Here is a 230,686-nt window from a genome sequence, read left to right as displayed (position 1 = left end):
CGGTCTTCGCCCAGGTGGCCGCTGATGCGTTGGATGTCCCGCTGCAGCGGGTGCGTTACCGGCCCTGCGACACCGAGCAACTGCCCGAGGGAGTCGGAACGTTCGCCAGCCGGTCGGCGGTGCTGGCCGGCTCCGCGGTGCACCAGGCGTGCGGCGAACTGATCGTGCTTGCTTCACAACGCGCTGCGCAGCTCCTCGATGCCGAATCGGTCGGCTACGCCGGGGGCCGGTTCACGGCGGCCGGAACCGCGGTCGGCTGGGACGAACTGGCCGCGGCGGGCCGGGTCGGAGGTGCCGGTGAGGGTGGTGCGGCGCTGGACGTCACCTCCGTCTACCGGGTCCCGACGGTGACGTGGACGATGGGTGTGCACGCGGTCATTCTCGGCGTGCACAGGCGCACCGGGATCGTGAAGGTGTTGCGCTACGCGGTGTCCCACGAGGGTGGCCGGGAGATCAATCCCAGGATCGTGGAGGGCCAGATCGTCGGTGGAGTCGCCCAGGGGATCGGTGGCGCGCTGTTCGAGGCGTGGAGATACTCGCCCACGGGCGAACCGACCTCGACGACGTTCGCGGCCTACCATTTGCCCCTCACCACGGACGTGCCCCCGGTGCTCGTGAACCATCACCACGTCGCCACGCCTGCCAATCCGCTGGGCGTGCGCGGTGCGGGGGAGAGCGGCACCATCGCCGTGTACGCCGCGGTCGCCGCCGCCGTCGACGACGCGCTGGGCGGTGGCCACCACGTGACGACGACGCCGATCGGGACCGCCGATCTGTGCCGGGCGCTGGACAGGGTGGCGTCGTGAAGCCCGCCGCGGTGTGCTACCAGCGGCCGGACTCGGTCGCCGAGGCCCTCGAGCTGCTCGCGCAGGACGCCGATGCGAAGCTGATGGCCGGCGGCCAGTCCTTGATGACACTGATGAACCTGCGCCTGGCGCGGCCCACGTCGGTCATCGACATCGGCAGACTCGCCGAATTGAACCGCGTGTTCGATGACACCGATGATCTGGTGCTCGGCGCTTTGGTCACCCACCGGACCGTGGAGACCGACCCGTTGATCGCCGCACGGGCCCCCCTGCTCGCCGATGCGGCGCGCTACATCGGTCATATCGCCATTCGCAACAGGGGCACCATCGGCGGGTCGGTGGCACATGCCGATCCGGCCGCCGAGATACCGCTTGCGACCGTCGTTCTCGGCGCCACGTTTCACGTCGAGTCCGTGTCGGGACGGCGCACGGTCGCCGCCGAGGAGATGTTCGTGTCGTTGTACACCAACGCCCTTGCCGCCGACGAGATGGTCACCTGGATCTCCGTGCCCGCCATCAAGGCCGGGCAGGGTTGGGGCTTCGTCGAATTCGCTCACCAGCACGGCGACTACGGCCTCGCCGGCGCAGGCTGCCTGCTGACGGTGGACCCGGATGGCCGGATCGCAGCTGTGCGCGCCGGTGTGTTGAGCATGGCAGACCGGCCGCTGCTCTTCGTTGCCGACGATGCGGTCGGGAAGGTGCCGTCGGCGCAGCTGTGGCGCACCTTGGCCGACCGATGGGCGGACGCCTGCGAACCGGCGGTCGAGGACACCGACTACGCGCGCCGCCTGTGCCGCGCGGCGCTTGCCGATGCGCTTGCCGATGCGCACCGGCGGGTGAACGCTCCGAGAGGGGGTGGATATGCGGCCTGATTCACCGGCGACGCTGACCATCGCGGTGACGGTCAATGGCAAACAGATCGTGCGAACCGTGGCAGGTCGGCTCACCCTCGCCGACTTCCTGCGCGACGAACTCGGCTTGACGGGAACGCATCTGGGCTGTGAGCACGGGGTGTGCGGTGCATGCACCGTGTTCGTGGAGGGCCGGTCGGCGCGCGCCTGCCTGATGCTGGCCGCACAGACCGATGGTCTTCGGATCGACACCGTCGAGGGTCTCGACCAGTTCGAGGAGGCTGACCGACTGCGGCAGGCGTTCGCCGAACGTGGCGGACTGCAGTGCGGTTTCTGCACTCCCGGGTTCCTGGTGGCGGCAGTGGAACTGTTGCGCGATCCCGATGCCGAGAAACCGCTCACCGCCGACTCGGTACGGGAGGCGCTGTCCGGCAACATCTGCCGCTGCACGGGTTACCAGGGCATCGTGGCGGCCGTGCTCGATGCCGCCACGCCGGCGGGCGGCGCGGACAGTGCGGAATCCTGACCGGGCAGCCATCCCTGCGCCGTCCCCCCGGTTCCGACGGGTTTCCGAGGTGCTGCGTCCCGTCGGACCCAGCCGTTGGGGGATGGCCGTCTGGCTTGCTGTGGGCCTCGGGGCGATCCTCGGGGTGACGGCGGCGGCGGGTCGACCTGCGCTGGGGTCGGCGCTGGGGCTGGGTTTCGTGCTGACGGCGGTACCGTCGCTTCCCGTGGCGTGGCGTCCCGCGCTCGTCACCATGGGGGTGCGGGGCCTGGCGATCCTGGTCGGAGCGACCCTGGCGGTGCTCACCTCGGGCCATCCGCCGGCGCTGGCAGCGGTGACGGTGGTGGCGGCCGTGGCCGGTGCGTTGTTGGTCGAGGTGGGTCCGACCGCGGCGTTGGCGGTGGTGCTGATCGCGATCGACGTCCCTGACGACCCCGGGGCCGCCTCGCTGGTGCCGTATCTCGTCGGTGTGCTGGTGGTGCCGGCCGCCTGGAGCGCGTGGTACGGATGCACGGTCGTGTGTCGCCGGCGTGACTTGCCCGCGCCCTCATCAGGTCGGACCGGCGCGCCGTGGCGGGAACGCCGGCCCCACGCGATCCGGGTCGGCATCGCGGTGGCCGTCGCGGTAGGGGTGGCCGGGTTGTTGCCCGATGACCTGGTCGGCGGCCATTGGCTGGTGACCAGCGTCGTACTGACCGTGCAACCCGTTGCGCGGGACACCGGACTGCGTCTGGCGCAGCGGTTGTCGGGCAACACGGTCGGTGCGCTGATCGCCGCGCTGATGCTGGGCACGCACCCGTCGCTGCCCGTCGTGGCGGTCCTGACCGTGGTGTTGTTCACCCTCGCCATGGCGCTACGCCCGGTCAACTACACGTGGTGGGCGGTCACCGGCCCACCGGTGCTGCTGGTGATCAGCGAATACCCGGCGTTGTTCCCCTGGTACGAGGGCGGCGTCCGGCTGGCGATGAACCTCGTCGGCGCGGTCATCGTGCTGGTGGTCGTGTTCGGCGCTCCGGCTCTGGGTCGGCTGCGCCGGGCGGACGCCGAACCCGATTTCCCGCAGCGCGATTCGTCGGATAGTGTATACAAAATCCAATGAAGGAGGTCCTAGGTGACCACGCTGCTGGTGGAGGACATCGGGCTGCTGGTGCACGGCGACGCGAACATCGCCCCGCTCCGTGACACGACCCTCGTCGTCGAGGACGGCCTCATCGTCGGCGTGGGGACCACCGTCGGTGCGCCCGACCGCGTGCTCTCTGCAGGTGGACTGACAGTCATGCCCGGTCTGGTCGACGGTCACATCCACCCGACCTTCGGTGAATGGACTCCGGCGCAGAACTCCGTCGGCTGGATTCACAACTACCTCCATGGCGGCACCACCTCGATGGTCTCGGCCGGCGAACTGCACATTCCGGGTCTGGCGTTCGACGCGCTCACCCCGGAGTTGGTGCTGAGCATCGCGATCACCTCCAAGCACACCACCGGGCGCATGCGGCCGTCCGGGGTCAAAGTCAACGCCGGCACCGTGCTGTTGGTACCTGGCATGACCGAAGAACACTTCGACCGGGCTCACCGCGAGGGCATCGACCAGCTGAAGTTCATCTTCTACGACTGGAACCGGTTGGGCGACGGCGAAGCCCAGCGGTACGTGCGGTGGGCGCACGAGCGGGGGATGACCGTCAAACTGCACTCCGGTGGGGTCTCCCGGTCGGGTTCGAGCCGGGTCGCCGGAGCAGAGGTGGTACTCGCGGTCGAGCCGGATGTGGTCGGCCACATCTCCGGCGGCCCGATCCCGCCGCCGGATTCGGACATCATCGCGATCATCGCCGGCCTGCCCGACACCCACGTCGAGGTGTGCAGTTCCAACAACTACCGTGCCACGACGGTCGTGGTGGACGAGCTTCGCCGGGCAGACAGACTGGACCGCCTCACCCTCGGCACCGACACCCCCGGCGGCACCGGTGTCATCCCGCGCGGAATGCTGCGCAACATCTGCTATCTGGCCTCGGTGTGCGGCGTCGACCCGGTGGCGGCGGTCGCGGTGGCGACCGGACAGACGGCACGGGCGCATGGCCTGGACACCGGGGTGATCGCCGAAGGGCGACCCGCGGATCTGTTGGTGCTCGGCCCGATCACCGGGTCGGCGGCCACCGACGCGCTGGACTCCTTTGCGCTGGGGGACCTGCCCGGAATCGCGAGCGTCCTCGTCGACGGGGTACCGCTGGTCGCCACCCGCAGCGAGCAGACCCCGCCGCCAAGCCGATCGGTGAGCTGGCGGGGCGCTGACGTGCGCCCGGCCTCACCACCACCGCGTCCTGTCGGCGCGCACGCGTCCGGCTGCTGCTGATCCCCCTCGACCGTTAGGAGACATCATGTCCCGCCAGCCCACCCAGAACGGCGGCCCCACCGCCCCGGACGTCCTGCTGCGTGTCGACGGCATGCTCGACGACGAGGAACGCCAGATCCGGGATACGGTGCGCGCGTTGGTGAAAGGACGCATCGCGCCGGACATCGCGGCGTGGTACGAGAACGGCGAGCTTCCGGTCCGTGAGCTCGCCGCCGAACTCGGCGAACTCGGCCTGCTCGGCATGCATCTGCAGGGTTACGGATGTGCCGGCACCACCGCGACGGCCTACGGTCTGGCGTGCCTGGAGTTGGAGGCCGGTGACTCGGGCATCCGGTCGCTGGTCAGCGTGCAGGGCTCGCTGGCGATGTTCGCGTTGCACGCCTTCGGCAGTGAAGAACAGAAGCAGCAGTGGCTGCCCGAGATGGCGCGAGGCCGCATGATCGGCTGTTTCGGGCTCACCGAGCCCGACTTCGGCTCCAACCCGGCCGGAATGCGCACCCGCGCCTCACGTTCCGGTGACGACTGGATTCTCGACGGCACCAAGATGTGGATCACCAACGGGTCGGTCGCCGACGTGGCGATTGTGTGGGCCCGCACCGACGACGGGGTGCGGGGCTTCGCCGTGCCGACCGACACTCCGGGCTTCACCGCGCACACCATCAAGTCGAAGATGTCCCTTCGCGCTTCGGTCACCAGCGAGCTCGTTCTCGACGGAGTCCGAGTCCCCGACAGCGCCCGCCTCCCCGGCGCCACGAGCCTGCGGGCTCCGCTGAGCTGCCTCAACGAAGCCCGGTTCGGAATCGTGTTCGGCGCCGTGGGCGCCGCGCGGGACTGCCTGGAGACCGCGCTGAGCTACGCCCAGTCACGGATGCAGTTCGACCGGCCGATCGGCGGATTCCAGCTCACCCAGCAGAAACTCGCCGACATGACGCTCGAGTACGGCAAGGCCCTCCTGCTCGCGCTGCACCTCGGCCGCACCAAGGACGCCGACGGCCTGCGGCCCGAAGAGGTGAGCCTGGGCAAGCTGAACAACGTGCGGGAGGCCATCGCGATCGCCCGCACGGCGCGCACCATCCTCGGGGCGAGCGGCATCACCGGGGAATATCCGGTGATGCGCCACGCCAACAACCTGGAATCGGTGTTGACCTATGAAGGCACCAGTGAGATGCATACCCTGATGATCGGGCAGGCGCTCACCGGTATCGCCGCGTTCCGCTGACCTCCAGGAGCCGCAGTGGCCGAACCGATCGACGAGTACTTCACCCGAGCCGTCTCCGGGCTGACCGCATCGCATGCCGATGCCGACGTCATGCTGCGCGGTGTCTCGCCGAAGACCTGTCTGGAGGTGTTCGACGCACAGTTGGGCAGTCGTCATCTCGACCTGGCTGCGCGCTGGTTGCGATCGAGGAACCAGGGCTTCTACACCATCGGTTCCTCCGGGCACGAGAGCAATGCGGCGGTGGCCACCGCGTTGCGCCCGAGCGATCCTGCGCTGCTGCACTACCGTTCCGGGGGTTTCTACCTCGCCCGTGCACGGCAGGTCAAAGGAAGTGACCCGCTGCGCGATGTGCTGCTCGGGCTGGTCGCCGCGACCGACGAGCCGATCTCCGGTGGGCGGCACAAGGTCTTCGGCCGCCACGATCTGAGCGTCATCCCGCAGACCTCGACCATCGCCTCACACCTGCCGCGGGCGGTCGGGGTCGCCTTCTCCATCGCCCGCGCACGCAAGCTGGGTGTCGAGTGTGCCTGGCCGTCGGACGCGTTGGCGGTGTGCAGCTTCGGCGACGCGTCGGCCAACCACTCGACGGCGGTCGGTGCGATCAACGCGGCCATGCACACCGCCTACCAAGGTGTGCCGATGCCGCTGCTGCTGGTGTGCGAGGACAACGGGATCGGCATCAGCGTGCGCACCCCGCAGGGCTGGATAGCGCGTACCTACGGCAACCGTGCGGATCTGGAGTACTTCACCGCCGACGGCGCCGACGTGGCCGAAGTGCTGACCGTTTCGCAGCGGGCCGCCGACTACGTGCGTACCCATCGCCGGCCGGCTTTCCTGCACCTGCGGACGGTGCGGCTCATGGGACACGCCGGGTCCGATTACGAGCCCGGCTACCGCAGCGGTGACGAGATCACCGCCGACTACGGACGTGACCCGCTACTGGGCACTGCCCGGATTCTCGTCGAGACCGGGATCTGCACCGTCGCAGAGGTTCTCGACGCCTACGAAGCGAAGCGCACCGACGTGCTCGCGCTGGCCACCGACGTCGCCGAGCTACCGCAGTTGGACAGCCCGCATGCGGTGATGACACCGCTGCGGGAGGCCCGCGACGACGCGGTGCGGGCCACCCGCGAGGCCGCGTCCCGGGGGGGCCGCGGGAACGAAGGGCCGGCGCTCACGGTGGCGCAGGCCATCAACCGGGCGCTTCACGAGACGTTGACCGACCACCCCGAGGCGTTGCTGTTCGGTGAGGACGTCGCCCGCAAGGGCGGTGTCTACGGCGTGACCCGTGGGCTGGCCGGAAAAGCAGGAGCGGCAAGGGTTTTCGACACTCTGCTCGACGAGCAGTCGATCCTCGGACTGGCCCTGGGCGCCGGCGTGTGCGGGCTGCTGCCCATCCCGGAGATCCAGTATCTGGCTTATCTGCACAATGCCGCCGACCAGATCCGCGGCGAGGGGGCCACGCTGCAGTTCTTCTCCAACCGGCAGTACCGCAACCCGATGGTGGTGCGGATCGCCGGATACGGTTACCAGAAGGGTTTCGGCGGGCATTTTCACAACGACAACTCGATCACCGCGATCCGCGACCTGCCCGGTGTCGTGGTGGCCTCTCCGGCGCGGCCCGACGACGCCGCGGCGATGATGCGGTCCTGTGTGGTCGCCGCACGCACGGCGGGGGTGGTGTGCCTGTTCCTCGAGCCGATTGCGCTCTACCACACCCGCGACCTGCACGACGACGGCGACGACGGCTGGCTGGCCACCGATCAAGGCGGCGTGGTGCCGATTGGCAGTGCCCGGACCTACGGTGACGGCCGCGACCTGACCATCATGACGTTCGGCAACGGGTTGCGGATGAGCCTGCGCGTGGCGCGCCGACTGGCCGAGCGGGGCATCGCAGCCCGCGTGGTCGACCTGCGTTGGCTGGCCCCATTGCCGGTGACGGACATGCTGGCCGAGTCGCAGGCCACTGGTCGGGTGCTCGTCGTCGACGAGACCCGCGAGAGCGGCGGTGTCGGCGAGGGGGTGCTCACCGCGTTGATCGAGCACGGCTTCCCCGGAGCGCTGGCGCGGGTGGCCAGCCACGACAGCTTCATCCCCCTCGGTGATGCGGCACTGGAGGTGCTGTTGTCCGAAGAGACCATCGAGTCGGCGGCCATCAAACTGGTCAGCGGTCGGTAGGGGAGACCTGCAGCGCGGCCGTCAGCACCGGAACGGTGAGGTCGCGCTGCCAGTGCCGCGCCCCGCAGTCGCGCAGGAACGCCTCGACGGCCGCGGCCGTCGCAGCGGGGCTGTCTGCGCCCTGGCCGGTCAGTTCCCAGTCCCAGCACAGCCGGCGCACGGTGTCGGGCGCCAGCAGGTTCTCGGCAGGCACGTTGAGTTGCTCGGCCAGGTGGGTCAGCCCGGAGCGGACTGCTTCCAGTCGCGCCGCGGCCTCAGGCTTGCGGCGGGCCCAGCGCGACGCCGGTGGCGGACCGTTGGAGGGTTCGGCCGAGCTGGGTGGTTCGGAGGTCGCGCGGGCCCGGGCGAGCGCGTCGAGCCACACCTGTGCGCTGCGCCGTTGCCGGGATCCGCCGAAAATGGGCAGGGCAGTGAGCTTGTCGACGCTGTCGGGATCGACGGTCGCTGCGTTGACGATCGCGCTGTCGGGCAGGATCCGGCCGGGAGCGATGTCCCGCCGCCGCGCGATCTGGTCCCGGGTGGTCCACAGTTCGCGCACCGCGGCCAGCGCGCGGGGGTTGCGGACCTTGTGGATGCCCGAGGTGCGTCGCCATCGGTCCCGCCGGGTGGGCGCCCCCTCGAAGGTGCGCAGGAACTCGAACTCCTGGCGTGCCCACTCGGTCTTTCCCTGCTCGGCGAGGACGTCGTCGACGGCGTCGCGCAGTTCGACGAGCACCTCGACGTCGAGGGCGGCGTAGTTGAGCCAGTCGTCGGGCAGTGGTCTTTTGGACCAGTCCGCCGCCCCGTGGCCTTTGGTGAGTTGCAGACCGAGCAGCCGTTGGACCATCGCGGCGAGGTTCACCCGGTCGTAGTTGGCCAGCCGGCCTGCCAGCTCGGTGTCGTACAGCGAGGTCGGCCTCATCCCGATCTCGGCCAGGCAGGGCAGATCCTGGTCGGCGGCGTGCAACACCCACTCGTCGGTGGCGAGCACATCCGCGACCGGGGCCAGCACCTCGACCGGGTCACCGCCGTGGCTGACCGGGTCGATCAGCACCGTGCCCGCACCGGCGCGGCGAATCTGCACCAGGTAGGCGCGATTGGAGTAACGGAAACCCGAGGCGCGCTCGGCGTCCACCGCGAACGGCCCCGTGCCGTGCGCGAGAAGATCGGCGGCCCTGGCGATCTCACCGCGGCTCGCCGACACGGCGGGCACGCCGTCGCGCGGCCTCAGCAGCGGGGTGGCCTCGGGCTGGTCGGCGTCGGGTTCCACGACGGAACCGGCGGTATCGGGCTCGGACATCGAGTTCAGGCGCGCGACCGCGAACCGAGATCGGTCACGCCCGCGGGAGGTAGCCCCGCGGCATGCTCGAGCACTTCACAGAACGCCTGCACGTGCGGGCCGAGTTCGGCGTCGGTGGCGGTCCACGACGCGCGCAGCTCGAGCTGATGCGCACGTGGCGGTCCGGAGATGTCGCCGTAGCGCACCGAGGTGGTGGCGGTGACGGTGCCGCCGAGCGCGGTGACGTGCTCGGCCCGCTGTTCCAGCGCGTCGACCAGCCAGCTCCAGGCGACCTCGGGCAGCAACGGGTCGACCGCCTCGCTGGAGTCGAGGTCGGCCTGGATGTAGGCGACCAGTCGCATCGTGCCGTCCCAGGCTTCAGCGCCCTCGGGGTCGTGCAGCAGGATCAACCGCCCGAAGGCGTCTCCTTCGGAGCGTTCGGGGATGATCGCGGTCTCGGGATGCTTGATCTCGGCGCCCAGGGCGTAGCTGAACGGTGCCAGGCGCTGGGGTGGCCGAATGGGGCCCAGCTCGATCTCCGGACGCACGGTGGTGGCATTCATCGCCGCCACCGCGTCGCGGAACTGAGCGGGTTCGGCGGAGGTCACGCCGTCTGACGCTAGTCCATATCACCTGGTCTGTGCTCATGGCGCGCCGAATCGGACAGCGTCGGACATGGCAGCATAGGAGGCGATGAACACGCGCCGCGAGCTGCCCGAATCCCCTTACCTGGCCGCCGTGGCCGGTCGCAAGCCCCACCGGGTGCCGGTGTGGATGATGCGGCAGGCCGGCCGGTCGCTGCCCGAGTACCGGGCATTGCGGGCCAAGAACACCATGATGCAGGCCTGCTTCGACGCCGACCTGATCACCGAGATCACACTGCAGCCGGTGCGCAGGCACGGCGTCGACGCCGCCATCCTGTTCTCCGACATCGTGGTGCCGCTCCGGGCCGCGGGGATCGACGTCGACATCGTGCCCGACGTGGGTCCGGTGATCGGCCATCCCGTGCGCAGCCGCGCCGACGTCGCCGGCGTCGGGGAGTTGGACGGCGAGCAGGTCGCACCGGTCGCGACGGCGATCAGCCAGCTCACGGCCGCGCTGGGCGACGTTGCGCTCATCGGTTTCGCCGGGGCGCCGTTCACGCTGGCGTCCTACCTGGTCGAGGGCGGGCCGAGCCGCAACCACGAGCGCACCAAGGCGATGATGTTCGGCGACACCGACACCTGGCATGCGCTGATGACGGCCCTGACCGATGTCACGGTCGCGTTCCTGCGGACTCAGCTCGAAGCCGGGGTGGACGCCATCCAGGTGTTCGACTCCTGGGCCGGCACGTTGTCGCTGGCCGACTACCGCGCCTACGTCCTGCCGCACAGCGCCCGGGTGTTCACCGAGCTGGCCGGCCACGGTGTGCCGATGACGCATTTCGGGGTGGGTACCGCCGAGCTGCTCGGGGCCATGTCGGAGGCCGTCGTCGGACACGACACCCCTGCGGTGGTCGGCGTGGACTGGCGCACCTCGCTGACCGACGCCGCGAGCCGGGTCCGGCCCGGTTGCGCGCTGCAGGGAAACCTCGATCCGGTGGTGCTGCTGTCGGGCTGGCCGGTGGTCGAGCGGGCAGTGCGCGCGGTGGTCGAGGACGGTCGGCGTGCGGTCGACGCGGGCGCGGTCGGGCACGTCTTCAACCTGGGTCACGGGGTGCTGCCGGCCACCGACCCCGAGGTGATCACCGATGCGGTCGCGTTGGTGCACGAACTGTGAGCTCATCGACCGGGCCGCGCTATTGCGTTGTCGGAGGGGGCATTTCAGGACTCGTCGCGGCCTACCGGCTACGGGTGACCGCCGGACCGGACGCGTCGATCACCGTATTCGATCCCGCTGACCGCCTCGGTGGCGTCCTGCGCACGGAACGCATCGCCGGGCAGCCGCTGGACGTGGGGGCCGAGGCCTTCGTGGCCCGCCGGCCCGAGGTGACGGCGCTGCTGGCCGAGTTGGGCATGGCCGACAAACAGATCGCCACCACCGGGGCGCGCCCGCTGATCTACAGCGAAGACCGCCTGCACGCACTGCCCAAGGACACCGTCAACGGCATCCCGTCGCGGCCGGACGCCCTGGTGGGCCTGGTGGACGACGCGACCATCCAGTGGATGCGCGACGAACCCCGCCGGCCGTTCTCGTGGCGTACCGGTGCTGACCCGACGGTGGCCGAACTCGTCGGCGATCGTTTCGGTGAGCAGGTCGTCATCCGCTCGGTCGACCCCTTGCTGGCCGGCGTGTACGCGGGCTCGGCCGCCACGATCGGCATCCGCGCGGCCGCGCCGACGGTGGCCACCGCCTTGGACCGCGGTGCGCGCAACCTCACCGAGGCCGTCACCACCGCGTTGCCGCCACCGGCCCCGGGGTCGGTGTTCGGCGCCGTCGACGGCGGCTACACGGTGCTGCTCGACGAGCTGGTGCGCCGCTCGGATCTGCGCTGGGCGCAGATCGGGGTGCGCACCGTGATGCCGGCGCAGCGCGGGTGGGACGTGCTCGACGACGACGGGCAGCGCTGGCCGGCCGATGCCGTGGTGCTCGCGGTGCCGGCCCCGCGATTGCCGGGGCTGATCGGTGACCTCGCGCCCGAGAGTGCCGCTGCGGCCGCCACCATCCCGGTCGCCTCTGCCGCGGTGGTGGCGCTGGCACTGCCCGGCGGCACGCCGTTGCCCGAGCAGTCCGGTGTGCTCGTGGCCGGTCGCACCCGGCTGCACGCCAAGGCGGTCACGTTGTCGTCTCGCAAATGGGGCAGGCGCGGCAGCACCGAGATGGTGCGCCTGTCCTACGGGCGACTCGGTGACGACATCGCCCGTGGCGCCGGCGACGACGAACTCCTGGCCTGGGCGGAGCAGGACCTCGCGCAACTTTTCGACGTCCACGTGCAACCGGTGGAGTCGCGCGTCGTGCGCTGGATCGACGCGATGCCGCAGTACGGGCCCGGCCACGCCGACGTGGTCGGCCGCATCCGCGCCGGGCTGCCGCCGAGGCTGGCGGTGGCCGGCGCTTACCTCGACGGCATCGGGGTGCCGGCCTGCGTCGCGGCGGCCACCAGGGCTGCGGCTGCGCTGGTCCGCACCGGCTGACGAGCCCCCGGCGCGCCACCTCGGGCGTGGCACGATGGGCGCATGGCCAAGCTCGATTACGACACGCTCAACTCCACGATCCGCTACCTCATGTTCTCGGTGTTCGCCGTGCGCCCCGGCGAACTCGGGTACGACGAGGATGCGCGTGCGGCGGTGGTGCAGGACACCGCGACGTTCCTCAAGCGCCAGGAGGACAACGGCGTTGTGGTGCGCGGCGTCTACGACGTGGCCGGGATGCGCGCCGATGCCGACTTCATGATGTGGACGCACGCGGAGAACGTCGAGGCCCTGCAGGCGACCTACGCCGAGTTCCGCCGCTCCACCACGCTGGGGCGCGCGTCGAATCCGGTGTGGAGCAACGTGGCCCTGCACCGGCCGGCAGAGTTCAACAAGAGCCACATTCCGGCGTTCCTGGCCGGTGAGGAGCCCGGCGCCTACATCTGCGTGTATCCGTTCGTCCGCTCGCTGGAGTGGTATCTGCTGCCCGACGACGAGCGGCGCCGCATGCTGGCCGAGCACGGCATGGCCGCCCGCGACTACAAAGACGTGCGCGCCAACACCGTTCCGTCGTTCGCGCTGGGTGACTACGAGTGGCTGCTGGCCTTCGAGGCGCCGGAACTGCACCGGATCGTCGACCTGATGCGGGATCTGCGGGCGACGGACGCGCGTCGGCACGTGCGTGAGGAAACGCCGTTCTTCACCGGGCCGCGGGTGTCGGTCGAGCAGCTCATCCACGCGTTGCCCTGACCGGGACCGGGTTTGCTGGTCGGTTGGTTTCCGTGATCGCGATGGACGGCGTGCCGGCGTAGGAGTCCAGCCACCTCGCTGACCCTGCCCGTCGACCCGCCTTTCGCGCTCGTCAGCAGGTATATGACGGTGACGTCAGTTACTGCGCGCTACCCCCTGGGGTGTTGCTAGCATCGACCGGTGCTGAGCCCCAGGGCAGCGGTGAGCGTCATCGCTGTGTCGGCGGGAGCTTTCTCTGTTCTGCAGTTGAGCAGGTGGAGCACCCTGTCGGCGGTTCGCGTCGTCAACGACGTGGTGGTGATGCTGGTCGCTCTGTCGGCCGCCGTGTGTGCCGGGGCGGCTGCGCGACGCCTGCACGGACGACGTCGGGTGGCCTGGTGGTGGATCGCCGTCGGGCTCTGCGGGTTCGCCTCCGGCCAACTGGTCTGGACCTACAACGGGCTGACCAACGAGGTCCCGCCGTTCCAGTCGGTGGCCGACGTCGGCTATGCGCTGATGCCCGTGGGCGCCGGCCTGGCCCTGCTCGTCATGCTGCGCGACTACCCCCGTTCGACGATGCTGCGGGTGCTCCTCGATGCGGTCGTCGTCGCCGGCGCGTTGTTCGGGGCCGTCTGGGTGGGGCTGCTGGCGACGGTCTACGCGGCCAAGGCGATGGACTGGTTCGCGCTTGTGCTCGTGCTGATGTACCCGGTCACCGGGGTCGCGGTCGTGACGATCGCACTGCTGCTGCTCGTGCGGGCCTCGCCGACAGAACGCCGGCCGTTGGCGATGCTGACTGTCGGGTTGATCTCGATCTGGATCGCCGACGTCGCCTACGCCTACCTCACCACGGTCGAAGGCGTCTACCGCGAAGCGATCTCCCTGGGCTATGTCTACGGATTCATCGCCATCGGTGCCGCGGCCCTGGCGACCCGCGCACGAGCGGCCGCCCTGCCGGCGAAACCGCCGACGGTCTTCTCGCCCGCCTCCATGTGGATGCCGTTCGTGCCGGTGACGGCGGTGGTGGTGATCTGCGCGCCGATCATGATCCCGCGTCTGGGGCCGCTCTACATCGTCGGCGCGCTGACGATTCTGGCGGTGATGCTGCGCCAGATGCTGGTACTCAGGGACAACCGCGGGCTGCTGGCCGAGGTCTCCGACCGGGCGTTGCGCGACCCCTTGACGGGCCTGGCCAACCGCACCCTGTTCATCGACCGGCTCACCCACGCGATGGCGCTGCAGAAGCGCGAAGCCCGAGCGGTCGCAGTGCTGCTGATCGACCTCGACGACTTCAAGCTCGTCAACGACAGCCTCGGCCATCCGGCCGGCGACACCATCCTGGCGCGGGTGGCCGAACGCCTCAACAATGCGGTGCGGGCCAGTGACACCGTCGCCCGCCTCGGCGGCGACGAATTCGCGGTGCTGATGGAGGGCGACCCCGACGCCTCCCGGGCGGTGGCACACCAGGTGGTGGCCGCATTCGACCGGCCGTTCCTGATCGACGGTCAGGATCTGTTGGTGCGCCCCAGCGTCGGACTGGCCATCGCGACGCCGGACAGCGTCACCCTGACGGTCGAGGATCTGCTCAAGCAGGCCGACGTCGCCATGTACAGCGCCAAGCGGGCCCAGGCCGGCACGCCGTTCACGTTCAGTCCGGAGATGGAGCTGCAGTGGGGCGAGGATCCGGCGGTGTCAGCCCCGGTGCCGGTGCGGGGCAGCGACACCGGTGTCGCCGGACGGGCGTCGCTGCGGCTGCTGCGTGACCTGCGGGGGGCCTTGGACCACGGCGAGTTGAGTGTGGTCTACCAACCCAAGTTCGACCTGCAGTGTGGGACGGTGGTGGGGCTGGAGGCGTTGGTGCGCTGGCCGCATCCGCACCGCGGGATGTTGACCCCCGACCAATTCCTGCCGCTGGTGCGCCAGCACGGTCTGATGCGGTCGGTGACCTCTGCTGTGCTGGATCGCGCGCTCGACGACGTGGCGCAGTGGTGGGCAGCGGGCGCCGAACTGCCCGTGGCCATCAACGTGTTCGCCCCCGCGGTGGGCGACCTGGGCTTGCCCCGTCAGCTGTCGTCGGCGCTCGACCACCGGAGTCTGCCGCCGGAGATGCTGACCGTCGAGATCACCGAGGACCTGCTGCTGGATAACCTGGCCAAGACGCGGGTGGTGCTGAGGATGCTGCGCGAGCACCGGATCCGCGTCGCGATCGACGACTTCGGCAGTGGCTACTCGGCGCTGTGGTACCTGCGCGAATTCCCGGTCGACGAGCTCAAACTGGACAGACATTTCATCGCGCCGATCCTGACCCATGCTCCGTCGGCGGCCATCGTGCGGGCCGTCATCGACCTCGCCCATGCACTTGCCATCACCCCGGTGGCCGAGGGTGTCGAAAATGTCCAGACCGCGCAGCGGTTGCTCGACTACGGGTGCACCATCGCTCAGGGCTACCACTTCAGCAAGCCGTTGTCGGCGGACGCGGTCCTGGAACTGGTTCAAACCCGACGGTTGGCTTCGGAGGAGGCCGGTGACAGCGTCCACTGACCAGAGCTCCCACTGCCCAGAGTGTCCGCTGACCAGCTGAGTCATCCTTTGCTGATTCAACAGAAGCGGGAACTACGTTGACGCCGGCGCAAATGCTGCATGTACTGGATCAACCTGCTGAAATGCACGTATGCCTCCGACTCGGTGAGCTGCTGAACCGATAGCAAATCGATTCGGCAGGCGGGTTCTGGCACGAGTCGCCGATGGTGAATTGCTAGAATCCGCGCATGTCGAGCCGGCGAGGGGTGACGCTCGGTGTCGCCGTCGCGGGCGTGGGCTATGCCGTCTGGCTGCTGTTCGGTGGGGCCGCCGACCCGTCGTTGCGGGTGGCGGGCGAGGCGGGACTCGTCGGGTTCTCGTTGTTCGCCGCGGTGTGCTCGGCGCTGGCGGCGTACCGGCGCAGCGGCCGCGAACGTAGCGCATGGGCCTGCATGGCGCTGGGCACTGCAGGGTGGGCGGTGGGCGCCGCCGGATGGAGCGTGTCCCGGCTCGCGGCACACCAGACACCTCTGCCCTGGTGGTCCAGCGTGGGCTATCTGTTCTTTCTTGCCGGTGCCGGGGTGTGCCTGGTCTTCCTGCTGACCGCCCAGTCGCCCGGAGCGCGCCTGCGACTGATGCTCGATGGACTCACCGTTGCCGCCGCCCTGTTCGGCGTGGCCTGGGTGGCGGTGTTGGACGACGTCTACCGCGTCCGGTCGAGCGACCCGATGTCCACCGCGTGGTCGCTGGTCTATCCCGTGGGTGACATCGTCTTCGTCGCCGTCGCGGTGCTGCTACTGGTCCGGGCGCCCGCCCACCGACGTCCCGAGTTGTCGCTGCTGGCCGGTGGTCTGGTGCTGATCGCCGCATCGGACACCGCCTACGCGTACTTCGCCGCCACCCGGGAGGTGTGGGGTCCTCAGGAGACCGCGGTGGGCTGGGTGCTGGGCTTCGTCGCGATCGGTCTGGGCGCGCTGTCAATGCCCGGAGCCGACCGGGGTGAGGCCGACGGCGACCACCTCGCCCCCTCCCGCACGTCGACTTGGCTGCCGTATGCGACCGTCGCCACCGCGACCGTGTTGTGCGCGCCCGCGCTCATCGACGGGATGGAACCGGTGTTCGTCGGGGCCGCGGTCGCCGTGTTCGCGGTGATGGTCCGCCAGTTCCTGGTCATCGGCGAGAACCGGCGTCTGCTTCTCGAGGTCGCCGACCAGGCGCGGGGTGAGCGGATGGCCGGGCCGGCGAACGGAGCGGACCCGGCGGCCGGGCCGGAGCCCGCGGCGAATCCGGACGCGGACGACGTGCCGGATGCGGCGCGCCTGCTCGGCGAGTTGCGGCACGCCATCGACCACGGCGAACTGACCATGTTCTACCAGCCCAAGGTCGACATTCGGGGCGCGGCGATCGTCGGTATGGAGGCACTCATCCGCTGGCCGCACCCGCGGCGTGGCCTGCTCGAGCCGGACCGGTTCCTGCCTCTGGTGCGTCAGCACGGGCTGATGCGCTCGATGACCACCGTCGTCCTCGAGCTGGCGCTCGACGAGGCCGCTGAGTGGTACCGCCGCGGCGTCGGGGTGCCGGTGGCGGTCAACGTGTTCGCCCCGGCAGTCAGCGATCCCGCGCTGCCCGACCGGATCATGGGCGCCCTGCAGGCTCGCGGGCTGAGCCCGCAGGCGCTGACCGTGGAGATCACCGAGGACCTGCTGCTGGCCGACATGGACAGGACTCGATCGGTCCTCAACACCTTGCGCAGGAACGGGATTCGAGTGGCGATCGACGACTTCGGCAGCGGCTACTCTGCGCTGTGGTACCTGCGCGAGTTCCCGGTCGACGAGATCAAACTCGACAAGGAGTTCGTCGCGCCGGTTCTCACCCAGCCGGCCTCGGCCGAGATCGTACGGTCGGTGGTCAACCTGGCTCATGCCCTGGGCATCACCCCGGTGGCCGAGGGCGTCGAGAATGCGGCGACCGCAGAACGCCTACGGGAGTTCGGGTGTGACGTCGCGCAGGGCTACCTCTACAGCCGGCCTCTGCCGGCTGCCGACACGGTGGCGCTGCTGTCGGCGCACAAGCGCGGCCGCTACGTCTGCGACGGCACCAGCCGCAGCGAGATCGAGTTGATGCAGTAGCGCTGGTCGGTGGGCGTGGGGTAGCCCTCGCCCTCGAAGACGTGGCCGAGGTGGCTGTGGCAGTTGGCGCACAACACCTCGACCCGACGCATGCCCAGGGAATCGTCGGGACGCAGGATCACCGCGTCGGAGTCGGCGGGGTCGAAGAACGACGGCCAGCCGCAATGGGATTCGAACTTCTCGGTGCTGCGGAACAACTCTGCTCCACAGGCGCGGCACTGATAGACGCCTTCGGTCTTGGTGTCGGTGTACTCACCGGTGAACGGGCGTTCGGTGCCCGCGCGGCGCAGCACCTCGAACTCCTGAGGATCGAGGCGGCGGCGCCATTCGTCGTCGCTGAGCACCAGCTTGGGGCCTTGCCTGGCATCGTGGCCCGAACCTGTCGCTGTCATGGTTTCCAGGCTACCCGTCGCCCGCGCGGGCGGAGTTGCCCGCGGGCTGCGGTTCGGGCGACATCCAGGGCGGGTCGATCCCGTCGTCGAGCCTGCCGTCCTCGCGCGCGTCGAGGTAGCGGAACAGCAGCACGGAGAACACCACCACCAGCAGCAGCGACCAGCCGTAGGTGATCTTCAGGTACTCGATCGCGCGGCCGGTGGTCGGCCACTTCCACATCAACCACCGATCCATCGTGGTGAAGCCGTAGATCGCCAGCCAGGCGACCCAGCTGCGGATGACCGAATTGGGCAGCACCACCGTCATCAGGAACGGGAACAGCATCATCGAGTAGTAACCCTGACCCAGCGACAGCACCAGCCATGAGGTGAGCAGCAGGACACCCGACGAGGTGAGCATCCAGAAGAACGGGTCGCGGCTGCGGTAGTAGCGGTAGAGCAGCCACAGCGCGGCCACGCCCAGGACCGCGAACGCCACCCGCAACGCCATGATCAGCCACATCGGCAACCCGTAATAGATGCCGTTGCCCAGGATCGAGCTGTTGAAGTAGTCCCGCGTGGAGAAGATGTACGGCACGGTGCGGGTGACGAAGCTCATCGGGTCGTTGATCAGCGGCCACGCCACGACATTGAACACGGCGGGCACCGCGAAGGCGGTCACCAGAGCGCGCCACTGCCGGTTGACCAGGGGCAGCAGGAGCAGGGGCGCCAGCAGGGGTTTGACGACCAGCGTCAGCCCGATCGACACCCCGGCCCACCACTCGTGGCTGCGGTCACCGTCCAGCAGCCAGCGCAGGAACAGCACCTCGAACAGCAGGATGACGCCGTTGATGTTGCCGAACACCAAGGTGTTGGTGACATTCTCGGTGCAGAACATCGCCAGCAGCAGCGCCGGGGCGGCCACGGAGGCGAGGGTGAAGTTGAACAGCCGCAGCAGGAAGTATCCGGCGAGCACGATGGCCACGGTGTTGAAGAAGATGAACCAGTTCCGCGACGCCTCTTCGGGCAGGTAGCCGAACGGCGCCATGACCAGAGTTCCGCCCGGCGGATACAGATAGTGCGGATCGACCCAGGTGAAGTTCTCGTCGTAGATGTCGCGCCCGAGCTTGAAATGCACCGCCGCGCGGTAGACCGGTGCGAAGTCGTCGGTGATCCAGCGGTTGGCGACCAACACATAGCTGCGATGGATGACCGCCATGATGGCCAGCGGCCACAGCACCGAACGCAGAACCGTGGCGGCGTCGGGTGGGGAGGTGCGAGGCCGGAAGGCGGTCAGGACAAGATCACGCACCTGCGCACCGTACCCGACGCCCCCGGCGCGCCGAGCGCAGACATGCGGTCACAGGTGTGCGGGCGGCGGGGTGTCAGGCGGGGCAGTAGATGTCCGAGTCCGGCAACTGACCGCTCTGCAGGTAGGTGATCACCGGGGGCAGCGCGCATGCCGAGTAGATCGCGGCGCCGTGCCCGGTGCCCTGCCACAGGACCCGGCGGTTGGAGGACCCGGCGTTGATCGCGGTGGCCGCCACGGCAGCGACGCCCTCGTTGCCGACGATCGGGTCGTGTTGCACGCCCAGCAGCAGCGTCGGGATCTCCAGACCACCGGGCTCCTCGGGCGGTGAAGCGCTCGGCCAGTTCAGGCACTTGACCATGTCCAGTGCGCCCACGGTGCCGAACTGCGGATACTCCCGCCCCCAGGCCACCACGAGTTCGCGGACCCGGTCGGGCGTGGGGCGGGCCAGCGCGTCGCTGCACCGGTTGACGAACTGCCCGTCGGTGTAGCGCAGCTGCTCGGCCTCGCTGATCAGGGCGTTGAATCGGGCGCTGTCGCCGGCGCGGGCATCGGAGATGGCCAGCGCGAGCTCATTGCCCGCGGTGATGCGGTCCCCGCGCGGATATCCCAGGGCCGTCGAGATCGCGCTGGTGACCGCGGCGACCGACGCGCCACCGGGCCCGCGACCGGCGCGGGCGTCGGAGAGCAGCGCGTCGACGGCGGCCGTCGGGTCGGCGCCCAGCGGGCAGTTGGCCGCCACACATTGCGCAGCCCAGGCCTCGAGTGCTGCCTGCTCGCCCTTGACGCGCTGCTCGGTCGCTGCCTCGTCGGCGATGCCCAGCGGCAGCGGTGAGTCCAGGACCAGCCGGGCCACCTTGTTGGGGTGGGAGCCGGCGTAGGCCAGCGCCACCTGGGCGCCGTTACCGATACCGAACAGGGCGAGTGCGGGCACATCCCAGGTCGTGCGCAGGCGTTCGAGGTCCTCGGCGGCGTGCGCGTTGTCGTAGGCGGAGTCGCCGGGGGCGATCGCGTCGGTACAGCTGGTGGTGGCGGTCATGGTGATCTCGCGCAGGTTGGCGACCGGGTCGTCACCGGCCTGGAACTGGACCTGGTCGAACATCTCCTGGCGGTCGAAGCTGTCCCGGCAATCCAGCGCTCCGGACATCCCGATGCCGCGCCGGTCCACCGAGACCACCGGGTGGCTGCTGAGCACCTCGATGCCCGACCGCGACAGCCACACCGGCAACTGCTCCGAGGTGGGCAGATCCGAGCCGGTGGTCATGACCAGAGGCCCGGCGTCGGCGGGGGTGTCGCTGGACCGGGCCCGGACCACCCCGATGTTGACGGTGCCGCTGGCACCGGCGATGGGGTCGAGGTCGGCGTCATAGCTGGCGCATTCCAGGGCCACGCCGGGGATCGGGTCGACGGCCGCGGCGCTGAACACCCGCGACGTGCAGTCCTGCCAGGACAACTCGTTCTTGGGGGCTTCCACGGCCGGCGGCCCGGAGGCTTGAGTGGTGGTTTCGGGGGCGCCCTGCGGGCCCGCCCCGGAGTCGGTGGCATAGCGAGGATTGGCCGCGAGCCCGGGCGCGCACCCGGCCAGCGCCGTGCTCAGCGCAACCGCCAGCACCGCTCCCACACGCAAACGCATGCCGACCACAGTACTGATCGCCGTCAGTCGGCCGGCCCGCGGCGAGCCCGGCTGTAGCGCAGGCACAGAAAGCCCTCGGAATCGGTGAGCACGCGGTCCAGCCGCAGGGTGGCCTGCACCTCACCGGCACCGGCGACGATGCGCCCCGACTTGCCGCCGACCAGCACCGGTGCCACCGTCAGGCACAACTCGTCGAGCAGGTCGGCGTCGGTGAACATGCCCAGAACGCCGGGTCCGCCCTCGGTCAGCACGCGCAGCAATCCGCGCTGGGCCAGCGCGTGCAGCGCGGCGTGCAGATCCACCGACGCGGGGTCGGGGCCGGACGCGTCGATGACCTCGGCGAGCTCACCGAGGTGGCTGCGTGCCTCGCCGGCGGCCTCGGTGCTGGTCAGCACGAGCGGTGCGACCTCGGTGCGCTGGAACAGCGGCGCGTCCCGGGTGAGCCGGCCGGACCGGGTCAGCACGGCGATGGGCGGCACCTCGGCTTGTCCGCGCCGGCGCCGCGCCTCGCGATCGGCGGCGCTGAGGCGGACCCCCGAATAGTCCTCCACCAGTGCGGTCGACGCCCCGACGACGATGACGTCGGCCAGGGCGCGCAGCGCACCGAACACCGCGCGGTCGGCGTCTCCGCCGAGCGCGCCGGACTTGCCGCCGCTGGTGGCTGCGCCGTCGACAGACGTGATCATGTTGCCCCGCACCCAGCATCGGGTCAGATTGTCGGGATAGCCGTAGTGCGCTGACAGGTCCCCGGCGTCGACAGCGTCGACGCCGCCCAGGAGTGTGAACTGCGTCCCGTCGCCGTGTTCGGACATACGCAGAATCACAGCACGCCGTTAAGGTGCCTGCATGCACGGGCCCAGCGATGTCGCACATCTGGTCGACCGGCACCCGAGCGTCACTCCAGAACGACTGATCGCTCAGCTGGTTCCGCCGCCCACGTTCGCCGATGTGGGTTTCGACACCTACCGCCCCGATCCGGCCGAGCCGTCGCAGGCTGCCGCGGTGCAGGCGTGCCGGCAGTTCTGCGACCAGGCCGTGACCCGGCGGGCCGGCAAGAAGAAGTTGTTCGGCAAGCGGGAGGTGCTGCCCGGGGTGGGGGTGTACCTGGACGGCGGTTTCGGCGTCGGCAAGACCCATCTGCTCGCGTCGTCGTACTACCAGGTCGGCCAGGACTCGAACGCCAAGCGGGCATTCGCCACCTTCGGTGAGCTGACCCAGTTGGCGGGTGTGTTCGGGTTCGTCGAGTGCATCGAGTTGTTGTCGGAGTACGTGCTGGTCTGTATCGACGAGTTCGAGCTCGACGACCCCGGCAACACCACGCTGATCTCGCGGCTGCTGTCCGCTCTGGTCGAACGGGGTGTCTCGGTGGCGGCGACCTCCAACACACTGCCCGAGCAGCTGGGGGAGGGCCGCTTCGCCGCACAGGACTTCCTGCGCGAAATCCACACGCTGGCAGCGATGTTCACGACCGTGCGGATCGAAGGGCCGGACTACCGGCACCGTGATCTGCCGCCGGCGCCGCAACCGCCCAGTGACGCCGAGGTGGCTGGTCGCGCCGCAGCGGTGCCGGGGGCCACGCTGGACGACTTCGACGGGCTGTGTGCGCATCTGGCGACCATGCACCCGTCTCGCTACCTGACGCTGATCGAGGGTGTCACCGCGGTGTTCATCACCGGCGTGCATCCCCTCGACGACCAGAACGTCGCACTGAGGCTGGTGTCGCTGACCGACCGGCTCTACGACGCCGGCATCCCGGTCGTCGCGTCGGGCGCGAAGTTGGACACCGTGTTCAGTGACGAGATGCTCGCCGGCGGGTTCCGCAAGAAGTACCTGCGCGCCACGTCACGGCTGTTGGCGTTGACCGCCGCCGGTCACGCCGGGCGCACCATCACATAGTCGTGCTCCACCTCGGCGCCGAGGTGGAAGGTCTTGGTACCGGCGATCTCGAATCCGTGCTTGCCGTAGAAGCGTTGCGCGCGAAGGTTCTGCTGATTGACCCCCAGCCAGACACAGGCCGCGTGCTGCGCCGACGCGTAGCGCACCACCGCGTCCATCAGCGCGGCCGACACCCCGGCGCCGTGGCAGTCGGGTAGCACGTACATCTTGGACAGTTCGACGGCCGGGCGCAGCGGCACGGCGCGCTGGACGTCGGGGTCGTCGGGAACCCCCCGCACGGTCATCGCATAGCCGAGGATCCGTCCGTCGCGGCGGGCGGCCAGCACCGTGCGGTCGGGGTCGGTGAGGTAGTGGGCGAAGCGGTCAGCAGACAGGTTCTCCGCGATGAACGCGTCGATGTCCTCGGAGGTGCTCGACGGTGGACAGGCCAACGGGAACGTCCGTGCCGCGACCTCAGCTAGGGCGTCGGCCAGTTCCGTTGTGGCCGTGTCGATCTGAAGGGTCAGGCGACATTCCACTGCGCGAGCCGGATGCCGGTGAGCTTGTCGAGCAGGACGACGTTGGACACGAGGTCGCGGTAGCAGTCCCACCACACCCCGCCGCTGAACGTCTGGCCGACCTGCGCGTTGGCCATGCCGAACTGCAACGCGTCGGGCGCATCGCTGTTGCGCGGTTCGTAGGCGTCGCCGGTCGGGGTGACGCCGCGGAACTGGAACGTGATCGCCATGGCGTAGGGCGTCGGTAGCTGGATGGGTGTGATCGTGACGTCGGCGCGGAACACCTGATAGCGCGGGGCGCGAGGGGGATACCCGAAGCCGGGAGGGGGAGGGGTGGGCACGATGTTGTTGACCGAGACATCGGCGACCAGGCCCTCGAATTGCACGCGCAACGGCTCGCCGAGGCGCCCGATCGGAATGTTGGCCGCGGCGGCCGGCGGTGCCAGAACGCCGCCGAAGGCCGCCAAGGTGGCGATCAGAAACACGAGCCAGCGACGCATGTGGGTGTCCCTCCTAGACGTGCTTGGCATGATCGCACATCGACCGGCGAGCCCGGGCCGTTGTGGGCGACCGACGTCCTCGGACGTCGGGCGTCGCCGGGGTCAGCTGGGCGTTATCGCTTCCAGCGCGGCGCGCAGGTCGCACTCGAACCGGTCCCAGTCGATGCCGGCGCTGTGCAGCACACCGTCGTCTTCCTCTTCCTCGTACAGCGCGAGCAGGAGGTGCTCGGTGCCGACGTAGTTGTGGCCCAACCGGAGCGCTTGGCGGAAGGTCAGTTCCAGGGCTTTGCGGGCGCGGGTGTCGAACGGGATCAGTGCGGGCAGCTCGGCCGCTGCGGGGGGCAGCGTGATGGAGTCCGCGAGGGACGCGAGCTCGACGCCCTGGTTGGCGAGCAGGCGTGCGGCCAGGCCGGTGGGGTCGGCGAGAAGGCCGAGGAGGAGGTGGGTCGGCTGGATTTCGGGGTTGCCCGCGGCATGGGCCCGGTTCTGGGCTTCGACGACGACGTTGCGGGCGCGGGGGGTGAACCGTTTGAACCCGGCGGCAGGGTCCAGGGCCGAGGCGTCGGCGGGAGTTTTCGGGACGAAGCGCTTCTGGGCGGCCTGCTTCGTGACGCCCATGCACTGTCCGATCTGGGTCCACGACGCCCCGGAGCGGCGGGCCTGGTCCACGAAGTGGCCGATCAGATGGTCGGCGACGTCGCCGAGCGCCTCGGCAGCGAGCATGGCGTCGGTGAGCTGCTCCAGCGGTTCGGCGTGGACGGCGGTGATCGCGTCGATGAGGTCGTCGAGGCGGACGGGGTGGTTGACGGTGACGGGCTGGCCCATGGGTCAACTCTAGGTTGACGTGAGCGTCGGGTCAACCTCAGGTTGACGATGGTTGTGGGTAGCCGCGTCGCACGGTCCGGTCCAGGATCCCCAGCGTGGCTTTCAGCGCCGCTTCCGACACGACCGGGAAGATGTCGGCATCACGCCAGTGCTGGTCGATGTCGGTCCAGTCGTAGAACGACGTGACGAGGGTGCCGTCGTCGGTGGGCTCGAGCCGGTAGCCGTAGACGTGGCCGATCTGCGGACGGATCTGCCCGAGGATCGTCCACGCGATCACCGAATCCTGCTCGTACTCGCTGATCAGCACCGATACGTCGTAGCGGCCGAGAGGGAAGTCGCCGAGCGCTTCGCGGTCCATGTGGACGACGAAGCTGTCGCCGACCGCCTGGACGGGGGCGCCCTCGGCGTCCTGAAGCATCCCGGTGGCGTCGATGGCGACATGGCCCTGGGGGTCGCACAGCACGGCGAAGATGTCGGCGGGGGCCGCGTCGATGGTGCGCTGGACTTCGATTCGATCGGTCATGTGCTGATGGTGTCAGGCAGTGGAATAGGTCACTGCGTGTTTCGGTGCGCGTCGGGCCCGGGAATCTAGGAAGGCATGGTCAGTGCGAAGTCGATGGCGAAGTACCCGCGCATGTTGCGCCGGGCGCTCGACTTCATCGACGGCAACGCCGAGTACGACATCACGATCCGTGACATCGCCGCCGCTGCCGACGTGACCCCCCGTGCCATCCAGTACGCGTTTCGGGAGCACCTTCAGACCACGCCGTTGGAGTACCTGCGTCGCGTTCGGCTCGAACGGGCACACAAGGCGCTGGTATTGGCCGACCCGGCGCGCGAAACCGTCACCTCGATCGCCGGACGGTGCGGGTTCACCCATCCGGGACGGTTCAGCAGTGCGTACAAGGCCGTGTTCGGAATCGAGCCGAGCAGGACCCTGCGCAGCCAGTAGCGGTCACATCGGGATGAAGCCGGCCCCGTTGAAGATTCCGGGTTGCCAGCCCTGCGGACCCAGGCACAGCAGTGGCCGACCGTCCGGCGCCTGGGCCGCAGCCTGTGGCCGCGGGCACGGCGCGCCGATGTCCTGCACACCGTGCAACTCGTAGGTGGCCTGCCAGAAGCCGGTGTAGACCGGCGGCCACTGGTTGGGCACCCAGCGGCACTGCAGGGGCTGTCCGCCGCGGCCGCGCCCGAACGTGAAGCGCTCCATGTTGGTGCAGGGTCCGGTCAGCTGGACGTCGTAGACCATGCCCGGTACGTCGCTGGCGTAGCGACCCGGGTCGTCGGGATAACTGGGGCCCGGCTCCGCCGAAGCCGTCGTGGCTGCCCACACCGCCGCCGCGCCGAGTGCGCTCACGGTGAGCATTTCGCGAATCATGTCCAGACCCCTGGTCGTCGTGCCGGTACTCAGCGAACCCTAGCGGCCCCAGCGGGCCCCATGTGCTTTTTCCCGCCAGCAAACAGATCTCGGCCCGCCACCCAGGGGGGGTCGGTGGCGGGCCGAGAATATCGGGGACGTCGTTGGGGGGACGTCTGATAGTGAACCTAGGCAGCCAACCTGAGACGCAGCTGATAGCCACTTAGGTCGCAGCTTCGAAAACATGCGCCCACCGGTTGGCGTGCCACCGGGACAGGCGTTAATTTCGTTGCGATGTTGGGCAATGAACACGCCGCGGTGGCCGACTCACAGCAGGCCGACTACTTCCGGGCCTTTCTCACAGGGCTGCGCACGGACATGGAATCGGACCTGGCCAAGCAGGTCAGGCGGTTGACCGCCTCCCAGAATGCGGGGGACCTGGGGGCGGTCAACGTGCTGCGCCGCGCGATTCGCACGGCGGAGGGCGATCTGCGCACGGTCGTGGGCATGGTCGACGCGCTCGACGGCCGGTTCCCCCAGGCCCCGGACCTGCGCACCGGCTGAGAACCGGTCACCGCGCCGGCGGCGCAGTCACCGAGTCGACGGCGCGGTCACCGGGTCGAAGGCGCGGCCGGCGGCTGGGTGGGCAACTGTCCGGCGGGTGAATCGATCACCGACTGCACGAGGAAGCAGTCTCCGGTGATCGTCAGAATGGCCGATCCACCCTGCCGGAGGTCGAACTCGAACCCGCCGCCCTGCACGTGGAAGTCACGTTTGGACTGCTCGTTGAACAGCGAATCCTCGCCATCGGCGCCGAACTCGGCTGCCTCACTGCGCACGATGTCGCTGGCCGTCGCGAACTCTTCGGACGTGAACGGCCGACCGAACTCCACCATGTCCGAGAGCGGCCGCCGCGCAATGTCGCCGGTGAGTCTGTCGCACGGCAGCCCGTCGCTTTTTACCTGCTGCACGTTCGGGTCGGGGCTGAACTGCCACGTCTGTCCCGGGACGGCGCCGACGATCCGCTCGGCGATGGTGGCAGCGGCGTCGTTGATGCGTCGCCGCGCGTCCTCGTAGGAACCGTCGGCACGCATGCTGTCGATCAGTTCAACGGCCTCGTCACCGTGGACGGTCTGAGATTCGTACGGGTTCTCGCTCACGGAGCAGCCACCAATCAGGAGGGATACGCACACCAGACTTGCTCGGGCGCAGAGTCCGAATGTGGGTCGGGTGCGGTTGCGGGTCACCATGACAGCGGCGTCTCTCTGACCGTGAGGTCGGGGCGGTCGAGCAGGATCGCTGCCAGGTTATAGCCGGTCATCCGTTCGCCGGCGTTGCGGCCGTAGTCCGAGTGCCCGGACGCCCCGGTCTTGGACTCGTAACCGGGAATCGGTGTGTTTCCGGCATCGGTCTCGAGGTGCTCGAAGCGAAACCGCAGCGTTCCATCGCCGTTGTCGATGACATCGTTGGGGCTGGCGCCCCAGCCGTGCAGCGGCGCCACGTCGGCAACGTAGTTGATCGGGTCGTCAGACGTGGCCATCACGAAGAAGTTGTCGTCGGTCATCCCGAGATCGGCAGGGGTGACGGCCTGAAAGCCGGGGGAGCCGTAGAGGACCGCGTTGTCGACGTATTCGCTCGCTCCGTCACCCAGCGCGATTCCGGAGGTCAACGAGCCGTAGGAGTGCCCGAACAGCGCGGTCGTCTGCCCGGGATTTCGGGACGCGGCGTCGAGGTCGGAGAGGAACGACGTCAGCTTCGGCGCGCCGGCCTGGGCGAGGTCGTCGTCGAGGACGGAGGTCTGGCCCAGGTTGGCCGGCGGCTGGTAGCCCACCCACGCCACGGTCGCGATGTTGGTGCTAATCGGGTTGTCGGGGTCGGCCGTTTTGGCGACCTCAATCGCCTCGTTGCGCAACTCGGCGGCTTCGCGGGTCATGCCGGCGATGGCGCCGCGGGTGGTGCCCGAGACCCCGGGCACCGTGGTGGAGACGTGGTCGGCGGTGAACGGGTCGCCCACAGACGTCGCCGCCGGGATCATCTGCGACGGATCGTCCGGTTTCTCCAGGTAGATCAGGTATGAGCCATGTGTGCGAAGTGCCTCGTCGATCGCTGCGATGTCGGCGAGCCGGTCGGTCTTGACCTGTCCGTCCGGCAGCTGCTGGTACTCCTGTCGCATCTCCTCGAGCATGTCGCGGTTGGCGTGGTCGACCTCGTTGATGTCTCCTGAGGACATGTCGGTCTTGTCGGTGCCGTCGGTGGCCTCATCGGGCTTCTCGTCGCCCTCCCCGTCACCGCCTGCCAGCTTCTCGTCCGAGGTCACCGACTCGTACTCGGTCGTGAGCTTGACGATGTCCTGCGCGACGACGCCGAGGTCGGTGTGGGTGCCGAGCACGATCTCCTGCAGCCGCCCCAGGCCCGCGCTGGCGATCTGAGTGAGTTGCGCCTCCTGGAACCTGCCCGGGGGCACGCTTGCCGCGGCGTCGCTGACCCATTGCCGGAGTGCGTCGAGTCGCTGGCGGCCTGCGCCGACGAGTTCGGCAGAGCGGTCGACGCTGCGACCGAGACGGTGATCAAGCTCGGCCAGTCGATCGAACCGCCCGCGGTGGGCAGTGTTCGTGGCGTCGTAGGCTTTCGCGGCTCCTCCAGACCAGACTGCCTGCGGCGCCGCCGATTCGACCTCGACGCCCAACTGCCGCAGCTTCGTGCCTGCGTCGAACTGCGTGCCCGCCGCGGGCGTGCCGGCGCCGAATGTGCGGCGTGCGCGCGCCCACACCGTGAAGAACGCGTCGATCGCGCTCATGTGTCAACCAGCCCCGCCATGGCGTTCAGTATTACGCAGCAGGTCGGGATCGCATGGCCGCGTTTGTGGGGGAGTCGAGGTTCAACGACGAGCCGTGCCTGACGGGGGTCATGCTGGTGCGCGATACTGGGATTGAACCAGTGACCTCTTCCGTGTCAGGGAAGCGCTCTCCCGCTGAGCTAATCGCGCCGGGAAACACCTTGGAGGTGGAGACGGGAATCGAACCCGTGTGCACGGCTTTGCAGGCCGTTGCCTCACCACTCGGCCACTCCACCGCTGGGGTTGATGCCACTGCACCTTCGAGCGGATGACGGGATTCGAACCCGCGACCCTCACCTTGGCAAGGTGATGCGCTACCAACTGCGCTACATCCGCACGCTACGGGCGAGATCGTCGCCCGTTGCGAAGCGCAACGATAGTCCACGCACTTACGCGGGCACAAATCCCTTGCTCACCGGGTGCCGCGGCAGATCAAAACAGCGTGTAATCCTGCCGGGAGATGGTGAACCCGTGGCCATCCGAGTTCGAGCACCGCATGCCCGAGGACTCGCTGGAGCAGCTCACGCCGCCTCCGGCTTCGAACTGCCCGTACGGCAGGGCGGGGCCGCTGCCCAAGGTGGTGTCACCGGCGCAGACGAAGCTCGCCCACCCGGTGGTTCCGAGGGTGATGCCTTGGCCGTAGTCGGTGAAATCCGGGCAGCCGGACGGTCGCGGGGGAGGTGCCCAGTCCCGCTCGGCGACGTCGCAACGCACTGTGCCGTCGGCGAGGATGCAGCCGATGTTCCCGCTCGGTGAGGTGAAGCCGACGACGTCTGCGCCGGCAGTGGGGAGGCCGAGGCAACCGATAGCGCCCACCGCCGCTGCCGCGACCACCAGTTTCATGATCCGACGATATCGACATACAGCCGTGCTGGCGTGCCAACCAGCGGATTCTCGGGCGCACCGCGTTGCGTGTTAGTCTTCTGCCTCGTTCGACTCGTCGGATTCTCGGTCTCGTAGCTCAGTGGGAGAGCGTCCGCCTCACACGCGGAAGGTCGCTGGTTCGAACCCAGCCGGGACCACCACCTCTTTCGCACGCCGTGTCCGTCTTTCGTCCCCAGCTTTTCAGCAGTTCGCCGACTGGTGCGCCGGTCTGCTCTTCGGTGAGCCTGGATGTGCGACCGTCCCTAGCCTGCCCGCGGCTGCTCCGGTCGTCGCGCCCCGGTCGGAGCGGGGTTGGGCAGGTCGTCGGGCGGCTCGACGCGCAGCAGCTTCGCGACGGGAACGTCGGTGGTGGAATGCAGCACGATCGACAGGGCGATGGTGGCCGCGACGATGTCGAAGACCGCCTCACTTTCGGGGATGCCGGATTGCAGGACGAGCAGCCCGTACACCACCGACGCGAAACCTTTGGGGCCGAACCATGCCGCGGTGAGCCGTTCGCGGGCCGGCAACCGCGTCCACAGCAGCGACAGCAACAGCGCCGCCGGCCGCACCAGCAGGATCGCGATGACCGGTAACAACCACTGCACCCAGGTCAGGTTTGCCAGACGTTCGGGGGTGATCAGCGCGCCGAAGACCAGCAGCGCGGCGAACTTGGTCAGCTCGGAGATGAGATCACCGAACGATTCGAAGTTCTCGGCGGCGACGGGGTCGAGCGTCGCCAGCGTCGAACCGGCCGCAAAGGCTGCCAGGTAGGGGTTGGCGTGGGTGAGGTGGCACGTCGCGTAGACCACGACCGCGATTGCCGTGGGACCCAACGGCTGCAGGCGTGGTTCGGCGGTGAACAAGCGCAACCGCCACAGCAGCGCCACCGCGCCGGCGATGACGGCTCCGACCACCAGGCCGAGAGCAAGTTCGCCCGCGACATCGAGGGGATGGGTGTCGGCGTGCCGGGCCGTGGCCAGCAGTATCAGCACGACGGGCAGCGCCAGCCCGTCGTTGAGGCCGGACTCGACGTTGAGCAGCCGGCGCAGCCGCAGAGGCACGTCGGAACGACCCACCAGCGCCGAGGCGAACACCGGGTCGGTAGGGGACAGCACGGCGCCGATGAGGAACGCGGTGACCCAGTCCAGGCCGAGCAGGAAGTGGGCTGGAATGGCGATGCCGATCATGGTCAGCGGCATCCCGAGCCCCAGTGCCCGGCCGGACAGCCGCCAGTTCTCGCGCAAGGAAGGCAGATTCGCCCGCTGGCCGTCGGTGAACAACACGGTGAACAGCGCGAGATCGGCCAGCGCGTTCACGATCGGATCGTCGGCGTGGATGTTGTCGACGCCGAATCCGCCGGGCCCCAGCAGCGCACCGGCGATGAGGAACATCAACGCCGTGGACAGCACGGTGCGGGCGGCCAGGCCCGACAACGACACGCTGATGAGCAGGACCACACCGAAAGCCAGGACCAGAGCCATGTGGGGCTAGGTACCCCGCTCGCCGGAACGCATTCGATGCGGGCGGACATGACGGTCTCGCCGGTCGATCGGTCGGGCGTGGCGACGACGCTCGGTGGTTCCCGGTGGTTCCCGGACGGCGCGGCCTCAGACACGGTCGCTTGCGGGAGTAGGTGGCGCGGGGCTATGACGGAAGGGCAGGCGCAAACAACGAGAGTCGAGGGCGGTGATCATGGCGACCGGCGCATTCTCGCGATGGGTGACGGCCCCGATGTCCAAGCTCGGCGAGGTGTTTCTGCGCACCCCGGCCCTGGCGCGAGCGCCCATCGCGCTGTACAAGGCGGGTCTCGGTCGAATTCTCGGTTCACGCATGGTGCTGCTCGAGCACATCGGTCGCAAGTCCGGCCAGCCACGCCAAGTCGTGCTCGAGGTACTCGGGCATCCCGCGCCGGACACGTATCTCGTCGCCTCGGGTTTTGGGGAGTCGGCGCAGTGGTTCCGAAACGTCATGGCCCAGCCTCAGGTTCGTATCTCCACCGGTCGACTCTCGTCGGCACCTGCCGTAGCCCGCAGATTGGCGCCGAGTGAGGCGGACCGGGCGCTCAGCGACTACGTCGCCCGCCACCCGAGGGCCTGGGCGTCGCTGAAGGGCGTCATCGAGCACAGTCTCGACGGGCGGGTCGATCCGCCGGGCACCGACCTGCCGCTGGTCGAGCTGACGGTGCGCACACCGTGACACGCAGGGGGATCGCCGTGCTGGCCGCCACGCTGACCGGGGTGGCTCTCTGCTTGGGTGCCTGCTCGACGCCCGCGGCACCGTCGTCCGATTCGACGGCACAGTCAGCCGCCGTGCCGCTCGTGTCGCGCACCGCCGAGCAGATCGTCAGTGCGCTGCAGCGCGAGGGCTTCGACGTGGATCACCCCGTCGAGGCCACCGACGTCAACTGCGCTGAGGCCGGCTGCACCCAAGCGGTCGTCACCGACAGGTTTCGGCTCCTGGTCTTCCCGAGCACCGGGTCGGCTCAGTTGTACGCCGATTCGCAGGACATGCGGCAGATCGAAACGCTCGCCGTCGGGTTCGCTCCCGTCGTGCCCGAGGCTCAACGCGATCGGTACTGGAACGCGATCGTCCAGCTGGCGCGATAGGCCGCTGCGGCTCAGCTTCTGCTCTGCACAGCGATGTGGGTGGCGCTCGGCACGTCGATGAAACCGGGGATGTCGTCTGCGGTCGTGGGTCTGCCGTAGAGATAACCCTGGGCGACGTCGCACCGATGGTCGGTGAGCCAGGTCGCCGTTTCCGCGTCTTCGACACCTTCGGCGACCACGGTGATGTCGAGGGTGTGGGTCAGGTTGATGACGGCCTCGACCACGGCCGCGGCTTTGGGATTGGTGGTGACGTGGGCGATGAAATGCCGGTCCAGTTTGATCTCGTCGATGGGCAGGTCACGCAGGTATGACAGCGCGGAGTATCCACTGCCGAAGTCGTCGATCGCGATGCGGATGCCGAGCTGGCGCAGTCGCTGCAGGACGGTGGTGACCGTGCTGACTTCGGAGAGCACCAGGTCCTCGGTGATCTCCACCGTCAACAGCTCCGGTGTCAGGCCGCGCTGCTGAAGTGCGGCGCACAACGTGTCAGGCAGGTCGGTGTCCCGTAGCGACGGCGCGAAGAGGTTGATGGCCACCGGCAGCCGGATGCCCTGGCGGGCCCAGCGGGCGACATCGTCGAGAGACTGGGCGATGACCAGGTCGGTCACCGGGCGCATGAGACCGTGCTGTCGCACCAAAGGCAGGAAGGTGTCGGGGTGCAGCGTGCCGAGGTGGGCGTGGGGCCACCGCAGCAGGGCTTCCACACCGGCGAGGTGCCCGGTGCCCAGGTCGATCTTGGGTTGGTAGACGACCTGAAGGGCGCGTCGGTCGATGTCTTGGCGCAGCTCACCGAGCAGACGGATCCGCGCGGCACCCTCGCTCGGGCGGGGGACGGGGGCAGCTGCGAGACGCTCGGGCGACTCGCGCGGTGAGGTCATCGTGGCGGTATCGAACACGCACACCTGCGCCGACCGTGAGTGCTTGGCGGTGCGCATTGCGGAGTCGGCGCGACGAAGCAACAGTGCGGCGTCTACGTCGGGCTCGGTGGGTGACGCGACCGCGGTGCCGATACTGGGATGGATGAACATGTCCTGACCGTCGACCACGAACGGTCTTCGGAATGCGTCCAGGAGACGCCGAGCGGCGATGGCGTGGGAATTCTCGGTGCGGTCTTCGAGGAGAAGAGCGAACGCATCGCCGTCGATGCGTGCTGCGGTGTCGCCGGGACGAATGCACTCAGCGATGCGCTCGCCGGTTGCGGCAAGCAGACTGTCGGCAGCGTGGTGGCCCAGGGTGTCGTTGACCAGCTTGAAATCGTCGAGGTCGAGTGACACCACCGCCACCGAGCGGCCATCGCGGCCCCGCAGCGCCATGGCGTGCGTCAATCGGTCGAAGAACAATGGCCCGTTGGCCAGTCCTGTCAGCGGATCCCGCAGGGCCCGCTCGGCCGCGGCCTCCAGCAGGCGCTTGTTCTGCCACGCCGACAGCGACTGGCGGACTACCACCAGAACCATCAGTATCGGCACCCCGATTTGCAGCGGGCCCGTCAGGACAGCCGCCGGCCCGACGGTTCCGGCGATCAACAGTGGCGCATAGGGCACCCAGACCGACGCCCAGGTCGGCACATCGTCGCGACCCAGTGGTGGCGTCGACGCGGGTTGTCTGCTGAGCAACGCCGCGGCGCCGAAGAGTGTCAGGGAGACTGCCCAGCCGACGTCGACGAGTGCGCCGGTGGCGTAGTCGTCGGTGACGTTCAAGTAGGCAAACACCATGTCGGACAGGGCCATCAGGGCCGCGGCCGCAGCGAGCAACAACAGCACGATGCGCTGTCCTCGTCGCGAGGCCGACGCGTTGAGTACCGCGACCACGATCATGGCGATATCGAGCAGGGGATAAAGGAGAGCCAGCGTAAGGGCGATCGCGTCGCCGCGATTCGCCTCGTAGAGGCCGTCCAGCAGGAGGACCCACATGAGGGCCAGGAGTGCCACGGCGACGATGAGTGCGTCCACGACGTTTCGGAGGCGTGAATGAGCACTTTGCGCGCGGGGGAATTGCACCATCGCGGTGAGGATGAGTAGGGACGCCGCAACGTAGAGCACATCGGCTGGCGAGGGATAGGGACTACGTCCCAACACCAGCTCATAGAAGGCCCAGGTCAGTTCGCCGCCCGCCCACGCCGTGAGCCCAGCGGCCATGATCGCCCACGTCTTGCGTTGACGCCCGTGGGCGGATCGCGCCGCCGCGACGGCGCAGACCGCGGCATACACCGCGAATACCGCCAGGCCGACCGAATCGACGAGGCGAACCACGCTGGGGCCGCCCCAGCCGAACATCAGCCAGAGCCCCAGAATCGCACAGGCGACGATCGACAGCGCCGTCGGCAATGCCGCAGGTGGCAGTGGTCGTCGCGTCCGCACGGTGTCATCCTGATGATTAGCTCGCATTGCTCCCCGGCAACAATCCTGCACCGCTGGAACGCAGGACAGGACGCAAACCAGCGAATTCTGACGGATGCGTCAAGCGCCTGCTGCCGCGCCGGCGATGAGACGCGGAACCATCGACGCGGTGGTGGGTCTGCCGTAGTGGTAACCCTGGGCGATGTCACAGTGATGTGCGGCAAGCCAGCCTGCCGTTTCCGCGTCTTCGACACCTTCGGCGACCACGGTGATGCCGAGGGTGTGGGTGAGGTTGATGACGGCCTCGACGACGGCTGCGGCTTTGGGGTTGGTGGTGACGTGGGCGATGAAGTGCCGATCGAGTTTGATCTCGTCGATGGGAAGATCGCGCAGGTAGGAGAGCGCGGAATAGCCGCTGCCGAAGTCGTCGATGGCGACGCGGACGCCGAGTTGGCGGAGTCGATGCAACACGGTGGCGGCGGTGTCCACCTCGGACAGGACGAGGTCCTCGGTGATCTCCACCGTCAGGATGTCGGCGCGCAGGCCGTGGTCGGCCAGCCGGTGGTCGAGGGTTCGCGGCAGGTCGGTGTCACGCAGGAACGGCGCGAACAGGTTGATCGCCACGGGAATGGGCGCGCCGAGGCGTGCCCAGCCGGCGGCGTCGCTGAGCGCCCGGTCGACAACGAAGTCGGTCACGGGCCGCATGAGTCCGTGCTGGCGGACCAGCGGCAAGAAAGTGTCGGGACGAAGCGTGCCGAGGGTGGGATGCGGCCAACGGAGCAGCGCTTCGACGCCGGCCAGTTGTCCGGTACGCAGATCGATCTTGGGTTGGTAGACGACCTCGAGGGCGTGGTGGTCGATGGCGGCGCGCAGTTCACCGAGCAGCCGGATCTGAGCGGCTCCTTCACCAGAGGGGCGGTCGGCCTGTTCAGCGCGTTCGACTGCGTCGGGGTCGGACATCATCATGTCGTCGTGGAACGTGTTGACTTGCGCCACCCGGGATCGCTTCGCGGCGTACATCGCGATGTCCGCGCGCTTCATCAGGGTGTCCGGGTCCAGATCGGGCTGAGTGGGTAGGGCCCGCGCGACGCCGATGCTGGGACGGATGAGCATGTCGTCGCCGTCGATCCAGAATGGGCTGCTGAAGGCGTTCAGCACACGCTGGGCCACCACATCGGAGTCGTCGCTGCGGCTCTCGAGGAGCAGGGCGAACTCATCGCCGCCGATACGGGCGGCGGTGTCGCCGGGACGAATGCACTCGGCGATGCGTTGGCCTGCTTGGACGAGGAGATTGTCGGCGGCGGGGTGGCCCAGGCTGTCGTTGACGAGTTTGAAGTCATCGAGGTCGACGGAGATCACGGCCACCGAACGGTCGTCACGTGCCCGCAGCGCCATCGCGTGGGCCAATCGATCGGAGAACAGGGTGCGGTTGGCCAACCCGGTGAGGGGGTCACGCAGCGCCTGCTCGGCCGCCGCCGCCAGCAGCCGCCTGTTCTCCCAGGCCGAGACAATCTGGCGGGCACAGACCGCGACCACGATGGCGGGCACGAGGAACCGCTCGAGGCCGGACATCACCAGCGGTGGGCCGATGGTGCCGGCCAGCAAGAGCGGGACGTAGGGCAGCCACAGCGACGACGTCGAGGGCAACGCCACCACGGTGCGCGGCTCGTGGGCCGCGCGGCTCAGCACTGCCGCCGCCGCGAACGCCGTCAACGACGCCGCCCAGAGCACATCGATCAGATCGCCTGTGCTGTAGCGCTCACCGGCGGTGAGGTGCGCGAAGGCGCTGTCGGCGATGGTCATGAGCGTCACGGCAAGCGTGAGCACCGTCAGCATGCCGCGTTGACGGGCTTCGGCGCGTACGAGCACCACGACGGCGATGGTCAGGGCGATCATGTCGAACACCGGATAGAGAAACGCGACCGCAAGCGCGGCCCGGTCTTCCCGGTAGGTGACGACCACGCTGTTCAGCGCGAGCACCCACGCCAACAGAAACAGGCACAACGCCACGGTGATCGCGTCGAGAAGTAGCCGGAGCCGTCCCTGGTGGGTGGCTGTAGTGATCAACTGCGCGAAGGCGGCGACCAGTAGCACCGCGAAGAGCAGGTAGAACACGTCGGCGGCCGAAGGCGTTGTGGGCTCGACGCCGGGCACCAGTTCGTAGACCAGCCACAGTCCGTCACCCAGCGACCAGGCGCCCAGCGCGACGGCCATGGTCGCCCACGTCCGGCGCAGGCGGTCCTGGGCCGCTCGGGCGGCCAGCGCCGCACAGGCCGTCGCGTACAGCGCCAGCCCGAACGACACCGTGTCATCGAAAAGAACGACAGCCGCGCTCTTGCCCCCGACGAGCAACGCCACCGTCAGCGCCACGGTGAACCCGAGCGGAATCGCGATCGCGACCGTGGCGCGCAGCGGACGTCGGCTCATGGCTCGACCTCCTTGCTCGCCCTCTTGGCCGGTCGATCACGGTAGCGCCAATCCCTCGGCGACAATTGACGCTAGCTCAAATTCTCGGTGAGCCTCGTGAATCGCGGCAAACCGCGGCAGTTCCGGCAAACACTACCGCGCTGCCTGCAGCTACCCGCTGACCGCGCCTGCAGGGTACAGCTGCACCTCTTGGGCTTTGACGGCGAAATACGCCGTTGCCCCCGGCTCCAGCTCGAGATCGGCGACCGCGGTCGCGGTGACGTCCGCCGCGAGACCGGTCCCGCCGTCGGGCTGCGCTTCCCCCCGGATGCGCACCGTTTCGCCGTGGACCTCCATCTCGGCGATCGACACCGGCACCACGTTGCGAGGGCTGCCGTGCGGGCGAGTGGTGAACACCGCCACCGCGCTCGGACGGCACAGTGCCACCGCCTCGGTGCCTGGCTCGAGGTCACCCGTTCCGGACATCTCCGTACCCCAGGCGGTGCGAATGGTCCCGGGCCGCACTATTCGCCCGGCGACGAGGTTGATGCCGGCGATCCGGGCGGCGAAGTCGCTGCGCGGGGTGGTCAGGACTTCGCGCGCGGGTCCGTGTTCGACGACCCGGCCGTCCTCGATGACGGCGACGTCGTCGGCGACGGCCAGCGCGTCAAGCAGGTCGTGGGTGACGATGATCGCGGTGCGCCGCCGTTCGCGCAGCATGGTGCGCAGCAGCCGGCGCATCGCCGGCGCGGCGGTGACGTCGAGCGCCGACAACGGCTCGTCGAGCAGCAGCAGCCGCGGCTCGGTCGCTAGCGCCCGTGCGAGGGCGACCCGCTGGGCCTGCCCGCCCGACAGCTGGGCGGGTTTGCGTTCCGCCAGGTCGGTCGCCTCGACTGCGGCAAGCCACCGGTTTGCGGTTGCGCGCGCCGCCGAGCGCGACAGGCCGGCGCAGCGCGGGCCGTAGGCGACGTTGGCGGCGACGGTCAGGTGAGGAAACAACAGTGCCTGCTGGGACAGCAGCGCCACGCCGCGGCGGTGTGGTGCCACGAAGGTGCCGGCGTCGGTGTCGGTGAGGACCACATCACCGAGACAGATGCGGCCGCCGTCGGGGCGCAGCAGTCCGGCGAGAAGCAGCAGCAGCGTGGACTTGCCGACCCCGTTCGGGCCGAGCACCGCCAACACCCGGCCCTCGTCGACGGTCAGCTCGACGTCGACACCACGCTCCGCCAGCTGCGCCTGGATCCGCAGGTGGCTCACAACGGTCCCGCCAGGCGCCGGCTGGCCGTCGCGATCACGATTGCGGCCGCGACCACGATCAGCAACAGCGACAGGGCGACGGCGGCATCGGCGTCGGTCTCGCGTTGCAGGTAGATCTCCAGCGGCAAGGTGCGGGTGACACCCTGCAACGAGCCCGCGAAGGTCAACGTGGCACCGAACTCGCCGAGCGACCGGGCGAACGCCAGTACTGCACCCGAGACCAATCCGGGCAGCACCAGGGGCATGGTCACGGTCCGCAGCACGGTGGTGGGCCGGGCACCCAGCGTCGCGGCGACCTGCTCGTAGCCGGTACCTGCCGAGCGCAGCGCGCCCTCGAGGCTGACGACCAGAAACGGCAGAGACACGAAGGCCTGCGCCACGATCACCGCAGTCGTCGAGAAGGCGATCTGAACTCCCAGCACTTCCAGGTACTGCCCGATCAACCCCTGCCGACCGAACGTGTACAGCAGCGCGATGCCGCCGACCACGGGAGGCAGAACCAGCGGTAAGAGCACCAGGGCCCGCAGCACCGGACGGCCGGGGAAACCGCCCCGCGACAGCGCCAACGCCATCGGCACACCCAACACGATGCACACGGCGGTGCTCGCCGTCGCGGTCCTGAGACTGAGAAGCAATGCAGCCCGGGATGATTCGGAGGTGATCAGAGGCACGAAGTTCGGCCAGTCGATGCTGGCGAGGATGGCCAGCAGCGGGATGATCACGAACAGCGCGCCGAGCGTCGCGGGCACGTACACCCAGCGGGGGAGTCCGACTTGAACCGGACGGTGGCGTCGCCGCGGCCGACTCATGGTGCTGCGAAGCCGGCCGATGCGAGAACCTCGCGTCCCTGCGCACCGGTCACCAGATCGACGAATGCCTGTGCGCCGGCAGGATTGGCCGAATTCCGTAACACGGCGATCGGATAGACGTTGACGGCGTCGGCGGCCTGCGGGAACGGGACCTCGGTGACGTCGTCTCCGGCGTCGGCGGCGTCGGTGACGTAGACCAGACCGGCGTCGGCCTGCCCGGAGACGACTTTCCCGAGGACGTCGGTGACGCTCGATTCCTCACTGACCGGTTTCAGCGTCACCGCGGCAGATCGTTCGATCGTCTCGGTCGCCGCGCCGCACGGCACCTGGGGAGCGCACACCACGACCTGAAGATCAGGGTCGGCCAGGTCGGAAAACTGTTGAATGCCTTTCGGGTTGCCGGGTGCGGTGACGATGGTCAGCGTGTTCGCGGCGAAGAAGACCGGCGCACCGGACACGATGCCACTGTCGACAGCCTTGGTCATGTTCTCCGGGTTCGCGGAGGCGAACACGTCGGCCGGCGCGCCCTGGGTGAGTTGGGTGACCAGGCTGGACGAACCGGCGAAATTGAAGGTCACGGTGGTGCCGGGGTGATCGTGTTCGAATCGTTCGCCGAGGTCGGTGAAGGTCGGCTGCAGCGAGGCTGCCGCGTACACCGTGATCCCGCCGGTGACAGCGGTGTCCTCCGCCGGGCCGGACCGCTGCGGGGACGGTGCGCATGCGGCGACGAGCACCGCGGTGGCCAGTCCCGCGGCGACCCGCGCCGGCGTCGTCATCACGAGGCGGGTGTTTCGACGACGACGGTGGTGGCCTTGACGGCGGCTACGGCCACGGAGCCCGGCTGCAGGCCCAGCTGTCGAACCGATTCGGTGCTCATCAACGACACGACGGTGAACGGCCCGCACTGCATCTGTACCTCGCTCATCACCCGATCGGAGGTGACCTTCGTGACCAGGCCGGTGAACCGGTTGCGCGCCGAGCTGCCGACGCCCAGCGGGTCCGGTGGAGGCGAAGCGTGGTCACGGGCGAACTCGGCGAGCACGTCCCCGGCGATGACCTTGCGTCCCGACTCGTCGGTGGACGACGGCAGTGAGCCGCTGTCGACCCAGCGGCGGATGGTGTCGTCGCTGACGCCCAGCAGCGCCGCCGCGTCTTTGATCCGGATCGCCGGCACCATCACAGCCACTCCTATGGTCCGCAAAAACGGGCAATAGAGCGCATTCTATCCGCATGTGCGGATCAGAACCGCTCCGCGTCGGGCTGTTCCTCGTCCTCGGGGTCGTCGAGCACCGAGAACGGCTCGGTCGGCGTCTCGACGACCTGCAGCTGCGCGGCCGACTCCGAGGGCACCACGTTGCGTGACAGTGCGTGCAGTGCCCGCTCGGTGCCGACGTCGTGCCCGGCCCGCTCCGACAAAAGCCAACGCACTTCCAGGAGATCGCAGTAGGCCTGCACCGCACTGCCGGTGTTGCCGACCGCGGCGTGGGCGCGGTGCATCATCGGTGTCGCGACTTCCATCACCCACAGCTGGCCCGCCGTGCGCTCGTCGACGTCGTAACCGGCCTCCCGGCTCAGCTGGCCGCGGTAGGCCTGCAGATCTCCGAGCAGGATCCGGGCCTGACCTTCGCCCACGTCCAATCCGGTCAACCGTTGCAGGGCGGTGGCGTAGTAGCGGCGGTCGCCCACCGCCACATGTAACTGGAGTTCGTCGGTGCCGGCGCGGACGGGCTGCAGCGACACCTCGTCCACCGCGAACCCCAGTTCGTTGAGCTTGCGGATGGTGCCCTCGACCCGGTAGCGGTCGGCGAAGCCGAACGTCGGTGTGGCGTGCAGCAACTCCCACAGGTCCTCGTAGCGCGTTCTGATGCCCAGCGCTTCCTGGATGAAGCCCGCCTGCAGGTCGGGTCTGCCGAGCCGGGCCGCGACGTCCAGCAGGCCCGCGGCGACGTTCTCGACGGTGATGTCGATGTCGTGGGTGCGCTGCCCGTCGGACAGCGACGGGTGGATCTCACTGGTCTCGGCGTCGACCAGGAATGCCTGCAACACCTGGCCGTCGCGGGAGAACAGCGTGTTGGCCAGGGAGCAGTCCCCCCAGAACACCCCGTGGCGGTGCAGGTCGACCAACAGCGTGGCCATCGCGTCGAACAGGCGGGTGCGGTGCTTGGGTGCGTCCGGCGGCAGCCTCATGAACATCCGTCGGTACTGCCAGGACCCGACCAGATAGCGCGTCACCAGGATCGCGGTGTCGAGATCCGGCTGGATCACCACCCCGGCAGGACGGACGGCGTTGAGTCCCATCTCTTCGAGGCGACCCAACACGCCGTACTCACGGGCCGCGATGCGCGGAGGCAATTCCTTGAGCGCCCACAACTGTCCGTCGGCCTCGACGAACCTCACCAGGTGCCGGCTCGGACCCACCGCCATCTCGCGCAGCGCGACCTGCGGCGCCGCCCAGTCGCGCAGCGGCCGGTCCCAGGGCAGCACCAACAGCCCCGGGCAGGTGGCCCGAAGCCGCAACTCCGGAGCGGCCATCTGACGATCCCGCCGTGACAGACCTCGGGTCAGCCGGTCGCTGCCGCGTGGCGTCCGCGGTTTTCGGTACTGCGCGTCAGATTGTCGCCGGACTGGGGGTCGAACAGGTGCAGCCGCGACGCGTCCAGCCACAGCGTCGCCGTGTCTCCGGAGCTGACCCGGCTCATCGGATCGAGCTCCACGCAGATCTGGCTGCGCAGTTGCTCGCTGTCGAGCTCGCTGGCCAACTCGGCAAGCTGGCCGGAGATCTCGGTGTCGGCTTCGAACGGGACGAAGGCGTACTGCTCATTGCCCAGCCACTCGGTGACATCGATGGTGACGTCGAACGTGACACCGCGCGAACGCTTGTCGTCATCGACGAACTCCGCGTCCTCGAAGGCGCCCGGACGGATACCGGCGATATAGACCTTGTCCTCCTCGACGCGGTCGCGCCACTCGTCGCGCAACGGAACGGTCGCGAAAGGCAACTCGATCTCGTTGCCGCGCACCCGCGCCGGCACGAAGTTCATCGGCGGTGAGCCGATGAAACCGGCGACGAACAGGTTCACCGGCTGATCGTAGAGTTCCCGCGGACTGGCGACCTGCTGCAGCAGGCCCTTCTTCAGCACCGCGACCCGGTCACCGAGCGTCATCGCCTCGGTCTGGTCGTGGGTGACGTAGACGGTGGTCACACCCAGCCGGCGCTGCAGGCGCAGGATCTCGGTGCGCATCTGACCGCGCAACTTGGCGTCGAGGTTGCTCAGCGGCTCGTCGAACAGGAACGCGTCGGCCTGACGGACGATGGCGCGGCCCATGGCGACCCGCTGTCGCTGTCCCCCGGAGAGGTTGGCGGGCTTGCGGTCGAGATGCTCGCCGAGTTCGAGCGTGTCGGCGGCCTCGGTGACGCGCTTGCGGATCTCATCATCGGAGAGCTTGCCGGACAACCGAAGTGGGAAAGCGATGTTCTCGAACACCGACAGGTGCGGGTAGAGCGCATAGTTCTGGAACACCATGGACAGATTGCGGTCCCGCGGGGCCTTGTCGTTGACCCGCTTGTCGCCGATCAACATGTCACCGGAGGTGATGTCCTCGAGTCCGACGATCATCCGCAGCAGGGTCGACTTCCCACACCCCGACGGCCCGACCAGGATCATGAACTCCCCGTCGGCGATGTCGAGGCTGACATCGTTGACCGCCGGATAGCCGTCCCCGTACTTCTTGACGATGTTGCGCATCGTGATTGCTGCCATGGGTTATCCCTTCACTGCTCCGGACGTCAGGCCGGCGACGATGCGCCGCTGGAAGATGAGGACGAGGATGACGACGGGGATCGTCACGATCACCGACGCGGCCATGATGTAGGGCACCGGCGACTCGAAATACGAGGCACCCTGGAAGAACGCCAGCGCCGCCGGCACCGTTCTTGCGCTGTCGGTCGAAGTCAGCGAGATCGCGAACAGGAAGTCGTTCCAGCAGAAGAAGAACGTCAGAATGGCCGTGGTGAACACGCCCGGCGCCGCCAACGGCACGATCACCTTGCGGAATGCCTGCCACTGCGTGGCGCCGTCGACCTGCGCGGCGTGCTCCATCTCCCAGGGGATCTGGCGGAAGAACGCCGACATCGTCCAGATCGACAGCGGCAACGCGAAGGTCAGGTACGGGATGATCAAGCCCAGCCAGGTGTCATAGATCCCCAGCCCGCGCCACATGTCGAACAGCGGACCGACCAGTGCGGCCTGCGGGAACATCGCGATCGCCAGGGCCAGCGACAGGAGCACCTTCTTGCCGGGAAACTCGAGCCGGGCGATCGCGTAGGCGGCGAACATCGCGATGATCACCGATATGACGGTGGCAATGACCGCGATGCCGATCGAGTTGATCAACGCCCGGGTGAACAGCGGCTGGCTGAAGATCTGGGCGAAGTTGTCCAATGTGAATGTGCTCGGCAGGAACTGTGGATCCCGGGACACGATGTCCGACGGCGGCTTGAACGAGAGGCTGATCATCCACAACACCGGGAAGACGCTGTAGATGACGATCACAATGCCCGCGATCGTCCACCACTTGCTGTTCTTGGCGCTGTTCACTGGTCGCCCCTGACTTGTGAGAGGTCGGTCTTGAAGACCTTGACGAAGATCCAGGCGATCACCACCACGGTCAGGAACAGCAGCACCGAGACCGCCGAACCCATGCCGAGGTTGACCAGCGTGACGTTCTGCCGGTACGCGAGGAACGAGATGGTCTCGGTGTTGTTGGCGCCGCCGGTCATCACGAACGGGTTGTCGAAGATCCGCCACGCGTCGAGGGTGCGGAACAACAGTGCGACCATGATCGCGGCCTTCATGTTCGGCAGGGTCACCTTCCACAACCGCTGCCAGGCGGTGGCTCCGTCGACCTTGGCGGCCTCCTGCATGTCCTCGGGCACCTGGACCAGCCCTGCCAGCAGGAGCAGTGAGATGAACGGGGTGGTCTTCCAGATCTCGGACAGGCAGATGACGAAGATCGCCGTCCACCGGTCACCGAACCAGTCGAAGCCGGTGATGTCGAACCACGTGTTCACGAATCCGGAGTCGATGGCGAAGGCGTAGCGCCAGATGAAGGCCGAGACCACGGTGACGATGCCGTAGGGGATCAGGATCGCGGTTCGCAGTGGCCCTCGGCCACGAATGATGCGCAGCATCACGAACGCGAACCAGAAGCCCAGCACCAGCTCGATGGCCACGGTGACGACGGTGATCGTCAGCGTGGTGACGAAGTCGTTCCACCACACCGGGTCGGTGAGGATCACCAGGTAGTTACTCAACCCGACGAAGGTCCGTCCGCCCGGGTCGGTGAGCCGGAAGTTGTACAGCGACAACACCAGCGCATAGATCAGTGGGTAGGCCGTCACCAGCAACATGACTGCGTAGGAGGGCAACGTCAGGAAGATCCCGAGCCGTCGTTCCCCGCGGGCCCGTTCGCTGCGCGCCGGCTTCCCAGGCTCTTTCTGCAGCGGGGCGTCTCGGTCGGGCGCCGCTGTCGCGGTCACAGCAGTCGCCTTCCGGCCAGTACGTCAGCCATGAACTGGTCTGTCCTTTCCGGTGTTTCGGCGGTCACCGAGTCCGGAGGATGCCAACTCTGGGTGATGGCGCCGGAGACGTCGGTGTAGAACGGTGTCAGCGGCCGCGGACCCGCCTCGGCGATCGACTCGCGGATCAGGTCGGCGTTGTCGTATTCGGCTCGGACGTCCGGATTGTCGTAGGACGCCGCATACGGCGACGGCTCGCCCTCGTCGATCATGTACTGGGTGGCCTTGGGCTCGGCGTTGATGCACTCGATGGCGGCCACCGCTTCGTCCGGGTACGCCGAATAGGCCCCGACGGCGAGGTTGGCGCCACCCAGCGGCGGCTGGCTGGGCCGGTCGGGAAGCACCCGTGGGTAACGTGCCCATCCGATGTCGTCGACGACCGCCTGGTCCAGCGAACCGTCCTCGGCGGCCCCGCGCGCCGCCGCCAGCACGTACGGCCAGTTCAGCATGAAGCCGCCGTTGCCGGACTGGAAGGTCGCGCGGGCCTGCTCTTCCTGGGCGTTGGACAGGTCGGCCGGAGCGGCGGCCGACCGCGCCAGCGACCCGACGATCTCGGCGGCCTTGAGGCCCGCGGGGCTGTTGAGTGCCGGGGTCGCGTCGCGTCCGGCGTCGGCGTTCTGCAGGATCTCACCACCGCCCGACAACACCAGTGCGTTGATCCACACCATGTAGCCCTCATAGCGAGCGCCCTGCTCGGCGATCGTCTTGTTCTGGCTCACAGCGGCTTTGAGCATCTCATCCCACGTGAATGTCGGGTCGGTGGGATCGACACCGGCAGCCTCAGCCACCGACTTGCGGTACCACAGCAGCTGCGCGTTGGACTTGAACGGCGCTGCGTAGAGGGTGTCCTTCCAGGTCCCGGTCTCGACCGGGGCGGGCAGCATGCCGGCGGTGAGCCGCTGTGCTTCTTCCTCGGTGAACGGCCGGATGAAGCCGGCGTTGGCGAACTCCGCGGTGAATACGACATCGACGCTGACGATGTCGATCGAGCTGTCTCGGGCCGCCAGCCGGCGCACCATCTGCTCGCGCTGTCCGGTTGCGCTGGAGGGAAGTACTTCGGTGCGCACCCGGTAGGCGCCACCCGAGGCGTCCGCGCACTGCTGGGCCCGCGCGTCGGCGCCGCCGTTGTCGGGGAAGACGTACCACGTCAGCGTCGGCGGGCCCCCCTGACTACCGCAGCCGGACAACAACGTTGCCGCCAGCAGGGGCGCACTGGCCAGCGCCATCGCGCGGCGGCACCGCCCCCCGGCGAATCGAATTCGTCTCATCACGTCCTCGTCGTCGATGCCAGATGCGCAGCCAACCGCGGATGAGGCCGCGAACTGCACATTCGGTACGTCGAAGAGTGTGTCATACCTCACAGGCGAGGTGGGGCAGCGGTGTCAGTGCGGCGGGGCGGTCGAGTTCCGGATCACCAGCCGAGTCGGCAACGTGGTCCGCACCGGCATCGAGGCACCGTCGTCCCCGAGGGCGCCGAGCACGCTCACGGCGGCGAGGCGCCCCTGCTCGCGCACCGGCTGCGCGACCGTGGTCAGCTCGCTCAATTCGGCGGACGGGTGGTCATCGACGCCGATGACCGAGATCTGCTGCGGTACAGCGACTCCGGACTTCCGGAGAGTGCGCAACGCGCCCAGGGCGATCTCGTCGGAGTGGCAGAACACCGCCGACGGTAACCGGGGACGGCTCAGCAGCGTCTCCATTCCGTGGGCGCCGCCGTCGATACCCCACGGCACCCGCACCACCGTGGGCTCCGCCACGCCGGCGGCCGTCATCTGATCATGAAATCCGCGGATACGGGCCCCATCCGCGGCCCAGGCGGTGCCCTCCTGGTCGACAGCCTGGATCATGGCGATGTCGCGGTGGCCGATTCGCAGCAGGTGCCCCACCGCCTGCGACGCGGCGAGTTCGTCGTCGATGCCGATCCAGGGCCGGCCCCCGGCCGGGTGGTGTCCCCCGACCTGGACGGTCGGCACGCCGAGTTGGTCCAGGCGGGTGCGTTCCCGTGCGGACAGCGGGACGGACACGATGATCACGGCGTCCACCTTGCGCCGCAACGGAAGTGCTTCGAAGAATCGGTGCCGGGCGGACGAGTCGGGCAGCGTGCACAGGACCAGATCGACACCGACGGCATCGAATTCACCGGCCACCCCGGCGAGCACCGTGGCGTAGAACCAGGCATCGATGCGCGGCACCACCACGCCGACGCGGCCGGTGGAGCCCCCTGACAGGCGGGACGCCTCGGGCGAGACCACGTAGGCCAATTCGCGCGCCGCCGACATGATCCTGTCTCTGGTTGCGGGGGAGACGCCGGGCTCGCCGCGGAGCGCACGCGACACGGACGCGATGGAGACCCCGCAGCGCTGCGCCACGTCGGTCATGTTGACCGTTTGCCTGGGAATCATCGTCACCGTCTGCTCTTCGCGCGAGCGCTCATCGTCACCGTCTGCTCTTCGCGCGAGCGCTCATCGTCACCGTCTGCTCTTCGCGCGAGCGCTCATCGTCACCGTCTGCTCTTCGCGCGAGCGCTCATCGGGCCCGTCTGCTCATCAGGCGTCGAGGTTAGCGGAACGAAAGTACTTACGTCTACGGCACGACGTTTGACATGAGGTAGCAGATAGCCGAGTCTGGTGCCGAAAACGTTTACGCAACGCCGAGGAGCGCCGTGCCCGTCCCGAGCCCGTCATGGTGGCAGACCGCCGTCGTCTACCAGGTCTACATCCGCAGCTTCGCCGACGGGAGCGGAGACGGTATCGGCGACGTCCAGGGGCTGCGTCGGCGCCTGCCCTACCTCGCCGAACTGGGTGTCGACGCGATCTGGATCAACCCGTGGTACCCGTCGCCGATGGCCGATGCCGGCTACGACGTCGCCGACTACCGCGACATCGAGCCGAGCTACGGCACACTCGACGACGCCCAGGCGGCCATTGCCGAGGCCCACGCCCTCGGTATCAAGGTGCTTCTGGACATCGTGCCCAACCACACCTCCGACCAGCACGCGTGGTTTCGCGCGGCGCTCGCCGGGCAGCCGCAGGCCCGCGCCCGCTATCACGTGCGGCCGGGTCGCGGGGCGGGCGGCGAACTGCCGCCGAACAACTGGCAGAGCATCTTCGGCGGACCGGCCTGGACCCGGCTACCTGACGGGGACTGGTACCTGCATCTGTTCGCTCCCGGACAGCCGGACCTGAACTGGGACCACCCCGAGGTCCGCGCCGAGTTCGAGGACATCCTGGCGTTCTGGTTCGACCGTGGCGTGGACGGGTTCCGTATCGACGTGGCACACGGACTGGTGAAGGAGGCCGGCCTGCCCGACACGGTCTCCGCGGCGCCCGGTTCGCTGGTCGAGAGCAACGAGGGGCACCCGGCGTGGGACCAGGACGGCGTGCACGAGATCTACCGCGGCTGGCGCGCCGTCGCCGACCGGTATGCGCCCGAGCGCATCTTCATCGCCGAAGCGTGGGTGGGAAGCAACGAGCGGCTGGCCCGCTACCTGCGCCCCGATGAGCTGCACACCGCGTTCCAGTTCGACTTCCTGCGGACCCCGTGGCGAGCCGAGGTGATGCGCGCGGTGATCGACGACGCGATCGGTGCCGCCGCGACGGTCGGCGCCCCGCCGACCTGGGTGCTGTCCAACCACGATGTGACCCGGACGGTGACCCGCTTCGCCCGGTCGCAGCCCGAGCATCTCCTCGGCACGGATTGGGAGCGCAACCGGTGGGCCGACGAGGACCCCGACCATGCCCTGGGCCGGAAACGGGCCCGCGCCGCGGCGCTGGTGCAGCTGGCGCTGCCGGGCACTGCTTACGTGTACCAGGGTGAGGAACTGGCCCTCGAGGAGATCGAGGACCTTCCCGATGACGTGCGCCAGGACCCCACCTGGGCGCAGTCGGGCTTCACCGACGTCGGCCGGGACGGCTGCCGGATACCGCTGCCGTGGACCGACACCGCCCCGCCCTACGGGTTCGCCGCCGAGTCGGGCGCGGCGACCTGGTTGCCCCAACCGGCGCACTGGGGTGTGCACAGTGTCGAGGCGCAGGAACGTGACCCCGACTCGACGCTGAACCTGTATCGCGCCGCCCTGGCGCTGCGCCGGACGATGTGGCGCGACGCCGGTGATGTCAAGTGGCTGACCGTCGCACCGGACGTCGCGGCGTTCGAACGCGGCGGCGCGCAGTGCTGGGTGAACACCGGCGACGCCGATGTCGCGCTACCCGAGGTCGCCACCGTGGCGCTGGCCTCGGCGCCGGGGATCGATCGGGTGTTGCCGCCCGACTGCGCGGTGTGGTTGCACAGCGGTACCCCGACGGACTGAGCCGGGCCCCCGGAGGGCCCCGAAGGGCCCCTGGAAGGCCTTTCGAAGGCCCTCTGAAGGGTCGAGCAGAGGTCTTTGTGCCCTCTGCAAACGCTTCGCCGCCACGCACTCTGGATGGAGCAACTACTCCGGACAGGTGATGAGGCGATGAGTGGCTCCTTTCCCGACCCCGCGACTCTGCGGTCCGCGCTGGCCCTCGCCGGCCGGGCGCCCTCGGTGCACAATTCGCAGCCCTGGCAGTGGCGGGTGGAGGGCGAGCGCCTCCACCTGTATGCCAACCCCGATCTGCTGCTGCCGCACACCGACCCCGACGCCCGCGACCTGATGCTCAGTTGCGGTGCGGCACTGAATCACTGCGTGGTGGCGTTGGCCGCCCTCGACTGGCAGACCCGTGTGCACCGGCTGCCAGACCCCGCCGACCCGAACCATCTGGCTGTCATCGAGCCCTACCCCTATCCCGCGGCGGATCTGGACATCACGCTGGCCGCCGCCATTCCGCGCCGGCGTACCGACCGCCGCCATTACAGCTCGTGGCCGGTTCCGCGCGGCGACATCGCGCTGATGGGCGCGCGGGCGGCGCGCGCCGGAGTGATCCTGCGCCGCGTGGAGGATCTGGCCACGCTGCGCGCGCTGGTCACCGAGGCCGCGTTCCGGCACCGCTCGGACCGGGAGTACCTCGCCGAGCTGGCGGTCTGGAGCGGACGCTACGCATCGACAGCCGGGGTTCCGGCCCGCAGCGTGCCTGGACCGGACGGGGTCGCACGCGTCCCCGCGCGCGACTTCGCCGGCGGTGTACTGGCGCACAACGCGAACACCCACGGCGTCGACGACAACGCCGCGGTGCTGGCGCTGGGAACCGCCGAGGACGATCCGCTGTCTCGCCTGCGGGCGGGCGAGGCCACCAGCCTGGTGTTGCTCACCGCGACGGCGCAGGGGCTGGCCAGCTGCCCGATCACCGAGCCGCTGGAGGTCGCGGAGACCCGGGCAGCGGTGCGCGCCGACGTCTTCGGCGCCGAGGGCCATCCGCAGATGCTGCTGCGCATCGGCTGGGCGCCGGTGAACGCCGACCCGTTGCCTTCCACGCCACGCCGCGCGCTGTCGGACTACGTCTCCGACCTCGACGACACTTCCGGGTTCGGCGACACCTCCGACCTCGACGACACGACGACCGCCTGACCGGGCGAGGGGGAGCAGGCGGTGGTGTTCACTCCATCTCGGGGCGATGATGCCGTTCGAGTTTGGACACGAACACCGCCGCCTGCGTCCGGCGTTCCATGCCGAGCTTGGCCAACAGGCGCGACACGTAGTTCTTGACGGTCTTCTCCGCCAGGAACATCCGCGCGGCGATCTGTTTGTTCGTCAGCCCTTCGCCGAGCAGATCGAGCAGGACGCGCTCCTGATCGGTCAGACCCGACAGCGGGTCGCGCTCCTCGCCTTCGCCGCGCAGTTTCGCCATCAGCGCTGCCGCGGCGCGGTTGTCGAGCAGCGACCGGCCGGCGCCGACCTCTTTGATGGCCTGGGCCAGCTCCATGCCTTTGATGTCCTTGACCACATAACCGCTGGCGCCGGCCAGAATCGCGTCGAGCATCGCCTCGTCGGAGGTGAACGACGTCAGCATCAGGCATCGCAGGTCGGGTAGCCGCGACAACAGGTCGCGGCACAGCTCGATGCCGTTGCCGTCGGGCAGGCGGACGTCGAGGACGGCCACATCGGGCTGCAGCGCCGGGATGCGGGCCAACGCCTCGGACACCGACCCCGCCTCGCCGACGACCTCGAGTTCGGGATCACTGCTGAGCAGGTCGACCAGCCCCCGCCGTACTACTTCGTGGTCGTCTACCAGGAAAACCTTCACCATGTCGAGACGTCTCTATCCTCTGGAGGTCGGCACCGGTGTCACAGTGCGTTGTGCGGTTCGCACACCAGTATCGAACAGTCGGTGTCCCGCAGCGCGGTATTGCCCGGCGCGTTGACGAGCGGGGTGACGCCCCCGGGCCGCTGCCGGCTGGTCACCACGAGCTGGATCGAGCCGGCATGCCCGGCCAGGTAGTCCAGGATGTCTCCCCGCATGTTCACGGTGGTGATGTCCAGATCGGGGTAGCTGCGCCGCCATTCGGCAAGGCGGCGCTCCCACGGATCCTGGATGTCCCCGTGCATCCGGGTCGGGGTCAGCACCCGCACCGGCGCATGACGACGCCGCGCCGCCGCCAGACCGCGCTGCAACACCGAGCTACCGGCGGCGTTGTCGTCGATCTCGATGACCACCGCGCGTTCGCCGGGTCGATGCGGCCGGTGCGCGCGGACGACGGCGACGGGGCAGTGCGCCGAAGCCGCCAGCGTGGCGGCGGTCGATCCGATGCGCCCTTCGGTGGCGTGGCGCAGGCCGCGGGCCCCGACGCAGAGCAGCGCCGCTGACCGGGACGCTTCCAGCAGCGTCGGGACCACGGTTCCCTGCAGGATCTCGACTTCCAACTTCACCGGGGTCTCGGTCGACTCCACGGCGGTCACCGCATAGCGCACCGCCACCTCGGCGGTGGCCAGCCGGTGCGCGATGTCCTGGGAGTCGGCGACATCCGGGCGGGCGGGCTCGATGACGTAGACGAAGCGCAACGGCACGTCGCGATCGAGGGCCTCGTCCACCGCCCACAGCGCGGCGTCGACGGCCGACGCCGAACCGTCGATGGCGACCACGACACTGGTGGTGACGGCGCTGTCTAGCATGGCCGGCTCCTCTCGATGCGCAGCACGTGTTCGATCGGCCTCCGGGGGGTGGGCGGCGGGGTGTCCGCCAGGGCGGGCGCTTGTCCGAGGCGGACGATGACGTGCGGGAGCGCCCCGGTGCCCACCAGCGCGGCCACCACCTCACGTCCCTGGGCCATCTCGGTGATGTGGGTCAGCGTGCAGCTCGACAGCCCTGCCTCGGTGGCGTTGAGCAGCAGCGCCGACAGGGCCTCGCCGCAGCGCAGGATGCTGTCCCGGCTCTCGTCGAGGGTGGACAGCACCAACACCGCCGCCCGGTCGTCGAGGATCTCCGCGCGTCGCTCGGCGCGCGCGACGACGGGGAAGTTGCGGCCGATCTGCACCCGGTCGCTCTCGGTCGCCGTGACCAGCGAGGTTCTCGGAATTCCGTCATCTGACACGAAATCGGCTGTCCACCAGGTGAGTTCGGTGTGATACTCGGCGTCGTAGCGCCGCAGCGCCTCGGTCAGGTGGGACGCCTCGGCGACGAACTCGTGCACGTCTTCGGACAGGACGTCGAGTCGCACGGCGTGGTTCTCGGCGACCGCGCTGAGCGTGTGCATGAGCGCCTCGGGGTCCGGTGGGGCCACGAAGGGCAGGCGGTCGGTGTGGCGGAGCAGGATCGCATCGGCGTGGCTGTTCTGCTCCTCGGTGACCGACCGGGCCGCGGTGAACTGCACGGTGGCCAGATGCAGCGGATCGTCGGCGGTGGGGAACCGGGTCACGGCGGTGTCCCACCCGGCCGCGGCCATCGCCGTGCGGAAGTGGTGCAGGACAGCGCCGCAACTGATCAGCGCCTCGCGTCCGGAGGCGTCCGCTCCGCGGACGAAACGTTCGGGGTCGGCGAACAACTCGACCGAGTCGTCGGTGAGCACCCAGCGCCAGGGCTGGGTGTTGTGCAGAGACGGTGCCCGGCAGGCCAGTCGCAGAGCCTCGGTGATCAGCTCGGTGCGGACCTGCGTCGCGGTCATCGTGGCTCCCTTCGATCCCCTCTCACGGTGCCCTGCGGCGGGTGCTGCAGCACAGGGCCAATGGTCCTCAACAGGTGACGAGAGCTGCTCAGCGGTGGTAGACCAGAGGCCGTGGGGCAGACATCCGAGTCGGACTCCGAGGGGACAGCGCGACCGGTGCGGGACACGTTGTCCCAGCTGCGGCTGCGCGAACTGCTCAGCGAGGTGCAGGACCGGGTCGAGCAGATCGTCGAGGGCCGGGACCGCCTGGACGGGCTCGTCGAGGCCATGCTGGTCGTCACCTCCGGTCTCGAACTCGACGACACGCTGCGCACCATCGTGCACACCGCGATCGAGCTCGTCGACGCGCAGTACGGGGCGCTGGGCGTGCGCGGCTACGACGACGAGCTGGTGGAGTTCATCTACGAGGGGATCGACGAGGCGACCCGAGACCAGATCGGCCACCTCCCCGAGGGTCGCGGTGTACTCGGCGCGCTGCTGGTCAACCCCAAACCCATTCGCCTGGACAACATCTCCAGTCACGCGTCGTCGGTGGGGTTTCCGCCGCACCATCCACCCATGCGCACGTTCCTCGGTGTGCCCGTGCGCATCCGCGACGAGGTGTTCGGCAACCTCTACCTGACCGACAAGCGCGGCGGAACGCCGTTCAGCGAGGACGACGAGGTCCTGGTGCAGGCGCTGGCCGCGGCGGCCGGAATCGCCATCGACAACGCCCGTCTGTACGAGCAGGCCAGAGCCCGACAGTCCTGGATTGCCGCCACACGTGACATCGGCACCCAACTGCTCTCGGGTGCCGACCCCGCGACGGTCTTCCGGTCGATCGCCGAAGAGACCCAGCAGCTCAGCGGTGCGACGACGACCTTCGTGGCGATCCCCATGGATCCCGACCAGCCGGCCGACGAGGTCACCGAACTGGCCGTCATCGCCGTGGCCGGTGAGGACGCCGACGTCGCCTCGGCCCCGATTCCGGTGGCCGGAACGGTGATCGGCACTGCGTTCGCCAACCGCGCGCCCGACAGGTTCACCGGTGTCGATGTCGGCACGGGGCCGCAGGGCGGACCGGCGCTGGTGCTTCCGTTACGCACCACCGACTCGGTGGCCGGAGTCCTCGTGGCTGTCAGAGCCGTTGGTGGGCAACCATTTCGGGTGGACGAGCTGGACATGATGTCGGCGTTCGCCGATCAGGCGGCGTTGGCGTGGCAACTGGCCACCACGCAGCATCGGATGCGTGAGCTGAGTATCCTGACCGACCGGGACCGCATCGCCCGAGACCTGCACGACCACGTGATCCAGCGCCTGTTCGCCGTCGGGTTGTCGCTGCAGGGGACCATCGCGCGGGCGCGTTCCGCCGAATTGCAGCAGCGGCTGTCCACCTCCATCGACGATCTCCAGGACGTCATCCAGGACATCCGGACCACGATCTTCGACCTGCACGGTGGTTCGTCGGGCATCACCCGGCTCCGGCAGCGTCTCGACGAGGCGGTGTCGGCGTTCCCCGGCTCGGGGGTGCGAACGTCGACGCAGTACGTCGGACCCCTGTCGGTCATCGACGCGTCGCTGGCCGACCACGCCGAGGCCGTGGTGCGCGAAGCGGTCAGCAACGTCGTCCGCCACGCCGGGGCCACCGCGCTGACGGTGACGGTGACGGTCGAGGACGATCTGGTGATCGAGGTGGTCGACAACGGGCGCGGGATCGACGCCGACATCACCGGCAGTGGTCTGACCAACTTGCGCCGGCGTGCCGAAGAACTGGGCGGTTCCTTCGCCGTGGTGGCCTCCGCAGACGGCGGTACCTGCCTGACCTGGCGAGCCCCGTTGCCCTGAGCGACCGACCGGTCACTGCCCCGGGCGGCACCGGAGGCGGCGGTCAGGCCCCGTTCGCCCCGTTCTCCACCAGTTCAGCAGCGATCTGGAGCAACGGCACGTTGGAATCCTGGGAGAGCTTGCGCAGGACCTCGAAGGCCTGCACCGCGTCGACCCGGTAGCGCTCCATGATCATGCCCTTGGCCTGGCCGATGACGTCGCGGCTCGACAGTGCCCGCTGGAACTGCTCGTCACGGCGCGCCGAGTTCCACGCCACCGACGAATGCGCGGCGAAGATCAGCCCGAGCGTGCGGGCCTCCGCGGAGAACGCGTGAGGCTGTTCGGCATAGATGTTCAGCGCGCCGAGGGACTCACCGGCGATGAACAGCTGAAAAGCCATGATCGAGCGGATCGGCGTCTCGGCCAGAGCGTCGCGCCGATAGTCGGGAAATCGCTCCTCGGTCTCCATGTCGGGAACGTGGACGGTCTTCTCGTCCCAGGCCGCGGTCAGGCACGGGCCCTCGAGATGGCGTTGCTGGATCTTGTCCAGCAGCACCGGCCAGTAGTGGGTGGCCGCCGGAGTGTCGATGTGCTTGGCGTTGCGGGTCAGCGTGATCCCCGCGTATTGCGCACCCGGGATCTCGGCGGCGGCGTGTTCGGCCAACTCCGCCACCACAGTGTCCGAATCGGTATCGGGCCTGTTGTGCAGACCTTGCACCAGCTCGGCCACCCGAAGGTGCGCCGCCTCTAAGCCGGCTTGATCGTTCACCGTCACCGTCCGTGCTCTCCAACCCGATAATCAGGTCGAGATTACCGCTGACCGCGCATCGTCACCGCCGGATGCGCCGTGTCGACTCGATGACGGCGGTCCGCGCCGGCGTCACAGCGCGCGCAGGTAGCGGTCGGTGACCAGCCGCTGCACCAGCGATGTCACCGGCGCGCCCAGCCTGCTCCACCACGTCGCGTGCCGGGAGAACGCCGCCACCTCCGCCCGCACCTCGGTGGTCGCGGGGTCGTAGGACACCAGGAACAGTTCCTCGCCCGTCTCGGCGTGCCCGGGCAACGTCCCGTACGCGAAACCCCGCCGATCCTGCTCGTCGACGACGTAGACCACCCGGCACGGCGCCTTCACCGGTCCCAGGTGGACCAGCACCTCACAGCCGACTTCGGCGACCGGCCCGGCGGCGTCGACCCGCAGCCCGGCGCCGCGCAGCATGCCCCACCGCATCCCCGCTGCCGCGGCCTGCTCGAAGCGGTCCCGGCCGCGGCCGATCACCGACGATTTGCGCAGGTGGTGGTATCCGGCGGGCATCGTGGTCGCGGTGGCTCCCACCTCGGTGTAGGTCAGCGGCTTCCCGGCCAGCTCGTCGAGCTTCACACCTGCCAGCTTGGCACCGCTTCGGTACCGTCGTCACGTGACCTCCCGGCCCCGTTCGACGTGTGGCGACGCTCTGCTGACGGGTGTGACTGCCGGGCCGTTACCGAAGCCGGGACGGCTACCGGGCCGGCCACCCAATACGGTGGCCAGGTGAGCGCCAACGAACCCGCCGATGCGCACCCCGGGGGAGGCTTCAATCCCCCCGAGCCGTCCACCCGCGGGGGACCCGATTACGGCCGGTTCATCGAAGCGGTCCGCACGGTGCAGGACCACGCCCGCGCCGCCGACGCACCCGACGACGTCATCGCCGAGGCCGCCGACCTCATCGAGCAGGCCTCCCGCTTGTTGGAGCCGCATGCCGCCGACGAGTGGAACTCCCCGTCGGGCCGGCGCATGGACCTGCCCAACCGGGGCAACATCCTGGCCGTTCCGGTCGACCTGCACGTCACCGAGGCGGGGACGATCGTCGGAACGGCCCACTTCCGGCGCTACCACCTGGGGCGCAACGGCGCGGCGCACGGCGGCGCCGTGTCCCATCTGTTCGACTCGCTGCTCGGTTTCACCGCGTTCAAACTCAGCGGCAGCCGGGCCCAGCGCACCGCATTCCTGCACGTCGACTACCGCCGCATCGTTCCGGTCTGCAGGCAGGTCCGCGTCGAGGCCGGCATCGACGACATCGTCGACCGCAAGATCAGGGTCTCCGGGCGCATTCTCGACGACGCCGACCAAGTGCTGGCCGAGGCCCACGCGCTGTTCGTGAAGTTGAAGCCGGGGCAACCGTGAACGACGGCGAGCGCGCGGGGTTCACGCGGCGGTGGGCGGCCTGGCGTGACGGGCTGCGTGACCGGCCCGCTGTGGACGCCGGTTACCGGCTCGGGGTCGCCGTCACCGGTTTGGTGGTCCTGTGTGTCGGCATCATCGCGATTCCGTATCCCGGCCCCGGGTGGGCGATCGTGTTCGTCGGGCTCGCGATCCTGGCGACCGAGTTCGACTGGGCGCGACGGCTGCTCTCCTACGTGCGCCGGCGCTACGACGCGGCGATGGCGTGGTTCACCCAGCAGGGGCTGTGGGTGCAGGTGCTCGGCGTGGTGTTCACCGCCGCGGTGGTGCTGGGCACGTTGTGGCTGCTGGGTGCGCTCGACTTCGTCGGGGAGATGTTCGGCTACGAGCCCCGGTGGCTGGATAGCCCTATTGGTATCGGGACGTAGCGACCGACCCCGATAGCATGGTCGCGGTCGACGCCCGACCATCACCGTTGGCACGCCCGAGAGTTTGGAGAACCCGCGATGAGCGCCCCCGTCAGCCCGGCCCCGGCAGTCCCGATCCGGGTCGCCGCCGGGACTACCGCAGGGCAGGCGGTGCGTGACGCCGGCCTGCCGGGACGGGGCGCCCCCGACGCCGTCGTGGTCGTTCGCGATGCCGAGGGACGCCTGCGCGACCTGTCCTGGGCGCCCGACGAGGACGTCGAGGTGACGCCGGTGGCCGCCGACACCGAGGACGGGCGCAGCGTCATCCGCCATTCCGCGGCCCACGTGCTGGCCCAGGCGGTGCAGGCGATGTTCCCCGACGCCAAGCTGGGCATCGGGCCGCCCATCACCGACGGGTTCTATTACGACTTCGAGGTCGCCGAACCCTTCACTCCCGAAGACCTCGAAGCGCTCGAGAAGCGCATGCGCCAGATCGTCAAACAAGGCCAGCTGTTCTCGCGGCGGGTGTTCGAGTCCAAGGACCAGGCGCGTCACGAACTGGCCGACGAGCCCTACAAGCTCGAGCTGATCGATGACAAGTCCGGTGCCGACGATCCGGAGGTCATGGAGGTCGGCGGTGACGAGCTGACCGCCTACGACAACCTCAACCCGCGCACCCGCGAGCGTGAATGGGGCGACCTGTGCCGTGGCCCGCACATCCCCACCACCCGCTACATCCCGGCGTTCAAGCTGACCCGCAGCTCGGCGGCGTACTGGCGCGGTGACCAGAACAACGCCAGCCTGCAACGCATCTACGGCACCGCGTGGGAGACCCAGGAGGCGCTGGACCACCACCTGGAGCTGATCGAGGAGGCGCAGCGTCGCGATCACCGCCGGCTGGGCGCCGAGCTGGACCTGTTCAGCTTTCCCGACGAGCTGGGGTCGGGTCTGCCGGTGTTCCATCCCAAGGGCGGGATCGTGCGCCGCGAGCTGGAGGAATACTCGCGGCGCAAGCACATCGAGGCGGGCTACGAGTTCGTCAACACCCCGCACATCACCAAGGAGCAGCTCTACATCACCTCGGGGCATCTGGAGTGGTACGCCGAGGGGATGTTCCCCCCGATGCACATCGACGCCGAGTACGACGCCGACGGCGCGGTGCGCAAACCGGGCCAGGACTACTACCTCAAGCCCATGAACTGCCCGATGCACCACCTGATCTACCGCTCGCGCGGCCGCTCCTACCGGGAACTGCCGCTGCGGTTGTTCGAGTTCGGCAGCGTGTACCGCTACGAGAAGTCGGGCGTGGTGCACGGTCTGACCCGGGTGCGGGGCATGACGCAGGACGACGCCCACATCTACTGCACCCGTGAGCAGATGGGCGAGGAACTGGCGTCGCTGCTGCAGTTCGTGCTGGAACTGCTGGCCGACTACGGCTTGGACGACTACTACCTCGAACTGTCCACCAAGGATCCCGAGAAGTTCGTCGGCTCCGACGAGGTGTGGGAAGAGGCCACCGAGACGCTGCGCGAGGTTGCCGTGGCGTCGGGCCTGGAGCTGGTGCCCGACCCCGGCGGCGCCGCGTTCTACGGACCGAAGATCTCGGTGCAGGTCCGCGACGCACTGGGCCGCAGCTGGCAGATGTCGACCATCCAGCTCGACTTCAACATGCCGGACAGGTTCGAACTGGAATACACCGCGGCCGACGGGTCGCGGAAGCGGCCGGTGCTCATCCACCGCGCGCTGTTCGGCTCCATCGAACGGTTCTTCGGCATCCTCACCGAGCACTACGCCGGAGCCTTCCCGGCCTGGCTCGCCCCGGTGCAGGTGGTTGCCATCCCGGTCGCCGACGACCACGTCGCCTATCTCAACGGACTGGTCACCCGGCTGCGGAAACTCGGTATCCGAGCCGAGGTCGACAGCAGCGACGACCGGATGGCCAAGAAGATCGTCAACCACACCAACCAGCGGGTCCCGTTCATGCTGCTGGCCGGTGACCGCGATCTGGAGGCGGAGGCGGTCAGTTTCCGGTTCGGGGACCGGACGCAGATCAACGGCGTGCCCGTCGACACGGCCGTCGACGCGATCGTGGACTGGGTGCGGCGCCGTGAGAACGCCACGCCGACCGCCGAACTCGTCGCCATCGACGCGCACGCAGACAAGGGGTGACGTGGATCCGGAGGACAGGATCGTAGACCGGGGAGTCGGCGAGCCGGACCACCTGCAGCGGTTGTGGACGCCACACCGGATGACCTACATCGCCGACGCGGTGAAGGCCGGCTCGGCAGCGTCTTCTGAACCGTTCACCGACATCCCCAACATGTCCGACGAGGACGGGCTGGTGGTGGCGCGCGGACAGCTGGTGTACGCGGTGCTCAACCTGTACCCCTACAACCCGGGGCACCTGATGGTGGTGCCCTACCGCCGGGTGGCGGAGCTGGAGAACCTCACCGACGCCGAGAGCTGCGAGCTGATGGCGTTCACGCAGAAAGCGATCCGGGTCATGAAGGCGGTGTCGCGGCCGCACGGCTTCAACGTGGGCCTCAATCTCGGCACGTCGGCCGGTGGCTCGCTGTCCGAGCACCTGCACATGCACGTGGTCCCGCGCTGGGGCGGCGACGCCAACTTCATCACCGTCATCGGCGACTCCAAGGTGATCCCGCAGCTGCTGCGTGACACCCGCGCCTTGCTGGCCGCCGAATGGGACAAGCAGCCGTGAGTGACTTCTACCTGATGACGCGGGCCGCGTACGCGAAGTTGTCGCGGCCCGTCGCCAGAGGTGCGTTACGGCTGGGCCTGACCCCCGACAGCGTCACGATCCTGGGAACGGCGGGCACGGTGCTGGGTGCGCTGACTCTGTTCCCGATGGGGCAGCTGTTCGCCGGCGCCCTGGTGGTCGGGTTCTTCGTGCTGGCCGACATGCTCGACGGGGCGATGGCCCGCCAGCGCGGCGGCGGCACCCGGTTCGGGGCGGTGCTCGATGCCACCTGCGACCGGATCAGCGACGGGGCGGTGTTCTGCGGGCTGCTGTGGTGGGCGGCGTTCGGCCTGCACAGCCCCGAACTGGTGGTCGCGACGATGATCTGCCTGGTGTCCTCGCAAGTCATCTCCTACATCAAGGCCCGCGCGGAGGCCACCGCGCTGTCGGGCGACGGCGGCCTGATCGAGCGTCCCGAACGCCTGGTGATCGTGCTGCTCGGCTGCCTGCTGGCCGACCTGCCGTTCTTTCCCCTGCCCTGGATGCTGCCCGCCGCCATGTGGGTGCTCGCCGTGGCCAGCGTGGTCACGGTGGGCCAGCGGCTGCACAGCGTGCGGACGTCGCCGACCGCGATGGACCGCGCCTGCGGTGAGCGAGCCGACAAACCGGAGCCCACCGACCAATGACGCAGCACGTGACGGATGCCGGCGACGGCCACGGTGGCCTGTTCGCCGTCCCGTCCCTGGTGCGGTCTCAGCTCAGCGACTGGGGATACGCGGCGGGCTGGCGATTGGTGCGAGCCGCCCCGGAATTCTTGGCGCGCAGCGTGTTCGGGGCGGGCGCCGGTTATGCGGCGCGCAACGGCGGACCCGAGCAGCTGCGCAAGAATCTCGCCCGGGTCCTCGGGGTGGCGCCCGACCAGGTACCCGACGAGGTGATGCGGGCGTCGCTGGCGTCCTACGCCCGCTACTGGCGCGAGGCGTTCCGGTTGCCGTCGATGGACCATGCCGAGATCGGCAGGCGACTCACCGTGGCCGGCATCGACATGCTGTGGGCAGCGCTCGAGGATGGTCGGGGCGCGGTGCTGGCGCTGCCGCACAGCGGCAACTGGGACATGGCCGGCGTGTGGCTGGTGCAGCACCACGGATCGTTCGCGACGGTCGCCGAGCGGCTCAAACCCGAATCGTTGTACAACCGGTTCCTGGCCTACCGGGAGCGCCTCGGCTTCGAGGTGGTGCCGCTGTCGGGTGGTCCGCGACCGCCGTTCGAGGTGCTGCGGGACCGGCTGCTGAACAACGGTGTGGTCTGTTTGATGGCCGACCGCGACATGACCCGCACCGGTGTCCAGGTCGACTTCTTCGGGGAGCCGAGCCGACTGCCCGGCGGCCCCGCCCGGCTGGCCCTGGCCACCGGTGCCGCGCTGTTCCCGGTGCACTGCTGGTTCGACGGCGATGGGTGGGGGATGGAGGTCTACCCGGAACTGGACACCTCCTCCGGTGACGTCACGGTCATCACCCAGGCCATGGCCGACCGGTTCGCCGCCAACATCGCCGAGCACCCGGCCGACTGGCACATGATGCAGCCCCAGTGGCTTGCGGACCTGTCCGAGGAACGCCGCGCCCGGCTGGCGGGCGAACTCGACCGCTCGGGTTCGGCGCGAAGCGCCGGGGATGATCCCGGGGCCGGGTGAGGGCACGCTGATGCGGATCGGCATGGTCTGTCCCTACTCGTTCGACGTTCCGGGCGGGGTGCAGTCGCACGTGCTGCAGTTGGCCGACGTGATGACCGGGCTGGGCCACGAGGTCAGTGTGCTGGCACCGGCGTCCGCCGAGGGCGTGCTGCCCGACTACGTGGTCTCCGGCGGGCGCGCGGTGCCGATTCCCTACAACGGGTCGGTGGCTCGGCTGCGCTTCGGCCCGGCCACCCACCGCCGGGTCAAGAGATGGTTGATACACGGTGATTTCGACGTGCTGCATCTGCACGAGCCGAACGCCCCGAGCCTGTCGATGCTGGCGCTGAACATCGCCGAAGGTCCCATCGTGGCCACCTTTCACACGTCGACGACGAAATCGCTGACGCTGTCGGTGTTCGAGCCGATTCTGCGTCCCATGCACGAGAAGATCGTCGGCCGCATCGCGGTGTCGGACCTGGCGCGGCGCTGGCAGATGGAGGCGCTGGGCAGTGACGCCGTCGAGATCCCCAACGGTGTCGACGTCGAGTCCTTCGCCTCGGCCCCGCCGCTGCCCGGCTACCCGCGTGTCGGCAAGACGGTGTTGTTCCTCGGGCGCTTCGACGAGCCGCGCAAGGGCATGAGCGTGCTCCTGGGGGCCCTGCCGGCGCTGGTCGACCGCTTCGCCGACGTGGAGGTCCTGGTGGTGGGCCGCGGTGACCAGCGCGAGCTGCGCGAGCAGGCCGGTCCGCTGGCCTCGCACCTGCGGTTCCTGGGGCAGGTCGACGACGCGGAGAAGGCGTCGGCGATGCGCAGCGCCGATGTCTACTGCGCTCCCAACACCGGCGGGGAGAGCTTCGGCATCGTGCTGGTCGAAGCGATGGCTGCCGGCACCGCGGTGGTGGCCAGCGACCTCGACGCGTTCCGGCGGGTCCTCGAGGACGGCAGGTGCGGTCGGCTGGTGGCCGTCGACGACTCGGCGGCGCTGGCTGACGGACTGATCGACGTGCTCGCCGACGACGGTGTGCGGTCGGGCTACACCGCGCACGCGAGCGCGGCGGTGGCGCGATTCGACTGGTCGGTGGTGGCCGCCCAGATCATGCGGGTGTACGAGACCGTCGCCGGCTCGGGCGTCAAAGTGCGGGTGGCCGGACGTCACGAGACCAGCGGGAGGCCGCTGTGATCCCGGTGCTGACCGCGCTCATCGTCGCGGCGGTGGTGGTGCTCGTCGCCGTGGTCGTGGGGTGGGCGTATCAGACCGCCAACCGGCTGGACCGGCTGCACGTGCGCTACGACCTGTCGTGGCAGGCCCTCGACGGGGCGCTGGCGCGCCGCGCGGTGGTGGCGCGCGCAGTCGCCGTCGACGCCTACGGCGAGGGACCCGACGGGCGTCGCCTGGCCGCGCTCGCCGATGCCGCCGAACGTGCACCGCGGCAGGCCCGGGAGGCGGCGGAGAACGAACTGTCCGCCGCGCTGGCGCGGGTCGATCCCGCGTCGCTGCCACTGGCTCTGGTCGCCGAGCTGGCCGACGCGGAGGCCCGGGTGCTGCTGGCCCGGCGTTTCCACAACGACGCGGTCCGAGACACCCTCGCACTGCGGGAACGCCCGCTGGTGCGCACCCTGCGATTGGGCGGAACCGCGGCGCTGCCAAGCTATTTCGAGATATCTGAGGGTGGTGAGGTGTCCACCCGCGAGGTCGCGCCGGTGACCCGGCGCACGTCGGCGCGGGTGATCCTGCTCGATACCGACGGCGCGGTGTTGTTGCTGTGCGGTTCGGATCCGGCCAGCGGGGTGGACCCGGCGCCGCGCTGGTGGTTCACGATCGGCGGGGCCGTGCAGGTCGGCGAGACGCTCGCACAGGCCGCCGCCCGCGAGGTCGAGGAGGAGACCGGTCTGCGGGTGTCGCCCGCCGACCTCGTCGGACCGATCTGGCGGCGGGATGCGGTCATCGAGTTCAACGGGGCGGTGATCCGAAGCGAAGAGATGTACTTCGTGTACCGCACCGGCCGGTTCGAGCCCTCCGAGTCCGGCCGTTCCGGGCTGGAACGGACCTACATCCATGCCCACCGGTGGTGCGATGCGACAATGATCGCTGGTCTGGTCGCCATCGGTGAGACGGTGTACCCGCGCCAGCTCGGCGAGGTGCTCGAGGAGGCGAACGTCCTGGCTGACACGCCGGGCGCGCTGTCGGAGAGGTCGCCGCAGCCGATCAGGTGAGGACAGTGGCGTTCCTCACCCATACGCGCGGATCGAATGCATTTGCCGCCGCATCTAGACTGGATCGGTAGCGATTTAAGGAGATAGGTGTGGAATCCCAACTGTCGGGTGAAGGGCCGGGGACGTTCCCCTCGCAGGCCGAGGGCCCGTCCGCTCGGGGGACCGCGCGGGTGAAGCGCGGTATGGCCGAGATGCTCAAGGGCGGCGTGATCATGGACGTGGTCACCCCTGAACAGGCGCGGATCGCCGAGGGAGCCGGAGCGGTCGCCGTCATGGCTCTCGAGCGGGTGCCTGCCGACATCCGGGCCCAGGGCGGGGTGTCGCGGATGAGCGACCCCGACATGATCGAGGGCATCATCGACGCGGTCACCATCCCGGTGATGGCCAAGGCGCGCATCGGGCATTTCGTGGAGGCCCAGATCCTGCAGAGCCTCGGGGTCGACTACGTCGACGAGTCCGAGGTGCTGACCCCCGCCGACTACGCCCATCACATCGACAAGTGGAAGTTCACCGTGCCGTTCGTGTGTGGTGCCACCAACCTCGGCGAGGCGCTGCGGCGCATCACCGAGGGTGCCGCGATGATCCGCTCCAAGGGCGAGGCAGGGACCGGCGATGTCTCGAACGCCACCACCCACATGCGCAAGATCGGTGGCGAGATCCGCCGGCTGACGTCGCTGTCGGAAGACGAGCTGTACGTGGCCGCCAAGGAGCTGCAGGCGCCGTTCGAGCTGGTCGCCGAGGTGGCGCGGGCCGGCAAGCTCCCGGTGACGCTGTTCACCGCCGGCGGCATCGCCACCCCCGCCGACGCGGCGATGATGATGCAGCTCGGCGCCGAAGGAGTGTTCGTCGGCTCCGGCATCTTCAAGGCCGGCAACCCGGCCGAACGGGCCGCCGCCATCGTCAAGGCGACCACTTTCTACGACGACCCCGACGTGCTGGCCAAGGTGTCGCGCGGGCTGGGGGAGGCCATGGTCGGCATCAACGTCGACGACATCCCGCAGCCGCACCGCCTGGCCGAACGCGGCTGGTAGCGCCACCCGATGGCGATCGAGGAGATCCTCGACCTCGAGCAACTCGAAGTCAACATCTACCGCGGCGGGGTCTTCAGCCCCGAATCCGGCTTTCTGCAGCGCACCTTCGGTGGTCATGTGGCCGGCCAGTCGCTGGTGTCGGCGGTGCGCACCGTGGACCCGAAGTTCCAGGTGCACTCGCTGCACGGCTACTTCCTGCGCCCCGGGGACGCCCGAGCACCGTCGGTGTACCTGGTGGAGCGTCTGCGCGACGGGGGATCGTTCGCGACCCGCAGGGTCAACGCGATCCAGCACGGCGAGACCATCTTCTCCATGTCGGCGTCGTTCCAGACCGACCAGAGCGGCATCGAGCATCAGGACGCGATGCCGTCGGCCCCGCCGCCCGACGACATCCCCGACTTCAAGGCCGCAAGCCGGGTCTTCGACGACGCCAGCTTCCGGCAGTTCGACGAATGGGACGTCCGGATCGTGCCGCGCGATCAACTGGAGCTGCGCGAGGGCATGGCTTCCCAACAGCAGGTCTGGTTCCGCCACCGCGACCCGCTGCCCGACGATCATGTGCTGCACATCTGCGCACTGGCCTACATGAGCGATCTCACGCTGCTGGGCTCGGCCCAGGTCAACCACGTCGAGGAACGCAAGCATCTGATGGTCGCCTCGCTCGATCATGCGATGTGGTTCATGCGCGCGTTCCGCGCCGACGAGTGGCTGCTGTACGACCAGTCGTCGCCGTCGGCCTGCGGCGGGCGCTCGCTGACCCAGGGCAAGATCTTCAACCGGTACGGCGACATGGTCGCCGCCGTCATGCAGGAGGGGCTCACCCGGTACTCCCGCGACTTCACCCCGGGCCGGCCGTGAGCGCACGCATCGGTGTGCTCGCGTTGCAGGGCGACACCCGCGAGCACCTGGCCGCGCTGGGCGCCGCCGGGGCCGAACCGCTGACCGTGCGGCGCCGCGCCGAGCTCGATTCCGTTGACGCGCTGGTCATTCCGGGGGGTGAGTCGACGACGATGAGTCACCTGCTGCGTGAGTTCGACCTGCTCGAGCCGCTGCGCGCGCGGCTGGCCGACGGGATGCCCGCCTACGGTTCGTGCGCCGGGATGATCCTGCTGGCTTCGGAGATCCTCGACGCGGGCGCCGCGGGGCGGGAGGCGACGCCGCTGAAGGCGATCGATATGACGGTGCGCCGCAACGCGTTCGGCCGGCAGGTGGACTCGTTCGAAGAGGACCTCGAGTTCGGTGGCCTCGACTCCGCTGTGCACGCGGTGTTCATCCGCGCGCCGTGGGCCGAGCGGGTCGGCCCGGGTGTGGAGGTGTTGGCCAGCGCGGCCGGACACGCCGTGGCGGTGCGGCAGGGCCGCACGCTGGCGACCGCGTTCCACCCCGAGATGACCGGCGACCGCCGGGTACACGCCCTGTTCGTCGAGATGGTCGAGGGGCGCGCTTAGGCCGGCGTCACCGGATGGGCAGGCCGGTGATGGCCCGGCCCATCACCAGTCGCTGGATCTCGCTGGTGCCCTCGAAGATCGTGAAGATCTTCGCGTCGCGGTGCATCCGCTCCACGGGGTATTCGCGGGTGTAGCCGTTGCCGCCGAGAATCTGGATCGCCTCGTCGGTGACGTACACCGCGGTCTCGCTGGCCACCAGCTTGGCCATCGACCCCTCGGCGGAGGTGAACTCCTTGCCGTTGCGGGCCATCCAGCCGGCGCGGTAGACCAGCAGCCGGGCGGCGTCGATGCGCGCCTTCATGTCGGCCAGCTTGAACGCGACGGCCTGGAACTCACCGATCTTGCGGCCGAACTGCTCACGCTCGCAGGCGTAGTCACGCGCATACTCGTAGGCCGCGCGAGCCACGCCGACGGCCATCGCCCCGACCGTCGGGCGGGTGCGTTCGAACGTCGCCATCGCGGCCTGGCCGGCGGCCCGCTTGCCTTCGCGAACCTTGGCGATGCGCGCGTCGAACTTCTCCTTGCCGCCGACGATGAGCCGGCCGGGAATCCGCACGTCCTCGAGGACCACCTCGGCGGTGTGCGAGGCGCGGATGCCGTGCTTGAGGAACTTCTGTCCCTGGCTCAGCCCCGGCGTGTCCGGCGGGATGATGAACGACGCCTGTCCGCGCGTGCCCAACTCGGGATGCACCGAGGCGACCACGACGTGGACGTTGGCGATCCCGCCGTTGGTGGCCCAGGTCTTGGTGCCGTTGAGCACCCACTCGTCGGTCGCCTCGTCGTAACGGGCGCGGGTGAGGATCGACCCGACATCGGAGCCGGCATTGGGTTCCGAGGAACAGAACGCCGCGACCTTCGGATCGTCGATGGTGCCGAACATCTGCGGCACCCACTCGCCGACCTGTTCGGGGGTGCCCGTGGCGGCGACGGAGGCGGCGGCCAGTCCGGTGCCCAGGATCGCCAGCGCGATACCGGCGTCACCCCAGAACATCTCCTCGAACGCCACGATCATGCCGAGCCCGCTGGGCTCGGTGGTCTGCTCGGCGAAGAACTCCATCGAGTAGAGGCCGACCTTGGCCGCCTCCTGGATGATCGGCCACGGCGTCTGCTCGCGCTCGTCCCACTCCGCGGCGGCCGGACGAATGACGTCGGCGGCGAACTCGTGAACCCACTTCTGCACGTCGACCAGGTCGGAGGACAAATCCAGGGAGAACGTCATGGCTGCGACCCTACTTCGGAGTAAGTTCGAATGGTCCGAAGTGTGGTTGAGTTAACAGTTGTCAACCAGCGCCGTCGCCCGGGCCCACATGGTTCGGTCCCACCGAACCCCCACGTAGACTGATCAGTCGGACTTCAGACGTCAGCGAGAAGAAGAGAAGGTAGTTCGGAACATGAGCGGCCATTCCAAGTGGGCCACCACCAAGCACAAGAAGGCCGTCATCGATGCCCGCCGCGGCAAGATGTTCGCGAAGTTGATCAAGAACATCGAGGTCGCCGCCCGCGTCGGCGGCGGTGACCCGGCGGGTAATCCCACGCTCTACGACGCCATCCAGAAGGCCAAGAAGAGTTCGGTGCCCAACGACAACATCGAGCGTGCCCGCAAGCGCGGCAGCGGCGAGGAGGCCGGCGGCGCGGACTGGCAGAACATCACCTACGAGGGCTACGGGCCCAGCGGGGTGGCCGTGCTCGTCGAGTGTCTGACCGACAACAAGAACCGGGCGGCCGGTGAGGTCCGGGTCGCGATGACCCGCAACGGCGGCAACATGGCCGACCCCGGTTCGGTGTCCTATCTGTTCTCCCGCAAGGGCATCATCACGCTGGAGAAGAACGGCCTGTCCGAAGACGACGTTCTGGCCGCGGTCCTGGAGGCCGGCGCCGAGGAGATCAACGATCTCGGCGAGAGCTTCGAGATCATCTCCGAGCCAACCGATCTGGTCGCCGTGCGCACCGCGTTGCAGGAGGCGGGCATCGACTACGAATCGGCAGACGCGAGTTTCCAGCCCTCGGTGACGGTCCCGGTCGACCTCGACGCCGCCCGCAAGGTGCTCAAACTCGTCGACGCGCTGGAAGACAGCGACGACGTCCAGGACGTCTACACCAACATCGACATCCCCGACGACGTCGCCGCGGCGCTCGAGGAGGACTGAGCCCGCCTCGGCTCACCGCGTGTCCCTGCCCCGCATCGTCGGGGTCGACGGCTAGGCTCTCGAACAAATGTTCTCCGTGAGGATGCTGTCGTGCGAGTGATGGGTGTCGACCCCGGGTTGACGCGATGCGGCTTGTCCATGATCCAGAGTGGGCAGGGTCGCCAGGTGATCGCCCTCGACGTCGACGTCGTGCGCACCCCCGCCGAACAGCCGCTGCACAAGCGTCTGCTGACGATCTCCGACACCGTCGAGCACTGGATGGACACGCATCTGCCCGATGTGGTCGCCATCGAGCGGGTGTTCTCCAACCAGAACGCCAACACCGCGATGGGCACCGCCCAGGCGGGTGGGGTCATCGCCCTGGCCGCGGCGCGTCGCGACATCGACGTGCACTTCCACACCCCCAGTGAGGTCAAGGCCGCCGTCACCGGCAACGGGCGTGCGGGCAAATCGCAGGTCACCGAGATGGTCACCCGAATCCTCGCGCTGCAGCAGAAACCGACGCCGGCCGACGCGGCGGACGCGCTCGCGCTGGCGATCTGCCACTGCTGGCGCGCGCCGATGATCGCGCGCATGGCGGCCGCCGAGGCGATGGCCGCCGAGCAGCGCCGCAAGTACCAGGCCCGGCTCAAGGCGGTCCGCACATGATCGCCGCCGTGCGCGGGGAGGTGCTCGACATCGCTCTCGATCACGTCGTGATCGAGGCCGCCGGTGTGGGCTACAAGGTGATGGCCACGCCGGCGACGCTGGCGACGCTGCGCCGCGGATCCGAGGCCCGGCTCATCACCGCGATGATCGTGCGCGAAGACTCGATGACGCTGTACGGGTTCGCCGACTCCGACGCCCGCGACCTGTTCCTGACCCTGCTCGGGGTGTCGGGTATCGGGCCGAGCATCGCGCTCGGTGCGCTGGCGATGTACGACGGCGCGAGTCTGCGCCAGGCCATCGGTGACGGGGACGTCACCGCACTGACCAGAATCCCGAAGGTGGGCAAGAAGACCGCCGAACTGCTCGTGCTGACGTTGCGGGACAAGGTCGGGGTCGCGGTGTCCTCGAGCGTCGCGTCCGCGGGTGGTTTCACCGTGCGCGGGCCGGTGGTCGAAGCGCTCATCGGGCTGGGTTTCGCGCAGAAGCAGGCCGAGGAAGCCACCGACAAGGTGCTCGCCGACGATCCGGACGCCAACCAGTCGGTCGCGTTGCGCGCGGCGCTGTCCATGCTGGGCAAGAAGTGACATGGGTCGTTTCTCGTCCGGCGCCGAGGAGCCCGAAGATGCCGACGACCGGGAGGTCACGCCCGCTCTGACAGTGGGCGAAGGCGACATCGACGCCAGCTTGCGGCCCCGCTCCCTCGGCGAGTTCATCGGTCAGCCACGGGTCCGTGAGCAGCTGCAGCTGGTGCTCGAGGGCGCCAAGAATCGCGGCGGCACCCCCGACCACATCCTGCTGTCCGGTCCGCCCGGGCTGGGCAAGACCTCGCTGGCGATGATCATCGCCGCCGAACTCGGCTCGTCGCTGCGGGTCACGTCGGGCCCGGCCCTCGAACGCGCCGGGGATCTGGCCGCGATGCTGTCGAATCTCGTCGAACACGACGTGTTGTTCATCGACGAGATCCATCGCATCGCCCGGCCGGCCGAGGAGATGCTGTACCTGGCGATGGAGGACTTCCGCGTCGACGTGGTGGTCGGCAAAGGGCCGGGCGCCACCTCGATCCCGCTGGAGGTGGCACCGTTCACGCTGGTCGGCGCCACCACCAGATCCGGCGCTCTCACCGGCCCACTGCGGGACCGCTTCGGTTTCACCGCGCACATGGACTTCTACGAGCCCGCCGAGCTGGAGCGGGTGCTGGCCCGGTCGGCGGGCATCCTCGGGATCGAGCTGGGTGCCGAGGCCGCCGCCGAGATCGCCCGCCGCTCCCGCGGCACCCCGCGCATCGCCAACCGGCTCCTGCGCCGCGTCCGCGACTACGCCGAGGTGCGCGCCGACGGCGTCATCACCCGCGACATCGCCAAGTACGCGCTCGAGGTCTACGACGTCGACGAGCTCGGCCTCGACCGTCTCGACCGGGCGGTGCTGACGGCGCTCACCCGCAGCTTCGGCGGCGGACCGGTCGGGGTGTCCACGCTCGCGGTGGCGGTGGGGGAGGAAGCCACCACCGTCGAGGAGGTGTGCGAACCGTTCCTGGTGCGGGCGGGCATGATCGCGCGGACCCCCCGGGGGCGGGTGGCCACGGCGCTGGCCTGGACGCACTTGGGTCTGACGCCGCCGAGCGGAGCCGTGGGGCTGGGGCAGGGCGGGCTGTTCGACTAGCTGGGCTCGTCACCGGGCGCGGCGAAACTGGTTGCCGCCCGAGGTTATGCCGAAGCCGGCACGGGTATCCGCTGGGCATATCCGAGGAGGAGAATCATGGCTGACACCACCACCCGCAGTCGCGGCGGCGCGCTGCACATTCCCCGCAGTCGCGGTGCCGCCAGCGGGCTTCTGGTCATCGTTCTGGGTCTGTGGGGCGCGCTGGTGCCCTTCGTCGGGCCCTACTTCAATTTCGCCTTCAGCCCCGATCAGGCGTGGACCTGGACGGCGGGACGTGGCTGGCTGGAGGTGCTGCCCGGCGTCGTCGCCGTCGTCGGCGGCTTCCTGATGCTGACCTCACGCAACCGCGCCACCGCCATGCTCGGCACGTGGATGGCGATAATCGCCGGGGCGTGGTTCGTGGTCGGGCGTGCGTTGGCCGGCCCGCTGGGACTCGGCGAGGTCGGTGTTCCGGTGGCCTCCACCGAGGCCCAGCGGGTGTGGCTGGAGCTGACCTACTTCTACGGTCTCGGCGCGGTCATCGTGTTCCTGGGTGCGCTGGCGTTGGGACGGCTGTCGGTGCGCAGTGCACGCGACATCGCTTACGCCGAGACCCGGGCACACGCCTTGGCCGACCGTGACGCCGTAACCGACCGCGACGCCGTGGCCGACCGCGACGCCGTCACCGACCACGACGCCGAGGTCACCACGCAACACGACGCGGCTGTCGCTCACAAGCCGTCGGCGCGGGAGCGGCTGTCGTCGCTGTTCGGTCGCCGGGGCCGGCATGACGACCACAAGCTAGCGGTCTAGCAGGCCGAGCAGCCGCAGATCGCTGACGTACTTGGCGATGATGCCGCGCGTGATGTGCGGGATGTCCTTGTCGGGTCCGATCTTGGCTTCCTGCACGGCCGCCCGGAATCGGTCGGTGGGCGCCACCGACCCGCGCAGGGGCGTCTCGGGCCGTTGATAGTTGTGCAACAACGGCAGCAGTGAACCCTGGCGCTGGCGTTCCGGCAGCGCGCGCATCGCGGTCTCGAAGCGTGTCAGCCACGTGTGGTACTCGCCGACGCGGCGCACCGGCACGCCGGATTCGATGATCCAGTCCACGAACTCGTCGAGTCCGATGCCATCGTCGTACGGGTTCATCACGTGGTAGGTCTCGAAGGCCGGGCCGGTGAGCGGGCCGAGGGTCGAGATCGCCTCGGCGATGAACTCCACTGGCAGACCGTCGTAGTGGGCGCGTTGCCTGCGGCCGTCGGCGTCGAGTTCGTAAAAGGAGTCCGGGGCGATGCCGGTGGCCACCAGGCTCAGTATCAGCCGGGTGAACATGTCGGGCAGGTTCAACTGACCGGCGTAGCTGGTGTCGGCGAGAATCATGTCGCAGCGGAACACCGAGACAGGCAGTCCGAAGGCCTCATTGGCCTCGCGTAGCAGCACCTCACCTGCCCATTTGCTGTTCGAGTAACCGTTGGCGTATCCGGTCGCGGGGTCGTCGTCGACCGCGCGCGTCGCGCTGATCTGCCGGATGTCGCCGTCCTCGGTGAACCGGCCCGGCTCGATCCCGGCGGCCACGCCGATGGTCGAGGTGTAGACGAACGGCTTGAGCTTGCTGGTGAGAGCGAGCTTGATCAGCTCGGCCGTGCCGACGACGTTGGGGCCGAACAACTCCCGATACGGCAGCACGTGATTGACCAACGCCGCCGGGTCGACGATGAGGTCCACGGTGTCGGCCAGGCGCTGCCACGTCGACGCGTCCAGTCCGAGGTCGGGGTCGCCCTTGTCGCCGGCGAGCACCTCGAGGTGGCCGTCGGCCATCTCGAGGTAGTGCGCCAGCAGGTCGGGATCCCCGCTGTCGAAGGTCCGGTCGAGCCGGTCGCGGGCTGCGACGTCGTCTCGGCCGCGAACCAGACAGATCACGGTGCCGCCCACCAGCTGCATCCGTTGCAACCAGTCCAACGCCAGGTAACGGCCGAGGAATCCGGTGGCACCGGTGAGCAGCACCGTGCGGACCTGCGCGCTCGGGCCGGGCAGCGCCGACGCGGCGGCCAGCGTCTGAGCATCGATGAACCTGTCCAGCCTGAGGTCGCGGGCGTGTGCCTGTGCTGCGCCCGCGCCGTGCACCGAGGCGAAGGTGGGCCGGCTGGCGCCCGGCTCCCGCACGGCCTCGATGTACCCGGCGAGCGCGGCGAGATCGTTGGCGGGGCTGACGATCACCGACACCGGAACCTCGACGTCGAAGACGTCGGCCAGCAGATTGGCGAACGTCAGTGCCGACAGGGAGTCACCCCCGAGGTCGGTGAAGTGGGCATCGGGGGCGATGTCGGTCGACGTCGCGCCCAGCAGCGCTGCCGCGGCCCGAACGATCGTGTCCTGCACCTGGCCCTGGCTGCCATCGCGCCGCAGCGACTGCAACTCGTCGGACTGCTCGGCCGCCAGCTCGGAGTACAGCGTCTCGAGCTGGTCGCCGTACCGCTCTTTCAACTTCGGCCGGGCCAGCTTGCGGATACCGGTGAGCATCCCGTTCTCGGTGGTCCACGGCGTCGTCTCGATCAGGAAGTCCCGAGGTATCTCGAACGACTGCAAGCCTCCGGTCCGCGCGACCTCGTGAAGCGATTGTGCGACAGCTGATTTCGGATTCGAAGTGGCCAAGGCTTCTTCGGTCGGCACGACCACCGCGAGCAGATACGGGCGGGCACTGTTGCCGTAGAGATAGATCTGGCGGATCAGCGGGCTGTCGGCGAAGCCGGCTTCCAGCGCCGACACGGCGACGAACTCGCCCTGGGAGAGCTTTACGACGTTGTTGCGCCGGTCGAGATAGACCAGGTGGTCGGGTCCGACCTCGGCGACGATGTCTCCGGTGCGGTAGTAGCCGTCGGCGTCGAACATCGCCGCGGTCACCTCCGGCCGTCGGTAGTACCCGGGAATCAATGTCTCGGACTTGACCAGCAACTCCCCGCGGGGATGCGGCCGGTCGGTGTGGAAGTAGCCAAGTTCGGGCACGTCGAGCAGTTTGTAGTCCGACACCGGTGGCCGCTGGACCTGTCCGTCGACGAACACCGCGCCCGCTTCGGTGGACCCGTAGCCGTCGACGAGGTGGATGCCGAGCAGCTCCTCGGCGAACGCGGTCATCTCGGGTGACAGGGGAGCGGACCCGGTCATCGCGGTCACGTAACGACCGCCGAGCACTTCGGTGCGCATCTGCGCGAACACGGCGGCGGTGTCGTCGTCGGCTCGTTTGCCCAGGATCGTGTCGAACTCGTTTCTGATCGTGTCCCAGATTCGTGGCACGAATGACAACTGAGTGGGACGGACCAGCGCGAGGTCCTCGAGGAAAGTCGAAAGATCGCTGCGCGCAGAGAAATACGCGGTCCCGCCCGCGCCCAGGGTGCCGTAGAGCAGGCCGCGGCCCATCATGTGGCTCATCGGCAGGAAGTTCAGGGTGATCGATGGCGCGGAGCTGTGATCGCCCCAGTTCGCGCGGAAGGACTGCCGCCAGGCGCCGGCTGCCAACCGCTCGGGATACATGGCTCCCTTCGGTGCGCCCGTACTTCCCGAGGTGTAGATGAGCAGGGCGAGTGGGTTGTCGTCGGTCGCGATGGTGGGGGTGCGGGGCGGCAATTCGGCGCCCCGTTCGACGAGTTCACCGATCGTCGTGAGGTCAACGGCGGTGCCGCTGTGCCGACGCAGGGTGTTTCGCGCGGTGGCCACTGCTTCGCGGTGGTCGTCGAGTTCGGGGAGCGTGTCGAAGACGACGACCCGCGAGACGGTGGGAGTGGTGAGGGCCAGTTCGACGGCGTCGGCCAGATGGTCGACGGCGGAGGCGATGAGTACGGGTTCGGTCTCGGCGACGATCGGTGCCAGCGCAGAGAGCGCTGCGCTGGTCTGCAGTGGGACCGAAACAGCGCCGATCGACGCCAGCGCCATGTCGATGGTCGTGTAGTCCACGCTGGTGAAGCCCAACAGCGCCACCCGGTCGCCCGGGGCGACGTCGTCGAGCGCCGCAGCCAGAGCGCCGATGCGCCGGGACAGTTCACCGTAGGTGACGGTGTCGAAGTGGGGCAGCAGTCTCGCAGCGGTCCGCCCGCTCCGCGGGTCAGTGGTGAATTCGACGGCGCGTTGACCCAGTGCCGGTCGCTCGGCGTAGCCCTCGAGCACGGTCGCGATGATGTCGGGCAGTCGCATGTCGGGTCGATCCAGGGCCGACGAGACCGCCTCGTCGGGCATCGCGGCGGCGAATTGCGGATCGGTGGAGCGCAATTGGGCGATGCGGTCAACGATCTGCGGGTCAGGGTCGTGGTGTGTCATCAAGCATCCTCGAAGCGAATCTGGGACATCGGGGGCGCGTCGTTGCGTCTGCCAAAAACTACGTTAGTAAAACTAAATGTATTCCGGCCGGGTGCCCCCGGGGGCTGTCAATCTGCTGTGCATCGCGGGTCGCGGGATCGCACTCGGGGTCGTCGCGCCGGTTGTGCTGCCGTCCCGCGGGGTAGTCTTGTGTAGATCAACTAATTAATGTGACCTGACTCACGGAAGGAGAGTGGCGATGGGCGGGCAGTCGCGGTCCCGGCGAGTGGCGCAGCTGGTCGAGGCACGCTCGAGCGGCGCCGGTTGCGACGACGCAGCCGCCGTCGTCCTCGGGCCGCAGCGATGCGCGCTCTACGCCGCTCTCGGCGTCCCGCAGCGCGACTGGTGGCCGTTGGCGCGCTGGGCCGACCTGGCGGCCACCGGTGAGGTCCGCGCCGCCCTGCAGGCCTACGCCGACGTGCTGGTGGCCGACCGCTGCCGGTTGCCGGGCGACGATGTGGTCTCCGACCTCATCGCGTACGACGCCGACGGTGACGCGTTCACCGCCGACGAGATCCGTGACATCGTCGCAGCACTTCTCGCCGCCGACGCGTCGGCGGTGTTCGATCAGCCGGTGTAGGCCATCACATGCTTGATGCGGGTGTAGTCCTCGAGCCCGTACATGGACAGATCCTTGCCGTGTCCGGACGATTTGAAGCCGCCGTGCGGCATCTCGGCGACCAGTGGGATGTGCGTGTTGATCCACACGCAGCCGAAGTCCAGCGCATTGGACACCCGGATGGCCCGTGACACGTCCTTCGTCCACACCGACGAGGCGAGGCCGAATTCGACGCCGTTCGACCAGGCGATCGCCTCGTCTTCGTCGCCGAACGACTGGACCGTGATGACCGGGCCGAAGATCTCCTGCTGGATCATCCGGTCGTCCTGGCGCAGCCCCCCGACGACGGTCGGCTCGACGTAGAAGCCCTTGTCGCCCTGTCGGTTACCGCCGACGGCCACCGTCGCATGGGCCGGGACGTCCTCGAAGAAGGACAGCACGCGCTCCATCTGGTTGACGTTGTTGACCGGGGGAACCCAGGCGTCCTCGTCGTCGGCGGGCCGGCCGAACGTCGTCGTCGCACCCTTGGCCTGCTCGGCAAGGGCTGCGGTCAGGTCAGCGGCGATCGACGCCGAGGCCAACACCCGCGTCGCGGCCGTGCAGTCCTGGCCGGCGTTGAAATAGGCTGCGGTGGCGATGCCCTCTGCGGCCGCGGCGATGTCGGCGTCGTCGAAGACGACGACCGGTGCCTTGCCTCCCAATTCCAGGTGCGTGCGTTTCAGGTTGCCCCCGGCGCTGACCGCGACGGCCTTGCCCGCAGCCACCGAACCGGTGATCGCCACCATCTCCGGTGTCGGGTGCGCCACCAGATTGGACCCGGTGACGCGATCGCCGGTCACGACGTTGAGCACCCCGCCCGGCACGTGCTTGGCCATGAGTTCGGCCAGCATCACCGTCGTCACCGGGGTGGTGTCACTGGGCTTGATGACCACCGTGTTACCGGCCGCGAGCGCCGGGCAGATCTTCCAGATGGCCATCATCATCGGGTAGTTCCACGGCGCGACCTGGCCGATCACACCGACGGGTTCGCGGCGGATCCAGGACGTGTGGTCGGCCATGTACTCGCCGGCCGACTTTCCCTCGAGCACCCGCGCCGCCCCGGCGAAGAACCGGATCTGATCGACCATCGCCGGGATCTCCTCGGCCATGGTGACGTGGTTGGGCTTGCCGCAGTTGCGGCCTTCGGCGGCGACCAGGTCCTCGGCGGCCTTCTCCACGTCGTCGGCGAAGTCCAGCAGGGCCTTCTGCCGCTGGCCGGGGGTGGTCTTCTTCCAGTCCTTGAACGCCTTGGCGGCCGCGGCGTAGGCGGTGTCGATGTCCTGCTCGTTGGACACCGGTGCGGTGCCGTACTGCTCGCCGGTGCTGGGGTCGATCAGCGGCATCGTGGCACCGCTCGACGAGTCGACCCGCTGGCCGTCGATGAAGTTCTGAACCGTGGTCATGGATGTCTCCCTAATCGTTGGGCGGTCGCGGCGTTCTACAGGTCGCGCAGAATCAGTTCGAGGACGTCGAGCGCCTCGCGCAGGAGTTCGTCGCTGATGCTCAGCGGCGGCAGGAACCTCAGCACGTTGCCGAACGTGCCGCACGACAGGACGATCACCCCGGCCTGGTGGGCGGCGGCGCACAGCGCGCGGGTCAGCTCCGCATCGGGCTCGGTGGTGCCTGCCTTGACCAGCTCGACCGCGATCATCGCCCCGCGTCCGCGCACGTCTCCGATGCGATCGTCCTCGGCCTGCAGACGGAACAGCGTGTCCTTCATCAAGGACTCGATCTGGGCCGCGCGTGCGACCAGGCCATCGGCCTCGATGGTCTCGATGGTGGCCAACGCGGCCGCGCAGGCCACCGGGTTACCGCCATAGGTGCCGCCCAGTCCGCTGACGTGCGGGGCGTCCATGATCTCGGCGCGTCCGGTCACCGCCGACAGCGGCATCCCGTCGGCGATGCCCTTCGCGGTCACGATCAGATCCGGGACGATCCCCTCGTGCTCGCAGGCGAACATCGCCCCGGTGCGCGCGAAGCCGGTCTGCACCTCGTCGGCGATGAACACCACGTCGTTGGCGCGGCACCAGGCCAACAGTGTGGGCAGGAAGCCCTCGGCGGGGACGATGAACCCGCCCTCGCCCTGGATCGGCTCGATGACGACCGCGGCCAGGTTCGCCGCGCCGACCTGCTTGTCGATCACGGTGATCGCCCGGCGCGCGGCCAACTCACCGTCGGTGGCCAGTTCCTTGCCGAACTCGGCGTCGCGGAAGGGGTAGGACAGCGGAGCCCGGTAGACCTCGGGTGCGAAGGGGCCGAAACCGTGTTTGTAGGGCATCGACTTGGCGGTCAGCGCCATCGTGAGGTTGGTGCGCCCGTGGTAGGCGTGGTCGAACGCCACCACCGCCTGTTTGCCGGTGTAGCTGCGGGCGATCTTGACGGCGTTCTCGACGGCTTCGGAGCCGGAGTTGAACAGCGCGGAGCGTTTCTCATCACTTCCCGGTGTGAGCCGGTTGAGAGCTTCGGCGACCGCGACGTAACCCTCGTAGGGCGTGACCATGAAACAGGTGTGGGTGAAGTTCGCGGCTTGATCGCCGACGGCCGCCACGACCCGGGGGGAGGCGTTGCCGATCGTGGTGACGGCGATTCCGGAGCCCAGGTCGATGAGCCGGTTGCCGTCGACGTCCTCGACGATGCCGCCGAACGCCCTCGCCGCATACACAGGCATGGTGGTGCCCACGCCGCGGGAGACCGCTGTGTTCTTGCGGGCGATCAGCTCCGAGGACCGGGGACCCGGGATTGCGGTGGCGAGATGCCGACTCTGCTCCACGGTGCTCACTGGTGACCTCCCTGATGTTCCGCTGCAGAAAGTGCAAAGACCTCGACGACCGCCGCGCTGGCTAGAGCCTAGCCGCTGGATGCACTGATCCGTCGCGAACCCTGCCAGCTTATGACGAGATCAGATGTGTTGCGCGCTGAGCGCGACTGATTCCGTCGCCTTCGGCCGTTGTCAGCGCGCGGGCTGCCGGAACGGCCCGCCGACGCTCGACGGGCGCGGACACCCCGAGACGCGGGGCGCGGGCGCCTCCAGGTGGCGAGCGGCCCCGTCCGCGGTACCCGGGGGCGAAATGCGTGGTCGCTCGCAATGGCACACTGGTCATCGAATTCGCACCCGAATGCCTCGATACGAAAGACTGTCTCCTCATGGATCTGCTCGTCTTCCTGCCCCTGCTCATCATCATGGGCGCGTTCATGTTCTTCGCGTCGCGGCGTCAGAAGAAGGCGATGCAGGCCACCATCGACCTGCACAACTCGCTGCAGGTCGGCGACCGCATCCACACCACGTCGGGCCTGCAGGGCACGATCACCGGCATCGGTGAGGACTATGTGGACCTCGAGATCGCCCCGGGCGTCGTCACCACCTGGATGAAGCTGGCCGTGCGCGACCGCATCACCGACGACGACACCGACGCCGAGGACGAGTACGACGAGCTCGAGGACTCCGGTGACGAGCTGGGCGCCCGGTCGTCGGGCACCGAGATCTCGGATCGGCCCCACACCAAAGAGTGACGACGAGGGTCACAGAACAAGCACGTACCCTTTGCGGTGCTGACGAACTGATCTCGAGGAGACCCTGAAACGTGGCATCGTCTTCGACGCCGGTGCACCCTGCGCGCTACCTGGTCCTGTTCCTGGTATTGCTCATCGGTGCCTACCTGTTGGTGTTCCTGACCGGGGACAAAGAGCCCGATCCCAAGCTCGGCATCGACCTGCAGGGCGGCACCCGGGTGACGCTGACCGCGCGCACGCCGGACGGCAGCGCGCCCACCCGCGAATCGCTCAACCAGGCCCAGCAGATCATCAGTGCTCGCGTCGACGGTCTGGGCGTGTCGGGGTCCGAGGTCATCATCGACGGGCAGAACCTGGTGATCACCGTGCCGGGCAACGACGGCAGCGAAGCCCGCAGCCTCGGGCAGACGGCGCGTCTGTACATCCGGCCCGTCATCCACGCGATTCCCGCCGAGGGGGCAGTGCCGCCGGGTGAAGAGGAGGGTCCGGCGGGACTGCCGCAGGGTTCGTTGCCGGGCCTGCCGCAGGGTCTGCCCGGCATGCCGCCCGGACAACCCGCCCCGCCCGCCGGGGCGCCTGGTGCGGCACCCGGACAACCAGCCCCGCCCGCCGGGACGCCGGGGGCGGAGCCCGGACAACCCGCACCGCCGGCCGGTGAGCCGGCGCCGCAGCCGCGACCGTTCCCCGCCCAGCCCGCGCCCACCCCGACACCGGGTCCCTCACCGAGTCCGGCACCGCCGGGTCCCGCGCCGCAGTCGCCGGGCGACTCCGCCGAACCCGGTCAGCAGGACGCCCCGCTGGCCACCCGGATCCAGGACGAGAAGCGGCTGCGCCAGAGCAGCGAGCAGGCGATCCAGATCCTGGCGATGCAGTTCCAGGCCACCCGCTGCGGTGACGAGGACGTGCTGGCAGGCAACGACGACCCCAACCTGCCCCTGGTCACCTGCTCGACCGACGGCAACGAGGTCTACCTGCTCGACAGCTCGATCATCAACGGCGAGCAGATCGCCAACGCCAGCTCCGGACTGGACACGCAGCGCGGCGAATACGTCGTCGACGTCGAGTTCAAGAGCGACGCCGCCAAGACGTGGGCGGACTTCACCGCGGCCAACGTGGGCACCCAGACGGCGTTCGTGCTGGACTCGCAGGTGGTCAGCGCCCCGCAGATCCAGGAGCCCATTCCCGGTGGGCAGACCCAGATCACCGGCCAGTTCACCCAGGACACGGCGCGCGAGCTGGCCAACGTCCTCAAATACGGCTCGCTCCCGTTGTCGTTCGAGTCGTCGGAAGCAGAGACGGTGTCGGCCACGCTGGGCTTGTCGTCGCTGCGGGCCGGCCTGATCGCCGGTGCGGTCGGATTGGCGGCGGTGCTGCTGTACTCGCTGCTGTACTACCGCGTGCTGGGCCTGCTGGTGGCGCTGTCGCTGGTGGCCTCGGGCGCCATGGTCTTCGCCATCCTGGTCCTGCTGGGCCGCTACATCGGCTACACACTGGATCTGGCCGGGATCGCCGGCCTGATCATCGGTATCGGTATGACCGCGGACTCGTTCGTGGTGTTCTTCGAACGAATAAAGGACGAGATCCGGGAAGGACGCTCGTTCCGGTCGGCGGTGCCGCGAGGCTGGACCAGGGCCCGCAAGACGATCCTCTCCGGCAACGCGGTGACGTTCCTGGCCGCCGCGGTGCTGTACTTCCTGGCCATCGGCCAGGTGAAGGGCTTCGCCTTCACCCTGGGGTTGACCACGATCCTCGATGTGGTCGTCGTGTTCCTGGTGACCTGGCCGTTGGCCTTCCTCGCCTCGAAGTCCACGACGATGGCCAAGCCGGCGCTCAACGGGCTCGGAGCCGTCCAGCAGATCGCACGCGAACGCCGAGCGGCCGCGCACGCGGCGGGACGGGGCTGAGGCATGGCCAGACGTCAGCGAACCAACGACAGTGTCGACACCCGGGCCACCGGAGTCGAGGCGCCCGAGCTGGAATCGGGCACCGGGGCTCCGCGCCGTAACTTCTTCGTGCGGCTCTACACCGGCACCGGCGCGTTCGAGGTCATCGGCAAGCGCAAGCTCTGGTACGGCATCAGCGGTGGCATCGTGCTCATCGCGCTGGCCGCGATCCTGTTGCGCGGCTTCACCTTCGGCATCGACTTCGTCGGCGGCACGAAGGTGTCGTTCCCGCGGGGTGAGGGTCAGGCCACCACCCAGCAGGTCGAGACGGTGTTCACCGACGCGGTGGGCGCGCCCCCGGAGTCGGTGGTGGTCGTCGGCAGCGGCGACTCGGCGACGTTCCAGATCCGTTCGGAGACACTGAGCAACGACGAGGTCATCGCGCTGCGCGGCGCGCTGTTCGACGCCTTCCAGCCCGTCGGCGCCGACGGCACCCCCAGCCCGGAGGCGGTCAGCGATTCGGCCGTGTCGGAGACGTGGGGCGGTCAGATCACCCAGAAGGCCCTGATCGCGCTGGTGGTGTTCCTGGTGCTGGCGGCCATCTACATCACGGTGCGTTACGAGCGGTACATGGCGATCGCCGCGTTGACGACGCTGCTGTTCGACCTCGTCGTCACGGCAGGGGTCTACGCCCTGGTGGGCTTCGAGGTCACCCCGGCCACCGTGATCGGCCTGCTCACGATTCTGGGCTTCTCGCTCTACGACACCGTGATCGTGTTCGACAAGGTCGAAGAGAACACCGAGGGGTTCGAACACACGACCCGGCGCACGTTCGCCGAACAGGCCAACCTCGCGGTCAACCAGACCTTCATGCGCTCGATCAACACCAGCGTGATCTCGGTGCTGCCGATCATCGCACTGATGGTCATCGCGGTGTGGCTGCTGGGCGTGGGCACCCTGATGGACCTGGCGCTGGTGCAGCTCGTCGGCGTCATCGTGGGCACCTACTCGTCGATCTTCTTCGCCACACCGCTGCTGGTCAGCCTGCGTGAGCGCACGGAACTGGTCAGCAAGCACACCCGGCGGGTGCTCAACCGCCGCGCGACTGCCGCGGCGAAGGCCGCCGGTGGATCGGGAAGTGACGACGCGGCCGACCTCGGCGCCGACGAGGACGACGACGCCCAGCCGGCCTCGGTGTCGGCCTCGGCGGCGCCGAGCATCCCGCCCGACAAGCCCGCCCCCGGCGCGCGCCCGGTGCGTCCCACCACGAGCAGGACCGGGCGGCCTTCGGGTAAGCGAAGCCCCCGGAACCGGTAGCCGGGATGGCCCGACGCAGGGCGCGACGCGTCACCGTGGCGGCCGTCGTGCTGTGTCTGCTCGCCGGCCCGGCCCTGGCGTCCTGTGCTGACCAGGCCGCCGACTCCGTCGACTACGCCGTCGACGGTGCGTTGGTCAGCTACAACACCAACACCGTCGCCGGAGCCGCCTCCGGTGGCCCCCAGGCGTTCGCCCGGGCGCTGACCGGGTTCACGTATCACGGCCCGGAAGGGCAGATCGTCGGCGACCACGACTTCGGAACCACCAATCTGGTCGGCCGCAACCCGCTGGTGCTCGACTACGAGATCAAACCGGAAGCGGTGTATTCCGACGGGAAACCGGTGACGTGTGACGACATGGTGCTCGCGTGGGCGGCGCAGTCCGGGCGGTTCCCGGCCTTCGACGCGGCCAGCCGCGCCGGTTACACCGACATCGCCACCGTCGAGTGTGTGCCGGGTCAGAAGAAGGCTCGGGTGTCCTTCGCCCAGGACCGGCCGTTCACCGACTACGGGCAGCTGTTCACCGCGACCTCGCTGATGCCGGCCCACGTCCTGGCCGACGAGCTCGGCCTCGGCGACGGCGGGGTGACGCGGGCACTGCTGGACAACGACGGTCCGGTCGTCGAGCGCATCGCTGCGGCGTGGAACACCGTCTGGGATCTGACGCCGGATGTGGACCTGGCCCGGTTCCCGTCGTCGGGTCCCTACAAGTTGGACTCGGTGTCGTCCGACGGCTCGGTGGTGCTGGTCGCCAACGACAAGTGGTGGGGCACCATGCCGATCACCGGGCGCGTCGTGGTCCATCCGCGCAGCTCGGACATGCAGGACCGGGTGGACGAGGGCGCTTATGACGTGGTCGACATCGCGTCGGGTTCCCTGGGCACGCTGAACCTGCCCGATGACTATCAGCGATCCGAATCGGCCTCGGCGGGCGTCGAGCAGCTCCTGTTCGCCCCGCAGGGACCGCTGGCCGCCGTGCCGGCGCGACGCGCGGTGGCCCTGTGCACTCCGCGCGACGTCATCGCCCGCAACGCCGAGGTGCCGGTGGTGAACTCACGGCTCAACACGGCCACCGAGGACGCCTACGGCGCGGCCGAGACGACCCCCGAGGCCGGCGAGTTCGCCGTCGCCAATCCCGACGCCGCGCGTGCCGCGCTGGGCGGGCAACCGTTGACGGTGCGGATGGGTTATCAAACCCCCAATGCCCGCCTCGCCGCGCTGGTCGGCGCGATCGCGCGCTCCTGCGCTCCCGCCGGCATCACCGTCGAAGACGTTGCCGGCGCGGACACGGGGCCACTGGCGCTGCGCAACAACGAGATCGACGTCCTGGTGGCCGGGACCGGGGGCGCAGCCGGCAGCGGGTCGTCGGGATCCTCGGCCGTGGACGCGTACACGCTGCACAGCGCCAACGGCAACAATCTGCCGCGGTACGCCAACGAACGCATCGACGGCATCATCTCGACCATCGCGGTGATCAACGACCCGAAGGAGATCGCGAGGTTGCTCGCCGAGGCGGCGCCGATCCTCTGGGGGGACATGCCGACTCTGCCGCTGTACCGTCAGCAGCGGACCCTGGTCACCTCGACGAACATGTTCGCGGTGAGCGCGAATCCGACACGATGGGGAGCCGGGTGGAACATGGACCGCTGGAAGTTGAGCCAGTGAGCGGCTCGGAGCTCTCCCCGGTGCCTGAGGTCTCCGGCAATTCCGACGCCCCTGACGTCTCTCGGGTCTCCGGGGTCATCGCGTCCCTGCTGCGTGAGGTGCCCGATTTTCCCGAGCCGGGTATCCAGTTCAAAGACCTGACACCCGTGCTGGCCGACGCGCGCGGGCTGGCCGAGGTGAGCAAGGCCATCGCCGACGTCGCACGCGGTGCTGACCTGGTCGCAGGGGTGGATGCGCGCGGCTTCCTGCTCGGCGGCGCGGTCGCCCTCGAGCTCGGCGTCGGTGTCCTCGCGGTGCGCAAGGGGGGCAAGCTCCCGCCGCCGGTGCTCAGCGAGACCTACACGCTCGAGTACGGCACCGCCACGCTGGAAGTGCCCGCCGAGGGCGTCGAGCTCGCCGGGCGGTCGGTGGTCGTCATCGACGATGTGCTGGCGACCGGGGGGACCCTGGCCGCGACGCACGCGCTGCTCACCGCGGCGGGTGCACAGGTGACGCGGGCGGTGGTGATGCTCGAGCTGGCCGCCCTCGGTGGCCGGGCGGTGCTGGATCCGCTTGCGGTCACGAGCTTGTACACGGTCTGAACGGATATCCTGCCTACAGGACAGCCCCGGGAGGTGAACAATGGCCGGCGAGGTCAACACGGATCACCGCGCGAGCCAGGCCGGGCAGTCACCAACCCGGGCCGGTGCGGCGGGCCCTGAAACCCAGCCCATGGAGCTGCCGAAGCCCTCCACCAGCGCGTCCCGGCGGGTGCGGGCCCGGCTGGCCCGGCGGATGACGTCGCAGCGCAGCGCCGTCAACCCGGTGCTCGAGCCGCTGGTCGCCGTACACCGGGAGATCTATCCGAAGGCAGACCTGGCGCTGCTGCAGAAGGCCTATGACGTCGCCGAGCAGCGGCACGCCGACCAGATGCGCAAGTCCGGTGATCCCTACATCACCCACCCGCTGGCGGTGGCCAACATCCTGGCCGAGCTCGGCATGGACACCACGACGCTGGTGGCGGCACTGCTGCACGACACCGTCGAGGACACCGGCTACACGTTGGAGGCGCTGACCGAGGAGTTCGGCACCGAGGTCGGCCACCTCGTCGACGGGGTCACCAAGCTGGACAAGGTCGCCCTCGGCACGGCTGCCGAAGGCGAGACGATCCGCAAGATGATCATCGCGATGGCGCGTGATCCCCGCGTGCTGGTGATCAAGGTGGCCGACCGGCTGCACAACATGCGGACCATGCGCTTCCTACCGCCGGAGAAGCAGGCCCGCAAGGCCCGCGAAACACTCGAAGTCATTGCCCCGCTGGCGCACAGACTGGGTATGGCGACGGTCAAGTGGGAGCTCGAGGATCTGTCGTTCGCGATCCTGCATCCGAAGAAGTACGAGGAGATCGTCCGGCTGGTCGCCGACCGGGCGCCGTCGCGTGACACCTATCTGGCCAAGGTGCGCGCCGAGATCAACGCGACCCTGTCGGCATCGAAGATCAACGCCGTTGTCGAAGGCAGGCCCAAGCACTACTGGTCGATCTATCAGAAGATGATCGTCAAGGGCCGCGACTTCGACGACATCCACGACCTGGTCGGCGTGCGCATCCTGTGCGACGAGGTGCGGGACTGCTACGCCGCGGTCGGGGTGGTGCATTCGTTGTGGCAGCCCATCGCCGGGCGGTTCAAGGACTACATCGCCCAGCCCCGCTTCGGGGTTTACCAGTCGTTGCACACCACGGTGGTGGGTCCGGAGGGCAAGCCGCTGGAGGTGCAGATCCGCACCTTCGACATGCACAAGACCGCCGAATACGGCATCGCCGCGCACTGGCGGTACAAGGAGGCGAAGGGCCGCAACGCCGCCCCGCCCAGCCACGCAGCGACCGAGATCGACGACATGGCCTGGATGCGTCAGCTGTTGGACTGGCAGCGGGAGGCCGCCGACCCCGGCGAGTTCCTCGAGTCGTTGCGTTACGACCTTGCGGTGCAGGAGATCTTCGTGTTCACCCCCAAAGGTGACGTGATCACGCTGCCCACCGGGTCGACACCGATCGACTTCGCCTACGCGGTGCACACCGAGGTCGGACACCGCTGCATCGGTGCGCGGGTCAACGGCCGACTCGTCGCGCTGGAACGCAAGCTGGAAAACGGCGAAGTGGTCGAGATCTTCACCTCGAAGGCGCCCAACGCTGGACCGTCGCGCGACTGGCAGACCTTTGTGGTCTCCCCGCGCGCCAAAGCCAAGATCCGACAGTGGTTCGCCAAGGAACGGCGAGAAGAGGCGCTGGAAACGGGTAAGGACGCGATCGCGCGAGAAGTGCGTCGTGGCGGACTTCCGTTGCAGCGCTTGATGACTGCCGAGTCCATCGGCGCGCTGGCCCGCGAACTGCGTTACACCGACGTCTCGGCGCTCTACACCGCGGTCGGCGAGGGGCACGTCTCGGCCCGCCACGTGGTGCAGCGGCTGGTCGCCCAGATCGGTGGCGACGACGACGCTGCCGACGAACTGGCCGAGCGGTCCACGCCGGCAACCATGCCGGTGCGTCAGCGCAGCAGCGACGACGTCGGCGTCGCCGTCCCCGGCGCCCCGGGTGTGCTGACCAAGTTGGCCAAGTGCTGCACCCCGGTGCCCGGCGACAACATCATGGGCTTCGTCACCCGCGGTGGCGGCGTCAGCGTGCACCGCACCGACTGCACCAATGCCGCGTCGCTGCAGGATCAGTCCGAACGGATCATCGACGTGCAGTGGGCGCCGTCGCCGTCGTCGGTGTTCCTGGTCGCGATCCAGGTGGAGGCGCTGGATCGGCACCGGCTGCTCTCCGATGTCACCCGGGTGCTGGCCGACGAGAAGGTCAACATCCTGTCGGCTTCGGTGACGACGTCCAACGACCGGGTCGCGATCAGTCGCTTCACGTTCGAGATGGGCGACCCCAAGCATCTCGGCCACGTGTTAAACGTGGTGCGCAATGTGGAGGGTGTGTACGACGTCTACCGGGTGACGTCGGCGGCGTGAGCCGCGGTGGGGCAGAAGCGGCGTGAGCCGCGGTGGGGCAGAAGCGGCGTGAGCCGCGGTGGGGCAGAAGCGGCGTGAGCCGCGGTGGGGCAGTGGCGGCGTGAGCCGCGTCATCGCGCCGGCATGAGCACCATGCTCAGTATCCGTTTCGTCCGGTCCCTGCCCGGCCCGTTTGTGGACAGGGGTTGGAGTAGCTCGGCGAGCTTGCGGCGCAACGTCGCCAGCTCGTCGTCCGACAGCCACAGTGCCATCTGAGTGAACGACACTCCGTCGCCTACCGGGTCGGCGCCGGCGTCATCGAGGTAGCGGTCGAAGTCCGCGAGCAGTGCCGCCGCATAGGCGGTGAAGGCGCGCCGGTGATCGTCGAGGCTGAGCGCGCGAGCCTCCGCAGCGCCGACGGACGCGCTGGGCAGATGCAGCGCGTACATGCGCTCGACGGTGCCCCGCACCGGCCTTTCGCCCGTGACGACGAGAACGCCGGCATCGGCCAGCATCGCGACGTGCCGGTACAGCGATGCGCTGGGCACATCCGTCAACTGCGATTTGAGCTGCTTGGTGGTCAGCGCGCTGCCGTCGAGCAGAGCCTGGATGATGCGGATGCGGATCGGGTGCAGGAGGAGATCGATCGACGGCATACCGCCATTATCGCCGGTGCTATTATTCTCATAAATGAGAATGATAGAGGAGGCGGACAATGGCGAGGATTGCGCGGATCGGCGACGACGTGACGGTGCAGCTGGGCGTGTGGGAGAAAATTGCCGGTCTGCACGGTGACTTCCGGTTCCCTGTCTCGGCGATCACCGCGGTCGAGGTGGATCACGACCCGCTGTCGTGTGTGCGCGGCATGCGCGCGCCCGGTCTGCATGTACCCGGTCGCGTCAAGATCGGCACATGGCGACGCTCCGGCGCCAAGACCTTCGCCGTGGCGCGTCGTTCGACGCCGGCGGTGCGGCTGGACCTGTCCGGGCAGCCCTACGGCCGGATGGTCATCAGTGTCGCCGACGCAGCGGCGACCGCCGACAGCCTGCGCTGAAACCGGTGGGCGCAGTGATCGCCAGGGACTTTCGGCCGTAGGCGGCGGGCGTCCCCGGCCATAGCATTCGCTGCAGAAGCAGGTGCGCCGCCGTGGTGCGCCGCGTGATCGGTGGGAGGACCGCAGTGGGACGACACGTGGGTGATCGATACGAATGTCAGGAGTGCGGTGCGCGGTTGGTCTACGAGAAGGAATGTCCGTGCCCGCCCGAGATGGAACACAACGAGATCTGCTGCGAGAAACCGATGGTTCCGGTGCCGGCCACGAGTTGAGCTAACCGCGCTCCAGCACGGCGCGCAGAAACTCCCGGGTGCGCTCGTGGTCGGGGTCGCTGAACAACTTGTCCGGGGCCGCGTCCTCGAGGACCCTGCCCCCGTCGAACATCATCACGCGGTCGGAAACGTCACGGGCGAAGTTCATTTCGTGCGTCACGCACAGGAAGGTGATCTCGGTGGTGGTGGCGATGTCCTTGAGCAGGGCCAACACGCCGGTGACGAGCTCGGGGTCCAACGCCGAGGTGACCTCGTCGAGCAGCAGCACATCGGGCTGCATCGCCAGCGCACGCGCGATGGCCACCCGCTGCTGCTGACCGCCGGACAACTGCGCCGGGTGCGCGTCGGCCTTGTCCGCGATACCGACCATGTCGAGCAGTGTGTCTGCACGCTCCTCGGCTTCGGCGCGGGAAAGGCCCAGGGAGTGAATCGGTCCCTCCGTGATGTTCTGTCGCACCCGCATGTTCGGAAACAGGTTGAACTGCTGGAACACCATCCCGATGCGCTTGCGCACCCGGCGCTGGTATTTCTCGTCGGCGGGCACTTCCCGTCCGCGCCGGGTCATGTGGCTCAGGCAGTCGCCGCCGACGAAGATGCGACCCTCGCTGACCTGCTCGAGTGTCATCAACAGGCGCAGGATCGTCGTCTTACCCGAGCCGCTGGGGCCGATGAGGGTGACGAATTCGCCCGGCCGGACGGCGAAGTCGAGCCCGTCGAGCACGACATTGTCGCCGAATCTCTTGACGACATGCTCGAATCGGATCATGTCAGTGGCTGTATCGGACACGTCGCTCCATCCCTCGCACGAGTAGGGAAGCCGAGTAACTCAGCACCAGGAACAGCACCCCGGCGATCGTGATCGGCTCCACGTAACGGAAAGCCCGCGAACCCAATTGGTTTGCCACTCCGACGATGTCGAGGACACCGATCATCAGCAGCAACGGCGTTTCCTTGAGCATCGAGATCGTGTAGTTGCCCAGCGCGGGCAACACGCGTGGGACCGCCTGCGGCAGGATGACCGCCGTCCAGGTGCGTAGCCGCGGCATGTTCAGCGCGACGGCGGCCTCCCACTGGCCCACCGGCACCGCGTCGATGCCGGCGCGGTACACCTCGGCGCAGTAGGTCGCGTAGTGCACACCGAGCGCGACGACGCCCGTGGTCAACGGATCGAAGCGCACCCCGAAATCGGGCAGCACGAAAAAGAAGAAGAAGATCTGTACCAACAGCGGTGTGCTGCGCACCAGTTCGATGAAGGCCCACGCGGTGGAGCTGACGATGCGTATCGGCGAACGACGCAGCAACGTCAGCAGCAGACCCAGTGTGTAGGCCAGCGCAGAGCCCAGCACGGTCGCCAGCAGCGTGATCCGCAATCCGTCGACGACGATTTCGGGAAAGACTTCCCAGGCGTACTGCCAGTCCCAGATCACCGCTGCTCCACCCGGTCGCGACGGAACAACGCACGCACGGTGCGGCGCGGTGCCACCGGGCGACCGACCAGGGCGGCGGCCCAGCGTTCCAACAACCGCATCCCGGCGGTGATCAACACCGCCAGCGCCAAATAGAACAACAACACGATCGTCCAGATGGTCGCAGCCTGGGAGATGAACCGGTCGATCAGGACTTCCCTTGCCTGATAGGTCATCTCGTGGACCGTGATGATGGTCAGCAGCGAACTGCCCTTGAGCAGCTGGATGAACAGGTTGTTGAACGGCGGGACCATCTCCACCAGTGCCTGCGGCAGGATCACCCTCAGCATCCGCTGCCGCGGCGTCAGCGACAGCGCAACGGCGCCCTCGTACTGGGCGCGAGGCACCGACTGCACCGCCCCGCGCACGATCTCCGCGCCGTACGCGCCGAAATTCAGACCCAGCACGGCGATACCGGCCGCCAGCGGCACGATCTGGTATCCGACCAGGACCGGCAGCACGAAGTAGATCCACATCAGCTGCACGACTTCAGAAGTGCCCCGCCAGATCTCGACATAGACGCGGGCCAGGGCCCGCACCACACGCCACCGCGACAACATCGCCAACCCGAACGCGAAGGACAACACGGTCGCGATGACGATGCCGCCGACGGTGGCCTCCACGGTCAGGAGCAGACCCGCGGAGATGGTGTCGACGAACAGTCCGACGTTGTCGAACACCGGCTCAGCCGGCGGCGCAGAGCTGCTCGGTGCTCACATCCTCCGGCGGCACGTTGTCCTCGGTGAAGCCGAACGGCTCCACGATGCTCAGCCACTCGCCCGAACCGTGCAGTTCGTTGAGGTGGGTGTTGAATTCGTCGACCAGTTCGTCGTCGCCCTTACGGAACACGAACCCACCGGCTTGGATCTGTTCCTCACCGTCGATCACCGGGACGAAACCGTCGGTGACCTCGAGGGGCGCGCCGGGGTTGTCGGCGACCATGCGGCGCAGCGAGATGTCGGTCAGCGCTCCGGCGTAGGCGCGGCCGTCGAGGAGCGCCTGCAGCATCTCCGGCTGGCCCTGGTACGGCTGGATGAGGTTGTCCGGGATGCCCATCGACTGGGCCACCGACTCCTCGACGGTTCCCGACAGCACCGCCAGCGGCACGCCCTTGGCCAGGACGTCCTCGAAGTTGTTCACCTGTTGGGGGTTGCCGGCGGGCACCAGCAAGGCAGTGGGGGTCACGTAGTCCACCGCGGAGAACTGGGCGTTCTCGCAGCGCTGCGGCAGGATCGCCATGCCGGCGGCCACCATGTCGTACTGGCCGGCGTTCAACGCCGGGATGAGCTGGCTGAACTCGACCTGGGTGGCGTCGACGTTGTCGATACCCATCGCGGAGAACACCGCTTTGGCGACCTCGGGTGCCTCGCCGGTGACCTCACCGCCCTCGGTGTAGCCGTACGGCACCTCGCCGGCGATGCCGACCTTCACGGTGCCGGCGTCCTGGATGCGCTGCAGGGTGCCGCCCTGCTCGTTGTCGGGGACCTTCGAGCAACTCGTCACGAGCGCCGCGCCCAGCACGGTCGCTGCGGTCGCCGCCCCCAGCCTGATGAAACTCCGTCGTATCGAATCGGCCATGACCCATCCCTCGTCGTTTTCGTATCCACACGTGCGTTTCGGGTGAACTTCAGCCAAACGAACGTATGCGTAAACGGGCGGGCGGGTCAAAGGGTCTCGACGCCCCCGAACCCGCTTGTGGGCGATTCGCGACCGGGTTTCAGTCCAGCTGGATGGACTCCACGACGACGTCCGCGGCGGGTGGGCCGTCCTGCCCGCCGCCTTGCACACCCTCGGCGGCGATCTTGTCCAGCGTGGCCAGACCGGTCTCGTCGATGGTGCCGAACACCGTGTACTGCGGCGGCAACTGCGAGTCCTGGTAGACGAGGAAGAACTGGCTGCCGTTGGTGCCGGGGCCGGCGTTGGCCATGGCCAGCGTGCCGCGCGGATAGACGACGGGCTGCATCAGCGCGGGGTCGTCGGGCTGGTACTGGGTGGTGGGGTACTCGTTGGCGAACTCGTACCCGGGGCCCCCGGTGCCTTCACCGGTCGGATCGCCGCACTGCAGCACCGACAAGGATTCGCTGGTGGTCAACCGGTGGCAGGGGGTGTCGTTGAAGTAACCCTGCTGGGCGAGGCTGGCGAAGCTGTTGACGGTGCACGGTGACTTGCCGTTGTCCAACTGCAGCCCGATATTGCCCTGGTTGGTCTCCATGCTGGCGCTGACCTGGGCCGGCTCGGTGGGCACCTCGCCGGTGCGGGGCGGGTTGTTCGCCTTGCTGGCCTCCTGCGCGGCCGGGTACTGGCAGTTCTGCCCGAGTCCGTCCGGGGCGGTGAACTGCGGCAGGGCGGCGACTTCGCCCGGCTGCGGAGCGTCGAACGGATCCTGCTCGGGCGTCTGCCCGGTCGTCTCGGACGCCTCGGTCGACGACCCCGAGGCGGTGGAATCGGAATTGCCGGTAGTGAGGACGATGGTGGCGATCACGGCGCCGATCACGACCACCGCGGCGACCGCCGAGCCGACGATCGTGTATGTCCGGCGTTTGCGGTCCTTCTCGGCCCGTCGCTCGAGCTGACGCTCCAGCTTGCGCTTGGCTGTCGCCCGCCGTTGTTCGTTCGTCGGCACCCCGGGTCCCTCCTTGCAGTCGATCCGGTCGGCACCGAGTGTGCCAGTTCACGGCGAGTGAGCGCGCCGCGACCCTCGTGAACAGCGGTGCGACCTGGGCATGGGAAGCTGGGAGGCGTGTTGATCACCGGATTCCCGGCCGGCATGCTGGCGTGCAATTGCTACGTGCTGGCCCCGCGCCAGGGCGCCGACGCCATCGTCGTCGACCCGGGCCAGCGGGCGATGGGTCCGCTGCGCCGCATCCTCGACGAGAACCGCCTCACCCCGGCGGCCGTGCTGCTCACCCACGGCCACATCGACCACATGTGGTCGGCCCAGAAGGTGGCCGACACCTACGGCTGCGCCACCTACATCCACCCGGCGGACCGGTTCATGCTGGCAGACCCGATCAAGGGTTTCGGTGCGGGTTTTTTCGCCGGTGTCGGCCGGATCGCGGTGGCGGCGATGTTCCGCGAGCCCCGCCAGGTCGTCGAGCTGGACCGGGACGGCGACAAGATCGAACTGGGCGGCATCACCGTCGCGGTCGACCACACGCCGGGCCACACGCAGGGCTCGGTGGTGTTCCGGGTCGACGGCGGCGTGGGGAGCGGGCCCGAGTCCGTGGCCTTCACCGGTGACACCTTGTTCAAGCAGTCGGTGGGTCGCACCGACCTACCCGGCGGCAGCGGCCGCGATCTGCTGGAATCGATCGTCACGAAACTGCTCGTGCTCGACGACGAGACCCTGGTTCTGCCGGGGCACGGCGAGAGGACCACGATCGGTCTCGAACGCCGCACCAACCCCTTTCTCGAAGGTTTGACCCCGTGACCGACACTTCTGCCAGTTCCTCACCTCTGCATGCCTTCCGGGCGCCGAAGGGCGTGCCGGACTACGTACCGCCGGAATCGGCAGAGTTCGTCGCGGTGCGTGCGGCGTTGCTGGAGGCGGCGCGCCGCGCCGGCTACGGGCACATCGAGCTGCCGATCTTCGAGGACACCGCGCTGTTCGCCCGCGGCGTGGGGGAGTCCACCGACGTGGTGTCCAAGGAGATGTACACCTTTGCCGACCGCGGCGACCGGTCGGTGACCCTGCGCCCGGAAGGCACCGCGGGAGTGATGCGGGCCGTCATCGAGCACGGGCTGGACCGGGGTGCATTGCCGGTCAAGCTCGCCTACTCGGGTCCGTTCTTCCGTTACGAGCGTCCGCAGGCCGGCCGGTACCGGCAGCTGCAGCAGGTCGGGGTGGAGGCGATCGGCGTGGACGACCCGGCCCTGGACGCCGAGGTGATCGCCGTCGCCGACGCCGGATTCCGGTCTCTGGGATTGGACGGGTTCCGCCTGGAGATCACCTCGCTGGGTGATGACAGCTGCCGTCCGCAGTATCGGGAGTTGTTGCAGGAGTTCCTGTTCGGGTTGGACCTCGATGACGAGACCCGGCGGCGCGCGCAGGTGAACCCGCTGCGGGTGCTCGACGACAAGCGGCCCGCGGTGCGGGAGATGACAGCCGCCGCGCCGGTGATGCTCGATCACCTCTCCGAGGCGGCCAAGAGCCATTTCGAGACGGTGCTGGCGCATCTGGATGCCCTCGGCGTGGCGTACACGATCAATCCGCGCATGGTGCGCGGGCTGGATTACTACACCAAGACGACGTTCGAGTTCGTCCACGACGGCCTGGGCGCCCAGTCCGGCATCGGGGGCGGCGGTCGCTACGACGGGTTGATGCGTCAGCTGGGCGGGCAGGACCTGTCCGGGATCGGATTCGGGCTCGGCGTGGATCGCACGCTGCTCGCGTTGCGCGCGGAGGGTAAGAGCGCCGCCGACGCGGCACGGGTGGACGTGTATGCGGTACCGCTCGGCGGTGACGCCAAGGTCGCCCTGGCGGTGTTGGCCGCGCGGCTGCGCGCGGCCGGTGTGCGCGTGGACGTCGCCTACGGTGACCGCAGCCTCAAGGCCGGCATGAAAGGCGCCGACCGCTCGGGTGCCTCGATCGCGCTGGTGGCCGGTGACCGGGACCTGCAGGCTGGGACCGTCGGCGTGAAGAGCCTGGCGACCGGAGAGCAGGTCGACGTGGCGGTCGCCGACGTCGTCGCCGACGTGCTGTCCCGACTGGGCTGAGACGGTTCCACGGACGCGTGCGTCCGCATGGCGAAGTGTCGGGCCGGGCCGGACCGCGCGCTCGTCAGTGCGGGGCGCCGTGGACTACACGTGTGAGCACCGCGTCGAGGTCGCCGATCCCGCCACCGAACGGGTTGCCGCGCTTGAGGACCCGCGTGCCGTTCGGCGTGACGGCGACCAGCTTGGGTGAACTCGATGTCATGTGCATCCGGCGCTCGAATCTGACCTGGTCCACCGGCGCGACCTCTGCCCCGGTGCCGTCGCGGTACACCCGGGCGGCACGGTCGAACACCGCGACCGGTGTGAAGGAGGTCAGAGGACGACCCCGTCGGCGGCGCAATGCGTTGACGGACACATACATCGCCGTTGCCGCCGCGGCCGCCACCGCGAGCAGCGCCACGCCGAGCCACGCCGAGCCTGCGGACATGCCGCCCGCGGCGGCCGACCACACCGACACCGCGCCGAAGCCGCCGAACACCACGGTGACGACCACGAGCACGAATACAACGATTTCGGTCGGGCCGCTGCCGCGGTCGACCAGGATGACCTCAGGCCCTCGTTCGGCGATCACCAGTCCGCCGTACTCGGCGAGAATGATCGGCTCCTCGGAAGTGCCCACGGCTCAACGATGGACGACATTCGCGGCGACGTCGCGCGTTTGTACGAATTTCGCGGCGCGCCGTGCAGAAACGGGCTATGACCGGTGCTTCCCCAGGAACGCCGCGACATCGGCTGCGATCTGCTCGGGTCTTTCGCCGTTGATCGCATGAGACGCGCCGTCGTAGATCTTCACCGTGGCCGTCGGCAATGCGGTTCGGGCGGTCCGGGCGCCTGCGTGCGCGTCGTGCATCGGCGACTCGGCGGCGAGTATCACCAACGTGGGAATTTTCAGACTCGTCAACTGCTCGGGGCTGATCCGGTCCGGCGTCGGGGTGCGCGTGCGATACGCCTGCATACCGGCCTCGATCATCGCCGCCTCGGGCACGTCCCGCACCGGGGCACCGCCGGCGGTCCAACTCGCAAAGCTGTTGCGCCAGGCCTTCGGAAAGCCGGGCACACTCGCCGGTATGGAGCGCAGGATCGCCGCCGGCGACAGGCGGGTGAGCACCTGCACGGGCTCCACCAGGGTCAATGTTCTGATATGACTGCGGTCGCGCAGTGCGAGGTTGGTCGCGCTCCACCCGCCGAGCGAGAGCCCGAGCAGATTGACCTCGGTATCGGGCAGCTGCTCGAGGACCTCGTGCAGCCACGCGGCCTGGTCGTGGGCATCGACGATCGGACGGGATTGGATGCTGCGCCCCGGTTCTCCCAGCAGGTCCACCGCGTACACCGAACGGTGTGCCAGCAGCGACGGCATGTTGTTCGCCCAGACCGGCGTGCCCGATCGGGCGCCGGGCAGCAGGAACAGCGGTGCGCCCCTCCGCGCGCCGGCGAATCGGTACACCCGTACGACACCGAAGGACGTGCGAATGTCCAGCACCTGCTGTGGATTGGGCATCTGGGCCATGGCGCGGTCATACGCGGCGAAGTAACGGTCCATCGCCTCAGCAGAGTGGAAGTGCCCGACGGCCGCACGGGGCGCGAGCACCCATCCCGCGCCGAAGGCTCCGATGACGCTGAGCGCCGCCGTCAGCCAACCGCGGTGGCGCCGCCTGGGCGCTGCGCTGTCGGGGAGACGTCGTGCCATGGCCTCCACCGTGACATGTCTGCCCCGGTGTCGGAAAGCGTCAGATCGCCATCGCGGCGCGCACGTCGGCTTCCGAGGACGAACCGCCGGTGCCGGTCGAGGTGATCCGACCCGATTCCAGGACGTAGTAGCGCTGCGACGACTGCAGCGCGAAGCCGATGTGCTGCTCGACGAGGAGTACACCGAGGTTGCCGCGACTGGTCAGCGTGGTGATGGTCTCCTCGATCTCGGCGACCACCGAGGGCTGGATGCCTTCGGTGGGTTCGTCGAGGATCAGACATCTGGGGGAGGTGATCAACGCACGCGCGATGGCCAGCTGCTGGCGCTGACCGCCGGAGAGCAGCCCAGCCCGACGCGTCAGCAGCTCTTTGAGCGCGGGAAACAGGTCGAGCTGCTCGTCGATCAGCTGCTTGCCGTTCTTGCGCCCGTCCGCCACCACCTGCAGGTTCTCGGCCGTGGTGAGCTGGCCGAAGGACTGCTGGCCCTGCGGGACGTAGGCCAGTCCGCGGTTCACCCGCGCACTGGGACGCAGTTTGGTGATGTCTTCGCCGTCGAAGCGCACCGTGCCCTTCGAGCACTTCAGCAGCCCGACCGCCGCGCGCAGCAGCGTGGTCTTGCCGGCGCCGTTGTGGCCCATGACCGCGGCGACCCCGTCGCTGGGCACCTCGACGTTGACGCCGTGGATGACCTCGGTGCGGCCGTAACCGGTGTGGACGTCGACCAATTCGAGCATCAGGACTTCTCCTCGATCAGTTCGGCAGCGCCGGTCTCCTCGGCCTCCGCCGATCCGGCAGCCGCGGTCCCGAGGTAGACCTCCTGAACCCTGGGATTGGCCTGTACCTCGGCCACCGACCCCTCGGCGATCACCTGCCCGCGGGCGAGCACCGTCACCGACGTCGCGAACTCGCGCATGAAGTCCATGTCGTGTTCGACGACGACGACGGTGCGTTCGGCGCCGATGCGGCGCAACAGGTTTCCGGTCTCCTCACGCTCTTCGTGACTCATGCCGGCGACGGGTTCGTCGAGCAGCAGCACGTCGGCGTTCTGCACCAGCAGCATCCCGATCTCCAGCCACTGTTTCTGGCCGTGGGCCAGAATCCCGGCGGGTTGGTCGGCCAGATGGGTCAACCCGATCGTGTGCAGCGCCTGCTGGATCGCAGGGAGCACGCCGTGACGGCGCCGCAGCATCGTCCACACCGACCGCCCGGCTCCGGCGGCGATGTCGAGGTTCTGCAGCACCGAGAGTTCCTCGAACACGCTGGCGGTCTGGAAGGTCCGCCCGACGCCGCGCCGGGCGATCTGATGCACTTTCTTGCCCAACAACTCCACACCGGACTTGTTGACCGACCCGCTCGCCGGCACCAATCCGGTGATCGCGTCGATGACCGTGGTCTTGCCGGCGCCGTTGGGGCCGATGAGAAACCGCAGATCGCCCTGGAACAGCGTGAGGTCCACCTCGGAGACCGCCTTGAAGCCGTCGAAGTCGACGGTCAGTCCGCGGACCTCCAGATACTGGGTGCCCATCCCGGCGTTTCCGCCCTCGACCGGTTCCTTTCCCGCCGAGCTCGCGTGGACCTCGGTCATGAGCTGGCACCCACCTTCTCCGCATCGGGATCGTTGTCGGGCTCGGGCGTCTGGTCGGACTCGGACTTCCTGCGCCGGCGCGCCCACAGCATGCCCAGCCCGGCCAGACCTGCCGGGAAGAACCCGACCACGACGATGAACAGCGCACCCTGGGCGTAGATCCAGCCCGACGGGTACTGCTCGGAGAACAGGGTCTGCGCCCACGCGACGCCGATGGCCCCCAGCACCGGGCCCAGCAGGGTGGTGCGGCCGCCGATCGCCACGCCGATCAAAAAGGCGATGGACGGCAGGATGCCGACCTGTGACGGGGTGATGAAGCCGACGATCGGGGCGAACAACGCCCCGGCGATGCTGGCGAACAGCGCCGCGACGGTGTAGGCGACGACCTTGGTGTTGGCGGGGTCGTAGCCCAGGAAACGGACCCGTTCCTCGCCGTCGCGGACCGCGACCAGCAGTTCGCCGTAGCGGCTCTGCATCAGCTGGCGCACCAGCGCGACGACGGCCAGCAGCGTGGCCGCGGCGATGAAGTACAGCATCTGCTGGTTGACCGGGTCGGCCAGTCGGAAGCCGAAGAACGTCCGGAAGCCGTTGAGCCCGTTGGAACCGCCCAGCAGCTCGGCCTGGCCGATCAGCAGGATCGCCATCGCGGCCGCCAACGCCTGGGACAGGATCGCGAAGTAGGCGCCCTTGACCTTGCGTTTGAACACGCCCAGGCCCAGCAGCGCCGCGATGCCGGCCGGGATCACTAGGATCGCCACCATCGTGACGAACGGCGACGCGAACGGCACCCACAGCGCGGGAAGCTCACGCACGCCGGCGATCTGCATGAAGTCGGGTACGTCGTTGCCGGCGATCTCGGCGTCGGCGATCTTGAGGTGCATGCCCATCATGTAGCCGCCGAGACCGAAGAACACCCCCTGCCCGAGTACCAGCATGCCCCCGCGGCCCCAGGCCAGCCCGATGCCGACGGCGACGATCGCATAGCAGAGGAACTGGGCCAACAGGCTGAGCCGGAAGCTCGACAGCAGGGCCGGGGCGATCGCGAACAGCACCACCGCGGCGACGCCGAAACCGGCCCAGGTCTGCCAGCGGCCCACGAGACTACGCACACCGGCTCCTCGCGCTAGCGCTGGTCGGTGCTCGTCTGCTCCTCGCGCGAGCGCTCGTCGGTGCTCGTCTGCTCCTCGCGCGAGCGCTCGTCGGTGCTCGTCTGCTCCTCGCGCGAGCGCTCGTCGGCATCACACCAGACTCCTTGTCCGAACGGTGAACAGGCCCTGCGGCCGGACCTGCAGGAAGATCACGATCACCACGAACACGATCACCTTGGCCAGCGACGCGGTGGTGTTGTACTCGATGAACGAGTTCAAGAAGCCCAGTGCGAACGCGGCGATGACGGTGCCCTTGATCTGGCCCAGGCCTCCGACCACCACCACGAGGAAGGCGTCGATGAGGTAACTCTGCCCGATCGTCGGACTCGTCGAACCGATCAACGTCAACGCCACTCCGGCGACGCCGGCCAGCCCGGAACCGATGAAGAACGTCGTGATGTCGGTTCTGCGCGACGAGATACCGCTGGTCTCGGCAAGATCGCGGTTCTGCACCACCGCCCGGATCCGCCGGCCCATCGGGCTGGCCTTGAGCGCGACGGCGAGCGCGGTGACGCAGGCGATCGCCAGGACCAGGATGAACAGCCGGGTCTTCGGAACCACGGCGCCGAAGATCTCGACTCCGCCCGACAGCCACGGGGGAGCGAACACGTTCTTGGCGGGAGCGCCGAAGAGGTCACGGGCCAACTGCTGCAACACCAGTCCGACACCGAAGGTGACCAGCAGGGTGTCCAGCGGCCGGTGGTACATGCGGTTGATCAGCGTGACCTCCAGCAGTGCACCCATCGCACCGCCGACGACGAACCCCACCGCCAGTGAGATGAGCAGGGACACACCGGCGCTGGAGACGACCTGCTGCACCACGTAGGCGGTGTAGCAGCCGGCCATGATGAATTCGCCGTGGGCCATGTTGATGACGCCCATCTGGCCGAACGTCAGGGACAAGCCCAGGGCGGCGAGCAACAGGATCGAGCCGAGGCTCAATCCTGTTGCCAGTTGCCCGATCAGGACATCCATGTGCGCGTCAGCCCGACAGGCCCTCGGCCCACGGATAGCCTTCGAGGAACGGGTCCGGCTCGATCGGGCCGGGCGACTCCCAGATCGTGTAGATCAGGCCGTCGTTGCGGATCTCACCGATGCGGGCGGTCTTGGTGATGTGGTTGTTGTCGCCGTCGATCTGCACCAGGCCTTCGGGCGCATCGAACTCGACGCCGCCGGCCGCCTCCTGAACATCGGGAACTGCAAACGATTCCGCCTTCTCGACGGTGTTCTTCCACAGATACACCGACACATAGGCGGCTTCCATGGGGTCGGAGGTGGGCTTGTCGGCGCCGAACTTGTCCTTATAGGCCGCGACGAAGGCGTTGTTCACCGGACTGTCGATGGTCTGGTAGTAGTCCCAGGCGGTCAGCTGGCCTTCGATGTTCTGCACGCCGATGCCGCCGACCTCTTCCTCGGCGATGGACACCGACACCACCGGCATCTCCTGCGGTGTCAGGCCCACGTTCTTGTACTCGCGGAAGAACGCGACGTTCGAGTCGCCGTTGAGGGTGTTGAACACCGCGTCGGCACCCGAGGCGCGCACCTTGTTGACGATTGTGGAGAAGTCCGTCGACCCCAGCGGCGTGTAGTCCTCGCCGAGGATCTCCATGCCGTTGGCCGCGGCGTACGCCTTGATGATGCGGTTGGCGGTCTGCGGGAAGACGTAGTCGCTGCCCACCAGGTACAGCGACGTGACGCCCTGCTCCTTGAGGTAGTCCAGCGCGGGCACGATCTGCTGGTTGGTGGTGGCACCGGTGTAGAAGATGTTGGGAGAGGCTTCCAGGCCCTCGTACTGCACCGGGTAGTACAGCAGCGCGTTGTTGTCCTCGAACACCGGAAGCATGGCCTTGCGGCTCGACGAGGTCCACCCGCCGAACACCGCCGCCACACAGTCGCTGCTGATCAGCTTCTGGGCCTTCTCGGCGAACACCGCAGGCTCGGACGCGCCGTCCTCGGCGACCAGCTGGATCTGCTTGCCCATCACGCCGCCGTCGGCGTTGATCTGCTCGACGGCCAGATCGATGGCGTTGCGCACGGTCACCTCGGAGATCGCCATGGTGCCCGACAACGAGTTCAGCGCGCCGACCTTGATCGTGTCACCGGAGGTGTCGACACAGGACTCGGCGTTTGCTGCACCTTCATCACCGGCGCGGCTGCCGCAGCCGGCCAGCACCAGGCTGGTGGCGGCGAGGACGCTGCCGGCGGCCAGGGCCGACCGGGTGAAGGAGTACCGTCGAGAGTGTTGCATGAACAGCCTTTCTGCGCGTCGGCAGCGCTCATCCGCAGATGAGGCGTTGTGAGAGGGATCTACAGAACGCTTCCGGGGGACGCCGCGGCGGCCGTGGCGCGCGGTGTCGTCTCGGGACGTTAGAGCGCCTGTGTTTCTGCGAAGTGTCTGTGTGTGACATTTACATTAACGTGAACACGACCCAAACAGTCGTTTGCCGTTAACGTCGTTGGCCGTCGAAAACGACTCGGCCGGTAACGATCCGGTACGGTCCGGCGATGTGACCAACATGCGAACAGCTACAGCGAAAGTAGGAGCGGTCGTAGGGGCGTCCCTGGTCGCCGCGGCGGCGACGGTGGCCCTCGGCCCGGTGTCGGCCCATGCCCAGGAGGCGCATCAGGTCCGCTACACGCTGGCCTCGGCGGGCGCCTACGAGTTCGACATCTTCTATCTGACGAGCCAGCCGCCCAGTATGGAGGCCTTCAACGCCGACGCATACACGTTCGCCAAGCGCGAGAAGGTGACTGTCGCGCCGGACGCCCCGTGGGTCTTCGAAACCACGATGGCCGACCCGCAGTGGGCGATCATGCAGGTCAGTTCCACCACTCGCGGCGGACAGGCCGCGCCCAACGCGCACTGCGACATCGCCGTCGACGGTCAGGTCGTTGTGCAACACGACGACCCCTACAACGTGCGGTGCCAGCTCGGTCAGTGGTGACCCACGCGCTCTGATCGCGTGGTCAGCCCGGCCAACGCCGGGGGCAGCGGCGCGCTGTGCACGATACCCAGCCGCTGGGTGGCCCGGGTCAGCGCGACGTAGAGGTCGGCCGCTCCGTGCGGTCCGTCGGCGAGTATCTGCGCCGGCTCCACGACGAGCACGGCGTCGAACTCGAGGCCCTTGGCGGCTGCGGGCGTCATGACGCCGGGCAGTCCCGGCGGCCCGATCACCACACTGGTGCCGGGCCGCTCGGCCTCTGTATCGGTGAAATCTTCTATCGCAGTGAGTAGTTGGTGCTCGTCGAGCTGCGCCGACCACGGTGGTACCCCGGTCGAGCGCACCGATTCCGGCGGGGTGATCTCGGGGGCGGCGTCGGCGAGCACCGCGGCGGCGACCGCCATGATCTCGGCCGGGGTGCGATAGTTGACCGACAGGCCGCGGTACAGCCAGCGCCCAGGGACGTACGGCGCCAGTGCGGCCTCCCAGGATCCCACGCCGGCGGCCGAGCGGCGCTGGGCGAGGTCGCCGACGATGGTGAACGAGCGGCTCGGGCACCGCCGCATCAGGACGCGCCAGTCCATCTCGGAGAGTTCCTGCGCCTCGTCGACGACCACGTGCCCGTAGGTCCAGTTGCGGTCGGCTGCGGCGCGGTCGGCGAGGTCGCGGGTGTCGCGCTCGAGGAAGCGCTCGGCGAGGTCTTCGGCACCGATGACGTCGCCCGCCAACAGTTGGTCCTCGTCGTCCATCAGGTCTTCGCGGCCGATCATCAGGTCGAGCACCCCGGCCGCGTAGGCCGCCTCCTCGCGGCGTTCCCGTTCGGCGGCCTCCTCGCCGGAGCGGTCATGACCCAGCAGGTCGACCAGTTCGTCGAGCAGCGGCACATCGGACACCGTCCACGCGGCCCCGTCCGCACGCCACAGCTCCGCATCGGCGCCTGCGGCCCGAAGCCGGTCATGCGACGAGTAGAGCTCGGAGAGAAGGGTTTCCGGTGTCAGCACCGGCCACAACTCGTTCAAGGCCGCGGCGAAGCCGGCATGGTCTTCCAATTCGTCGACCAGGTCGGCGCGCAGGTGCTCCCAGGCGGCACGGTCGTCACGGGTCAACCATCCGCGCCCGATCCTGGCGATCGCGCGCTCGGTCAACGCCCAGGTGACGACATCGACGAACACCGCCCTGGCCTCGTTGTGCGGCGCACCGCTGGCCCGCGCTTCCTGGATGGCCCACTCGGCGGTCTCGGCGTCGATACGCACCCCGACGTCGGAGAGGTTGATCGGCAGCGGATCGTCGGGCACCCGCTGGCGGTCGGCGACCGCTGCTGCCAGGACGTCGAGCATCCTCAGCGACCCCTTCACCGCGGCGGCCGCGGGGCCGTCCTCGGTGGTGACCGTCAGGTGGGGCACCAGATCACCGGTGGTGGTGAACACCACATTGGTCTCACCCAGCGAGGGCAGCACCCGCCCGATGTGGTCGAGGAAGTCGGCGTTCGGGCCGACGACGAGGACACCGTGGCTCTCCAGGCGGGCGCGCCTGGTGTAGAGCAGATAGGCGACGCGGTGCAGTGCGACGACCGTCTTGCCGGTGCCGGGGCCGCCTTCGATGACCAAGACCCCCGAGTGGTCACAGCGGATGATCTCGTCCTGCTCTGCCTGGATGGTGGCGACGATGTCGCGCATGCCCTCACCGCGTGGCGCGTTCACCGCTGCCAGCAGGGCTGCGTCACTGGATCCGTCGCCGTCATCGCCCGGGGCGCCGAGAAACTCGTCGGTGAAGTCGACGACCCGCCGCCCCAGGTTGTGGAACTGGCGTCGTCTGCGCACGTTCTCGGGGTGCGCCCCGGTCGCCACGTAGAACGGCCGCGCCGCCGGCGCGCGCCAGTCGATCAACATCGGCTCGTGGTCGTCGTCCGCGTCGAAAAGGCCGATACGACCGATGTAGGTGCGCTCGCCGGAAACGCTGTCCAAGCGGCCGAAGCACAGTCCGTGGTCGGCCACATTCCAGCGGTGCACCTGTTTGGCCAGCGCCCGCACCTCGACGTCGCGGTCCACCAGCGATCCACCGTTGCCGCGCAGGGCTGCGGCGTAGCGGCTCTGCAGCCGGGCGCGTTCGGTATCGAGACGTTCGTAGAGCTGCGCCACGTAGGCACGTTCGGCGCGCAGTTCGTCAGCGTGGTCAGCAGCGTGGTCGGCAGCTTGGCCGGCGGCGTGGTCGGCAGCTTGGCCGGCGGCGTGGTCGGTAGTCGACATGGGCCCCTTAGACGTATCCGTGTCGCGGATTCTTGACAGGTGGTCGAACATATGTTCGCATGAAGTATGCGCTGGGCGGGTCAGAGTATCGACGTCGACGACGGCGCACTCCCCGGACTCCAGCGTATCGGCCTGATACGCAGTGTGCGGACACCGCAGTTCGAGGGCATCACCTTCCACGAGGTGATGTGCAAGTCCGCGCTGAACAAGATTCCCAAGTCGTCGACCGGGCTGCCCTTCAACTACACCGTCAACGCCTACCGCGGTTGCTCGCACGCCTGCCGGTACTGCTTCGCCCGGCCCACCCACGAGTACCTCGAGTTCGACTGCGGCAGCGACTTCGACAGCCAGGTGGTGGTCAAGACCAACGTGGCCGAGGTGTTGCGCCGTGAGCTGCGCAGGCCGTCCTGGGCGCGGGAGACGGTCGCGCTCGGTACCAACACCGACCCCTACCAACGGGCCGAGGGCCGATACGCGCTGATGCCGGGCGTCATCGCCGCCCTGCGTGACAGTGGCACACCGTTTTCCATCCTCACCAAGGGCACGCTGCTGCGGCGGGATCTGCCGCTGCTCGTCGGCGCCGCCGAGCGGGTTCGGGTGGGCGTGGCCGTGTCGCTGGCCGTGGGGGATCCGGCCCTGCACGCGGAGGTGGAGCCCGGCACCCCGACGCCGCAGGCGCGGCTCGCGCTCATCGCGGCGATCCGGGATGCGGGATTGGACTGTCACGTCATGGTGGCGCCGGTGCTGCCGTATCTGAGCGACTCCGAAGAACACCTCGACGGGCTGTTGGGAGCGGTCGCCGCAGCGGGTGCGACCAGCGTCACGGTGTTCGGTCTGCACCTGCGCGGCAGCACCCGGGGCTGGTTCATGGACTGGCTGGGTAGAACTCATCCGGACCTGGTGGCGCAGTACCGCGCGCTGTACCGCCGCGGAGCGTATCTGCCGGCAGAGTATCGAATGATGCTGCAGCGCAGGGCGGCACCGCTGGTGGCCCGCCACGGTTTGACTGGTGACGGCCGCGCGTTCCGCGAGGCGCCGGTGCAGACGAGGCCTGCGCCGGCGTATCAGGAGGTGTTGTTCTGAACCGGGGTCAGCTCTTGTTGCGCTTGACCTCGTTGAAGGGGACACCGCGGTCGGCGGCGAACTCGCGGGGGAACCCCAGGATGCGTTCACCGATCACGTTGCGCGCCATCTCCGATGTGCCGCCACCCAGCGATCCGGTCTGGCGTGACAGATACCGCACCCCGACGTCGAGCAGCCCGCTGCCGTCGTCGACGACGCCGGCGGTGCCGGCGATCGTCAGAGCGGTGTCGATCTCCAACTCCGTGGTCTCAGCGTGGAACAACCTGATCAGGGTGCCTGAGGTCGGTGGAAGGGACCCGTCGGAGACCCCGCGGAAGACGTGCTCGATCAGGTGCTCCTTTACCAGCCTGCGTACCAACGCACGGCCGGCGAGGTCCTGAATCCGGGGATCATCGCCCTGTCCGGTGGATTCGGCCAGTGCGACGTGATTGGGCGGCATCTCGCTGGCATTCTCGGCACCTGTGCCGCTGGCGAACTCCGAGCCGCCACCGACCGCCCGTCGTTCGTGGAACAGCTGCCGCGAGGCGACGGTCCACCCGTCGTTGACCTCACCGACCACCGCGTCGTCGCCCAACTCCAGGCCGTCGAAGAACTCTTCGCAGAACTCTTCGTTGCCGTTGACCTCCTTGATCCGGCGCATCGTGATGCCCGGCGCATCGAGCGGCACGAGGAACATCGTCAAACCCTGGTGCTTGGGTACGGTCCAGTCGGTGCGGGCCAGCATCAGGCCGTAGTCACCGGCGAATGCGCTGGTGCTCCAGGTCTTGGCGCCGTTGATGATCCACCTTTCGCCGTGGCGGTCGGCGCGGGTGATCACCCCCGCCAGATCGGATCCGCCGTTCGGCTCGCTGAGTAGCTGGACGAGGATTTCCTCACCTCGGATCGCCGCCGAGATGCGCGCACGTTTCTGCTCCTCGCTGCCCATGTCCAGAAGCGTGGCCGAACAGATCGTGAACGAGGGAGTGTTGAGGATCAGCGGCATCTCGTAGGCGCGGCACTCGGCGTTGAAGGCTCGCTGGTACGCGAAGTCCAGGCCCAGCCCACCATACTCGCGGGGAAAACAGATTCCGGCGAAACCGCCTTCATACAGCCGCTTCTGGAGTTCCTTGGCGCGCTCCCAGGAGGCGGCTTCGGCGCGCACCGAGAAGGGCGGATCGTCCGGGTCGATGGAGGGCATGTTGTCGGCCAGCCAGGTCCGTGCCCGCGCCGCGAATTCGTCGACGGTTTCGGTTTTCTCGCCGGCAGTAACGGTCTCGGTCATGCCTGCGTCTTTCTGCTCAGTGCGTACACGGCGCGGTGGTGGTCTTCCGGCGACCCGAACATCGCGCGATTGAGGGCGGCCCGGCGGAGGAACAGGTGCAGGTCGTGTTCCCAGGTGACCCCGATGCCGCCGTGCAGCTGAACGCAGTCCTGGATGATCACCGGGGCGCGCTCGGCCACATAGGCTTTGGCGACACTGACCAACGTCGTCGCGTCGGGCCTGCGCTGCGACACCGCGGTCACGGCAGCCGCGGTGGTGGCGCGACACGCCTCGAACCACATCTTCATGTCCGCGGCCCGGTGCTTGAGCACCTGGTAGGACGCCAGCGGACGGCCGAAGCTGTGCCGGTCGAAGAGCCACTGCGTGGTCATCTCGAGAACGGCGTCGAGGATGCCGACCAGTTCGGCGCATTGCAGCACCAGCGCGATCTGGCGCTGACGTTCGATGAGGGCGGGTGTCTGCTCGGCGGAGCCGACGGCGGCGCTCTCGGATACCTCGACGGCGTCGAACTCCACGCGCGCATGGCGTTTGACCAGATCCACCGATTCCTGGCCGGTGACTGTCACGCCGGCGGTGTCGGTCGGCACCAGGAACTGCCGGAGCGTGCCGTCGCACGCCGCGACCACCAGCACGGCACCGCATTGCGTGCCGGCCTCGACGCGGTCCTTGACTCCGTCGATCCGGTAACCCGACTCGGTTCTGGTCGCGATGGTCGCGATGCCGTGGTGTGCGGGGGTGAACGGGCGTCCGGGTTCATAGACGGCCCACGAGGCCACCAAAGCGCCAGAGACCAGGGCCTCGATCGAATCCTCATGCCCTGCAGGGGCGTCGACGAGCCCGGCGAGGACGGTGCTGACGGGGTGCAGTGGACCCGGTGCCACCGAGCGCCCCGCCTGCTGAGCGACCAGTGCCAGGTCGGCCAGGCCGTCGCCGGAGACGCTGCCCCCGCCGAGCTCTTCGGGCACCAGCAGGCTGGCCCAGCCGAGTTCGGCGGCGCGTTGCCACCATTGCGGCTCGAAGGAAGCACCCGAGGTGTGCAGTTCCCGGACATGGGACAGCGAGGCCTGTTTCTCGAGGAACCCTCGTGTCGTGGAGGCGAACAGCATCTGTTCCGGGTGGGCGGTGTCGGTCATGGGTGCTGATCAGCCTCTCACGGGTCAGGCGATGACGAGGGCGGGCACGTCGGGCTTGTGAACCTTCTTGTTGGGAACCTTGAACAGCTCGACGAGGTTGGCACCCATGACCTTTCGGATACCCTCGGCGTCGAGGCCCTGGGCCTCCAGGTCGCCGACCAGATTGATCGGGTCGGCGAGCCCTTCGGGATGGGGCCAGTCGGAGCCGAAGATGATGCGCTCGATGCCACACAGTTCGGCCATCTTCTTGAAGTCGTCCTCCCAGAACGGCGCGACGTAGACTCCTCGTCTGAAGGCCTCGATCGGATCTTCGGGGAACTCCTGCGGCATCTTCGAGTAGACGTCTTTGAACTGGTAGAACAGGTACGGCACCCACGACGCGCCGTTCTCGATCGACAGGATGCGCAGGTCGGGGTTGCGGGTCAACGCCCCGTGGCAGACCAGCGCGGCCATGGTGTCCTCGATCGGGCGTTTGCCCATCGCCACCATGCGGAATGCCGTCGGTTTGAACGGCAGGAATTCGTCGGCGGGCTCCCAGTCGTTGAGGTACTGGGCATAGCCGCTGTCGGAGGCGTGCATGCACACGGGGATGCCGGCCTTGACGCATGCGTCCCAGAACGGATCGAACTCGGGTAGCCCCATCGAGCGGGTTCCGCGGAAACCGGCCACCGGCGCGGGTCGCACCAGGACCGTCTTGGCGCCGCGCTCCAGGCACCACTGCAGTTCCTCGAGGGCTCGGTCGACGATGCTGAGGTTGATCACCGGGGTGGAGAAGATCCGGCCCTCGTAGTCGAACTGCCAGGTCTCGTACATCCACTGGTTCAGCGCGTGGACGATGTCGAGGATCAACTCCGGATCGTCCTTGAGCCGTTCCTCGACGAGGCTGGCCAGCGTCGGGAACATGATCGTGTAGTCCAGGCCGAGCCCGTCGAGAACCTCGATGCGGGCCTCGGGGTTGCGGAACGCGGGGATGGCCTTCATCGGCTTGCCCATCACCTCGCGGTAGCTCTTGCCGCCGCTGCCGTGCCGGAAGTACTCCTCCTGCGCGCCGGGACGGGCGACGACCTCGAAGGTCGGGTTGGGGATGTAGTCGCTGATGTGGTTGCGCACCACGATCTTGGTGCGGCCCTTGACGTCGATGTAGTCGATGACGCCCTTGCGGTTGTCCGGCAGGAACTGTGTGAGCGCCTCTTTGGGCTCGTAGAAGTGGTTGTCGGCGTCGAAGACCGGATAGTCGAGATCGCGTGAGGGCATGATGTCGCTCCTGGTTTCCGCATACTGGTAATGCCATTACCGCTTTAGTGGTAACGACATTACCACGCTGCGGTGTAACGCCGCCAGAAGTGCTTCAGTGTGGATTTGGGCTGTTCAGGGGCCGTTCTGGGGGTCGGCCTGCAGGCTGCGCAGGCAGAACGCGTAGACGTGGTCGCCGTCGATGGGCACACCGTTGAGCTCGCTGCCCAGATCGCGCAGCCGCAGCGCGCCGAGCACCGTCTGCATCAGGATCGCGGCGTCGGTGTCGACGTCGAGATCCGCGCGAAACGCGCCCTCGGCGATGCCGCGGCGGACGATGTCGGTGATCAGGCCGTGCAGGGGCGACAGAACCTTCGCGAACTCCTTGGGCCGCGTCTCGAGAAGGTGGTCGTTGTAGTAGGTCAACCCCCGATTGATGCTGTCCTGGGTGCTCGACTCCGCGGGGGCACTGATCCGCCGGATCAGGGTGTGCAGCGCCTCCGCGCTGGGCAGCGCGGCCGTCTCGGCCCGCCAGCGCTCGCTGGCATCGGCCATGATGCGTTCGACGAGCGCCAGCAGAAGCTCGTCTTTGGTGGCGAAGTGCTGATAGAACGCCCGCAACGAGGTCTTGGAACGCTCGACGACCTCCAGCACCGTGAAGTCGGTTCGACCGGTTTCGCCGAGAATCCCCAGGGCCGAACGCATGAAGCGGTTCGCGCGGGACTCGGCGTCGGTGCCCGCAGACCGGCCCGCCTGCGCCTTCGCGCTACGTGCGGCCATAGACCGGTCACCCCTCGCCGTCCGAGAATCGATTGGTAATGACGTTACCGCCCTCGGCCGGGCTCAGTTAGGGTTCCGTCTCGACGCACACCGAGTGGAGGCGAGAGCACATGACAACCGATGCGGCAGACACCCAGTGGACGGTGCAGGGATTGCTCGACCTGTTCGACGCCCAGCCCACCGGCCCGGACACCTACACCGTCGAGACCGGGCTGGCCGGCGCCGACGAGCGCCAGGTCGTCGAAGGAACCCAGATCCTGGCGGCCTCGATCGTCGCTGCGGCCAAACGCTTTCCGGAAAAGTCGATCCGCTCGGCCTCCGCGGTGTTCGCGAGGGCCGTGCTGGTCGACGCCGGACCGGTCGAGCTGGGCATCGACGTGATCAGCGAGGGCCGCTCGACGGCCACCGCGGTCGTCACCGCCACCCAGAACGGTAAACGCGTCATCACCGCGACGATCCTGGCCGACGTGCCGACCGCCGACGTGATCCGCCACCAGCTGCCCAGGCCGCAGGTCGCCGAGCCCGCGCAGGCCCACGAATCACCGATGCCGATGGTGGGCAGGCAACTTCGGCTCGTCGACGTGCAGGACGTCAACAGTCCCGACGAGGTGGGGCCACCCGAGCTGTTCGCCTGGCTGCACTACGACCCCATCCCCACCCGAGATGATCTGGCCAAGGCGTTGATCGCGTACTTCACCGGCCACCTGGGCATCTCGACCACGATGCGGGCACACGAGGGGATCGGGACAAGTCAGGCACATCTCACGGTCTCGACGGCGCCGATGACGGTGTCGGTCAGCTTCCACGAGCCCGTGCGCTGGGACGGCTGGCTTCTCTACGGCCACGAGAGCACCCAGGTCGGCGCCGGAATGTCCTATGTCCGAGGAGCGGTCCACACCGAAGCCGGCGATCTGATCGCCTCCTTCACCCAGGACGCCCTGATCCGTCCGCTGCGCACCACCGACGCCGCGATCAAGGAGCACTCACGACTCTAGAGCTGCGTCAGCAACGCTGAACGCAGCACCTCCAGTGGCAGACCCCCCAGATCCAGTGCCCGGCTGTGAAAGTCCTTGAGCGACAACCCGCGTGCCAGCATATCCGCGCGCAGCTGCTGCCAGATGCGTTGACCGATGGCGTAGGAGGGTGCCTGGCCGGGCCAGCCGAGATAGCGGTCGAGTTCGAACCGCAAATTCTCCTCGGCCATCGCACTGTGCGATTGCAGAAACGCCCAGGCCCGCTCGGCGTCCCAGGTTCCGCCGTCGGGCGCGGTCAGCCCGCAGTGCACGCCGATGTCGATGACCACCCGGGCGGCTCGGAACCGCTGCGCGTCCAGCATGCCCATCCGGTTGCCTGCGTCGTCGAGCCAACCGAGTTCGGCCATCAGGCGTTCGGCGTAGAGCGCCCACCCTTCACCGTGTCCGGACACCCAGCACCCCATGCGGCGCCAGCGGTTGAGCTGATCACCCAACACCACCGCGCGACCGATCTGCAGGTGATGCCCCGGCACCCCCTCGTGGAACACCGTGGTGGTCTCCTGCCAGGTGTGGAAGGTGTCCACCCCCAGCGGCACCGACCACCACATCCGGCCCGGCCGGGACAGGTCCTCCGAGGGCCCGGTGTAGTAGATGCCGCCGGTATGGGTCGGTGCGATGCGGCACTCCAGCTGACGCAGTGGTTCGGCGATGTCGAAGTGCGTGTCGGCCAACGATTCCACTGCGCGGTCGGACAGATCCTGCATCCACCGTGTCAGCGCCTCGGTGCCGTGGATCAGGTAGCGGCGCTCGCCGTCGAGGCGTCGCAGCGCCTCGGCCGCGGTGGCGCCGGGATACAGTCGATCGGCGATGGCGTCCTGCTCGGCGACGATGCCGCGCAGCAGCTCCAATCCCCACTCGTAGGACTCGTCGAGGTCGACCGCGGCGCCGAGGAAGCTGCGGGACAACACCTGGTAGGCCTCGCGTCCGCAGCCGTCGGTGTCGCGGGCGTGCGGCCCGACGTCCTCGCGCAGCACGCGCGCCAATCCCGCGTAGGCATTCGCGGCCTCCTGGGCGTGGCGGTGCAGTTCGTCGCGCAGCGCGGCGGTGCCCGGCGCTGCCTCGGCGACCATCCGGACAAACAACTCCTGGATCTGCCCCGACTGTTCGATGCCGCGTCTGACCTGGCGGGCGGCCGGCGCCCGGCCCGCGGACACCGCGGCGCGCAGGCCGTCGGCATATCCCGCCGCACGCTGGGGAATCTGGGCCAGCCGGCGGCTGATCGTCGCCCAGTCCTCCTCGGTGTCGGTGGGCATCAGGTCGAACACATCGCGCATCGTCTGCAATGGCGAGGCGATGACGTTCAGCTCGCCCAGATCCAGGCCGGCCTCGTGCAGATCGAGCAGCACGCCGAGGCGTTCGCGCATCGCGGCGACGGTGACGGTGTCGGCGGCGTCCGCCGGAGCGGTCGCGTCCAGCTCGCGCAGAGCCGTGCGCGCGGCCTCCGCGCGGGCGACCACCCCGTCGGGGGAGTAGTCGGTGATCTGGTCGTCGTAGCCGGCGATGCCCGATTCGGTTGCCTCGCAGGGATCCAGGGCGGCAGAGGTCTCGAGGTAGCGGTCTGCGACAGCGTCGACCGCCGTGGGCGTCCTACCCAAGGTTGTTGGTGGCGAAGGTGTCACACCTGGCCGGGTCGCCGGTCTGGTAGCCGATGGTGAACCACTTCTGTCGCTGTTCGGAGGAGCCGTGCGTCCATGACTCGGGGCTGACCCGGCCCGTGGCGGACTGCTGGATGCGGTCGTCCCCGACCGCGGACGCCGCGGACAGCGCATCGGCGATGTCTCTGTCGCTCAACGGTTCCAAGAACGGCACCCCGGTGCTCTCCTGTCTCGTGATCGCGGCGTGGTGGGCCCACACGCCCGCATAGCAATCGGCCTGCAGTTCGGTGCGGACCCCCGCACCGGTTGCGCCCTTCGGATCCCGCTGGGCGCGGCCCAGCACCCCCTCGAGATTCTGCACGTGGTGGCCGAACTCGTGGGCCACCACGTACTCCTGCGCCAGGGGCCCGCCGCTGGAGCCGAACTGGTCGACCAACACGTCGAAGAAATCGGTGTCGAAGTAGGCGGTCTGGTCGACGGGACAGTAGAACGGGCCCACCTCGCTGCTGGCCGGGCCGCAGCCGGTGTTCACCGACCCACTGAACAGCCTGATGGCCGGGCGGGTGTATCCGCGCATCAACTGCGCCCACACGCCGTCGACCGAGTTGCCCGTCGCCACCACGCGGCACTGCACGATCTCGTTGGCGTCCTCGCCGGTCTGACACTGGGACAGGTCGAAGCCCTGCGCGTCCACCCCCTGGGTGTCGAGCTGAGGCTGCTGCGACATCACCGAGCTGGGGTCGACACCGAGCAGCAGCGCCACCACGACGATGACGAGCCCGCCCAGCCCGCCGCCGATCGCGATCCCGCGTCCCGGCCCACGCCCACCTCCGCTGGTGGACGTGGTGCTGGTATCGATCCGCATGCCCTCGTTGAAGGTCATCGCATCACCCCATTTCACCGGCCTGGCAGCCAGGCCAGTTCAGCTTTGCACACTACGATTCGTTGCGTGCCTGTCGTCGCCGGACATCCCACCGTCGTGCGCACCCCATCGGGTGATCTGAGGGGTGACACCGAAGGCGGCGTGGGGGTGTGGCGGGGCGTGCCGTACGCCGAGCAGCCCGTCGGGCCGCGTCGGTTCCAGGCGCCGGGGCCGTTGAAGCCGTGGTCGGGCATCCGGGACGCTCGCGAACACGGCCCGCTGCCGCCGCAGACGAAGTCGTTCGTCGGCGGTGGGCGCGATGACCCCAAGGTGCGCGACGAGGCATGTCTGACGCTGACGGTGTGGTCGCCCGACACCACGGCGTCGCTGCCGGTGATGGTGTGGATCCCCGGTGGCGCGTTCGTCTACGGCGCCGGGCAGTTCCAGCTGTACAACGGGTCGCGGCTGGCGGCCAACGGCAACGTGGTCGTGGTCAACCTCACCTACCGGATCGGGGTGTTCGGCGGATTCGAGCTCGGTGATCTCGGTGAGGGATTCGACGACAACCTGGCGTTGCGTGACCAGATCGCGGCGCTGCGGTGGGTGCGCGACAACATCGCCGCGTTCGGTGGCGACCCTCAGCGCGTGACGGTGTTCGGCGAGTCCGCCGGCGGCACCTCGGTGCTGGCGTTGCTGGCCAGCCCCGCTGCCCGGGGACTGATACACCGCGCGATTGCGCAGAGCCCGGCGTTGCCGTTGATCGCCGACCGCGAGCTCCGCGCGCAGCGCGCCCACGCCTTCCTGGCTCGTCTCGGTGTGCCCGTCGACCGCGTCAAGGAGCTGCCTCAACGCCGGCTGCGCCGCGCCGCGGGCATGGTCCAGCTCGAGAGCGCCGCCACCACGCCCACGCTGGCCTACGGGCTGACCCACGGCACCGAACTGCTGCCCCGTCACCCCATCGACGCGGCGCGCGCCGGGCAGGTGACGCAGGTGCCCCTGATCATCGGCACCAACAGTCACGAGGCCTCGATGTTCGCCTGGACCAAACCGCCGATGCTGCCCACCACCGAGGCGTCCGTCGAGGCGTACTTCGACCGGACCGGGCCAGAGGTCAAAGAGTCCGTGCTGCAGGCCTATCCGCGCTACCCACGGCGCAGCGCGTTGTTGGCCATCGGCTCCGATGTGATGTTCGGCGGTCCCGCGTGGGCGTTCGCCGATGCGTACAGCGCATACGCGCCGACCCGGATGTACCGCTTCGACCACGTCGGGGTGAGCCTGCGCATGCTCGGTCTCGGCGCCACCCACGGCAGCGAGATCGTGCACATCCAGCACAGCTACGCCTCGTTCATCGGCCGCAAACTGCACCCGCTGGGCCGGCGCTTCCAGCCCGCCGTGGGCCGCCGCATGCAGCGTGCCTGGCTGGATTTCGCCTGTGATACCCCGAGCGTCGACGATGCTCACTGGCCGGTGTACCGGACCCCGCAGCGGCTGACCCGGCTGATCGACTCGGCCCGTGACGTGATGGCTCCCGACCCGGACGGACCGCGCCGCGCGGCGTGGGCCTCGGTGTACTAGTCCGGCGCGGTGCTCCGGGCGCCTGCCCGTGTGCTGGGTCTGCCCGGCCTTCTAGGTGTACTACCCAGGCAGGTTGGTTGAAGAAGTGTGACGACTCGCTGTAGCGGTCGTTGATTGGCGAAGGCCTCCCGTCGTGGAGTGGAGCTGCTACCACTTCACTTCAACGAACGGGAGACCTTCATGGTCCACGCTAACGCTGTGTTGACTCCGCGCGGCCGGTTGTTGCTTGCGCGTCTGATCGTCGATGAAGGCTGGTCAGTAGTTCGGGCCGCCGAGCACTTCCACGTGTCCTGGCCGACGGCCAAACGATGGGCAACCCGCTACTTGGCGATGGGTGCCGCCGGGATGAACGACCGCTCCAGCCGGCCTCATCACAGCCCGAATCGCACACCGCAGGTGCTCGTGCGCAAGATCGTTCATCTGCGTTGGCGTCACCGCCTCTCGCCGCTGGCGATCGCGTCGAGGTTGTCGATGCCGGCCTCGACCGTGCATGCAGTGCTGGTGCGGTGTCGGCTGAATCGTCTGTCCTGTATCGACGTACGCACCGGTGAGCCGATCCGGCGATACGAACACGATCGCCCTGGTGCTTTGATCCATGTCGACGTCAAAAAGCTGGGGAACATCCCTACCGGCGGCGGCTGGCGGTTCGTCGGCCGCTCTCAGGGCAAGAAGAATCGACACCTGACCACCGGGGTCAACCGCAGCCGACACCGCCAGCCGTTGCTCGGGCATGCCTTCGTACACACCGTCATCGATGATCACTCTCGCGTGGCCTACGCCGAGATTCATGACGACGAAACAGCCGATACCGCTGTCGCGGTCCTACACCGTGCGGTGGCGTGGTTCGCCGAGCGCGGGATCACCGTTGAAGCGGTGCTGTCAGACAACGGCGGCTGCTACCGCTCCCACGCATGGCGCCACGCGTGCCACGACCTCGGCATAAGACACCGCCGGACCCGACCGTACCGACCCCAAACCAACGGAAAGATCGAGCGCTTTCACCGCAGCATGACCGCCGAATGGGCCTTCGCCCGCTTCTACCCCAACGAACGGGCGAGGCGATCTGCACTACCGGCATGGCTGCATACCTACAATCACCACCGGCAACACTCAGCAATTGGGAAGGTCCCACCCATCACAAGGTTGACCAACCTGCCTGGGCAGTACATCTAGGCCTGCGCGGTGGCGTAGCGCTCGTCGGTGTAGGCACGCAGATTGTGCAGGAAACGCTGGAACAGCCAGCCCATCACCGGGCGTCCGGTGAACAGACCGAACCGACCCACCGGACCGTTGGGCTCCAGCGCCATGATCCAGGTCAGCCGGCAGCCCGCCGCGGTCTCGGTGACCCGGTAGTCCTCGGCGAACGCCGCGATCGCGCCGGTGGTGGACTCGTTGAAGCGGAACGCCATGCGGGTGAACGGCTGCCAGACCAGGTATTCCTCGTAGCCGGTGATTCCGCCACGCATCTCGACCGTGCGGGTGGTGCCGACGCCACGCGGCTCAGGGCTGGTCCAGGTCACCTTCGTGATGACGCTGGCCCAGTGCGGCCAGGACGTCTCGTCGGCGAGCACCTCGAACAGCTGTTCCGGGGTGATCGCGAGATCGACGGCACTGACGAACCGGTAGGGCGCGGAGTCGACGAAGTCCAGGCCGACCCTCGTGCAGGGATGCCGCTTGGCCATGCTGTCAACCCTTCCACTCCCGGTTGACAGGTCACCATAGCTGTCGCGTCAGGCGGGTTGTCGCCGCCCCTTAGACTGAGCAGTCGTTTGCAACCCCCTACTTCGAGGAGTTCCTCGTGCTGCGCACCCGCACCGCCGGCTCGCTGCGGTCCGCCGACGCCGGACAGACGGTCACGCTGGCCGGCTGGGTGGCCCGCCGACGTGACCACGGCGGCGTCATCTTCATCGATCTGCGGGACGCGTCCGGCGTCGCGCAGGTGGTGTTCCGCGACGGTGACGTGCTGACGTCGGCGCACCGCCTGCGCTCGGAGTTCTGCATCGCGGTGACCGGGGTCGTGGAGATCCGTCCGGAGGGCAACGCCAACCCCGAGATCACCACCGGCGACGTGGAGGTCAACGCGACGTCGTTGACGGTGCTGGGGGAGAGCGCGCCGTTGCCGTTCCAGCTCGACGAAACCGCGGGCGAAGAGGCCCGGCTGAAGTACCGCTACCTGGACCTGCGACGCGACGGCCCCGGGCAGGCGATCCGCTTGCGCTCCAAGGTCAACGCCGCCGCGCGGGCGGTGCTCGCCGACCACGACTTCGTCGAGATCGAGACGCCGACGCTGACGCGCTCCACCCCGGAAGGCGCCCGCGACTTCCTGGTGCCCGCCCGCCTGCAGCCAGGCAGCTTCTACGCGTTGCCGCAGAGCCCCCAGCTGTTCAAGCAGTTGTTGATGGTCGCCGGCATGGAGCGCTACTACCAGATCGCGCGGTGCTACCGCGACGAGGACTTCCGCGCCGACCGTCAACCGGAGTTCACCCAGCTCGACCTCGAGATGAGTTTCGTCGAGGCCGACGACGTCATCGCGGTCTCCGAACAGATCCTGCGCGCGCTGTGGGCGCTGATCGGCTACGACCTGCCGCTGCCGTTGCCACGGATCAGCTACGGCGAGGCCATGCGCCGGTTCGGCACCGACAAGCCGGATCTGCGCTTCGGTGTCGAACTGGTGGAATGCACCGAGTTCTTCTCCGACACCCCGTTCCGGGTGTTCCAGGCGCCCTACGTCGGTGCCGTGGTGATGCCGGGCGGTGCGTCCCAGCCGCGGCGCACGCTCGACGGCTGGCAGGAGTTCGCCAAGCAGCGCGGGCACAAGGGTCTGGCCTATGTGCTGGTCGGTGACGACGGCGAGCTCGGCGGCCCGGTCGCCAAGAACCTGTCCGAGGCCGAGCGGGCCGGTCTGGCCGCCCACGTCGGCGCCGCACCGGGGGACTGCGTGTTCTTCGCTGCCGGGCCGGCGAAGTCGGCCCGCGCGCTGCTGGGCGCCACCCGCATCGAGATCGCCAAGCGTCTCGACCTGATCGACCCCGAGGCGTGGGCGTTCACCTGGGTGGTGGACTGGCCCCTGTTCGAAGCGGCCGACGAGGCCACCGCCGCCGGGGATGTGACCGTCGGCTCGGGGGCGTGGACCGCGGTGCACCACGCGTTCACCGCGCCCAAGCCGGAGTCGGTGGCCACCTTCGACACCGACCCGGGGTCCGCCCTGGCCGACGCGTACGACGTCGTGTGCAACGGCAACGAGATCGGCGGCGGTTCGATCCGTATCCACCGCCGAGACGTCCAGGAGCGCGTCTTCGCGATGATGGGCATCGACCAGTCCGAGGCCCAGGACAAGTTCGGCTTCCTGCTCGACGCATTCACCTTCGGCGCGCCGCCGCACGGCGGGTTGGCGTTCGGATGGGACCGCATCGTCGCGCTGCTGGCCGGGATGGACTCGATCCGCGAAGTCATCGCGTTCCCGAAGTCGGGCGGCGGCGTCGACCCGTTGACCGATGCGCCGGCGCCCATCACCGCCCAGCAGCGCAAGGAATCCGGAATAGATGCCAAGCCCGAGGCGTCGGAAAAGCCGTGACCACACCTGACGGCTCCGCGTTGGCCGATTTCAACCAGGCGATCATCGACGAGTTCCGCGCCAACGGCGGCGTGGTGGGCGGCCCGTTCGAGGGCGCCACCCTGCTGCTGTTGCACACCACCGGTGCCAAATCCGGTCAGCCCCGTGTCTCCCCGCTGGCGTATCTGACCGTCGACGGCAAGATGATCATCATCGGCTCCTACGCCGGCGCGCCCAAGGATCCGGCCTGGGTGCACAATCTGCGGGCCCACCCCCGCGCGCGCATCGAGGTCGGGACCGACGCCTATGACGTCGCCGTGCGCGAGCTACCGGCCGGCGAGCGGGACGCGACCTACCCGAAGGTGACCGAGATGGCCCCGGCGTTCGCCGAGTACCAGGCCAAGACGACGCGGGTCATCCCGCTGTTCGAGCTCACCCGGGAATAGAAGCGCGCCTGTCGTGGTCTGGTCTCGGTGTGAGTGAGAACACCGAATTCAACTCAGATGACCTCATTGCCGACCGCAATGCTCTCGACCAGATGAACCGCCAAGTGGTCGAAGAATTTCGGGCCAACGGCGGAAGGGTGGGCGGCCCCTTCGCCGGCTCCGACCTGATTCTGTTGACCACCGTGGGCGCCAAATCCGGGCAGCCGCGGGTGTCTCCGCTGGTGTACTTCGAGGTCGACGGCCGGATCCTGATCGCTGGTTCCTTCGGAGGTTCGCCGAAAGCTCCTGCGTGGGTTCACAATCTGCGTGCGCAACCGAAGGTGCGAGCCGAAATCGGGACCGAGTCGTTCGATGCCGAAGCCCACGAGCTGCCGCCCGGCGAGCGGGACGCGCTGTATCCGCGGGTGGTCGAGAAGGCGCCGCAGTTCGGCGAGTACCAAGCCAAGACCTCCCGCGCGATACCGCTGTTCGAGCTCACGCGCGACTGACGGCCGAATCCGGCGCGGCGGGGCACCGTGGGTGTCGCCCAACGCGCCGGATCCGCACGTTCAGAGGCGCTCGATGATCGTCGCGTTCGCCATGCCGCCCGCCTCGCACATGGTCTGCAGACCGTAGCGCGCGCCGCGCTGCTCGAGCGCGTTGACCAAGGTCGTCATGATGCGCGCGCCGCTGGCTCCCAGCGGATGCCCGATCGCGATGGCCCCGCCGTTGACGTTGGTGCGGGCCAGATCGGCCCCGGTCTCGTGTGCCCACGCCAGCACCACCGGTGCGAACGCCTCGTTGACCTCGAACAGGTCGATGTCGGACAGCGACAGCCCAGCCCGCGCCAGGACCTTCTCGGTGGCCGGGATGACGCCGGTCAGCATGTACAGCGGATCCGACCCGACGGCGACCGTCGTGTGGATGCGCGCGAGTGGTCGCAGTCCGAGGCGCCGCGCCGCGGCCCCGCTGGTGATCATCACCGCGGCACTGCCGTCCGACAGCGGCGAGCTGTTGCCGGCGGTGATCGCCCAGGTGATGTCGGGAAAGCGGGCGGCGATCGCGTCGCTGTGGAACGCCGGTCGCAGCCCTGCCAGCGTCTGCACCGTGGTCTCCGGGCGGATGATCTCGTCGGTGGCCAGCCCCGCGATCGGGGCCAGTTCGGCGTCGAACAGCCCGTCCTTGGTCGCCCGCGCCGCCTTCTGGTGGCTTCCGGCGGAGAACTCGTCCAGCTGGGTGCGCGACAGATTCCATGTCGCGGTGATCAACTCGGCGCTGATGCCCTGTGCGACCAGCCCCTCGGGGTAGCGGGCGGCCATGCCGGCACCGAAGGGGTTGCTGCCCGGTAGCACCGAGGACCCCATCGGCACCCGGCTCATCGACTCCACACCGGCGGCGATGACGACCTCGTAGGCGCCGGCGAGCACACCATGGGCCGCGAAACTGACGGCCTGTTGGCTGCTACCGCACTGACGGTCCACCGTCGTGCCGGGCACGCTCTCCGGGAATCCGGCGCCCAGTAAGGCATTGCGGGCGATGTTGGCGGCCTGGTCACCGACCTGGGTGACGGCGCCGGCGATGACGTCGTCGACCGCGGCGGGGTCGACGCCCGTGCGCGTGGTCAGCTCGCGCAGGCTGTGCGCCAGCAGGTCGGCGGGCAGGACGTCGTGCAGTGCCCCGCCGGGTTTGCCTTTGCCCACCGGGGTGCGGACCGCTCCGACGATCACGGCGTCGCGATCGGAATACTGGGTCATCTGTCCTCCTGAGCCTCACTGCTGGGTAGGGTTTTCTATACTTAGATGGAACACCCTAGGTTTAGTGATGACTACCCAGGCTTGGAGTGATGTGCATGACAGTTCTGCAGGGGCCGCTCGTCGACCGTGACACCTGGTCACCGGCGGGCCGCTGTCCGATCGAGAAGACGATGGCCCTGTTGGGCACCCGGTCGGCCATGCTGATCATGCGGGAGGCGTACTACGGCACCACCCGCTTCGACGACTTCGCGCGGCGCGTCGGGATCACCAAGGCCGCGACCTCGGCACGGCTGGGCGAACTCGTCGAAGCCGGTCTGCTGGTGAAGCGTCCCTATCGCGAACCGGGCCAGCGTGCCCGCGACGAGTACGTGCTCACCGACGCAGGCACCGAACTGATGCCGGTGGTGTGGGCGATGTTCGAATGGGGCCGCAAGCACCTGGGCGACACCCCGCTGCGGCTGACCCACCTCGGCTGCGGCGCCCCTGCCACCGTGGAAGTGGTGTGCGCGCAAGGGCATCCGGTGCCGCCCGACGAGCTGGGAGTGGGCCTGCGCAAGCCCGCCCCCAGCTCGTGAATCGGGTCAGACCAGCTGGGCGCGGAACTCACGCGCCGCACCCATGAGCTCCTGAACCCGCGACTTGTCCACGGCGTTGGCGAAGACGCCGTCCTTCTTGAAGTAGGTGCCGACCACCGCACCGTCGGCCACCGCCAGCTGGGTGGCCACGTTCTCCGCGCGCACACCGGTGTTGACGAACACCGGGACGGTGCCGGCCGCGTCCTTCACCACCCGCAGTGCCTCGATGTCGGTGGGCGAGCCGGCGGTCGCGCCGGACACGCAGATCGCGTCGGGCAGGGTGGCGAACACCGTGGTGCGGGTGATCGAGGCCAGATCCCGCTCGGCCAGGTACTGGGCCGACTCCGGCACGATGTTGAACAGCAACTTCACCCCGGATCCGCCCACACGGGCCCGGTGGCGGGCCACCTCGCCGACATTGGTGTCCCACAGTCCGAAGTCACTGGCGTACACGCCGGTGAAGATCTCGCGGACGAACTTCGCTCCGGTGGCCACCGCCAGATCGATCGACGCCCGCCCGTCCCACAGCACGTTCACCCCGAACGGCACCGAGAGATCGGGAAGCAGTTCGCCGATGATCCTGGCCATCGAGATCGCGGTGATGGGTTCGGTCTTCGTCAGGTACGGCAGGCTGAACTCGTTGCTGATCATCACGCCGTCGACCCCGCCGCTCTGCAGCGCGTCGAGTTCGGTGCGGGCCCGCTCGACGACGGCGGCGATACCGCCCGCGGAGTCGAAGCCGGGGTCGCCGGGCAGGGCGGACAGATGCAACATGGCGATGACGGGTTTGGCGACGTCGAAAACCTCGTCGAGCCAGGTGGTGGTCACGGGGTGCCTTTCTCTTCAGATGGGTGGGAACGTTTCGGGCAGGCGTCAGTCCATGTAGGCGCCGCCGTTGACAGCCAGCGCCTCGCCGGTGATGAAGCGCGCATCGGGGGAGAGCAGGAACGCGACCGCCTGGGCCACATCATCGGGCTGCTCGAGCCGGCCCAGCGGGGTGTCGGCGAGCATCATGTCCCGCACGGCCTCCGGCGTGGTGCCGCGCAGCTGCGCCTCCCACTGCAATTCCCTTGACTGCATGGGTGTTTCGACGAATCCCGGGCAGACGCAGTTGACGGTGATGCGGTGCGGGCCGAGCTCGTAGGCCATCGCCTGGGTCAGGCCGACGACACCGAATTTCGAGGCGACGTAATCGGCCAGGTACGGCACGCGGCCCTGCTTGCCCGCCATCGACGCCGTGTTGACGATCGCTCCGGAGACCCCGGTGCGCACCATCTCCCGAGCGGCGGCCTGACCGCAGACGAACACACCCTTGAGGTTGACGTCGACGGTCTGGTCGAAGCGCTCGACGGGCGCGTCGAGGAATCGGTGCATGAACGAGATTCCGGCGTTGCTGACCCAGGCCGACAGGCCCAGCCGGGTGGACACGTCGGCGGCCACCTCGGCCGCGGCCTCTGCCGATGTGACGTCCAGCGCGACGGCTTCGTGGCGGACGGCGGTGTTCGGCAGCCCGGCGGCGACCCGACGCGCCGCCTCGAGGTCGAGGTCGGTGACGACGACACGCCAATCCCGTTGCGCCAGGGTGGCCGCGATCGCCGCGCCGATGCCCGAACCCGCTCCGGTCACCACGACTGTTCTGGTCATCTGTGCAGGTGTTCCTATCCGTTGTCGGTGCCGACGAGACGCCGGCCGTTGTGGGTGTCGAAAAGATGTGTGCCGCCGTCGCGGACGGTGAGGTCGACGCCGGCGCCCTCGCTGATTCCGGCCAGGCGTGCGGTCTCCACGACGCTGGTCAGCGCGGTACCGCGGGCCTCCAACGTGACGATGGCGCGGGGGCCGAGGTGCTCGATCAGCACGACCCGCGCGGCGCCGCCGCTCGCCCGCGGGGTGAGCAGCAGATCGTCCGGGCGCACACCGAGGGTCACCGACGAATGGTTCGCCGCACAGTCGGTCGCCAGTGCCACGCCGGCGCCGGTGGTGAACACACCGCCGGAGAGCGTGCCCTCGAGCAGGTTCATCTTCGGACTGCCGACGAAGGTCGCGACGAAGGTGTCTGCCGGCCGGGCGTAGACCTCCTGCGGCGTGCCCAGTTGGGCGATGCGGCCGTCGCGCATCACGACCATGCGATCCGACAGGGTCATCGCCTCCTCCTGGTCGTGGGTGACGTAGACCGACGTGATGCCCAAGCGGCGCTGGATCTGCAGCAGCTCGGTGCGGGTCTCGACCCGCAACTTGGCGTCGAGGTTGCTCAGCGGCTCGTCGAACAGGAACACCGACGGTTCGCGGATGATGGCCCGACCGATCGCCACGCGCTGCTGCTGACCGCCGCTGAGGTCCTTCGGTTTGCGGCCCAGCAGGGCCGAGAGCCCCAGCGACTCACCGATCTCCGCGGCGCGCGCGAGCGCCTCGCGGCGCGGGGTGCGGGTCGCCCGCAGCGGGAAGGCGATGTTCTCGGCCACCGACAGATGCGGGTAGAGCGCGTAGTTCTGGAACACCATCGCGATGTCGCGGTCGCGCGGTTGCAGGGCGGTGACGTCACGTCCGCCGATGTCGATGGTGCCCGAGCTGACCGACTCCAGACCCGCCAGCATGCGCAGCGTCGTCGATTTGCCGCATCCCGAGGGGCCGACCAGCACCGTGAAGGAGCCATCTGGCAGCTCGAGGTCCAGATCGGTGACCACGGGGAGGGCTCCGTAGGTCTTCGTGACGCCGGAGAATCGGACGGTTGCCATGAGGATCAGTCACCAAAGCCTTTTCTAGAACTTGACCGCGCCGCCGCTGATGCCCTGCACCAGCTTGCGTTGGATGAAGAAGCTCGCCACGACCACGGGCACGACCGCGATGAGGATCGCCGCGCTCATGGAGCCGATCTGCACCCCGCGGAACGTGTTGAAACCCGCGATGGCCACCGGCAGGATGGCCGCCTTGCCCGGCGCGAGGATGAGACCGTAGAACAGGTCGTTCCACGACAGCGTGAAACCGAAGATCGCCGCGGCGCCGATGCCGGGGAGAACCTGGGGGAGCACCACGAGGCGGAACGCGGCGAACCGGCCGAACCCGTCGACCTGCGCCTGCTCCTCCAGCGAGCGGGGCACCGCCTCGAAGAAGCCGATCAGAAACCAGGTCACCACGGGCAGAACGAAACTCAGATGAGAGAAGATCACCGGCAGCAGCGTGTCGGTCAGCCGCAGCGCGTAGGCCATCGTCAGGAACGGGAACACCAGCACCGCCGGCGGCAGCACCTGTGCCGCGAGCATGCCGAAGCGCGTCAGCGTACCGCCGGCGCGGTACCGGGCGATGGCGTAGGCGCCCATGCTGCCCACCACGACGCTGATCCCGACCGTCACCAGGGCGACCAGCGCGCTGCGCCCGGCCGCACCGAGGATGCCCGACGCCAACACTTCGTGCCAGCTGGCGAACGAGGGGGCGAAGGCGACCAGGAACGGTTCGTTCAGCTGGGCAGGAGTTTTCACGCTCGCGAGGGCGACCCACACCAGCGGGAAAGCGACCGTGATGCCGGCGGCCCACAACAGTGCCACCCGCAGCACGGTGACCATGGCTGACCGGTTCATCGGGCGCGTCCCTCAGCGGTACGGGTCCGGTCCAGCCGGCGGAACGCCACGACGATGACCCCCAGCACCACCACCAGCACCACGAACGCCATCGAGGCTGCCGAACCCATTCGGAAGAACTGGATTCCGGTTTGGTAGATGAAGTACTGCAAGGTCTCGGTCTCGGTGCCCGGACCGCCCCTCGTGGTCGCGAAGACGTACTCGAAGACCTTCATCGCGTCCAGGCTGCGCAGCAGGATGGCGACCACCAAGACGGGGGCCAACAGGGGAAGGGTCACGCGCCGAAGCACATACAACCCGCCGGCACCGTCCACGCGGGCGGCGTCGAGCGGCTCCTTGGGGATCGACTCCAGCCCGGCGAGCAGCAGCAGCACCATGAACGGCGTCCACTGCCACACGTCGATGAGGGCGAGGGTGAGCAGCGCCTTACCTGGGCCGAAGAAGTCGTACTCGATGCCGACGCTCGACAGCATCGCCGGAATGGCGCCGAGCTGGTCGTTGAGCAGGAACCGGAATGTCAGCCCGACGGCGATCGGTGTGATGAACATGGGCGCCAGCAGCATCGACCGGGTCAGATCGCGTGCCCAGCGCTGCTTTTGCAGTGCGAGCGCCAGGGCGAGTCCGATGACGAGTTCCAGGCCCACCGCCACGACGACGTAGATGGCGGTCGTGGCGAACGCATTCCAGAAGCCGGCGTCGCCGAACGTCGCCACGAAGTTGTCCGTGCCGACGATGGTCGGCGCGCCGCGGTCGGTCAGCTTGTAGTCGGTGACGCTGAGGTATGCGGCGTAACCGAGAGGGAAACCGACCACCCCGACGAAGAGGGCGATGAGGGGCGCGACCATGCCGTGCTGAAATTTCAGGGGGGAGTTCACGGTGGTCTTCGCTCCTTTCGCGGGGTGGTCGGTTTCCGGTTTCGCGGTGATCGAGGTCAGCCCTGGATGCGTTCGGCCTCGGCCTGTGCAGCGGCCAGAGCGTCCTCGACACTCTTCGTGCCGGCCACGGCTTCGTTGAGTTCCGTGCCCACGGCTTGGATCATCTCCTCACCGCTGGGTCCTTGGCTCAACGGCGCGGAATTGGCCAGCAGCTGCTCGACGGTGCGGTAGTAATCGGCGCCGTAGCGTCCCTCGAGCACTGCCGGGTTCTGCAGCGTGCTCTGCCGAATGGCCGCCCCGCCCTTCTCGGTCCGCACGACGTCGTTGGGCTTGGCGGTGAGCCAGGACACGAACGCCCACGCGGCATCCGGCGCCGCGGAGTTGGTGGGGATGGCCCAGCTCCACGAGCCGAGGACCTGCTTGCCGCCCGGGATGGGGGCGAGCTTGATGTTGCCTGCCGCCGGACCGGATCCGGGTTCGTTGAGCGCGGGCAGCTGCCAGTTGTAGTTGATCATCGAGGCCGACTGGTTGGCTGACACCGAGCGTTGCGCCTCGTCCATGCTCCAGTTCAGGCTGTTGGCCGGGGCGGCGGTGGTGTAGGTGTCGATGTAGGCCTCGAGTGCCCGCTTGGCCTCGGGGGTGTCGAGGGTGACGTTGCCCTCGGAGTCGTAGATGGATCCGCCTGCGGCGAACAACCAGTTGCCCCACTCCTCGAAGATCTTGTAGCCGCGCTGCGGCTGCATCGCGATGCCGGCACGTTCGGGAGTGGTCAGCGCCTTGCTGGTGGCGACGAGCTCGTCGAGGTTGGTGGGCACCTGCTGGTCGGCCGCGGCGAGGTCGGCGGTGTTGTACAGGTAGCCCAGCGCGTAGTTGTAGAACGGCACCGCGTAACGCACGCCGTCGACGGTGGTGATGTCGGTCAGCGGGGCGAAGAAGTCGGCGGCGTCGTAGTCGGGGGTGCTGTCGATGCGGGAGTCCAGCGGCTGCAGGAAGCCGGCGTTGGCGAAATCGACCATCCACGGGTTGTCCACCACGATGAGGTCGTAGTTGGCGTCGGAGGACTGGAACGACGACACCAGCTTGTCGCGCATCTGGTCGTAGGTCAGCGATTCGATGTCGATCGTGACATCGGGGTACTCGGCGTTGAAGTCGGCGACCATCGATTGCACGATGTCGGTGTCGGGCACGTTCTCCATCAGGATCCGGACGGTTCCGGAGATGTCGGTGGGAACGTCGCCGGAGGCGGTCGCGGCGTCACCGGACTCCTGCTCGGGACCGCCGCTGCCGGCGCACCCGGCCAGCGCCAGCGCGAGGACGGCCAGCAGGGCGATTGCGGCGGAGACGAGAGGATATCGGACGCCGGTCCTGTCGCTCCGCCCCGAAGTGGGCCATTGCGTGATTCTCATTGCGGTGTCATCCCTTCCGTTTCATTTCGGGGTTCTTGTCGGTTGTGATGTGCTCATCGGTTCTGTCGTGCCAGGGCGTGGGAGACCGGAGTCACCGCGGCGCCGAGTTCGCGCCAGGTGGCGTACGCCTCGTCGTAGACACGGCGCCGGTCGGGGTCGGGACGGAACGGCATCTCGAGGCTGACGAAGCGTGCGGCGTCGGACCAGTCGCCGAGACTGCCCACCCCGATGGCGGCGATCACCGCCGCACCCAGCGACGCCCCGGGATGGCCCCGCACCGGCAGCATCTCGTGACCGAGCACGTCGGCGTGGATCTGCTTCCACAACGTGGAGGTCGACCCGCCGTTGGTGATCATCACCCGGGTGAACGGGATGCCGATCTCGCCGAAGACGTCGACATGGTGGCGGAACCCGAACGCGATCGCTTCCAGCACAGCCCGATACAGATCGGCGCGGGTGTGTCCGAGGTGCAGGCCGGCGAAGACACCCCGCAGGTCCGGATCGTGGATGGGGCTCTTCTCGCCCAGGAAGTACGGCAGGCACAGCACCTCGCCGGGACGACGGGTCGCCGCCTCCTCGTCCAGCGCGGGCAGGGCGGTTCCGCCGATGAGGGTCTGGAACCACCTGATCAGGCTCCCGCTGGTGGCCATGCATCCGTTGGGTAGCCAGTGGCCCGGCACCGGATGCGCGTCCAGGTAGAGCCGTTCGTCGACCACGCTGGTGTCGGTGGCCACCAGGATGTCACCGGCCCCACCGAGTTTCACCAGCGCGTCGCCCGGATCGTTGACTCCGGCGGCGAACGCCGAGAGGACGTGGTCGGCGCCGCCGACCACCAGAGCGGTGCCGGCCCGGAGACCGGTGGCTTCGGCTGCCCGGGGGCTCAACTCGCCGATGTGCGTGCCCGGCCGCACCACCGGGGCCAACGTCACGGCGTCGAGCCCCGCGGCGGCCAGTACCGCGTCGGCGGTTTCCCCGTCGATGGTGAACAGCCCCGACTCCAGCGCCCAGTTCTGTTCGACGTGCAACGGCGCGCCCAGCGCCGTGAGCATCCAGTCGTACGAACCGACCCAGCGGGCGGTGCGGGCGTAGACCTGTGGTTCGTGCTCGCGCAGCCACACCGTCGTCGGGGCCACCGACTGCTGGGTCAGCGCCGAGCCGGTGAGGTTGACCAGGTCCACCTCGGCAAGCGACCGAGCGAGGTCGGCCACCTCACGGTGGGCTCGGGCGTCGTTCTGCAGGATGGCTCGCCGCAGCGGCTTCGCGTTCGCGTCGACCGGGACGACTGCGGGCACCATTCCTGAAGTGGCCAGCGCACCCACCTGCTCGGCGGCCACTCCGGAGACCGAGAGCACTTCGCGGATGGATTCGATCGCGTTCGTGTACCACTGACCGGTGTCGGCCTCGGCGATCCCCGGACCGGTCGAGTGCAGATCGGTGGCTCTGGTCGCGGTCGCGACGATGCCGCCGAGGGTGTCCAGCAGCACGGTCTTGGTGCCGGTGGTCCCGATGTCGATGCCGACGGTGTAGCGCGTCATCGTGCGTCCGCCTCCGAACCCGTGCGCGGTGGTGTCCGATGACGCTGCGCGGCAACGCAGATCACCTCGACCCCGGCCCCGCGGGCGGCTACCAGCGCCGGGTGGTCGGCGGGGCCGTCACTGACGATGGTGTCCACCTGCGCCAGCGTGGCGATGCTGACGAAGGTGACCCGGCCGAGCTTGCTCTTGTCCGCGGCCACGATGACCCGGTCGGCACGCCGGCTGGCGGCCCGCTTGACCCGGCTCTCGGCCTGGTGGTAGTCGGAGATGCCGCGGTCGCCGTCGATGCCGGCAACGCCCATGACGAAGGTGTCGCAGTTGTAGTTGGCCAGCGTGTCTTCGGCCCCGGCGCCGATCAGGCTCAGTTCGCCCGCCCGCAGTTCGCCGCCGGTGAGCACCACGGTCGTGTCGGGCTCATCCACCAGGGCGAGCGCTGCGAGGACGCTGGGCGTCACGACTGTCAGCCCCAGTCCGCGGCCCTTGAGCGAGTTGGCCACTGCCAGTGCGGTGCTGCCGGAGTCGAGGATCAGCGTCTCCTTGCGCCCGATCAGTTCCGCGACGACGTCGGCGATGTGGTTCTTCTCCTGGGCGGCATCGGCCATGCGGGTGGCGAACGACGGTTCGGTGTCCTTGCCCTGCACGGCGATGGCGCCGCCGACCACGCGGCGGACGACGCCGAGCGATTCGAGTGCTTCCACGTCGCGGCGGATCGTCATCTCGGAGACGTCGAACTCGGCGGCCAGCTCGGCGTAGTTGATCTCCCGCGCCGTGCGGACCTGCTGCTCGATGCGCTCCCTGCGGGTTTTCACATCCACGGGCGACCCCCCGCGGTCTGTGCAAATTTCACAAATGCTCCCAGTTATCAGCGATTGAACGGGAAAAACCAGCAAGTCAATGTGAATCTATAACAGCCTCGGGGTGCTGTCCATATTTGACGCCAACGCAGTTCACCTGCGGTGCATGTCACGGTCACAGCCGGATGGGATGCGGTCCCGTCTGGACGAGCGGTCGTCGACACCGACGCGCCGCCGACGCGATCTGCGGTCGGGGGACCGGTGTGGTGGGATTGCCGGTTATGGGTATCAAGGTGGCCCTGGAGCATCGCACCAGCTACGCGTTCGACCGCCTCGTCGAGATCTATCCGCATGTGGTCCGGCTCCGGCCCGCGCCGCATTCGCGCACTCCGATCGAGGCCTACTCGATGCAGGTGGAGCCCGCCGACCACTTCGTGAACTGGCAACAGGACGCCTTCGGGAACTTCCTCGCCCGGCTGGTCTTTCCGACCCGGGCCCGCGCGTTGACCATCACGGTCGGCCTGATCGCAGATCTGAAGGTGATCAACCCGTTCGACTTCTTCATCGAGGAGTATGCCGAGCAGATCGGCTTCACCTATCCCAAAGCGCTGGCCAACGACCTCAAGCCGTACCTGAAGCCGGTCGACGACGTGGCCGAAGGATCCGGCCCGGGTGAACTCGCCGCGGCGTGGGTCAAGAATTTCTCGGTCGCCCCGGGGACCCGCACCATCGACTTCCTGGTCGCGCTCAACCGCGCGGTCAACGCCGACGTCGCCTACAGCGTGCGGATGGAACCCGGCGTGCAGACGCCCGATTTCACGCTGCGCAGCGGAATCGGTTCGTGCCGCGATTCGGCCTGGCTGTTGGTGTCGATCCTGCGTCAGATGGGTCTGGCGGCCCGCTTCGTATCCGGCTATCTGGTGCAGCTGACGTCCGATGTGGAGGCGCTCGACGGCCCGTCGGGGCCGACCGCCGACTTCACCGATCTGCACGCCTGGACCGAGGTCTACATTCCCGGCGCCGGATGGATCGGTCTGGATCCGACGTCGGGCCTGTTCGCCGGCGAAGGACACATCCCGCTGGCCGCGACCCCGCACCCGGAGTCGGCGGCCCCCATCACCGGCGCCACCGGCAAGGCCGAGACCACCCTCGAGTTCAGCAATCTCGTCACCCGCGTGCACGAGGACCCGCGGGTGACGCTGCCCTACACCGAGGAGTCCTGGGCGGCGATCAACGCGCTCGGTGAGGTCGTCGACAATCGGCTCCGAACCGGTGATGTGCGGCTGACCATGGGCGGGGAGCCGACGTTCGTGTCCATCGACAACCAGGTGGATCTGGAATGGACCACCGACGCCGACGGCCCGCACAAGCGTCAGCGCGCCTCGGCGCTGGCCGCCCGCCTGAAGAACGTGTGGGCGCCCAACGGGCTGATCCAGCGCAGCCAGGGCAAGTGGTATCCGGGTGAACCGTTGCCGCGGTGGCAGATCGGTCTGCTCTGGCGCACCGACGGCGAGCCGTTGTGGACAGAGGACGCACTGCTCGCCGACCCCTGGCCCGAGGAGGCGGTCGCCGCCACACCGGTCTCCGACGACGCGGCCCGCGCCCTGCTGACTGCGGTCGCCGGCACGCTGGGGCTCCCCGCCGCCCAGGTCCGCCCGGCCTTCGAGGATCCGCTGAGCCGCCTCGCCGCGGCGGTGCGGCAACCGGCCGGGCTGCCCGTCGACCCGGCCGATGACCTCGAATCCGACAGCGGGGCGGCCCGCGCCCGGCTGCTGGCCCGGCTCGAGAGCCCGGTCGACCAGCCCACCGCCCATGTCCTGCCCCTGCACCGCCGCGACGACGACACCGGGTGGGCCAGTGCGGATTGGACGCTGCGCCGCGGCCGCATCGTGCTGTTGGAAGGCGACTCACCGGCCGGCTTGCGGCTGCCGTTGAACTCGATCAGCTGGAAACCGCCGCGGCCCTCCTTCGACGCCGACCCGATGCACTCACGAACCACGTGGCGATCAGGCCGCGGGGGAGCGGCCACCGCCGACGCGGTGGTCGAGGACATCGACGACGACGCCGAGTGGACCCCGACCACCGCGTTGGTCGCCGAGGTCCGTGACGGGTTGCTGTATGTCTTCCTGCCGCCCACCGACGACGTCGAGCACTTCGTCGACCTGATCGGCCGCATCGAAGCCGCGGCGGCCGCAACCCGCTGTCCCGTCGTCATCGAGGGATACGGACCGCCCACCGACCCGCGGCTGGCATCGATGACGATCACACCCGACCCGGGGGTGATCGAGGTCAACGTCGCGCCGACCGCCAGCTTCGCCGAACAGCGTGAACAGCTCAAGACGCTCTACGAGCAGGCCCGCCAGGCGAGGTTGTCGACCGAGTCCTTCGAGGTCGACGGCACCCACGGCGGAACCGGCGGCGGAAACCACATCACCCTCGGCGGAATCACACCCGCGGACTCGCCGCTGCTGCGCCGTCCCGACCTGCTGGTCTCGCTGCTCACCTACTGGCAGCGACATCCGTCGCTGTCCTATCTCTTCGCCGGACGCTTCATCGGAACCACATCGCAGGCCCCTCGCGTCGACGAGGGCCGCCCGGATTCGCTGTACGAACTCGAGATCGCCTTCGCCGAGATCGCGCGGCTGACCTCGCATTCCGGCGGGCACGCCGAGCAGTCGGCGCTGGAACATGGTCGCTCCGCAAGCTCCGCTCCGTGGATCGTGGACAGGGCCCTCCGCCACCTCCTCACCGACATCACCGGCAACACCCACCGCGCGGAGTTCTGCATCGACAAGCTCTACAGTCCGGACTCCGCACGCGGCCGGCTCGGCCTGCTGGAGCTGAGGGGCTTCGAGATGCCCCCGCACTACCAGATGGCGATGGTCCAGTCCCTGCTCGTGCGCTCGCTGGTGGCGCGGTTCTGGGACCAGCCGCTGCGGGCCCCGTTGATCCGCCACGGCGCCAACCTGCACGGCCGGTACCTGTTGCCGCACTTCCTGATCCAGGACATCGCCGAGGTGGCCGCCGATCTGCGGGCCTACGGGATCAACTTCGACACCAGCTGGCTGGACCCGTTCACCGAATTCCGGTTCCCGCGTATCGGCACCGCCGTGTTCGGCGGCGTCGAGATCGAACTGCGCGGAGCGATCGAGCCCTGGAACGTGCTGGGGGAGGAGTCCACCGCCGGCGGCACCGCCCGCTACGTCGACTCGTCGGTCGAACGCCTGCAGGTCCGGCTCATCGGCGCCGATCGGCAGCGCTACCTCGTCACCGTCAACGGCCACCCGATTCCGCTGCTGGCCACCGACAACCCCGACGTCCAGGTCGGCGGTGTGCGCTATCGGGCCTGGCAACCGCCCAGCGCGCTGCATCCGACCATCACCGTCGACGGGCCCCTGCGATTCGAGCTGATCGACGCCGCCACCGGGGTGTCCCGGGGCGGGTGCACCTACCACGTGTCGCATCCGGGCGGACGCGCCTACGACAGCCCGCCGGTCAACGCCGTCGAGGCCGAATCACGGCGTGGGCGACGCTTCGAGGCCACCGGTTTCACCCCCGGCAAGGTCGACCTCGCCGAGCTCAGGGAGAAGCAGGCCCGCCAATCCACCGATGTGGGCGCGCCGGGGATCCTGGATCTGCGGCGAGTGCGTACCGTGCTGCAGTAATGGCGCTCCCGGTAGGCCGTCCGACATCTCCGAGCGGGGTCGGGCGGACAGACTTCGACAACCCGCTGGTGCCGTACGACACCGTGCGGGCGCAGCCGGCGCTGTTCGACCTGCAGCCCGCCACCGGGCCGGGCGACGCGGGCTACGACGAGTTCACCGACGAGAACGGCGATGTGCGCCCCGCCTGGCAGGAGGTGGCCGACTGCGTCCGCGACCGCGGCCGCGGCGGGCTGGACCGGTTGCGCGCCGCGGTCCGCAGCCTGGTCGACAACGACGGCATCACCTACATCCAGACCGACCACCTCGGCGACGCGATCACCAACGGCGACGGCGGTGCCGTGCCCGGACCCTGGCAACTCGACGCGCTGCCGCTGGTGATCTCGGAGAGCGACTGGAACACTCTCGAAGCCGGGCTCGTGCAGCGCTCCCGCCTGCTGGACGCGGTGCTGACCGATCTCTACGGAGACCGCCGGTCGCTGACCAGCGGAGTGCTTCCCCCGCAGTTGCTGTTCGCCCACCCCGGCTATCTGCGCGCGGCGCGCGGTATCGAGGTGCCCGGACGCCACCAGCTGTTCCTGCACGGCTGCGACGTCAGTCGCAGTTCATCGGGTGACTTCCTGGTCAACGCTGACTGGACGCAGGCCCCCTCCGGCGCCGGTTACGCCCTGGCCGACCGGCGGGTGGTCGCGCACGCCATCCCCGACCTCTACGAGGAGATCGGCCCCCGGCCCGCCTCCCCGTGGGCGCAAGCGCTGCGCCTAGCGCTGATCGAGGCGGCGCCGGAGACGGCCGAAGAACCCGTCGTCGTGGTGCTGAGCCCCGGCATCCACTCCGAAACCGCTTTCGACCAGGCCTATCTCGCCAGCCTGTTGGGTCTGCCGCTGGTGGAGAGCGCTGATCTGGTGGTCCGCGACGGCAAGCTGTGGATGCGCTCGATGGGCACACTGCAGCGCGTCGACGTCGTGCTGCGGCGCGTCGACGCCGGCTACACCGATCCGTTGGATCTGCGCGCCGATTCCCGGCTCGGTGTCGTGGGCCTGGTGGAGGTGCTGCGCCGCGGCGCGGTGACGGTGGTCAACTCGCTGGGCAGCGGCGTGCTGGAAAGCCCCGGTGTGCTGCGATTCCTGCCCGAGCTCGCCGAGACGCTGCTCGGCGAGACGCCGCTGCTGGCGACCGCGCCGATGTACTGGGGCGGTGCCGACCTCGAGCGCTCGCACCTGCTGGCGAACCTGTCGAGCCTGCTGATCAAGCCCGTCACCGGTGGCGAGCCGATCGTCGGACCGGACCTGTCGGCGGCACAGCGAGAGTCGCTCGCCGCACGCATCGAGGCGACCCCCTGGCAGTGGGTGGGCCAGGAGCTCCCGCAGTTCTCCTCCGCCCCCTCGGATTACCTGCCGACGGGCATGTCCTCCTCGAGCGTCGGAATGCGGCTGTTCACCGTCTCCCAGCGCAGCGGCTACGCCCCGATGATCGGCGGCCTGGGATACCTGCTGGCCCCCGGCACCGCGGCCTACCGCCTCAACACCATTGCCGCCAAAGACATCTGGGTGCGCACGCCGACCCGGGTGACGGCTGAGATCATCCCCGCCGCCCTCCCCGCCGAACCGAGCGCGGCCGAGGCCGTCCGGTTGCCGGCGATGCTGACCTCCCGGCCCACCCCGGAGATCAGCTCGCCGCGTGTGCTCTCCGACCTGTTCTGGATCGGGCGATACGCCGAACGGGCCGAGAACACCGCCCGGTTGCTGACCGTGACCCGCGAGCGCTATCACGAGTACCGCTACCGCCAGGCCATGGACGGCAGCGAGTGCGTGCCCGTCCTGCTCACCGCGCTGGGCACCATCACCGGAACCGACACCGTCGCCGGCGGCGATTACCACGAGTTGGTGGCCACCGCGCCCACCACGCTGTGGGCGTTGACCGCCGACCGACGTCGTCCCGGATCGCTGGCACAGTCCGTCGAACGATTGAGCCTCGCGGCGCGCGCTGTGCGCGACCAGATGTCCAACGACACTTGGATGGTGCTCTCGGCGCTCGAGCGCGCCCTGCTGCACTCCCCGGAGATGCCGCCGGACTCCAAGGCGGAGGGCGAGTCGTTCCTGTCGTCGACGAACACGCTCACGCTGGCCGGGATGCTGGCACTGTCGGGCGTCGTCTCGGAGTCCATGGTGCGCGATACCGGCTGGATCATGATGGACATCGGCAAACGCATCGAGCGCGGCCAGTGGCTCACGGCGCTGCTGCGGGCGACCCTGGCCACCGCGCGAAATCCCGAGGCCGAGCAGACGATCACCGAGTCCACGCTGGTGGCGTGCGAGTCCCTGGTGACCTACCGCCGGCGAAACCCGGGCAAGGTTAGTGTGGCGGGCGTGGCCGAGCTGGTGTTGTTCGATGCGGAGAACCCGCGCTCGCTGGTGTACCAGCTGGATCGGCTGCGCACCGATCTGAGGGCTCTGCCGGGAGCCTCGGGATCGTCGCGCCCCGAACGCATGGTCGACGAGGTGGCCACCCGCTTGCGCCGCATCGAACCTGCCGAGCTGGAGGAGGTCACCGGCGACGGGCGACGCGAGGAGCTCGCCGGGTTGCTGCGCGGCATGAACACCGACCTCCGCGAGCTCTCGGGCGTGATCACCGCCACCCATCTGTCGCTGCCGGGCGGCATGCAACCGCTGTGGGGCCCCGATGCGCGGCGGGTGATGCCGTGACCGCGTTCCCGGACGGGCCGACCGCCTCGGGGGCCAGCCGGTGCTATCAGGTCACCCACCGCACCGTCTACCGCTACTCCGACGTGGTCACCAGCTCCTATGGCCGCGGATTCCTCACTCCGCGCGACTCGGCGCGACAACGCTGCCTCGTCCACGAACTCGTCATCGATCCCGAAGCCGCCGACAGTTCGACCAGCCGGGACGCGTACGGCAACCTCAGCTCGTATTTCCACGTCACCGAGCGGCACCGCAGGCTGAGCATCACCAGCCGCTCTGTCGTCGAGGTCGACCCCCCGCCGGCTGACCTCTACCAGGGGCCGTCGGCGCGCGCGCCATGGGAGATCGCGCGACCCGTCGGCACCGACGGCGCGTTGGCGACCGAGTTCACGCTGGACCTGCAGCCGCCGGAAATCACCGACGAAGTACGCGACTATGCGGCACCGAGTTTCACCGAGGGGCGGCCGCTGATCGACGTGCTGCAGGACCTGACGTCACGTATCTACCGAGACTTCACCTACCGGTCGGGGTCCACCACGGTGTCGACCCAAGTGAGCGAGGTTATGGCGGCCCGCGAAGGGGTATGCCAGGACTTCGCGAGGCTGGCGATCGCCTGCCTGCGCGCCAACGGTCTGGCGGCCAGCTACGTCTCGGGGTATCTGGCCACCGATCCGCCCCCCGGGAAGGAACGCATGGTCGGGATCGACGCAACGCACGCATGGGCAGCCGTGTGGACGCCTCAGAACGCGTGGCTGGGACTGGATCCCACCAACGACCAGATGGTCGATGAGCGCTACGTCACAGTGGGATTCGGTCGTGACTACGCCGACGTCCCGCCGCTGCGCGGCATCATCTACACCGACTCCGAGAGCAGCGTCATCGACGTCTCCGTCGACGTGGCTCCGCACCAGGGGGAGGTGTTGCGTGCGTGATTTCACCTGCCCCAACTGCGGTCAGCGGTTGGCGTTCGAGAACTCGGTGTGCCTGAACTGCGGCAGCTCGTTGGGCTTCTCCCTGGACGACATGGCGCTGTTGGTCATCGCCCCACCCGAGGAGAGCGAGCACGCCGGCGCGGTCGACGAGAGCCACTACCAGCTGTGTGCGAATCTGCATCTGGCCGAATGCAACTGGCTGGTGGAGAAGGGGCCGATCGCCAAACTCTGTGTGTCCTGCGCCCTGACCCGGACGCGACCCAACGACGCCGACACGGTGGCGCTGGCCGCATTCGCGGGCGCCGAACGGGCCAAACGCCGCCTGATCGCCGAACTGCATGAGCTGAAGCTGCCGATCGTCGGGCGCGACGTCGATCCCGACTACGGGTTGGCATTCGACCTGCTGTCGAGCCAGTTCGAGAAGGTGTTCACCGGCCACGACAGCGGTCAGATCACCCTCGATCTCGCCGAAGGCGACGACGTGCATCGCGAGCAGTTGCGCGTGTCGATGGACGAGCCGTACCGCACCCTGCTCGGTCATTTCCGCCACGAGATCGGGCACTACTACTTCTATCGGCTGATCGGCACGTCGCCGGACTATCTCGCCCGGTTCAACGAGCTCTTCGGGGACCCGAACCTGGATTATCAGGACGCACTCGACCGGCACTACAGCGAGGGCGCACCCCCCGGCTGGGAGGACGACTACGTCTCGTCCTACGCCACCATGCATCCCGCCGAGGACTGGGCCGAGACATTCGCCCACTATCTGCACATCCGGGACACCCTCGACACCGGTGCGGCGTTCGGCCTGGCCCCGGCCACCGCCACCTTCGATCGCCGGGTGTTGGGGCCCAGCGGCTTCGACACGATCATCGAGATGTGGCTGCCGTTGGCGTGGTCGCTGAACATGGTGAACCGGTCGATGGGCAAGGACGACCTGTATCCGTTCGTGTTGCCGCCCAAGGTTCTCGAGAAGATGCGGTTCATCCACACCGTCATCGACGAGATCACCTCCGACCCGGCCAAACTCGCCGAAGTCGGCGCCCCCGTCGACGGCCAGTCGCAACAAGTCGACTGACCCGGTCGTCCGGCGTGTGCGCCCATCGACGGGCGACACGCCGGAGCGGGCGTACTCGCGCCCGCTGGACGCCGTCCCTACGATCACTCGGTGGCTGATCGCTATGGTGCCGACATTCTCGCCCACAATCCGCACCGCAAACCCCGCTCCACCGAGGTGCCGATCGAGATCGGCATGGTCGTCGAGGACGCGCAGAGCGGGTTCGTCGGCGCCGTCGTGCACGTCGAGTACGGCCGGATGCGTCTGGAAGACCGGAACGGGCGTACCAAACCATTTCCGATCGGGCCCGGGTATCTGATCGACGGCAAGCCGGTGATCCTGACCGCGCCACGCAAGGCGGGCCCGGCGGCACCGACGCGCACCGCCTCGGGGTCGGTCGCTGTCGCCGGCGCCCGGGCCAAAGTGGCGCTGGCCAGCCGAATCTATGTGGAAGGTCGGCACGACGCCGAGCTCGTCGAACAGGTCTGGGGTGACGACCTGCGCATCGAGGGCGTCGTCGTCGAGTATCTCGGCGGCATCGATGACCTCGCCGCGATCGTCGACGATTTCCGCCCCGGCCCGGGGCGTCGACTCGGCGTGCTGGTGGACCATCTGGTCGGCGGGTCCAAAGAGGCCCGAATCGCCGATCAGGTGATGCAGGCGGTACGCCACGGCCCGGGCGGAGAGCACACCCTGATCGTCGGCCACCCGTTCATCGACATCTGGCAGGCGGTCAAGCCCGCACGGCTCGGCCTGCAGACCTGGCCGACGATCCCGCGATCGCAGGACTGGAAGCACGGAATCTGCGCCGCTCTGGGGTGGGCACACCGTGACCAAGCCGACATCGCCGCCGCGTGGCAACGGATCCGCGGGCGGGTCCGTGACTGGACCGACCTCGAACCCGAGCTGATCGGGCGGGTGGAGGAACTGATCGACTTCGTGACCCAACCCGCGTCATGACGCAGTGGTAAGCAGGGAGCGTGTCCGAGAGCCTGTTCGACGTCCCCGCTGAGCCGGTGACCGGTGCCGCGGCTGCCGCGTCGGCACCGCTGGCCGTGCGCATGCGGCCGGCCTCGCTCAACGAGGTGGTCGGCCAGGCCCACCTGCTCAAACCCAACTCGCCGCTGCGGCGACTGGTCGAGGGCTCGGGCGCGGCGTCGGTGATCCTCTACGGACCTCCGGGGACCGGCAAGACCACGCTGGCTTCGCTGATCTCCCAGGCCACCGGCCGCCGCTTCGAGGCGTTGTCGGCGCTGTCGGCGGGTGTCAAAGAGGTCCGCGCGGTCATCGAAAGCGCGAGAAGCGCCGCCATCCGCGGTGAACAGACCGTGCTGTTCATCGACGAGGTGCACCGTTTCTCGAAGACTCAGCAGGACGCGCTGCTGGCCGCGGTGGAGAACCGCGTGGTCCTGCTGGTGGCGGCTACCACCGAGAATCCGTCGTTCTCCGTGGTGGCCCCGCTGCTGTCGCGCTCACTGATCCTGCAGCTGCAGCCACTGACCGCGGCCGACATCGCCACGGTGCTGCGACGCGCGATCGACGACGAGCGAGGTCTGGGCGGCACGGTGACGGTCACCGATGCTGCCGTGGAGTTGCTGGTGCAGTTGTCTGCCGGCGACGCGCGCCGGGCCCTGACCGCGCTGGAGGTGGCGGCAGAGTCCGGTCAGGAGATCGGCGTCGAGGTCGTCGAACAGTCGCTGGACCGGGCCGCGGTCCGATACGACCGCGACGGCGATCAGCACTACGACGTGATCAGTGCGTTCATCAAGTCGGTTCGCGGCTCGGATGTCGACGCCGCCCTGCATTATCTGGCGCGCATGCTCGTGGCGGGGGAGGACCCGCGCTTTCTGGCTCGCAGGTTGATGATTCTGGCCAGCGAGGACATCGGGATGGCCGACCCGTCGGCACTGCAGACGGCCGTGGCCGCAGCACAGACAGTTCAACTGATCGGCATGCCCGAAGCGCAGCTGACGCTGGCTCATGCCACCGTCCACCTGGCCACCGCGCCCAAGTCCAACGCCGTGACCACAGCGCTGGGCGCGGCGATGGCCGACGTCCGTGCGGGCAAAGCAGGGCTCGTGCCGGCCCATCTGCGCGACGGGCACTACTCCGGCGCCTCGAAGCTCGGCAATGCGATCGGCTACAAGTACGCGCACGACGATCCCGACGGCGTTGTGTCGCAACAGTATCCGCCGGACGAGCTGGTCGGTGTCGACTACTACCGGCCCACCACCCACGGTGGTGAGCGGGAGATCGCCACCCGGGTGGACAAGCTGCGCGCCATCATCCGTAGGCGCCGCTGAAACATCTGTGCCCAAGGTGATCCCGGCCGGTCGGGGTTCCGGCCGGGACCACGTCAGGGGCACTCAGTCGCTAGCGCGAGACTTTCGACCGCCCGCGTCCCATCAGCGCAGCGACCAGGCCGACACCGAGGGCCGCGACGATGACCTGGACGAGCAGCTCGAGCCAATCCACCCCCGACGTGGCGGTCGGGATGCCGATGGCGCCGGCCAAGGCGGTCCCGATCAACGCCGACACGATTCCGACGAGGATGGTCACCAGGATCCCGATCTTCTGCTTTCCGGGCAGCAGGAGCCGGCCGAGGGCGCCGACGACGATGCCGATGAAGATGGCGCTGATGATTCCGGTGACGGTCATGGTGTCCTCCAGGGCTGGCGGTGCGGGCTGCGGTCAGAAATACCCGGCGTGACAAGGCAATAAACGCGCGCGTCAACCGCGTGGCGCCTGCTCGCGACCGCTGTCGGGGTGTACCCCGCGAAACCGGCCCATGGACCGGTTTCGGGTGCCCGGTGGCGGGTAAGCGGATCGCGATGACGGATGATCGTGCGTTTCTCCAAAGCTATTCCGCGGTGCTCGTCGGGCTGGTGCTCTTCCTGGCGGGCAGCGCCGGACTCGGCATCTTCCTCACCATGGCCGGTGAGGGCATGTCGGAGGGTGCCGTCACGGCCGGAATCTTCGGCGCGCTGGGTCTGGCGCTCGGCATCGGACTGCTGGTGGTGGTCTTCCGGCGCCGGGGCGGCCTGCTGCGCAGCCGCACATCGTCGGCGCAGCGCCGCAGATACCGTGCTGAGTATCGCGAAGCGGCTGGCGGCCAAGCCGATTCGGCACGTGCGGAATGAGTCGCCACCAGGTGCCCTAGCGCAGATGGTCTTCTTCGGCCGCGCCGACCGGCAACTCACCGCCGGCCTCGGTGAAGGCGGACAACGCCCGTACCAGTCCGTGGCGCTCGGCCCGCGGCATCGTCGCGACGATGGCGGCGATCTCCGCGCGCCGCTTGGCGGTCACAGCGTCGACCGTGTCGCGACCGTGGGCTGACAACTCGGCGATCAGTTCCCGGCGCGACTCCGGATGCGGTCTGCGGTCGATGAGCCCCGCGTCGACGAGGCGGTCCACCATCCTGCCCGCGGTGGACGGCGTCACGTCGAGCAGTCCCGCCAGGGTCGCCAGGTTCACCGGTCCGCGGGTGCGCAGGATCACCAGCGTGCGGAACTGGGGGAAGGTGAGGGTGTCATCGACGTCGGCGATCGAGCGGGCCGAGATCGCCACGAGGAGTCGCGATGCGCTCAGCAAGGCGTCGGTGATGGCTTCGGAAGAATCGCCGGCGTTGTCGGTCACGTGGCGATCGTCACGCGATTAGCGCACCGACAGCAACTGTTGCATACTGCAACAATGTCCCTGCGCAATGAGCTGGGCCATTGGTTGCGTGAGCGGTCCTCGTCGCTGGTGCCCCTCGCCGTCGTGGTGGGTGTGTGTACCGGGTTGGGGGCGGTGGCGTTTCGATCGCTGATCAACGGATTCACCTGGCTGTTCACCGGACATCAGGACTACGCCGGACTGGGCCGGGTGGCCAGCGAACACCTCCCGTGGCTCGGTGTCGGCTTCCTGGTGGTGGTGCCCGCGGTGGCCGGACTGATCTACGGCCCGCTCGTGCACCGGTTCGCCCCGGAGGCCCGCGGCCACGGCGTTCCCGAAGTCATGTACGCGGTGTCGATGCGCGGCGGTCGGATCGCCCCGAAGGTCGCGTTGGTCAAATCGCTGGCCTCGGCGCTGTGCATCGGCGGCGGTGGCTCGGTCGGCCGCGAGGGGCCGATCGTGCAGATCGGCTCGGCGGTCGGGTCGGGTGTGGCCCAGTGGCTGCGGCTGGACACCGCCCGGGTGCGGTTGCTGTTGGCCTGCGGCGCTGCGGGCGGCATCTCGGCCACCTTCAACACCCCGCTGGCCGGGCCGTTCTTCGCGATGGAGTTGATCCTGCGCGACTTCGCCGCGCAGTCGTTCGGTGCGGTGGTGCTCTCCAGCGTGACCGCGTCCATCGTCGCGCGGGCGATCCTGGGCAACGAACTGTTTCTGACGCTGCCCTCGTTCAGTGTGCACAGCCCCGCCGAGTACCTGCTCTATGCGGCGCTCGGTGTCCTGGTCGGCGCGGTGGGCGTCGCGTTCTCGCGGGTGCTGTACCTGGTCGAGGATTTCTGCGACTGGCTCTGGCGCGGGCCGGAATGGGCCCGCCCCGCGGCGGGCGGACTGCTGCTGGGCTTGCTGCTGCTGGCGCTGCCGGAGATGTACGGGGTCGGTTACCCGGTCTTGCAGAACGCCATCGAAGGCCGATACGTGGTCGGCTTCCTGCTGCTGCTGATGGTCGCCAAGATGCTCGCGACCAGCCTGACCATCGGTATCGGCGGGTCCGGCGGAGTGTTTGCGCCCACGCTGTTCATCGGTGCGATGGCCGGTAGTGCCTTCGGTGCGCTGGCACACCTGGGCTGGCCCGAGTCCACCGAGGCGGCCGGCGCCTACGGGCTGGTCGGGATGGGTGCCGCCCTGGCCGGGGCGACGCGCGCCTCGATCACCGCGGTGGTCATCCTCTTCGAGCTGACCGGGCAGTACTCCATCATCCTGCCGTTGATGATCGCGATCGCGCTGGCCGCGGGGACCAGTCACCTGCTCTCGCGGCAGACCATCTACACGCAGAAGTTGTGGCGTCGCGGCGTCGACATCGACCGACACGCCAGCGACAACCTGACCGCGGCCGACGTGGCGGCGCCACCGGACCGCGTTCTGCACGAGCACATGCGGCTGGACGAGGCCGCGGAGTTGATCACCGGCGCCTCGGTCCCGCTGCTGCCGGTGTTGGCCTCGGACGGCCGGTACCTGGGCTGCGTCACCGCCGAGGACGCGGTGGCGGCCATCGAGGGCGGCAGCCCACCGCAGCACATCGACTCGCTCATCCAGCGGCTGCCCACCCTCGCCGTCGACGCGAAACTTCCCGACGTCATCGAGGCGCTCAGCGGTCACGGCGCCGCGGGACTGCCGGTCGTCGATGGTGAACCGGCGCGGCTGTCCGGATGGATCACCTATGAAAACGTGCTGAACAGGCTCACCGCCGACCTGCGGTGAGCTCGTAGGCTCGAGAAGATGAACACCGAAATGCTCGACGTCGACACGTCGCGTCGACGGATCGTCGACCTGACGTCACCGGTGCGCGACTTCTGCGCCTCACATGGTTCCGATGGACTCTGCAACGTGTTCGTGCCGCACGCCACGGCGGGGGTGGCCATCATCGAAACCGGTGCCGGTTCCGACGACGACCTGGTCGACACGCTGGAGCGGCTGCTGCCCCGCGACGATCGCTACCGCCACGCCCACGGGTCGCCCGGCCACGGCGCGGATCATGTCCTGCCCGGCCTGGTGTCCCCGTCGGTGACGGTTCCGGTCAGCGACGGGGAACCGTTGCTGGGAACCTGGCAGAGCATCGTGTTGGTCGATCTGAACAGGGACAACGCCCAGCGCCACGTGCGGTTGAGCTTCCTGCCGGGCTGACGAGGGCGACCGGTACTGTGGTGCGGTCGAGTAATCGCAGGTGACTTGAGGATTAGAGGACGGCAGGACGTGCAGACACACGAGATCAGGAAGCGTTTCCTCGATCATTTCGTGCAGGCGGGCCACACCGAGGTGCCCAGTGCTTCGGTGATCCTCGACGATCCCAACCTGCTGTTCGTCAACGCCGGCATGGTCCAGTTCGTGCCGTACTTCCTCGGTCAGCGCACCCCGCCGTGGGCCCGGGCCACCAGCGTGCAGAAGTGCATCCGGACCCCGGACATCGACGAGGTCGGCATCACCACGCGGCACAACACGTTCTTCCAGATGGCCGGTAACTTCTCGTTCGGCGACTACTTCAAGGCCGGGGCGATCGAACTGGCGTGGACGCTGCTGACGAACCCGGTCGAGCAGGGTGGCTACGGATTCGACCCCGAGCGGTTGTGGGCCACCGTGTATCTCGACGACGACGAGGCCGCGCAGCTGTGGCGCGACATCGCCGGTCTGCCCGCCGAGCGGATCCAGCGCCGCGGGATGGCCGACAACTACTGGTCGATGGGCATTCCCGGCCCGTGCGGTCCGTCGTCGGAGATCTATTACGACCGGGGCCCCGACTACGGCGTCGAGGGTGGTCCGGAGGCCAACGAGGACCGCTACATCGAGATCTGGAACCTCGTGTTCATGCAGAACGAGCGCGGGGAGGGCACGTCGAAGACCGACTTCGAGATCCTCGGCCCGCTGCCCCGGCAGAACATCGACACCGGCATGGGGGTCGAGCGGGTGGCCTGCCTGCTGCAGGGTGTGGACAACGTCTACGAAACCGACCTGCTGCGCCCCGTCATCGATCTGGTGGCAGGTATCGCCCCGCGCGGGTACGGCCAGGGAAATCACGAGGACGACGTCCGCTACCGGATCATCGCCGACCACACCCGTACCGCGGCGATCATCATCGGCGACGGCGTCAGCCCCGGCAACGAGGGCCGCGGATACGTGTTGCGTCGCCTGCTGCGGCGCATCATCCGGGCGGCCAAACTGCTCGGTGTCGATCAGCCCGTCATGGCAGACCTGATGGTCACCGTGCGCGACGCGATGGGCCCGTCGTATCCGGAACTCGTCAGCGACTTCGACCGGATCCAGCGCATCGCCGTCGCGGAGGAAACCGCGTTCAACCGCACTCTGGCCTCCGGTTCGCGACTGTTCGACGAGGCGGCCCGCAGCACGAAGGCCTCCGGGGCGGACAAGCTCTCCGGCAGTGACGCCTTCACGTTGCACGACACCTACGGCTTCCCGATCGAACTGACCCTCGAGATGGCGGCCGAGGCCGACCTGAGCGTCGACGAGGAGGGCTTCCGCAGCCTGATGGCTGAGCAGCGCCGCCGCGCCAAGGCCGACGCCGCGGCCCGCAAACAGGCCCACACCGACCTGTCGGCGTACCGCGAACTCGTCGACACCGCCCCCACCGAGTTCACCGGGTTCGACGAATTGACCACCGAGGCAACGATTCTCGGCATCTTCGTGGATGGCAAGCGGGTGCCGGTGGTGGCTCATACGGGCCGCGACGGCGCCGGCGAGCGGGTGGAGCTGGTGATCGACCGCAGTCCGTTCTACGCCGAGTCCGGCGGCCAGATCGCCGACGAGGGGGCCATTTCAGGCACCGGTTCCTCCGGGACCGCCAAGGCCGCGGTGACCGACGTGCAGAAGATCGCCAAGACATTGTGGGCGCACCGCGTCGTGGTGGAATCCGGCGAGTTCGTCGAGGGGGACACCATCGTCGCCGCCGTCGATCCGCGCTGGCGCCACGGCGCCACCCAAGGCCACTCGGGCACCCACATGGTGCACGCCGCGCTGCGTCAGGTGTTGGGTCCCAACGCAGTTCAGGCCGGCTCGCTCAACCGCCCAGGCTATCTGCGCTTCGACTTCAACTGGCAGGGCGCGCTGACCGAGGACCAGCGCACGGACATCGAGCAGGTCACCAACGAGGCGGTCGAGGCCGATTTCGAGGTGCACAGCTTCACCACCGAACTCGAGCGAGCCAAGGCGATGGGCGCGATGGCGCTCTTCGGCGAGGCTTACCCCGACGAGGTGCGGGTCGTCGAGATCGGCGGACCCTTCTCGCTGGAGCTCTGCGGCGGTACCCACGTGGGCAGCTCGGCGCAGATCGGGCCCGTGACCATCCTCGGCGAATCGTCGGTGGGTTCGGGCGTGCGCCGGGTCGAGGCGTACGTGGGGATGGATTCCTTCCGCCATCTGGCCAAGGAGCGCGCGCTGATGGCCGGGTTGGCTTCGTCGCTGAAGGTGCCCTCCGAGGAGGTGCCCGGCCGGGTCGCCACGCTCGTCGAGCGGCTGCGCGCCGCCGAGAAGGAACTCGACCGGCTGCGGATGGCGAACGCGCGCGCTGCGGCGGGCAACGCGGCAGCGGGTGCCGAGCAGATCGGTGAGGTCCGTGTCGTGGCCCAGCGCATGGCCGGTGGCATGTCCGGCGGTGACCTGAGGTCGTTGGTGGGCGACATCCGCGGCAAGCTCGGTAGCGGGCCGGCGGTCGTCGCGCTCATCGCCGAGGGCGACAACGACGCGGTGCCGTACGTGGTGGCGGTGAATCCGGCCGCCCAGGACCTCGGGTTGCGGGCCGACGATCTGGTCAAACAGCTCGGGGTCGCGGTCAACGGCCGCGGTGGGGGGAAAGCAGATCTGGCGCAGGGATCCGGTAAGGGGGCGGCGGGTATCGACGCAGCATTGGCGGCGGTACGCGCGGAGATCGGCCGGGGCTAGCAGGGGTGGCCGCGACGAACGACCCTGACCGGGTGCCTGACCGGCCGGGTGATCCGCACTGCCCTGACCCTGGACCGGGGCGCCGCCTCGGCGTCGACGTCGGCACCGTCCGCATCGGTGTCGCGGTCAGCGATCCGGGCGCGGTCCTGGCCACCCCGGTGGAGACGGTGCGGCGGGATCGGCGTTCGGGGGCGCATCTGCGCCGGCTGGCCGCGCTCGTCGACGAATATCAGGTCGTCGAGGTCATCGTCGGGCTGCCCCGCACGCTGGCCGATCGAGCGGGCTCCTCGGCCCGGGACGCGATCGAGGTGGCCGATGAGCTGTCCGGCCGCATCGCGCCGGTGCCGGTGTGGATGGCCGACGAACGGTTCACCACGTTGACTGCGCAACGATCATTGCGTGAAGCTGGGGTCCGCGCCCGCGGTCAGCGCTCGGTGATCGATCAGGCGGCGGCAGTGGGGATTCTGCAGAACTGGCTGGACCAGAGGCGAGCGGCAGCAGCCGCGCACGGAGAGGTCACCGATGACTGACGATTGGGCCAGCGACCGCGCCGAACCGCTGGCGGTGGGACCGCCGCGAAACCGGATGACCCGCCGAGAGCGTGCCCGGGCCGCCCGCTACCGGCGCAGGCGCCGGACCGCCGCGGTGCTCGCGGTGGGCGTGCTGATCGTGGTCGCTATCGGTGCGGTGTTCCTGGGTTCGCAGCTCTGGCACTCTCTGTTCGGCGGCTCGGCCGACGACTACGCCGGTGACGGCGTCAACGACGTCGTCATCCAGGTTCACGAAGGCGACTCCACGACGGTGATCGCCCAGACTCTGCGCGACAGCAACGTGGTCGCGACGGTGTCGGCGTTCGTCACGGCCGCCGACGGCAACTCCGCCATCTCGGCAATCCAGCCCGGCTTCTACAAGGTCCGCACCGAGATCCCGGCCGCCGATGCGGTCGAGCGCCTCGCCGATCCCGCGAACCGGGTGGGCAGGCTGGTGATCCCGGAAGGCCGCCAACTCGACGACGTGCGCGACGTCAAGACGAACGCCGTGACCGACGGAATCCTGACACTGATCTCCGATGCGTCGTGTGTGGATCTCGATGGCGAACGTCGCTGCGTGTCGGTCGACGACCTGCGCAACGCCGCTGCCGCGCTGCCGCCCGAGGCGCTCGCGGTGCCCCAGTGGGCGGTAGCACCCGTGCTGGCGATGGGCCCCGACCACCGCCGACTGGAGGGCCTCATCGCCCCGGGCACGTGGAACGTCGACCCGTCGGCTCAGCCACGGGACATGCTCGGCGCGCTGATCGCCGCCGGCAGCGAGGTGTACGAGCAGAACGGCCTGCTCAACACGGCGACGTCGCTCAACATGACCCCTTACCAGGTGCTGACCGTCGCCTCGCTGGTTCAGCGCGAGTCCACCCCGGAGGACTTCGCCAAGGTGGCCAGGGTGATCTACAACCGGCTGGCGGAGCAGCGCACGTTGGAGTTCGATTCCACGGTGAACTACGCGCTGGACCGCATCGAGGTGGCCACTACCGACGGGGACCGCTCGCAGGAGACGCCGTGGAACACCTACCTGCGCCCCGGCCTGCCGGCCACCCCGATCTGTTCGCCGGGCCTGCCGGCACTGGCTGCCGCCGAGGCGCCCGCGCCGGGAGACTGGCTGTACTTCGTGACGATCGACATGCAGGGCACCACGCTGTTCACCCGCGAGTACGAGCAGCACCTGGCCAACATCGAGCTGGCGAGGCGAAACGGTGTGCTCGATTCGGCGCGATGAGCCGCTGCGCCCCACCACGCCGCCGCGCGAGCAGCTGTCGATGACGAGCCGACCGCACCGATGAGCGGCCCCGGCGGCGCCCGGCGGGCCGCGGTGCTCGGTTCTCCGATCGCCCACTCGCGGTCCCCGCAGTTGCACCTGGCGGCCTACCGGGCGCTGGGCCTCGACGACTGGACATATGACCGCATCGAGTGCACGGGTGAGCAGCTGCCTGCCGTGGTGGGCGGGTTCGGCCCGGAGTGGGTCGGGGTGTCGGTGACCATGCCGGGCAAGTTCGCGGCGTTGCGGTTCGCCAGCGAGGCCACCGAGCGGGCCCAGCTGGTGGGATCGGCCAACACGCTGGTCCGCTTCTCGGGTGGGTGGCGTGCCGACAACACCGACGTCGACGGGGTGCGTGGCGCGCTGGCCGGCGTGCGGACCGCTGAGCGGTGCATGGTGGTCGGCTCCGGCGGAACGGCCCCGGCGGTGGTGGTCGGCCTTCTCGAGCTCGGCGCCCGACGGATCACCGTGACCGCCCGCAACGCGGAGAAGGCCGCGCCGTTGGTGGACCTGGCGCGCCGATGCGGCGTGGAGGCGCGGTTCTGCGATGTCACCGGCGCACGTCTGGCCGACGAGGTGGCCGGCGTCGATGTTGTGGTGAACACGGTGCCCGCGGACGCTGTGGCGCCTTACGCGCCGATCCTGTCGGCGACGCCGTGGCTTCTCGACGCGATCTACGACCCGTGGCCCACCCCGCTCGCGGCTGAGGTGGCGGCGCGGGGAGGTGGGGTGGTCAGCGGGCTGGAGATGCTGCTGAACCAGGCCTTCAGTCAGGTCGAGCAGTTCACCGGGTGTGTGGCCCCCCGCGATGCCATGCGGGCGGCCTTACGCGCGCCGGACTGACCGGTGGCCGGCGGGGACGCCGGACTGACCGGCGGCCGGCGGGGGTCGTCGAGCTGGACCGGCGGCCGGCGGGGGACGTCGAGCTGGACCGGTGCTCGGCCGGGAAAAGGTGCGTCGCACCGCCCGGCGTGTGACTTAGCCTGAGCGGATGGGGTCGACCGGGGGAGTGCTGGTTGCCCTCGCCCTGTCTGCGTGGCTGATCACGTTGAGCGCGTTCGACATCCGGCAGCGGCGACTGCCCAACGTGCTCACCCTTCCCGGTGCCGCGATCGTCCTCGCCGGCGCGGCGATCGCCGGCTACGGGAGGGGTGCGACGCTCGGGGCTGCCGCACTGTTCGCGGCGTACGCCGCCGTGCATCTGATTGCGCCGGCTGCGATGGGCGCCGGAGACGTCAAGCTGGCCATCGGGGTGGGTGCGTCGACCGGAGCCCTCGGTCCCGACGTGTGGGCGCTCGCCGCGCTCTTGGCTGCGGCACTGACCATGGGCTGGGCGGCGGTGCTGCTCGCGACACGTTCGGACGCGACAGTGCCCCACGGTGTTTCGATGTGCGTGAGCGCAGCCGCGGTGCTCTGGCTCGTGTTGCCCTGAGGTACTTGCCACTTCCGGCGGCCGAGCGCATCATCTAAGTATGTCTGACTATACTCAGATCGTGGCCGACGGGCTGCCACTCGTCTCGGCCCTGCCGGTCGAGCATCTGTTCGACATGCGGGTCGACCTGGAACCCGTTCAGTTCATCCCGACCCCGGTCGGAACCAGGATGACTTTCGTCACCACCGGCGGGGCGGTCGATGGTCCCCGGCTGCGCGGTGTGCTGCGGCCCGGGGGCGGTGACTGGGTGACCCTCGGTGCGGACGGTATCGGCCGCGCCGACGTACGCGCGACCATCGCGACCCACGACGGGGTGTTGATCCATCTCGAGGCGCGCGGCGTCATCGCAGTGCCGTCCGACGGCCTGGCACGGCTCGCCGACGGCGAGGCGTTGCCGTTCGCGCAGACCTATGTCCGGACGACCCCCCGCTTCGAGACGTCCGACGAGCGCTACGAATGGCTCACCGGGGTCACCGCCGTTGCCTACAACGCCCTTCTTCCGGATCGCGTCGACTACCGGGTGTATCGCGTGCTCTGATCCGCGCGTGGGTCCGGTGTGGTCGTCGTGCGAAAATGGGACACGTGTTGCGATGGACGACTGCAGGCGAATCCCACGGCCGTGCGTTGGTGGCCATGGTCGAAGGCATGGTCGCCGGCGTTCATGTGACCTCCGACGAGATCGCGGACCAGCTGGCCCGCCGTCGACTCGGCTACGGCCGTGGTGCCCGGATGAAATTCGAACAGGACCAGGTCACGATGCTCGCCGGTGTCCGGCACGGCGTGACCCTCGGTGGCCCGATCGCGATCGAGATCGGCAACACCGAGTGGCCGAAGTGGGAGTCGGTGATGGCGCCTGACCCGGTGGATCCGACGCTGCTGGCCGACAGCGCGGCCCGTAATGCGCCGCTGACCCGCCCCCGCCCCGGTCATGCCGACTATGCGGGCATGCTGAAGTACGGCTTCGACGACGCCCGCCCGGTTCTCGAGCGCGCGAGCGCCCGCGAGACGGCCGCCCGGGTGGCTGCCGGCACCGTTGCCCGGGCGTTCCTGCGTGAGGCGCTGGGGGTCGAGGTGGTGTCGCACGTCATCTCCATCGGCGCGTCCGACCCCTATGACGGCCCACCGCCGCGGGCCGCGGATCTCGCGGCGGTTGACGCCAGCCCGGTGCGGGCCTTCGACAAGGCCGCCGAGGAACGAATGATCGCCGAGATCGAAGCCGCCAAGCGGGACGGCGACACGCTCGGCGGTGTGGTCGAGGTCGTCGCGCACGGACTCCCGGTCGGACTGGGTTCTTTCACCAGTGGCGACAACCGCCTCGACAGTCAGCTGGCCGGAGCGGTCATGGGCATCCAGGCCATCAAAGGTGTCGAGATCGGCGACGGATTCGAGACGGCGCGCCGGCGAGGCAGCGTCGCCCACGACGAGATCTATCCCGGCTCCGACGGCGTCACCCGCTCGACCAACCGCGCCGGCGGTCTCGAGGGCGGCATGACCAACGGCCAACCGGTGCGGGTGCGCGCCGCGATGAAGCCCATCTCGACGGTGCCACGCGCCTTGGCGACGGTGGACATGTCCACCGGCGAGGAGGCCGTCGCGATCCATCAACGTTCCGACGTCTGTGCGGTGCCCGCCGCCGGCGTCGTCGTCGAGACGATGGTTGCCCTGGTGCTGGCACGCGCCGCGCTGGAGAAGTTCGGTGGTGACTCGCTCAGCGAGACCCGGGCCAACATCGACAGCTACCTGCGCTCCGTGGCCGCCCGTGAGCCTGCCGGCGCCGATGCGGCGCGGGCCTCGGGCTGATGGCTCCGAAAGCCGTGCTGGTCGGCCTGCCCGGTTCGGGCAAGTCCACGATCGGGCGGCGCTTGGCCAAGACGCTTGGTCTGGAGATGCTCGACACCGACGCCGCCATCGAGAAAGCCACCGGCCGCACGATCGCCGACATCTTCGGCACCGACGGTGAGGCGGAGTTTCGCCGCATCGAGGAATGCGTGATCCGCGATGCGCTGGCCAACCACGACGGGATCCTGTCGCTCGGCGGCGGGGCCGTCACCACCCCGGGGGTCCGCGAAGCGCTGGCCGGTCACACGGTGGTCTACCTCGAGATCAACGCGGCGGAGGGGGTGCGCCGCACCGGTGGCTCGACGGTGCGCCCCTTGCTGGCCGGCGGCGACCGCGGGGAGAAGTTCAAAGCACTGATGAGCCAACGGGTTCCGTTGTATCGGCAGGTGGCCACGATGCGGGTGAACACCAACCATCGCAATCCCGGTGCCGTCGTGCGTCACATCGTGAACCGCCTGGAGAATTCCGCGTCGCGGCCGGACCGGCGCCGTCGGCGCCCGGCGTGGCGCCGCGCTCCGTGGTCGCTGACCGCCGCCCCGTCCACCGAAGCGCCGCCCAGTCCGGCCGCGGTGGCCGCCAAGAAGGGCCGCGGCTCCTCCTCCTGCTCACGAAAGGACAGCCCGTGACGGAACCGGTGACGGTGGACGTCCGCACCGACCCGCCTTACCCGGTGATCATCGGTACCGGTCTGCTCGGCGACCTGGCCCGCATCCTGGAGGGCCGGCACAAAGTGGCGATCCTGCACCAGCCCGTCCTCGCGCAGACCGCCGAGGCGATCCGTGCCCACCTCGCCGAGAGGGGCATCGACGCGCACCGCATCGAGATCCCCGACGCCGAAGCGGGCAAGGAGCTGCCCGTGGTCGGTTTCATCTGGGAGGTACTCGGCCGCATCGGACTGGGCCGCAAGGACGCCGTGGTCAGCCTCGGCGGCGGAGCCGCGACCGACGTGGCCGGATTCGCCGCTGCGACGTGGCTGCGCGGCGTCGACATCGTGCACATCCCGACCACGCTGCTGGGCATGGTCGACGCCGCGGTGGGCGGCAAGACCGGTATCAACACCGACGCGGGCAAGAACCTCGTGGGGGCATTCCATCAGCCGGCTGCCGTGCTGATCGACCTGGCCACGCTGGAGACGCTGCCGCGCAACGAGATCATCGCCGGCATGGCCGAGGTCGTGAAGGCCGGGTTCATCGCCGACCCGGTGATCCTGGACATGATCGAGGCCGATCCCGATGCGGCCCTCGACCCGACCGGCCCGGTGCTGCCGGAGCTGATCCGGCGTGCCGTCGCGGTGAAGGCCGACGTGGTCGCCGCGGACGAGAAGGAGTCGCAGCTCCGGGAGATCCTCAACTACGGGCACACGCTGGCCCACGCCATCGAGCGTCGTGAGCGCTACCAGTGGCGCCACGGCGCCGCCGTGGCGGTAGGGCTGGTGTTCGCTGCCGAACTGGGCAGACTGGCCGGCAGACTCGACAACGAGACCGCCCAGCGGCACCGATCGATCCTGGAGGCGTTGGGGCTGCCGGTGACCTACGACGCCGACGCGCTGCCGCAGCTGCTCGAGGCGATGCTCGGGGACAAGAAGACCCGGGCCGGGGTGCTGCGCTTCGTGGTGCTCGACGGGTTGGCCAAACCCGGCCGGCTGGAGGGGCCGGACCCGTCGCTGCTGGCGGCGGCGTATGCCGAGGTGGCTCGCGGGTAGCTGGTCAGCTCAGTTGTCGCGCCTGGTCTGATCGTCCTCGGCCACCGCGATCGGGGAGGTGTGCGGCTCGGCCTCCGCGCCACTCTGCGCGGTGGTGTGGTTGTCGTCGCGGTCATCGCGCACCGCGGCGAACACATCGGTGTCGGCCCGGTCGTCGTCCTCGCGGCGACGTTCCATCGGCGGCGCCTTGCGGTCGACGAGCCAGTGACCCAGGCCCACCCCGACGATCGCGCTGAGGAAGACCAGCAGCGCGGTGAACGCCGCGAAGGTGGTCAGCTCGTTGAGCAGGCCCTCGACGTAGAGGTTGTTGTAGAACAGCCCGATGAACCAGGCCACCGCGCCGCTGACCACACCGGCGAACAGACCGGCCAACAGCCACGTCATCGCCAGGTCGGCCCGGCGTTCCGGGTCGGGGTTCTTCTTGGCGTCCGAGCGGCCGTCGACGTAACCCCACAGCAGGGCGACAACCGCGTACGCGGCGACCAGGATCGCGCTGATCATCGTCGCCCGGGTCTCCCACACGTTGATCATCGCTCCCTGGAGTAACCGGACGATCACCATCAGGGCGGCGAACATCAGTCCGCGCAGCAGCCACTTGCTCATGGGGCCTCACCTTAGCGAGTAGCGTCGTGCGCTGTGACGATTTCCCAGCGCCGTGACCGGTTACGGCAACGTCTGGTGGACGCCGAACTTGATGCCATGCTGGTATCGGACCTGATCAACGTGCGTTATCTGTCCGGATTCACCGGCTCCAACGCGGCCCTGCTGGTGCTCGCCGAACACGAAACGCCGGTGCTGGCCACCGACGGCCGCTACCGCACCCAGGCCGCGCATCAGGCACCTGACGCCGAGGTGGTGATCGAGCGTGCCTGCAACCCGCATCTGGTCGGGCGGGCCGCTGCCATGGGAGTGCGCCGACTCGGCTTCGAAAGCCACGTGGTGACCGTCGACGCGTTCGCCACGTTCACGCGCGAGGCAGGGGAGCGCTGCGAACTGCTCCGGGCGGCCGGCACCGTCGAAGGGCTGCGCGAGGTGAAGGATTCCGGCGAGCTGGCGTTGCTGCGGCTGGCCTGTGAGGCCGCCGATGCCGCGCTGACGGACCTGGTGCAAAAAGGCGGGTTGCGTCCGGGCCGCAGCGAGAAGGAGGTCCGCAACGACCTCGAGGCGCTGATGCTGGTGCACGGTGCCGACGGCGCGTCGTTCGAGACGATCGTCGCGTCGGGAGCGAATTCCGCCGTTCCCCATCACCGGCCCACCGATTCTGTGCTGGCTGCCGGTGACTTCGTCAAGATCGACTTCGGTGCTCTGGTCGCCGGCTACCACTCGGACATGACCCGCACGTTCGTGTTGTCGCCGATCGCCGACTGGCAGCGCGACATCTACGAGTTGGTCGCCACCGCTCAGCGCGCCGGCCGGGAAGCTCTGGCCCCGGGGGTGGCGCTCAAGGATGTCGACGCCGCATCGCGCCAGGTCATCGTCGAGGCGGGATACGCCGAGAACTTCGGCCACGGCCTCGGTCACGGCGTGGGTCTGCAGATCCACGAAGCGCCGGGAATCAACGGGGCGGCCGCCGGTACACTGCTTGCTGGCTCCGCGGTGACCGTCGAGCCCGGTGTCTACCTACCCGACCGTGGTGGAGTCCGCATCGAGGACACGCTGGCGGTCACCGGAGACAGCCCCGAACTACTCACCAGGTTTTCCAAGGACCTGGTCGTCCTCTAGAAGCTAGGAGTACAACCCACCGTGGCAACGACCGCCGACTTCAAGAACGGGCTCGTCCTGCAGATCGACGGCCAACTGTGGCAGATCGTCGAGTTCCAGCACGTCAAGCCCGGCAAGGGCCCGGCCTTCGTGCGGACCAAGCTGAAGAACGTGCTGTCCGGCAAGGTCGTCGACAAGACGTACAACGCGGGGGTGAAGGTCGAGACCGCAACCGTGGACCGCCGCGATGCCACCTTCCTCTACCGGGACGGCTCGGACTTCGTGTTCATGGATTCCGAGGATTTCGAGCAGCATCCGTTGCCGGATTCACTCGTCGGCCGGCTGGCCGACTTCCTGCTGGAGAGCATGCCGGTGCAGATCGCGTTCCACGACGGTGCGCCCCTGTACCTGGAACTGCCGGTGACGGTCGAGCTGGAGGTCACCCACACCGAGCCGGGGCTGCAGGGTGACCGGTCCAGCGCGGGAACCAAGCCGGCGACCGTCGAGACCGGTGCCGAGATCCAGGTTCCGTTGTTCATCAACACCGGTGACAAGCTGAAAGTGGATTCGCGCGACGGCAGCTACCTGGGAAGGGTCAATGCCTGACACCTGGGCGAGCGGAGCGCAGCGGAGCGACGGGGTCGTTGTCCTGGGCGAGCGGAGCGTAGCGGAGCGACGGGATGGCTGACCGCAGGGGTGATCGCGGGCGGCACCAGGCCCGTAAGCGGGCCGTCGATCTGCTGTTCGAGGCCGAAGCCCGCGGCATCACCGCGGCCGAAGTGGCCGACGCCCGTAATGCGCTGTCCCACCATCAGGCCGACGTGGCGCTGTTGAATCCCTACACGGTGACCGTCGCACGGGGCGTGACCGAGCATGCCGCCCACATCGACGACCTCATCGCGACGCACCTGCAGGGGTGGACGCTGGACCGGCTGCCCGCCGTCGACCGCGCCATTCTGCGCGTGGCGGTGTGGGAGCTGCTGCACGGCGTGGATGTGCCCGAGCCCGTCGCGGTCGACGAGGCGGTCGAACTGGCCAAACAACTCTCGACCGATGAGTCACCCGGCTTCATCAACGGCGTGCTGGGCCAGGTGATGCTGGTGACACCTCAGATTCGGGCGGCCGCCCAGGCGGTGCGGGGCACCGGCGAATAGTTTCCGCGGGAGGAGATCGCGTGACCGATACCACCGTTCGCAGCAGTACGCGTGTCACCGGCTTCGACGATCCTGAGCTCGATTTCCAACTCCTGCGCCAGCTGGGGTCCGCCTGCTATGGCGGCGCCTCGATCGGTGAAACGCTGGCGGTGGCGGCACGGATTCGAGAAGCCGGACCGCAGGCGTGGTCCGAGGAGTTCGCGGCGCTCGCCGAGCGGCAACGCGCTGATGCCGATCAGCGGGCGGCAGACGGCCATCACCTCAGCGCCCGGGAACGTTATCTGCACGCCTCGAACAGTTTCCGTGCAGCCGAATACTTTTCGCCCTTCGGCGACGATCGCCATGTCGAGCTGGGTCTCGCGAGCCGGGCCGCATTCCTGGCCGCACTGGGGCCGGTGGGGGTGGAGGAGATGTGGCTGTCCTGGCGTGGCCAACGCCTGCCGGGATACTGGTTCGTCCCGCCGGGTGCCGCACCAGCGGGACCGACGCTGGTCGCCACGAGCGGGTTCGACGGCACCCTCGAGGAAACCTACTTTCAGATCGGGTTGTCGGCACTGCAGCGCGGCTGGCGGGTGCTGCAGATCTGTGGCCCCGGCCAGATGGACACTGCCCGCACCGAGCCCGCGACGCATTTCGTGCCCGACACCGAGTCCTGGGTCTCGGCGTGGCTCGACCAGATCATCGAACGTCCCGGCGTCGACCCGGACCGACTGGCCCTGCTGGGCATCAGTTTCGGTGGTTACTTCGCGACGAGAGCTGCCGCGCACGACACCCGGGTGCGTGCGCTGGTGGCCAATTCGCCGGTGATCGATCTGCGTGCCTACATGGTGTCGTTTGTCGCCGGGATGGGTGGGGACCCCGCTGAGGTGTTCACCCCCGAGGAGGATTTCAGTCTCGACGACATCGACGAGATCCCCGATGAGGAGATGCCCCCGACCATCAAGGAGATGTCGCGGTCGCTGATCCGGCGATTCGGCCAGACGACATTCCTCGGCACCTTCGAGTATCTGCGACAGTTCACCGTCGACCCCGCCTTGATCGCGTGTCCCGCTTTGGCGTTGGTGGGATCGGGGGAGGGAGGCGAGCCTCTGCGGCAGTACGAGGTATTCGCCGACCAGGCATCCGGTCCGGTGACGAGGCGGATGTTCACCGGCGCCGAAGGCGCCGATACACACTGCCAACTCGGGAATCTGACCCTGTCGAACGCGGTCACGTTGGACTGGCTCGACGCCACGGTGGGCTGACCACCGCGCTCAGCACGAGGCTATGCGGCGTTGAAGGTGATGAGGTCGATGCTCAGGCCGTCTTCGATGATGCTGCGGCGGGTGACGGGGGTTCCGGGGGTTGGTGGGGCCAGGGAGTGGTAGGTCGCGCCGGTGGGGGTGGTGTAGGTGGCGCGGTGGGTGCCGTCGTCATCGGTGGTGGTGACGGTCCAGCCGGGGGCGTTTTTGGCGTAGTTGCAGGTTTCACAGGTGCCCAGGCCGTTGCGCGCGCTGGTGGGCCCCGGCGCGGTCGGGGGTGGCGTGGTCGTGGTGGCGGATCGGGGCGTCGCAGTACGGGGTGCGGCAGGTGCGGTCGCGCACGTCGATGAACCGGGCCAGCCCGGGTGGGAAGAACCGGGCCCGTGATTCCATCGCGACCAGCTGTCCGGAGGTGGGGTGGCGATACAGGCGCCGCAGGGTGGCTTGCGCGTCGGTTTGGGCGGCGGTCGCGGCGTCGGCGAGCAGATGACGGGCCACCGCCGCGGGTATCGGCCCGTAGCCCTGCACCCAGGCGGGGCTGGTGTCGGTACCGAACAGGGTGGTATCGGCCATGACCAGGTTCAGCGCCACCGACACCGGCGCGGCCGCGGAGTCGCCGGTGATGCGTTCGTAGAGGGTGTCGGCCATCACCTGCCCGCGCGAACGCCCATCACAGGTCACGTCGGCCTGGCGTTTCAACGCGGCATACACCCCGACGCCCTGGGCCACGGGCAGCAGCGCGGTGACATAGACCATCGCATCAGGGGCCGGGCGGGTCCACACCGCCCGATCCGCCGGAGCCTTGCGGGCCCGCCCCACGACCGCGGCGGCATCCAACCGGGCGGCGATCGTCGCGGCTTCGGCGGCCACACGCTGATTTCCCCACCCGGTCAGCCGGGTCAGGTCGGCGCACAACTCGGCGTCCAACTCAGCGCGGTGCTCGACACTCAAACAGGCCGACTCGCGCACGATCAGGGTGGCCCGCCACTCCGAGAGCGCCCCGGCCTGCAGCGCGGCCAGGGTGTGGGGCATCTCGTGGGCCAGGGCCCGCGCGAACCCGAGGTGACGGGCCCCGCATACCGGGGCATCGCGGCGCGCCAGGGCGACCTCGCTGGCCAGGCCCTGCCCCCGCCGCGCGGCCGGGATCCCGGCCGCCTTCTCGGCCGCCTCGCGTTTGGCCGCCCACAACGCGGTCGCGCGGGCCTGCGCGGCGGCCGCCGCGGATTTCAGGTGCTCGCAGCGCTCCACCAAGGCGCGCAGCTCAGCCTCCGACGCGACCGCATCGATATCGAACACACTTTCGAACACGAGACCGACGCTACACCCCGCCACCGACAAGGTACGTCGCTACAACTCCAGGGCTTCGTAGGTTCGTCGCACGAACTTGGGCTGTGCGGTCTGCAGCTTGGCCAGCGACGTGTTGCCGGCGACGGCCGCCGCGGCATCGACGGTGAGATTCGGCATGTTCTGGATCAGGTAGATCAGGATGGCGTCCGCGGAGGGATCGGCCTGCCACCACGTGCCGTAGGCGCCCGGCCACGAGAAGCTGCCGAGCCCGCCGGGGCCGAAGAGCTGACGTGACTTGGCCGGGTCGGTGACCACGGACAGATTCAACCCGAAACCGCGCCCGATCCAGAACGGTGCCCCGAGGAAGTCCTGTCGCTTCTGCTCGTCGGTCAGCCGATCCGTCCGCATCGACGCCACCGACTGCTCCGAGAGCACCCGCACCCCGTCGACGCTGCCGCCGGCCAACAACATCCGCGCGAACCTGAGATAGTCGTCGACGGTCGACCACAGCCCGGCTCCGCCCATGCAGAACGGGGGGTCCGTGATCGGTGCCGGCCCCATCACGTCGTGACGCAACGTCGTGTCCGCGTCGAGTTGATACATGGTCGCGGCCCGCCGCCGGCCGGTGCTCCCCACGCTGAAACCGGTGTCCGTCATACCCAGGGGGCCGAGAACCCGCTCGGTGAGGATCTCACTCAGGGGCTTGCCCTCCAGGCGCGACATCGCGATGCCGAGCACATCGGTGGCGTGGCTGTAGGTCAGCCGCTCACCGGGCTGATGGGCGAGCGGCAGCTCCGCGAGTTCGGCCAGCCACCGGTCCTGGTCCTGACGAGTCGGCAGCTTGCGGTAGGCGTCGGCGAGCGGTCCCAGCACCGAAAACATGTAGGCGAGCCCACTGCGGTGGGTCATCAGATCCTCCACGGTGATGTGACGCTGCGCGGGCACCGTGCGGTCCAGAGGCCCGCGCGGTTCAGCCAGCACCCGCATGTCGGCCAGTTCGGGTAGCCACGTGGCCACCCGGTCGGTCAGGGTGAGCTTGCCTTCCTCGACGAGGGACATGGCAGCCGCGATCGTGACCGGCTTGGTCATCGACGCGATGCGAAACATCGTGTCTCGCTGCATCGGCAGCCGGGCGTCGACGTCGCGGTGGCCGAGTTCGTTGACCTGCAGCACCCGCCCGCCCTGCCAGACCAGGGTGACCGCTCCGGCCAGCAGTCCCGCGTCGATGGCTTCGTTGATGGATGCCTTGTTGCGGTCGAGGTTCACCCGCCAGAGGCTACCGGTACGGGGCGGTGTCAAAATTGGTGCTAAGCTCCCGGCAGTTTCCGAGCATCCTTTAACGGCCGTCCGGTGAGGCGGAGAAGGAGGTCCGGGTCGCACGTGGCTGCCACTGACCGGGAGTTGATGTCCGCAGCGGACGTCAGTCGCACGATCGCTCGCATCGCGCACCAGATCATCGAGAAGACGGCAGTCGACGGACCCGACGGCCCCCGCGTCATCCTGTTGGGCATCCCCACCCGTGGCGTCACTCTGGCCACCCGATTGGCCCGCAACATCGCCGAATTCAGCGGTACCGACGTCGCCCACGGCGCGTTGGACATCACGCTCTACCGCGACGACCTGATGAGCAAGCCGCCTCGCGCGCTCGCTGCCACCTCCATTCCCGAGGGCGGCATCGACGGCGCGCTGGTCGTGCTCGTCGACGACGTGTTGTACTCGGGCCGCTCGGTCCGTTCCGCGCTGGATGCGCTGCGCGACATCGGGCGTCCCCGCACGGTCCAACTGGCGGTGCTCGTCGACCGCGGTCATCGGGAGCTACCGATCCGGGCCGACTACGTCGGCAAGAACGTGCCGACGTCACGCAGCGAGAACGTCAAGGTCCGATTGACCGAAGACGACGGCTACGACGGCGTCCACATCGCACCGTACGGAGGTCCCCCGAGGTGAAACACCTGCTGGCCGCGGCCGACCTCAGCCGCGACGACGCCATCGCGATCCTCGACAACGCCGACCGGTTCCGCGAAGCGCTGATCGGCCGCGAGGTCAAGAAGCTGCCCACCCTGCGGGGGCGCACCATCATCACGATGTTCTACGAGAACTCCACCCGGACCCGGGTGTCGTTCGAGGTCGCGGGCAAGTGGATGAGTGCCGACGTCATCAACGTCAGCGCTTCGGGATCCTCTGTCGCCAAAGGGGAGTCGTTGCGCGACACCGCGCTGACGCTGCGGGCGGCCGGCGCCGACGCGCTGATCGTGCGTCACCCCGCCTCGGGCGCGGCGCAGCAACTGGCCGAGTGGACGCGCGACGAGCACGGTGGCCCGAGTGTGATCAACGCCGGTGACGGCACCCACGAGCACCCCACCCAGGCGCTGCTGGACGCACTGACCATCCGGCAGCGGCTCGGCGGCATCGAGGGCAAGCGGGTGGTGATCGTCGGCGACGTGCTGCACAGCCGCGTGGCCCGCTCCAACGTGGCGCTGCTGCACACGCTCGGCGCGGAAGTGGTGCTGGTCGCCCCACCCACGCTGCTCCCCGTCGGCGTCGGCGGCTGGCCGGTCACGGTGTCCCACGACATCGACGCGGAACTGCCGCTGGCCGACGCGGTGTTGATGCTGCGGGTGCAGGCCGAACGGATGAACGGGGGCTTCTTCCCCTCCTCGCGGGAGTATTCCGTGCGTTACGGCCTGTCGGACAAGCGCCACACCATGCTGGCCGACCACGCCGTGGTGCTGCACCCCGGACCGATGCTGCGCGGCATGGAGATCGCCTATTCGGTGGCCGACTCGCCGCAATCGGCGGTCCTGCAACAGGTTTCCAACGGCGTGCACGTCCGGATGGCGGTGCTGTTCCACCTGCTGGTCGGAGCTGAAGAAGGGGCGATCAGCGCATGACGATTCTGCTGAGAGGCGTTCGGCTCTACGGCGAGGGCGACGAGGTCGACGTCGCCGTCGACGACGGACAGATCGCCGCGATCGGTGCCGGACTGGACGTGCCCGCCGACGCCGACATCATCGACGCGCGGGGGCAGGTGCTGCTGCCCGGCTTCGTGGATCTGCACACCCACCTGCGTGAGCCCGGTCGCGAATACGCCGAGGACATCGAAACCGGCTCGGCGGCAGCTGCTCTCGGCGGGTTCACCGCGGTGTTCGCCATGGCCAACACCGATCCGGTCGCCGACTCGGCGGTGGTCACCGACCACGTGTGGAGCCGCGGTCAACAGGTCGGGCTGGTCGACGTGCACCCCGTGGGCGCCGTGACGATCGGACTCAAGGGCAAGCAGCTCACCGAGATGGGGCTCATGGCCGCCGGTGTCGGCAGGGTGCGGATGTTCTCCGACGACGGCCTGTGCGTCGAGGACCCGCTGGTGATGCGCCGCGCGCTGGAATACGCGTCCGGGCTCGGCGTGCTCATCGCCCAGCACGCCGAAGAGCCCCGGCTGACCGTCGGCGCCGTCGCCCATGAGGGACCCAACGCGGCGCGCCTGGGGTTGGCGGGCTGGCCGCGGGCGGCCGAGGAGTCGATCGTCGCGCGGGATGCGTTGCTGGCCCGCGATGCCGGCGCGCGCGTGCACATCTGCCATGCGTCGACCGCAGGCACGGTGGAACTGCTCCGATGGGCCAGGTCGCAGGGAATCTCCATCACCGCCGAGGTCACCCCGCACCACCTGCTGCTCGACGATTCCCGGTTGAACACCTACGACGGTGTCAACCGGGTCAACCCACCGCTGCGGGAAGCCAGTGACGCCGTCGCGTTACGCCAGGCCCTCGCCGACGGCGTGATCGATTGCGTGGCCACCGACCACGCCCCGCACGGGACGCACGAGAAGTGCTGCGAGTTCGCCAACGCCCGACCCGGCATGCTCGGTTTGCAGACCGCGCTCTCGGTCGTCGCCGAGACGATGGTGAACCCGGGGCTACTGACCTGGCGGGACGTGGCCAGGGTGATGAGCGAGGCGCCGGCCCGAATCGTCGGTCTGCCCGACCAGGGCAGGCCGCTGGAGGTCGGGGAACCGGCGAACCTCACGGTGATCGACCCGTCGGCGACGTGGACGGTGCACGGCCCCGCGTTGGCCAGCCGCTCGGACAACACGCCCTACGAGGCGATGGAGCTTCCGGCGACGGTGACCGCGACGTTGTTGCGGGGCACGGTGACCGCCCGGGACGGAAAGGTCGGCGCGTGAACACCGGGACGCTGGTGACCACGCTGGTGATGGCTGCCGTGGTGGCGATCCTGATCGCGGTGCTGATCCAGGCCATGATGCGGGGCTGGCGGCACCGGGCCGAGCGGCAGGCCCAGATCATCGGCGCTCTGCCGCCGCTACCCGACACCGTGGGTCCGGCGCTGGTCGCGCCCACCAAGGGTCTCTACGTCGGCAGCACGTTGGTGCCGCACTGGAACGACCGGGTCGCCGCCGCGGATCTGGGCTTTCGCGCCAAGGCGGTGCTGACCCGCTACCCCGAGGGAATCATGTTGCAGCGCAGCGGTGCCGGGCCCATCTGGATTCCCGACGACGCGATCGCCGACATCCGCACCGAGCGCAACCTGGCGGGGAAGGTGATCCCCGGAGGTAAGAGGAAAGCGAACGGGGGCAAGACACAGTCGCACGAGGGCATTCTCGCGATCCGCTGGCGGCTGCCGTCGGGCACGGAGATCGACACCGGGTTCCGCGCCGACAACCGTGGCGACTATTCGAAATGGATTCCGGAGGAGGTTTCATGACCGGACAGAAAGCGCTGCTCGTGCTCGAGGACGGCCGCGTGTTCACCGGCCGTCCGTTCGGGGCCGTCGGGCAGACCCTCGGCGAGGCGGTGTTCTCCACCGGCATGTCGGGCTATCAGGAGACGCTGACCGACCCGAGCTATCACCGCCAGATCGTGATCGCGACCGCGCCCCAGATCGGCAACACCGGATGGAATCTCGAGGACAGCGAGAGCCGCGGTGACAAGATCTGGGTGGCCGGCTACGCCGTGCGCGATCCGTCGCCGCGGGCCTCGAACTGGCGGGCCACCGGCACACTCGACGACGAACTGGACCGCCAGGGCGTCGTCGGCGTCTCCGGCATCGACACCCGCGCCGTCGTGCGGCATCTGCGCAGCCGCGGCTCGATGAAAGCCGGTGTGTTCAGCGGCGCGGCAGCCGAGGCGCCCGTCGACGAGCTGGTCGACCGGGTCCGCCATCAGGAGCCGATGCTGGGAGCCGACCTGGCGGGCGAAGTCAGCACCGACGACGCCTACGTCGTCGAGCCGGAGGGTGGCGAACGGTTCACGGTGGTAGCGCTGGATCTCGGCATCAAGACCAACACGCCCCGTAACTTCGCCGCCCGCGGAGTGCGCTGCCGGGTGCTGCCGTCCTCGGCGTCGTTCGCCGAGATCGCCGACCTGAAGCCCGACGGTGTCTTCCTGTCCAACGGGCCGGGCGACCCGGCCACCGCCGATCACGTGGTCGGCGTGACGCGCGACGTGCTCGGTGCCGGGATCCCGCTGTTCGGTATCTGTTTCGGCAACCAGATCCTGGGCCGCGCGCTGGGCCGCGACACCTACAAGATGGTGTTCGGGCACCGCGGCATCAACATCCCGGTGATCGATCACGCCACCGGGCGGGTGGCCATCACCGCGCAGAACCACGGATTCGCCCTCGAAGGTGAGGCGGGGGAGCAGTTCGACACCCCGTTCGGCCGTGCCGAGATCAGCCACACCTGCGCCAACGACGGCACCGTCGAAGGGGTTCGGCTTCTCGACGGCAAGGCGTTCTCGGTGCAGTACCACCCTGAGGCGGCCGCCGGACCGCGTGACGCGGCGTACCTGTTCGACCAGTTCGTCGACCTCATGGCGGACAACACGTGACCGCGAGCGTGCGGTCCTGCACAGATTCGCGCGGCGTGTCGGGTACCGATACGCGCGCTCGCGGAGAGGGGAAGTAAATGCCGCGTCGCACAGACCTCAACCATGTCCTGGTGATCGGCTCCGGGCCGATCATCATCGGGCAGGCCTGCGAGTTCGACTACTCCGGCACCCAGGCCTGTCGCGTGCTGCGGGCCGAGGGCCTGCAGGTCAGCTTGGTGAACTCCAACCCGGCGACGATCATGACCGATCCGGAGTTCGCCGACCACACCTACGTCGAGCCGATCACCGCCGACTTCGTGGAGCGGGTGATCGCCCAGCAGGCCGAGCGCGGCAACAAGATCGACGCGCTGCTGGCCACCCTCGGCGGTCAGACCGCGCTGAACACCGCGGTCAAGCTCTACGAGAACGGTGTCCTGGACAAGTACGGTGTCGAGCTGATCGGCGCGGACTTCGAGGCGATCCAGCGAGGTGAGGACCGGCAGAAGTTCAAGGACATCGTCGCCAAGGTGGGCGGTGAATCCGCCCGCAGCCGTGTCTGTTACACGATGGACGAGGTGCACGAGACGGTCGCCGACCTCGGTCTGCCCGTGGTGGTGCGGCCGAGTTTCACGATGGGCGGCCTCGGTTCGGGCATGGCGTATTCGGCCGAGGACATCGAGCGGATGGCCGGTGACGGCCTCACCGCGTCGCCGTCGGCGAACGTGCTGATCGAGGAATCGATCTACGGCTGGAAGGAATACGAACTCGAGCTGATGCGCGACGGTCACGACAACGTCGTGGTGGTGTGCTCGATCGAGAACGTCGACCCGATGGGCGTGCACACCGGTGATTCGGTGACCGTGGCACCGGCGATGACGTTGACCGACCGTGAATACCAGACCATGCGCACGCTGGGCATCGACATCTTGCGCGAGGTCGGAGTGGACACCGGTGGCTGCAACATCCAGTTCGCCGTCAACCCAGCAGACGGCCGGCTCATCGTCATCGAGATGAACCCGCGGGTGTCGCGCTCCAGCGCGCTGGCCTCCAAGGCCACCGGGTTTCCGATCGCCAAGATCGCCGCGAAGCTGGCCATCGGCTACACGCTCGACGAGATCGTCAACGACATCACCAAGGAAACCCCGGCCTGTTTCGAGCCCACCCTGGACTACGTCGTGGTCAAGGCGCCGAGGTTCGCGTTCGAGAAGTTCCCCGGCGCCGACACCACGCTGACCACCGCGATGAAGTCGGTCGGCGAGGCGATGTCGCTGGGCCGCAACTTCGTCGAGGCGCTGGGCAAGGTGATGCGCTCTCTGGAGACCAGCCGCACCGGGTTCTGGACCGGCCCCGATCCCGACCTCGACGTCAGCGAGGTGCTGGCGCGGCTGCGGACCCCGACCGACGGACGGCTCTACGACATCGAATACGCGCTGCGGCTGGGGGCCGGGGTGGACGAGGTGGCGCGCGCCTCCGGGGTCGACCCGTGGTTCGTCGAGCAGATATCCGGGTTGGTGGAGTTGCGCGCCGAGCTGATCGACGCCCCGGTGCTCACCGAGGAGCTGCTGCGTTACAGCAAGTACAGCGGCCTGTCCGATCGCCAGATCGCCGCGGTGCGACCCGAACTGGCCGGCGAGGCGGGTGTGCGGGCGCTGCGCCGGCGCCTCGGCATCCACCCGGTGTTCAAGACCGTCGACACCTGCGCCGCGGAGTTCGAGGCCAAGACGCCGTATCACTACAGCAGCTACGAGCTGGATCCAGCGGCCGAGACGGAGGTCGCGCCCCAGGCCGAACGGCCCAAGGTGCTCATCCTGGGGTCCGGACCCAACCGCATCGGCCAGGGCATCGAGTTCGACTACAGCTGTGTGCACGCCGCGACCACGCTGAGCGCCGCGGGCTTCGAGACGATCATGGTCAACTGCAACCCGGAAACGGTGTCGACGGACTACGACACCGCCGACCGGCTGTACTTCGAGCCGTTGACCTTCGAGGACGTGCTCGAGGTCTTCTTCGCCGAGCAGTCCTCGGGTCGCGGCGGACCCGGCGTCGTCGGTGTCATCGTCCAGCTCGGCGGGCAGACGCCGCTCGGGCTGGCCGAGCGGCTGGAGAAGGCCGGTGTGCCGATCGTGGGCACCCTGCCCGAGGCGATCGATCTCGCCGAGGACCGCGGCCGCTTCGGCGAGGTGCTCACCAACGCCGGCCTGCCCGCGCCGCGCTTCGGCACCGCGATCAGCTTCGACCAGGCCCGTCGCATCGCCGCCGACATCGGCTACCCGGTGCTGGTGCGGCCGTCCTACGTGTTGGGCGGGCGCGGCATGGAGATCGTCTACGACGAGGAAAGCCTCGAAGGCTACATCCAGCGCGCCACCGAGTTGTCGCCCGAACATCCGGTGCTGGTCGACCGGTTCCTCGAGGACGCGATCGAGATCGACGTCGACGCGTTGTGCGACGGCACCGAGGTCTACATCGGCGGAATCATGGAGCACATCGAGGAGGCCGGCATCCATTCCGGTGACTCGGCCTGTGCGCTGCCGCCCGTCACGCTGGGCCGCAGTGACATCGAGGCGGTGCGGCGCGCCACCGAGGCGATCGCGTTCGGTGTGGGGGTGGTCGGCCTGCTCAATGTGCAGTACGCGCTCAAGGACGACGTGCTCTACGTGCTGGAGGCCAATCCCCGGGCGAGCCGGACCGTGCCGTTCGTCTCCAAGGCCACCGCGGTCCCGCTGGCCAAGGCGTGTGCCCGGGTGATGCTCGGCGCCACCATCGCGCAGCTGCGCGACGAAGGACTGCTGGCGCGCACCGGGGACGGGGCGACCACACCCCGCAACGCCCCGGTCGCGGTCAAGGAAGCCGTGCTGCCGTTCCACCGGTTCCGCAAATCCGACGGCAGCCAGATCGACTCGCTGCTGGGCCCGGAGATGAAGTCGACCGGCGAGGTCATGGGCATCGATCACGACTTCGGCAGCGCGTTCGCCAAGAGCCAGACCGCGGCCTACGGGTCCCTGCCGACGCAGGGCACGGTGTTCGTGTCGGTGGCCAACCGTGACAAGCGCTCGCTGGTCTTCCCGGTCAAACGCCTGGCCGATCTGGGGTTCCGGGTGATGGCCACCGAAGGCACTGCCGAGATGTTGCGGCGCAACGGGATTCCGTGCGACGAGGTGCGCAAGCACTTCGAGGAACCGAGCGAAACCAACCCGCTTCCCTCGGCGGTGGACGCCATCAAGGCCGGCGAGATCGACATGGTGATCAACACCCCGTACGGCAACTCCGGGCCGCGCATCGACGGCTATGAGATCCGGTCCGCGGCGGTGTCGATGAACATTCCCTGCGTGACGACGGTGCAGGGCGCCTCCGCCGCGGTGCAGGGCATCGAGGCGGGCATCCGCGGCGACATCGGGGTGATGTCACTGCAGGAGCTGCACAGCGCCCTGGGGTCCTGACGGTGAGCGGGTTCGGTGAGCGCCTCGCCGGTGCGATGGCCGAGCGCGGCCCACTGTGCCTGGGCATCGATCCGCACCCCGAACTTCTGCAGGCGTGGGGTCTGGCCGTCGACGCCGACGGATTGGCTCGCTTCAGCGACATCTGCGTCGCCGCGTTCGGCGCTGCCGCCGTGGTCAAGCCGCAGGTGGCGTTCTTCGAGGCCTACGGTGCGGCCGGGTTCGCCGTGCTCGAACGCACGATCGGCGCGCTGCGTGACGCCGGGGTGCTGGTGCTCGCCGACGCCAAGCGGGGCGACATCGGTTCCACGATGGCCGCCTACGCCCAGGCGTGGGCGGGTGACTCGCCGTTGGCGGCCGACGCGGTGACCGCGTCGCCCTACCTCGGGTTCGGGTCGCTGCGGCCGCTGCTGGACACCGCCGCCGATCACGACCGCGGCGTGTTCGTGCTGGCGGCCACCTCCAATCCGGAGGGGGCGGGCGTGCAGCGGGCGCGGGCGGGGGAGCGCACCGTCGCGCAGACCATCGTCGACGCCGCCGCGGAGGTCAACACCGGCGAGCGGTACGGCAGCGTCGGCGTCGTGGTCGGCGCCACGCTGAGTGATCCACCCGATGTGAGCGCCCTCAACGGGCCCGTTCTGGTGCCCGGCGTCGGCGCCCAGGGCGGCCGTCCGGAGGCGCTGGCCGGTCTCGGCGGCGCCCACCCCGGCCAGTTGCTGCCCGCGGTCTCGCGCGAGGTCCTGCGCGCGGGTCCCGAGGTGGCCGATCTGGCCGCCGCCGCCGCACGCATGCGCGACGCGGTCGCCCACCTGGCCGGGTAGTGATACCGGCGGCCCAGCCGCAGGTCAGAGATCCAGGACACCGTCGTTGGTCTGTGCCGACCGGCCGGATCGCCCCGTCGGGTGATGCCGCGCGCCATGTGCGTCTCAGCGGGTCCGGCACGACACGCCCGACACGCGATGACCAGCGAAAATTTCTCGGCGAAGCGCCCGCGGACCGGGTACGAGGACGGCCGTCGTGCCGCGTCGATCGCCCGGGATTGCGACGATCGGCGAATGCCCTTGATATGCAGGCCCTTTGGCTGAGAACAGGGTTGCCGCGACGGTGGCGCGACGTTGCTGGGAAAACGCTGTGACCGCGCCGTCGCGCCCTACACGCTGGGCTTTTGATACGCCAACCGGGGGGTGGGGTTAGCTTTCGTCAGTCCACGTGGGTACGGTCGTCCACGCTGGCTGGTTCGTGATGGATCAGTCGAGACAAATCAGTTGATGGTGATGAATCGGAGGATCCCGTGGCCCTTCCCCAGTTGACCGACGAACAGCGCGCGGCAGCGTTGGAGAAGGCTGCTGCCGCACGTCGAGCGCGAGCCGAGCTCAAGGACCGGCTCAAGCGCGGCGGCACCAACCTCAAGCAGGTGCTCCAGGACGCCGAGACCGACGAGGTCTTGGGCAAGATGAAGGTGTCAGCGCTCCTCGAGGCGCTGCCCAAGGTCGGCAAGGTCAAGGCTCAGGAGATCATGACCGAGCTCGAGATCGCCCCTACCCGCCGGCTGCGCGGCCTGGGTGATCGTCAGCGCAAGGCCCTGCTGGAAAAGTTCGACTTCTCGTAAAGGGAGGTCGTGATCGAAGGCGGAGGGCCGGACCGCGGCGTCGGGGCGCTTCAGGCTCCGGTCGTCGTGCTGTCCGGCCCGTCTGCCGTCGGGAAGTCCAGCGTGGTGCGATGCCTGCGGGAACGGGTCGCTGACCTGTACTTCAGCGTGTCGGTCACCACGCGGGCGCCGCGACCCGGCGAGGTGGACGGAGTCGACTACACCTTCGTGACGCCCGAACGATTCCAGCAGCTCATCGACGATGGTGCGCTGCTGGAGTGGGCCGAGATCCATGGGGGCCTGCACCGGTCGGGAACACCCGCCGAGCCGGTGCGGTCTGCGGCGGCGGCCGGTCGGCCCGTGCTCATCGAGGTGGATCTCGCCGGTGCGCGGGCGGTGAAGCGGGCGATGCCCGAGGCCGTGTCGGTGTTCCTGGCGCCGCCGGACTGGGCTGCGCTGGAAGCGCGGCTCATCGGCCGAGGCACCGAATCCGCCGACGTGATGGCCCGCCGACTGCAGACGGCGCGCGCTGAACTGGCCGCCCAGGGTGATTTCGACGAGGTCGTCGTCAACAGCCAGTTGGAATCGGCCTGCGCGGAATTGGTATCCTTGCTGGTGGCCCACACGTCGGTGCCGCGCGACCGCCTCTGATCGCCCCCCGATGTGTTCATGACAAGCCTAACCGCCAAGCGCCAGGAGAACTTCTACGTGAGCACCCCGCACGCCGACACGCGGCCGTCCGTCGAGACCGACGCCGCCGGCGCCCTCGCCTACGACACGCCGCTGGGCATCACCAACCCGCCCATCGACGAGCTGCTGGACCGCGCGTCGAGCAAATATGCGCTGGTGATCTACGCCGCCAAGCGCGCGCGGCAGATCAACGACTACTACAACCAGCTCGGCGACGGAATCCTCGAGTACGTCGGACCGCTGGTCGAGCCCGGACTGCAGGAGAAGCCGCTCTCGATCGCCATGCGCGAGATCCACGAAGATCTGCTCGAGCACACCGAGGGCGAGTAGCCAGGGCTGATGCAGCGCAAACGGATCATCGTCGGTGTCGCCGGCGGTATCGCCGCCTACAAGGCGGCCACGGTGGTCCGTCAGCTCACCGAAGCGGGTCACTCGGTCCGGGTGGTGCCCACCGAGTCCGCGCTGAAATTCGTCGGAGCGGCGACCTTCGAGGCGCTCTCCGGTAACCCCGTGCACACCGGGGTGTTCGACGACGTGCACGAGGTCCCCCACGTGCGGATCGGGCAGGCCGCCGATCTCGTCGTGGTCGCCCCGGCCACCGCCGACCTGCTGGCGCGCGCGGCCATCGGCCGCGCCGACGACCTGCTGACGGCGACGTTGCTCACCGCACGCTGCCCGGTGCTGTTCGCCCCTGCGATGCACACCGAGATGTGGCTGCATCCGGCCACCGTCGACAACGTCGCCACGCTGCGCCGACGCGGCGCGGTGGTGATGGAACCCGCTTCGGGCCGACTGACCGGCGCCGACACCGGCCCCGGTCGGTTGCCCGAAGCCGAAGAGATCAGCACGCTGTCCCAGCTGCTGCTCGCCCGCCCCGAGGGGCTGCCGTTCGACCTGTCCGGCGTCAAGGTGCTGGTCACCGCCGGTGGCACCCGCGAGCCCATCGACCCGGTCCGCTTCATCGGCAACCGCAGTTCGGGTAAGCAGGGCTACGCGATGGCGCGCGTGATGGCCCAGCGTGGCGCCGACGTGACCCTGGTCGCGGGCAACACCGCCGGTCTGATCGACCCTGCCGGTGTGCACGTCGTGCACGTGGGTTCGGCTGCCCAGCTTCGCGACGCCGTCTCCAAGTACGCGCCTGACTCCCATGTGCTGGTGATGGCGGCCGCCGTGGCCGACTTCCGGCCCGCCAACCAGGCCACCAGCAAGATCAAGAAGGGCCCCGCAGGCGAGGGCGAGCCGACCATCGAGCTGGTGCGCAACGACGACGTGCTCGCCGGAGCGGTGCGGGCCCGCAGCGACGGGCAACTGCCCAACATGAAGGCCATCGTCGGATTCGCGGCCGAGACCGGCGACGCCAACGGCGACGTGCTCTTCCACGCCCGCGCGAAACTGCAGCGCAAAGGCTGCGATCTGTTGGTCGTCAACGCAGTGGGAGAGAACCGTGCATTCGAGGTCGACCACAACGACGGTTGGCTGTTGGCCGCCGACGGGGCGGAGTCGGCGCTGGAGCACGGTTCGAAGACTGTGATCGCCAGCCGTATTGTGGACGCGATCGTGGCGTTCCTGCACAGCGGCGCCCGTTAGTCCGGGGGGCCATCGGTTCGGGTGGGAACGCCACCCGGTAGAAGTTGACTGAGCATTTACCTGCATGACCTCAATGGTGCGAGCGAGAGGAAAAGGAGCGGACGTGAGCGAAGCCCGGCTGTTTACCAGTGAGTCGGTGACCGAGGGACATCCCGACAAGATCTGCGACGCCATCAGCGACTCGGTGCTCGACGCGCTGCTCGCAGACGACCCCCGGTCCCGGGTCGCGGTGGAGACGCTGGTCACGACCGGCCAGGTGCACGTCGTCGGTGAGGTCACCACGACGGCGAGGAATGCCTTCGCCGACATCACCGACACCGTGCGCAACCGCATCCTCGAGATCGGCTACGACAGCTCCGACAAGGGCTTCGACGGCGAGACCTGCGGCGTGAACATCGGTATCGGCAAGCAGTCGCCCGACATCGCCCAGGGCGTCGACACCGCCCACGAGACGCGCGTCGGCGGCGGCTCCGACCCGCTGGACCTGCAGGGCGCCGGCGATCAGGGCCTGATGTTCGGATACGCCATCTCCGAGACTCCGGAGCTGATGCCGCTGCCGATCGCGCTTGCGCACCGGCTGTCTCGCAAGCTCACCGAAGTCCGCAAGGACGGCACCCTGGGCTACCTGCGACCGGATGGCAAGACCCAGGTGACGGTGCAGTACGACGGCAACAAGCCGGTCCGGCTCGACACCGTCGTGCTGTCGACCCAGCACGCCGACGGCGTCGACCTCGACAACCAGCTCTCGCCCGAGATCAAGCAGCACGTCATCGACGCGGTGCTCGCCGAGCTGGGTCACGACACCATGGACACCTCGGAGCCGCGGCTGCTGGTGAACCCGACCGGCAAGTTCGTGCTCGGTGGCCCGATGGGTGACGCCGGGCTGACGGGCCGCAAGATCATTGTCGACACCTACGGCGGCTGGGCCCGCCACGGCGGCGGTGCATTCTCCGGCAAGGACCCGTCCAAGGTGGACCGCTCGGCGGCCTACGCAATGCGCTGGGTGGCCAAGAACGTCGTCGCCGCCGGTCTCGCCGAGCGCGTCGAGGTGCAGGTCGCCTACGCGATCGGCAAGGCCGCACCCGTCGGCCTGTTCGTCGAGACCTTCGGCTCCGAGACCGTCGACCCGGTCAAGATCGAGAAGGCCATCAGCACGGTGTTCGACCTGCGGCCCGGTGCGATCGTGCGCGATCTGGACCTGCTGCGCCCGATCTACGCGCCGACGGCGGCCTACGGGCACTTCGGCCGCACCGACATCGAGCTGCCGTGGGAGCAGCTGAACAAGGTCGACGACCTCAAGGCCGCGGTCTGACGCTGCGACGAAAGTCACAGCGGCACAGCATTTGTCGAGCTCGGGACGGCTCGGAGCGTGATCCGGACGCGGCACGTCAGTGCCGTCGGCCGGTTTGGGCCTGAGCGCCAGTATTGTGGGCCGCGATGGCTCGAGATCGATCAACCAGCACAACCCGCCTGAACCGGGGTCTGATGGCCTTGCGCGGGCGGCGCGACCCTGCGCCGCTCGCCGGTCAGCGCAGCCGCGCCGCGAACGCGCTGGGCGACCTGCACACCCGCAAGGTCCTGGATCTGACCATCCGGCTCGCCGAAGTCATGTTGTCGTCGGGGTCGGGTACCGCCGACGTGGTGGCCACCGCGCAGGACGTCGCCCGTGCCTATCACCTGACCGACTGTCTCGTCGAGATCTTCGTCACGACGGTGTTCGTCTCGGCTCCGCCGACCGCAGACGGTCCGCCGTTGACCATCGTGCGGTCGGTGAACGCTCGCTCGACCGACTACACGCGCGTGGCCGACCTGGACCGGCTGGTCGGCCGGATCACCTCCGGTGGTGTCACCGTCGACGAGGCCCACCAGGTGATGGACGAGATCTCCGAACAGTCCCACCCGTACCCGCGGTGGCTGTCGACGATGGGCTGGGCGGGTTTCGCGCTGGGCATCGCCCTGCTGTTCGGCGGCACGTGGCTGACCTGCGTCCTGGCGGCGGTCACCGCGGCCGCCATCGATCGGGCCGGCCGACTGCTGAACAAGATCCGGACACCGTTCTTCTTCCAGCACGTGATCGGGGCGATGATCGCGACCCTGGTCGCCGTCGCGGCCTACTTCTTCTTCGGTCTGGGCCCGACCACGCTGGTGGCCACCGGCATCGTCATGCTGCTTGCGGGCATGACGATCGTCGGTGCGATGCAGGACGCCGTGACGGGCTACATGCTCACCGCGGTGACCCGATTGGGCGAGGCGCTGTTTCTCACCGGCGGCATAGTGGTGGGCATCCTGGCCGGACTCCAGGTTGCCGAAATGATCGGTGTCCGAATCGAACTGCACGTCGATGCCACCCGAACCTTCATCGTCCCGAATCAGCCGCTGCCGATCGCGCTCGCGGTGTTCGGCGCGGCCTTCGCCGGCCTGTGCTTCACCATCGCCAGTTACGCGCCCTTACGCTCAGCGCTGACAGCCGGGGTCGTTGCCGGGATGGCCGAGATGGTCCTCATCGGGCTGGGACGAGCCGGCTTCGGCCAGGTGGTGGCCACCGGTATCGCGGCCGTGCTCGTCGGTGTGTTCGCCACGGTGATCTCGATCCGCCGTCAGGCGCCTGCCCTGGTCACCGCGACCGCGGGCATCATGCCGATGCTGCCCGGTCTCGCGGTCTTCCGGGCCGTCTTCTACCTGGCCGTCGACGAGGACTTCGATGACGGTATGCAGCAGCTGTTCTCGGCGGCGGCCGTGGCGCTGGCCCTGGGCGCCGGCGTGGTCCTCGGTGAGTTCATCGGTTCGCCGCTGCGTTACCGCGCCGGACGGCTCGGCGAGTTCCTGCGCGTGGAAGGCCCCCCGGGTATCCGCCGCGCGGTGGGTGCTGTGGTGCACCTGCAGCCCGCCGGCGAGGGCATGACGCTGCGCACCGAGGGGCAACGGTCACGAAGCGTGGCGATGGAACCCGACCTCGGCGGCGACAAGAGTGCCGACGACCCCCAAGAGGACGAGGGGACCTCGTCGGCCAACGGCAACCATCCGGATTGATACGTGGGCCCCTGTCAGGCGCTGAACGCGTAATCGCCGAGGGGGAACCGACGACTGCGCCAATAGGCCTCCACTGTGGTGGTCGGTCGCAGCGGAACGTCGCCGTGCTGGTCGAAATAGTAGCTGTTGGCCAGTCGGCAACTGTCCTGCCAGAAGATCTGGCGGTGCCGCTTTCGCATCATCTCCGCGAAGTAGCGGTCGTTCGCCTCCTGGCGTACCTCGACCCGCGTCGCGCCCTTGGCCCGCGCAGCGGTCACGCAGCGCACGATGTGATGGCTCTGCGCTTCGATCAGCGCGAAATAGGACGACCCGACGTAGCCGTACGGACCGAAGACGGTGAAGTAGTTCGGAAACCCGGGCACGCTGACGCCCTCGTAGGCCTGCAGACGGTTCTCGCTCCAGAACCGGTCCAGGGATGCGCCGTCGGGGCCGAGGACCGGGTACGTCGCCGACGAGTCGTCCGCGCCGGAGAACACCTTGAACCCGGTGGCCAGAATCAGCACGTCCACCTCGTGCTGCGCACCGTCCGCGGTCGTCACGCCCGAGCCGGTGACCGTGGTGATCGGCTCGGTGACGAGGTGGACGTTGTCCCGGTTGAACGTGGCCAGATACGTGTTGTGGAAGCCGGGTCGCTTACAGCCCACCGCGTAACGCGGCGTCAACTTGTCCCGCACCACCGGATCGTGCACCTGCCGGCGCAGATACGCCCGTCCCGCCGCATCCATTCGGCGGGCCAGCGGGTTGATGGTGAAGTACTGGGCGGCCAGCGGAAACGTGAACTCCACGTAGGCCTGGCTGAGCAACCGCTGCACCGCGCCACCCCACGGCAGCCGCATCAGCCACCGCGCCGCCGGGGGCAGCGGCACATCGAGTTTGGGGAAGCACCAGATTGGTGTGCGCTGGAAGACCGTCAGACGATCCACCAGCGGTGCGATCTCCGGGATCACCTGGACCGCCGACGCCCCGGTGCCGATGACGGCCACCCGTTTTCCGCGCAGTTCCAGTGTGTGGTCCCAGCGCGCGGTGTGGACCGTCGTGCCGCCGAACTCCTCGACGCCGGGGATGTCCGGCAGGTTGGGCACCGACAGCACGCCGCAGGCGTTGATCAGGAAGCGGGCGCGGACCTGCTTCTGTCCGCCCGCGGAGTCGAGGTCCAGGACCCAGACGTTGTCGGCGTCGTCGAACGCGGCGGCCTGCACGGTGGTGCCGAAGCGGATCTTCGGCCGCAGGCCGTACTTGTCGACACAGTGGGCGGCGTAGCCGGCCAGCTCGGCGCCGGGTGCGTAGGTCCGCGTCCACTCGGTGCTCTGCTCGAAGGAGAACTGGTAGGAGAACGACGGGATGTCGACCGCGATCCCGGGATAGGTGTTCCAGTACCACGTGCCACCCGGTTGCTCGCCGGCCTCGATGATCAGGTAATCGTGCATCCCGGCGCGGTCGAGCTGGATCGCGGCGCCGATTCCGGAGAACCCGGCACCGACGATGACGACGTCGTGGTCCGGTGCGCGACGCGGTGCGGCCATCGGGATCCTCGATTCGATTTCAGGCCGGCATCGACCTGCGTAGGCCGGTCCGCAGCGCGGCCAGCCCGCGATCGGTGGCTTCGGCCGCCGCAGGTACCACCGCGGCGAAGTTGACGAACGCGTGCACCATCGTCGGCGAGTTGTACAGCTCGACGGGCACTCCGGCGGCGGCGAGCAGTTCGGCGTAGCGGGCGCCGTCATCGCGGATCGGGTCGTGTTCGGCGGTGCCGATGTAGGCGGGTGGCAGCCCGGACAGATCAGCGGTGTTCGCCGGAGCCAGCGACGGCGGCAGCGACTCCGGTTCGGTGATGTCCAGGCCGGCCGGCAGATACCAGTGCAGGAAGGCAGCGACGACGTCGCGGTCGAGGATCGGTGCGTCGACGTTCTCCGACATCGACGGCAGCGACATGTCCGCGGTGGTCGAGGGATACCACAGCAGCTGGAACGCCAGTGCCGGGCCACCGTTGTCGCGGGCCCGCTGCGTCACCACCGCTGACAGGTTGCCGCCGGCCGAGTCGCCCGCCACCGCGATGCGTGCCGGGTCACCGCCGAGTTCGGCGGCGTGCTCGGCCACCCACTGCAGCGCCGCCCACGCGTCCTCGACGCCGGCCGGGAACGGGTGTTCGGGGGCGAGCCGGTAATCGACCGAGACGACGATGGCCTCGGCGCCGATCGCGTGGGCGCGCGCGACGCCCTCGTGGGTGTCCAGGTCGCCGACCGACCAGCCGCCGCCGTGGTAGTAGACGACGATCGGCAGCTCATCGTGCTGGTCCACCGGCGGCCAGTAGATGCGGACCGGGATGTCGGTCACGTCCGCGAAACCGATGGTGCGCTCCTCGATCCGCATCGGGGGCAGCGATTCGGGCGGTGGTGCCAGCACCCGGAGCTTCTCGCGGGCCACCTCGACGCCGTCGTCCGCGGTGAAGTGCAACGGAAACGCGTCCAGAATCGCCTTCAGAGCCGGATCGATCGGCGGTCGCTGGGTCACGGAGTCCGTCATGGCCTCACGTTAGCGCGGCACGCAAGGCGGCCAGGGCGCGGTCGGTGGCTGCGGTCGCGGCCGGCACCACCCCGGCGTAGCCCAGGTAGCCATGCACCAGGGACTCGGCATTGTGCAGTTCGACAGCCACCCCGGCACCGGCGAGCAACTCGGCGTAGCGGATCCCGTCGTCACGCAGGGGGTCGTGCCCGGCCACAGCGATGTAGGCGGCCGGCAGCCCGGTCAGCTCGCCGCGCGCGGGCACCAACGTGGCCGGCGGGGCGGACATGTCGACGTCGGCTCCGCTGAGATACCAGCGCGTGAAGCCACGGCACGCTGCCGCGTCGAGCACCGGTGCGCCGGCATTCTCGGTGAACGACGCCAGCGACGTGTCGAAGGTGGTCGACGGATACCACAGCAGTTGGTAGCGCAGCGGTGTCCCTGCGTCGCGGGCCGACTGCGCCATGACCGCGGCCAGATTTCCTCCCGCGGAGTCACCGGCCACCGCGACCCGGCCGGGGTCGGCGCCCAGCTCGGCGGCGTGTCGTAGCACCCACCGGGTGACGGCCCACGTGTCGTCGACCGCGGCGGGATAGGGATGTTCGGGGGCCAGCCGGTAACCGACGGACACCACCAGCGCGTCGGCGCCCGCGGCGTGCATGCGGGCAGCGCCGTCATAGGTGTCGAGATCGCCGACCGACCACCCGCCGCCGTGGATGAAGACCACCACGGGCAGGACGTCCGCCGGCGTCGCCGGCCGGTAGATGCGCACGGGGACGGGGCCGGCAGGACCCTCGACGCTTCGGTCGACGGCGCTCACCTCCGGATGCATGGCCTTGCGGGGCAGATCGGCGAACCGCCGGCGGGCGGGTTCGGGGCCGCCGTCGGTGGTGAGCTGGAACGGCACGGCATGGAGCACTGTGCGCAGAACCGGGTCCACTGTGGTGCGGGCGACAGCCATGACAGGCAGGGTAGCCCCCCACGGCGGAGCCGTTTCGCCGACAATCGGTCTCACCGCACCATGACACCGGCCGACACCGGCCGACATCGACCACGTGAGGACACCTGGGTGAGACTTCTGCGCCGCCACGTCACGTCGGATGCTGTTCGAGCGCGACCGATCACGCTCGCCCCGTTGACGGTCCTGGAACTGGGTCCGCCCGAACTCGTCGCCTGTGCAGCCGAAGCCGGTTACGACGGAGTCGGCCTGCGATTGATCCGGGCCACCGAGCAGGAGCCGGTGCGGCCCACTCTCGGGCAGACGCCGACCATCCGGGAGACGCACCGACGACTCGATGCGACAGGCCTTTTCGTCCTCGACGTGGAGGTGCTGCGGCTGCGGCCCGACACCCGCGTGCGCGAGGAGTTCGGCGCTGTACTCGAGACCGCGGCCTACCTCGGCGCCGGCCAGGCACTGGTGACCGGCAATGATCCGGACCATTGCCGGCTCGCGGACAACCTCGCCGAACTCGCCGATTTCGCCGCGCAATTCGGTGTCCGAGCGAATCTGGAGCCGATGCCGTGGACCGAGGTGCGGGATCTCGCTGAGGCCGCCTCAATTGTGCGGGCATGCCGCGCCGACTCGGTGGGCGTCCTGGTCGACGCGTTGCACTACGACCGGTCTGCGACGACACCCGATGACCTGGCGGCACTGCCCGCCGAGTGGATCAATTACGTCCAGATCTGCGACGGTCTGTCACCGCGGCCCACATCGGTGGACGAGTTGCGCTTCCAGGGCCGCACCGCCCGGCTGCTGCCCGGTGAGGGCTGCATCGATCTGGTGGACATGTTGCAGGCGCTGCCCGGCGTCCCGGTGAGCATCGAAGCGCCTGTGCAGTGGCGCGCACCCGCGGGAGTCCGGGCCAGGGCGGCGTTGCGGGCCGCGCGGCGGGTGGTCGGCTGCGCCGACGCCGACCGCGTAGCGTTGTCGGCGTGACCCTGCCCGACCGAACATTCGTCTCGATGTTGTGACCGCCGGTTCGACGGCGTTGCGGCCCTTGCGGTCCCGGCGATGGACGGGTAGGACGGTCGGCGTGGTCGGTCTGCTGCTGCTGGTCTGCGCGGCCTTCGGGGTCGGGGCGCACTTCCTCGGGCCGGTCAGCACCGCGGTGACGTTGGCGGCGTCGTTCACCCCGTTGTGCGTCGCACTCGCAGCGGCCGCCACGCTGGTGTTGGCTGCCGCGCGGTTCTGGTACCCGGCTTTGGCGGGGACGCTGGTGGTCGCGGTGGGGGTGGCGTCCCAGCTGCCGCTGTATGTCGGTCAGGGCGGCCTCGTCTCCGACCCGGCGGCGCCGGTGCTGCGTCTGTTCCAAGCCAACATCCGCCTGGGAGAGGCCGATGCTGCCGCGCTGGCGCGGACCGTGCGCGCCGAACGCATCGATGTGTTCACCGTTGCCGAACTGACCGCGCCGGCTGCCGAACGCCTGGCAGCGGCGGGGCTGGAGCGGGCGCTGCCCTACACCTACCTGGAGCCCAAGGAAGGCGGCGGCGGGGAGGGCATCTATTCGCGACACCCCCTGACCGACACCGCGAAACTGTCCGGCCTGCAACACAACAACCTGCGGGCAACGATCGACGTGCCCGGTGCCGGGCCGGTCGCGATCTACGCGCTGCATCCGGTTCCGCCGTATCCGTTGCCCGCGTGGCGATGGGCCGCCGAGCTGGACCGTATCGGTGACGCCCTGGCCGCCGAGACGATGCCGCTCGTGGTGGGTGCCGACTTCAACTCCACCTACGACCACGAGCGGTACCGGAACCTGCTCCACCTGCGCGGCGCGGGCGACGCGCCGCTGGTTGACGCCGCCGAATACCTCGGCGTCGGGATCGTGGCCACCTATCCCGCCGGGCGGTGGTATCCCGCGGTGCTCGCGATCGACCGGATCCTGGCGCGCGGGGCCACGCCGATGTCGATGCGGCGGGTGGACGTTCCGGGATCGGATCACCACGGCCTGATCGGTGACCTCAGACTGGACAGCGTTCAGCACTGAACACGGGCGGCTGCGATCAGCTCGCCGACGCGGCGGATGTGCGGCTCGCGGATCACCGAGTCGTGGTCGCAGTTGATCCGCTCGATCTGCAGCCGGCCGGTGAGCAGGTGGGGCCAGACCCGGGCGTCGTCGCTGTTGAAGGTGCTGAGCACCAACAACGTCGGCCCGTCATAGGGCCGTGGCCGGTGCAGTCGTCCGACCCGCACACCGACTTCCCGCAGAGCCTCGATCCTGCGCTCGGGTCGGCTCCCGGCGATACCCGCCAGCGGCAGCCACAGCCTGCGCCGCCACAGCACCGAACGGGGGATGGGAGCCTGTTCGAGCAGGGCCGACGTCACGTCCGGGAGGAACTGCCGCGCCGCCCGAATGGTCCGGGGCGGCAGGAACGGATCGAGCATGGCCACCAGGTCGACCCGGTGGCCGAGCTCGGTCAACCGGTTGGCCACCTCGGTGGCGATGAACGCCCCCAGCGAGTGTCCCACCAGGGTGTAGGGCCCCTCGGATTGCACAGCGAGCAGTTCTCGCAGGTGCCGCCCGGCCGCCCGGCCCACCGTCCAGTCGGGAACGGCGCGGTTCTCCAGACCCTGGGCTTGGTAGGCGACCACGGCGGTGTCGGCGCCGACGTGCTCGGCCAGCGGTGCGAAGGTCAGCGCGGAGGCGCCGGCACCGGCGAAGCAGAACAGGGTCCGGCGGGTGTGCGCAGAAGGGCTGCGCAGCACCACCGTCGTCGGCGCGGGCCGGGCAGCGGTTGCGGTGGTGCCCCGGCCTAGGCAGGTCTCGAGCCGCTCGGCCAATTGCGCAACGGTCGGTGCGGACGCCAGCTCCGAGGGACTCAGCGTCACCCCGTACCGTGTGGCGAGGGTTGCGGTGAGCTGCGTAACGTTGAGCGAATCACCGCCCAGTGCAACGAAGTTCTCGTTGCGTCCGACGGCGTCGAGGCGAAGGATCGCGGCCCAGTCCGCGGCGATGTCGGTCTCCAGACCCGGCCGTGGCGGTTCGAGTGGCCCGCGTTGCGGCGCAGGCAGATCCTGGCGGCTCACCTTCCCCCGCTCGTTGCGGGGCAGTGCCTCCACCAACACGATGTGGGTGGGCACCATCCAGGCGGGCAGCCGACTGTGCAGCTGCGCCCGGATGTCGGCGACGGCCGGTGTTCTCGTTCCCGGGGTGGGAGCCGCGTAGCCGATCAGCACCGGGGCGTCGGAGTCCCCTCCGGCGATGACGAGCGCCTCCCGGATTCCTCGGCATTCCAGCAGCGCCGTCTCCACTTCCGCAGGCTCGACGAGATAGCCGCGGATCTTCACTGCGGCATCCATCCGCCCCAGGATCACCAACGTGCCCGTTTCGGTGATCCGTGCGCGATCGTTGGTGACGAACGTTGCGCTGCCATCGCTGTTCTGCACGAACGTCGTGGCTGCGCTGCGCGGATCGAGGTAACCCGCAGCGAGGTAGCGGGAGGTCACGGTGAGACGACCGTCCTCGTCCACACCCAACGTCTTGTGGGGGACGGCGATTCCGGCCGGGACCACCCCGGCGGGGACCTCGTCGTCGGGGCCGATGTCGTAGTGGGCGATGCCGAGAGTTTCCGACGAGCCCGCCCAGTTCGTCAGGACCGCATTCGGTGCCACTCGACGCGCGCCTGCGACCACGTTGCTGTACAACGGTTCTCCGGTGGTGACGATGCGTCGGACCCGGTCCAGCGGCGGGTTGGCGTCCGCGGCCTCGGACAGCGACTGCAGGAACGACGGGGTGCACATCACGACCTCGGCGTCGCCGAGGCGTCTCATCACGTCGTCGGCGGTGTGTGCGCGCGGGTCGAGCGCGATGATCTCGGCACCGGAGAGCAGAGCTCCGATCGCCACGTTGAGCCCGGCGGCGAAACTCACCGGCATGCACAGAGCCACACGGGTGCCCTCGACGATGCCGAAGCGGTCACGGTGCAGGATCCAGTCGCTGAGCCAGGTGCCGTGTACATGCACCACCGCCTTCGGCGCGCCGGAGGACCCCGAGGTGAACTGGATGCTGGTCACCGTGTCGACACCCAGGGTGGCGGACTCGACGGGGCGGGCGAGCGGTGGCAGCTCTCGGCCGGCGTGCCACACCTGGGTGCCACCGATGGCGTCGGGGGACAGCTTGGGGGTGCCCCCGCCCACGACGACGGTGTCCAGCGCCACCCCGCGAGCCCTCAGGACCTCGACGAGCTGCTGCATGCGGTCGTGCGGCAGGCTGGTGTCCAGCGGGACGAGGGGGGCGGGTGCCGCGAAGCTGCCGAGGATGACGGCCGCAGTGTCGGCGCTGAGGTCCCCGACGAGCGCTACCGCGGCGCCGGGGTCGTCGCGGCTGCGCAGTTGTGCGGTCCAGCGTTCGGCTGCGGCGCTCAACTCGGCGTAGGTGACGAAGTCGCTCCCGCTGCGCAGGGCGACGCGGCCGGAAAGTCGTTCGGCGACTTCCCGGAACCGCTCGGTCACCGACTGGTACGCCAGGGGCCCCTCACCGGTGACGTCAGGACCTGCGGGCCGTCGATGGGCCGGCGTCGGGGCAGCTGACGGTTCGGCAGGCGGCGGCGTCGATGTGGACCCGAAGCCGCGCACCAGGGCGATGGTGGGTCCGAGCAGGATCGCTGTGCAGACGAACTCGGCGACCAGGTAGGTGTAGCCGACACCGTCGATGCCCCAGCGTGGGGTCGACAGGATCGAACCCGCGACGACGACGACGCCGAGCACCACCTGCGACGTGACGGCCAGGCGTAGCCGGCGCTGCAGCCGCGCCAGCGCCGTGTAGATCGTCATGACCGCCAGCGCGGGCAGCGTGAGCGCCATCAGGCGGATCAGCCGGGTGCCTTCCTCGGCGTACTGCGGTCCCAGGATGCCCAGGATCAGGGGAGCCGCGACGAGCAGGCCGAGGCAGCTGGCCACGGCCGCGCCGCCGCACATCACCACGAATCGTCTTGTGCACGAACGCAGGTCGGCGCCCGGCGTCGACGCGGTGGCGATGAAGGGCGCGGCGGTGGCGCCGATCAGGACACCCAGTGTGTTGACGACCAGCCAGCACATCGAGAAGTACGCGTTCATCTCGGTGCCGAGTTGGGCGACCACGATCAGCGGCACCAGCAGCGGCACGGTGACGTCGACGGAGTTGATCGCATACGAGCTGGCGAAGAAGTGGAACAGCTCTCGTCGCGGCGGCAGCGCCGGCTGTCCGGCCCGGCGCCGCGACTCCCGCCTGATGACCACCACGGCGATGACCCCGGTGATGACGGCGGCCGGCAACACCCAGGACCAGACGATGGCGGCGCCGGTGGCCACCGGGATGAGCGCGATCACCGCGACCAACTTGGTGGTGGACTGGCCGATGTTCTTCGTCGCGATCATGCGGGCGCGACCGAGTCCGACGAGCACCTGGTCCTGCAGTGCGTAGACCGACAGCACCGCGACGGCGACCGGGAACAGCGCCATTTCCACCGGGTGGGGGAACAACTCGTCGCGCGGGCCGACCAGGACGAAGACCACGCCGAAGAGCACCGCGGCGCCGAGCGCGAAGGTGGTGCCGTGCCGCACCAGCCGATGGGTGTCCCGCCCGGCCAGCGGCAGGAAGCGCTCGTACAGATTGCCGAGGCTGAAATTGGCCAGGATCGCGATCAGCGTCGCCGACGAGAGGATCGCCGACGCGCGCCCCACCTCGGCGGCGTCGTAACCGCGCGCGGCGGCGGTCCAGAAGGCGAACCCGAGGATGCCGGTGGCGGCGCTCGAACTCATCACCGCGAGGATGTCCATCCCCAGAGCCCGGCCGTGCAGGCGGCGCCGGTCGGACGCCGCGGTGGCGCCCGTGCAGTCCCCGGCACCACCGCGGAGGTCGCGCTCGACGACCCTGTCGTCGGTGGAACCATCGGCCGCACAGCCGGTTTGACCACTGTGGTGGCCGGGCGCCCGGCTGGTCGTCGACATGGGGTCCTCACGAAAGTGTTCACCCGGGCGTCGGGTGACGCGTCCGGGGCGGTGCGGGTGTCCGACGATACTAAAGTCCGCGAACAATGGTTTGGCTATCCAAACCTGTGAGCCCTGTCATAGCCGGCATGGAGCGCACCGAAGGGCGAGTCCATGCATTACAGTGACTTCCCAGCTAAGGGGAGCCTAACCTTAGCTAAGGATCCAGGGCCGGTCGCGGACCGTACGACACGGCACACCAAACCCACACTCCGACAGGAAGTTTCGCGACGTGACGGATATCGCGCCAGACCCGAAACCATGCGCAGGAGCAAACTTCGGGAACTTTCGGCACGACTTGCACCGGAGCTTCGGCACCGCGGGGACCTCGGCCAACCACCGCGCCGGTGACGGTGGGTTCGCCGAGACCGGCCGGCCCAGGGTCACCGTGGTGCTTCCCACCCGTAACGAGGCCCGCAACCTGCCGCACGTCGCCGAGCGGATGCCGCCGGTCGACGAACTCGTCGTCATCGACGGCGGCTCCCAGGATGGAACCGCCGACGTCGCGCGCCGGTTGTGGCCGCACGCCACCGTGATCGAGCAGACCCGCAGTGGCAAAGGCAACGCACTGGCCTGCGGCTTCCGCGCTGCCACCGGCGACATCATCGTCATGATCGACGGGGACGGCTCCACCGACCCGGCCGAGATCCCGCGGTTCGTCGAGGCGCTGGTCGAGGGTGCGGATCTGGCCAAGGGCAGTCGGTTCTGCCGGGACGGTGGCAGTGACGACATCACCCGATTCCGCAGGCTGGGCAACTACGCCCTGAACTGGCTCGTCAACCGCATCTTCCGCACCCAGTTCAGCGATCTGTGCTACGGCTACAACGCGTTCTGGCGGCGCAACCTCGACTGTCTGGACCTCCCGTGCACCGATGATCCCGAGCCGCAGTGGGGTGACGGGTTCGAGATCGAGACCGTGATCAACGTCCGTGCCGCCAAGAGCGGGTGGCTGATCCGTGAGGTCGGCAGCTTCGAGGGCAAGCGGCTGCACGGCAACAGCAACCTCAATGCCGTCACCGACGGGATGCGGGTGCTGCGCACCATCGGGCGCGAGCACCGCGAGCAGCTCGGCGGCGCACGCGTGCCGGCCGGCGCCGGGTGGTCGCCGTGACGGTTCAGCCCGCCGACGCCGCGGCACCGGTCATCGCCGCGGTCTCGCTCAGCGTGGTGATCTGCTGCTACACCACCGAACGTCGCGCCGGCCTCACCCGCGCGGTCGATTCCGTCGTGGCCCAACTCGGTGTCGGCGACGAACTGATCGTGGTGGTCGACGGCAACGACTCGCTACATCGCGAACTGCGAACGGGTGTGCCGTCTGGCGTCGTCGTGGTGGCCAACACCGCCAGCCGGGGCCTCTCCGGCGCGCGCAACACCGGTCTGCGCACCGCCTCCGGCGAGGTGGTGGTCTTCCTGGACGACGACGCGGTGCTGCACCCCGCGGCGCTCGCCGGTGTGCGCGCGGCGTACCTCGACCCCGGCGTCGTGGGCATCGGTGGCGCAGTGCATCCCGAGTGGCCTCGCGGTTCAGCACCGCGCTGGTTTCCGCCCGAGTTCGGCTGGGTGGTGGGTTGTGACTACCGCGGGCTGCCGGCCGACGGTGCCGACATCCGTAATCCGATCGGCGCCGCCATGGCCGTGCGACGGGCCGAGCTCGTCGGCATCGGGGGCTTCTCGGTTCGGCTCGGCCGCGTCGGCGCTCTGCCGACCGGGTGCGAGGAGACCTTGATGGGCATCGAGCTGGTGCGGCATCACCCGAGCGCCAAGATCGTCCGGCACGCGGCGTTCTCGGTGTCGCACACGGTGTCGACCGACCGGGCGACGTTGTCCTACTTCCTGCGCCGCTGCTTTCACGAAGGTCGCAGCAAAGCGATCCTGACCCGGCTGTGCGGTCAACGGTCTTCGCTGGCCAGCGAACGCAGGTACACCACGCAGGCCCTGCCCACCGGGCTGTGGCACGCGAGACGGCGGCCCGGCCGGATGCTGGCACTGCTCGCCGGACTGACGACCACCGCGGGGGGATACCTGACGGGACTGCTCCAGACTGCGTCACAGGGGGAGTGAGCGATGACCACTGACACCGACTGGCTCGAGGACGCCCGGATCACCGGGCTGGCGGCCCTGGTCCCGCTGGTCTACTTCGCCGCCGAGTGGGTGGTCTCCGCGTCGTGGCGCGGATACTACGGCTACCGCGAGGACGTGGTCGGGCCGCTGGGCGCGGCGTTCTGCGGACCGCAGGGAAACTGGCCCTGCAGCGATCTCTACCACGTGATGAACGTCGCGCTGGTCGCGACCGGGGCGGCAGTGGCGATCGTGGCCGCCGGCTTCTGGCGGCAGCGGGTGACCGATCGCGCGCACGCGCTCCTGCTGATCGTCGCGGGCATCGGGCTGGCGTGCTCGGGCGTGGTGACCGTGAACGTCGACTACGCGTGGAATCTGACCGCCACCATGGTTTTCCTGACGCTGGGTGCCGTCGGCGCTGTTCTCGTCGCCGTCAGTTCGACCTCGGCGATGTCTGCCGAACGCCGGGCGATCGCGGTGCTCTCGGGCGCGCTGAGCCTGGTGGGACTGTTCAGCTTCCTCGGCGGGCACCAGGTGTTCGGCGCAGGTGGCGCCCAGCGCATGGCGATGTACGGCGTCCTGGCCGCGGTGATCGCTCTGGGCACCACCGGCCTGCGGACGCGACATTCCGCTGAGCCCGGTGAGGCGCGCGTCGAGGAGCCGCGATGAGGTACGCGGTGCGCCGCGGGGTGGCGGCGCTGAGTGTGCTGGCGCTGTGTGGATGCGCGATGCACGACACCGTCGGACACGCGCAACCGGCCGGTCCCGTCGCCGTGTTCAGTGACGACTTCACCGGCCCCGCAGGCGCGCCGCCGGCGGGTCCGTGGCGGTTCGACACCGGTGGCGGCGGTTGGGGCAACAACGAAGTGCAGGTCTACACCGACGATCCCGATAACGTCCGCCTCGACGGGGCCGGGCACCTGGCGATCGTCGCGCGCGGCGACGCCGACGGCAGCAACATCACGTCGGCGCGGGTGACGACCAAGGGAACCGTCGAGTTCACCTCAGGACGCGCCGAGGCCCGCATCGCGCTGCCCGCGGGAGCGGGCCTGCACCCGGCGTTCTGGCTGCTCGGCAGCGACGTCGACCGGGTCGGCTGGCCCGCCTCCGGGGAGATCGACGTCATCGAAACGCTGAACCTCGCCGACCAATACCACACCGGTGTCCACGTTCCGCGCCGGGGAGCGGCTCGGGGGCAGGAGATCTCGGCGTCCGGACCCGCACCGTTCCCGCTGGCCGGCGAGTTCCACACCTACTGGGTGGAAAAGACCCCCGAGCGCATCGTCACCGGCATCGACGACCTGACACTGTTCACCGTCACACCCGCCGATCTGGCGCCCAAGAGCACGTGGGTGTTCGACGGACCGGTGTTCCTGCTGCTGAATCTCGCCGTCGGGGGGAACTGGCCCGGACCGCCGGATCTCACCACGCCGAATCCCTCGACGATGCTCGTCGACTGGGTTCGGGTGAGCGCACTGTGAGGCCGGCTCCGGTGCTCGAACCCGCGATGCCACCGCACGCAGCGCCGACCTGGTCCAAGGCGCGGTGGATAGGGCTGCTCGACATCGACGAGTGCACCCCCGACGCGGACGGTGTGGTGGAGTTCGTCCCACGCCACGCCGAGGGCTACGGTCTCGCCCGGGTGCTGATGCGCCGCGGCGCCGAGACCCTCGGCTTCGTCGAGGCGCGCGTGTGCGACGGCCGGGTGCGCCTGCCCGCCGCTGCGATGCCGAACGATGGCGACCACGCCGAGAGCGCGCCGCTGGTGCCGATGTCGGTGGTCGTGTGCACCCGTGACCGGGCCGACCAACTGACCGACGCGTTGACGTCGATCCTGGCACTGGACTACCCGGACTTCGAGGTCGTCGTGGTGGACAACGCAGCCCGCACCGGGGCCACCGCCTCGGTGGTCGAGAAGCTGTGCGACTCCCGCGTCAGACTGGTTTCCGAACCGCGGCCCGGGTTGTCGAGAGCCCGAAACGCCGGGCTCAGGAACGCCCGTCACCAGTTCGTCGCGTTCACCGACGACGACGTCGTGGTCGACGGTCAGTGGCTGCGCGGTATCGCCCGCGGATTCGGCCGGTCACCCCGGGTGTCGTGCGTGTGCGGACTCATCCCCAGCGGTGAGCTGCGGACCCCGGCTCAGGCGTATTTCGACCAGCGCGTCTCCTGGGCGGGTTCACTACGGCCACGGCTGTTCAGCTTGGCCGAGCCGCCCGAGGATCTGCCGCTGTTCCCGTTCCAGGTGGGTCGCATCGGGGCAGGCGCCAATTTCGCTGTCCGGCGCGACCGCATCGCAGCCCTCGGCGGCTTCGACGAAGCGCTGGGTGCCGGCACCGCGGCGCAGGGCGGCGAAGACCTGGACATGTTCTTCCGGGTGGTCACCGCGGGCGACACGCTTGCCGCCGAACCCTCGGCCATCGTCTGGCATCGCCACCGCAGCGACAACGACGCGCTGCTGCGGCAGGTCCGCGGCTATGGGGTGGGTCTGGGTGCCTGGTTGACCAAGGTGGGCGCGGACCGGGCCAACCGGCGGCTGGCCTGGCGGATCCTGCGGCGGCGTCTGGGCTCGTCGCTGCGTGCCGGCGCGGATTACGGCGCGATCATGGCGATGCCGTACTCCATGCCCGGATTCCGCGACGACCTGCCCGGGGCGCTCGGCCGAACCGAGGTGATGGCGGTGCTGAGCGGTCCGACGGCGCTGTGGCGCGGCCGCCGGGCCATCACCGGCGCCATGACTGCGGCGGCGCCTCGATGACGGCAACCATCGCAGCACAGACCGGCGACACCGCGCCGACGGTCGCCACTGCGGGCCCGGCGGTCCGTCGCCTGCCGTCGATGCCGTTGCGCATGGCCGACCTCGCCGTCCTGGGAGCGGCAGCCGGCGTGGTCGCGATGATGGCCCTGCCCAGCATCATCCGAGCCGGCGCACTGGGAGTGTTCATCGTCCTCGGCCCGGGGGCGGCGGTGCTGACCTGGGTGCGCATCCCGCGCCGGGCCTTGTTGTCCACCGTTCCGGTACTGGGAATCGCCCTCGTCACGATGGTGACGATCGCGGCGATGTGGTCCTACCGCTGGAGCCCATCGGACATCCTGTGGGTGCAGGTGGTGGCTGTTGCGGGGAGCAGCGCCTGCTGGTACTACCGCCGCGGCACCAGCGTGCTGGAGGCGACACGGCGCTGGCGGTGGCGCACCGTCCCCGCCGTTGCTCACCGCGGCACATCCGTTGTGCGGCGCCACTTCTCGTTGCTGCTGAGCGGAACGGCCGTGGCGCTCTGGGCGGCCTCGGTGCCAGGGTTGCCCGGGGTCGAGGCCAGCTACTACGGTCTGCTGTTCTCCGGAACCGGCCCGCTGCTCGCCGTGTCCATGGTGCTGACGAGTGGGGCGCTGCTGGTCGCCGTGCGTGACCGGACGCTGGTTCCGGCCGCCGCGGCGATCGGCGCGGCGATCGTCGTCGCCCGCGTCACCACCTTCGCCGCCACCGACGTGCCGCTGTGGGACTGGACGTACAAGCACCTCGCGGTCGTGGACTACCTCATGGTGCACGGCCGGATCATGGCCGACGGCACCGACATCTATGCGCAGTGGACCGCGTTCTTCGCGGTCTGGGCGTGGTTCTGCGAGGCCACCGGGCTGCCTGCGATGACGGTCGCGCACGTTTTCACCCCGGTCATCCACGTGTTGATCGCGTTCACCGTGTACAGCGCCGCGCGCGTCGTCGGACGGTCGCGCCGCACCGCACTCGCCGCCGCGTATCTCGCCGAGATCGTCAACTGGGTCGGCCAGGACTATTTCGCCCCGCAGGCCTGGGCCCTGGTGCTGGCCTTCGGAACGCTGGTGCTGGTGCTGGCCTCGCCCCGCAGCCGGGCCTGTGGAGTGCTCAGTGTCGTCGTGTTCGCCGCGATGGTCCCGACCCATCAGCTGACGCCGTTCTGGATCGTGGCCGTGGCCTCCGTGCTGTGTCTGTTCAAGCGAGCGCGACCCCGCTGGGCGGCGCTGGCCATGGCCGGGGTGGCACTGACCTACCTGGTGTTGAACCTCGAAGCGGTGCTTCCCTACGGACTGCTGTCCGGCGGCAGCCCGCTGGACAACGCCGCCAGCAACGTGCTGACATCGGGGCTGCCCGCCAAGGACTTCACGTCGGCGGTGGTGCGCTCACTGTCGGTGGTGGTGATCCTCACCGCGGTCGGCTGCGCCATCTGGTGCCGGCGCCACAAGCGACCGGTGTTCACACCGGCAGTGCTGGCGTTCAGTTCGTTCGGTCTGCTGTTCGGGCAGAGCTACGGCGGCGAGGCGATCTTCCGCGTGTACCTGTACGCACTGCTCGGCTGCGCGCTGCTCATCGCGCCGGCGCTGGTCGCAGCGGTGGACGCAGCCGGTCGCGGGGCGCGGACCGTACTCGTCAGGGTGGTCGCGGCGGTCGGTGTGACCGCGGCGGCGGTTGCCGGACTCCACGGCTATGTGGCGCTGTGGCCGATGATCTACCAGACCCGCGAACAGGTCGAACTGATGGACCGCATCACCGACGGCGCCGACGTGCGGACGCGATTGGTGATGTTGCGCCTCGGCGGTATGCCGACCCGGCTGAACGCCAGCTATGCCGAGGTCACGCTGTACAACCACTATTTCGACGCGACGATCGGTTTCGACCTGTGGGACTACCGGGACCCGAAGCTGCCCGAGTTGAAGGCGCAGTTCCCCACCGCCGAGGACATCAAGACTCTCGACGACTACGCGCAGTACGACGCATTCCGGGCCTATGTGCTGTTCAGCGAGCAGTCCGACAAGGCCGTGCGTTACTACGGCGACTTCCGTCCCGAAGCGGCCGACATCATGAAGCAGGCGCTGCGCAGTTCCCCCAACTGGACGGTGTACTACGAAGACGGCGAGACCCTTGTGTTCCGCACCGCCCACGACTGGGACGTGCCGCCACAAACCACCGCAGAAGGTGCCCGCTGAGCCTGTCCTTCACCCGGTCCGGCTCAGCAGCTCGCGTGCCCGCTCGGGCACCGAATCCAGTGCGGCGCAGATTCGCTCGGCATCGAACACCGCCTCGTGGAACTCCGCGGTCATCCACAACGCGCCGGGCACCGTCGCGGTCGTCACCGTCACCCCGTAGGGTCCCGCGGGATCGCTGGCCACCAGGATGCAGGCTTCGGCGGGGTCGCTGAAGGACCACGCGGTGCGCGGGACCGATCCGATGCTGGAGTGCAGCAACCGCATCCGCGGCGGCGGTAGCACCGACCAGTCGGCGCCGCGACGCGCCCACCGAGCGGCCCGGGCCTTCACCGAACTCGCCACGAGATTGGCCACCGGTCGGGCCATGCGGACGGCACTGCCCATTTCCGAGTGCAGTGCGCCGGGCCCCGCGTCCGGATCGACGGTGAAGTCCAGACCGGCAGAGAACGATGCGAGCGTGTCCCACCCGGCCGGTAGGTACCGACGCACGTCGAACGGCAGCGTGACCACGGGATCGACGTCGAATCCGTTGTCCGCGAACGCTGTGTGCAGAGCGCAGGTGTAGACGGCGAACATGCTGACCTCGGGCCGGGTGGCATCACGCAGCCGGCGCAGCTCGTCGGCCTCGGCTCCGGCGATGCGGGCGATCCGGGTGGCCGGGGACGGGCCGGCGCCGAGATCGCCAGCTGCGGGTGCCGCCATCGCCGCAGGCTTGGTGCGTCGGTGGTGGCGCCACAGCGGAAGCAGCCGCCGAGGGCGCAGCCCGATCGCGCGCACCGCGGCCGCTGGGAGCGGGGCCACCGCGTGCCGGTAGGGGCGCCACAGCGCGGGCTCTGACGGGTCGACCCCGCCCAGCAACACCGCGACAAGCAGGTCCAGCAGCGGGATCTCGCCCAGACCGTGGCTGAAGTCGATGGCCAGATGGTCGCGTCCGGACAGCACGCGGATTCCGCTGTCGGGCATACCGCGCAGCGCCGCCAGCAGCACCATCGGATCGTCGTCGGCGACAGGGTCCGCCGCGCGCACCGCGTGCTCGAGGCGGTGCGGGGTGAAGCGCCACCGCACGCTCGCCGTCGAGGGCTGCAGGCCGATGCGGGCGACCGGTCCGACGGCGGCCATCGCCGCGAAGCGGGATCTCAGCTCGTCGAGCGACGGCATCGTCACGGGTCCCAGCACCACCGCCGACCGGCGGTGACTGTGCTGTACGTCCAGCGAGGCGACACGCACGGTGGCCGGCTGCCGACGGCGCGCAGGAAAGGCCATTTGCCTGCAGAACCTATCAGAGGCCGGACCTGCGACGAGATGACCGATCGGCACTGCGGGCGCGTTGTTCTCGCGGTTCTGTGTTCTATAGGTTCTGCCCATGACGCAGGCGAGGAGACGAGGCGACCGGACGGTCCCTGCAGGCAGATCCCGGGCCCGGGCGCTGTGGTCCGGCGCGGCGGTGGTCGCGGTCGGCTACGGCGTCTTCCTGATCGTGGTCGCGACCCGCGTGCCGTCGGGGACCGAGCTGACGGGACAGTTCGCTCTGCAACCGGCCGTCAAAGCGCTGACCGCGGTGTTGCTCGCCGCCGCCGCGACGGCACATCCCGTCGTGCGGGAACGGCGCTGGCTGATCGGCGCCCTGCTGTTCTCCGCGGCCGGGGACTACCTGCTGGCGATGCCCTGGTGGGAGGCGTCGTTCGTGCTCGGCCTGGCCGCCTTCCTGATCGCCCATCTGTGCTTCCTGGCGGCCCTGCTGCCGCTGGCCGCGCCGACGCCGCCTCGGCTGGCCGCCGCCGGCCTGACCGTGGCGTCCTGCGTGGCGCTGCTGGTCTGGTTCTGGCCGCGGCTGATCGCCGAGGGAATGGGGGTGCCGGTCACGCTCTACATCGCCGTGCTCGGTGCCATGGTCTGCGCGGCGCTGCTCGCCGACCTGCCCACCCCGTGGACCGCACTGGGCGCGGTGAGCTTCGCGATCTCCGACGCGATGATCGGGATCTCCCGATTCGTGCTGGGCGACGAGCGGCTGGCGGTGCCCATCTGGTGGTTCTACGCCGCCTCGCTGCTGCTGCTCACCGCCGGGCTGTTGTTCGGCCGGTCGTTCGGGTCGCCGTCCGGGGCCTCTGCTACACCTGCGGGGTGAGCACCACCCGGCACCCGGCCGAGCACGAGCCGATCGCGCGCGTGCTGCCGATGCTGTCGGTGCCGCACCTCGACCGCGAGTTCGACTACCTGGTCTCGGCCGATCAATCCGACGACGCACAACCCGGTGTGCGGGTCCGGGTCCGGTTCCACGGCCGGCTCGTCGACGGTTTCCTGCTCGAGCGTCGCTCCGACACCGACCACGGCGGAAAGCTCGGCTGGCTGGACAAGGTGGTCTCCGGCGAACCGGTTCTCACCCACGACATCCGCCGTCTCACCGACGCCGTCGCAGCCCGTTATGCGGGCACCCGGGCCGACGTGCTGCGCCTGGCGGTGCCACCACGACACGCCACCGTCGAGAAGCAGGCCGCACCCCCGCTCGAACCGCTCGATCCGCTGCCCGTCGACACCGCCGCGTGGGCGGCGTACCAGGGCGGCGCGCAGTTCGTCGCCGCCCTGCAGGGGGGCCGCGCGGCGCGGGCGGTGTGGCAGGCGTTGCCGGGGGAGTCGTGGCCGCAGCGGCTGGCCGAGGTCGCGGCCGTGACGGTCGCGACGGGCCGGGGTGTGCTGGCCGTGGTTCCCGACCAGCGCGACATCGATCAGCTGCAGGCGGCCGCGACGGTGCTGCTTCCGGACAGCCGGGTAGTCGCCCTGTCGGCCGGGCTGGGTCCGGCCGAGCGGTACCGGCGCTGGCTGCGGGCGCTGCGCGGTCAGGCGCGGCTGGTGATCGGGACGCGCAGCGCCGCCTTCGCGCCCGTGTCCGATCTCGGACTGGTGCTGGTCTGGGACGACGGTGACGACTCCCTGGCCGAACCCCGCGCGCCGTATCCGCACTCCCGTGAGGTGGCGATGCTGCGGGCCCACCAACTGCGCTGTGCGGCGGTGATCGGCGGCTTCGCACGCACCGCCGAGGCCCACGCGCTGGTGCGCAGCGGCTGGGCGCATGACCTGACCGCGCCGCGCCGGGCCGTACGCGCGCACGCCCCGCGGGTGGTCGCGCTCGAGGACAGCGCCTTCGCCCAGGAACGCGACCCCGCCGCGCACACCGCCCGGCTCCCGTCGATGGCCCTCGACGCCGCCCGCGCCGCGCTGCGCGCCGACGCCCCGGTCCTGGTGCAGGTTCCGCGCCGCGGTTATGTGCCGGCATTGGCGTGTGGCCGGTGCCGCAGCATCGCCCGCTGCCGGCACTGCACCGGGCCGTTGTCCCTGCCCGGCCGCGACGCGCCCGGGGCCGTATGCCGCTGGTGCGGCCGCGAGGAGCTGGCCCTGCGGTGCGCGCGGTGCGGGTCGGACGCGGTGCGGGCCGTGGTGGTGGGCGCCCGGCGCACCGCCGAAGAACTGGGCCGGGCGTTCCCCGGCGCGGCGGTCATCACCTCCGGTGGTGACAGCGTGGTGGCCACGGTGCCGCCCCGGCCCGCCGTCGTCGTCGCCACCCCGGGGGTGGAGCCGGTGGCCGAAGGCGGCTACGGCGCGGCGCTGCTCCTCGACGCCTGGGCACTTCTGGGACGCCAGGACCTGCGCGCGGCCGAGGACACGCTGCGGCGCTGGATGGCCGCGGCCGCCTTGGTCCGCAGCCACGACGACGGCGGGGTCGTCGCGGTCGTCGCGGAATCGGCCATCCCCACGGTGCAGGCGCTGGTGCGCTGGGATCCGGTCGGTCACGCCGAGGCGGAGCTGGACGCGCGTACCGAAGTCGGCCTGCCGCCGGCGGTGCACATGGCCGCCGTCGACGGCACCACCGACGCGGTGGACGCGCTGCTGCAGGCCGCTGAACTACCCGACGGAGCCGAGGTTCTCGGACCGGTCGACCTGCCCGTCGGCGCCCGCCGGCCCGCCGGGGTGGCCGCCGATCACCCGGTGGGCCGGATGCTGGTCCGGGTGCCGCGCGAACTCGGACTGGGCCTTGCCGCGGCGCTGCGACGGGCCAGCGCGGCCGCCAGCGCACGCCACGACCACGAGCCGGTTCGTGTGCAGATCGATCCGCTGCACATAGGGTGATTCTCGTCTGACGGTGGATCCGGACAGGAGAGGGCGATGGCGCGTCTGATCTCGTGGCTGATCACGCTGGCGGTGATCGCGCTGGGGGTGCTGTGGCCGTGGCTGTTCCAGGGCGGAGCCACCGACACGGCGGCGCCCTACGATCCGGTCGTCTTCGACGATTACGACGTCGACATCGTCGTCGCCGACGACGGCACGATGACCGCGGTGGAGACCATCACCGCGGATTTCCCGAGCGGGCGCCACGGTCTGTTCCGCTACTGGGACGTGGCCAACCCCAACGATCCGAACATCCGCCAGCGGCCGGAGGTCACGTCGGTGCTGCTCGACGGGCGTCCGGCACGGTACGAGATGCTGTGGGAGGACGGCCGCCGGTTCCGGGTGGCCAAGATCGGTGATCCGGACCGGACGCTGAGTTACGGCGCCCACGTCTTCGAGATCCGCTACACCATCCCCGGCGTGCTCGATCCCGGCACCACCGGCGCCGGGAAGCAGTTCGCCGCGGCCACCGGCGACATCACCGCGGCGCCCACGGTGTTCTTCTGGAACGTCATCGCGCCGTCGTGGAACAACTACATCCGCGCGGTCGACGTCTCCGTCGAGCTCCCCGCAGAGGTCACCGGTGCGCAGTGTTCGGTCGGCTCGGGCGTCGGGGTGATCTGTGACGACCTGACCATCGTGGGCAACCGCGTCGAGTTGTCGGCGGCCAACCTGCCACCGCGCACCCCCGTGACCGTGCGCGCCGGCGTCGATCTGCCGACCCCGGCGCGGCCGACACTGCCCTGGTCCTACACCTGGGACCGGGTGCTCGGCCAATCGGTGGCCGGCCTGGTCGGCGTCGCGACGCTGACCGTGCTGTTGGCCGCCGGAGCGCTGCTGTGGCTGCGCGCGGTCACCGAGCGGAACCCCGGCTTCCCGTTGCAGTACGCGCCGCCGCCGGGCCTGGGACCGGTACAGGTCGAATACCTCCGCACCGAGTCGGTGCCCAAGAACGGCCTGACCGCCACGCTGTTCCATCTGGCCGAACGCGGTCTGATCACCCTGCAGCAGGTCAGCGACAAACACTGGCGAATCCGGGGAGTGGCCCAGCGGGGGCAGTGGAGAGACGTGGACCCGGTCAGCGCGGCGGTCGGAAGGAAACTGAAAGTCGACTCCGCGGGCGCGGAATTCGAGGCCAAGAAGACGGTCAAGTCAGGGGAGCGGCTCCAGAAGGCCAAGGCCGAGATGACCGAGACCGTGCAGAAGTGGGCGCTGACCTCCGGACTCATGGTGCAGCGCAAGAAGGAGCTGTGGCTGCGCGCCGCCAACGGCGCTGCCTTCGTATTGATGATCTGCGCGTTCTTCAACTGGGGGCCGCCCTTCACGCTCTGGGCCCTGCCGTTCGCGGCGTTCTTCGTCTTCTCGGCGGCTTCCTGGCGGCCCGGGGTGGGAACCAGGCGCACCGCGGCCGGACGTGAACTGTGGTCGCGCATCGGCGGATTCCACCGGGTGCTGGCCACCGACTCGGCCGAGAGCCGGTTCGACTTCGCCGCCCGCAAGGATCTCTACACCGCCTACGTTCCGTTCGCGGTGGCCGCCGGCGCCGCCGCGATGTGGGCCAAGAAATATCAAGAAGTCACCGGTACCGTTGCACCGCAACCCGATTGGTACAGCACTTCGACGACGACGTCATCGGGCTGGTTCGGCTCCGGTGGCGGCGCGGACTTCGACAGCTTCGAATCGGCGTTGTCGTCGTCGATCGGCGCCTACACCGCCTCGCAGGCGAAGTCGTCGTCCTCGGGCGGCGGAGGGTCCAGCGGCGGTGGGGGCGGCGGCGGTGGTGGAGGAGGAGGTGGCGGGTCGTGGTGACCTTCCTGCTTGTCGTCATCCTGGTGGTGGCGGTGGCGGTGCTGATCGGATTCGTCGTGGGCTACAACAAGATCCGGTCCGCCGACGTGCGGGTGGCCGAGGCGCTGTCGGGCATCGACGTGGAGCTGACGCGACGCGCCGCACTGATCCCGAGCCTGGTGCACACCGTCGCGACCTTCGCCACCCACGAAAAGGCGGTGCTCGACCACGTCACCGACGCCAACGCGGCCCTGACCGCGGCCACCAGCGGGAAGTCCGTCACCCAGCGCAGCGCGGCCGAAAAGCAACTCGACCGCGCGCTGGCGCCGGTGCTCGCGCTCGGCCGCGACTATCCGCAACTCGCCTCGTCGGCCAACTTCTTGGACCTGCAGCGCAACCTCGCCGACACCGAGGACAAACTGGCGTTCGCCCGGCAGTACTACAACGACTCCGTGGCCGGCCTGAACCGGCTCGTCACCACCATCCCGTGGCTGCTGGTCGCACCGCTGACGGGGGTCGCCGAGAAGGAGTACTACCAGACACCGAGATGAGCCTCCCTAGACTGGCGCGGTGCGTCTCGTCTTCGCCGGCACGCCGGAACCGGCCCTGCCCTCCCTGCGGCGGCTGATCGAATCACCCCGTCACGACGTCGTCGCCGTGCTGACCCGCCCTGATGCGGTCGCCGGCCGGCGCGGGCGGGCGGCCCCGTCCCCGGTCGCGCAGGTGGCCGCCGAGCACGGCATCCCGATCCTCCGGCCGGCCCGCCCCAACTCCGAGGAGTTCGTCGCCGAACTCGCCGAGCTGGACCCCGACTGCTGCGCCGTGGTGGCCTACGGGGCGCTGCTCGGGGAGGAACTGCTGGCGGTCCCCGCGCACGGCTGGGTCAACCTGCACTTCTCGCTGCTGCCCGCCTGGCGTGGTGCGGCTCCCGTGCAGGCGGCCCTGGCGGCCGGGGACACCGTGACCGGAGCGACGACATTCCAGATCGAGCGCAGTCTGGATTCCGGCCCGGTGTACGGCGTGGTCACCGAGACCATTCGACCCACCGACACCGCCGGCGCGTTGCTCGAGCGACTCTCGGTCGCGGGTGCGGAGTTGCTCGAGGCGACGATGGACGGCATCGCCGAACACAAGCTGACCGCGGTGCCGCAACCCGCCGAAGGCGTCAGCGTCGCCCCCAAAGTCACCGTCGACGACGCCCGGATCCGCTGGGACCTGCCCGCGCACGTCGTGGACCGGCGCATCCGTGCGGTCACGCCCAACCCCGGTGCCTGGACGATGATCGGTGAGCTGCGGGTCAAGGTGGGTCCGGTGACCGTGCCCGACCAGGCCTGCGAGCTGGAGCCCGGGCGCATGCAGGTGGGCAAGCGCCACGTGCTGGTCGGTACCGGATCGGTGCCGGTGCAGCTGGGCAGCGTGCAGCCCCCGGGCAAGAAGGCGATGGCCGCCGCGGACTGGGCGCGTGGCGCCCGGCTCGACGAACACGGCTGGGCCCGATGAGCGGCCCCGGACGCCGACCCCGGCGCACCCCGCTGGACCCGGCCCGCCGCGCGGCCTTCGACGTGCTGCGTGCGGTGTCCACCCGCGACGCGTACGCCAATCTGGCGCTCCCGGCGATCCTGCGGGAGCGCGGAATCACCGGGCGCGACGCCGCATTCGCCACCGAGCTGGCCTACGGCACCTGCCGGGCCCGCGGGCTGCTCGACGCCGTCATCGCCGCCGCGGCTGGCCGGCCCGTGGACCGCATCGACCCGGTGCTGTTGGACCTGCTGCGGCTGGGGGCGTACCAGCTGCTGCGCACCCGGGTGGAGGACCATGCCGCGGTCTCGACGACCGTGGAGCAGGCCGGGATCGAATTCGATTCGGCACGAGCCGGTTTCGTCAACGGCGTGCTACGGGCCATCGCCCGGCGCGACGAGGGTTCCTGGGTCGCCGAGCTGGCTCCACCGGCAGCCACCGACCCGGTGGGGCACCTGGCGTTCAGGTACGCCCACCCACGGTGGATCGGCCAGGCGTTCACCGATGCGCTGGGCGCCCGCGCCGGAGAACTCGAGGCGCTGCTGGCCAGTGACGACGCCCGTCCGGAGGTGCATCTGGTGGCGCGGCCAGGGCGCCTCTCGGCCGCCGAGCTGGCCGAGACGGCCGGTGGCACCGTCGGTCGCTACTCCCCGTATGCGGTGTATCTCGGCGAGGGCGACCCCGGGGCGCTGCCGGCTCTCCGCGACGGCTCGGCGCTCGTTCAGGACGAGGGCAGCCAACTGATCGCCCGTGCGCTCACACTGGCCACGCTCGACGGTGACGACACCGGCCGCTGGCTCGATCTGTGCGCCGGCCCCGGAGGGAAGACGGCGCTGCTGGCGGCCCTCGGCGAACCCGCCGGAGCCTTCGTCGACGCGGTCGAACCCGCCCCCGCCCGCGCCGATCTGGTCGAGCAGAACACCGCCGGGCTGCCCGTGACCGTCCACCGTGTGGACGGGCGCGAGCCGGGCCTGCCGCCCAGCTACGACCGGGTCCTCGTCGACGCGCCGTGCACCGGGCTGGGCGCGCTGCGCCGACGGCCCGAAGCCCGCTGGCGGCGCAAGCCCGGCGACGTGCCCGCGCTGGCGAAGCTGCAACGCGAACTGCTGGCCTCGGCGATCCGGCTCACCCGCCCCGGCGGGGTCGTGCTGTACGCGACGTGCTCGCCGCATCTGGCCGAAACGGCCGGCGTCGTCGCCGACGCACTGCGCCGCTATCCGGTGACCGCACTGGACACCACGGCACTGCTCGCCCCGGCCACCGACATCGGCGATGGGCCGTCGGCGCAGTTGTGGCCGCACCGCCACGGCACCGACGCGATGTTCGCCGCCGCATTGCGGGTCGGCGGCGACCGATAGGGTGAGCGCATGGCTGCACCGATGATCGCCCCGTCGATCCTGGCCGCCGACTTCGCCCGGCTGGCCGACGAAACCGCCGCTGTCGCGGGAGCGGACTGGCTGCACGTCGATGTGATGGACAACCATTTCGTGCCGAACCTCACGCTGGGCCTGCCCGTGGTGGAGTCGCTGCTCAAGGTCACCGACATCCCGATGGACTGCCACCTGATGATCGAGGACCCGCAGCGGTGGGCGCCGCCCTACGCCGAAGCCGGCGCCTACAACGTCACGTTCCATGCCGAGGCCACCGACAACCCGGTCGGCGTGGCTCGCGACATCCGCGCCGCCGGGGGCAAAGCCGGTCTGGCGGTCAAGCCGGGCACCCCGATCGAGCCGTACCTGGAGATCCTGCCCGAGTTCGACACGCTGCTGGTGATGTCGGTCGAACCCGGCTTCGGGGGCCAGAAGTTCATCGCCGAGGTGCTGCCCAAGGTCGGGACGGCGCGGCGGCTGGTCGACGCGGGCGAGTTGAGCATCCTGATCGAGATCGACGGCGGCATCAACGCCGACACCATCGAACAGGCGGCCACTGCCGGGGTCGACTGCTTCGTCGCCGGATCAGCCGTCTACAGCGCCGACGATCCCGCCGCCGCGGTGCGGGCATTGCGCGCGCAGGCCGGCGCGGCGGCCACGCATCTGTCGGTATGAACCTCGACGCCGCCATGCAGGCGGCCATCGAGCAGGCTGAGCAGGTCAAGGGCCGCACCTACCCGAATCCCCCGGTGGGAGCGGTCATCCTGGATCGCGACGGCCAGATCGCCGGCGTCGGCGCCACCTCACCGGCGGGCGGGCCGCACGCCGAGGTCCTCGCGTTGCGACGAGCCGGCAGCCGCGCGGCCGGAGGCACCGCGGTGGTCACCCTGGAACCGTGCAACCACACCGGTCGCACGCCGCCCTGCGTGGACGCATTGTTGGCCGCCGGCGTCGCTGCGGTGGTCTTCGCCGTCAGCGATCCGAATCCGCTCGCTGCCGGGGGAGCCGCCCGACTGGCCGATGCCGGGGTCGAGGTGCAGGCCGGGGTGCTGGCCGGCGCCGTCGCCGGTGGGCCGCTGCGCGAGTGGCTGCACAAGCTCCGGACCGGATCCCCCCACGTGACGTGGAAATTCGCGACCAGCGTGGACGGCCGCAGCGCCGCCGCCGACGGCACCAGCCAGTGGATCACCAGTGAGGCCGCCCGCGCGGACGTCCATCGCCGGCGGGCGGCCGCCGAGGCGATCATCGTCGGCACCGGAACGGTGTTCGTCGACGACCCGGTCCTGACCGCTCGCCGCCCCGACGGTGCGCTGGCCGAGAGCCAGCCGTTGCGTGTGGTGGTGGGTGAGCGCGAGATATCGCCGGATGCAAGGGTTCTCAACGACGACTCGCGAACCATGGTGATCCGCACCCGGGATCCGCACGAGGTGCTCAGGGCGCTGTCGGACCGTACCGACGTGCTGGTCGAGGGCGGCCCCACCCTGGCCGGCGCCTTCCTGCGGGCCGGTGTGATCGACCGCATCCTGGCTTACGTGGCGCCGATCCTGCTGGGCGGTCCGATCACCGCGGTGGACGACGTCGGCGTGCTCAGCATCGCTCAGGCTCAACGCTGGCAGTTCGACGGAGTGCAGGCCGTCGGGCCTGATGTGTTGCTCAGCCTGGTACCGGCGTGACGGTGGGCGGTGTCACAGTCGCCGCGGGCGCGGCGACCGGGGGTCAGGCACCGCCGAATCGGTAAACTCGATGCAGTCGGCTGCTTGCCGGCGGGAATATCGCGCTTTCAGAGACGAGTTGCGCTGAGAAAGCACGAGAAAAGGACATCGAGCATGACTGCTCTGCAGGGCTGGATCCACCACAATCCGGTCGATCCCCGACATCTGAAAGCCGCAATCTGGGGTGTCTGGCGGGATCTGACCAGCGAGAAACCCACCGAACTCACCGAACGCGACGAGCCTCAGCTGATGGGCCGAGGGCTCGAACGCTGCTGATCGGCGCCTGATTCGCCGGGTTCCTCGGCATGTTCGCGCCGGGCGGCGATCAACAATCCCAGCACCGCGCCCACGACACAGACCACCGCGGTGATCGTGAAGATCTCCGAATACTGCATGACGTACGCCTCGCGGACGCGTGCCGCCTCGGCGGCCAGGCGCTGCGCCAGCGTGTTGGCGTTCGGGTCGGCGGGAATGCTCGCCAGGTGCTGGTTGAAGCGGTACAGACCCCACGCCGACAGCGCCGCGATGCCGATCAGCATGCCGATCATGCGCGCCACCACCACTGCTGCCGAGGCGATGCCATGCTGGGCGGTGGGCACCACGCGCAGCGTCGCTGACGTCAGCGGCCCGATCACCAGGCCCAGGCCCAATCCGGCGATCGCCAGGTCGGTGTCGAGCACGGGCAGGCTGACAAAGCCCAGGTCGTGGCGGGCGGCGAGCAGGTCGACCGGCCACCGGGAGATCAGCACGTAGCCGCCGGCGGCGATCAGCAGTCCGACGAACGCGACGATGCGGTCACCGATCCTGGTGGCCAGCCAGCCGCCCAACAGGGCGCCGATGGGCAGGGCGATCAGGAAACGCAACAACAGGAACGCCGCCTGGTTCTGGTCCTGACCCAGCACGCCCTGACCGAACAATTCGACGTTGACCAGCGTCACCATCAACGCGGCGCCGGCGGCCAGCGAGGCACCCAGGGCAGCCAGGAACGGGCGGAAGTGCACGCCGGCCGGATCGAGCAGCCGGGTGCGGGCGAACTTCTCCCAGACGAAGAACGCCACCATCGCCACCGCCGCGGCGATCAGCACCGGCGGGCCCCAGCTGGGCAGCACCTGCCTGCCGTCCGGGGCCGGGTTGTACAGCCCGACCACCGCCAGGCCCAGCGCCACCGCCAGCAGCAGCCCGCCCACCACGTCGACCTTCTGCGGATCGTCGGTCTCGGCGCGCGCCGGCAGGCTGAAGTGGATCATCACCATCGCCAGGGCCGCGAGCGGCACGTTGACCCAGAACACCGACTGCCAGTGCCCGAACAGCCACACCAGGGTGATGCCGTAGACCGGGCCCAGCACGCTGCCGAGTTCCTGGGCCGCGCCGACGCCGCCGAGCACGGCGGCGCGGTTGCGCGCGGCCCACAGATCGGCCGCGAGCGCCAACGTCACCGGCAGCAGCGCGCCGCTGGCCGTGCCCTGGATGATGCGGCCGAGCACCAGCACCGTCAGGTCGGTGGACATCGCGGTGATCACCGAGCCCAACGCGAACCCCGCCAGGCTGACCTGGATGAGCATCTTGCGGCCGAACCGGTCCGAGGCCCGGCCCAGCAGCGGCATCGCCGCGATGTAGCCGAGCAGGTAGCCCGTGATGATGGGGGTGACCCGCTGGATCTGATTGATGCCGATCCCGACGTCGGACATGATGTCGGTCATGATCGTCACGACGACGTAGGTGTCGAGCGCGCCGAGCACCACCGCGAGGCTGCCCGCACTGATCGCGATGCGGCGGTTGGTCGGGGTGGAGGGGGTCGTCGGTCGCGGCGCACCCGTCTCCGTCACCGGGGAGCGGTGCATCAGACAGCCGGTTTGTCGACGGTCACCGGTTCACCCCAGTCCGACAGCGTCATCGTCACGCTGTTGCCCGGGCTGGGCTCCAGGCGCGCCTGCATCAGCTGGTGGTCACCGTCCTCGGCGACCCAGGCGGTGCCGGGGACCGGGCCGGTGGCGGCGATCTGCGGGGCGATCTTGTTGACCGCGTCGGCGCTGACCATGCCGGTGATGCGGACGGTGGTGACGCCTTCGACGGTCTCGCGGCCGTCGGACTTGGCGTCGGAGAAATTGGACAGCACGTTGGCCAGGCCGGCCTCGGGGCTCAGGATTGCCGCGACGTCGTAGATGTCGGAGGCGGGGCCGAAGTTCGACAGGCTGCCACCTGCGGTGATCGCGGCGTAGAGGTCGCCGTCGGCGACGACGAACTGCACACCTTCGAGCCGCTGGCCCAGGAAGACGATGTCGGCGGTGCCTTTGGCCGCCACCGCGGGCCGCTGGGTCAGGTCTCCCTCGAGGGACTCGACGGGCAGCTCGGCGATCTGGCCCTGCACGGCCAACTTCAGGTGCGCGCTGGTCTCACTGGCGGTCGTCTCGCTGGACTCCTGCAGCAGGGTCGCGGCGTCGGGCAGGTCTGTGGCGGAGTCGTCGGAGGAGCCGGAGCACCCCGCGACGAGGGCGACAACGGCGAAAAGGGCGGCGAGGATCGCCAACAGGCGGGTCTGCATGTCCTGCATGGTAGTAGGTGTGCGGGTGTGCGGGCGCCGCCCGCCGGTCGGCGACGTTCTACGCTGGCAACGTGTTCACCGGAATCGTCGAAGAACTTGGTGAGGTCGTCAGCAGGGAGGATCTCGGCGACTCCGCCCGGCTGGTCATCCGCGGTCCGGTCGTCACATCGGATGCCGGACACGGCGATTCGATCGCGGTCAACGGGGTGTGCCTGACCGTGGTGGACGTACTCGCCGACGGCTCGTTCTCCGCCGATGTGATGGCCGAGACCCTGCAGCGATCGAGTTTGCGGGGGGCGGTGTCGGGCGCACGGGTCAACCTGGAGCGCGCCGCGGCGATCAGCAGCAGGCTGGGCGGTCACATCGTGCAAGGTCACGTCGACGGAACCGGCGCCATCGTGTCCCGCACCCCGTCGGAGCACTGGACCGTGGTGCGCGTCTCCCTGCCGGCGGCGTTGTCGCGGTACGTGGTCGAGAAGGGCTCGATCACGGTCGACGGCGTCTCCCTGACGGTGTCGGGCCTGGGCCCGGACTGGTTTGAGATTTCGCTGATCCCCACCACGCTGGACCTGACGACGCTGGGCCGCGCCGAGGTCGGGGCGCCGGTGAACCTGGAGGTCGACGTCATCGCCAAGTACGTCGAACGGTTGCTGGGCGCCGGCCGCGCCGAGCCGGGCGCCGGCTCGGCGACCTGAGCGGGCGCCGAGGGACTTCGCCCGGTGTCGGCCGAGCCGACGAAGTCGCAGATGCCGGTGATGCCGGCAAAGTCGCGGGTGACGGGGGTCACCCTCACGTCGGTGTCCGGCGGTCGGCGATGACACCCTTCTGCGCTGCGCCGGACGGCAGGCAATAACCGGTCTCGAGGCGTGGTTCATACTGAAGGGTGTTGACAGGGTGGTTCCAGACCCCGGGACCGGCAAGGTGGTGCAGATGACGAGGCTGGATTCGGTCGAACGCGCGGTGGCCGACATCGCAGCGGGCAAGGCCGTGGTCGTCATCGACGACGAAGATCGTGAGAACGAAGGCGATCTGATCTTCGCCGCAGAGAAGGCGACCCCGGAACTGGTTGCGTTCATGGTGCGCTACACCTCCGGTTACCTGTGCGTGCCGCTGGACGGCGAGATCTGCGATCGTCTCGGCCTGCTGCCGATGTACGCGGTCAACCAGGACAAGCACGGCACCGCCTACACCGTCACGGTGGACGCGAAACTGGGTGTCGGAACCGGGATCTCGGCGTCGGACCGCGCCACGACGATGCGACTGCTCGCCGATCCGGGTGCGGTCGCCGACGACTTCACCAAACCCGGCCACGTGGTTCCGCTGCGGGCCAAGGACGGCGGGGTGCTGCGGCGCCCGGGCCACACCGAGGCCGCCGTCGACCTGGCGCGCATGGCCGGTCTGCAGCCGGCCGGCGCGATCTGCGAAATCGTCAGCCAGAAGGACGAGGGCGCGATGGCGCAGACCGACGAGCTGCGCATCTTCGCCGACGAGCATGATCTGGCGCTGATCTCGATCGCCGACCTCATCGAGTGGCGCCGCAAGCACGAAAAGCACATCGAACGGGTGGCCGAGGCCCGCATCCCCACGCGACACGGCGAATTCCGGGCCGTCGGCTACACGAGCATCTACGAAGACGTCGAGCATGTCGCCCTGGTCAAGGGCGATATCGCCGGGCCGGGGGCGGGCCCTCACGGCGACGGCCACGACGTGCTGGTGCGGGTGCACTCGGAGTGCCTGACCGGCGACGTGTTCGGCTCCCGCCGCTGCGACTGCGGCCCGCAGCTGGACGCCGCGCTGGCGATGGTGGCGCGCGAAGGCCGCGGAGTGGTGCTCTACATGCGAGGCCACGAGGGCCGCGGCATCGGGCTGATGCACAAACTGCAGGCCTATCAGTTGCAGGACGCCGGCGACGACACCGTCGACGCGAACCTGAAGCTGGGACTGCCCGCCGATGCCCGCGACTACGGCACCGGGGCGCAAATCCTGGTCGACCTCGGGGTGCGTTCGATGCGTCTGCTGACCAACAACCCGGCCAAACGCGTCGGCCTCGACGGATACGGCCTGCACATCATCGAACGCGTCCCGCTGCCGGTGCGTGCCAATGCCGAGAACATCCGCTACCTGATGACGAAACGCGACCGCATGGGCCACGACCTCGTCGGCCTGGAGGACTACGACGAGGCGGTACCCGGCGAGTTCGGCGGAGCCGTATGAGTCCAGCCGCCGGTGTCCCCGATCTGCCCGTGCTGCAGGCCGGCGACGTCACGTTGGCGATCGTCGCCAGCACCTGGCACGAGACCATCTGCGACGCGCTGCTCGAAGGAGCGCGAAGGGTCGCTGCTGAGGCGGGGATCGCCGATCCGACCGTCGTGAGGGTGCTCGGCGCCATCGAGATCCCTGTGGTCGCGCAGGCGCTGGCCGCGACCCACGACGCCGTCGTCGCGCTCGGTGTGGTGATCCGTGGGGAGACGCCGCATTTCGACTACGTCTGTGACGCGGTCACCCAGGGGTTGACGCGGGTGTCGCTGGATTCGTCGACGCCGGTGGCCAACGGTGTGCTCACCACGAACACCGAGCACCAGGCGCTCGACAGGGCGGGGCTGCCGTCCTCGGCCGAGGACAAGGGCGCGCAGGCGGCTGCGGCAGCGCTGTCGACCGCGCTGACCTTGCGCCGGCTGCGGTCGGGGACATGACCGGGGCGGACTGGGACCTCGAGGTCAAACCGCACCTGGCCCCCATCTTCGCCTACAGCGCGGCGGCCGTCGTTCTGGTCGCCCACATCGCGGTCGGGGCCCTGCTCAAGGTGGGCTCGACCGGGGTGATCTTCCGCACCTACGACCAGGTGGCGATCGCCACCGTGGGCGTCGTGATCGCGGGCTTTCTGTGCCTGTTCGCCCGGCCGCGGCTGCGTATCGGTGCCGCCGGCGTCGCAGTGCGAAACCTGTTCGGCTACCGGCTGTTTGCGTGGGACGACGTGTGCGGGGTGTCCTTTCCTGCCGGTGCGCGCTGGGCGCGGCTGGACCTGCCCGACGACGAGTACGTCCCGGTGATGGCGATCCAGACCGTGGACAAGGGGCGGGCCGTGCAGGCCATGGACCGGGTCCGCGAACTCGAGCAGCGGTATCGGCCCGATCTGGCGTCCCGTAGCGACCCGCACTGAGGCGAGCCGTCGGGGTGGGGCAGTAGCCTGGGAGCTGTGCCCGATCCATCGACGTACCGACCTGCCCCCGGGTCGATTCCCGTCGAACCCGGGGTGTACCGCTTCAAGGACGCCCACGGCCGGGTCATCTACGTCGGCAAGGCCAAGAGCCTTCGCAGTCGGCTGAACTCCTACTTCGCCGACCTGTCCGGACTCGCTCCGCGCACCCGCCAGATGGTGATGACCGCGGCCGGGGTGGAGTGGACGGTCGTCAACACCGAGGTCGAAGCCCTCCAACTCGAATACAACTGGATCAAGGAATTCGATCCGCGGTTCAACATCCGCTACCGCGACGACAAGTCCTACCCCGTGCTCGCGGTCACCCTCAACGAGGAGTACCCGCGTCTGATGGTCTACCGGGGACCGCGGCGCAAAGGGGTGCGCTACTTCGGCCCCTACTCCCATGCCTGGGCCATCCGCGAAACACTGGACCTGCTGACCCGCGTGTTCCCCGCGCGGACCTGTTCCAACGGAGTGTTCAAGCGTCACAGCCAGATTGACCGCCCCTGCCTGCTCGGATACATCGACAAGTGTTCCGCACCGTGCATCGGCCGGGTCAGCGCCGAGGAGCACCGGCGCATCGTCGGCGATTTCTGCGACTTCCTGGCCGGCAAGACCGACAAGCTGGTCCGCGAGATGGAGCAGCAGATGAACGACGCGTCGGTCAACCTCGATTTCGAGCGCGCTGCGCGGCTGCGCGACGACATCTCGGCGATGCGCCGCGCGCTGGAGAAACAGGCCGTGGTCTTCGGCGACGGCACCGACGCCGATGTCGTCGCCTTCGCCGACGACGAGCTGGAGGCCGCGGTGCAGGTCTTCCATGTCCGCGGCGGGCGGGTGCGCGGCCAACGCGGCTGGGTCGTCGAAAAGTCCGGTGAGCCCGGCGAATCCACGCTGGAGTATCTGGTCGAGCAGTTTCTCACCCAGTTCTACGGAGACCAGGCGGCACTGGGCACTGCCGCCGACGGCGGGCGAGACGAGGTCGCCAACCCGGTGCCGCGTCAGGTGCTCGTGCCGGTGCTGCCGGAGACCTCCGACGAACTCGAGACGTGGTTGTCCCAGCTGCGGGGCTCGCGGGTGACGCTGCGGGTGGCGCAGCGCGGCGACAAACGGGCGCTGGCCGAAACGGTGCACCGCAACGCCCAGGACGCCCTGACCCAGCACAAGCTCAAGCGGGCCGGTGACTTCACCGCGAGAAGTGCTGCGCTGCAGAGCATCCAGGAGGCTCTCGAGCTCGAGGACGCGCCGCTGCGCATCGAGTGCGTCGACATCAGCCATGTCCAGGGCACCGACGTCGTCGCCTCGCTGGTCGTCTTCGAAGACGGCCTGCCCAAGAAATCCGACTATCGGCATTACGCGATCAGAGAGGCGGCGGGGCACGGCCGCTCCGACGACGTCGCATCGATCGCGGAGGTGACACGGCGGCGCTTCCACCGTCACCTGCGTGACTCCGAGGACGTCGCAGAGTCGGGCGCGGACGATGGCGCTCGGGCGGACGATGGTTCTCGGGTGAGCGCTCGGGTGGATGACGGTCCCCGCGCTCGTCCGGCCCGCTTCGCTTACCCCCCCAACCTTTTCGTCGTCGACGGGGGCGCACCGCAGGTCAACGCGGCGGCGTCGGTGCTCGACGAACTGGGCGTGACCGACGTCGCGGTGGTCGGCCTGGCCAAGCGGCTCGAAGAAGTGTGGGTGCCTGGACGCGACGGCGCGCCCGCCGAGCCGGTGATCCTGCCGCGCAACAGCGACGGTCTGTACCTGCTGCAGCGGGTGCGTGACGAGGCGCATCGGTTCGCGATCAGCTACCACCGCAGCAAGCGCTCCAAACGAATGACGGCATCGGCGCTGGACTCGGTGCGGGGGCTGGGTGAGCACCGGCGCAAAGCCCTGGTCACCCACTTCGGGTCGCTGGCCCGGCTCAAGCAGGCCAGCGTCGAGGAGATCACCTCGGTGCCCGGCATCGGCGCTGCGACAGCCCACGCCGTGCTGGAGGCGCTCGGCGCCGCGCCGCCGACTGGGCCACCCGTCGAGGCGCCGGCGGCCGCGGCGCCTGATTCACCGGCCGTTTCGCAGGCGTCCGCACCCGTGATCGGCGATGATCGGAGCACAGCACCGGGATGACAGAGCAAGGTATGCACGAGGAACTGCGCGCAGACACCGGCACCGCCGCTGACGGGAGTGACCTCGGCGACGAGGTCGGAAGCGACATCGACGTGGTCCTCGTCACCGGCCTGTCCGGAGCCGGCCGGGGAACCGCGGCCAAGGTGCTCGAGGACCTCGGCTGGTATGTCGCCGACAACCTGCCGCCCGAGCTCATCGCCCGGATGGTCGACCTCGGGCTGGCCGCCGGGTCCCGCATCACCCAGCTCGCGGTGGTGATGGACGTGCGGTCCCGGGGCTTCACCGGGGACCTCGACTCGGTGCGCAACGAGCTCGCGACCCGCAACATCGCCCCCCGCGTCCTGTTCCTGGAGGCCTCCGACGACATCCTCGTCCGGCGCTACGAGCAGAACCGGCGCAGCCATCCGCTGCAGGGCAACCAGACGCTGGCCGAGGGCATCGCCGCGGAGCGGGCCATGCTCGCGCCGGTGCGCGCGGCGGCCGATCTGGTCATCGACACGTCGTCGCTTCCGGTTCCCGCGCTGCGCGAGAGCATCGAGCGCGCCTTCGGGGGCGAGACCGTCGCCCACACCAACGTCACCGTGGAGTCCTTCGGTTACAAGTACGGCCTGCCGATGGACGCCGACACCGTGATGGATGTGCGGTTCCTGCCCAATCCCCACTGGGTGGACCAGCTGCGCCCCCACAGCGGCCAGCATCCCGACGTCCGCGACTACGTCCTCGGCCAACCGGGCGCCGTCGAGTTCCTCGACTCCTACCATCAGCTGTTGGGCGTCGTCATCGACGGGTACCGCAGGGAGGGGAAGCGCTACATGACCGTGGCCATCGGCTGTACCGGCGGCAAGCACCGCAGTGTGGCGATGGCCGAGGCCCTGGCTGCCCGGTTGTCAGGCGGCGACGCGCTGACGGTGCGGGTGCTGCACCGCGATCTGGGGCGCGAATGAGCTGCTCGGTCCGTGAGGCACAGCAGGTGAGCTTCTCGGCGCGGGAGGTGGACGGGTGAGTCCTCGCATCGTCGCGCTCGGGGGCGGGCACGGGTTGTACGCGACGCTGTCCGCGGCCCGGCGGATCACCCCGCATGTCACCGCGATCGTCACCGTGGCCGATGACGGCGGGTCCTCGGGCCGGCTGCGCAGCGAGCTCGACGTCGTTCCCCCCGGTGATCTGCGAATGGCGCTGGCGGCGTTGGCCTCCGACAGCCCGCATGGCCGGTTGTGGGCGACGATCATCCAGCACCGGTTCGGCGGTAGCGGTGCGCTCGCCGGGCACCCCATCGGCAATCTCATGCTGGCCGGGTTGAGCGAGGTCCTCGCCGACCCGGTGGCCGCCCTCGATGAGCTGGGCCGCATCCTCGGCGTGAAGGGCCGGGTGCTGCCGATGTGTCCCACCGGATTGAGTATCGAAGCCGACGTGGTCGGCTTGGAGGCCGATCCGAGGGTCAGCCGCGCCATCCGCGGGCAGGTGGCCATCGCCACCACCGTGGGCAAGGTGCGGCGGGTGCGGCTGCTGCCCAGCGACCCGCCGGCCACGCGTCAGGCCATCGACGCCATCATGAACGCCGATCTCGTCGTGCTCGGTCCGGGCTCGTGGTTCACCAGTGTCATCCCCCACGTGCTGGTGCCGGAGCTCGCGGCGGCGCTGCGCTCGACGACCGCCCGGCGCGCGCTGGTGCTCAACCTGGTGGCCGAACCGGGGGAGACGGCCGGCTTCTCGGTGGAACGCCACATCCACGTGCTGTCGCAGCACGCGCCGGAATTCACCATGCACGACATCATCGTCGACAGCACCAGCGTGCCCAGCGAGCGCGAGCGCGATCAGTTGCGCCGCACGGCGCTGATTCTCGACGCCCGCGTAGAGTTTGCTGACGTTTGCAGACCTGGTACACCTTTACATGACCCGGCGAAACTGGCCGCGGCGTTGGAGGGGGTCCGAAGGCGGGGCATGGTGCCCAGGGCGGCGCCGCCTACTGTGCCCACACCGACAGTGAACGGACCGAGAGGTGACGACCCGTGGCGATGACAGCCGAGGTCAAAGACGAACTGAGCCGGCTGGTGGTCAATTCGGTGAGCGCCCGCCGCGCCGAGGTGGCGTCACTGCTGCGGTTCGCCGGCGGATTGCACATCGTCTCCGGCCGGGTCGTCGTCGAAGCCGAAGTCGACCTGGGCATCATCGCGCGCCGGCTGCGCAAGGACATCTACGACCTGTACGGGTACAACGCGGTGGTGCAGCTCATGTCGGCGACCGGAATCCGCAAGAGCACCCGCTACCTGGTGCGCGTGGTCAAGGACGGTGAGGCGCTGGCGCGTCAGACCGGGCTGCTCGATCTGCGCGGCCGCCCCGTGCGCGGACTGCCCGCCCAGGTCGTCGGCGGCAGCGTCGCCGATGCCGAAGCCGCTTGGCGGGGAGCGTTTTTGGCGCACGGCTCGCTCACCGAGCCGGGTCGGTCCTCGGCGCTGGAGGTCAGCTGCCCCGGGCCCGAGGCGGCGTTGGCCCTGGTCGGTGCTGCGCGGCGGCTCGGTGTCAGCGCCAAAGCCCGCGAGGTGCGCGGCAGTGACCGGGTGGTGGTGCGCGACGGCGAGGCCATCGGCGCACTGCTCACCCGGATGGGTGCCCAGGACACCCGACTGACCTGGGAGGAGCGGCGCATGCGCCGCGAGGTCCGCGCCACCGCCAACCGGCTGGCCAACTTCGACGACGCGAACCTGCGCCGGTCCGCGCGGGCGGCGGTCGCCGCCGCCGCCCGCGTCGAACGCGCGCTGGAGATCCTCGGCGATACCGTGCCCGATCACCTGGCCGCCGCCGGCAGCCTGCGCGTCGCGCACCGCCAAGCTTCGCTGGAGGAGCTGGGTCGCCTCGCCGATCCGCCGATGACGAAAGACGCCGTGGCAGGGCGTATCCGGCGCTTGCTCTCGATGGCCGACCGCAAGGCCAAACAGGACGGCATCCCCGACACGGAATCCGCGGTCACGCCCGACCTGCTCGAGGACGCCTAGAGATCGACGAGGTGCCCGAGCACCTTCTTGTCGATGGCCTGGAACCGGTGGTCCTCGACCCTCATGTCGCGCAGAGCCGGTTGACGAAATCGTTGGTCGCCGGTATCGCCCAATCGGTCATCTGCTGAGTATCGGGCGATACGGTGGTTCCGTGGCTGCATTGCTCGTCGGGGTCGGCTCTCCCGAGCCGCCGTTCAACGGGATGCCCGGCGGTGGACTGGACATCGACCTGATGACCGCGCTGGGGTCGGCCGTGGGCGAATCGGTGGAGTTCATCGCCGACGAGGCGAGCGCGGACTTCGGCGCCGTCCTCGAGCGACTGGCCGCCGGCGAGTACGACTGTGTGGCCGCAGCAGTGACCACCACCCCCGAACGGGAACACACGGTCGCGTTCCTCCCGCCCTACGTGATCTCCGGCCAGGGCCTGGCCGTCGACACCGTGCGGCTGCCGCAGGTCCGCTCGATCGACGATCTGAGCGGATTGACCGTCGGCGTGCAACGTGGCGACACCAGCGAAGCGATCGCCGGGCATCTCGTCGCCGAGGGCCGCGTGGCGCGCGTGCGGATCTATGACTACGGAGCCGCCGGCACCGCCGTCGCCGATCTCACCGCCGGTGGCTGCGACGCAGTGCTCGAACTTGCTCCGGTGTTGTCCCGGCTGGTCAGCCAGGTGCCCGATGTCGAAATCGTCCAGTCCGGCGGTATCTCCACCGAACAGATCGCGGTCGCGGTCAACCCTGCTGACCAAGCCCTGCTGGCGCGCCTGCAGGTGGCCCAGGCCGAGTTGGAAGAAGACGGCACACTGCAGCGGTTGCGGCGCAAATGGCTCGGCAACCCCTACGTCGACCAGAGTTTGGCGGTGAGCTAGCAGTGGTCAGGGCCAGGCCGCGCGGGGCGACACCGACACCTACTAGGCTGGCTGCCGAGCAGTTCAGGAGAACGACAGCGCAGTTCGAGCGACATTGAGGAGACACACGTGACGATCCGGGTAGGCGTGAACGGCTTCGGCCGTATCGGACGCAACTTCTTCCGCGCACTGGATGCCCAGAAGGCCGAGGGCAAGAACGCCGACATCGAGATCGTCGCGGTCAACGACCTCACCGACAACGCCTCACTGGCGCACCTGCTGAAGTTCGACTCCATCCTGGGCCGGCTGCCCTACGAGGTCAGCCTCGAAGGCGAGGACACCATCGTCGTCGGCAGCACCAAGATCAAGGCACTGGAGGTCAAGGAGGGCCCGGCTGCCCTGCCGTGGGGTGATCTCGGCGTGGACGTCGTCGTCGAATCGACCGGCATCTTCACCAAGGCCGACAAGGCCAAGGGACACCTCGACGCCGGGGCCAAGAAGGTCATCATCTCCGCACCTGCCACCGACGAGGACATCACGATCGTGCTCGGCGTCAACGACGACAAGTACGACGGCAGCCAGAACATCATCTCCAACGCTTCCTGCACCACCAACTGCCTGGGCCCGCTGGCCAAGGTGTTGCACGACGAGTTCGGCATCGTCAAAGGGCTGATGACCACGGTGCACGCCTACACCCAGGACCAGAACCTGCAGGACGGCCCGCACAAGGACCTGCGACGCGCCCGCGCCGCCGCGCTGAACATCGTGCCCACCTCCACCGGTGCCGCCAAAGCCATCGGCCTGGTGCTGCCCGACCTGAAGGGCAAGCTCGACGGTTATGCGCTGCGCGTGCCGATCCCCACCGGATCCTGCACCGACCTGACCGCGGAGCTGGCCAAGTCGGCCACCGCCGATGAGATCAACGCCGCGATGAAGGCGGCGGCCGACGGTCCGCTCAAGGGCATCCTGAAGTACTACGACGCGCCGATCGTCTCCAGCGACATCGTCACCGATCCGCACAGCTCGATCTTCGACGCCGGGCTGACCAAGGTGATCGACAACCAGGCCAAGGTGGTGTCCTGGTACGACAACGAGTGGGGCTACTCCAACCGCCTCGTCGACCTGGTCGGCCTCGTCGGCAAGTCGCTGTAGCCCGATGGCTGTCAAGACGCTCTCCGATCTTCTGGCAGAGGGTGTTTCGGGGCGCGGCATACTGGTGCGCTCCGACTTCAACGTCCCGCTGAACGACGACGGTCAGATCACCGATCCGGGCCGGATCATCGCCTCGCTGCCGACCCTGAAGGCGTTGAGTGACGCCGGCGCCAAGCTCGTCGTCACCGCGCACCTGGGCCGGCCGAAGGGCGAGCCTGATCCGAAGTACTCGCTGGCTCCGGTGGCCAGGGACCTCGGGGAGCGGTTGGGCCGCCACGTTCAGCTCGCCGGTGACGTGGTCGGCAGTGACGCGCTGGCCCGCGCCGAGGGACTGACGGACGGCGACATCCTGCTGCTGGAGAACATCCGCTTCGATCCGCGCGAAACCAGCAAGGACGACGCCGAGCGGGAATCGCTGGCCAAGGCGCTCGTCGAGCTCGTCGGCGACGACGGTGCTTTCGTCAGTGACGGCTTCGGCGTCGTGCACCGCAAGCAGGCTTCGGTGTTCGACGTCGCCAAGCTGCTGCCGCACTATGCCGGCACGCTGGTCGCGACCGAGGTCAGGGTGCTCGAGCAGCTGACCGAGTCGACGCAGCGGCCGTACGCCGTGGTACTCGGCGGGTCCAAGGTCTCCGACAAGCTCGCCGTGATCGAGAACCTGGCCACCAAGGCCGACAGCCTCATCATCGGCGGCGGTATGTGCTTCACCTTCCTTGCGGCGCAGGGTCTTTCGGTCGGTTCATCGTTGCTCGAAGAGGGCATGGTCGACACCTGCCGCAAGTTGTTGGACACCTACGCCGACGTGTTGCATCTGCCGGTGGACATCGTCGTCGCCGAGAAGTTCGCCGCCGACTCGCCACCGGAGACGGTGTCCTGCGATGCGATCCCGGACGACAAGATGGGCCTCGACATCGGCCCCGAGTCGGTGAAGCGCTTCGCCGCGCTGCTGTCCAACGCCAAGACGGTGTTCTGGAACGGTCCGATGGGCGTGTTCGAGTTCCCGGCGTTCTCGGCGGGCACCAAGGGCGTCGCCGAAGCCATCATCGCCGCGACCGGCAAGGGCGGCTTCAGCGTCGTCGGCGGCGGGGACTCCGCCGCGGCGGTACGGCAGCTGGGGTTGCCCGAGGACGGCTTCTCCCACATCTCCACCGGCGGCGGGGCGTCGCTGGAGTACCTCGAGGGCAAGACCTTGCCCGGCATCTCCGTACTCGAGTCCTGAAGGGGGCACCGTGTCGCGAAAGCCGCTGATCGCCGGCAACTGGAAGATGAACCTGAACCACTTCGAAGGCATCGCGTTGGTGCAGAAGATCGCGTTCTCGTTGCCCGACAAGTACTTCGACAAGGTCGACGTCACCGTCATCCCGCCGTTCACCGACCTGCGCAGCGTGCAGACGCTGGTCGACGGGGACAAGTTGCGGCTGACCTACGGTGCCCAGGACCTCTCCCAGCACGACTCGGGCGCCTACACCGGCGAAGTCAGCGGGGCTTTCCTGGCGAAACTGGGCTGTTCGTTCGTCGTGGTCGGCCACTCCGAGCGGCGCACCCACCACCACGAGGACGACGCGCTGGTCGCCGCGAAGGCGCTCGCCGCGTTCAGGCACGGGCTGGTGCCGATCATCTGCATCGGTGAGCATCTCGAGATCCGTGAGGCCGGCAACCACGTCGACTACAACGTCGAACAATTGCGGGGCTCGCTGGCCGGGTTGAGCGCCGAGCAGATCGGGCAGGCCGTGATCGCCTACGAGCCGGTCTGGGCGATCGGCACCGGCCGGGTGGCCAGCGCGGCCGACGCCCAGGAAGTCTGCCAGGCCATCCGGCAGGAGTTGGGCAACCTGGCATCGCCGGAGTTGGCTGCCGGCGTGCGGGTGCTCTACGGCGGCTCGGTCAACGCCAAGAACGTCGGTGAGATCGTCGGCCAGGCGGACGTGGACGGCGCGCTGGTGGGCGGTGCCTCGCTGGACGGCGAGCAGTTCGCCACGCTGTCGGCGATCGCCGCGGGCGGGCCGCTTCCTTGAGGCCGGTTCTCAGGGCCGATTTCTCAGGGTCGATTTGGGAGGGCGGACTGCCCACCCTGTAGTCTGGCCGCCATGGAATTGGCCCTGCAGATCATCCTGGTCGTGACCAGCGTGCTGGTTGTGCTCCTGGTCCTGCTGCATCGCGCCAAGGGTGGCGGTCTGTCCAGCCTGTTCGGTGGCGGTGTGCAGTCCAGCCTGTCCGGCTCCACGGTGGTCGAGAAGAACCTGGACCGGTTGACGCTGTTCGTCACCGGCATCTGGGTGGTCGCCATCATCGGGATGGCGCTACAGATCAAGTACAGCTGACCCTGCGACACCGCATGCCCGGTCCGACGTCACCGTCGTGACCGGGCATTGTGCGTCGGGGGCTGGTCACCGTCGTGACCGGGCATTGTGCATCGGGGCGGGGTCCCCGCAGGGGGCTCGTCATGCAGTCGATGGGCTCGCCCTCGATACTTGGGGGATGGCTGAGTCTCCCGATATCGCACTGGCACCGATCGGTTCTGTCCTCCGCACCCAGGTGGGACGGGAAGCGACGGAGCCGATGCGTGAGGACATCCGCCTGCTCGGCGCGATCCTGGGAGAGACCGTTCGCGACCAGAACGGTGACACCGTCTTCGACCTGGTAGAACGCGCCCGGGTGGAGTCGTTTCGGGTGCGTCGCTCCGAGATCGACCGCGCCGACATCGTCTCGCTATTCGACGGCATCGATGTTCACCAGGCCATCCCCGTCATCCGCGCCTTCACCCACTTCGCACTGCTGGCCAACGTGGCCGAGGACATCCATCGCGAGCGTCGCCGGGCAGTCCACGAGGCCGCCGGTGAACCGCCCCAGGACAGCAGCCTGGCCGCCACCTATCTCAAACTCGACACGGCGAACCTGGATCCCGACATCGTGGCCGATGCGCTGGTCGGCGCGCTGGTGTCGCCCGTCATCACCGCGCATCCCACCGAGACGCGACGACGCACCGTGTTCGACACCCAGCACCGCATCACCGAGTTGATGCGGATGCGGCTGCACGGCCTGGCCAGGACAGAGGAAGGCCGCGACATCGAGACCGAGTTGCGCCGCCACATCCTCACGCTGTGGCAGACCGCGCTGATCCGGCTGTCCCGGCTCAAGATCCAGGACGAGATCGAAACCGGCCTGCGGTATTACGCAGCAGCGTTCTTCGAGGTCATTCCACAGGTCAATGCGCAGGTGCGCGCGGCGCTGCAGGCCCGCTGGCCCGACACCGATCTGCTGGCCGAGCCGATCCTGCGCCCCGGATCGTGGATCGGCGGCGACCGGGACGGCAACCCGAACGTGACCGCCGAGGTGGTGCGGCTGGCCACCGGCCGCGCCGCATTCACCGCATTCGCGTATTACTTCGGTGAGCTCACTGCGCTCCAGCAGGAGTTGTCGATGTCGGTGCGTCTGGTGCACATCAGCGACGGGCTGGCCGCCCTCGCCGACGCCTGCCATGAGCCGGCCCGCGAGGACGAGCCCTACCGTCGGGCCCTTCGGGTCATCCATGCGCGGCTCACGGCGACGGCCCAGCAGATCCTCGACGAACAACCCGAGCACGAGCTCGACCTGGGTATGTCGCCCTACCAGACGCCGGCCGAGTTGCTGGCCGACCTCGATGTGGTCGACGACTCGCTGCGCGCCAACGGCAGCGCGGTGCTCGCCGACGATCGGTTGTGCCGGCTGCGGGAATCGGTGCGGGTATTCGGGTTTCACCTCTCCGGGCTGGACATGCGGCAGAACTCCGACGTGCACGAGGAGGTCATCGCCGAGTTGTTCGCCTGGGCGGGGGTGCACGACGACTACGCGTCGCTGAGCGAACCGGAGCGCGTCGAGCTGCTCGCCGCCGAACTGGGCACCCGGCGACCGTTGGTGCGCCCGGAGGCCGACCTGTCCGAGCTGGCGCGCAAGGAGCTGGGCATCGTCAGGGCCGCGGCACGCGCCGTGCACGTGTTCGGGCCGCAGGCGGTGCCGAACTACATCATCTCGATGTGCCAGTCGGTGTCGGACATGCTCGAACCAGCCATCCTGCTCAAGGAGGCCGGGCTGCTGGACGCCTCGGGTGATCAGCCTCACGCCGCGGTCGGGATCGTGCCGCTGTTCGAGACCATCGACGATCTGCAGCGCGGGTCGTCGATTCTGGAGGCGGCGCTGGACCTACCGTTGTACCGCGCTCTGGTCACCGCGCGGGGTGACAGCCAGGAGGTGATGCTGGGCTACTCCGACTCCAACAAGGACGGTGGCTACCTGGCGGCCAACTGGGCGCTCTACCGCGCGGAACTCGATCTCGTGGAGTCGGCCCGTAAGACCGGTATCCGGCTGCGGTTGTTCCACGGTCGCGGCGGGACGGTGGGCCGCGGCGGGGGGCCCAGTTACGACGCCATCCTGGCGCAGCCGCCCGGTGCGGTGCGGGGCTCGCTGCGGCTGACCGAGCAGGGCGAGGTGATCGCCGCCAAGTACGCCGAACCGCAGATCGCCCGCCGTAACCTGGAAACCCTGCTGGCCGCCACACTGGAGGCCACCCTGCTGGACACCGAGGGCCTGGGGCAATCGTCGGAAGAGGCCTACGCGGTGCTCGACGACCTCGCTGCCAGGGCACAGCGCGCCTACGCCGAATTGGTGCATGAGACACCGGGATTCGTCGACTACTTCAAAGCCTCGACACCGGTCAGTGAGATCGGCGCGCTGAACATCGGCAGCCGGCCCACGTCACGGAAACCGACCACCCAGATCTCGGACCTCCGCGCGATCCCGTGGGTGCTGGCCTGGAGCCAGTCGAGGGTGATGCTGCCGGGCTGGTACGGCACCGGAAGCGCCTTCGAACAGTGGATCGCCGACGGCGAGGACCCGGATGCGCGGCTGGCCGTGCTGCAGGACCTCTATCAGCGCTGGCCGTTCTTCACCACCGTGCTGTCCAACATGGCCCAGGTGCTGGCCAAGTCTGATCTCGGCCTGGCGGCCAGATATTCGGAGTTGGTCGACGACGAAGACCTTCGGCGGCGGGTGTTCGACAAGATCGCCGACGAGCACGCGCGGACGATCCGGATGCACGCGCTGATCACCGGGCAGGACGATCTGCTGGCCGACAACCCGGCGCTGGCCCGCTCGGTGTTCAACCGGTTCCCCTACCTCGAGCCGCTGAACCACCTGCAGGTGGAGTTGCTGCGCCGCTACCGCTCCGGCGACGAGGACGAGTTGGTCCAGCGAGGAATCCTGCTGACCATGAGCGGGCTGGCGACGGCGCTGCGCAACAGCGGCTGAGCGGTCTTACTGCAGTCCCGCGGTGCGTCGCACCCGGTCGATGGCGCCACGCACGACCTGCTCGGTGGCCGCGAGCGGGGAGATGACCGATTCGCCCATCTCGACGATGCGTTCGACGCGAGCGACGACCCCTTCCATCCGGTCGACGACGTCGTGCAGGCGAGGAGCCAACTCGTTGATCTGGTTGATGGTCTCGTTGAACCGCTCCAGAGTGGCGTCCAGATTGCCGGTCGAATGGTTGAGGTCCTCGAGCGTCTCGCTGAGACCCTCCAGGATGGTGTCGACCTGCTCGACGGTGACGTCGGCGTTCAGCGCCGCCTGCGCGAGTTTGCGGATCCGTTCCGGGCCGGTCCGGACCGGTCGGTCACCTCTGTCTGCCATGACGCAAGTATGACGACTCGGCACGCCGAACCGGCAGTGCCCCGGCGTCGAGACTGCAGCCACCGCGGGAAAGTGCGAGAGGGAAGCGCGGCCACCGCAGTGTGAACGGATGTGGCCGGCCGTTGTGAAGTGCATTCCTGCCAGCGGCCGGTCAATTTCTGCCAGTGGAAATCAACGGCCTGACCTGCGGGTTACACCGGGCAGAACTCAAGATCAGAAAGAGGAACCGAGATGAAGAGCATCACTGTCGCCACCGCCGCCGCTGCCGGATTGACCGCCGCCGTCCTGGGACTGGCCGCCCCCGCCGCCGCCGCCCCGAGTGGCTCCGATGCCCAGCAGACCATCAGCCAGCTCGAAGCCGACGGCAACCGCGTCATCGTCAACCGCCTGTCCGACACCCCGCTGTCGCAGGCGACCGTCGTCGCCGTCCAGCCCGGACCGGCCCTGCGCGGCACCGTGCCCAACACCGGCTACAACGACGACAACCGCCAGGACGTCGTCACCGGCCAGGTCTACTACGTCGACATCCGCTGAGCGGATAATCAGGCAGGAGTCCGCTGAGCGGATAATCAGGCAGGAGTCCGCTGAGCGGATGATCAGGCAGGAGTCCGCTGACCGGATGATCAGGCAGAAGTCCGCTGACCGGAGCTCCGCACACCGTTGAGACTGCAGCCACGGCGACGAAGTTCGAGTGACGTCCGCCGCCAGCGCAGTCTCAACGGGGAGAGCGCCTTGGAGAGTCAGAGCTTGGCGGCGGCGGCTTCGTCGAGCAGCCAGACCGTCGCCTCGGTGCCGACCGCCCCGGCGGCCGGCACCTCCGTCGGTTCGGCGCCGTTGACGGCAGCGGCCACTGCGTCGGACTTCCCCTCGCCGGAGACCACCAGCCACACCTGCCGGGAGCGCCGAACCGCGGGCAGGGTCAACGTGATCCGGCGCGGCGGTGGCTTGGGGGAGTCGGTGACGCCGACCACCATCCGCTCGGTCTCGCGCACCGCCGCAGAGTCGGGGAACAACGAGTTGACGTGGCCCTCACCGCCCATGCCGAGCAGATGAATGTCGAATTCGGTGGCGGGGTCGACGAACGTCTCGGCGAGCAGCTGCTCGTACCCACCGGCGGCCGCGTCGAGGTCGTCGCCGAACTCGCCGTCGGAGGCAGCCATCGAATGCACGTTGACCGGTGGGATGTCGATGTGGTCGAGCAGCGCCTCGCGGGCCTGCTTGTCGTTGCGCTCGTCGTCGTCGGAGGGTACGAAACGTTCGTCACCCCAATAGATGTGCACCTTCGCCCAGTCGATCTCGCCGGCGCGTTCGCGCACCCGTTCGAGCAGCCCTATCCCGGTGCCGCCGCCGGTCAGCACGATCGAGGCTGAACCGTGCTCCTCGATCGTCGAGGCGATGGCCGACACCAGCCGGCCGCCTGCGGCAGCGACCAGCGCCGTGCTGTCGGAGTAGGTTTCGATGGTCGGTTTCATTGATAGGACACCTTGTCGATTCCGGTCAGCGCCTCGCGATAGATCTCGTCGGCATCGAGCCGACGCATCTCCTCGGCGAGGCATTCAGGGACATCTCTTCTTGCCAGTGGAACCAGCGCCACGGGCCGCGACGTGCGGCTCAGCGTCGCCGTAACACCCTCCTGCGGTCGGCTGAGCGTCACGGTGTCGTGATCCCGGTGCAGCTCCACTTTGAGCGTGCCGACCGACCGGGTCACCGTGCCGTCGATGCGGCTGGCCAGCCAGCCGGCCAGCATGTCCAGCGCGGGCTCGGACTTCAGTCCCGACACCACTGCTGAACGGATCGGCTCATGCGGCGGCTCGTCGATGGCCGAGGCCAGCAGCGCGCGCCAGTAGGTGATGCGACTCCACGCCAGGTCGGTGTCGCCGGGGTGATAGCCGGGCAGGCGACTCTTGATCGCGGCCAGCGGATCGGGGGCGTCGGTCGCGTTGGTGATCCGCCGGATCGCCAACCTGCCCAACGGATCCTCGGCCGGCACCTGCGGCGCGGTGTCAGGCCACCACGCCACCACCGGGGTGTCGGGCAGCAGGAACGGCAGAACGACTGCCGAGGGATGCGCGGACAGTTCGCCGTGCAGACGCAGCACCACGACCTCACCCGCTCCGGCGTCACGGCCGACTCGCAGCTCGGCGTCGAGCCGCGAGTCAGCGGCGTCGCCGTCACCGGCCAGTGCTGCGATCACCCGGCAGGGGTGCTCACGACTGGCGAACGTGGCGGCGTCGATTGCGCTCTGCAGCGTCTCCTCGCTGTCGGGGGCGATGACGAGGGTCAGCACCCGGCCCAGCGTCAGCGCGCCGCCCTCTTCACGAAGCCCGGTGATCTTCTTGTTGATCTCGGCAGTGGTGGTGTCGGGAAGTTCGACGATCATCGGGGCCCCCGGTTCCTCGCGCAAGCGCTCGTCACGGCCGCCTCCATTCCCGGTCCAGCCGATGCACCATCTCGAATGCCGACGGCGGGCCCCACGTACCCGACTCGTAGGGCTCCGGACGCCCTTGCCCGGCCCACGCGTCCAACACCGGATCGAGGATCTTCCACGACAATTCGACCTCGGCGTTGACTGGGAACAACGACGGCTCGCCGAGCAGGACATCGAGGATCAACCGCTCATAGGCTTCCGGGGAGTCCTCGGCGAACGCCGAGCCGTAGGAGAAGTCCATGTTCACATCTCGGACCTCCATCGCGCTGCCGGGCACCTTGGAGCCGAACCGCATCGTGATGCCTTCGTCCGGCTGGATCCGCAGCACCAGTGCGTTCTTGCCGAGCTCCTCGGTCATCGTGGAGTCGAACGGCAGATGCGGGGCGCGCTTGAACACCAACGCCACCTCGGTGACACGACGCGGCAGTCGTTTTCCGGTGCGCAGGAAGAAGGGCACCCCCGCCCAGCGCCGGGTGTCCACCTCGAGGGTGATCGCGGCGAACGTCTCGGTCGTGGACTCGGGGGAGAAGCCGCCCTCGTCGAGCAGGCCCGGCACCTTCTCGTTGCCCTGCCAGCCCGCCGAATACTGGCCGCGCGCCGAGGTCAGATTCAACGGCTGAAGTGGCCGGGTCGCCGAGAGCACCTTGATCTTCTCGGCCTGCAGCTCGTGCGGACCGAAGCTGACGGGTTCCTCCATCGCCGTCAGCGCCAGCAGCTGGATGAGGTGGTTCTGGATGACGTCGCGCGCAGCGCCGATCCCGTCGTAGTAGCCGGCCCGGCCGCCCAGGCCGATGTCCTCGGCCATCGTGATCTGGACATGGTCGACGTAGTGGGCGTTCCAGATCGGCTCGTAGAGCTCGTTGGCGAACCGCAGCGCCAGGATGTTCTGCACCGTCTCCTTGCCGAGATAGTGGTCGATACGGAACACCGACTCCTCGGGAAAGACGCTGTTGACCACCGCGTTGAGCTCGCGGGCGCTGGCCAGATCGTGCCCGAACGGCTTCTCGATCACGACCCGGCTCCACCGGTCGTCCTGCGGGCGGGCCAAGCCCGACTTCTGCAGCTGTTCACACACGACGGGGAACGCCTTGGGCGGGATGGACAGGTAGAAAGCGTGATTCCCGCCGGTGCCGCGTTCGGCGTCGAGCTTGTTCAGCGTTTCGGCGAGCCGCTCGAAGGCCGCGTCGTCGTCGAACGTGCCCTGCACGAAGCGGAAACCTTCGGCCAGCCGGTCCCACACCTCTTGACGAAACGGGGTGCGCGCGTGCTGCTGGACGGCCTCGTAGACCACCTGGCCGAAGTCCTCGTCGGCCCAGTCTCGGCGTGCGAAACCCACCAGGGCGAACGACGGCGGCAGCAAGCCCCGGTTGGCGAGGTCATAGATTGCCGGCATCAACTTCTTGCGTGCCAGGTCACCGGTCACGCCGAAGATCACCACGCCGCACGGGCCGGCGATGCGGGGCATGCGCTTGTCGCGCTTGTCCCGTAGCGGGTTGTGCCATGCAGTCGTCACGGCCGGGAGGTCACTTCCCGGCGGCGTCGAGTTGTCCCTTGGTGGCGTCGAGCAGCTCCAGCCAGGACTTCTCGAATTTCTCGACACCTTCGTCTTCGAGCACCTTGAACACATCGGGCAGGTCGATGCCGATGTCGGCGAGCTTGTCGAAGACCTCCTGGGCCTCCGCGGCGCGGCCGGTCACCGTGTCACCGGTGACCACGCCGTGGTCGGCGACGGCGTCGATTGTCTTCTCCGGCATGGTGTTCACCGTGTTGGGTGCCACGAGCTCGGTCACGTAGAGCGTGTCGGAGTAGTCCGGGTTCTTGACACCGGTCGACGCCCACAGCGGACGCTGCACCCGGGCGCCGGAGGACTGCAGCGCCGAGAAGCGGTCGCCGCCGAGGAACACCTCTTCGTAGGCGGCGTAGGCCAGTCGGGCGTTGGCCACGGCAGCCTTGCCGCGCAGCGCCATTGCTTCCTCGGAGCCGATGCTCTCGAGGCGCTTGTCGATCTCGGTGTCCACGCGGGAGACGAAGAACGAGGCGACCGAGTGGATGCGGGACAGATCGTGGCCGGCTTCCTTGGCCTTCTCGAGGCCGGCCAGGTAGGCGTCCATCACCATGCGGTGTCGTTCGACCGAGAAGATCAGTGTCACGTTCACCGAGATGCCCTCGGCGAGCACCGCGGTGATCGCCGGAATGCCGGCCATCGTGGCCGGGATCTTGATGAGCAGGTTGGGGCGGTCGACGGTCTTCCACAGATCGATGGCCTGCAGGATCGTCTTGTCGGTGTCGTGCGCCATCCGCGGATCCACCTCGATGGACACCCGGCCGTCCACCCCGTCGGACTGCTCGTACTGCTTGGCCAGCACGTCACAGGCGTTGCGGACGTCGTCGGTGGTGACGGTGCGGATGGTGGCCTCGACGTCGGCGCCGCGCGCGGCCAACTCGTTGATCTGCTCGTCGTAGGCGTCGCCGGAGGACAACGCGGACTGGAAGATCGACGGGTTGGTGGTCACGCCGACCACCGACTTGGTGTCGATCAGCTCTTGCAGGTTGCCGGTCTGTAGCCGGTCTCGGGACAGGTCGTCGAGCCACACGGATACGCCCGCAGCGGACAGTGCGGCCAGATTCTGGTTCTGGGTCATGGTCGGATCCTCGGTCTCTCGTTGTGTCTGGTTGGCCGTCTAGTTGGCCATCGTGCGTTCCGCGGCGGCCACCACAGCCTCTGGGGTGAAGCCGAATTCACGGAACAGCGTCTTGTCGTCGGCGGACTCGCCGTAATGCTCGATGGACACGATCTCGCCGCAGTCGCCGACGAGCTTGTACCAGCTCTGGGCGATGCCGGCCTCGACCGCCACCCGCGCCGACACGGTGGGCGGCAGCACGCTGTCGCGGTATTCCTGCGGCTGCGATTCGAACCATTCGATGCAGGGCATCGACACCACGGCGGCGGTGATGTTCTTGTCCGCCAGCATCTTCTTGGCCTCGACCGCGATCTGCAGTTCGGAGCCGGTCGCGATGAGGATGACGTCGGCCTGGGCTGTGTCGCCGCCCAGTACGTAACCTCCGCGGGAGACGCCTTCGGAGTCGGTGCCCTCCAGGACCGGGATTCCCTGACGGGTCAGGATGAAACCGACCGGGCCGCTGCCGTTGCCCCGGGCGATGATGCTGCGCCAGGCGTAGGCGGTCTCGTTCGGATCGCCCGGCCGGACCACCGACAGGTTGGGAATGGCCCGCAGCGCCGCCAGGTGCTCGATCGGCTGATGGGTGGGGCCGTCCTCGCCGAGGCCGATGGAGTCGTGGGTCCAGACGTAGATGGTGTCGATGTCCATCAGCGAGGCCAGTCGGACCGACGGCCGCATGTAGTCGGAGAACTGCAGGAACGTGCCGCCGAACGCGCGGGTCGGCCCGTGCAGCACGATCCCGGACAGGATCGCACCCATCGCGTGCTCACGCACCCCGAAGTGCAGCACCCGGCCGTACCAGTCGGCTGTGAAGTCGTCGGTGGAAATCGAGGGTGGCCCAAAGGATTTGACCCCGTCGATGGTGGTGTTGTTGCTGCCGGCCAGGTCGGCGGAACCGCCCCACAGCTCGGGAAGTTTGGGGGCGACGTCGTTGAGCACCTCACCGAAGGCCTTGCGGGTGGCCATCGCCTTGGAGCCCGGCTCCCAGTAGCTGATGTCGGCGTCCCAGCCGTCGGGCAGCTCCTGGGCCAGCAACCGGTCCAGCAGCTTCTTGCGCTCGGGTTCGCGCTCGGCCCACGCGTCGAATGTCGACTGCCACTTCTGGTGTGCCTCGCGGCCGCGGTCGACGAGTTTGCGGGTGTGGCCGATGACCTCGTCGCTGACCTCGAAGGTCTGGTCGGGATCGAACCCGAGCACCTTCTTCGTGGCGGCGACCTCGTCCTCGCCGAGCGCGGAGCCGTGCACGCCGCCGGTGTTCATCTTGTTGGGTGCGGGATAGCCGATGATCGTGCGCAGCGCGATGAACGACGGCTTGTCGGTGACCTTCTTGGCCTCGGCGATCGCCTGCTCGATCGCGACGACGTTCTCGCCCCCCTCGATCTCCTGCACGTGCCACCCGTAGGCCCGGTAGCGTGCCGCGACGTCCTCGGACAGTGCGATGTTGGTGTCGTGCTCGATGGAGATCTGGTTCTTGTCGTAGAACACGATCAGATTGCCGAGCTGTTGGGTGCCCGCAAGTGAGGACGCCTCGCTGGTGACCCCCTCCTCGATGTCGCCGTCGGAGGCGATCACGTAGATGTAGTGATCGAACGGGCTCTCACCCCACGGCGTGTCAGGGTCGAACAGGCCGCGCTCGTAACGTGAGGCCATCGCCATGCCCACGGACGAGGCCAGCCCCTGCCCGAGCGGGCCGGTGGTGATCTCCACACCTCGGGTGTGGCGGAACTCGGGATGGCCGGGGGTCTTGGACTTGAACGTCCGCAGTGCCTGGATGTCGGACAGCTCCAGGCCGAAGCCACCGAGATAGAGCTGGATGTAGAGGGTGAGGCTGGAGTGACCGCAGGACAGCACGAACCGGTCCCGACCCAGCCAGCTGGTGTCGCTGGGGTCGTGGTTCATCTGCCGCTGGAACAGCGTGTAGGCCAGTGGCGCCAGGCTCATCGCAGTGCCGGGGTGTCCGCTGCCGACCTTCTGGACCGCGTCGGCGGCCAGCACCCGCACGGTGTCGACGGCCCGGGTGTCCACCTCCGTCCAGTCGTCCGGGTGGTTCGGCCGGGTGAGGGCGTTGATCTCTTCGAGCGTGGTCACGAGGAGCACTCCTTGACTTGGGCGGTGGGCATCCGGTTGTGAGTGGGTGATCCGCACCAACCACCCTAGTGCGGAACGCTGCGGCGACGCAGGGGTCATCCCTGGCCGGGGAGTCGGTGGGGACCCTGCGGTTCCGGGTACCCGCCCCGGCGGTCTACCATCCTCTGTAGTAGAAGTTCGTTGTTCGTCGTCGAGGAGTGGGTTGCGTGAGGATTCGCGAAGGCCATCTCGTCGACGACAGCCCGAACGGGTCCGTCCGCTTCCGCGACCGCATCCTCGGCTACATCGGGTTGACCAAGCCGCGCGTCATCGAACTGCTGTTGGTCACGACGATCCCGGCCATGCTGCTGGCGCACCGCGGCACGGTCGACCCGGTGCTGATCTTCAACACGCTGGTCGGTGGCCTGCTCGCGGCTGCCGGCGCCAACACGCTGAACTGTGTGGCCGACGCCGACATCGACAAGGTGATGAAGCGCACCGAACGCCGCGCCCTGGCACGCGCCACGGTGCCGCGCAGCCATGCGTTGATCTTCGGCTTGACCCTGTCGGTGGCCTCGTTCTTCTGGCTGTGGTGGACGACCAACATGCTCTCGGCCCACCTCGCAGGCGCCACCATCGCGTTCTACGTGCTGGTCTACACGTTGCTGCTCAAGCGGCGCACCTCGCAGAACGTGGTGTGGGGCGGGGCCGCGGGCTGCATGCCGGTGATGATCGGGTGGTCCGCGGTGACCGGCACGATCCAGTGGCCCGCGCTGGTGATGTTCCTGATCATCTTCTTCTGGACTCCTCCGCACACCTGGGCGCTGGCCATGCGCTACAAGGAGGACTACAAGGCCGCCGGTGTGCCGATGCTGCCCGCGGTGGCCACCGAGCAGCAGGTCACCAAACAGATCCTGATCTACACCTGGCTGACCGTTGCGGCGACGCTGGCGCTGGCGCTGGCCACCGGCTGGTTGTACGCCGCGGTGGCGATCGTGGCCGGCACCTGGTTCCTGGTGATGGCGCACCAGCTCTACGCCGGGGTGCGACGCGGCGAGCCGGTCAAGCCGCTGCGGCTGTTCCTGCAGTCCAACAACTACCTCGCGGTCGTGTTCCTCGCGCTGGCCGTCGACTCGGCCCTGGCCCTGCCCGCGCTGTTCAGCGTCTGACTCAGGGGACCAGCACCACCGACCCCACGGTCTGTCGGCCCTGCAGGTCCCGGTGGGCCTGCTGCGCCTCGTGCAACCGGTAGCGGTGGCTGACGGTCACCGACAGCGTGCCGTCGGCGATGGCGGTGAGCAGTTCGCCGGCCCGCCACGAGAACTCGTCGGGGGTGCGGGTGTAGTGCGCGAGGTTGGGTCGAGTCAGGTAGACCGACCCGGCCGCGTTGAGGCGCTGCGGGTCGACCGGGGGGACAGGCCCGCTGGCGGCGCCGAACAGCGCCAGCGTGCCTCGTACCGCCAAGCTCGCCAGGCTCGCGTCGAACGTCGACGCCCCCACACCGTCGTACACCGCGGCGACGCCGTTGCCGTCGGTGAGCTCGCGGATGCGGTCGCCGAACGCCTGCGCGTCGCCGGCGTCGCTGCCGGGATAGTCGAGGACCTCGATCGCGCCGGCCCGGCGTGACAGTTCGGCCTTGTCCGGTGTCGACACCGTGGTGATGACGCGAGCAGCCAGCGCGGTCGCCCATTGCGTCAGGATCAGTCCCACCCCGCCGGCGCCCGCGTGCATCAGCACGGTGTCGCCCTGCTGGACCGCATAGGTGGACTTGAGCAGGTAGTGCGCCGTCATGCCCTTGAGCAGGGCCGAGGCCACGGCGTCGGGGGCCACGCCGTCCGGCACGTAGGCGACGAAGTCGGCCGGCGCCAGACAGTACTCGGCGTATGCGCCGGACGCCTTGTCGGTGACGACCCGGTCGCCGACCGTCAGGGCGGCGACGTCGTCGCCGACGGCCTCGATGACGCCGCACACCTCGCTGCCGACGACGAACGGCAGCTCGCGCGGATACAGCCCGGAGCGGAAATAGGTGTCGATGAAGTTGACGCCGATCGCCTCCGCGCGGATCAGCACCTGGCCGGGGCCGGGTTCGGGTCGCGGCTTCTCCACGTGGGACAGGACTTCCGGTCCGCCGGTCTCGGCGACTTCGATGGCGTACATAGGCCCATCATGCCCGCCGCGGTGCCGGGCGCCCCCTCGGTAACATTGCTTCGCCATGAAGACGGCCCGGCCCGACCTGTTCCACCCGCGGATCGTGTTCGCGGGGTGTCCGGCATTGCCGGACGGCGACGGCGATGACGCCGGACTGGTCGGCGCGCTGCGTCGCCGCGGACTGCACGCGCGTTGGATGTCCTGGGACGACCCGGCGGCGCTCGAGGCGGACCTGGTGATCCTGCGCGCGGCCTGGGACTACACCGAACGGCTGGACGAGTTCCTGGACTGGACGCGCCGGGTGCCGCGTCTGCTGAACTCGCCCGACGTGGTGGCCTGGAACACCGACAAGCGCTACCTGGGCGACCTGGCCGACGCCGGCGTGCCGACGGTGCCGAGTTGTTTCATCGCGCCCGGGCAACGCTTCGAGCTGCCTGAGGGTGTGCTGTCGCGGGGTGGCGAGATCGTCGTCAAGCCGGCGGTCGGCGCGGGGTCGTCCGGTGCGCTGCGGTTCTCCGAGGCGGAGGCGGCGGGCGCGCACGCGGCGATGCTGCAGGCCGGTGGCCACACCGTGCTGGTGCAGCCGTTCGACCCGCGTGTCGAGGCGGGGGAGACGGCGCTGGTGTTTCTCGGCGGCGCGGCGTCGCACGCGTTCACCAAAGGCCCGATCCTCCCGCCGCCGGGGGGTGCGCCGGTGTTCGACGAGTCGGGTACCTACGCGCAGGAGCGGCTGTCGCCCGCGGATCCTGATTTCGAGCTGTGGGACCTCGGCCACGCGGCGCTGTCGGCGGCCGCGGCGCACCTGGGTATCGCGGTCTCGGAACTGTTGTACGCACGGGTGGACGTCATCGGCGGTCCCGACGCACCCGTGCTGCTCGAGCTCGAATTGGTGGAGCCGTCGCTGGGCTGGCGCCAGCTGGACGCGCCGAGCCGACTGCGTCAGCAGCGGGTCTTCGCGCTGGGTGTGGAGTCAGCGCTGGAGCGGTTCGGCCTCGGTCCGCTCTCGCATCGACGCCCATAGCGCCGCGGTGGCCGCGGTGCAGGCCGCCGCGCCGGCGACATGCAGCGCTACCAGTGCCGCGGGCACGCCGGTGAAGAACTGGATGGTGCCCAGCAGGCCCTGCGCGGCGACCAGGACCACGAGCACCGCCAGCCGGGTGCGTACTTCGCGCGGAGCACGCACAGCCAGAAGCCCGAACCCCAGGCCGATCACCAGCGACAGGTAGGCCACCAGCAGCGACGAATGCATGTGCACCAGCGTGGTGATCTCGATCTGCAGGCGGGGTACCGGGCGGTCCAGGCTCTTGTCGCCGGCGTGTGGTCCGGCTCCGGTGACCATGGTGCCCGTGACGAGCACCGCGGCGAGGGCCACGGCGCTCAGTGCCGCCAGCCGGCGCAGCGGAGCGGGGACGCAGGCGACGTAGCTGCCGGTGTCGGGTTGTGCGATCTTGACGTACAGCAGCACCGCCAGCCAGACCATC

Annotated in this window: 208 protein-coding genes, 4 tRNA genes and 2 pseudogenes (2 of these 214 running past the window's edge); 125 read left to right on the top strand and 89 right to left on the bottom strand. The window is 68.9% G+C overall.

Annotated elements, in window-relative coordinates:
* The 7 genes in view from ACEWX3_RS17310 to ACEWX3_RS17280 are tightly spaced (at most 49 nt apart) and all read left to right on the top strand, a layout consistent with a single transcriptional unit that may run on beyond the window.
* On the top strand, positions 1-806 hold the 3' end of the coding sequence (locus tag ACEWX3_RS17310) for a xanthine dehydrogenase family protein molybdopterin-binding subunit (RefSeq protein ID WP_374157186.1). It extends 1,531 nt beyond the left edge of the window; the window shows 806 of its 2,337 coding nt (coding positions 1,532-2,337); its start codon lies beyond the left edge, outside the window; its stop codon occupies positions 804-806.
* The gene (locus ACEWX3_RS17305; protein WP_207067211.1) at positions 803-1,678 is read left to right on the top strand and encodes a xanthine dehydrogenase family protein subunit M; all 876 of its coding nucleotides are present in this window, start codon (positions 803-805) and stop codon (positions 1,676-1,678) included. The genes ACEWX3_RS17310 and ACEWX3_RS17305 overlap by 4 nt, the downstream gene beginning before the upstream one ends.
* A complete protein-coding gene (locus tag ACEWX3_RS17300; RefSeq protein WP_374157185.1) occupies positions 1,668-2,183 on the top strand; it encodes a (2Fe-2S)-binding protein in 516 nt (171 codons plus the stop codon). Before ACEWX3_RS17305 ends, ACEWX3_RS17300 begins: the two co-directional genes overlap by 11 nt.
* A gap of 49 nt (positions 2,184-2,232) precedes the next feature.
* On the top strand, positions 2,233-3,261 hold the full coding sequence (locus ACEWX3_RS17295; protein ID WP_374157184.1) for an FUSC family protein: 1,029 nt from the start codon (positions 2,233-2,235) through the stop codon (positions 3,259-3,261).
* Positions 3,262-3,273: 12 nt separating this feature from the next.
* Positions 3,274-4,509, top strand: a complete 1,236-nt coding sequence (locus tag ACEWX3_RS17290) for an amidohydrolase family protein (protein WP_374157183.1) — start codon at positions 3,274-3,276, stop codon at positions 4,507-4,509.
* 25 nt (positions 4,510-4,534) lie between these two features.
* Complete coding sequence (locus tag ACEWX3_RS17285; protein ID WP_207067215.1) at positions 4,535-5,728, top strand: acyl-CoA dehydrogenase family protein; 1,194 nt, start codon at positions 4,535-4,537, stop codon at positions 5,726-5,728.
* A gap of 15 nt (positions 5,729-5,743) precedes the next feature.
* A complete protein-coding gene (locus ACEWX3_RS17280; RefSeq protein WP_374157182.1) occupies positions 5,744-7,906 on the top strand; it encodes a thiamine pyrophosphate-dependent enzyme in 2,163 nt (720 codons plus the stop codon).
* Here ACEWX3_RS17280 and ACEWX3_RS17275 read toward each other — a convergent pair.
* Both ACEWX3_RS17275 and ACEWX3_RS17270 read right to left on the bottom strand, forming a co-directional pair.
* Positions 7,893-9,185, bottom strand: coding sequence for a ribonuclease D (locus tag ACEWX3_RS17275; RefSeq protein ID WP_221357180.1), 1,293 nt, complete (start codon positions 9,183-9,185; stop codon positions 7,893-7,895). The two genes, ACEWX3_RS17280 and ACEWX3_RS17275, sit on opposite strands and share 14 nt — an antisense overlap.
* 5 nt (positions 9,186-9,190) lie before the next feature.
* Positions 9,191-9,772: a DUF3000 domain-containing protein gene (locus ACEWX3_RS17270; RefSeq protein WP_152516859.1), complete on the bottom strand. Its 582-nt coding sequence runs from the start codon at positions 9,770-9,772 to the stop codon at positions 9,191-9,193.
* An 85-nt stretch (positions 9,773-9,857) separates the two neighbouring features.
* On the opposite strand from ACEWX3_RS17270, the gene hemE reads away from it, so the two are divergent.
* The 5 genes from hemE (at position 9,858) to ACEWX3_RS17245 (ending at position 17,652) form a co-directional block, all read left to right on the top strand.
* Complete coding sequence (gene hemE / locus ACEWX3_RS17265) at positions 9,858-10,922, top strand: uroporphyrinogen decarboxylase (protein WP_374157181.1); 1,065 nt, start codon at positions 9,858-9,860, stop codon at positions 10,920-10,922.
* Entirely contained in the window at positions 10,919-12,277 is a 1,359-nt protein-coding gene (locus ACEWX3_RS17260) for a protoporphyrinogen oxidase (RefSeq protein WP_374157180.1), read from the top strand. Before hemE ends, ACEWX3_RS17260 begins: the two co-directional genes overlap by 4 nt.
* Positions 12,278-12,319: 42 nt before the next feature.
* Positions 12,320-13,024: a hydrogen peroxide-dependent heme synthase gene (gene hemQ / locus ACEWX3_RS17255; RefSeq protein WP_207067220.1), complete on the top strand. Its 705-nt coding sequence runs from the start codon at positions 12,320-12,322 to the stop codon at positions 13,022-13,024.
* Between the two features lie 180 nt (positions 13,025-13,204).
* Entirely contained in the window at positions 13,205-15,544 is a 2,340-nt protein-coding gene (locus ACEWX3_RS17250) for a putative bifunctional diguanylate cyclase/phosphodiesterase (protein WP_374157179.1), read from the top strand.
* A 227-nt stretch (positions 15,545-15,771) separates the two neighbouring features.
* Positions 15,772-17,652, top strand: coding sequence for an EAL domain-containing protein (locus tag ACEWX3_RS17245; RefSeq protein ID WP_374157178.1), 1,881 nt, complete (start codon positions 15,772-15,774; stop codon positions 17,650-17,652).
* Here ACEWX3_RS17245 and msrB read toward each other — a convergent pair.
* From msrB to ACEWX3_RS17225, 4 genes are all read right to left on the bottom strand, one after another.
* Positions 17,604-18,044, bottom strand: coding sequence for a peptide-methionine (R)-S-oxide reductase MsrB (gene msrB / locus ACEWX3_RS17240; RefSeq protein WP_221357170.1), 441 nt, complete (start codon positions 18,042-18,044; stop codon positions 17,604-17,606). The genes ACEWX3_RS17245 and msrB overlap by 49 nt on opposite strands.
* 10 nt (positions 18,045-18,054) lie before the next feature.
* On the bottom strand, positions 18,055-19,335 hold the full coding sequence (gene aftC / locus ACEWX3_RS17235) for a glycosyltransferase family 87 protein (RefSeq protein WP_207067224.1): 1,281 nt from the start codon (positions 19,333-19,335) through the stop codon (positions 18,055-18,057).
* Positions 19,336-19,408: 73 nt separating this feature from the next.
* Positions 19,409-20,965 carry an alpha/beta fold hydrolase gene (locus tag ACEWX3_RS17230; RefSeq protein WP_207067225.1) on the bottom strand — a complete coding sequence of 519 codons (1,557 nt, stop codon included), beginning with the start codon at positions 20,963-20,965 and terminating at the stop codon, positions 19,409-19,411.
* Between the two features lie 23 nt (positions 20,966-20,988).
* On the bottom strand, positions 20,989-21,777 hold the full coding sequence (locus tag ACEWX3_RS17225) for a pyrimidine reductase family protein (protein WP_374157177.1): 789 nt from the start codon (positions 21,775-21,777) through the stop codon (positions 20,989-20,991).
* A 34-nt stretch (positions 21,778-21,811) separates the two neighbouring features.
* Between ACEWX3_RS17225 and zapE the strand changes: the two genes are divergently transcribed.
* Positions 21,812-22,861, top strand: a complete 1,050-nt coding sequence (gene zapE / locus ACEWX3_RS17220; protein ID WP_207067227.1) for a cell division protein ZapE — start codon at positions 21,812-21,814, stop codon at positions 22,859-22,861.
* Here the strand turns inward: zapE and ACEWX3_RS17215 are convergent.
* From ACEWX3_RS17215 to ACEWX3_RS17200, 4 genes are all read right to left on the bottom strand, one after another.
* The gene (locus ACEWX3_RS17215) at positions 22,837-23,379 is read right to left on the bottom strand and encodes a GNAT family N-acetyltransferase (protein ID WP_221357165.1); all 543 of its coding nucleotides are present in this window, start codon (positions 23,377-23,379) and stop codon (positions 22,837-22,839) included. The genes zapE and ACEWX3_RS17215 overlap by 25 nt on opposite strands.
* Complete coding sequence (locus ACEWX3_RS17210) at positions 23,364-23,858, bottom strand: hypothetical protein (RefSeq protein WP_221357164.1); 495 nt, start codon at positions 23,856-23,858, stop codon at positions 23,364-23,366. Before ACEWX3_RS17210 ends, ACEWX3_RS17215 begins: the two co-directional genes overlap by 16 nt.
* A gap of 102 nt (positions 23,859-23,960) precedes the next feature.
* The gene (locus ACEWX3_RS17205) at positions 23,961-24,683 is read right to left on the bottom strand and encodes a Clp protease N-terminal domain-containing protein (protein WP_374157176.1); all 723 of its coding nucleotides are present in this window, start codon (positions 24,681-24,683) and stop codon (positions 23,961-23,963) included.
* 37 nt (positions 24,684-24,720) lie between these two features.
* Positions 24,721-25,206, bottom strand: a complete 486-nt coding sequence (locus ACEWX3_RS17200) for a polyketide cyclase (RefSeq protein ID WP_207068181.1) — start codon at positions 25,204-25,206, stop codon at positions 24,721-24,723.
* 75 nt (positions 25,207-25,281) lie between these two features.
* Here ACEWX3_RS17200 and ACEWX3_RS17195 point away from each other — a divergent pair, with 75 nt between their 5' ends.
* Positions 25,282-25,635, top strand: a complete 354-nt coding sequence (locus tag ACEWX3_RS17195; protein ID WP_374157175.1) for a helix-turn-helix transcriptional regulator — start codon at positions 25,282-25,284, stop codon at positions 25,633-25,635.
* A 3-nt stretch (positions 25,636-25,638) separates the two neighbouring features.
* On the opposite strand, the gene ACEWX3_RS17190 is transcribed toward ACEWX3_RS17195, so the two are convergent.
* A complete protein-coding gene (locus tag ACEWX3_RS17190; RefSeq protein WP_207068183.1) occupies positions 25,639-26,061 on the bottom strand; it encodes a hypothetical protein in 423 nt (140 codons plus the stop codon).
* A 273-nt stretch (positions 26,062-26,334) separates the two neighbouring features.
* Between ACEWX3_RS17190 and ACEWX3_RS17185 the strand changes: the two genes are divergently transcribed.
* Positions 26,335-26,604 (top strand): hypothetical protein, encoded by a 270-nt coding sequence (locus tag ACEWX3_RS17185; protein ID WP_374157174.1) that lies wholly within the window; start codon positions 26,335-26,337, stop codon positions 26,602-26,604.
* Positions 26,605-26,651: 47 nt separating this feature from the next.
* Here the strand turns inward: ACEWX3_RS17185 and ACEWX3_RS17180 are convergent, their stop codons facing one another.
* The 6 genes from ACEWX3_RS17180 to ACEWX3_RS17155 form a co-directional block, all read right to left on the bottom strand.
* Positions 26,652-27,200, bottom strand: a complete 549-nt coding sequence (locus ACEWX3_RS17180) for an LppA family lipoprotein (RefSeq protein WP_374157173.1) — start codon at positions 27,198-27,200, stop codon at positions 26,652-26,654.
* An 83-nt stretch (positions 27,201-27,283) separates the two neighbouring features.
* On the bottom strand, positions 27,284-28,837 hold the full coding sequence (locus tag ACEWX3_RS17175; protein WP_374157172.1) for an alpha/beta hydrolase: 1,554 nt from the start codon (positions 28,835-28,837) through the stop codon (positions 27,284-27,286).
* Positions 28,838-28,951: 114 nt separating this feature from the next.
* Positions 28,952-29,026: transfer RNA gene (locus ACEWX3_RS17170), tRNA-Val, on the bottom strand.
* A gap of 12 nt (positions 29,027-29,038) precedes the next feature.
* Positions 29,039-29,112 (bottom strand) — tRNA-Cys (locus tag ACEWX3_RS17165).
* A 27-nt stretch (positions 29,113-29,139) separates the two neighbouring features.
* Positions 29,140-29,212 (bottom strand) — tRNA-Gly (locus ACEWX3_RS17160).
* A gap of 96 nt (positions 29,213-29,308) precedes the next feature.
* Complete coding sequence (locus ACEWX3_RS17155) at positions 29,309-29,719, bottom strand: DUF6636 domain-containing protein (RefSeq protein ID WP_374157171.1); 411 nt, start codon at positions 29,717-29,719, stop codon at positions 29,309-29,311.
* Between the two features lie 107 nt (positions 29,720-29,826).
* Between ACEWX3_RS17155 and ACEWX3_RS17150 the strand changes: the two genes are divergently transcribed.
* A tRNA-Val gene (locus tag ACEWX3_RS17150) sits at positions 29,827-29,901 on the top strand.
* Between the two features lie 102 nt (positions 29,902-30,003).
* On the opposite strand, the gene ACEWX3_RS17145 is transcribed toward ACEWX3_RS17150, so the two are convergent.
* On the bottom strand, positions 30,004-31,224 hold the full coding sequence (locus ACEWX3_RS17145; RefSeq protein WP_374157170.1) for a cation:proton antiporter: 1,221 nt from the start codon (positions 31,222-31,224) through the stop codon (positions 30,004-30,006).
* Positions 31,225-31,435: 211 nt separating this feature from the next.
* Between ACEWX3_RS17145 and ACEWX3_RS17140 the strand changes: the two genes are divergently transcribed.
* Both ACEWX3_RS17140 and ACEWX3_RS17135 read left to right on the top strand, forming a co-directional pair.
* Positions 31,436-31,939: a nitroreductase family deazaflavin-dependent oxidoreductase gene (locus ACEWX3_RS17140; RefSeq protein ID WP_373889087.1), complete on the top strand. Its 504-nt coding sequence runs from the start codon at positions 31,436-31,438 to the stop codon at positions 31,937-31,939.
* Positions 31,936-32,349, top strand: coding sequence for a hypothetical protein (locus tag ACEWX3_RS17135; RefSeq protein WP_374157169.1), 414 nt, complete (start codon positions 31,936-31,938; stop codon positions 32,347-32,349). The genes ACEWX3_RS17140 and ACEWX3_RS17135 overlap by 4 nt, the downstream gene beginning before the upstream one ends.
* An 11-nt stretch (positions 32,350-32,360) precedes the next feature.
* On the opposite strand, the gene ACEWX3_RS17130 is transcribed toward ACEWX3_RS17135, so the two are convergent.
* From ACEWX3_RS17130 to ACEWX3_RS17075, 12 genes are all read right to left on the bottom strand, one after another.
* A complete protein-coding gene (locus tag ACEWX3_RS17130) occupies positions 32,361-34,706 on the bottom strand; it encodes a putative bifunctional diguanylate cyclase/phosphodiesterase (RefSeq protein ID WP_374157168.1) in 2,346 nt (781 codons plus the stop codon).
* A 99-nt stretch (positions 34,707-34,805) separates the two neighbouring features.
* A complete protein-coding gene (locus tag ACEWX3_RS17125) occupies positions 34,806-37,112 on the bottom strand; it encodes a bifunctional diguanylate cyclase/phosphodiesterase (RefSeq protein ID WP_207067589.1) in 2,307 nt (768 codons plus the stop codon).
* Positions 37,113-37,262: 150 nt separating this feature from the next.
* Positions 37,263-38,348 (bottom strand): sulfate/molybdate ABC transporter ATP-binding protein, encoded by a 1,086-nt coding sequence (locus ACEWX3_RS17120; RefSeq protein WP_374157167.1) that lies wholly within the window; start codon positions 38,346-38,348, stop codon positions 37,263-37,265.
* Positions 38,345-39,157 (bottom strand): ABC transporter permease, encoded by an 813-nt coding sequence (locus tag ACEWX3_RS17115; protein WP_374157166.1) that lies wholly within the window; start codon positions 39,155-39,157, stop codon positions 38,345-38,347. Before ACEWX3_RS17115 ends, ACEWX3_RS17120 begins: the two co-directional genes overlap by 4 nt.
* Positions 39,154-39,933 carry a molybdate ABC transporter substrate-binding protein gene (gene modA / locus ACEWX3_RS17110; RefSeq protein ID WP_374157165.1) on the bottom strand — a complete coding sequence of 260 codons (780 nt, stop codon included), beginning with the start codon at positions 39,931-39,933 and terminating at the stop codon, positions 39,154-39,156. The genes ACEWX3_RS17115 and modA overlap by 4 nt, the downstream gene beginning before the upstream one ends.
* The gene (locus tag ACEWX3_RS17105; protein ID WP_207067628.1) at positions 39,933-40,331 is read right to left on the bottom strand and encodes a TOBE domain-containing protein; all 399 of its coding nucleotides are present in this window, start codon (positions 40,329-40,331) and stop codon (positions 39,933-39,935) included. Before ACEWX3_RS17105 ends, modA begins: the two co-directional genes overlap by 1 nt.
* Positions 40,332-40,396: 65 nt before the next feature.
* Positions 40,397-41,689 (bottom strand): DUF4032 domain-containing protein, encoded by a 1,293-nt coding sequence (locus tag ACEWX3_RS17100; protein WP_374157164.1) that lies wholly within the window; start codon positions 41,687-41,689, stop codon positions 40,397-40,399.
* A 29-nt stretch (positions 41,690-41,718) separates the two neighbouring features.
* Positions 41,719-42,918, bottom strand: coding sequence for a sn-glycerol-3-phosphate ABC transporter ATP-binding protein UgpC (locus tag ACEWX3_RS17095; protein WP_207067594.1), 1,200 nt, complete (start codon positions 42,916-42,918; stop codon positions 41,719-41,721).
* A 3-nt stretch (positions 42,919-42,921) separates the two neighbouring features.
* On the bottom strand, positions 42,922-43,755 hold the full coding sequence (locus tag ACEWX3_RS17090) for a carbohydrate ABC transporter permease (protein WP_207067595.1): 834 nt from the start codon (positions 43,753-43,755) through the stop codon (positions 42,922-42,924).
* Positions 43,752-44,696: a carbohydrate ABC transporter permease gene (locus ACEWX3_RS17085; RefSeq protein ID WP_207067596.1), complete on the bottom strand. Its 945-nt coding sequence runs from the start codon at positions 44,694-44,696 to the stop codon at positions 43,752-43,754. Before ACEWX3_RS17085 ends, ACEWX3_RS17090 begins: the two co-directional genes overlap by 4 nt.
* Positions 44,693-46,003 (bottom strand): extracellular solute-binding protein, encoded by a 1,311-nt coding sequence (locus ACEWX3_RS17080; protein WP_374157163.1) that lies wholly within the window; start codon positions 46,001-46,003, stop codon positions 44,693-44,695. The genes ACEWX3_RS17085 and ACEWX3_RS17080 overlap by 4 nt, the downstream gene beginning before the upstream one ends.
* A 114-nt stretch (positions 46,004-46,117) precedes the next feature.
* Complete coding sequence (locus ACEWX3_RS17075; RefSeq protein ID WP_374159880.1) at positions 46,118-47,137, bottom strand: LacI family DNA-binding transcriptional regulator; 1,020 nt, start codon at positions 47,135-47,137, stop codon at positions 46,118-46,120.
* Positions 47,138-47,397: 260 nt separating this feature from the next.
* Between ACEWX3_RS17075 and ACEWX3_RS17070 the strand changes: the two genes are divergently transcribed.
* Positions 47,398-49,044, top strand: coding sequence for a glycoside hydrolase family 13 protein (locus ACEWX3_RS17070; RefSeq protein WP_374157162.1), 1,647 nt, complete (start codon positions 47,398-47,400; stop codon positions 49,042-49,044).
* Between the two features lie 147 nt (positions 49,045-49,191).
* On the top strand, positions 49,192-50,220 hold the full coding sequence (locus ACEWX3_RS17065) for an NAD(P)H nitroreductase (RefSeq protein ID WP_374157161.1): 1,029 nt from the start codon (positions 49,192-49,194) through the stop codon (positions 50,218-50,220).
* A gap of 28 nt (positions 50,221-50,248) precedes the next feature.
* Here the strand turns inward: ACEWX3_RS17065 and ACEWX3_RS17060 are convergent, their stop codons facing one another.
* The 3 genes from ACEWX3_RS17060 to ACEWX3_RS17050 are packed head-to-tail and all read right to left on the bottom strand — an operon-like array spanning position 50,249 to position 52,751.
* Positions 50,249-50,899 (bottom strand): response regulator transcription factor, encoded by a 651-nt coding sequence (locus ACEWX3_RS17060; protein ID WP_152516910.1) that lies wholly within the window; start codon positions 50,897-50,899, stop codon positions 50,249-50,251.
* Between the two features lie 38 nt (positions 50,900-50,937).
* Positions 50,938-51,762, bottom strand: a complete 825-nt coding sequence (locus ACEWX3_RS17055) for a universal stress protein (RefSeq protein WP_374157160.1) — start codon at positions 51,760-51,762, stop codon at positions 50,938-50,940.
* Positions 51,756-52,751 carry an NAD(P)H nitroreductase gene (locus ACEWX3_RS17050; protein ID WP_374157159.1) on the bottom strand — a complete coding sequence of 332 codons (996 nt, stop codon included), beginning with the start codon at positions 52,749-52,751 and terminating at the stop codon, positions 51,756-51,758. The genes ACEWX3_RS17055 and ACEWX3_RS17050 overlap by 7 nt, the downstream gene beginning before the upstream one ends.
* Before the next feature lie 111 nt (positions 52,752-52,862).
* Between ACEWX3_RS17050 and ACEWX3_RS17045 the strand changes: the two genes are divergently transcribed.
* A complete protein-coding gene (locus ACEWX3_RS17045; RefSeq protein WP_374157158.1) occupies positions 52,863-54,575 on the top strand; it encodes a GAF domain-containing protein in 1,713 nt (570 codons plus the stop codon).
* 43 nt (positions 54,576-54,618) lie between these two features.
* On the opposite strand, the gene ACEWX3_RS17040 is transcribed toward ACEWX3_RS17045, so the two are convergent.
* On the bottom strand, positions 54,619-55,323 hold the full coding sequence (locus ACEWX3_RS17040) for a GAF and ANTAR domain-containing protein (protein WP_221357126.1): 705 nt from the start codon (positions 55,321-55,323) through the stop codon (positions 54,619-54,621).
* 111 nt (positions 55,324-55,434) lie between these two features.
* The gene (locus ACEWX3_RS17035; RefSeq protein ID WP_374157157.1) at positions 55,435-55,932 is read right to left on the bottom strand and encodes a DUF1990 family protein; all 498 of its coding nucleotides are present in this window, start codon (positions 55,930-55,932) and stop codon (positions 55,435-55,437) included.
* 150 nt (positions 55,933-56,082) lie between these two features.
* On the opposite strand from ACEWX3_RS17035, the gene ACEWX3_RS17030 reads away from it, so the two are divergent.
* From ACEWX3_RS17030 to pdxT, 11 genes are all read left to right on the top strand, one after another.
* Positions 56,083-56,715 (top strand): PaaI family thioesterase, encoded by a 633-nt coding sequence (locus tag ACEWX3_RS17030; protein WP_374157156.1) that lies wholly within the window; start codon positions 56,083-56,085, stop codon positions 56,713-56,715.
* Positions 56,712-57,140, top strand: coding sequence for a TIGR02611 family protein (locus tag ACEWX3_RS17025; RefSeq protein WP_374157155.1), 429 nt, complete (start codon positions 56,712-56,714; stop codon positions 57,138-57,140). The genes ACEWX3_RS17030 and ACEWX3_RS17025 overlap by 4 nt, the downstream gene beginning before the upstream one ends.
* A gap of 78 nt (positions 57,141-57,218) precedes the next feature.
* Complete coding sequence (gene thrS / locus ACEWX3_RS17020) at positions 57,219-59,288, top strand: threonine--tRNA ligase (RefSeq protein WP_374157154.1); 2,070 nt, start codon at positions 57,219-57,221, stop codon at positions 59,286-59,288.
* A 1-nt stretch (position 59,289) separates the two neighbouring features.
* The gene (locus ACEWX3_RS17015) at positions 59,290-59,838 is read left to right on the top strand and encodes an HIT domain-containing protein (protein WP_207067609.1); all 549 of its coding nucleotides are present in this window, start codon (positions 59,290-59,292) and stop codon (positions 59,836-59,838) included.
* Entirely contained in the window at positions 59,835-60,503 is a 669-nt protein-coding gene (pgsA, locus tag ACEWX3_RS17010) for a phosphatidylinositol phosphate synthase (RefSeq protein WP_286183256.1), read from the top strand. The genes ACEWX3_RS17015 and pgsA overlap by 4 nt, the downstream gene beginning before the upstream one ends.
* On the top strand, positions 60,500-61,507 hold the full coding sequence (locus tag ACEWX3_RS17005) for a phosphatidylinositol mannoside acyltransferase (RefSeq protein WP_374157153.1): 1,008 nt from the start codon (positions 60,500-60,502) through the stop codon (positions 61,505-61,507). Before pgsA ends, ACEWX3_RS17005 begins: the two co-directional genes overlap by 4 nt.
* Before the next feature lie 10 nt (positions 61,508-61,517).
* Positions 61,518-62,669 (top strand): glycosyltransferase family 4 protein, encoded by a 1,152-nt coding sequence (locus tag ACEWX3_RS17000; protein ID WP_374159879.1) that lies wholly within the window; start codon positions 61,518-61,520, stop codon positions 62,667-62,669.
* Positions 62,666-63,703, top strand: a complete 1,038-nt coding sequence (locus ACEWX3_RS16995) for an NUDIX domain-containing protein (RefSeq protein WP_374157152.1) — start codon at positions 62,666-62,668, stop codon at positions 63,701-63,703. Before ACEWX3_RS17000 ends, ACEWX3_RS16995 begins: the two co-directional genes overlap by 4 nt.
* 182 nt (positions 63,704-63,885) lie before the next feature.
* Positions 63,886-64,734, top strand: coding sequence for a pyridoxal 5'-phosphate synthase lyase subunit PdxS (gene pdxS / locus ACEWX3_RS16990; RefSeq protein WP_235682624.1), 849 nt, complete (start codon positions 63,886-63,888; stop codon positions 64,732-64,734).
* A 9-nt stretch (positions 64,735-64,743) separates the two neighbouring features.
* Positions 64,744-65,592, top strand: a complete 849-nt coding sequence (tesB, locus tag ACEWX3_RS16985) for an acyl-CoA thioesterase II (protein ID WP_207067613.1) — start codon at positions 64,744-64,746, stop codon at positions 65,590-65,592.
* A complete protein-coding gene (pdxT, locus tag ACEWX3_RS16980; protein ID WP_374157151.1) occupies positions 65,589-66,182 on the top strand; it encodes a pyridoxal 5'-phosphate synthase glutaminase subunit PdxT in 594 nt (197 codons plus the stop codon). The genes tesB and pdxT overlap by 4 nt, the downstream gene beginning before the upstream one ends.
* 7 nt (positions 66,183-66,189) lie before the next feature.
* Here pdxT and ACEWX3_RS16975 read toward each other — a convergent pair whose 3' ends face one another.
* The gene (locus tag ACEWX3_RS16975) at positions 66,190-67,401 is read right to left on the bottom strand and encodes an acyl-CoA dehydrogenase family protein (protein ID WP_374157150.1); all 1,212 of its coding nucleotides are present in this window, start codon (positions 67,399-67,401) and stop codon (positions 66,190-66,192) included.
* A 172-nt stretch (positions 67,402-67,573) separates the two neighbouring features.
* Between ACEWX3_RS16975 and ACEWX3_RS16970 the strand changes: the two genes are divergently transcribed.
* From ACEWX3_RS16970 to ACEWX3_RS16950, 5 genes are all read left to right on the top strand, one after another.
* Positions 67,574-68,329, top strand: a complete 756-nt coding sequence (locus ACEWX3_RS16970; protein WP_207067617.1) for a YebC/PmpR family DNA-binding transcriptional regulator — start codon at positions 67,574-67,576, stop codon at positions 68,327-68,329.
* A 90-nt stretch (positions 68,330-68,419) separates the two neighbouring features.
* Positions 68,420-68,977: a crossover junction endodeoxyribonuclease RuvC gene (ruvC, locus tag ACEWX3_RS16965; protein WP_207067618.1), complete on the top strand. Its 558-nt coding sequence runs from the start codon at positions 68,420-68,422 to the stop codon at positions 68,975-68,977.
* Positions 68,974-69,561, top strand: a complete 588-nt coding sequence (ruvA, locus tag ACEWX3_RS16960) for a Holliday junction branch migration protein RuvA (RefSeq protein WP_207067619.1) — start codon at positions 68,974-68,976, stop codon at positions 69,559-69,561. The genes ruvC and ruvA overlap by 4 nt, the downstream gene beginning before the upstream one ends.
* A gap of 1 nt (position 69,562) precedes the next feature.
* Positions 69,563-70,636 (top strand): Holliday junction branch migration DNA helicase RuvB, encoded by a 1,074-nt coding sequence (gene ruvB / locus ACEWX3_RS16955; protein ID WP_207067620.1) that lies wholly within the window; start codon positions 69,563-69,565, stop codon positions 70,634-70,636.
* 96 nt (positions 70,637-70,732) lie between these two features.
* Positions 70,733-71,428: a hypothetical protein gene (locus ACEWX3_RS16950; RefSeq protein WP_374157149.1), complete on the top strand. Its 696-nt coding sequence runs from the start codon at positions 70,733-70,735 to the stop codon at positions 71,426-71,428.
* Here the strand turns inward: ACEWX3_RS16950 and car are convergent.
* Positions 71,417-74,923, bottom strand: a complete 3,507-nt coding sequence (gene car / locus ACEWX3_RS16945) for a carboxylic acid reductase (protein WP_374157148.1) — start codon at positions 74,921-74,923, stop codon at positions 71,417-71,419. The two genes, ACEWX3_RS16950 and car, sit on opposite strands and share 12 nt — an antisense overlap.
* A gap of 238 nt (positions 74,924-75,161) precedes the next feature.
* Here car and ACEWX3_RS16940 point away from each other — a divergent pair, with 238 nt between their 5' ends.
* Positions 75,162-75,542, top strand: a complete 381-nt coding sequence (locus ACEWX3_RS16940) for a hypothetical protein (RefSeq protein ID WP_374157147.1) — start codon at positions 75,162-75,164, stop codon at positions 75,540-75,542.
* Here ACEWX3_RS16940 and ACEWX3_RS16935 read toward each other — a convergent pair.
* Together ACEWX3_RS16935 and gabT are read right to left on the bottom strand one after the other, a co-directional pair.
* The gene (locus ACEWX3_RS16935) at positions 75,530-76,963 is read right to left on the bottom strand and encodes an aminobutyraldehyde dehydrogenase (protein ID WP_374157146.1); all 1,434 of its coding nucleotides are present in this window, start codon (positions 76,961-76,963) and stop codon (positions 75,530-75,532) included. The two genes, ACEWX3_RS16940 and ACEWX3_RS16935, sit on opposite strands and share 13 nt — an antisense overlap.
* A gap of 35 nt (positions 76,964-76,998) precedes the next feature.
* On the bottom strand, positions 76,999-78,339 hold the full coding sequence (gabT, locus tag ACEWX3_RS16930) for a 4-aminobutyrate--2-oxoglutarate transaminase (RefSeq protein ID WP_374157145.1): 1,341 nt from the start codon (positions 78,337-78,339) through the stop codon (positions 76,999-77,001).
* Between the two features lie 365 nt (positions 78,340-78,704).
* Between gabT and yajC the strand changes: the two genes are divergently transcribed.
* The 6 genes from yajC to ACEWX3_RS16900 all read left to right on the top strand — a co-directional run bounded on the left by yajC (position 78,705) and on the right by ACEWX3_RS16900 (position 86,925).
* Entirely contained in the window at positions 78,705-79,070 is a 366-nt protein-coding gene (gene yajC, locus ACEWX3_RS16925) for a preprotein translocase subunit YajC (protein ID WP_374157144.1), read from the top strand.
* 71 nt (positions 79,071-79,141) lie between these two features.
* Positions 79,142-80,974, top strand: a complete 1,833-nt coding sequence (gene secD, locus ACEWX3_RS16920; RefSeq protein WP_374157143.1) for a protein translocase subunit SecD — start codon at positions 79,142-79,144, stop codon at positions 80,972-80,974.
* Between the two features lie 3 nt (positions 80,975-80,977).
* The gene (gene secF, locus ACEWX3_RS16915; RefSeq protein ID WP_374157142.1) at positions 80,978-82,270 is read left to right on the top strand and encodes a protein translocase subunit SecF; all 1,293 of its coding nucleotides are present in this window, start codon (positions 80,978-80,980) and stop codon (positions 82,268-82,270) included.
* 5 nt (positions 82,271-82,275) lie between these two features.
* Complete coding sequence (locus ACEWX3_RS16910; protein WP_221357102.1) at positions 82,276-83,934, top strand: ABC transporter substrate-binding protein; 1,659 nt, start codon at positions 82,276-82,278, stop codon at positions 83,932-83,934.
* Complete coding sequence (locus ACEWX3_RS16905) at positions 83,931-84,515, top strand: adenine phosphoribosyltransferase (RefSeq protein WP_286182879.1); 585 nt, start codon at positions 83,931-83,933, stop codon at positions 84,513-84,515. The genes ACEWX3_RS16910 and ACEWX3_RS16905 overlap by 4 nt, the downstream gene beginning before the upstream one ends.
* Positions 84,516-84,555: 40 nt before the next feature.
* Positions 84,556-86,925, top strand: a complete 2,370-nt coding sequence (locus tag ACEWX3_RS16900; protein WP_207066495.1) for a bifunctional (p)ppGpp synthetase/guanosine-3',5'-bis(diphosphate) 3'-pyrophosphohydrolase — start codon at positions 84,556-84,558, stop codon at positions 86,923-86,925.
* A gap of 110 nt (positions 86,926-87,035) precedes the next feature.
* On the opposite strand, the gene ACEWX3_RS16895 is transcribed toward ACEWX3_RS16900, so the two are convergent.
* Positions 87,036-87,560 carry a helix-turn-helix domain-containing protein gene (locus ACEWX3_RS16895; RefSeq protein ID WP_221357099.1) on the bottom strand — a complete coding sequence of 175 codons (525 nt, stop codon included), beginning with the start codon at positions 87,558-87,560 and terminating at the stop codon, positions 87,036-87,038.
* Positions 87,561-87,619: 59 nt separating this feature from the next.
* Here ACEWX3_RS16895 and ACEWX3_RS16890 point away from each other — a divergent pair, with 59 nt between their 5' ends.
* Positions 87,620-87,958, top strand: coding sequence for a hypothetical protein (locus ACEWX3_RS16890; RefSeq protein WP_207066493.1), 339 nt, complete (start codon positions 87,620-87,622; stop codon positions 87,956-87,958).
* Between the two features lie 273 nt (positions 87,959-88,231).
* Here ACEWX3_RS16890 and ehuA read toward each other — a convergent pair whose 3' ends face one another.
* The 5 genes from ehuA to ACEWX3_RS16865 all read right to left on the bottom strand — a co-directional run bounded on the left by ehuA (position 88,232) and on the right by ACEWX3_RS16865 (position 92,319).
* Positions 88,232-88,996 carry an ectoine/hydroxyectoine ABC transporter ATP-binding protein EhuA gene (ehuA, locus tag ACEWX3_RS16885; protein ID WP_207066492.1) on the bottom strand — a complete coding sequence of 255 codons (765 nt, stop codon included), beginning with the start codon at positions 88,994-88,996 and terminating at the stop codon, positions 88,232-88,234.
* Position 88,997: 1 nt separating this feature from the next.
* The gene (gene ehuD, locus ACEWX3_RS16880) at positions 88,998-89,657 is read right to left on the bottom strand and encodes an ectoine/hydroxyectoine ABC transporter permease subunit EhuD (RefSeq protein ID WP_374157141.1); all 660 of its coding nucleotides are present in this window, start codon (positions 89,655-89,657) and stop codon (positions 88,998-89,000) included.
* Entirely contained in the window at positions 89,654-90,376 is a 723-nt protein-coding gene (gene ehuC / locus ACEWX3_RS16875) for an ectoine/hydroxyectoine ABC transporter permease subunit EhuC (protein ID WP_207066490.1), read from the bottom strand. The genes ehuD and ehuC overlap by 4 nt, the downstream gene beginning before the upstream one ends.
* 4 nt (positions 90,377-90,380) lie before the next feature.
* Positions 90,381-91,274: an ectoine/hydroxyectoine ABC transporter substrate-binding protein EhuB gene (ehuB, locus tag ACEWX3_RS16870; protein ID WP_221357096.1), complete on the bottom strand. Its 894-nt coding sequence runs from the start codon at positions 91,272-91,274 to the stop codon at positions 90,381-90,383.
* Between the two features lie 139 nt (positions 91,275-91,413).
* Positions 91,414-92,319 (bottom strand): peptidylprolyl isomerase, encoded by a 906-nt coding sequence (locus ACEWX3_RS16865; protein WP_221357095.1) that lies wholly within the window; start codon positions 92,317-92,319, stop codon positions 91,414-91,416.
* Positions 92,320-92,436: 117 nt separating this feature from the next.
* Here ACEWX3_RS16865 and ACEWX3_RS16860 point away from each other — a divergent pair, with 117 nt between their 5' ends.
* Positions 92,437-93,126: an MBL fold metallo-hydrolase gene (locus tag ACEWX3_RS16860; protein WP_374157140.1), complete on the top strand. Its 690-nt coding sequence runs from the start codon at positions 92,437-92,439 to the stop codon at positions 93,124-93,126.
* A 26-nt stretch (positions 93,127-93,152) separates the two neighbouring features.
* Entirely contained in the window at positions 93,153-94,412 is a 1,260-nt protein-coding gene (gene hisS / locus ACEWX3_RS16855; protein WP_207066506.1) for a histidine--tRNA ligase, read from the top strand.
* A 64-nt stretch (positions 94,413-94,476) separates the two neighbouring features.
* Here hisS and ACEWX3_RS16850 read toward each other — a convergent pair whose 3' ends face one another.
* From ACEWX3_RS16850 to urtA, 7 genes are all read right to left on the bottom strand, one after another.
* A complete protein-coding gene (locus ACEWX3_RS16850) occupies positions 94,477-95,031 on the bottom strand; it encodes a hypothetical protein (protein WP_374157139.1) in 555 nt (184 codons plus the stop codon).
* 75 nt (positions 95,032-95,106) lie between these two features.
* On the bottom strand, positions 95,107-96,099 hold the full coding sequence (locus ACEWX3_RS16845; protein ID WP_374157138.1) for an alpha/beta fold hydrolase: 993 nt from the start codon (positions 96,097-96,099) through the stop codon (positions 95,107-95,109).
* Between the two features lie 40 nt (positions 96,100-96,139).
* Positions 96,140-96,832: an urea ABC transporter ATP-binding subunit UrtE gene (gene urtE / locus ACEWX3_RS16840; protein ID WP_207066485.1), complete on the bottom strand. Its 693-nt coding sequence runs from the start codon at positions 96,830-96,832 to the stop codon at positions 96,140-96,142.
* Complete coding sequence (urtD, locus tag ACEWX3_RS16835) at positions 96,832-97,683, bottom strand: urea ABC transporter ATP-binding protein UrtD (RefSeq protein WP_374157137.1); 852 nt, start codon at positions 97,681-97,683, stop codon at positions 96,832-96,834. Before urtD ends, urtE begins: the two co-directional genes overlap by 1 nt.
* The gene (gene urtC, locus ACEWX3_RS16830) at positions 97,680-98,792 is read right to left on the bottom strand and encodes an urea ABC transporter permease subunit UrtC (RefSeq protein WP_221357090.1); all 1,113 of its coding nucleotides are present in this window, start codon (positions 98,790-98,792) and stop codon (positions 97,680-97,682) included. Before urtC ends, urtD begins: the two co-directional genes overlap by 4 nt.
* Before the next feature lie 129 nt (positions 98,793-98,921).
* Positions 98,922-99,806 (bottom strand): urea ABC transporter permease subunit UrtB, encoded by an 885-nt coding sequence (urtB, locus tag ACEWX3_RS16825; RefSeq protein WP_374157136.1) that lies wholly within the window; start codon positions 99,804-99,806, stop codon positions 98,922-98,924.
* A gap of 7 nt (positions 99,807-99,813) precedes the next feature.
* The gene (gene urtA / locus ACEWX3_RS16820; RefSeq protein WP_221357088.1) at positions 99,814-101,079 is read right to left on the bottom strand and encodes an urea ABC transporter substrate-binding protein; all 1,266 of its coding nucleotides are present in this window, start codon (positions 101,077-101,079) and stop codon (positions 99,814-99,816) included.
* A gap of 268 nt (positions 101,080-101,347) precedes the next feature.
* Here urtA and ACEWX3_RS16815 point away from each other — a divergent pair, with 268 nt between their 5' ends.
* Positions 101,348-101,776 (top strand): hypothetical protein, encoded by a 429-nt coding sequence (locus ACEWX3_RS16815; protein ID WP_152516953.1) that lies wholly within the window; start codon positions 101,348-101,350, stop codon positions 101,774-101,776.
* Here ACEWX3_RS16815 and helR read toward each other — a convergent pair.
* Positions 101,767-104,019 carry an RNA polymerase recycling motor ATPase HelR gene (gene helR / locus ACEWX3_RS16810; protein ID WP_374157135.1) on the bottom strand — a complete coding sequence of 751 codons (2,253 nt, stop codon included), beginning with the start codon at positions 104,017-104,019 and terminating at the stop codon, positions 101,767-101,769. The genes ACEWX3_RS16815 and helR overlap by 10 nt on opposite strands.
* A 66-nt stretch (positions 104,020-104,085) precedes the next feature.
* Between helR and ACEWX3_RS16805 the strand changes: the two genes are divergently transcribed.
* Entirely contained in the window at positions 104,086-105,102 is a 1,017-nt protein-coding gene (locus ACEWX3_RS16805) for an Rv2578c family radical SAM protein (RefSeq protein WP_374157134.1), read from the top strand.
* A 7-nt stretch (positions 105,103-105,109) separates the two neighbouring features.
* On the opposite strand, the gene ACEWX3_RS16800 is transcribed toward ACEWX3_RS16805, so the two are convergent.
* The 4 genes from ACEWX3_RS16800 to ACEWX3_RS16785 all read right to left on the bottom strand — a co-directional run bounded on the left by ACEWX3_RS16800 (position 105,110) and on the right by ACEWX3_RS16785 (position 109,509).
* Positions 105,110-106,363: an acyl-CoA dehydrogenase family protein gene (locus ACEWX3_RS16800; RefSeq protein ID WP_374157133.1), complete on the bottom strand. Its 1,254-nt coding sequence runs from the start codon at positions 106,361-106,363 to the stop codon at positions 105,110-105,112.
* Entirely contained in the window at positions 106,360-107,496 is a 1,137-nt protein-coding gene (locus tag ACEWX3_RS16795) for an acyl-CoA dehydrogenase family protein (protein ID WP_207066477.1), read from the bottom strand. The genes ACEWX3_RS16800 and ACEWX3_RS16795 overlap by 4 nt, the downstream gene beginning before the upstream one ends.
* A 24-nt stretch (positions 107,497-107,520) precedes the next feature.
* Complete coding sequence (locus tag ACEWX3_RS16790) at positions 107,521-108,750, bottom strand: amidohydrolase family protein (protein WP_221357082.1); 1,230 nt, start codon at positions 108,748-108,750, stop codon at positions 107,521-107,523.
* Between the two features lie 114 nt (positions 108,751-108,864).
* Complete coding sequence (locus ACEWX3_RS16785; protein ID WP_374157132.1) at positions 108,865-109,509, bottom strand: TetR/AcrR family transcriptional regulator; 645 nt, start codon at positions 109,507-109,509, stop codon at positions 108,865-108,867.
* Positions 109,510-109,619: 110 nt separating this feature from the next.
* Here ACEWX3_RS16785 and ACEWX3_RS16780 point away from each other — a divergent pair, with 110 nt between their 5' ends.
* Entirely contained in the window at positions 109,620-110,504 is an 885-nt protein-coding gene (locus ACEWX3_RS16780) for an acyl-CoA thioesterase (protein WP_374157131.1), read from the top strand.
* On the opposite strand, the gene ACEWX3_RS16775 is transcribed toward ACEWX3_RS16780, so the two are convergent.
* A complete protein-coding gene (locus ACEWX3_RS16775; RefSeq protein WP_207066473.1) occupies positions 110,501-112,138 on the bottom strand; it encodes a DUF885 domain-containing protein in 1,638 nt (545 codons plus the stop codon). The two genes, ACEWX3_RS16780 and ACEWX3_RS16775, sit on opposite strands and share 4 nt — an antisense overlap.
* Positions 112,131-113,021 (bottom strand): neutral zinc metallopeptidase, encoded by an 891-nt coding sequence (locus ACEWX3_RS16770; protein WP_374157130.1) that lies wholly within the window; start codon positions 113,019-113,021, stop codon positions 112,131-112,133. The genes ACEWX3_RS16775 and ACEWX3_RS16770 overlap by 8 nt, the downstream gene beginning before the upstream one ends.
* A 66-nt stretch (positions 113,022-113,087) precedes the next feature.
* Between ACEWX3_RS16770 and ACEWX3_RS16765 the strand changes: the two genes are divergently transcribed.
* The gene (locus ACEWX3_RS16765) at positions 113,088-114,575 is read left to right on the top strand and encodes a carboxylesterase/lipase family protein (RefSeq protein ID WP_374157129.1); all 1,488 of its coding nucleotides are present in this window, start codon (positions 113,088-113,090) and stop codon (positions 114,573-114,575) included.
* Positions 114,576-114,755: 180 nt separating this feature from the next.
* Complete coding sequence (locus ACEWX3_RS16760) at positions 114,756-115,748, top strand: IS481 family transposase (RefSeq protein WP_374157128.1); 993 nt, start codon at positions 114,756-114,758, stop codon at positions 115,746-115,748.
* Here the strand turns inward: ACEWX3_RS16760 and ACEWX3_RS16755 are convergent.
* On the bottom strand, positions 115,745-116,257 hold the full coding sequence (locus tag ACEWX3_RS16755; protein ID WP_374157127.1) for an SRPBCC family protein: 513 nt from the start codon (positions 116,255-116,257) through the stop codon (positions 115,745-115,747). The genes ACEWX3_RS16760 and ACEWX3_RS16755 overlap by 4 nt on opposite strands.
* Positions 116,258-116,373: 116 nt before the next feature.
* Between ACEWX3_RS16755 and aspS the strand changes: the two genes are divergently transcribed.
* The 3 genes from aspS (at position 116,374) to ACEWX3_RS16740 (ending at position 119,062) form a co-directional block, all read left to right on the top strand.
* On the top strand, positions 116,374-118,149 hold the full coding sequence (gene aspS / locus ACEWX3_RS16750) for an aspartate--tRNA ligase (protein WP_374157126.1): 1,776 nt from the start codon (positions 116,374-116,376) through the stop codon (positions 118,147-118,149).
* Positions 118,146-118,574, top strand: coding sequence for a nitroreductase family deazaflavin-dependent oxidoreductase (locus tag ACEWX3_RS16745; RefSeq protein WP_374157125.1), 429 nt, complete (start codon positions 118,146-118,148; stop codon positions 118,572-118,574). The genes aspS and ACEWX3_RS16745 overlap by 4 nt, the downstream gene beginning before the upstream one ends.
* A 92-nt stretch (positions 118,575-118,666) precedes the next feature.
* Positions 118,667-119,062, top strand: coding sequence for a nitroreductase family deazaflavin-dependent oxidoreductase (locus ACEWX3_RS16740; protein ID WP_207066504.1), 396 nt, complete (start codon positions 118,667-118,669; stop codon positions 119,060-119,062).
* 60 nt (positions 119,063-119,122) lie between these two features.
* On the opposite strand, the gene ACEWX3_RS16735 is transcribed toward ACEWX3_RS16740, so the two are convergent.
* Complete coding sequence (locus ACEWX3_RS16735) at positions 119,123-120,307, bottom strand: acetyl-CoA C-acyltransferase (RefSeq protein WP_374157124.1); 1,185 nt, start codon at positions 120,305-120,307, stop codon at positions 119,123-119,125.
* A gap of 95 nt (positions 120,308-120,402) precedes the next feature.
* Between ACEWX3_RS16735 and ACEWX3_RS16730 the strand changes: the two genes are divergently transcribed.
* Positions 120,403-120,882 (top strand): helix-turn-helix domain-containing protein, encoded by a 480-nt coding sequence (locus ACEWX3_RS16730; protein WP_207066467.1) that lies wholly within the window; start codon positions 120,403-120,405, stop codon positions 120,880-120,882.
* Positions 120,883-120,888: 6 nt separating this feature from the next.
* On the opposite strand, the gene ACEWX3_RS16725 is transcribed toward ACEWX3_RS16730, so the two are convergent.
* The 8 genes from ACEWX3_RS16725 to ACEWX3_RS16690 form a co-directional block, all read right to left on the bottom strand.
* Positions 120,889-121,710, bottom strand: coding sequence for a BtpA/SgcQ family protein (locus tag ACEWX3_RS16725; RefSeq protein ID WP_207066466.1), 822 nt, complete (start codon positions 121,708-121,710; stop codon positions 120,889-120,891).
* Between the two features lie 45 nt (positions 121,711-121,755).
* Positions 121,756-122,526 carry an SDR family NAD(P)-dependent oxidoreductase gene (locus ACEWX3_RS16720; protein WP_207066465.1) on the bottom strand — a complete coding sequence of 257 codons (771 nt, stop codon included), beginning with the start codon at positions 122,524-122,526 and terminating at the stop codon, positions 121,756-121,758.
* Between the two features lie 14 nt (positions 122,527-122,540).
* Positions 122,541-123,614: an ABC transporter ATP-binding protein gene (locus ACEWX3_RS16715; protein WP_374157123.1), complete on the bottom strand. Its 1,074-nt coding sequence runs from the start codon at positions 123,612-123,614 to the stop codon at positions 122,541-122,543.
* 24 nt (positions 123,615-123,638) lie between these two features.
* The gene (locus ACEWX3_RS16710) at positions 123,639-124,454 is read right to left on the bottom strand and encodes a carbohydrate ABC transporter permease (protein WP_152516973.1); all 816 of its coding nucleotides are present in this window, start codon (positions 124,452-124,454) and stop codon (positions 123,639-123,641) included.
* On the bottom strand, positions 124,451-125,317 hold the full coding sequence (locus ACEWX3_RS16705) for a carbohydrate ABC transporter permease (protein ID WP_221357298.1): 867 nt from the start codon (positions 125,315-125,317) through the stop codon (positions 124,451-124,453). The genes ACEWX3_RS16710 and ACEWX3_RS16705 overlap by 4 nt, the downstream gene beginning before the upstream one ends.
* A 68-nt stretch (positions 125,318-125,385) precedes the next feature.
* On the bottom strand, positions 125,386-126,735 hold the full coding sequence (locus tag ACEWX3_RS16700) for an ABC transporter substrate-binding protein (protein ID WP_207066463.1): 1,350 nt from the start codon (positions 126,733-126,735) through the stop codon (positions 125,386-125,388).
* A gap of 53 nt (positions 126,736-126,788) precedes the next feature.
* Positions 126,789-128,270 carry an FGGY-family carbohydrate kinase gene (locus tag ACEWX3_RS16695; RefSeq protein WP_374157122.1) on the bottom strand — a complete coding sequence of 494 codons (1,482 nt, stop codon included), beginning with the start codon at positions 128,268-128,270 and terminating at the stop codon, positions 126,789-126,791.
* Positions 128,267-129,079, bottom strand: a complete 813-nt coding sequence (locus ACEWX3_RS16690) for a DeoR/GlpR family DNA-binding transcription regulator (protein WP_207066502.1) — start codon at positions 129,077-129,079, stop codon at positions 128,267-128,269. The genes ACEWX3_RS16695 and ACEWX3_RS16690 overlap by 4 nt, the downstream gene beginning before the upstream one ends.
* Before the next feature lie 266 nt (positions 129,080-129,345).
* Between ACEWX3_RS16690 and ACEWX3_RS16685 the strand changes: the two genes are divergently transcribed.
* The 6 genes from ACEWX3_RS16685 (at position 129,346) to ACEWX3_RS16660 (ending at position 139,720) form a co-directional block, all read left to right on the top strand.
* Positions 129,346-132,729: a DUF2126 domain-containing protein gene (locus ACEWX3_RS16685; protein ID WP_374157121.1), complete on the top strand. Its 3,384-nt coding sequence runs from the start codon at positions 129,346-129,348 to the stop codon at positions 132,727-132,729.
* Complete coding sequence (locus ACEWX3_RS16680; RefSeq protein ID WP_374157120.1) at positions 132,729-135,431, top strand: circularly permuted type 2 ATP-grasp protein; 2,703 nt, start codon at positions 132,729-132,731, stop codon at positions 135,429-135,431. The genes ACEWX3_RS16685 and ACEWX3_RS16680 overlap by 1 nt, the downstream gene beginning before the upstream one ends.
* Positions 135,428-136,360 (top strand): transglutaminase family protein, encoded by a 933-nt coding sequence (locus ACEWX3_RS16675; protein WP_207066460.1) that lies wholly within the window; start codon positions 135,428-135,430, stop codon positions 136,358-136,360. Before ACEWX3_RS16680 ends, ACEWX3_RS16675 begins: the two co-directional genes overlap by 4 nt.
* A complete protein-coding gene (locus tag ACEWX3_RS16670) occupies positions 136,353-137,438 on the top strand; it encodes a putative zinc-binding metallopeptidase (RefSeq protein WP_207066459.1) in 1,086 nt (361 codons plus the stop codon). Before ACEWX3_RS16675 ends, ACEWX3_RS16670 begins: the two co-directional genes overlap by 8 nt.
* Positions 137,439-137,528: 90 nt before the next feature.
* A complete protein-coding gene (locus ACEWX3_RS16665; RefSeq protein ID WP_207066458.1) occupies positions 137,529-138,377 on the top strand; it encodes a DUF3097 domain-containing protein in 849 nt (282 codons plus the stop codon).
* A gap of 20 nt (positions 138,378-138,397) precedes the next feature.
* Positions 138,398-139,720, top strand: coding sequence for a replication-associated recombination protein A (locus tag ACEWX3_RS16660; protein ID WP_374157119.1), 1,323 nt, complete (start codon positions 138,398-138,400; stop codon positions 139,718-139,720).
* Between the two features lie 70 nt (positions 139,721-139,790).
* Here the strand turns inward: ACEWX3_RS16660 and ACEWX3_RS16655 are convergent, their stop codons facing one another.
* A complete protein-coding gene (locus ACEWX3_RS16655) occupies positions 139,791-140,075 on the bottom strand; it encodes a GlsB/YeaQ/YmgE family stress response membrane protein (RefSeq protein ID WP_207066456.1) in 285 nt (94 codons plus the stop codon).
* Positions 140,076-140,248: 173 nt separating this feature from the next.
* Here ACEWX3_RS16655 and ACEWX3_RS16650 point away from each other — a divergent pair, with 173 nt between their 5' ends.
* Complete coding sequence (locus tag ACEWX3_RS16650) at positions 140,249-140,557, top strand: hypothetical protein (RefSeq protein WP_374157118.1); 309 nt, start codon at positions 140,249-140,251, stop codon at positions 140,555-140,557.
* Between the two features lie 16 nt (positions 140,558-140,573).
* On the opposite strand, the gene ACEWX3_RS16645 is transcribed toward ACEWX3_RS16650, so the two are convergent.
* Positions 140,574-141,053 carry a MarR family winged helix-turn-helix transcriptional regulator gene (locus tag ACEWX3_RS16645; protein ID WP_374157117.1) on the bottom strand — a complete coding sequence of 160 codons (480 nt, stop codon included), beginning with the start codon at positions 141,051-141,053 and terminating at the stop codon, positions 140,574-140,576.
* A 54-nt stretch (positions 141,054-141,107) separates the two neighbouring features.
* Between ACEWX3_RS16645 and ACEWX3_RS16640 the strand changes: the two genes are divergently transcribed.
* The 11 genes and pseudogenes from ACEWX3_RS16640 to aroB all read left to right on the top strand — a co-directional run bounded on the left by ACEWX3_RS16640 (position 141,108) and on the right by aroB (position 152,797).
* Positions 141,108-142,826, top strand: coding sequence for a chloride channel protein (locus tag ACEWX3_RS16640; RefSeq protein WP_221357050.1), 1,719 nt, complete (start codon positions 141,108-141,110; stop codon positions 142,824-142,826).
* A 30-nt stretch (positions 142,827-142,856) separates the two neighbouring features.
* Positions 142,857-143,249: a secondary thiamine-phosphate synthase enzyme YjbQ gene (locus ACEWX3_RS16635; RefSeq protein WP_374159878.1), complete on the top strand. Its 393-nt coding sequence runs from the start codon at positions 142,857-142,859 to the stop codon at positions 143,247-143,249.
* Between the two features lie 69 nt (positions 143,250-143,318).
* Positions 143,319-146,015 (top strand): alanine--tRNA ligase, encoded by a 2,697-nt coding sequence (gene alaS, locus ACEWX3_RS16630; protein WP_374157116.1) that lies wholly within the window; start codon positions 143,319-143,321, stop codon positions 146,013-146,015.
* Between the two features lie 32 nt (positions 146,016-146,047).
* Positions 146,048-146,545: a Holliday junction resolvase RuvX gene (gene ruvX, locus ACEWX3_RS16625; RefSeq protein ID WP_373889048.1), complete on the top strand. Its 498-nt coding sequence runs from the start codon at positions 146,048-146,050 to the stop codon at positions 146,543-146,545.
* Positions 146,538-147,785 (top strand): endolytic transglycosylase MltG, encoded by a 1,248-nt coding sequence (gene mltG / locus ACEWX3_RS16620; RefSeq protein ID WP_374157115.1) that lies wholly within the window; start codon positions 146,538-146,540, stop codon positions 147,783-147,785. The genes ruvX and mltG overlap by 8 nt, the downstream gene beginning before the upstream one ends.
* 60 nt (positions 147,786-147,845) lie before the next feature.
* Positions 147,846-148,667, top strand: a complete 822-nt coding sequence (locus ACEWX3_RS16615; protein WP_221357041.1) for a shikimate dehydrogenase — start codon at positions 147,846-147,848, stop codon at positions 148,665-148,667.
* Positions 148,668-148,815: 148 nt separating this feature from the next.
* Positions 148,816-149,256, top strand: a complete 441-nt coding sequence (locus ACEWX3_RS16610) for a prepilin peptidase (RefSeq protein ID WP_374157114.1) — start codon at positions 148,816-148,818, stop codon at positions 149,254-149,256.
* A 40-nt stretch (positions 149,257-149,296) separates the two neighbouring features.
* On the top strand, positions 149,297-149,794 hold the full coding sequence (locus tag ACEWX3_RS16605; RefSeq protein WP_374157113.1) for a DUF3237 domain-containing protein: 498 nt from the start codon (positions 149,297-149,299) through the stop codon (positions 149,792-149,794).
* Positions 149,795-149,838: 44 nt separating this feature from the next.
* A complete protein-coding gene (gene aroC / locus ACEWX3_RS16600; protein WP_207066446.1) occupies positions 149,839-151,056 on the top strand; it encodes a chorismate synthase in 1,218 nt (405 codons plus the stop codon).
* Positions 151,056-151,556: pseudogene (locus ACEWX3_RS16595) on the top strand (shikimate kinase); the annotation flags it as partial. The gene aroC and the pseudogene ACEWX3_RS16595, both read left to right, overlap by 1 nt.
* Positions 151,557-151,717: 161 nt before the next feature.
* On the top strand, positions 151,718-152,797 hold the full coding sequence (gene aroB, locus ACEWX3_RS16590) for a 3-dehydroquinate synthase (protein WP_374157112.1): 1,080 nt from the start codon (positions 151,718-151,720) through the stop codon (positions 152,795-152,797).
* A 9-nt stretch (positions 152,798-152,806) separates the two neighbouring features.
* Here the strand turns inward: aroB and ACEWX3_RS16585 are convergent, their stop codons facing one another.
* Positions 152,807-153,400 (bottom strand): B-4DMT family transporter, encoded by a 594-nt coding sequence (locus tag ACEWX3_RS16585; RefSeq protein ID WP_207066443.1) that lies wholly within the window; start codon positions 153,398-153,400, stop codon positions 152,807-152,809.
* A gap of 33 nt (positions 153,401-153,433) precedes the next feature.
* Between ACEWX3_RS16585 and ACEWX3_RS16580 the strand changes: the two genes are divergently transcribed.
* The 4 genes from ACEWX3_RS16580 (at position 153,434) to ACEWX3_RS16565 (ending at position 156,896) form a co-directional block, all read left to right on the top strand.
* Complete coding sequence (locus tag ACEWX3_RS16580) at positions 153,434-154,519, top strand: aminopeptidase P family protein (protein WP_374157111.1); 1,086 nt, start codon at positions 153,434-153,436, stop codon at positions 154,517-154,519.
* A 21-nt stretch (positions 154,520-154,540) separates the two neighbouring features.
* A complete protein-coding gene (gene efp / locus ACEWX3_RS16575) occupies positions 154,541-155,104 on the top strand; it encodes an elongation factor P (protein ID WP_152516995.1) in 564 nt (187 codons plus the stop codon).
* Between the two features lie 74 nt (positions 155,105-155,178).
* Positions 155,179-155,652 (top strand): transcription antitermination factor NusB, encoded by a 474-nt coding sequence (gene nusB, locus ACEWX3_RS16570; RefSeq protein ID WP_152516996.1) that lies wholly within the window; start codon positions 155,179-155,181, stop codon positions 155,650-155,652.
* A 20-nt stretch (positions 155,653-155,672) separates the two neighbouring features.
* Positions 155,673-156,896 (top strand): alpha/beta hydrolase family protein, encoded by a 1,224-nt coding sequence (locus ACEWX3_RS16565; protein WP_374157110.1) that lies wholly within the window; start codon positions 155,673-155,675, stop codon positions 156,894-156,896.
* A gap of 20 nt (positions 156,897-156,916) precedes the next feature.
* Here the strand turns inward: ACEWX3_RS16565 and ACEWX3_RS16560 are convergent.
* Both ACEWX3_RS16560 and ACEWX3_RS16555 read right to left on the bottom strand, forming a co-directional pair.
* A pseudogene (locus tag ACEWX3_RS16560) lies at positions 156,917-158,201 on the bottom strand (DUF222 domain-containing protein).
* 39 nt (positions 158,202-158,240) lie between these two features.
* Positions 158,241-159,446, bottom strand: coding sequence for a serine hydrolase domain-containing protein (locus ACEWX3_RS16555; RefSeq protein WP_374157109.1), 1,206 nt, complete (start codon positions 159,444-159,446; stop codon positions 158,241-158,243).
* A gap of 114 nt (positions 159,447-159,560) precedes the next feature.
* On the opposite strand from ACEWX3_RS16555, the gene pyrR reads away from it, so the two are divergent.
* The 13 genes from pyrR to ACEWX3_RS16490 all read left to right on the top strand — a co-directional run bounded on the left by pyrR (position 159,561) and on the right by ACEWX3_RS16490 (position 174,331).
* Entirely contained in the window at positions 159,561-160,127 is a 567-nt protein-coding gene (pyrR, locus tag ACEWX3_RS16550; protein WP_374157108.1) for a bifunctional pyr operon transcriptional regulator/uracil phosphoribosyltransferase PyrR, read from the top strand.
* The gene (locus ACEWX3_RS16545; RefSeq protein ID WP_374157107.1) at positions 160,124-161,071 is read left to right on the top strand and encodes an aspartate carbamoyltransferase catalytic subunit; all 948 of its coding nucleotides are present in this window, start codon (positions 160,124-160,126) and stop codon (positions 161,069-161,071) included. The genes pyrR and ACEWX3_RS16545 overlap by 4 nt, the downstream gene beginning before the upstream one ends.
* Entirely contained in the window at positions 161,068-162,360 is a 1,293-nt protein-coding gene (locus tag ACEWX3_RS16540; RefSeq protein ID WP_221357026.1) for a dihydroorotase, read from the top strand. The genes ACEWX3_RS16545 and ACEWX3_RS16540 overlap by 4 nt, the downstream gene beginning before the upstream one ends.
* The gene (locus tag ACEWX3_RS16535) at positions 162,357-162,899 is read left to right on the top strand and encodes a transporter (protein ID WP_221357024.1); all 543 of its coding nucleotides are present in this window, start codon (positions 162,357-162,359) and stop codon (positions 162,897-162,899) included. Before ACEWX3_RS16540 ends, ACEWX3_RS16535 begins: the two co-directional genes overlap by 4 nt.
* Complete coding sequence (carA, locus tag ACEWX3_RS16530) at positions 162,896-164,023, top strand: glutamine-hydrolyzing carbamoyl-phosphate synthase small subunit (RefSeq protein WP_207069398.1); 1,128 nt, start codon at positions 162,896-162,898, stop codon at positions 164,021-164,023. Before ACEWX3_RS16535 ends, carA begins: the two co-directional genes overlap by 4 nt.
* A gap of 77 nt (positions 164,024-164,100) precedes the next feature.
* The gene (gene carB, locus ACEWX3_RS16525; RefSeq protein ID WP_207069397.1) at positions 164,101-167,439 is read left to right on the top strand and encodes a carbamoyl-phosphate synthase large subunit; all 3,339 of its coding nucleotides are present in this window, start codon (positions 164,101-164,103) and stop codon (positions 167,437-167,439) included.
* Positions 167,440-167,441: 2 nt separating this feature from the next.
* Positions 167,442-168,257, top strand: a complete 816-nt coding sequence (pyrF, locus tag ACEWX3_RS16520) for an orotidine-5'-phosphate decarboxylase (RefSeq protein WP_221357020.1) — start codon at positions 167,442-167,444, stop codon at positions 168,255-168,257.
* Positions 168,258-168,727: 470 nt separating this feature from the next.
* Positions 168,728-169,045, top strand: coding sequence for an integration host factor, actinobacterial type (gene mihF, locus ACEWX3_RS16515; RefSeq protein WP_152517006.1), 318 nt, complete (start codon positions 168,728-168,730; stop codon positions 169,043-169,045).
* A gap of 9 nt (positions 169,046-169,054) precedes the next feature.
* Positions 169,055-169,675, top strand: coding sequence for a guanylate kinase (gene gmk, locus ACEWX3_RS16510; RefSeq protein WP_207066438.1), 621 nt, complete (start codon positions 169,055-169,057; stop codon positions 169,673-169,675).
* A gap of 57 nt (positions 169,676-169,732) precedes the next feature.
* Complete coding sequence (gene rpoZ / locus ACEWX3_RS16505; protein ID WP_221357291.1) at positions 169,733-170,044, top strand: DNA-directed RNA polymerase subunit omega; 312 nt, start codon at positions 169,733-169,735, stop codon at positions 170,042-170,044.
* Positions 170,045-170,053: 9 nt separating this feature from the next.
* Positions 170,054-171,301: a bifunctional phosphopantothenoylcysteine decarboxylase/phosphopantothenate--cysteine ligase CoaBC gene (gene coaBC / locus ACEWX3_RS16500; RefSeq protein ID WP_207066437.1), complete on the top strand. Its 1,248-nt coding sequence runs from the start codon at positions 170,054-170,056 to the stop codon at positions 171,299-171,301.
* A gap of 103 nt (positions 171,302-171,404) precedes the next feature.
* The gene (metK, locus tag ACEWX3_RS16495; RefSeq protein WP_221357018.1) at positions 171,405-172,613 is read left to right on the top strand and encodes a methionine adenosyltransferase; all 1,209 of its coding nucleotides are present in this window, start codon (positions 171,405-171,407) and stop codon (positions 172,611-172,613) included.
* A gap of 125 nt (positions 172,614-172,738) precedes the next feature.
* Positions 172,739-174,331, top strand: coding sequence for a threonine/serine exporter ThrE family protein (locus ACEWX3_RS16490; RefSeq protein WP_207066425.1), 1,593 nt, complete (start codon positions 172,739-172,741; stop codon positions 174,329-174,331).
* A 14-nt stretch (positions 174,332-174,345) separates the two neighbouring features.
* Here the strand turns inward: ACEWX3_RS16490 and ACEWX3_RS16485 are convergent, their stop codons facing one another.
* Genes ACEWX3_RS16485 through ACEWX3_RS16475 form a run of 3 tightly spaced genes read right to left on the bottom strand, consistent with a single transcriptional unit; the run spans position 174,346 to position 177,794 of the window.
* Positions 174,346-175,854 carry a flavin-containing monooxygenase gene (locus ACEWX3_RS16485; RefSeq protein ID WP_374157106.1) on the bottom strand — a complete coding sequence of 503 codons (1,509 nt, stop codon included), beginning with the start codon at positions 175,852-175,854 and terminating at the stop codon, positions 174,346-174,348.
* A gap of 19 nt (positions 175,855-175,873) precedes the next feature.
* On the bottom strand, positions 175,874-176,854 hold the full coding sequence (locus ACEWX3_RS16480; protein WP_374157105.1) for an alpha/beta hydrolase: 981 nt from the start codon (positions 176,852-176,854) through the stop codon (positions 175,874-175,876).
* 4 nt (positions 176,855-176,858) lie between these two features.
* Positions 176,859-177,794 carry an alpha/beta hydrolase gene (locus ACEWX3_RS16475; RefSeq protein ID WP_374157104.1) on the bottom strand — a complete coding sequence of 312 codons (936 nt, stop codon included), beginning with the start codon at positions 177,792-177,794 and terminating at the stop codon, positions 176,859-176,861.
* Positions 177,795-177,902: 108 nt separating this feature from the next.
* Here ACEWX3_RS16475 and ACEWX3_RS16470 point away from each other — a divergent pair, with 108 nt between their 5' ends.
* Entirely contained in the window at positions 177,903-178,769 is an 867-nt protein-coding gene (locus ACEWX3_RS16470; RefSeq protein WP_374157103.1) for a sugar phosphate isomerase/epimerase family protein, read from the top strand.
* Between the two features lie 31 nt (positions 178,770-178,800).
* Positions 178,801-179,820 (top strand): endonuclease/exonuclease/phosphatase family protein, encoded by a 1,020-nt coding sequence (locus ACEWX3_RS16465; RefSeq protein WP_374157102.1) that lies wholly within the window; start codon positions 178,801-178,803, stop codon positions 179,818-179,820.
* Here ACEWX3_RS16465 and ACEWX3_RS16460 read toward each other — a convergent pair.
* The gene (locus ACEWX3_RS16460; RefSeq protein WP_374157101.1) at positions 179,811-183,761 is read right to left on the bottom strand and encodes an alpha/beta fold hydrolase; all 3,951 of its coding nucleotides are present in this window, start codon (positions 183,759-183,761) and stop codon (positions 179,811-179,813) included. The genes ACEWX3_RS16465 and ACEWX3_RS16460 overlap by 10 nt on opposite strands.
* Before the next feature lie 337 nt (positions 183,762-184,098).
* On the opposite strand from ACEWX3_RS16460, the gene ACEWX3_RS16455 reads away from it, so the two are divergent.
* From ACEWX3_RS16455 to ACEWX3_RS16430, 6 genes are read left to right on the top strand one after another with little or no spacing between them, the layout of a single operon-like run.
* Positions 184,099-184,911 carry a glycosyltransferase family 2 protein gene (locus tag ACEWX3_RS16455; protein WP_374157100.1) on the top strand — a complete coding sequence of 271 codons (813 nt, stop codon included), beginning with the start codon at positions 184,099-184,101 and terminating at the stop codon, positions 184,909-184,911.
* Entirely contained in the window at positions 184,908-185,861 is a 954-nt protein-coding gene (locus tag ACEWX3_RS16450) for a glycosyltransferase family 2 protein (protein ID WP_374157099.1), read from the top strand. Before ACEWX3_RS16455 ends, ACEWX3_RS16450 begins: the two co-directional genes overlap by 4 nt.
* 3 nt (positions 185,862-185,864) lie before the next feature.
* Positions 185,865-186,527: a DUF998 domain-containing protein gene (locus tag ACEWX3_RS16445; protein ID WP_374157098.1), complete on the top strand. Its 663-nt coding sequence runs from the start codon at positions 185,865-185,867 to the stop codon at positions 186,525-186,527.
* Complete coding sequence (locus ACEWX3_RS16440) at positions 186,524-187,339, top strand: glycoside hydrolase family 16 protein (protein WP_374157097.1); 816 nt, start codon at positions 186,524-186,526, stop codon at positions 187,337-187,339. The genes ACEWX3_RS16445 and ACEWX3_RS16440 overlap by 4 nt, the downstream gene beginning before the upstream one ends.
* The gene (locus ACEWX3_RS16435) at positions 187,336-188,616 is read left to right on the top strand and encodes a glycosyltransferase family 2 protein (RefSeq protein WP_374157096.1); all 1,281 of its coding nucleotides are present in this window, start codon (positions 187,336-187,338) and stop codon (positions 188,614-188,616) included. The genes ACEWX3_RS16440 and ACEWX3_RS16435 overlap by 4 nt, the downstream gene beginning before the upstream one ends.
* On the top strand, positions 188,613-190,817 hold the full coding sequence (locus ACEWX3_RS16430; RefSeq protein ID WP_374157095.1) for a hypothetical protein: 2,205 nt from the start codon (positions 188,613-188,615) through the stop codon (positions 190,815-190,817). Before ACEWX3_RS16435 ends, ACEWX3_RS16430 begins: the two co-directional genes overlap by 4 nt.
* 9 nt (positions 190,818-190,826) lie before the next feature.
* On the opposite strand, the gene ACEWX3_RS16425 is transcribed toward ACEWX3_RS16430, so the two are convergent.
* A complete protein-coding gene (locus ACEWX3_RS16425) occupies positions 190,827-192,080 on the bottom strand; it encodes a hypothetical protein (RefSeq protein ID WP_374157094.1) in 1,254 nt (417 codons plus the stop codon).
* 100 nt (positions 192,081-192,180) lie between these two features.
* On the opposite strand from ACEWX3_RS16425, the gene ACEWX3_RS16420 reads away from it, so the two are divergent.
* The 9 genes from ACEWX3_RS16420 to ACEWX3_RS16380 all read left to right on the top strand — a co-directional run bounded on the left by ACEWX3_RS16420 (position 192,181) and on the right by ACEWX3_RS16380 (position 201,642).
* On the top strand, positions 192,181-192,942 hold the full coding sequence (locus ACEWX3_RS16420; RefSeq protein ID WP_374157093.1) for a lysoplasmalogenase: 762 nt from the start codon (positions 192,181-192,183) through the stop codon (positions 192,940-192,942).
* Positions 192,943-192,992: 50 nt separating this feature from the next.
* Positions 192,993-194,939, top strand: coding sequence for a primosomal protein N' (locus ACEWX3_RS16415; protein ID WP_207066615.1), 1,947 nt, complete (start codon positions 192,993-192,995; stop codon positions 194,937-194,939).
* A gap of 36 nt (positions 194,940-194,975) precedes the next feature.
* The gene (locus tag ACEWX3_RS16410; RefSeq protein WP_374157092.1) at positions 194,976-196,787 is read left to right on the top strand and encodes a DUF2207 domain-containing protein; all 1,812 of its coding nucleotides are present in this window, start codon (positions 194,976-194,978) and stop codon (positions 196,785-196,787) included.
* A complete protein-coding gene (locus ACEWX3_RS16405) occupies positions 196,781-197,317 on the top strand; it encodes a LemA family protein (protein WP_374157091.1) in 537 nt (178 codons plus the stop codon). Before ACEWX3_RS16410 ends, ACEWX3_RS16405 begins: the two co-directional genes overlap by 7 nt.
* Positions 197,318-197,336: 19 nt before the next feature.
* Entirely contained in the window at positions 197,337-198,266 is a 930-nt protein-coding gene (fmt, locus tag ACEWX3_RS16400; protein WP_207066594.1) for a methionyl-tRNA formyltransferase, read from the top strand.
* Entirely contained in the window at positions 198,263-199,642 is a 1,380-nt protein-coding gene (locus ACEWX3_RS16395; protein WP_374157090.1) for an RsmB/NOP family class I SAM-dependent RNA methyltransferase, read from the top strand. Before fmt ends, ACEWX3_RS16395 begins: the two co-directional genes overlap by 4 nt.
* Positions 199,643-199,651: 9 nt before the next feature.
* Positions 199,652-200,329 carry a ribulose-phosphate 3-epimerase gene (rpe, locus tag ACEWX3_RS16390; RefSeq protein WP_374157089.1) on the top strand — a complete coding sequence of 226 codons (678 nt, stop codon included), beginning with the start codon at positions 199,652-199,654 and terminating at the stop codon, positions 200,327-200,329.
* Positions 200,326-201,327 carry a bifunctional diaminohydroxyphosphoribosylaminopyrimidine deaminase/5-amino-6-(5-phosphoribosylamino)uracil reductase RibD gene (ribD, locus tag ACEWX3_RS16385; RefSeq protein WP_152517026.1) on the top strand — a complete coding sequence of 334 codons (1,002 nt, stop codon included), beginning with the start codon at positions 200,326-200,328 and terminating at the stop codon, positions 201,325-201,327. Before rpe ends, ribD begins: the two co-directional genes overlap by 4 nt.
* Positions 201,328-201,480: 153 nt before the next feature.
* Positions 201,481-201,642: a hypothetical protein gene (locus tag ACEWX3_RS16380; protein ID WP_170311204.1), complete on the top strand. Its 162-nt coding sequence runs from the start codon at positions 201,481-201,483 to the stop codon at positions 201,640-201,642.
* On the opposite strand, the gene ACEWX3_RS16375 is transcribed toward ACEWX3_RS16380, so the two are convergent.
* Both ACEWX3_RS16375 and ACEWX3_RS16370 read right to left on the bottom strand, forming a co-directional pair.
* Complete coding sequence (locus tag ACEWX3_RS16375; protein WP_207066591.1) at positions 201,609-203,207, bottom strand: MFS transporter; 1,599 nt, start codon at positions 203,205-203,207, stop codon at positions 201,609-201,611. The two genes, ACEWX3_RS16380 and ACEWX3_RS16375, sit on opposite strands and share 34 nt — an antisense overlap.
* Entirely contained in the window at positions 203,207-203,908 is a 702-nt protein-coding gene (locus ACEWX3_RS16370) for an LppX_LprAFG lipoprotein (protein ID WP_374157088.1), read from the bottom strand. Before ACEWX3_RS16370 ends, ACEWX3_RS16375 begins: the two co-directional genes overlap by 1 nt.
* Positions 203,909-203,979: 71 nt before the next feature.
* Between ACEWX3_RS16370 and ACEWX3_RS16365 the strand changes: the two genes are divergently transcribed.
* From ACEWX3_RS16365 to ppc, 14 genes are all read left to right on the top strand, one after another.
* Positions 203,980-204,603, top strand: a complete 624-nt coding sequence (locus ACEWX3_RS16365; RefSeq protein WP_374157087.1) for a riboflavin synthase — start codon at positions 203,980-203,982, stop codon at positions 204,601-204,603.
* A 235-nt stretch (positions 204,604-204,838) separates the two neighbouring features.
* Entirely contained in the window at positions 204,839-206,122 is a 1,284-nt protein-coding gene (locus ACEWX3_RS16360; protein ID WP_152517030.1) for a bifunctional 3,4-dihydroxy-2-butanone-4-phosphate synthase/GTP cyclohydrolase II, read from the top strand.
* The gene (ribH, locus tag ACEWX3_RS16355) at positions 206,119-206,601 is read left to right on the top strand and encodes a 6,7-dimethyl-8-ribityllumazine synthase (protein ID WP_374157086.1); all 483 of its coding nucleotides are present in this window, start codon (positions 206,119-206,121) and stop codon (positions 206,599-206,601) included. Before ACEWX3_RS16360 ends, ribH begins: the two co-directional genes overlap by 4 nt.
* On the top strand, positions 206,598-207,068 hold the full coding sequence (locus ACEWX3_RS16350) for a PH domain-containing protein (RefSeq protein WP_374157085.1): 471 nt from the start codon (positions 206,598-206,600) through the stop codon (positions 207,066-207,068). The genes ribH and ACEWX3_RS16350 overlap by 4 nt, the downstream gene beginning before the upstream one ends.
* Positions 207,069-207,104: 36 nt before the next feature.
* Complete coding sequence (gene uvrC / locus ACEWX3_RS16345) at positions 207,105-209,225, top strand: excinuclease ABC subunit UvrC (RefSeq protein ID WP_207066587.1); 2,121 nt, start codon at positions 207,105-207,107, stop codon at positions 209,223-209,225.
* Positions 209,222-210,169, top strand: coding sequence for an RNase adapter RapZ (gene rapZ, locus ACEWX3_RS16340; protein WP_221356992.1), 948 nt, complete (start codon positions 209,222-209,224; stop codon positions 210,167-210,169). Before uvrC ends, rapZ begins: the two co-directional genes overlap by 4 nt.
* Before the next feature lie 55 nt (positions 210,170-210,224).
* A complete protein-coding gene (gene yvcK, locus ACEWX3_RS16335) occupies positions 210,225-211,244 on the top strand; it encodes a uridine diphosphate-N-acetylglucosamine-binding protein YvcK (protein WP_207066586.1) in 1,020 nt (339 codons plus the stop codon).
* Positions 211,241-212,218 (top strand): DNA-binding protein WhiA, encoded by a 978-nt coding sequence (gene whiA / locus ACEWX3_RS16330; protein WP_374159877.1) that lies wholly within the window; start codon positions 211,241-211,243, stop codon positions 212,216-212,218. Before yvcK ends, whiA begins: the two co-directional genes overlap by 4 nt.
* Positions 212,219-212,369: 151 nt before the next feature.
* On the top strand, positions 212,370-213,086 hold the full coding sequence (locus tag ACEWX3_RS16325; protein ID WP_221356991.1) for an ABC transporter substrate-binding protein: 717 nt from the start codon (positions 212,370-212,372) through the stop codon (positions 213,084-213,086).
* 108 nt (positions 213,087-213,194) lie between these two features.
* Positions 213,195-214,217 carry a type I glyceraldehyde-3-phosphate dehydrogenase gene (gene gap / locus ACEWX3_RS16320; RefSeq protein WP_207066584.1) on the top strand — a complete coding sequence of 341 codons (1,023 nt, stop codon included), beginning with the start codon at positions 213,195-213,197 and terminating at the stop codon, positions 214,215-214,217.
* 4 nt (positions 214,218-214,221) lie between these two features.
* A complete protein-coding gene (pgk, locus tag ACEWX3_RS16315; protein ID WP_207066583.1) occupies positions 214,222-215,436 on the top strand; it encodes a phosphoglycerate kinase in 1,215 nt (404 codons plus the stop codon).
* Positions 215,437-215,446: 10 nt separating this feature from the next.
* Positions 215,447-216,232: a triose-phosphate isomerase gene (gene tpiA / locus ACEWX3_RS16310; RefSeq protein ID WP_374157084.1), complete on the top strand. Its 786-nt coding sequence runs from the start codon at positions 215,447-215,449 to the stop codon at positions 216,230-216,232.
* 72 nt (positions 216,233-216,304) lie between these two features.
* Positions 216,305-216,538, top strand: a complete 234-nt coding sequence (secG, locus tag ACEWX3_RS16305) for a preprotein translocase subunit SecG (RefSeq protein ID WP_048417856.1) — start codon at positions 216,305-216,307, stop codon at positions 216,536-216,538.
* Between the two features lie 157 nt (positions 216,539-216,695).
* The gene (ppc, locus tag ACEWX3_RS16300; protein WP_207066581.1) at positions 216,696-219,500 is read left to right on the top strand and encodes a phosphoenolpyruvate carboxylase; all 2,805 of its coding nucleotides are present in this window, start codon (positions 216,696-216,698) and stop codon (positions 219,498-219,500) included.
* 6 nt (positions 219,501-219,506) lie between these two features.
* On the opposite strand, the gene ACEWX3_RS16295 is transcribed toward ppc, so the two are convergent.
* Positions 219,507-219,881, bottom strand: coding sequence for an ATPase (locus ACEWX3_RS16295; RefSeq protein WP_207066580.1), 375 nt, complete (start codon positions 219,879-219,881; stop codon positions 219,507-219,509).
* A gap of 231 nt (positions 219,882-220,112) precedes the next feature.
* Between ACEWX3_RS16295 and ACEWX3_RS16290 the strand changes: the two genes are divergently transcribed.
* Entirely contained in the window at positions 220,113-220,415 is a 303-nt protein-coding gene (locus ACEWX3_RS16290; RefSeq protein ID WP_207066579.1) for a hypothetical protein, read from the top strand.
* 206 nt (positions 220,416-220,621) lie between these two features.
* Here ACEWX3_RS16290 and pgl read toward each other — a convergent pair whose 3' ends face one another.
* From pgl to tkt, 5 genes are read right to left on the bottom strand one after another with little or no spacing between them, the layout of a single operon-like run.
* Entirely contained in the window at positions 220,622-221,353 is a 732-nt protein-coding gene (gene pgl, locus ACEWX3_RS16285) for a 6-phosphogluconolactonase (protein ID WP_374157083.1), read from the bottom strand.
* Complete coding sequence (opcA, locus tag ACEWX3_RS16280; protein ID WP_221356987.1) at positions 221,350-222,261, bottom strand: glucose-6-phosphate dehydrogenase assembly protein OpcA; 912 nt, start codon at positions 222,259-222,261, stop codon at positions 221,350-221,352. Before opcA ends, pgl begins: the two co-directional genes overlap by 4 nt.
* 31 nt (positions 222,262-222,292) lie before the next feature.
* Positions 222,293-223,774, bottom strand: a complete 1,482-nt coding sequence (gene zwf, locus ACEWX3_RS16275; RefSeq protein WP_374159876.1) for a glucose-6-phosphate dehydrogenase — start codon at positions 223,772-223,774, stop codon at positions 222,293-222,295.
* A 58-nt stretch (positions 223,775-223,832) separates the two neighbouring features.
* On the bottom strand, positions 223,833-224,951 hold the full coding sequence (gene tal, locus ACEWX3_RS16270; protein WP_207066576.1) for a transaldolase: 1,119 nt from the start codon (positions 224,949-224,951) through the stop codon (positions 223,833-223,835).
* 39 nt (positions 224,952-224,990) lie between these two features.
* Positions 224,991-227,078: a transketolase gene (gene tkt, locus ACEWX3_RS16265; protein WP_374157082.1), complete on the bottom strand. Its 2,088-nt coding sequence runs from the start codon at positions 227,076-227,078 to the stop codon at positions 224,991-224,993.
* Between the two features lie 206 nt (positions 227,079-227,284).
* On the opposite strand from tkt, the gene ACEWX3_RS16260 reads away from it, so the two are divergent.
* A complete protein-coding gene (locus ACEWX3_RS16260; RefSeq protein WP_152517047.1) occupies positions 227,285-228,226 on the top strand; it encodes a heme o synthase in 942 nt (313 codons plus the stop codon).
* Position 228,227: 1 nt separating this feature from the next.
* Here ACEWX3_RS16260 and ACEWX3_RS16255 read toward each other — a convergent pair whose 3' ends face one another.
* Positions 228,228-229,214 (bottom strand): quinone oxidoreductase, encoded by a 987-nt coding sequence (locus ACEWX3_RS16255; protein WP_207066574.1) that lies wholly within the window; start codon positions 229,212-229,214, stop codon positions 228,228-228,230.
* Positions 229,215-229,269: 55 nt separating this feature from the next.
* Between ACEWX3_RS16255 and ACEWX3_RS16250 the strand changes: the two genes are divergently transcribed.
* Positions 229,270-230,226, top strand: coding sequence for a RimK family alpha-L-glutamate ligase (locus ACEWX3_RS16250; RefSeq protein ID WP_374157081.1), 957 nt, complete (start codon positions 229,270-229,272; stop codon positions 230,224-230,226).
* Here the strand turns inward: ACEWX3_RS16250 and ACEWX3_RS16245 are convergent.
* Positions 230,176-230,686 carry the 3' portion of a heme A synthase gene (locus ACEWX3_RS16245; protein WP_374159875.1) on the bottom strand. 425 nt of this gene lie beyond the right edge of the window, so only the last 511 of its 936 coding nucleotides appear in the window; its start codon lies off the right edge, out of view — the gene reads right to left on this strand; the stop codon is at positions 230,176-230,178. The two genes, ACEWX3_RS16250 and ACEWX3_RS16245, sit on opposite strands and share 51 nt — an antisense overlap.

The organism is Mycobacterium sp. G7A2 (genome assembly GCF_041902445.1).
GTDB lineage: Bacteria > Actinomycetota > Actinomycetes > Mycobacteriales > Mycobacteriaceae > Mycobacterium.
The sequence above is the reverse complement of the archived record's forward strand: the minus strand, read 5'-3'. Positions and strand labels throughout refer to the sequence as shown.

Coding starts and splice junctions, on each gene's coding strand:
- ACEWX3_RS16770 (WP_374157130.1), bottom strand. CDS start 113,021: ATGACCTTCAACGAGGGCATGCGGATCGATACCAGCACCACGTCCACC.
- mltG (WP_374157115.1), top strand. CDS start 146,538: ATGACTGACGATTGGGCCAGCGACCGCGCCGAACCGCTGGCGGTGGGA.
- ACEWX3_RS16440 (WP_374157097.1), top strand. CDS start 186,524: ATGAGGTACGCGGTGCGCCGCGGGGTGGCGGCGCTGAGTGTGCTGGCG.
- ACEWX3_RS17210 (WP_221357164.1), bottom strand. CDS start 23,858: ATGCGTCGCTGGCTCGTGTTTCTGATCGCCACCTTGGCGGCCTTCGGC.
- ACEWX3_RS16795 (WP_207066477.1), bottom strand. CDS start 107,496: ATGACCGACACCGCCCACCCGGAACAGATGCTGTTCGCCTCCACGACA.
- ACEWX3_RS16290 (WP_207066579.1), top strand. CDS start 220,113: ATGAAGAGCATCACTGTCGCCACCGCCGCCGCTGCCGGATTGACCGCC.
- ACEWX3_RS17155 (WP_374157171.1), bottom strand. CDS start 29,719: ATGAAACTGGTGGTCGCGGCAGCGGCGGTGGGCGCTATCGGTTGCCTC.
- ACEWX3_RS16605 (WP_374157113.1), top strand. CDS start 149,297: ATGTCTGACTATACTCAGATCGTGGCCGACGGGCTGCCACTCGTCTCG.
- ACEWX3_RS17100 (WP_374157164.1), bottom strand. CDS start 41,689: ATGGCCGCTCCGGAGTTGCGGCTTCGGGCCACCTGCCCGGGGCTGTTG.
- urtD (WP_374157137.1), bottom strand. CDS start 97,683: ATGACCGAGGTCCACGCGAGCTCGGCGGGAAAGGAACCGGTCGAGGGC.
- ACEWX3_RS16540 (WP_221357026.1), top strand. CDS start 161,068: ATGACGATTCTGCTGAGAGGCGTTCGGCTCTACGGCGAGGGCGACGAG.
- ribD (WP_152517026.1), top strand. CDS start 200,326: ATGAACCTCGACGCCGCCATGCAGGCGGCCATCGAGCAGGCTGAGCAG.
- ACEWX3_RS16940 (WP_374157147.1), top strand. CDS start 75,162: ATGGGCGGGCAGTCGCGGTCCCGGCGAGTGGCGCAGCTGGTCGAGGCA.
- ACEWX3_RS17095 (WP_207067594.1), bottom strand. CDS start 42,918: ATGGCAGCAATCACGATGCGCAACATCGTCAAGAAGTACGGGGACGGC.
- ACEWX3_RS16950 (WP_374157149.1), top strand. CDS start 70,733: ATGGCTGACACCACCACCCGCAGTCGCGGCGGCGCGCTGCACATTCCC.
- ACEWX3_RS16420 (WP_374157093.1), top strand. CDS start 192,181: ATGACGCAGGCGAGGAGACGAGGCGACCGGACGGTCCCTGCAGGCAGA.
- pdxS (WP_235682624.1), top strand. CDS start 63,886: ATGGCCGAGATGCTCAAGGGCGGCGTGATCATGGACGTGGTCACCCCT.
- ACEWX3_RS17055 (WP_374157160.1), bottom strand. CDS start 51,762: ATGCTAGACAGCGCCGTCACCACCAGTGTCGTGGTCGCCATCGACGGT.
- ACEWX3_RS16730 (WP_207066467.1), top strand. CDS start 120,403: ATGACAGTTCTGCAGGGGCCGCTCGTCGACCGTGACACCTGGTCACCG.
- ACEWX3_RS16295 (WP_207066580.1), bottom strand. CDS start 219,881: ATGGCAGACAGAGGTGACCGACCGGTCCGGACCGGCCCGGAACGGATC.
- ruvB (WP_207067620.1), top strand. CDS start 69,563: ATGGGTCGTTTCTCGTCCGGCGCCGAGGAGCCCGAAGATGCCGACGAC.
- ACEWX3_RS16410 (WP_374157092.1), top strand. CDS start 194,976: ATGGCGCGTCTGATCTCGTGGCTGATCACGCTGGCGGTGATCGCGCTG.
- ACEWX3_RS16895 (WP_221357099.1), bottom strand. CDS start 87,560: ATGCCGTCGATCGATCTCCTCCTGCACCCGATCCGCATCCGCATCATC.
- ACEWX3_RS16805 (WP_374157134.1), top strand. CDS start 104,086: ATGCGCTGGGCGGGTCAGAGTATCGACGTCGACGACGGCGCACTCCCC.
- ACEWX3_RS16460 (WP_374157101.1), bottom strand. CDS start 183,761: ATGTCGACGACCAGCCGGGCGCCCGGCCACCACAGTGGTCAAACCGGC.
- carA (WP_207069398.1), top strand. CDS start 162,896: ATGACCGGACAGAAAGCGCTGCTCGTGCTCGAGGACGGCCGCGTGTTC.
- ACEWX3_RS16395 (WP_374157090.1), top strand. CDS start 198,263: ATGAGCGGCCCCGGACGCCGACCCCGGCGCACCCCGCTGGACCCGGCC.
- ACEWX3_RS16845 (WP_374157138.1), bottom strand. CDS start 96,099: ATGGCACGACGTCTCCCCGACAGCGCAGCGCCCAGGCGGCGCCACCGC.
- ehuB (WP_221357096.1), bottom strand. CDS start 91,274: ATGGCCGATTCGATACGACGGAGTTTCATCAGGCTGGGGGCGGCGACC.
- pgk (WP_207066583.1), top strand. CDS start 214,222: ATGGCTGTCAAGACGCTCTCCGATCTTCTGGCAGAGGGTGTTTCGGGG.
- ACEWX3_RS17230 (WP_207067225.1), bottom strand. CDS start 20,965: ATGCGTTTGCGTGTGGGAGCGGTGCTGGCGGTTGCGCTGAGCACGGCG.
- ACEWX3_RS16425 (WP_374157094.1), bottom strand. CDS start 192,080: ATGGCCTTTCCTGCGCGCCGTCGGCAGCCGGCCACCGTGCGTGTCGCC.
- ACEWX3_RS16255 (WP_207066574.1), bottom strand. CDS start 229,214: ATGTACGCCATCGAAGTCGCCGAGACCGGCGGACCGGAAGTCCTGTCC.
- ACEWX3_RS17185 (WP_374157174.1), top strand. CDS start 26,335: ATGTTGGGCAATGAACACGCCGCGGTGGCCGACTCACAGCAGGCCGAC.
- tesB (WP_207067613.1), top strand. CDS start 64,744: ATGGCGATCGAGGAGATCCTCGACCTCGAGCAACTCGAAGTCAACATC.
- ACEWX3_RS16445 (WP_374157098.1), top strand. CDS start 185,865: ATGACCACTGACACCGACTGGCTCGAGGACGCCCGGATCACCGGGCTG.
- ACEWX3_RS16935 (WP_374157146.1), bottom strand. CDS start 76,963: ATGACCACGGTTCAGAACTTCATCGACGGCCAGCGGGTCGACTCGTCG.
- ACEWX3_RS17005 (WP_374157153.1), top strand. CDS start 60,500: ATGACGCAGCACGTGACGGATGCCGGCGACGGCCACGGTGGCCTGTTC.
- ribH (WP_374157086.1), top strand. CDS start 206,119: ATGAGTCCAGCCGCCGGTGTCCCCGATCTGCCCGTGCTGCAGGCCGGC.
- ACEWX3_RS17065 (WP_374157161.1), top strand. CDS start 49,192: ATGAGTGGCTCCTTTCCCGACCCCGCGACTCTGCGGTCCGCGCTGGCC.
- ACEWX3_RS17125 (WP_207067589.1), bottom strand. CDS start 37,112: ATGAGCCGACGTCCGCTGCGCGCCACGGTCGCGATCGCGATTCCGCTC.
- ACEWX3_RS16685 (WP_374157121.1), top strand. CDS start 129,346: ATGGGTATCAAGGTGGCCCTGGAGCATCGCACCAGCTACGCGTTCGAC.
- ACEWX3_RS17200 (WP_207068181.1), bottom strand. CDS start 25,206: ATGACCGATCGAATCGAAGTCCAGCGCACCATCGACGCGGCCCCCGCC.
- ACEWX3_RS16700 (WP_207066463.1), bottom strand. CDS start 126,735: ATGAGAATCACGCAATGGCCCACTTCGGGGCGGAGCGACAGGACCGGC.
- ACEWX3_RS16735 (WP_374157124.1), bottom strand. CDS start 120,307: ATGACCCAGTATTCCGATCGCGACGCCGTGATCGTCGGAGCGGTCCGC.
- ACEWX3_RS16475 (WP_374157104.1), bottom strand. CDS start 177,794: ATGGCTGTCGCCCGCACCACAGTGGACCCGGTTCTGCGCACAGTGCTC.
- pgl (WP_374157083.1), bottom strand. CDS start 221,353: ATGAAACCGACCATCGAAACCTACTCCGACAGCACGGCGCTGGTCGCT.
- ACEWX3_RS17080 (WP_374157163.1), bottom strand. CDS start 46,003: ATGAGACGAATTCGATTCGCCGGGGGGCGGTGCCGCCGCGCGATGGCG.
- ACEWX3_RS16375 (WP_207066591.1), bottom strand. CDS start 203,207: ATGCACCGCTCCCCGGTGACGGAGACGGGTGCGCCGCGACCGACGACC.
- carB (WP_207069397.1), top strand. CDS start 164,101: ATGCCGCGTCGCACAGACCTCAACCATGTCCTGGTGATCGGCTCCGGG.
- ACEWX3_RS16485 (WP_374157106.1), bottom strand. CDS start 175,854: ATGGCCGCACCGCGTCGCGCACCGGACCACGACGTCGTCATCGTCGGT.
- ACEWX3_RS17225 (WP_374157177.1), bottom strand. CDS start 21,777: ATGTCCGAACACGGCGACGGGACGCAGTTCACACTCCTGGGCGGCGTC.
- modA (WP_374157165.1), bottom strand. CDS start 39,933: ATGACGACGCCGGCGCGGGTCGCCGCGGGACTGGCCACCGCGGTGCTC.
- opcA (WP_221356987.1), bottom strand. CDS start 222,261: ATGATCGTCGAACTTCCCGACACCACCACTGCCGAGATCAACAAGAAG.
- ACEWX3_RS17190 (WP_207068183.1), bottom strand. CDS start 26,061: ATGATTCGCGAAATGCTCACCGTGAGCGCACTCGGCGCGGCGGCGGTG.
- ACEWX3_RS16975 (WP_374157150.1), bottom strand. CDS start 67,401: ATGACGTTCTCCCTGGATTTGTCCTCCGACCTGGTCGACGTGCAGAAG.
- ACEWX3_RS16610 (WP_374157114.1), top strand. CDS start 148,816: ATGGGGTCGACCGGGGGAGTGCTGGTTGCCCTCGCCCTGTCTGCGTGG.
- ACEWX3_RS16635 (WP_374159878.1), top strand. CDS start 142,857: ATGCTCGACGTCGACACGTCGCGTCGACGGATCGTCGACCTGACGTCA.
- helR (WP_374157135.1), bottom strand. CDS start 104,019: ATGTCGACTACCGACCACGCCGCCGGCCAAGCTGCCGACCACGCCGCC.
- hemQ (WP_207067220.1), top strand. CDS start 12,320: ATGGCCAAGCTCGATTACGACACGCTCAACTCCACGATCCGCTACCTC.
- ACEWX3_RS16380 (WP_170311204.1), top strand. CDS start 201,481: ATGACTGCTCTGCAGGGCTGGATCCACCACAATCCGGTCGATCCCCGA.
- ACEWX3_RS17245 (WP_374157178.1), top strand. CDS start 15,772: ATGTCGAGCCGGCGAGGGGTGACGCTCGGTGTCGCCGTCGCGGGCGTG.
- car (WP_374157148.1), bottom strand. CDS start 74,923: ATGACACACCACGACCCTGACCCGCAGATCGTTGACCGCATCGCCCAA.
- urtB (WP_374157136.1), bottom strand. CDS start 99,806: ATGGATGTCCTGATCGGGCAACTGGCAACAGGATTGAGCCTCGGCTCG.
- ACEWX3_RS17050 (WP_374157159.1), bottom strand. CDS start 52,751: ATGACCGCGACGCAGGTCCGCACCGAGCTGATCACCGAGGCTCTGCGA.
- ACEWX3_RS16710 (WP_152516973.1), bottom strand. CDS start 124,454: ATGAACCGGTCAGCCATGGTCACCGTGCTGCGGGTGGCACTGTTGTGG.
- ACEWX3_RS16815 (WP_152516953.1), top strand. CDS start 101,348: ATGCGAACAGCTACAGCGAAAGTAGGAGCGGTCGTAGGGGCGTCCCTG.
- ACEWX3_RS16680 (WP_374157120.1), top strand. CDS start 132,729: ATGGCGCTCCCGGTAGGCCGTCCGACATCTCCGAGCGGGGTCGGGCGG.
- ACEWX3_RS16755 (WP_374157127.1), bottom strand. CDS start 116,257: ATGGCCAAGCGGCATCCCTGCACGAGGGTCGGCCTGGACTTCGTCGAC.
- ACEWX3_RS16370 (WP_374157088.1), bottom strand. CDS start 203,908: ATGCAGACCCGCCTGTTGGCGATCCTCGCCGCCCTTTTCGCCGTTGTC.
- yajC (WP_374157144.1), top strand. CDS start 78,705: ATGGATCTGCTCGTCTTCCTGCCCCTGCTCATCATCATGGGCGCGTTC.
- ACEWX3_RS16350 (WP_374157085.1), top strand. CDS start 206,598: ATGACCGGGGCGGACTGGGACCTCGAGGTCAAACCGCACCTGGCCCCC.
- ACEWX3_RS16490 (WP_207066425.1), top strand. CDS start 172,739: ATGGCTCGAGATCGATCAACCAGCACAACCCGCCTGAACCGGGGTCTG.
- ACEWX3_RS16785 (WP_374157132.1), bottom strand. CDS start 109,509: ATGGCCGCACGTAGCGCGAAGGCGCAGGCGGGCCGGTCTGCGGGCACC.
- ACEWX3_RS16415 (WP_207066615.1), top strand. CDS start 192,993: ATGCTGTCGGTGCCGCACCTCGACCGCGAGTTCGACTACCTGGTCTCG.
- ACEWX3_RS17275 (WP_221357180.1), bottom strand. CDS start 9,185: ATGTCCGAGCCCGATACCGCCGGTTCCGTCGTGGAACCCGACGCCGAC.
- ACEWX3_RS16790 (WP_221357082.1), bottom strand. CDS start 108,750: ATGCCCTCACGCGATCTCGACTATCCGGTCTTCGACGCCGACAACCAC.
- ACEWX3_RS17060 (WP_152516910.1), bottom strand. CDS start 50,899: ATGGTGAAGGTTTTCCTGGTAGACGACCACGAAGTAGTACGGCGGGGG.
- tal (WP_207066576.1), bottom strand. CDS start 224,951: ATGACCCAGAACCAGAATCTGGCCGCACTGTCCGCTGCGGGCGTATCC.
- ruvA (WP_207067619.1), top strand. CDS start 68,974: ATGATCGCCGCCGTGCGCGGGGAGGTGCTCGACATCGCTCTCGATCAC.
- secF (WP_374157142.1), top strand. CDS start 80,978: ATGGCCAGACGTCAGCGAACCAACGACAGTGTCGACACCCGGGCCACC.
- zwf (WP_374159876.1), bottom strand. CDS start 223,774: ATGCCCCGCATCGCCGGCCCGTGCGGCGTGGTGATCTTCGGCGTGACC.
- ACEWX3_RS17205 (WP_374157176.1), bottom strand. CDS start 24,683: ATGGGCCAGCCCGTCACCGTCAACCACCCCGTCCGCCTCGACGACCTC.
- ACEWX3_RS17300 (WP_374157185.1), top strand. CDS start 1,668: ATGCGGCCTGATTCACCGGCGACGCTGACCATCGCGGTGACGGTCAAT.
- ACEWX3_RS17000 (WP_374159879.1), top strand. CDS start 61,518: ATGCGGATCGGCATGGTCTGTCCCTACTCGTTCGACGTTCCGGGCGGG.
- ACEWX3_RS16615 (WP_221357041.1), top strand. CDS start 147,846: ATGAGCGGCCCCGGCGGCGCCCGGCGGGCCGCGGTGCTCGGTTCTCCG.
- ACEWX3_RS16480 (WP_374157105.1), bottom strand. CDS start 176,854: ATGACGGACTCCGTGACCCAGCGACCGCCGATCGATCCGGCTCTGAAG.
- ACEWX3_RS16650 (WP_374157118.1), top strand. CDS start 140,249: ATGACGGATGATCGTGCGTTTCTCCAAAGCTATTCCGCGGTGCTCGTC.
- nusB (WP_152516996.1), top strand. CDS start 155,179: ATGGCTGACCGCAGGGGTGATCGCGGGCGGCACCAGGCCCGTAAGCGG.
- urtA (WP_221357088.1), bottom strand. CDS start 101,079: ATGCAACACTCTCGACGGTACTCCTTCACCCGGTCGGCCCTGGCCGCC.
- ACEWX3_RS16655 (WP_207066456.1), bottom strand. CDS start 140,075: ATGACCGTCACCGGAATCATCAGCGCCATCTTCATCGGCATCGTCGTC.
- ACEWX3_RS16890 (WP_207066493.1), top strand. CDS start 87,620: ATGGCGAGGATTGCGCGGATCGGCGACGACGTGACGGTGCAGCTGGGC.
- ACEWX3_RS16740 (WP_207066504.1), top strand. CDS start 118,667: ATGAACCGCCAAGTGGTCGAAGAATTTCGGGCCAACGGCGGAAGGGTG.
- coaBC (WP_207066437.1), top strand. CDS start 170,054: ATGCAGCGCAAACGGATCATCGTCGGTGTCGCCGGCGGTATCGCCGCC.
- ACEWX3_RS17195 (WP_374157175.1), top strand. CDS start 25,282: ATGGTCAGTGCGAAGTCGATGGCGAAGTACCCGCGCATGTTGCGCCGG.
- ACEWX3_RS16800 (WP_374157133.1), bottom strand. CDS start 106,363: ATGACCGAGACCGTTACTGCCGGCGAGAAAACCGAAACCGTCGACGAA.
- ACEWX3_RS16430 (WP_374157095.1), top strand. CDS start 188,613: ATGACGGCAACCATCGCAGCACAGACCGGCGACACCGCGCCGACGGTC.
- msrB (WP_221357170.1), bottom strand. CDS start 18,044: ATGACAGCGACAGGTTCGGGCCACGATGCCAGGCAAGGCCCCAAGCTG.
- hemE (WP_374157181.1), top strand. CDS start 9,858: ATGAACACGCGCCGCGAGCTGCCCGAATCCCCTTACCTGGCCGCCGTG.
- ppc (WP_207066581.1), top strand. CDS start 216,696: ATGGCTGAGTCTCCCGATATCGCACTGGCACCGATCGGTTCTGTCCTC.
- ACEWX3_RS17115 (WP_374157166.1), bottom strand. CDS start 39,157: ATGAGTCGGCCGCGGCGACGCCACCGTCCGGTTCAAGTCGGACTCCCC.
- rapZ (WP_221356992.1), top strand. CDS start 209,222: ATGACAGAGCAAGGTATGCACGAGGAACTGCGCGCAGACACCGGCACC.
- ACEWX3_RS16760 (WP_374157128.1), top strand. CDS start 114,756: ATGGTCCACGCTAACGCTGTGTTGACTCCGCGCGGCCGGTTGTTGCTT.
- ACEWX3_RS16715 (WP_374157123.1), bottom strand. CDS start 123,614: ATGGCAACCGTCCGATTCTCCGGCGTCACGAAGACCTACGGAGCCCTC.
- ACEWX3_RS17140 (WP_373889087.1), top strand. CDS start 31,436: ATGGCGACCGGCGCATTCTCGCGATGGGTGACGGCCCCGATGTCCAAG.
- ACEWX3_RS16250 (WP_374157081.1), top strand. CDS start 229,270: ATGAAGACGGCCCGGCCCGACCTGTTCCACCCGCGGATCGTGTTCGCG.
- ACEWX3_RS16910 (WP_221357102.1), top strand. CDS start 82,276: ATGGCCCGACGCAGGGCGCGACGCGTCACCGTGGCGGCCGTCGTGCTG.
- ACEWX3_RS17075 (WP_374159880.1), bottom strand. CDS start 47,137: ATGATTCCCAGGCAAACGGTCAACATGACCGACGTGGCGCAGCGCTGC.
- ACEWX3_RS17285 (WP_207067215.1), top strand. CDS start 4,535: ATGTCCCGCCAGCCCACCCAGAACGGCGGCCCCACCGCCCCGGACGTC.
- ACEWX3_RS16970 (WP_207067617.1), top strand. CDS start 67,574: ATGAGCGGCCATTCCAAGTGGGCCACCACCAAGCACAAGAAGGCCGTC.
- secG (WP_048417856.1), top strand. CDS start 216,305: ATGGAATTGGCCCTGCAGATCATCCTGGTCGTGACCAGCGTGCTGGTT.
- ACEWX3_RS17145 (WP_374157170.1), bottom strand. CDS start 31,224: ATGGCTCTGGTCCTGGCTTTCGGTGTGGTCCTGCTCATCAGCGTGTCG.
- ehuA (WP_207066492.1), bottom strand. CDS start 88,996: ATGATCCGATTCGAGCATGTCGTCAAGAGATTCGGCGACAATGTCGTG.
- ACEWX3_RS16720 (WP_207066465.1), bottom strand. CDS start 122,526: ATGACCAGAACAGTCGTGGTGACCGGAGCGGGTTCGGGCATCGGCGCG.
- ACEWX3_RS16900 (WP_207066495.1), top strand. CDS start 84,556: ATGGCCGGCGAGGTCAACACGGATCACCGCGCGAGCCAGGCCGGGCAG.
- ACEWX3_RS16640 (WP_221357050.1), top strand. CDS start 141,108: ATGTCCCTGCGCAATGAGCTGGGCCATTGGTTGCGTGAGCGGTCCTCG.
- whiA (WP_374159877.1), top strand. CDS start 211,241: ATGACAGCCGAGGTCAAAGACGAACTGAGCCGGCTGGTGGTCAATTCG.
- ACEWX3_RS16585 (WP_207066443.1), bottom strand. CDS start 153,400: ATGAGCAAGTGGCTGCTGCGCGGACTGATGTTCGCCGCCCTGATGGTG.
- urtE (WP_207066485.1), bottom strand. CDS start 96,832: ATGCTCGAATTGGTCGACGTCCACACCGGTTACGGCCGCACCGAGGTC.
- ACEWX3_RS16360 (WP_152517030.1), top strand. CDS start 204,839: ATGACGAGGCTGGATTCGGTCGAACGCGCGGTGGCCGACATCGCAGCG.
- ACEWX3_RS17175 (WP_374157172.1), bottom strand. CDS start 28,837: ATGAGCGCGATCGACGCGTTCTTCACGGTGTGGGCGCGCGCACGCCGC.
- thrS (WP_374157154.1), top strand. CDS start 57,219: ATGAGCGCCCCCGTCAGCCCGGCCCCGGCAGTCCCGATCCGGGTCGCC.
- ACEWX3_RS16780 (WP_374157131.1), top strand. CDS start 109,620: ATGACAACCGATGCGGCAGACACCCAGTGGACGGTGCAGGGATTGCTC.
- zapE (WP_207067227.1), top strand. CDS start 21,812: ATGCACGGGCCCAGCGATGTCGCACATCTGGTCGACCGGCACCCGAGC.
- ACEWX3_RS16695 (WP_374157122.1), bottom strand. CDS start 128,270: ATGACGCGCTACACCGTCGGCATCGACATCGGGACCACCGGCACCAAG.
- rpe (WP_374157089.1), top strand. CDS start 199,652: ATGGCTGCACCGATGATCGCCCCGTCGATCCTGGCCGCCGACTTCGCC.